This is a genomic window from Paenibacillus sp. FSL L8-0470 (assembly GCF_038008625.1).
In the GTDB taxonomy this organism is placed as follows: domain Bacteria; phylum Bacillota; class Bacilli; order Paenibacillales; family Paenibacillaceae; genus Paenibacillus_AQ.
The window spans coordinates 6,266,940-6,497,625 of the sequence record NZ_JBBOZM010000001.1 but is presented as its reverse complement, the minus strand read 5'-3'; the positions used below and the strand labels follow the sequence as shown (position 1 = coordinate 6,497,625).

194 protein-coding genes, 16 tRNA genes, 2 rRNA genes, 7 pseudogenes and 1 riboswitch (2 of these 220 only partly in view) are annotated in these 230,686 nt (G+C 49.7%); of the genes and pseudogenes, 167 read left to right on the top strand and 52 right to left on the bottom strand.

What is annotated here, in order from left to right:
- The 6 genes from NST99_RS29575 to NST99_RS29550 form a co-directional block, all read left to right on the top strand.
- Positions 1 to 451, top strand: partial view of a phosphotransferase enzyme family protein gene (locus NST99_RS29575; RefSeq protein WP_341096478.1) — the 3' end only. The gene continues 545 nt to the left of window position 1, outside the view; 451 of the gene's 996 nt are visible here — the last part of the coding sequence; its start codon lies off the left edge, out of view; the stop codon is at positions 449 to 451.
- A gap of 153 nt (positions 452 to 604) precedes the next feature.
- Positions 605 to 2,866, top strand: coding sequence for a PAS domain S-box protein (locus tag NST99_RS29570; RefSeq protein ID WP_341096477.1), 2,262 nt, complete (start codon positions 605 to 607; stop codon positions 2,864 to 2,866).
- A gap of 492 nt (positions 2,867 to 3,358) precedes the next feature.
- Positions 3,359 to 4,435: a bifunctional 3-deoxy-7-phosphoheptulonate synthase/chorismate mutase gene (locus NST99_RS29565; RefSeq protein WP_076114024.1), complete on the top strand. Its 1,077-nt coding sequence runs from the start codon at positions 3,359 to 3,361 to the stop codon at positions 4,433 to 4,435.
- A gap of 194 nt (positions 4,436 to 4,629) precedes the next feature.
- Positions 4,630 to 6,084: a SulP family inorganic anion transporter gene (locus tag NST99_RS29560; RefSeq protein WP_341096475.1), complete on the top strand. Its 1,455-nt coding sequence runs from the start codon at positions 4,630 to 4,632 to the stop codon at positions 6,082 to 6,084.
- Between the two features lie 196 nt (positions 6,085 to 6,280).
- Positions 6,281 to 7,126, top strand: coding sequence for a hypothetical protein (locus NST99_RS29555; protein ID WP_341096473.1), 846 nt, complete (start codon positions 6,281 to 6,283; stop codon positions 7,124 to 7,126).
- 113 nt (positions 7,127 to 7,239) lie between these two features.
- Positions 7,240 to 8,070, top strand: coding sequence for a prohibitin family protein (locus NST99_RS29550; protein ID WP_341096471.1), 831 nt, complete (start codon positions 7,240 to 7,242; stop codon positions 8,068 to 8,070).
- A gap of 94 nt (positions 8,071 to 8,164) precedes the next feature.
- Here the strand turns inward: NST99_RS29550 and NST99_RS29545 are convergent, their stop codons facing one another.
- Positions 8,165 to 9,169 (bottom strand): ketoacyl-ACP synthase III, encoded by a 1,005-nt coding sequence (locus tag NST99_RS29545; RefSeq protein WP_038596683.1) that lies wholly within the window; start codon positions 9,167 to 9,169, stop codon positions 8,165 to 8,167.
- A gap of 9 nt (positions 9,170 to 9,178) precedes the next feature.
- Complete coding sequence (locus tag NST99_RS29540; protein ID WP_038596681.1) at positions 9,179 to 9,520, bottom strand: hypothetical protein; 342 nt, start codon at positions 9,518 to 9,520, stop codon at positions 9,179 to 9,181.
- Positions 9,521 to 9,804: 284 nt separating this feature from the next.
- Here NST99_RS29540 and deoC point away from each other — a divergent pair, with 284 nt between their 5' ends.
- The gene (gene deoC / locus NST99_RS29535) at positions 9,805 to 10,482 is read left to right on the top strand and encodes a deoxyribose-phosphate aldolase (RefSeq protein WP_340896456.1); all 678 of its coding nucleotides are present in this window, start codon (positions 9,805 to 9,807) and stop codon (positions 10,480 to 10,482) included.
- Positions 10,483 to 10,659: 177 nt separating this feature from the next.
- On the opposite strand, the pseudogene NST99_RS29530 reads toward deoC, so the two are convergent.
- Positions 10,660 to 10,806 (bottom strand): annotated as a pseudogene (locus NST99_RS29530) (glycoside hydrolase family 125 protein); the annotation flags it as partial.
- Here NST99_RS29530 and NST99_RS29525 point away from each other — a divergent pair.
- The 12 genes and pseudogenes from NST99_RS29525 to NST99_RS29470 all read left to right on the top strand — a co-directional run.
- Positions 10,805 to 11,453 (top strand): annotated as a pseudogene (locus tag NST99_RS29525) (glycoside hydrolase family 130 protein); the annotation flags it as partial. The pseudogenes NST99_RS29530 and NST99_RS29525 overlap by 2 nt on opposite strands.
- Before the next feature lie 38 nt (positions 11,454 to 11,491).
- Positions 11,492 to 11,848 (top strand): annotated as a pseudogene (locus NST99_RS29520) (KDGP aldolase); the annotation flags it as partial.
- Positions 11,841 to 12,853: pseudogene (locus NST99_RS29515) on the top strand (sugar kinase). The pseudogenes NST99_RS29520 and NST99_RS29515, both read left to right, overlap by 8 nt.
- The gene (locus NST99_RS29510; RefSeq protein ID WP_341096467.1) at positions 12,840 to 13,586 is read left to right on the top strand and encodes a GntR family transcriptional regulator; all 747 of its coding nucleotides are present in this window, start codon (positions 12,840 to 12,842) and stop codon (positions 13,584 to 13,586) included. Before NST99_RS29515 ends, NST99_RS29510 begins: the two are co-directional and overlap by 14 nt.
- A 172-nt stretch (positions 13,587 to 13,758) precedes the next feature.
- Positions 13,759 to 13,950: a GNAT family N-acetyltransferase gene (locus NST99_RS29505; RefSeq protein WP_341096465.1), complete on the top strand. Its 192-nt coding sequence runs from the start codon at positions 13,759 to 13,761 to the stop codon at positions 13,948 to 13,950.
- 15 nt (positions 13,951 to 13,965) lie between these two features.
- Positions 13,966 to 14,274: pseudogene (locus NST99_RS29500) on the top strand (GNAT family N-acetyltransferase); the annotation flags it as partial.
- 240 nt (positions 14,275 to 14,514) lie between these two features.
- Positions 14,515 to 15,807, top strand: a complete 1,293-nt coding sequence (locus NST99_RS29495; RefSeq protein ID WP_341096463.1) for a homocysteine synthase — start codon at positions 14,515 to 14,517, stop codon at positions 15,805 to 15,807.
- Positions 15,808 to 16,233: 426 nt separating this feature from the next.
- On the top strand, positions 16,234 to 17,292 hold the full coding sequence (locus NST99_RS29490; RefSeq protein ID WP_341096461.1) for a hypothetical protein: 1,059 nt from the start codon (positions 16,234 to 16,236) through the stop codon (positions 17,290 to 17,292).
- Between the two features lie 1,799 nt (positions 17,293 to 19,091).
- The gene (locus NST99_RS29485) at positions 19,092 to 21,038 is read left to right on the top strand and encodes a heavy metal translocating P-type ATPase (protein WP_341096460.1); all 1,947 of its coding nucleotides are present in this window, start codon (positions 19,092 to 19,094) and stop codon (positions 21,036 to 21,038) included.
- A gap of 198 nt (positions 21,039 to 21,236) precedes the next feature.
- Positions 21,237 to 22,178: a thioredoxin-disulfide reductase gene (gene trxB, locus NST99_RS29480; RefSeq protein ID WP_341096458.1), complete on the top strand. Its 942-nt coding sequence runs from the start codon at positions 21,237 to 21,239 to the stop codon at positions 22,176 to 22,178.
- A gap of 90 nt (positions 22,179 to 22,268) precedes the next feature.
- Positions 22,269 to 22,502 carry a glutaredoxin family protein gene (locus tag NST99_RS29475; protein WP_038596638.1) on the top strand — a complete coding sequence of 78 codons (234 nt, stop codon included), beginning with the start codon at positions 22,269 to 22,271 and terminating at the stop codon, positions 22,500 to 22,502.
- Between the two features lie 417 nt (positions 22,503 to 22,919).
- Positions 22,920 to 23,303 (top strand): GNAT family N-acetyltransferase, encoded by a 384-nt coding sequence (locus NST99_RS29470; RefSeq protein ID WP_341096456.1) that lies wholly within the window; start codon positions 22,920 to 22,922, stop codon positions 23,301 to 23,303.
- A 98-nt stretch (positions 23,304 to 23,401) separates the two neighbouring features.
- On the opposite strand, the gene NST99_RS29465 is transcribed toward NST99_RS29470, so the two are convergent.
- Together NST99_RS29465 and NST99_RS29460 are read right to left on the bottom strand one after the other, a co-directional pair.
- Positions 23,402 to 23,602 (bottom strand): hypothetical protein, encoded by a 201-nt coding sequence (locus NST99_RS29465; protein WP_341096454.1) that lies wholly within the window; start codon positions 23,600 to 23,602, stop codon positions 23,402 to 23,404.
- Between the two features lie 134 nt (positions 23,603 to 23,736).
- On the bottom strand, positions 23,737 to 24,897 hold the full coding sequence (locus NST99_RS29460) for an ROK family transcriptional regulator (RefSeq protein WP_038596631.1): 1,161 nt from the start codon (positions 24,895 to 24,897) through the stop codon (positions 23,737 to 23,739).
- Between the two features lie 416 nt (positions 24,898 to 25,313).
- On the opposite strand from NST99_RS29460, the gene xylA reads away from it, so the two are divergent.
- From xylA to NST99_RS29415, 9 genes are all read left to right on the top strand, one after another.
- On the top strand, positions 25,314 to 26,630 hold the full coding sequence (gene xylA / locus NST99_RS29455; RefSeq protein ID WP_341096452.1) for a xylose isomerase: 1,317 nt from the start codon (positions 25,314 to 25,316) through the stop codon (positions 26,628 to 26,630).
- A gap of 205 nt (positions 26,631 to 26,835) precedes the next feature.
- Complete coding sequence (gene xylB / locus NST99_RS29450) at positions 26,836 to 28,332, top strand: xylulokinase (protein WP_341096450.1); 1,497 nt, start codon at positions 26,836 to 26,838, stop codon at positions 28,330 to 28,332.
- A gap of 101 nt (positions 28,333 to 28,433) precedes the next feature.
- On the top strand, positions 28,434 to 29,975 hold the full coding sequence (locus tag NST99_RS29445; protein WP_341096448.1) for a response regulator transcription factor: 1,542 nt from the start codon (positions 28,434 to 28,436) through the stop codon (positions 29,973 to 29,975).
- A gap of 150 nt (positions 29,976 to 30,125) precedes the next feature.
- Positions 30,126 to 31,913 (top strand): sensor histidine kinase, encoded by a 1,788-nt coding sequence (locus NST99_RS29440; RefSeq protein WP_341097789.1) that lies wholly within the window; start codon positions 30,126 to 30,128, stop codon positions 31,911 to 31,913.
- Positions 31,914 to 32,016: 103 nt separating this feature from the next.
- On the top strand, positions 32,017 to 33,003 hold the full coding sequence (locus tag NST99_RS29435) for an ABC transporter permease (RefSeq protein WP_341096446.1): 987 nt from the start codon (positions 32,017 to 32,019) through the stop codon (positions 33,001 to 33,003).
- 14 nt (positions 33,004 to 33,017) lie between these two features.
- Entirely contained in the window at positions 33,018 to 33,917 is a 900-nt protein-coding gene (locus NST99_RS29430; RefSeq protein ID WP_197073626.1) for a carbohydrate ABC transporter permease, read from the top strand.
- Between the two features lie 205 nt (positions 33,918 to 34,122).
- The gene (locus tag NST99_RS29425) at positions 34,123 to 35,868 is read left to right on the top strand and encodes an ABC transporter substrate-binding protein (protein ID WP_341096443.1); all 1,746 of its coding nucleotides are present in this window, start codon (positions 34,123 to 34,125) and stop codon (positions 35,866 to 35,868) included.
- A 100-nt stretch (positions 35,869 to 35,968) separates the two neighbouring features.
- Positions 35,969 to 38,353, top strand: coding sequence for a glycoside hydrolase family 95 protein (locus NST99_RS29420; protein ID WP_341096442.1), 2,385 nt, complete (start codon positions 35,969 to 35,971; stop codon positions 38,351 to 38,353).
- 289 nt (positions 38,354 to 38,642) lie between these two features.
- On the top strand, positions 38,643 to 39,785 hold the full coding sequence (locus tag NST99_RS29415; RefSeq protein ID WP_341096441.1) for a transglutaminase domain-containing protein: 1,143 nt from the start codon (positions 38,643 to 38,645) through the stop codon (positions 39,783 to 39,785).
- Positions 39,786 to 39,885: 100 nt separating this feature from the next.
- On the opposite strand, the gene NST99_RS29410 is transcribed toward NST99_RS29415, so the two are convergent.
- Positions 39,886 to 41,376, bottom strand: coding sequence for an amino acid permease (locus NST99_RS29410; protein ID WP_445745000.1), 1,491 nt, complete (start codon positions 41,374 to 41,376; stop codon positions 39,886 to 39,888).
- Between the two features lie 158 nt (positions 41,377 to 41,534).
- A riboswitch (Lysine riboswitch) is annotated at positions 41,535 to 41,745 on the bottom strand.
- 97 nt (positions 41,746 to 41,842) lie between these two features.
- Positions 41,843 to 42,976, bottom strand: coding sequence for a virulence factor (locus NST99_RS29405; RefSeq protein WP_341096440.1), 1,134 nt, complete (start codon positions 42,974 to 42,976; stop codon positions 41,843 to 41,845).
- 304 nt (positions 42,977 to 43,280) lie between these two features.
- Between NST99_RS29405 and NST99_RS29400 the strand changes: the two genes are divergently transcribed.
- Positions 43,281 to 44,276, top strand: coding sequence for an MBL fold metallo-hydrolase (locus NST99_RS29400; protein WP_341096439.1), 996 nt, complete (start codon positions 43,281 to 43,283; stop codon positions 44,274 to 44,276).
- Between the two features lie 198 nt (positions 44,277 to 44,474).
- On the top strand, positions 44,475 to 46,100 hold the full coding sequence (locus tag NST99_RS29395; RefSeq protein WP_341096437.1) for an ABC-F family ATP-binding cassette domain-containing protein: 1,626 nt from the start codon (positions 44,475 to 44,477) through the stop codon (positions 46,098 to 46,100).
- 124 nt (positions 46,101 to 46,224) lie between these two features.
- Here NST99_RS29395 and NST99_RS29390 read toward each other — a convergent pair whose 3' ends face one another.
- Positions 46,225 to 46,410 (bottom strand): hypothetical protein, encoded by a 186-nt coding sequence (locus NST99_RS29390; RefSeq protein WP_038596607.1) that lies wholly within the window; start codon positions 46,408 to 46,410, stop codon positions 46,225 to 46,227.
- Between the two features lie 136 nt (positions 46,411 to 46,546).
- Here NST99_RS29390 and NST99_RS29385 point away from each other — a divergent pair, with 136 nt between their 5' ends.
- Both NST99_RS29385 and NST99_RS29380 read left to right on the top strand, forming a co-directional pair.
- The gene (locus tag NST99_RS29385; RefSeq protein ID WP_341096435.1) at positions 46,547 to 47,416 is read left to right on the top strand and encodes a cation diffusion facilitator family transporter; all 870 of its coding nucleotides are present in this window, start codon (positions 46,547 to 46,549) and stop codon (positions 47,414 to 47,416) included.
- A 212-nt stretch (positions 47,417 to 47,628) separates the two neighbouring features.
- Positions 47,629 to 48,717, top strand: coding sequence for a C40 family peptidase (locus tag NST99_RS29380; protein WP_341096433.1), 1,089 nt, complete (start codon positions 47,629 to 47,631; stop codon positions 48,715 to 48,717).
- A gap of 273 nt (positions 48,718 to 48,990) precedes the next feature.
- On the opposite strand, the gene NST99_RS29375 is transcribed toward NST99_RS29380, so the two are convergent.
- On the bottom strand, positions 48,991 to 49,356 hold the full coding sequence (locus NST99_RS29375; protein WP_341096431.1) for a hypothetical protein: 366 nt from the start codon (positions 49,354 to 49,356) through the stop codon (positions 48,991 to 48,993).
- Positions 49,357 to 49,696: 340 nt separating this feature from the next.
- Positions 49,697 to 49,864: a DUF1328 domain-containing protein gene (locus tag NST99_RS29370; RefSeq protein ID WP_038596600.1), complete on the bottom strand. Its 168-nt coding sequence runs from the start codon at positions 49,862 to 49,864 to the stop codon at positions 49,697 to 49,699.
- A 183-nt stretch (positions 49,865 to 50,047) separates the two neighbouring features.
- Here NST99_RS29370 and NST99_RS29365 point away from each other — a divergent pair, with 183 nt between their 5' ends.
- The 10 genes from NST99_RS29365 to NST99_RS29320 all read left to right on the top strand — a co-directional run bounded on the left by NST99_RS29365 (position 50,048) and on the right by NST99_RS29320 (position 60,928).
- The gene (locus tag NST99_RS29365; RefSeq protein WP_341096429.1) at positions 50,048 to 50,554 is read left to right on the top strand and encodes a DUF948 domain-containing protein; all 507 of its coding nucleotides are present in this window, start codon (positions 50,048 to 50,050) and stop codon (positions 50,552 to 50,554) included.
- Between the two features lie 36 nt (positions 50,555 to 50,590).
- Complete coding sequence (locus NST99_RS29360) at positions 50,591 to 51,124, top strand: hypothetical protein (RefSeq protein ID WP_341096427.1); 534 nt, start codon at positions 50,591 to 50,593, stop codon at positions 51,122 to 51,124.
- A 91-nt stretch (positions 51,125 to 51,215) separates the two neighbouring features.
- Positions 51,216 to 51,563 carry a general stress protein gene (locus NST99_RS29355; protein ID WP_341096425.1) on the top strand — a complete coding sequence of 116 codons (348 nt, stop codon included), beginning with the start codon at positions 51,216 to 51,218 and terminating at the stop codon, positions 51,561 to 51,563.
- 220 nt (positions 51,564 to 51,783) lie between these two features.
- A complete protein-coding gene (locus tag NST99_RS29350) occupies positions 51,784 to 52,950 on the top strand; it encodes a fused response regulator/phosphatase (protein WP_341096423.1) in 1,167 nt (388 codons plus the stop codon).
- Positions 52,947 to 56,615, top strand: coding sequence for a response regulator (locus NST99_RS29345; protein WP_341096421.1), 3,669 nt, complete (start codon positions 52,947 to 52,949; stop codon positions 56,613 to 56,615). Before NST99_RS29350 ends, NST99_RS29345 begins: the two co-directional genes overlap by 4 nt.
- 81 nt (positions 56,616 to 56,696) lie before the next feature.
- A complete protein-coding gene (locus NST99_RS29340; RefSeq protein ID WP_038596589.1) occupies positions 56,697 to 57,566 on the top strand; it encodes a CheR family methyltransferase in 870 nt (289 codons plus the stop codon).
- A 17-nt stretch (positions 57,567 to 57,583) separates the two neighbouring features.
- Complete coding sequence (locus NST99_RS29335; protein ID WP_341096418.1) at positions 57,584 to 59,254, top strand: response regulator; 1,671 nt, start codon at positions 57,584 to 57,586, stop codon at positions 59,252 to 59,254.
- Between the two features lie 97 nt (positions 59,255 to 59,351).
- Entirely contained in the window at positions 59,352 to 59,690 is a 339-nt protein-coding gene (locus NST99_RS29330) for an STAS domain-containing protein (protein WP_038596585.1), read from the top strand.
- An 18-nt stretch (positions 59,691 to 59,708) separates the two neighbouring features.
- Positions 59,709 to 60,161, top strand: coding sequence for an anti-sigma B factor RsbW (rsbW, locus tag NST99_RS29325; RefSeq protein ID WP_341096416.1), 453 nt, complete (start codon positions 59,709 to 59,711; stop codon positions 60,159 to 60,161).
- Positions 60,158 to 60,928 (top strand): sigma-70 family RNA polymerase sigma factor, encoded by a 771-nt coding sequence (locus tag NST99_RS29320; RefSeq protein ID WP_076113333.1) that lies wholly within the window; start codon positions 60,158 to 60,160, stop codon positions 60,926 to 60,928. Before rsbW ends, NST99_RS29320 begins: the two co-directional genes overlap by 4 nt.
- A 270-nt stretch (positions 60,929 to 61,198) precedes the next feature.
- Here NST99_RS29320 and NST99_RS29315 read toward each other — a convergent pair whose 3' ends face one another.
- Together NST99_RS29315 and NST99_RS29310 are read right to left on the bottom strand one after the other, a co-directional pair.
- The gene (locus NST99_RS29315; protein WP_341096415.1) at positions 61,199 to 61,531 is read right to left on the bottom strand and encodes a DUF5665 domain-containing protein; all 333 of its coding nucleotides are present in this window, start codon (positions 61,529 to 61,531) and stop codon (positions 61,199 to 61,201) included.
- 150 nt (positions 61,532 to 61,681) lie between these two features.
- The gene (locus NST99_RS29310) at positions 61,682 to 62,206 is read right to left on the bottom strand and encodes a YtxH domain-containing protein (protein ID WP_341096412.1); all 525 of its coding nucleotides are present in this window, start codon (positions 62,204 to 62,206) and stop codon (positions 61,682 to 61,684) included.
- A gap of 432 nt (positions 62,207 to 62,638) precedes the next feature.
- Here NST99_RS29310 and NST99_RS29305 point away from each other — a divergent pair, with 432 nt between their 5' ends.
- On the top strand, positions 62,639 to 63,358 hold the full coding sequence (locus NST99_RS29305) for a pirin family protein (RefSeq protein ID WP_341096410.1): 720 nt from the start codon (positions 62,639 to 62,641) through the stop codon (positions 63,356 to 63,358).
- A gap of 179 nt (positions 63,359 to 63,537) precedes the next feature.
- Here NST99_RS29305 and NST99_RS29300 read toward each other — a convergent pair whose 3' ends face one another.
- The gene (locus tag NST99_RS29300; protein ID WP_341096408.1) at positions 63,538 to 63,762 is read right to left on the bottom strand and encodes a DUF1128 domain-containing protein; all 225 of its coding nucleotides are present in this window, start codon (positions 63,760 to 63,762) and stop codon (positions 63,538 to 63,540) included.
- A gap of 356 nt (positions 63,763 to 64,118) precedes the next feature.
- Here NST99_RS29300 and yyaC point away from each other — a divergent pair, with 356 nt between their 5' ends.
- Together yyaC and NST99_RS29290 are read left to right on the top strand one after the other, a co-directional pair.
- Positions 64,119 to 64,643 (top strand): spore protease YyaC, encoded by a 525-nt coding sequence (gene yyaC / locus NST99_RS29295; protein ID WP_445744999.1) that lies wholly within the window; start codon positions 64,119 to 64,121, stop codon positions 64,641 to 64,643.
- Positions 64,644 to 64,768: 125 nt separating this feature from the next.
- Complete coding sequence (locus NST99_RS29290; RefSeq protein ID WP_341096407.1) at positions 64,769 to 65,554, top strand: alpha/beta fold hydrolase; 786 nt, start codon at positions 64,769 to 64,771, stop codon at positions 65,552 to 65,554.
- 122 nt (positions 65,555 to 65,676) lie between these two features.
- Here the strand turns inward: NST99_RS29290 and NST99_RS29285 are convergent, their stop codons facing one another.
- Both NST99_RS29285 and NST99_RS29280 read right to left on the bottom strand, forming a co-directional pair.
- Positions 65,677 to 66,993 (bottom strand): MFS transporter, encoded by a 1,317-nt coding sequence (locus tag NST99_RS29285; protein WP_341096406.1) that lies wholly within the window; start codon positions 66,991 to 66,993, stop codon positions 65,677 to 65,679.
- Positions 66,994 to 67,584, bottom strand: coding sequence for a winged helix-turn-helix domain-containing protein (locus tag NST99_RS29280; protein WP_341096405.1), 591 nt, complete (start codon positions 67,582 to 67,584; stop codon positions 66,994 to 66,996).
- A 272-nt stretch (positions 67,585 to 67,856) separates the two neighbouring features.
- Here NST99_RS29280 and NST99_RS29275 point away from each other — a divergent pair, with 272 nt between their 5' ends.
- The 4 genes from NST99_RS29275 to NST99_RS29260 all read left to right on the top strand — a co-directional run bounded on the left by NST99_RS29275 (position 67,857) and on the right by NST99_RS29260 (position 73,938).
- Positions 67,857 to 68,534 (top strand): DUF6483 family protein, encoded by a 678-nt coding sequence (locus NST99_RS29275; RefSeq protein ID WP_341096403.1) that lies wholly within the window; start codon positions 67,857 to 67,859, stop codon positions 68,532 to 68,534.
- Positions 68,531 to 69,358, top strand: coding sequence for a PhzF family phenazine biosynthesis protein (locus NST99_RS29270; RefSeq protein WP_341096402.1), 828 nt, complete (start codon positions 68,531 to 68,533; stop codon positions 69,356 to 69,358). The genes NST99_RS29275 and NST99_RS29270 overlap by 4 nt, the downstream gene beginning before the upstream one ends.
- Positions 69,359 to 69,433: 75 nt before the next feature.
- Positions 69,434 to 70,627, top strand: a complete 1,194-nt coding sequence (locus tag NST99_RS29265; protein WP_341096398.1) for a class I SAM-dependent methyltransferase — start codon at positions 69,434 to 69,436, stop codon at positions 70,625 to 70,627.
- A gap of 512 nt (positions 70,628 to 71,139) precedes the next feature.
- The gene (locus NST99_RS29260; protein WP_341096397.1) at positions 71,140 to 73,938 is read left to right on the top strand and encodes an O-antigen ligase family protein; all 2,799 of its coding nucleotides are present in this window, start codon (positions 71,140 to 71,142) and stop codon (positions 73,936 to 73,938) included.
- Between the two features lie 87 nt (positions 73,939 to 74,025).
- Here NST99_RS29260 and NST99_RS29255 read toward each other — a convergent pair whose 3' ends face one another.
- Both NST99_RS29255 and NST99_RS29250 read right to left on the bottom strand, forming a co-directional pair.
- Positions 74,026 to 74,679: an SdpI family protein gene (locus NST99_RS29255; RefSeq protein ID WP_341096395.1), complete on the bottom strand. Its 654-nt coding sequence runs from the start codon at positions 74,677 to 74,679 to the stop codon at positions 74,026 to 74,028.
- Between the two features lie 2 nt (positions 74,680 to 74,681).
- Positions 74,682 to 75,017 carry an autorepressor SdpR family transcription factor gene (locus NST99_RS29250; RefSeq protein ID WP_341096393.1) on the bottom strand — a complete coding sequence of 112 codons (336 nt, stop codon included), beginning with the start codon at positions 75,015 to 75,017 and terminating at the stop codon, positions 74,682 to 74,684.
- A 231-nt stretch (positions 75,018 to 75,248) separates the two neighbouring features.
- On the opposite strand from NST99_RS29250, the gene NST99_RS29245 reads away from it, so the two are divergent.
- The 18 genes from NST99_RS29245 to NST99_RS29160 all read left to right on the top strand — a co-directional run bounded on the left by NST99_RS29245 (position 75,249) and on the right by NST99_RS29160 (position 89,755).
- Positions 75,249 to 75,863, top strand: a complete 615-nt coding sequence (locus NST99_RS29245; protein ID WP_076113346.1) for a DedA family protein — start codon at positions 75,249 to 75,251, stop codon at positions 75,861 to 75,863.
- The gene (locus NST99_RS29240) at positions 75,860 to 76,426 is read left to right on the top strand and encodes a thioredoxin family protein (RefSeq protein WP_341096391.1); all 567 of its coding nucleotides are present in this window, start codon (positions 75,860 to 75,862) and stop codon (positions 76,424 to 76,426) included. Before NST99_RS29245 ends, NST99_RS29240 begins: the two co-directional genes overlap by 4 nt.
- Positions 76,427 to 77,062 carry an MBL fold metallo-hydrolase gene (locus tag NST99_RS29235; protein ID WP_341097787.1) on the top strand — a complete coding sequence of 212 codons (636 nt, stop codon included), beginning with the start codon at positions 76,427 to 76,429 and terminating at the stop codon, positions 77,060 to 77,062. It abuts the gene before it with no gap.
- Between the two features lie 183 nt (positions 77,063 to 77,245).
- Positions 77,246 to 77,467 (top strand): hypothetical protein, encoded by a 222-nt coding sequence (locus NST99_RS29230; protein WP_341096389.1) that lies wholly within the window; start codon positions 77,246 to 77,248, stop codon positions 77,465 to 77,467.
- Positions 77,468 to 77,524: 57 nt separating this feature from the next.
- The gene (gene sigY, locus NST99_RS29225) at positions 77,525 to 78,058 is read left to right on the top strand and encodes an RNA polymerase sigma factor SigY (RefSeq protein WP_341096387.1); all 534 of its coding nucleotides are present in this window, start codon (positions 77,525 to 77,527) and stop codon (positions 78,056 to 78,058) included.
- Positions 78,048 to 78,371, top strand: coding sequence for a DUF5345 family protein (locus tag NST99_RS29220; RefSeq protein WP_341096386.1), 324 nt, complete (start codon positions 78,048 to 78,050; stop codon positions 78,369 to 78,371). The genes sigY and NST99_RS29220 overlap by 11 nt, the downstream gene beginning before the upstream one ends.
- Positions 78,368 to 78,586 carry a hypothetical protein gene (locus NST99_RS29215; RefSeq protein ID WP_341096385.1) on the top strand — a complete coding sequence of 73 codons (219 nt, stop codon included), beginning with the start codon at positions 78,368 to 78,370 and terminating at the stop codon, positions 78,584 to 78,586. Before NST99_RS29220 ends, NST99_RS29215 begins: the two co-directional genes overlap by 4 nt.
- Before the next feature lie 61 nt (positions 78,587 to 78,647).
- Positions 78,648 to 78,839: a PLD nuclease N-terminal domain-containing protein gene (locus NST99_RS29210; protein ID WP_038596544.1), complete on the top strand. Its 192-nt coding sequence runs from the start codon at positions 78,648 to 78,650 to the stop codon at positions 78,837 to 78,839.
- On the top strand, positions 78,839 to 79,753 hold the full coding sequence (locus tag NST99_RS29205; RefSeq protein ID WP_341096378.1) for an ABC transporter ATP-binding protein: 915 nt from the start codon (positions 78,839 to 78,841) through the stop codon (positions 79,751 to 79,753). Before NST99_RS29210 ends, NST99_RS29205 begins: the two co-directional genes overlap by 1 nt.
- Positions 79,750 to 80,520: an ABC transporter permease subunit gene (locus NST99_RS29200; protein WP_341096377.1), complete on the top strand. Its 771-nt coding sequence runs from the start codon at positions 79,750 to 79,752 to the stop codon at positions 80,518 to 80,520. Before NST99_RS29205 ends, NST99_RS29200 begins: the two co-directional genes overlap by 4 nt.
- Positions 80,521 to 80,679: 159 nt before the next feature.
- Positions 80,680 to 81,063: a hypothetical protein gene (locus tag NST99_RS29195; RefSeq protein WP_038596538.1), complete on the top strand. Its 384-nt coding sequence runs from the start codon at positions 80,680 to 80,682 to the stop codon at positions 81,061 to 81,063.
- A 377-nt stretch (positions 81,064 to 81,440) separates the two neighbouring features.
- Positions 81,441 to 81,728, top strand: coding sequence for an Asp-tRNA(Asn)/Glu-tRNA(Gln) amidotransferase subunit GatC (gatC, locus tag NST99_RS29190; RefSeq protein ID WP_038596536.1), 288 nt, complete (start codon positions 81,441 to 81,443; stop codon positions 81,726 to 81,728).
- 24 nt (positions 81,729 to 81,752) lie between these two features.
- On the top strand, positions 81,753 to 83,210 hold the full coding sequence (gatA, locus tag NST99_RS29185; protein WP_341096376.1) for an Asp-tRNA(Asn)/Glu-tRNA(Gln) amidotransferase subunit GatA: 1,458 nt from the start codon (positions 81,753 to 81,755) through the stop codon (positions 83,208 to 83,210).
- A 40-nt stretch (positions 83,211 to 83,250) separates the two neighbouring features.
- On the top strand, positions 83,251 to 84,696 hold the full coding sequence (gene gatB / locus NST99_RS29180; RefSeq protein ID WP_038596532.1) for an Asp-tRNA(Asn)/Glu-tRNA(Gln) amidotransferase subunit GatB: 1,446 nt from the start codon (positions 83,251 to 83,253) through the stop codon (positions 84,694 to 84,696).
- Positions 84,697 to 84,790: 94 nt separating this feature from the next.
- Positions 84,791 to 85,261, top strand: a complete 471-nt coding sequence (locus NST99_RS29175; RefSeq protein WP_341096375.1) for a GNAT family N-acetyltransferase — start codon at positions 84,791 to 84,793, stop codon at positions 85,259 to 85,261.
- 36 nt (positions 85,262 to 85,297) lie between these two features.
- The gene (locus NST99_RS29170; protein ID WP_341096374.1) at positions 85,298 to 87,220 is read left to right on the top strand and encodes a DUF4097 family beta strand repeat-containing protein; all 1,923 of its coding nucleotides are present in this window, start codon (positions 85,298 to 85,300) and stop codon (positions 87,218 to 87,220) included.
- Positions 87,221 to 87,344: 124 nt separating this feature from the next.
- Entirely contained in the window at positions 87,345 to 87,776 is a 432-nt protein-coding gene (locus NST99_RS29165; RefSeq protein ID WP_038596527.1) for a Fur family transcriptional regulator, read from the top strand.
- A 257-nt stretch (positions 87,777 to 88,033) separates the two neighbouring features.
- Positions 88,034 to 89,755: a glycosyl hydrolase family 18 protein gene (locus tag NST99_RS29160; protein ID WP_341096373.1), complete on the top strand. Its 1,722-nt coding sequence runs from the start codon at positions 88,034 to 88,036 to the stop codon at positions 89,753 to 89,755.
- A 77-nt stretch (positions 89,756 to 89,832) separates the two neighbouring features.
- On the opposite strand, the gene NST99_RS29155 is transcribed toward NST99_RS29160, so the two are convergent.
- Entirely contained in the window at positions 89,833 to 90,198 is a 366-nt protein-coding gene (locus tag NST99_RS29155; RefSeq protein WP_038596523.1) for a DUF2614 family zinc ribbon-containing protein, read from the bottom strand.
- Between the two features lie 129 nt (positions 90,199 to 90,327).
- Between NST99_RS29155 and NST99_RS29150 the strand changes: the two genes are divergently transcribed.
- The 19 genes from NST99_RS29150 to NST99_RS29060 all read left to right on the top strand — a co-directional run bounded on the left by NST99_RS29150 (position 90,328) and on the right by NST99_RS29060 (position 97,983).
- Positions 90,328 to 91,203, top strand: coding sequence for a nucleotidyltransferase-like protein (locus tag NST99_RS29150; protein ID WP_341096372.1), 876 nt, complete (start codon positions 90,328 to 90,330; stop codon positions 91,201 to 91,203).
- Positions 91,204 to 91,651: 448 nt separating this feature from the next.
- Positions 91,652 to 93,207 (top strand): 16S ribosomal RNA (locus NST99_RS29145).
- Positions 93,208 to 93,451: 244 nt separating this feature from the next.
- Positions 93,452 to 96,378: ribosomal RNA gene (locus NST99_RS29140) — 23S ribosomal RNA — on the top strand.
- Together the 16S and 23S rRNA genes with 16 tRNA genes alongside form the textbook arrangement of a ribosomal RNA operon.
- A gap of 63 nt (positions 96,379 to 96,441) precedes the next feature.
- A tRNA-Asn gene (locus tag NST99_RS29135) sits at positions 96,442 to 96,517 on the top strand.
- Positions 96,518 to 96,520: 3 nt separating this feature from the next.
- A tRNA-Ser gene (locus NST99_RS29130) sits at positions 96,521 to 96,613 on the top strand.
- Positions 96,614 to 96,630: 17 nt separating this feature from the next.
- Positions 96,631 to 96,705, top strand: a tRNA-Glu gene (locus tag NST99_RS29125).
- 55 nt (positions 96,706 to 96,760) lie between these two features.
- Positions 96,761 to 96,836 (top strand) — tRNA-Val (locus NST99_RS29120).
- A gap of 33 nt (positions 96,837 to 96,869) precedes the next feature.
- Positions 96,870 to 96,946, top strand: a tRNA-Met gene (locus tag NST99_RS29115).
- A 4-nt stretch (positions 96,947 to 96,950) separates the two neighbouring features.
- A tRNA-Asp gene (locus tag NST99_RS29110) sits at positions 96,951 to 97,028 on the top strand.
- Positions 97,029 to 97,050: 22 nt separating this feature from the next.
- Positions 97,051 to 97,126 (top strand) — tRNA-Phe (locus tag NST99_RS29105).
- A gap of 18 nt (positions 97,127 to 97,144) precedes the next feature.
- Positions 97,145 to 97,220: transfer RNA gene (locus NST99_RS29100), tRNA-Thr, on the top strand.
- 5 nt (positions 97,221 to 97,225) lie between these two features.
- Positions 97,226 to 97,311, top strand: a tRNA-Tyr gene (locus tag NST99_RS29095).
- A 5-nt stretch (positions 97,312 to 97,316) separates the two neighbouring features.
- Positions 97,317 to 97,390: transfer RNA gene (locus tag NST99_RS29090), tRNA-Trp, on the top strand.
- A 24-nt stretch (positions 97,391 to 97,414) separates the two neighbouring features.
- Positions 97,415 to 97,490, top strand: a tRNA-His gene (locus NST99_RS29085).
- 46 nt (positions 97,491 to 97,536) lie between these two features.
- Positions 97,537 to 97,612: transfer RNA gene (locus NST99_RS29080), tRNA-His, on the top strand.
- 19 nt (positions 97,613 to 97,631) lie between these two features.
- Positions 97,632 to 97,706 (top strand) — tRNA-Gln (locus NST99_RS29075).
- Between the two features lie 4 nt (positions 97,707 to 97,710).
- A tRNA-Gly gene (locus NST99_RS29070) sits at positions 97,711 to 97,785 on the top strand.
- A 7-nt stretch (positions 97,786 to 97,792) separates the two neighbouring features.
- Positions 97,793 to 97,866: transfer RNA gene (locus NST99_RS29065), tRNA-Cys, on the top strand.
- Positions 97,867 to 97,901: 35 nt separating this feature from the next.
- A tRNA-Leu gene (locus NST99_RS29060) sits at positions 97,902 to 97,983 on the top strand.
- 817 nt (positions 97,984 to 98,800) lie between these two features.
- Here NST99_RS29060 and NST99_RS29055 read toward each other — a convergent pair.
- The 4 genes and pseudogenes from NST99_RS29055 to NST99_RS29040 form a co-directional block, all read right to left on the bottom strand.
- A complete protein-coding gene (locus NST99_RS29055; RefSeq protein WP_341096371.1) occupies positions 98,801 to 100,051 on the bottom strand; it encodes a CynX/NimT family MFS transporter in 1,251 nt (416 codons plus the stop codon).
- Positions 100,052 to 100,136: 85 nt separating this feature from the next.
- Positions 100,137 to 100,543, bottom strand: a pseudogene (locus NST99_RS29050) (multidrug ABC transporter ATP-binding protein); the annotation flags it as partial.
- Complete coding sequence (locus tag NST99_RS29045) at positions 100,527 to 101,201, bottom strand: FadR/GntR family transcriptional regulator (RefSeq protein ID WP_341096370.1); 675 nt, start codon at positions 101,199 to 101,201, stop codon at positions 100,527 to 100,529. The gene NST99_RS29045 and the pseudogene NST99_RS29050, both read right to left, overlap by 17 nt.
- Positions 101,202 to 101,254: 53 nt before the next feature.
- Positions 101,255 to 101,425, bottom strand: coding sequence for a hypothetical protein (locus NST99_RS29040; RefSeq protein WP_341096369.1), 171 nt, complete (start codon positions 101,423 to 101,425; stop codon positions 101,255 to 101,257).
- 587 nt (positions 101,426 to 102,012) lie between these two features.
- On the opposite strand from NST99_RS29040, the gene NST99_RS29035 reads away from it, so the two are divergent.
- The 5 genes from NST99_RS29035 to NST99_RS29015 all read left to right on the top strand — a co-directional run bounded on the left by NST99_RS29035 (position 102,013) and on the right by NST99_RS29015 (position 106,637).
- The gene (locus tag NST99_RS29035; protein WP_341096368.1) at positions 102,013 to 102,534 is read left to right on the top strand and encodes a MarR family transcriptional regulator; all 522 of its coding nucleotides are present in this window, start codon (positions 102,013 to 102,015) and stop codon (positions 102,532 to 102,534) included.
- Positions 102,515 to 103,294, top strand: a complete 780-nt coding sequence (gene sufC, locus NST99_RS29030; protein ID WP_341096367.1) for a Fe-S cluster assembly ATPase SufC — start codon at positions 102,515 to 102,517, stop codon at positions 103,292 to 103,294. Before NST99_RS29035 ends, sufC begins: the two co-directional genes overlap by 20 nt.
- A 23-nt stretch (positions 103,295 to 103,317) precedes the next feature.
- Entirely contained in the window at positions 103,318 to 104,625 is a 1,308-nt protein-coding gene (gene sufD / locus NST99_RS29025; protein ID WP_445744998.1) for a Fe-S cluster assembly protein SufD, read from the top strand.
- A gap of 53 nt (positions 104,626 to 104,678) precedes the next feature.
- Positions 104,679 to 106,076 (top strand): Fe-S cluster assembly protein SufB, encoded by a 1,398-nt coding sequence (gene sufB, locus NST99_RS29020; RefSeq protein ID WP_341096366.1) that lies wholly within the window; start codon positions 104,679 to 104,681, stop codon positions 106,074 to 106,076.
- A 321-nt stretch (positions 106,077 to 106,397) separates the two neighbouring features.
- Positions 106,398 to 106,637 carry a NifU family protein gene (locus tag NST99_RS29015; RefSeq protein ID WP_341096365.1) on the top strand — a complete coding sequence of 80 codons (240 nt, stop codon included), beginning with the start codon at positions 106,398 to 106,400 and terminating at the stop codon, positions 106,635 to 106,637.
- A gap of 711 nt (positions 106,638 to 107,348) precedes the next feature.
- Here the strand turns inward: NST99_RS29015 and NST99_RS29010 are convergent.
- On the bottom strand, positions 107,349 to 108,302 hold the full coding sequence (locus NST99_RS29010) for an NAD(P)-dependent oxidoreductase (protein WP_341096355.1): 954 nt from the start codon (positions 108,300 to 108,302) through the stop codon (positions 107,349 to 107,351).
- Between the two features lie 125 nt (positions 108,303 to 108,427).
- On the opposite strand from NST99_RS29010, the gene NST99_RS29005 reads away from it, so the two are divergent.
- Together NST99_RS29005 and NST99_RS29000 are read left to right on the top strand one after the other, a co-directional pair.
- Entirely contained in the window at positions 108,428 to 109,312 is an 885-nt protein-coding gene (locus tag NST99_RS29005) for a LysR family transcriptional regulator (RefSeq protein ID WP_341096354.1), read from the top strand.
- A 745-nt stretch (positions 109,313 to 110,057) separates the two neighbouring features.
- Entirely contained in the window at positions 110,058 to 110,327 is a 270-nt protein-coding gene (locus NST99_RS29000) for a hypothetical protein (protein ID WP_341096353.1), read from the top strand.
- Between the two features lie 66 nt (positions 110,328 to 110,393).
- Here NST99_RS29000 and NST99_RS28995 read toward each other — a convergent pair whose 3' ends face one another.
- Positions 110,394 to 111,707, bottom strand: a complete 1,314-nt coding sequence (locus NST99_RS28995) for a transcriptional regulator (RefSeq protein ID WP_341096352.1) — start codon at positions 111,705 to 111,707, stop codon at positions 110,394 to 110,396.
- A 224-nt stretch (positions 111,708 to 111,931) separates the two neighbouring features.
- Between NST99_RS28995 and NST99_RS28990 the strand changes: the two genes are divergently transcribed.
- From NST99_RS28990 to NST99_RS28970, 5 genes are read left to right on the top strand one after another with little or no spacing between them, the layout of a single operon-like run.
- Complete coding sequence (locus tag NST99_RS28990; RefSeq protein ID WP_341096351.1) at positions 111,932 to 113,158, top strand: M20 metallopeptidase family protein; 1,227 nt, start codon at positions 111,932 to 111,934, stop codon at positions 113,156 to 113,158.
- Positions 113,159 to 113,187: 29 nt separating this feature from the next.
- Positions 113,188 to 114,027, top strand: a complete 840-nt coding sequence (locus NST99_RS28985; RefSeq protein ID WP_341096350.1) for an enoyl-CoA hydratase/isomerase family protein — start codon at positions 113,188 to 113,190, stop codon at positions 114,025 to 114,027.
- Positions 114,028 to 114,031: 4 nt separating this feature from the next.
- Entirely contained in the window at positions 114,032 to 114,322 is a 291-nt protein-coding gene (locus NST99_RS28980) for a hypothetical protein (protein ID WP_341096349.1), read from the top strand.
- 15 nt (positions 114,323 to 114,337) lie between these two features.
- The gene (locus tag NST99_RS28975; RefSeq protein ID WP_341096348.1) at positions 114,338 to 114,853 is read left to right on the top strand and encodes an enoyl-CoA hydratase/isomerase family protein; all 516 of its coding nucleotides are present in this window, start codon (positions 114,338 to 114,340) and stop codon (positions 114,851 to 114,853) included.
- A 22-nt stretch (positions 114,854 to 114,875) separates the two neighbouring features.
- Positions 114,876 to 116,084, top strand: coding sequence for an L-serine ammonia-lyase, iron-sulfur-dependent, subunit alpha (locus tag NST99_RS28970; protein WP_341096347.1), 1,209 nt, complete (start codon positions 114,876 to 114,878; stop codon positions 116,082 to 116,084).
- Positions 116,085 to 116,713: 629 nt separating this feature from the next.
- Here the strand turns inward: NST99_RS28970 and NST99_RS28965 are convergent.
- Positions 116,714 to 117,247: an IS630 family transposase gene (locus NST99_RS28965; RefSeq protein ID WP_341097784.1), complete on the bottom strand. Its 534-nt coding sequence runs from the start codon at positions 117,245 to 117,247 to the stop codon at positions 116,714 to 116,716.
- Positions 117,248 to 117,380: 133 nt separating this feature from the next.
- Positions 117,381 to 117,704 (bottom strand): helix-turn-helix domain-containing protein, encoded by a 324-nt coding sequence (locus NST99_RS28960; protein WP_341096346.1) that lies wholly within the window; start codon positions 117,702 to 117,704, stop codon positions 117,381 to 117,383.
- 481 nt (positions 117,705 to 118,185) lie between these two features.
- Here NST99_RS28960 and NST99_RS28955 point away from each other — a divergent pair, with 481 nt between their 5' ends.
- Positions 118,186 to 118,425: a NifU family protein gene (locus NST99_RS28955; protein ID WP_341096343.1), complete on the top strand. Its 240-nt coding sequence runs from the start codon at positions 118,186 to 118,188 to the stop codon at positions 118,423 to 118,425.
- 835 nt (positions 118,426 to 119,260) lie between these two features.
- Here the strand turns inward: NST99_RS28955 and NST99_RS28950 are convergent.
- Positions 119,261 to 120,181, bottom strand: coding sequence for an aldo/keto reductase (locus tag NST99_RS28950; protein WP_341096341.1), 921 nt, complete (start codon positions 120,179 to 120,181; stop codon positions 119,261 to 119,263).
- A gap of 153 nt (positions 120,182 to 120,334) precedes the next feature.
- On the opposite strand from NST99_RS28950, the gene NST99_RS28945 reads away from it, so the two are divergent.
- Positions 120,335 to 120,715 (top strand): MerR family transcriptional regulator, encoded by a 381-nt coding sequence (locus NST99_RS28945; protein WP_341096339.1) that lies wholly within the window; start codon positions 120,335 to 120,337, stop codon positions 120,713 to 120,715.
- A 198-nt stretch (positions 120,716 to 120,913) separates the two neighbouring features.
- Here the strand turns inward: NST99_RS28945 and NST99_RS28940 are convergent.
- A pseudogene (locus NST99_RS28940) lies at positions 120,914 to 121,282 on the bottom strand (helix-turn-helix transcriptional regulator); the annotation flags it as partial.
- Between the two features lie 391 nt (positions 121,283 to 121,673).
- On the opposite strand from NST99_RS28940, the gene NST99_RS28935 reads away from it, so the two are divergent.
- The 3 genes from NST99_RS28935 to NST99_RS28925 all read left to right on the top strand — a co-directional run bounded on the left by NST99_RS28935 (position 121,674) and on the right by NST99_RS28925 (position 125,232).
- Positions 121,674 to 122,612 carry an ABC transporter permease gene (locus NST99_RS28935; protein ID WP_341097783.1) on the top strand — a complete coding sequence of 313 codons (939 nt, stop codon included), beginning with the start codon at positions 121,674 to 121,676 and terminating at the stop codon, positions 122,610 to 122,612.
- Between the two features lie 24 nt (positions 122,613 to 122,636).
- Positions 122,637 to 123,530, top strand: coding sequence for a carbohydrate ABC transporter permease (locus NST99_RS28930; RefSeq protein WP_038596468.1), 894 nt, complete (start codon positions 122,637 to 122,639; stop codon positions 123,528 to 123,530).
- Positions 123,531 to 123,633: 103 nt separating this feature from the next.
- Positions 123,634 to 125,232 (top strand): extracellular solute-binding protein, encoded by a 1,599-nt coding sequence (locus tag NST99_RS28925; RefSeq protein WP_341096337.1) that lies wholly within the window; start codon positions 123,634 to 123,636, stop codon positions 125,230 to 125,232.
- Between the two features lie 214 nt (positions 125,233 to 125,446).
- Here NST99_RS28925 and NST99_RS28920 read toward each other — a convergent pair whose 3' ends face one another.
- Both NST99_RS28920 and NST99_RS28915 read right to left on the bottom strand, forming a co-directional pair.
- On the bottom strand, positions 125,447 to 126,049 hold the full coding sequence (locus tag NST99_RS28920; RefSeq protein WP_341096335.1) for a class I SAM-dependent methyltransferase: 603 nt from the start codon (positions 126,047 to 126,049) through the stop codon (positions 125,447 to 125,449).
- A 195-nt stretch (positions 126,050 to 126,244) separates the two neighbouring features.
- Positions 126,245 to 128,476, bottom strand: a complete 2,232-nt coding sequence (locus NST99_RS28915; RefSeq protein ID WP_341096334.1) for a helix-turn-helix domain-containing protein — start codon at positions 128,474 to 128,476, stop codon at positions 126,245 to 126,247.
- A 358-nt stretch (positions 128,477 to 128,834) separates the two neighbouring features.
- Between NST99_RS28915 and NST99_RS28910 the strand changes: the two genes are divergently transcribed.
- The 6 genes from NST99_RS28910 to NST99_RS28885 all read left to right on the top strand — a co-directional run bounded on the left by NST99_RS28910 (position 128,835) and on the right by NST99_RS28885 (position 138,330).
- The gene (locus NST99_RS28910; protein WP_341096333.1) at positions 128,835 to 131,144 is read left to right on the top strand and encodes an FAD-dependent oxidoreductase; all 2,310 of its coding nucleotides are present in this window, start codon (positions 128,835 to 128,837) and stop codon (positions 131,142 to 131,144) included.
- Between the two features lie 116 nt (positions 131,145 to 131,260).
- A complete protein-coding gene (locus tag NST99_RS28905) occupies positions 131,261 to 133,063 on the top strand; it encodes a sensor histidine kinase (RefSeq protein ID WP_341096332.1) in 1,803 nt (600 codons plus the stop codon).
- Entirely contained in the window at positions 133,041 to 134,561 is a 1,521-nt protein-coding gene (locus NST99_RS28900; protein ID WP_341096330.1) for a response regulator, read from the top strand. Before NST99_RS28905 ends, NST99_RS28900 begins: the two co-directional genes overlap by 23 nt.
- Before the next feature lie 394 nt (positions 134,562 to 134,955).
- Positions 134,956 to 135,864, top strand: coding sequence for an ABC transporter permease (locus NST99_RS28895; RefSeq protein WP_231578518.1), 909 nt, complete (start codon positions 134,956 to 134,958; stop codon positions 135,862 to 135,864).
- Positions 135,858 to 136,718 (top strand): carbohydrate ABC transporter permease, encoded by an 861-nt coding sequence (locus tag NST99_RS28890; RefSeq protein WP_038596454.1) that lies wholly within the window; start codon positions 135,858 to 135,860, stop codon positions 136,716 to 136,718. Before NST99_RS28895 ends, NST99_RS28890 begins: the two co-directional genes overlap by 7 nt.
- Before the next feature lie 79 nt (positions 136,719 to 136,797).
- Positions 136,798 to 138,330 carry an extracellular solute-binding protein gene (locus NST99_RS28885; protein ID WP_341096329.1) on the top strand — a complete coding sequence of 511 codons (1,533 nt, stop codon included), beginning with the start codon at positions 136,798 to 136,800 and terminating at the stop codon, positions 138,328 to 138,330.
- 83 nt (positions 138,331 to 138,413) lie between these two features.
- Here the strand turns inward: NST99_RS28885 and NST99_RS28880 are convergent, their stop codons facing one another.
- Positions 138,414 to 139,163 carry an AraC family transcriptional regulator gene (locus NST99_RS28880; RefSeq protein WP_038596451.1) on the bottom strand — a complete coding sequence of 250 codons (750 nt, stop codon included), beginning with the start codon at positions 139,161 to 139,163 and terminating at the stop codon, positions 138,414 to 138,416.
- Between the two features lie 325 nt (positions 139,164 to 139,488).
- Here NST99_RS28880 and NST99_RS28875 point away from each other — a divergent pair, with 325 nt between their 5' ends.
- The 23 genes from NST99_RS28875 to NST99_RS28765 all read left to right on the top strand — a co-directional run bounded on the left by NST99_RS28875 (position 139,489) and on the right by NST99_RS28765 (position 166,714).
- Entirely contained in the window at positions 139,489 to 140,625 is a 1,137-nt protein-coding gene (locus NST99_RS28875; RefSeq protein ID WP_341096326.1) for a BMP family ABC transporter substrate-binding protein, read from the top strand.
- A 108-nt stretch (positions 140,626 to 140,733) separates the two neighbouring features.
- Positions 140,734 to 142,296: an ABC transporter ATP-binding protein gene (locus tag NST99_RS28870; RefSeq protein ID WP_341096324.1), complete on the top strand. Its 1,563-nt coding sequence runs from the start codon at positions 140,734 to 140,736 to the stop codon at positions 142,294 to 142,296.
- A complete protein-coding gene (locus NST99_RS28865; protein WP_341096322.1) occupies positions 142,289 to 143,338 on the top strand; it encodes an ABC transporter permease in 1,050 nt (349 codons plus the stop codon). Before NST99_RS28870 ends, NST99_RS28865 begins: the two co-directional genes overlap by 8 nt.
- Positions 143,335 to 144,273, top strand: coding sequence for an ABC transporter permease (locus NST99_RS28860; protein WP_341096320.1), 939 nt, complete (start codon positions 143,335 to 143,337; stop codon positions 144,271 to 144,273). Before NST99_RS28865 ends, NST99_RS28860 begins: the two co-directional genes overlap by 4 nt.
- Positions 144,274 to 144,310: 37 nt before the next feature.
- Positions 144,311 to 145,267 (top strand): nucleoside hydrolase, encoded by a 957-nt coding sequence (locus tag NST99_RS28855; RefSeq protein WP_341096318.1) that lies wholly within the window; start codon positions 144,311 to 144,313, stop codon positions 145,265 to 145,267.
- 3 nt (positions 145,268 to 145,270) lie between these two features.
- Positions 145,271 to 146,677, top strand: a complete 1,407-nt coding sequence (locus NST99_RS28850; RefSeq protein WP_341096316.1) for an ADP-ribosylglycohydrolase family protein — start codon at positions 145,271 to 145,273, stop codon at positions 146,675 to 146,677.
- Between the two features lie 253 nt (positions 146,678 to 146,930).
- Complete coding sequence (locus tag NST99_RS28845; RefSeq protein ID WP_341096315.1) at positions 146,931 to 148,472, top strand: response regulator; 1,542 nt, start codon at positions 146,931 to 146,933, stop codon at positions 148,470 to 148,472.
- A 20-nt stretch (positions 148,473 to 148,492) separates the two neighbouring features.
- Complete coding sequence (locus NST99_RS28840; protein ID WP_341096313.1) at positions 148,493 to 150,319, top strand: cache domain-containing sensor histidine kinase; 1,827 nt, start codon at positions 148,493 to 148,495, stop codon at positions 150,317 to 150,319.
- Complete coding sequence (locus NST99_RS28835) at positions 150,316 to 151,854, top strand: response regulator transcription factor (RefSeq protein WP_341096311.1); 1,539 nt, start codon at positions 150,316 to 150,318, stop codon at positions 151,852 to 151,854. The genes NST99_RS28840 and NST99_RS28835 overlap by 4 nt, the downstream gene beginning before the upstream one ends.
- Positions 151,855 to 151,968: 114 nt before the next feature.
- Complete coding sequence (locus NST99_RS28830) at positions 151,969 to 153,669, top strand: sugar ABC transporter substrate-binding protein (RefSeq protein WP_341096309.1); 1,701 nt, start codon at positions 151,969 to 151,971, stop codon at positions 153,667 to 153,669.
- A 74-nt stretch (positions 153,670 to 153,743) separates the two neighbouring features.
- Entirely contained in the window at positions 153,744 to 154,715 is a 972-nt protein-coding gene (locus NST99_RS28825) for an ABC transporter permease (RefSeq protein WP_341096307.1), read from the top strand.
- Positions 154,716 to 154,717: 2 nt separating this feature from the next.
- Positions 154,718 to 155,677, top strand: coding sequence for a carbohydrate ABC transporter permease (locus NST99_RS28820; protein WP_445744997.1), 960 nt, complete (start codon positions 154,718 to 154,720; stop codon positions 155,675 to 155,677).
- A gap of 42 nt (positions 155,678 to 155,719) precedes the next feature.
- Entirely contained in the window at positions 155,720 to 157,258 is a 1,539-nt protein-coding gene (locus NST99_RS28815) for a glycoside hydrolase family 43 protein (protein ID WP_341096302.1), read from the top strand.
- A 114-nt stretch (positions 157,259 to 157,372) separates the two neighbouring features.
- Complete coding sequence (locus NST99_RS28810) at positions 157,373 to 158,386, top strand: endo-1,4-beta-xylanase (RefSeq protein WP_341096300.1); 1,014 nt, start codon at positions 157,373 to 157,375, stop codon at positions 158,384 to 158,386.
- Positions 158,387 to 158,589: 203 nt separating this feature from the next.
- Complete coding sequence (locus tag NST99_RS28805; protein ID WP_341096299.1) at positions 158,590 to 159,750, top strand: sensor histidine kinase; 1,161 nt, start codon at positions 158,590 to 158,592, stop codon at positions 159,748 to 159,750.
- Between the two features lie 27 nt (positions 159,751 to 159,777).
- Positions 159,778 to 160,431: a response regulator transcription factor gene (locus NST99_RS28800; RefSeq protein WP_341097782.1), complete on the top strand. Its 654-nt coding sequence runs from the start codon at positions 159,778 to 159,780 to the stop codon at positions 160,429 to 160,431.
- A gap of 204 nt (positions 160,432 to 160,635) precedes the next feature.
- Positions 160,636 to 161,571 carry an ABC transporter ATP-binding protein gene (locus NST99_RS28795; protein ID WP_341096297.1) on the top strand — a complete coding sequence of 312 codons (936 nt, stop codon included), beginning with the start codon at positions 160,636 to 160,638 and terminating at the stop codon, positions 161,569 to 161,571.
- Between the two features lie 11 nt (positions 161,572 to 161,582).
- Positions 161,583 to 162,851: an ABC transporter permease gene (locus tag NST99_RS28790; protein ID WP_341096293.1), complete on the top strand. Its 1,269-nt coding sequence runs from the start codon at positions 161,583 to 161,585 to the stop codon at positions 162,849 to 162,851.
- Complete coding sequence (locus NST99_RS28785; RefSeq protein ID WP_341096292.1) at positions 162,805 to 163,965, top strand: ABC transporter permease; 1,161 nt, start codon at positions 162,805 to 162,807, stop codon at positions 163,963 to 163,965. The genes NST99_RS28790 and NST99_RS28785 overlap by 47 nt, the downstream gene beginning before the upstream one ends.
- A gap of 25 nt (positions 163,966 to 163,990) precedes the next feature.
- The gene (locus NST99_RS28780; protein ID WP_445745060.1) at positions 163,991 to 164,179 is read left to right on the top strand and encodes a hypothetical protein; all 189 of its coding nucleotides are present in this window, start codon (positions 163,991 to 163,993) and stop codon (positions 164,177 to 164,179) included.
- Between the two features lie 232 nt (positions 164,180 to 164,411).
- Positions 164,412 to 165,173, top strand: a complete 762-nt coding sequence (locus NST99_RS28775) for a methionine ABC transporter ATP-binding protein (RefSeq protein WP_341097780.1) — start codon at positions 164,412 to 164,414, stop codon at positions 165,171 to 165,173.
- Positions 165,166 to 165,828: a methionine ABC transporter permease gene (locus NST99_RS28770; protein ID WP_341096290.1), complete on the top strand. Its 663-nt coding sequence runs from the start codon at positions 165,166 to 165,168 to the stop codon at positions 165,826 to 165,828. Before NST99_RS28775 ends, NST99_RS28770 begins: the two co-directional genes overlap by 8 nt.
- Positions 165,829 to 165,889: 61 nt before the next feature.
- Complete coding sequence (locus tag NST99_RS28765; protein ID WP_341096287.1) at positions 165,890 to 166,714, top strand: MetQ/NlpA family ABC transporter substrate-binding protein; 825 nt, start codon at positions 165,890 to 165,892, stop codon at positions 166,712 to 166,714.
- A 172-nt stretch (positions 166,715 to 166,886) separates the two neighbouring features.
- Here the strand turns inward: NST99_RS28765 and NST99_RS28760 are convergent, their stop codons facing one another.
- The 6 genes from NST99_RS28760 to NST99_RS28735 all read right to left on the bottom strand — a co-directional run bounded on the left by NST99_RS28760 (position 166,887) and on the right by NST99_RS28735 (position 172,227).
- Entirely contained in the window at positions 166,887 to 167,771 is an 885-nt protein-coding gene (locus NST99_RS28760) for a metallophosphoesterase family protein (RefSeq protein ID WP_341096285.1), read from the bottom strand.
- Between the two features lie 66 nt (positions 167,772 to 167,837).
- Entirely contained in the window at positions 167,838 to 168,179 is a 342-nt protein-coding gene (locus NST99_RS28755; RefSeq protein WP_341096284.1) for a DMT family transporter, read from the bottom strand.
- Complete coding sequence (locus tag NST99_RS28750; protein WP_341096282.1) at positions 168,176 to 168,961, bottom strand: HAD family hydrolase; 786 nt, start codon at positions 168,959 to 168,961, stop codon at positions 168,176 to 168,178. Before NST99_RS28750 ends, NST99_RS28755 begins: the two co-directional genes overlap by 4 nt.
- A gap of 105 nt (positions 168,962 to 169,066) precedes the next feature.
- Positions 169,067 to 170,413 (bottom strand): ABC transporter substrate-binding protein, encoded by a 1,347-nt coding sequence (locus NST99_RS28745; protein WP_341096280.1) that lies wholly within the window; start codon positions 170,411 to 170,413, stop codon positions 169,067 to 169,069.
- A 33-nt stretch (positions 170,414 to 170,446) separates the two neighbouring features.
- The gene (locus tag NST99_RS28740) at positions 170,447 to 171,289 is read right to left on the bottom strand and encodes a carbohydrate ABC transporter permease (protein WP_341096278.1); all 843 of its coding nucleotides are present in this window, start codon (positions 171,287 to 171,289) and stop codon (positions 170,447 to 170,449) included.
- A gap of 32 nt (positions 171,290 to 171,321) precedes the next feature.
- A complete protein-coding gene (locus tag NST99_RS28735) occupies positions 171,322 to 172,227 on the bottom strand; it encodes a carbohydrate ABC transporter permease (RefSeq protein ID WP_341096276.1) in 906 nt (301 codons plus the stop codon).
- A gap of 198 nt (positions 172,228 to 172,425) precedes the next feature.
- Here NST99_RS28735 and NST99_RS28730 point away from each other — a divergent pair, with 198 nt between their 5' ends.
- The 4 genes from NST99_RS28730 (at position 172,426) to NST99_RS28715 (ending at position 175,524) form a co-directional block, all read left to right on the top strand.
- Positions 172,426 to 172,992 (top strand): GbsR/MarR family transcriptional regulator, encoded by a 567-nt coding sequence (locus NST99_RS28730; protein ID WP_341096274.1) that lies wholly within the window; start codon positions 172,426 to 172,428, stop codon positions 172,990 to 172,992.
- A gap of 602 nt (positions 172,993 to 173,594) precedes the next feature.
- Positions 173,595 to 173,813 carry an Lrp/AsnC family transcriptional regulator gene (locus tag NST99_RS28725; RefSeq protein WP_341096273.1) on the top strand — a complete coding sequence of 73 codons (219 nt, stop codon included), beginning with the start codon at positions 173,595 to 173,597 and terminating at the stop codon, positions 173,811 to 173,813.
- Between the two features lie 16 nt (positions 173,814 to 173,829).
- Positions 173,830 to 174,801, top strand: coding sequence for an EamA family transporter (locus tag NST99_RS28720; RefSeq protein WP_341096271.1), 972 nt, complete (start codon positions 173,830 to 173,832; stop codon positions 174,799 to 174,801).
- 27 nt (positions 174,802 to 174,828) lie between these two features.
- Complete coding sequence (locus tag NST99_RS28715; RefSeq protein ID WP_341096269.1) at positions 174,829 to 175,524, top strand: helix-turn-helix domain-containing protein; 696 nt, start codon at positions 174,829 to 174,831, stop codon at positions 175,522 to 175,524.
- 102 nt (positions 175,525 to 175,626) lie between these two features.
- On the opposite strand, the gene NST99_RS28710 is transcribed toward NST99_RS28715, so the two are convergent.
- The 5 genes from NST99_RS28710 to NST99_RS28690 form a co-directional block, all read right to left on the bottom strand.
- Entirely contained in the window at positions 175,627 to 177,819 is a 2,193-nt protein-coding gene (locus tag NST99_RS28710) for an alpha-galactosidase (RefSeq protein WP_341096268.1), read from the bottom strand.
- Between the two features lie 184 nt (positions 177,820 to 178,003).
- Complete coding sequence (locus NST99_RS28705; RefSeq protein WP_341096265.1) at positions 178,004 to 180,535, bottom strand: FtsX-like permease family protein; 2,532 nt, start codon at positions 180,533 to 180,535, stop codon at positions 178,004 to 178,006.
- Complete coding sequence (locus tag NST99_RS28700) at positions 180,532 to 181,236, bottom strand: ABC transporter ATP-binding protein (RefSeq protein WP_341096263.1); 705 nt, start codon at positions 181,234 to 181,236, stop codon at positions 180,532 to 180,534. Before NST99_RS28700 ends, NST99_RS28705 begins: the two co-directional genes overlap by 4 nt.
- A gap of 89 nt (positions 181,237 to 181,325) precedes the next feature.
- Complete coding sequence (locus NST99_RS28695; RefSeq protein ID WP_341096261.1) at positions 181,326 to 182,360, bottom strand: sensor histidine kinase; 1,035 nt, start codon at positions 182,358 to 182,360, stop codon at positions 181,326 to 181,328.
- Positions 182,357 to 183,043 carry a response regulator transcription factor gene (locus tag NST99_RS28690; protein WP_341096258.1) on the bottom strand — a complete coding sequence of 229 codons (687 nt, stop codon included), beginning with the start codon at positions 183,041 to 183,043 and terminating at the stop codon, positions 182,357 to 182,359. The genes NST99_RS28695 and NST99_RS28690 overlap by 4 nt, the downstream gene beginning before the upstream one ends.
- 255 nt (positions 183,044 to 183,298) lie before the next feature.
- Between NST99_RS28690 and NST99_RS28685 the strand changes: the two genes are divergently transcribed.
- The 10 genes from NST99_RS28685 to NST99_RS28640 all read left to right on the top strand — a co-directional run bounded on the left by NST99_RS28685 (position 183,299) and on the right by NST99_RS28640 (position 192,927).
- Positions 183,299 to 183,601: a LiaF transmembrane domain-containing protein gene (locus NST99_RS28685; protein WP_341096257.1), complete on the top strand. Its 303-nt coding sequence runs from the start codon at positions 183,299 to 183,301 to the stop codon at positions 183,599 to 183,601.
- 47 nt (positions 183,602 to 183,648) lie between these two features.
- Entirely contained in the window at positions 183,649 to 184,326 is a 678-nt protein-coding gene (locus tag NST99_RS28680) for a PspA/IM30 family protein (RefSeq protein WP_341096255.1), read from the top strand.
- A gap of 4 nt (positions 184,327 to 184,330) precedes the next feature.
- Positions 184,331 to 184,816, top strand: coding sequence for a PspC domain-containing protein (locus tag NST99_RS28675; RefSeq protein WP_341096253.1), 486 nt, complete (start codon positions 184,331 to 184,333; stop codon positions 184,814 to 184,816).
- Positions 184,817 to 184,819: 3 nt separating this feature from the next.
- Entirely contained in the window at positions 184,820 to 185,524 is a 705-nt protein-coding gene (locus NST99_RS28670) for a PspA/IM30 family protein (RefSeq protein WP_341096252.1), read from the top strand.
- A 244-nt stretch (positions 185,525 to 185,768) separates the two neighbouring features.
- Entirely contained in the window at positions 185,769 to 186,416 is a 648-nt protein-coding gene (liaF, locus tag NST99_RS28665) for a cell wall-active antibiotics response protein LiaF (protein WP_341096250.1), read from the top strand.
- Positions 186,417 to 186,475: 59 nt separating this feature from the next.
- The gene (locus tag NST99_RS28660; protein WP_379145701.1) at positions 186,476 to 187,489 is read left to right on the top strand and encodes a sensor histidine kinase; all 1,014 of its coding nucleotides are present in this window, start codon (positions 186,476 to 186,478) and stop codon (positions 187,487 to 187,489) included.
- Positions 187,490 to 187,506: 17 nt separating this feature from the next.
- Complete coding sequence (locus tag NST99_RS28655; protein WP_341096248.1) at positions 187,507 to 188,166, top strand: response regulator transcription factor; 660 nt, start codon at positions 187,507 to 187,509, stop codon at positions 188,164 to 188,166.
- Between the two features lie 83 nt (positions 188,167 to 188,249).
- On the top strand, positions 188,250 to 189,065 hold the full coding sequence (locus NST99_RS28650) for a YwmB family TATA-box binding protein (protein WP_341096247.1): 816 nt from the start codon (positions 188,250 to 188,252) through the stop codon (positions 189,063 to 189,065).
- A gap of 237 nt (positions 189,066 to 189,302) precedes the next feature.
- Positions 189,303 to 190,853: a glucose-6-phosphate dehydrogenase gene (zwf, locus tag NST99_RS28645; protein ID WP_341096244.1), complete on the top strand. Its 1,551-nt coding sequence runs from the start codon at positions 189,303 to 189,305 to the stop codon at positions 190,851 to 190,853.
- A 487-nt stretch (positions 190,854 to 191,340) separates the two neighbouring features.
- Complete coding sequence (locus NST99_RS28640; protein WP_341096242.1) at positions 191,341 to 192,927, top strand: peptide chain release factor 3; 1,587 nt, start codon at positions 191,341 to 191,343, stop codon at positions 192,925 to 192,927.
- A gap of 148 nt (positions 192,928 to 193,075) precedes the next feature.
- On the opposite strand, the gene sspI is transcribed toward NST99_RS28640, so the two are convergent.
- Positions 193,076 to 193,312, bottom strand: a complete 237-nt coding sequence (gene sspI / locus NST99_RS28635) for a small acid-soluble spore protein SspI (protein ID WP_038596368.1) — start codon at positions 193,310 to 193,312, stop codon at positions 193,076 to 193,078.
- A 309-nt stretch (positions 193,313 to 193,621) separates the two neighbouring features.
- Between sspI and NST99_RS28630 the strand changes: the two genes are divergently transcribed.
- Together NST99_RS28630 and NST99_RS28625 are read left to right on the top strand one after the other, a co-directional pair.
- Entirely contained in the window at positions 193,622 to 194,281 is a 660-nt protein-coding gene (locus NST99_RS28630; protein WP_038596366.1) for a potassium channel family protein, read from the top strand.
- A gap of 385 nt (positions 194,282 to 194,666) precedes the next feature.
- Entirely contained in the window at positions 194,667 to 195,464 is a 798-nt protein-coding gene (locus tag NST99_RS28625) for a TrmH family RNA methyltransferase (RefSeq protein ID WP_341096241.1), read from the top strand.
- A gap of 254 nt (positions 195,465 to 195,718) precedes the next feature.
- Here NST99_RS28625 and NST99_RS28620 read toward each other — a convergent pair whose 3' ends face one another.
- Positions 195,719 to 196,213 carry a PTS sugar transporter subunit IIA gene (locus NST99_RS28620; RefSeq protein ID WP_341096239.1) on the bottom strand — a complete coding sequence of 165 codons (495 nt, stop codon included), beginning with the start codon at positions 196,211 to 196,213 and terminating at the stop codon, positions 195,719 to 195,721.
- Positions 196,214 to 196,276: 63 nt separating this feature from the next.
- Between NST99_RS28620 and NST99_RS28615 the strand changes: the two genes are divergently transcribed.
- The gene (locus tag NST99_RS28615; protein WP_076112612.1) at positions 196,277 to 196,984 is read left to right on the top strand and encodes a GntR family transcriptional regulator; all 708 of its coding nucleotides are present in this window, start codon (positions 196,277 to 196,279) and stop codon (positions 196,982 to 196,984) included.
- Positions 196,985 to 197,057: 73 nt separating this feature from the next.
- On the opposite strand, the gene NST99_RS28610 is transcribed toward NST99_RS28615, so the two are convergent.
- Positions 197,058 to 198,257, bottom strand: a complete 1,200-nt coding sequence (locus NST99_RS28610; RefSeq protein ID WP_341096238.1) for an enolase C-terminal domain-like protein — start codon at positions 198,255 to 198,257, stop codon at positions 197,058 to 197,060.
- Positions 198,258 to 198,510: 253 nt separating this feature from the next.
- Between NST99_RS28610 and NST99_RS28605 the strand changes: the two genes are divergently transcribed.
- Positions 198,511 to 199,905, top strand: a complete 1,395-nt coding sequence (locus tag NST99_RS28605; protein WP_341096237.1) for a PTS transporter subunit EIIC — start codon at positions 198,511 to 198,513, stop codon at positions 199,903 to 199,905.
- 355 nt (positions 199,906 to 200,260) lie between these two features.
- On the opposite strand, the gene NST99_RS28600 is transcribed toward NST99_RS28605, so the two are convergent.
- Positions 200,261 to 201,409, bottom strand: a complete 1,149-nt coding sequence (locus NST99_RS28600; RefSeq protein WP_341096236.1) for a copper amine oxidase N-terminal domain-containing protein — start codon at positions 201,407 to 201,409, stop codon at positions 200,261 to 200,263.
- Between the two features lie 385 nt (positions 201,410 to 201,794).
- On the opposite strand from NST99_RS28600, the gene NST99_RS28595 reads away from it, so the two are divergent.
- The 11 genes from NST99_RS28595 (at position 201,795) to NST99_RS28545 (ending at position 215,634) form a co-directional block, all read left to right on the top strand.
- Positions 201,795 to 203,645 (top strand): cache domain-containing sensor histidine kinase, encoded by a 1,851-nt coding sequence (locus NST99_RS28595; protein WP_341096235.1) that lies wholly within the window; start codon positions 201,795 to 201,797, stop codon positions 203,643 to 203,645.
- Positions 203,642 to 204,493 carry a response regulator transcription factor gene (locus NST99_RS28590; RefSeq protein ID WP_341096232.1) on the top strand — a complete coding sequence of 284 codons (852 nt, stop codon included), beginning with the start codon at positions 203,642 to 203,644 and terminating at the stop codon, positions 204,491 to 204,493. The genes NST99_RS28595 and NST99_RS28590 overlap by 4 nt, the downstream gene beginning before the upstream one ends.
- Positions 204,494 to 204,729: 236 nt before the next feature.
- A complete protein-coding gene (locus NST99_RS28585) occupies positions 204,730 to 206,025 on the top strand; it encodes an ABC transporter substrate-binding protein (RefSeq protein ID WP_341096231.1) in 1,296 nt (431 codons plus the stop codon).
- An 88-nt stretch (positions 206,026 to 206,113) separates the two neighbouring features.
- The gene (locus NST99_RS28580; RefSeq protein ID WP_341096229.1) at positions 206,114 to 206,998 is read left to right on the top strand and encodes a carbohydrate ABC transporter permease; all 885 of its coding nucleotides are present in this window, start codon (positions 206,114 to 206,116) and stop codon (positions 206,996 to 206,998) included.
- A 12-nt stretch (positions 206,999 to 207,010) separates the two neighbouring features.
- Positions 207,011 to 207,838 carry a carbohydrate ABC transporter permease gene (locus tag NST99_RS28575; RefSeq protein WP_341096227.1) on the top strand — a complete coding sequence of 276 codons (828 nt, stop codon included), beginning with the start codon at positions 207,011 to 207,013 and terminating at the stop codon, positions 207,836 to 207,838.
- Between the two features lie 23 nt (positions 207,839 to 207,861).
- Entirely contained in the window at positions 207,862 to 209,508 is a 1,647-nt protein-coding gene (locus NST99_RS28570) for a bifunctional metallophosphatase/5'-nucleotidase (protein WP_341096225.1), read from the top strand.
- 285 nt (positions 209,509 to 209,793) lie between these two features.
- Positions 209,794 to 210,816 (top strand): ABC transporter substrate-binding protein, encoded by a 1,023-nt coding sequence (locus NST99_RS28565; protein ID WP_341096223.1) that lies wholly within the window; start codon positions 209,794 to 209,796, stop codon positions 210,814 to 210,816.
- 8 nt (positions 210,817 to 210,824) lie between these two features.
- Complete coding sequence (locus NST99_RS28560) at positions 210,825 to 212,882, top strand: iron ABC transporter permease (protein ID WP_341096222.1); 2,058 nt, start codon at positions 210,825 to 210,827, stop codon at positions 212,880 to 212,882.
- Between the two features lie 331 nt (positions 212,883 to 213,213).
- On the top strand, positions 213,214 to 213,903 hold the full coding sequence (locus NST99_RS28555) for a TetR/AcrR family transcriptional regulator (RefSeq protein WP_341096221.1): 690 nt from the start codon (positions 213,214 to 213,216) through the stop codon (positions 213,901 to 213,903).
- Between the two features lie 61 nt (positions 213,904 to 213,964).
- The gene (locus NST99_RS28550) at positions 213,965 to 214,888 is read left to right on the top strand and encodes an ABC transporter ATP-binding protein (protein ID WP_341096219.1); all 924 of its coding nucleotides are present in this window, start codon (positions 213,965 to 213,967) and stop codon (positions 214,886 to 214,888) included.
- Positions 214,885 to 215,634, top strand: coding sequence for an ABC transporter permease (locus NST99_RS28545; RefSeq protein ID WP_341096217.1), 750 nt, complete (start codon positions 214,885 to 214,887; stop codon positions 215,632 to 215,634). Before NST99_RS28550 ends, NST99_RS28545 begins: the two co-directional genes overlap by 4 nt.
- 17 nt (positions 215,635 to 215,651) lie before the next feature.
- Here the strand turns inward: NST99_RS28545 and NST99_RS28540 are convergent, their stop codons facing one another.
- The 6 genes from NST99_RS28540 to NST99_RS28515 form a co-directional block, all read right to left on the bottom strand.
- On the bottom strand, positions 215,652 to 217,049 hold the full coding sequence (locus NST99_RS28540) for an ATP-binding protein (RefSeq protein WP_341096215.1): 1,398 nt from the start codon (positions 217,047 to 217,049) through the stop codon (positions 215,652 to 215,654).
- 2 nt (positions 217,050 to 217,051) lie between these two features.
- Entirely contained in the window at positions 217,052 to 217,738 is a 687-nt protein-coding gene (locus NST99_RS28535; RefSeq protein WP_341096214.1) for a response regulator transcription factor, read from the bottom strand.
- A gap of 20 nt (positions 217,739 to 217,758) precedes the next feature.
- The gene (locus NST99_RS28530) at positions 217,759 to 219,228 is read right to left on the bottom strand and encodes a VCBS repeat-containing protein (RefSeq protein ID WP_341096212.1); all 1,470 of its coding nucleotides are present in this window, start codon (positions 219,226 to 219,228) and stop codon (positions 217,759 to 217,761) included.
- A gap of 128 nt (positions 219,229 to 219,356) precedes the next feature.
- Positions 219,357 to 220,280, bottom strand: coding sequence for an ATP-grasp domain-containing protein (locus NST99_RS28525; protein WP_341096210.1), 924 nt, complete (start codon positions 220,278 to 220,280; stop codon positions 219,357 to 219,359).
- 43 nt (positions 220,281 to 220,323) lie between these two features.
- On the bottom strand, positions 220,324 to 221,277 hold the full coding sequence (locus NST99_RS28520) for an alpha/beta hydrolase (protein ID WP_341096209.1): 954 nt from the start codon (positions 221,275 to 221,277) through the stop codon (positions 220,324 to 220,326).
- A gap of 804 nt (positions 221,278 to 222,081) precedes the next feature.
- On the bottom strand, positions 222,082 to 223,122 hold the full coding sequence (locus NST99_RS28515) for a LacI family DNA-binding transcriptional regulator (protein ID WP_341096207.1): 1,041 nt from the start codon (positions 223,120 to 223,122) through the stop codon (positions 222,082 to 222,084).
- Between the two features lie 523 nt (positions 223,123 to 223,645).
- Between NST99_RS28515 and NST99_RS28510 the strand changes: the two genes are divergently transcribed.
- From NST99_RS28510 to NST99_RS28485, 6 genes are all read left to right on the top strand, one after another.
- A complete protein-coding gene (locus NST99_RS28510) occupies positions 223,646 to 224,503 on the top strand; it encodes an ABC transporter permease (protein ID WP_341097779.1) in 858 nt (285 codons plus the stop codon).
- Positions 224,504 to 224,519: 16 nt separating this feature from the next.
- Positions 224,520 to 225,401 carry a carbohydrate ABC transporter permease gene (locus tag NST99_RS28505; protein WP_341096205.1) on the top strand — a complete coding sequence of 294 codons (882 nt, stop codon included), beginning with the start codon at positions 224,520 to 224,522 and terminating at the stop codon, positions 225,399 to 225,401.
- 59 nt (positions 225,402 to 225,460) lie between these two features.
- Positions 225,461 to 227,071 (top strand): ABC transporter substrate-binding protein, encoded by a 1,611-nt coding sequence (locus NST99_RS28500; protein ID WP_341096204.1) that lies wholly within the window; start codon positions 225,461 to 225,463, stop codon positions 227,069 to 227,071.
- Between the two features lie 248 nt (positions 227,072 to 227,319).
- On the top strand, positions 227,320 to 228,804 hold the full coding sequence (locus NST99_RS28495) for a glycoside hydrolase family 32 protein (RefSeq protein WP_341096203.1): 1,485 nt from the start codon (positions 227,320 to 227,322) through the stop codon (positions 228,802 to 228,804).
- A gap of 18 nt (positions 228,805 to 228,822) precedes the next feature.
- Complete coding sequence (locus tag NST99_RS28490; protein ID WP_341096201.1) at positions 228,823 to 229,713, top strand: ROK family protein; 891 nt, start codon at positions 228,823 to 228,825, stop codon at positions 229,711 to 229,713.
- 97 nt (positions 229,714 to 229,810) lie between these two features.
- Positions 229,811 to 230,686: the beginning of a GH32 C-terminal domain-containing protein gene (locus NST99_RS28485; protein ID WP_341096199.1), read on the top strand. The gene runs 2,928 nt beyond the window's last position; the window shows 876 of its 3,804 coding nt (coding positions 1-876); its start codon is at positions 229,811 to 229,813; its stop codon lies off the right edge, out of view.

Genomic DNA, 230,686 nt, shown 5'->3' with positions numbered 1-230,686 from the left:
CCTGTACAGTCAAGAGCACTATGAGATCATTAAGGAGGTTCTGGAATATGTAAAGGGCCAACTGAGGGATTTGGATACTCAACAAGAGTGGGGGCTCATACATGCCGATGTTCAACTTGGGAATGTTATTATTACGAATGAGGGTCCCTGTTATATAGACTTTGGATTATTCGGTTATGGCTATTACCTATTTGACCTGGGCAGCGCATCTTCCATCCTTCCAAGCGAATTAAGGCAAACCCTATTGCTGGGTTATGCTTCAAGGTCCACTTTCACTTTTGATCAGGTACGGTATATTGAAGGATTGATTTTTATGGATATATTTATCAGCTATCTGTTTTTTATTCATGACCCTGACCGGAATGGCTGGATTAAAGAGGACGCAGCAAAAGTATGCGACACCCTGTGCAGGGATTTTCTTGCCGGAAAAGAAGTTTACTATTCATTCTAAGACCTGCAGAAAGTGAATATTTAATGCCTTGAATATTATAGCTGAAAAAGCGGGAATAACATTTGACTTTCGCCCGATTATACAAGATATTTATATTGAAGTTTTAAAATAAGTGAATTTCACTCAATACTCCACAAACGGGCGGTGGATCAGATGTTAAGACAGCATGCGGAGGTATATTCCCGCTTTGGACAGGCGTACAAAACGGGAAAGGTTGGAGTAGCTTTTCTTTCTATGGATGAGAAATGGACCCGTATAAATCCCGCGGTAGTTTTGATGCTGGGGTATTCGGAGGAACAGCTCCTGGAGCATGAATTCGGTGAGTTTTTGCATAATGATTCTTTGGCGGTATATAAAAAGATGATGGGGGCTCTGCAAGCAGGAGAGGCCCCCTTTTTTGAATGTGAAATTAAGCTGACCCGTGCCGCCGGCACACCGGTCCAGCTGCTTCTGCATGCTGTGCTTGTCAGCGATCCTTGTACGGGGGAGAAACTGCATTATTTAATTCATTTGGCTGAGATTCCGGAGGGGAATCCCGCCGAAATCATCCCTCCTCCGAGTGATGAACTCTACCGGCTGATCGCCGCGAACATAAGGGATATTGTGTATTATTCCACTCTGGACAACATATGCCTGTATTGTTCACCTTCGATTCGGGAGGTGCTTGGGTATGAGCCGGAGAAGCTGATTGGACGCGATATCCGCGGGCTGATTCACCATGAGGATCTTTCCGCTTTGGAGCTCTCTGAGCCTATGGAGTTTCAGAGCATTCAGCTGCGAATCCGCCATGCCGGCGGGCGATACCTCTGGATTGAATTCACCCTGCGTTTAATTGAGGACGGGGATAGCATGAGCGTGCTTGCGGTAGGCCGTGATGTAACAGAGCGCAAAGCCGTAGAGACGATGCTGCAGGAATCCATCGAGCGGTATACCTCCCTGAAAAAATATAATCATGATGCGATTATTTCCCTGGATCTGCAGGGCAATATCATAAACGGAAATGAACAAGCCTGCCAGTTGACAGGCTACACCATCCCTGAAATGGTCGGAATGAGTGTCAGTCTGATTATCGGCGCCCATCATCTGCATGATGTAATCGATTATTGCAATGGGAACAACAGCATGGAGCGGAACATCAATCTGATCTGGCATAAAGACGGCCATACCGTCGAAGTGCTGACAACAATCGCCCCCATCATCATCAACGAGGAGCGGGTCGGATTCTATATTATCGTGAAGGATATTACCGAGCAGAAGAAGCTGCTCATTGCCAAGGAGATTGCTGAGAATACGAACAAGGCCAAAAGCGAGTTTCTGGCAATGATGAGCCATGAGATCCGCACACCGATGAATGGGGTTCTGGGGATGACCGATCTGCTGTTGGATATGAGTGAACCGGACTCAGTACAGCGAGAGTATCTTGATATTATCCGGCAGAGCGGTAATACGCTGTTGAATATCATCAACGATATTCTGGATTTCTCCAAGAATGAAGCGGGCAAAACAGCCCTGCACGAAGAGCCGTTTGTACTGAGGAACTGCATGGACTCCGCGCTCGAACTGCTGCTCCTTAAGGCGGAGGCGAAGGGGTTATACATTGAGGTTATGATGGGCGCAGAAGTGCCGGAGCATTTGATAGGCGACGCAGACCGGCTGAAGCAGATTCTGCTCAATTTAGTCGGCAATGCAGTGAAGTTCACCTATACCGGAGGTGTCACAATACAGGTCCGGACTGCGGCGAAAGCCGCAGATGGCATTACGCTGCAATTCACTGTTGCTGATACCGGGATTGGTATCCCGGAAGACTCCCGGGAACGGCTATTTGAGCCGTTTTATCAGCTTGAGCAATTTATGGGCCGGCGTCATGAAGGAACAGGCCTGGGCCTGGCCATTACCAAACAGCTTGTTGAACTGATGGGCGGTAGCATCGCACTGGATACGGGCACGAAGATTGGTGCGGCCTTTGTATTCACTGTGGTGCTTCGCGAGGAGGACAAAGGTTCAGACGGGGTACCGGGTACCGAGTTGCCGAGCCTGGGTCCGGTTGGCCGGGAGCTGCGTATATTAGTGGCCGAAGACAATGAAATTAACCGAATCGTGCTGCGCAAAATATTGGAGAAGCGGGGCTACGCTGTCGATGTTGCGGTAGACGGGCTGCAGGTAGTGGAGATGGCCGGCAGCAAGGACTATGACATTATTTTCATGGATGTGCAGATGCCCGGGATGAATGGGCTGGAAGCTACCAGGGTTATTAAACAGACGCTTCCTCAGGAGAAGCTTCCGGTAATTATTGCGGTTACGGCAAATGCGCTGAAGGGCGACCGTGAGCTTTGTCTCGAGGCCGGGATGGATGAATATATCAGTAAGCCGCTCAGAAGCGAAGCTATTTCGAATATCATCGGAAAATTTTTCTGAGGCGAAAAAACAGGCTTGGGCGCTTAATCTTATCAAAGGTTATTTTAGTTGCTTAAAGCTGCGAAGCGGTACATTGATGTCTTGCATCAGAGGATCTTATTGATTAAGATAGCATCAACTGGCGCAGAAGAAGCACCGGCATATAACACAAATGACAATGACGAAGAGAGTAAGCGCTAGAAGCGGATCTTAACAGGGAAGGTGTGCCGGAGACTGAGAGCACCCTCATGAGACGATTAGCGCCGAAGTTCACTTCCGAGTCGGCCCCTGAAGTATTTGCTGCAGCAACTATGGGTAGGGAGGCCCGCGCCCCGCGTTATCGGGTGTAAGACAGGGTTAATCCCGGGCAGGAAATGAGCTTTCATTTTTTGTGCCGGCGGTTGTTTTTGATTAATCCTAAATAAGGGTGGTACCACGGCTCCTCGTCCCTTGCGACGGGGGGCCTTTTTGCGTTCATAGGTTGAATTAATCGAGAAGAGGGAGTGGAAGGTAATGAGCAACGTGGAATTGGATGGGCTGAGAGCCCGCCTGGATGAAATTAATGAGCAGCTGCTGGAGCTGATCTCCGAGCGTGCCCAGGTAGTTCAGGAAATTGGTGTAGTTAAAGAAAAGCAAGGCGTGCCGAAGTTCGATCCGGAACGGGAAAAACAGATGCTGGAGAAGCTGGTAGCGGGCAACAAAGGACCTTTCACAAGCGGAACGATCCGCAGCCTCTTCAAGCAAATCTTCTCCGCTTCTCTGGATTTGCAGTCTGCCGAGCATAAGAAAAGCATGCTTGTCAGCCGTAAGAGCCACAAAGAGGACACCGTTATTGTCCTGCCGGGCGATGTGACCGTCGGCGGCCTGTCGTCGCTGATGGTAGCAGGCCCTTGCTCCGTAGAAAGCGAACTGCAGACCCGTACGGTGGCCGCGGCGCTGCAAAAGGCCGGAATCCGCGTAATGCGCGGTGGAGCGTTCAAGCCCCGGACTTCGCCGTATGATTTCCAGGGCCTTGGCATGGATGGGCTGCGGATTCTCCGTGAGGCGGCTGATGAATACGGCCTGCTGACGATCAGTGAAATCGTCGATCCGGCACATCTGGAGCCGGCGCTGGATTATGTGGATATTATACAGATCGGCGCACGCAATATGCAGAACTTTGAACTTCTCAAGGCAGCTGGAGAACTGAACAAACCGGTTCTGCTGAAACGCGGGCTTGCTGCAACGATGGAAGAATTCCTCCATGCGGCTGAGTACATCATGTCACGCGGAAATACCCAGGTCATGCTGATCGAACGCGGTATCCGCACTTACGAGAAATGGACGCGTAATACACTGGACATCTCGGCCGTGCCAATTCTGAAGCAGGAGAGCCATTTACCGGTGCTGGTGGATGTGACTCACTCCACCGGACGTAAGGATATCCTGATCCCTTGCGCCAAAGCGGCACTCGCCGCCGGAGCCGACGGCATCATGGTGGAGGTTCATCCCGATCCGGCGACTGCATTGTCGGATGCTGCGCAGCAGCTTAATATCGAGGAATTCAATACCTTCTTCAATGAGGTTAAGGCTTCAGGACTGTACCGGTAATTTAAAACTATTGAATGGACTTGATTTTCGCAGCATATGCGAGAAAAAGACCGAAATAAACGCTTACAAGTACAGGCTGCACTTTTGTGGAGGTTATGGCGGGTCAGGTACAATAGGAAACATTGGCGTTGCACCGGACCGGACTGTTTGGAACAGTCCAATCAACCATAACAGAAACAGGAGGAAACAGAAGCTTGAAGCAGCTAAAATTAAATAACGGGTGGTTTTCCAATACACGGAGCGATGTTCTTTCCGGAATGACGGTGGCAATTGCACTCATTCCCGAAGCGATTGCATTCTCGATTCTTGCCGGAGTAAGCCCGATGGTCGGTCTGTATGCCTCCTTTTGCATCGCAATTGTAACATCGTTTGCCGGAGGCAGACCGGGCATGATCTCGGCAGCCACCGGCGCAATGGCACTGCTGGTCGGCAGTCTGGTAATCCAGCACGGAATTGAGTATCTGTTCGCAGCTACCGTATTAGCCGGAGTTTTCCAAATCGTGATGGGGATGCTCAAGCTGGGGAGATTTATTACCTTTCTTCCGCAGCCCGTCATGACCGGCTTTGTCAATGCGCTGGCTATTCTGATCTTTATGGCACAGCTTACGCATTTCAAAGGCCAAAGCTGGGTGATGTACGCCCTTGTAGCCTTGACTCTGCTCATCATCTATACGGTTCCGCTGTTCACCAAGGCGGTGCCTTCGGCGCTTGTGGCAATTATTATCGTTTCAGTGCTCAGCATCGTGCTTGATCTGGATGTGAAGACCGTGGGGGATATGGGAGAGATAACATCGGCTTTGCCGCTGTTCCATCTGCCGCAGCTGCCATTTACAATGGATACGCTGCTCATTATATTGCCATATTCACTGTCACTCGCTGTGGTGGGGCTGCTGGAATCGCTGATGACGGCAACTTTAATTGACGATATAACCGGAACCGGAAGCGACAAGAACCGTGAAGCGAAGGGTCAGGGATTGGCGAACATCGTTACGGGCTTTTTCGGAGGCATGGCAGGCTGTGCGATGATCGGCCAATCGATGGTCAACATGAAATCGGGGGGACGCACCCGGCTCTCAACCTTTGTGTCGGGGATATTCCTCTTGTTCCTCATCCTCGTTCTCGGTGATATCGTTAAGCAAATTCCAATGGGAGCGCTGGTAGGCGTCATGATCATGGTGTGCATCAGCACCTTTGAATGGGGTTCGCTGAAGACGCTGGCCCGCGTACCGCTAAGTGATGCACTGGTAATGATTGTAACGGTTGTTACGGTCGTGCTAACGGATAATCTGTCCATCGGGGTGTTGTTCGGTGTTCTGCTCAGTGCCCTGACATTTGCCTGGAAAATAGCCTCGATTTCCCTGAGCGTCCAGACATCCGCCGATATGGTTACGTATGTGGTTTCCGGCCAGTTGTTTTTCGGTACGACAAGCCACTTTATTCATGAGTTTAACTATGAGGGCGATCCGGAGAACATCAGGATCGACTTCACACATTCGCATGTATGGGACCAGTCAGCGGCTGGCGCCATTGCCAAGACGATCAGCAAGTATGCGGCGTATGGCAAATCGGTTACGATTACCGGATTAAACGAGGAAAGCACACAGCTGGTAAAACGGGTTGGCTTGTCCTTATCCGGTGGACATTCGTAATTCATATGATTAATAATTCATCTTTTGAGCAGCTTTCTCTATGGAGAAGGCTGCTATTTTTGTCTGCTCATTTCTGTAAAATGCAACAAGATATTAACCATCCGGCGTCGATAAAGTCATCTCCTGATTCGGATGAACCCGTATACTATTTCTAATAGAAGAATGGCAATATTCCCAACAGAAGAGGAGTGGAGAAATGAATCTCATCCTGAAAAAAATAACCGCAGTGCTGCTTGTGCCGCTGCTGACATTGCCATCCGGCTGCATGCCGTCCGGCAAAGAAACTGCGGACCTCCACGCTACAGCCGCTCCCCGGTCAACGGCAACGGCTGCTGACGTCTCCGGCGGTGTAGATGGTATGGCAACCCCACCGCCTGAGAGAAGCTTCCATCCGGAAAACAGAGCGGGGCTGATTCCACTGGATTGGCAGCGAGTGGAAGAGGCTCCTGTAGTTAAGACCTCCAAAGGGCTCCCGTCAGGCAGCAAAGTGATTTTACAGACAAGGCTGGATGACTTCGGCGGGATACAGGTAACTGTCTATACACAGGCAAAAGATGATGACTATGTATATGCTGATTTAGACACAAGTAAGGGGCATTTCAGCCTTGGCTTCGTAGGAACATACAATTACCGTAAGGTGGAGGATATACAGGTAGAGGTGACTAATCTTTTTAAAGACCGGGTGCTCAAAATCACTGGCGGACTGGGGGCAAACAACTCGCTCAGCAATTACTACGGTATAGATAATAAGGGGACACCGGCGGAAATGCTGCGAATAGACACAGGCCATACCCGGGAATTGGATGTTGACGCCGATGGATACCGGGAAGCAGTGGCAGCACATGGAACACCGATGACTGCATATGTATACCGCTATCACAGCGGGTATGCTGAATTTATATACCTTAATGATGCCTTGCAGGCCAATTCCGTTGTGCTTAGAGACGATTTGGTCTACGAAGCCTCCGATGTCGGTGGGGAGAAACCAAGGGAATACCGCATTTCTCCTGAAGGAATGATTCTGTTAGCCTCTTCTCCCTAATAATATATAGAATACTTCCCCGCAAAAAAATTCCTTGCGACCGCTGGTGCTGCACCACCGTATAGAAGGTTAACAATACCAAGCAGAGCATAATTAGGGAGGTTTCAACAATCATGGAGATTAATCCGAAATTGAAGCAGACTAGGCCAGGCAAACTCATAGGCATCGCGGCGGCGGTATTGGTTCTGGGGCTAATCGCCGCCAACTCATTTGCTACCGTAGAGTACGGGCATGTAGGTTTGTACAAAACCTTCGGCAAACTGAACAACAATATGCTGACGCCGGGCATTCATTTGAAAATCCCCTTCTTCCAGAGTGTAATTCAGGTCAACACGCAGGTAACCAAAGCGGAGACGGACACTACGGCATCGTCTAAAGACCTTCAGCCCGTATCTACCCATGTAGCTGTTAACTATTCCGTCAGTAAAGATTCTGCCTATAATCTGATGAATAATATTGGAGGCAATTTTGATGCCGTGATCATCAACCCGGCGATTCAGGAGATTGTGAAGGAGGTAACGGCTAAATACCCCGCAGAAGATTTGATTACTCGGCGTGATGCCGTGGCGGGAGAAATCAGTGGCCTGCTCACTGCACGGCTGGCCAAATATGATCTAGTCGTTAATGACATCAACATTGTCAATTTCAAATTCTCCGATGCCTTCAACCAATCGATTGAAGCCAAGCAGGTTGCCCAGCAGCAGGCGCTGAAGGCGGAGAATGATCTCCGGCGGGTCGAGATAGAAGCCAAACAGAAGATTGCCCAGGCACAGGCGGAGGCCGAATCCTTAAGACTGAAGAAGCAGGAGGTTACACCTGAGCTGGTGCAGCTGAAGCAAATTGAAGTCCAGGAGAAAGCGCTGGAGAAATGGAACGGTGTACTGCCGTCGGTAACGGGCGGGGCCACGCCATTTGTGGACATTGATTCGCTGACGCAAAAGTAACCATTGGCTACGGCATAAAGAAGAGCCTTGCTCCTGAATGAGAGCAAGGCTTTTTGCATGATTTTAAGAAGATAGCTTGTCCGGTTTCCCGTTATCAGTATTGGAAGAGCATCGTCGGAATTTGCCAGCCGGCGCCTACGGACCAGAAGAAGACATAGTCGCCGCGTTTGATCCGTCCATCCTCGACTCCACGCTGAAAGGCGATAAATGGACTGCTTGTGGCGGTATAGCCAAATTCGTCGCCAACATAGATGAATTTCTCTTCACTAAGGCCGAGCCCCTCTTGAATCAGCTCAATATTTTTGAGTGAGAATTGGGACAGGCAGAAGGCGGAGATATCATCGGTAGTCAGGCCGTTGCGGCTCAGCAGCTCTTTAATATCAGCTATGGCCGCATCCACGCATACTGTACCGTCAAACGGCGTCCAGCGGATTCGAATCTGCTCTGCTGTTATATCTTCGCGATAGATATTGGACAATCCGCATGCTGGAAACATGATGTTCTCGCAGCCTTCGGAATCTGTGTAGTACAAGGAATCTGTAAATCCCCCAGCTTCACTGCTCCGCTCCAGAATAACGGCGGCCGCCGCATCTCCAAAGTTAGGATAGGTAATTTCATCATCCGTATTGCAGTTGACCGAGCTGTAGTCACTCCCTGTGATCAGTGCATAACGGATGCTTGGGTTCGACTGCATGTAACGGCTCGCCTGTTCAACAGCCGCTACCATACCGGCGCAATTGGCATTGGAATCCAGAGTGATGGTGCGATGCTTGCATTGCAGTTTGTTGTGCAGCAGCAGGGCATTGGTAGGATAAGTATACTCCGGTGTCTGTGAAGCGAACACAATCATATCGAGATCTTCACTTTGCAGACCGGCATCCTCAAGCACCTTCTGTGCCGCCTTTAATCCCATCGTCAGCGAATTTTCATTTTCGTCCTTGATAATGTATCTATTCTTTCGGCCCATCACTTCGAGGAACCGCTTGATGTCCTTCCCCATCTGCGCGAAATGATCAAGGTAATAATCATTGCCAACAATGTGCTGTGGATGGTAGTACGCGGCATTGCGGATTCTAATGTTTTCTCCGGTATGTTTCATCAGGTTCACCTACACTTCGATAATTTCATAGTTTGCCAGTTTTGTGGAGCGAGCCACCCGGCTAAGCTGCATTTTCAGCACCGGACTTTTAGCGATTGTGAAGACTACTTTTTTGAACCCGGATTGTTGGTACAGAATATAGCATTGCTCCAGCATAGGCAGCACATCCGGAGAAGAAACATTCAGCGTAGTGCAGTCCAGGACAATCTCATATTCAGTCGGGTCAAACTTGCTTACGGTTTGATTGTATTCCTGAATAAACCGTCCTGCGTCCTCCTCTGACATGGTTCCTTCGACTTGTACATCCAGTTTGTGCTCTTTGGTGTTTGTTGCGAATTTAAAACTACCCATCTGTCCAAACATCTCCTTCTACAAAATAGTTGTGAAATCAATCCAGGAAAATATGGAAACCAATAATTCCATATAATTATTATCGTTGTTTTGAAAAGGTTTATTTAGCATAATTAAACTTTTTATTTTTTTGTATTTATAAAATAGGGTTTAATTCCATTCCGTGAAGAGGTACATAAAGCATATTGAAAGGTGTGGATCGTTCTCCCTCGCCTTTCCAAAGCGTTCTTCTATTGGTATGATTACAGGGTATGAGAATATCTACTGCTATGGAGGAATTAACAATGAGTGAGATTACATTATCCGGGATCATTGATCATACGCTGCTGAAGGCGGATGCACGGAAAGAAGATATCATCAAGTTGGCGGAAGAGGCCAAAGCCTATAAGTTCGCCTCAGTCTGCGTAAATCCAGCATGGGTATCTGTTGCCCATGAAGTCTTGAAAGATACACCGGAGGTAAAAGTATGCACGGTTATCGGCTTCCCGTTAGGCTCTTCAACACCGGAAACAAAGGCCTTTGAAACAACCGATGCAATAGCAAAAGGTGCAGGTGAAGTCGATATGGTGATCAACATCGGCGCTTTGAAGGATGGCAATGATGAATTGGTGAAGCGTGATATCTCTGCTGTTGTTGATGCAGCCCGCGGCAAAGCATTAACCAAAGTCATTATCGAGGCTTGCCTGCTGAGCGATGAGGAGAAAGTTCGTGCCTGCAAGCTTGCTGTTGAAGCGGGAGCGGATTATGTGAAGACTTCAACCGGATTTTCCACCGGAGGAGCCACCAAGGAAGATATCGCACTGATGCGTGCGGCAGTCGGTCCGGACATCGGCGTCAAAGCATCCGGCGGTGTGCGCAGCGCAGAGGATGCCCTTGTTATGGTTGGAGCCGGAGCGACAAGAATCGGCACCAGTGGCGGCGTGGCTATTGCCAAAGGCGAACAGAGCCAAAGCAGCTATTAAAGTTCATGCAGTCCAGCTACTCCAGCTACAAAAAACCGGCTGCGCCATCCTTGTATAAAGGACGGCGCAGCCGGTTTTTTTCTATAGGCAGGGCTTGATTCTATAATTCACATCATTAACTAGAGTAGTGTTTTCCGCTGCAATGTCCATTGAAGAGTACAACTGGTGCAGCTCAGATTAGACCAGTCCTTTGTCCATCGCTTTGCTGATCAGGGTGGCGAACAGGCTGTTAGACCAGGCGAACCACTCGCGTGAGAAATCGGCGGGATTGTCAGGGTGGAAGCCCTCGTGCATATATCCGGTATCCGCATCGGTCCGTATAAGCTCCATTCCGGAATACCCGGATGGCTGGGGGGAAGAGGAGGGACATTGGCTGACCCGGTCATCCATTCTGAAATTGGATAATCTGCTGGACTGGGAGTTTGTTGCGGACACGACACCACTGGATATCAATGACCGGGATAATATTCTGTTCCCTGAGAAAATAGGCGGCAAATTCGTGCTGCTGCGCCGTCCCGAGGAATACGTGGGTGAAGCCTACGGAACCGAGAAGGCGGCCATGTGGATTACCTACTCCGAGGATCTTATCCATTGGGAAGAACCCAAGCTGCTTGCCACAGCCGGGAATCTATCCTGGGAATCGCGGAAGACCGGAGGCTCTACACCTCCGGTACGTACGGACAAGGGCTGGCTGGTGCTCTATCACGGCGTCGATGAGGACATTGTCTACCGTGTAGGAGCCATGCTGCTGGATTTGGAGCAGCCGGAGAAGATCATTGCCCGGACACAAAATTTCATTATGGAGCCGGAGATGTATTATGAGAAATTCGGTTTTCAGATCCCCAATGTCATCTTCCCGACTGGAAATGTAGTCAAAGACGGGCTGCTACGGGGTAACGGACACGGCGATTGCGCTCGCAACTGTTCCGCTGGATGAGCTGGTAGAGCATATCCTGAAGGAAGCACAGTAGCAAAATAACCGCACAAAGTGGGGCCTTAGCTTCAAATCATCAGCTCGGGGAACGAGCCGCAAGCCATTGTGCCGGTTCATGCGGCCATTGCACTGGTTCGTGACATGGGCGGCAATGCGCTCAAATATTATCCGATGCAGGGGTTGAAGCTGGAAGAGGAGTACCGTGCGGTTGCCAAGGCCTGCGGGGAAGCCGGCTTTGCTCTGGAGCCTACGGGTGGAATCGACATGGGCAACTTTGGCCCCATCCTGGAGATTGCGCTGCAGGCAGGCGTTCCGCAGGTCATACCACATATCTATTCCTCAATTATTGATCCGCAGACCGGGAATACGAACGTAGAGGATGTCCGCAGACTGCTCGAAACTATGAAATCGTTGGTGGATCAGTATGCCTAGGATTGCTGCTTTTGGCGAAGTGATGATGCGGCTGCAGGTTCCTGGCTATGAAACGCTGGTCCAGAGCAGCAGGCTGGAGTACTCTTTTTCAGGAAGCGGGGTTAATGTAACGGCAGCGCTGGCCAGATATGGCCATAACGGTGCTATCATAACCACCTTGCCGGAAACTCCGGTGGGTGAAGCGGCGATCGCTTATCTGCGCAAGCTTGGGGTGGATACGTCACTGATCAGCCGGGGCGGCAAGCAGCTGGGGATGTACTTTCTGGAAAATGGCTTTGGAGCCCGCCCCGGCAGAGTCACTTACACAGACCGGCCGGGCAGCAGCTTCAATACCGCCGAGGCGGGCAATTATGATATGGCAGCTCTTGCCTCCCGTGTAGACGTCCTTCATTTGTGCGGCATTACGCTGGCTATGAATGAAGGAGTGCGCAAGCAGATGAAGCAGCTTGCTGCGGAGGTGAAAAGCGCCGGAGGCAAGGTTGTCTTTGACTGCAATTACCGCCCCGGGCTATGGGTATGGATGGCTGTGCCAAGGCCCGCCCGCATTATGAAGATCTGCTGGAGCTGGCGGATACGGTGATGATGAATGAGAAGGACGCGCAGTTTATTCTTGGCATCGGAACTGGAGAATATGATAGAATAACACAGTTGAAGCAAGCAATTCCTGAGGTGGCGAAGCGCTTCGGAATCGGAACGGCAGCGGGAACCCACCGTGAGATTAATGCTGACAATACGCATTCCTTAACGGGACATATCTATCATCAAGGTACATTCGAGTTTTCCCGTAAGCTGACCTTCCCTGTATTTGACCGGATTGGCGCCGGTGATGCTTTTGCCAGCGCCATCATCCATGGGGAATTGCAGCAGTACCCGTGGCAGCAAACAGTTAATATGGCAGCAGCGGCGGCAATGCTGGCCCACACCACCCAAGGCGACACCGCGCTTTTTACCGAGGGTGAGGTGCTCCGGGCGTTGTCAGACCATACCTTAGATGTTGAAAGGTAGTGAACGGCGCGTGTCACTGAAACGCAAGCAAGGTCCTTTATATCAGCAAATTCAAAAAATCCTCAGAGACCGGATTCTGCACGGTGTATATCCTCTGGGGAGCATCATTCCCTCCGAGCCGCAGCTGGAAAAGGAATTTGGTGTCAGTAAAATGACGGTCCGCGGCGCGGTCCAGGAGCTGTCCCAGGAAGGTTATGTACAAAAGAAAAGCGGCGTCGGGACCATTGTGATGCGCAATACCTCCTATCAGAAACTCTCCAAGGGCAAAAAATTTACAGAGCTGCTCGTAGAAGAGGGACATAAGCTGGAAAAAAGACTGCTGGTGTCTGAACTCATTACGAATGATGCCGGTACGGAGGAATACCATCGCCACGGTCCCTATTGCCAGCGGATCGAACGTCTCTACATTCTGAACGGACAGCCTTATATTCATCTGATACACTTCCTGACAACAGAAGCGCTGCCCGGCGGAGGTGCCAAAGAAATGGGTGCGGATATCCAGTCGCTGTATGACTCTTTGGAGGAGAACGACATTGTGCTGGAGAACTTCAAGGACCGTTTTTTTGTGGAGCCGGCACCTCCTGAGGTCTGTCTGCTGCTGAAGCTTCCACCGGGGACGCATGTGCTCAAGCGCCTGCGCAACTCCTACGATGGGGAAGGCAGGCTGATCGAACACAGCGTCGGCTGCTATAACACAGAGCTTCATCATTATCTGGTCAGTTATGACACTTGATTAGTTCCTCCCGGACTTTCGTTGCTTGCAGCGGGAGTCCTTTTTTCGATGCTGGAAATACTTCATAACAAAAACCTGATGGTCCGTAAGTGCTGAGTAATATGATAGAATGATAGGCAAAGTGCCAGCGGATTTGGTGCAACAAGTAAGTGCGAAGGAAGGAGAGAGAGCATTGACGAAGATGAATTACCCGGTCATTGAAACAGACAGGTTGAATTTAAGATTGTTGACGCTTGAAGATCGTGAGGCGGTATTCCGCCATTTCTCGGAGGAAGAAGTAACGCGTTACATGGATATTCCGCCTTGCAGAGACATTAGCGAAGCGGATGAAATTATACAGTTTCACATCGACGATTCGGGCTGACGCTGGGGAGTATTCGATAAGCAGCAGGATCAATTGGCAGGGACCTGCGGCTATCATTGCTGGACAACCGGACCTGAGGGTAAAGCAGAAATCGGCTTTGATCTGTCCAGAGACTTCTGGGGCAGGGGACTGATGACCGAAGCACTCCTTCCGGTGATCACCTTTGGTTATGAAGAGATGGGGCTTGAGGTCATTGAAGCTACAGTTGATCCGGGGAACGATAGATCCCTTCGCCTGCTGACAGCGTTGGGGTTTTGTAGAGATGAGGAGCTAGTAAACAATCTGGTATACTTCTATATGCGGCGAAATCAATTTGCCGGCTAGACACTCTTGCCGTTTACGATTAAAGTCCGATACATAGCGATGAAGCCTGATATATAGTGAAAAATGAAAGCGTTATCCACGGGAGGAAGTACGATCAAATCAATAGTTCCTCTAAACAAAATAAAACACAGTGGAATAATGAGATATTTTTCTTTTCAAATGACAGGGTTTGTGAGAGAATAGTTTCAATTCTAAATTAAATTGTTAACGGTTGCCAATTATGAATGGGAGGAAATACCAATGTCAGAAGACCGCAAGCTGTCGTTTGAAACTTTAGCCGTTCATGCAGGACAAGAGATCGATCCAACTACTTTATCGCGTGCCGTACCGTTGTATCAGACCACTTCCTACGGGTTCCGTGATGCGGAACATGCAGCCAATTTGTTCGCGCTCAAGGAATTCGGCAATATCTATACCCGTTTGATGAACCCGACCACCGATGTGTTCGAGCAGCGGATTGCTGCGCTTGAGGGCGGGGCAGGGGCGCTTGCCACAGCTTCAGGGGCAGCGGCAATTTCCTTCTCTATTCTGAATATCGCCGGTGCAGGGGATGAAATTGTGTCCTCCGCAAGTCTCTATGGCGGAACATACAACCTGTTCTCTACCACACTGCCCAAGCTGGGCATCAAGGTTCATTTTGTGGATTCGGATAATCCTGAGAACTTCCGCAGTGCGATTACAGATAAGACGAAGGCACTCTACGCCGAAACGATCGGCAATCCGCAGGGAAATGTACTGGATATTGAAGCCGTGGCGGCCATTGCCCATGAGCATGGCATTCCGCTGATTGTGGATAATACCTTCCCGAGCCCGTATTTGCTTCGCCCGATTGAGTATGGAGCCGACATCGTAGTGCACTCAGCTACCAAATTCATCGGCGGGCACGGTACCTCCATCGGCGGAATCATTGTGGACGGCGGCAAATTCGACTGGAAAGCCAGCGGCAAATTCCCGGGGCTGACCGAACCGGACCCTAGTTATCATGGCGTAGTTTACACGGAAGCTGTAGGACCGATTGCCTATATTATTAAAGCCCGCGTGCAGTTGCTGCGTGATTTGGGTGCTGCGATTTCACCGTTTAACTCCTGGCTGCTGCTGCAAGGGCTAGAGACTTTACATTTGCGTCTTGAGCGTCACAGCCAGAATGCGCTGAAGGTTGCACAGTATCTGGAAGCCCATGAGAATGTGGAATGGGTCAGCTATGCCGGATTGCCGAGCCATCCTTCCTATACACTTGCCCAGAAGTATTTGCCAAAGGGGCAAGGCGCAATCCTTACCTTCGGAATTAAAGGCGGAGCCGCAGCGGGTGTCAAGCTGATAGAGAATGTGAAGCTGTTCTCCCATTTGGCCAATGTCGGTGATTCCAAGTCACTGATTATTCATCCGGCGAGCACTACACATCAGCAGCTTTCTGCCGAAGAGCAGACAACAGCAGGTGTAACCCCTGAATTGCTGCGTTTGTCGATTGGTACGGAATCCATTGACGATATTCTGTATGATCTGGAGCAGGCGATTGCCGCCAGCCAGCAATAAAGACAGCACAGCAACTGCAATTAAATAGTTACGGCCTGCAGCGCTTCGCTGCAGGCTATCAAGGCCTTTGCCATTATGCGGAGCCGTTTCCTTCATAATTATGAATCAGATTAATTCTAGGTGATTGTTCACCTGCATGATCCTGTTCATACTGTGACAGGACGGCGCATGGGGCAGATGGCCTTTTTGCATAGCTGAAGGAATGCAGAATATCGTTTCCCCTCAAAGCATATGCCTTACACAAGGGAGCGCCGGGTGATTTCATGCTTCTGCAAACTCCGTTAAGAACTTACTCATTTGACAACGCTTGCATATTTCATGGCCCATTCCCGTATTTATAAAAAGAAGCAGCGTAACATGCCGGTGTTAACACGTCCCTAAAACGGATGCCGGCAGCAATCCAATGCCAAAAAGGTGGGTGCGGTGATGAAGGGTGAACAACAGCAGGATCATGTTCGGAGTAATGAGGAGCGCCCGTTCAAGTATAACGCCGGTGATCGGGCTATAGGAGTGGAGATGAGCCAGGCTGCATCTGTGGCTTCCGCTGCTGCGGAATTTATCGACGAAGGGGAGCGGCAAAAGGGAATGGGCCCATTAAACCGTGCTTATTTCAAGCGTCCGGGAGAACGTCCGGCCTTTCTGGTGCTGCGTGACGGCTGTGAGGATCGCCCGCTCTTCCGGGAGGATGCCGGAACGGCTCCAGTGGGCCCTTGTCTGATCCGGAGCGAAGAGTGGCTCAATACTCCCGAGCTAGCCGAGCTGTATGACAGCTGGTTGACGAGTGAAGATGAAGTCCAGACGGAACGGACCTTGCAGCGGATCTATTACCGGCTGCGGGCCGCATCCTTGGCGCTGCTGGAATCAGCAGACGGGGCCTGGACCGCAGTCACCCTGCTATATACGCCGGAGCTTGCCGCGTTGCCTGCAAGGCTGGCCGTGCTTCAGGATGCGCAGCTCGAAGCGCTGTTCTCCGCCGTGGCGGAGAGCCAGCGGCTGGGCAGCGACTGCCGCGTGGATCTGCTGGCGCCATACCCCGCCAGCGCGCCCGAATTCGCGGTGATGCGCGAATTCATCGAGGGCGTGGCCGAACAGACACTCGGCCACGCTTATGCGGCGGCTTGCCGCACCGGGGCGCTGATCGCGCCCGGTGCGCATCACGCCGCCGGGGAAATCGCGCGTATCGCCGATTTCCTTGTGCTGGACGGCGCGGCCTGCGGGGACGCGCCGGAAGCCAGCTCCGCCGAGGGCTTTGCCCGTGCGGCGGGAGAGATGCTGGCCGCCGTGCGGCGCGTGAAGCCGGCGGCGGTGGTGCTCGCCGCGGGGGCACCGGCGGCGGCCGCGCTTGCCGATCTGTATGCGATCGGCATGAGCGGGATCTTTTGCAGCGCTGGCCAGCGGACCGAAGCGCTGCTCAGGGCAGCCTGCCTGACCTGGATGGCCCGGCAGGACCATCACGAAGATCCAGCCGCCGGCGGTTGGCTGTAGGATTTCCTGGCGCCCTCCTGCTCTGGCAATAGCCGGCGAACGGGCGCCTGTCCAGTGAATATCCGCCATTTCATGCGGCGGCTCGCATATCCGTTATCATTGGTGTGCCTGTTCAAATGATTTCTGGTATTCCGGGCATCTGTACAACGATTAGCCCGCATCCGGGCATAAGACTAACTTCCCCGGCAGCTATTTAGCTTGATACTGGCTGGGGGTCGAAGTCGCTGCAATTTAACTGAATGATGAGGTCTCGGGGGATAGTTGCACTTTGTACATTTATTTCATTACTTTTTAAGCTTTATTGAGCTATAGTTGCATTCAATACAGCTATAAAAGCAAAATCAGCCTGCAGAGGAGCAATCGGCTATTTTTAGCTGCATGAACTACAACTATTTCACTGAAACGTTTGTTTTTGCGGTGAATAGTTGCAGTAAATACACCTAGCCGGGCAGATAGCAGACAAAGCACTCGATCCATTCGGTTCAGCCAAGTGTTCCTTTTCTTGATTCTTAAAGCAATTAAAAACGTGGTAACCGATGCATCCCCTTGTTCCGCATTGCTGCGGTAAACAAGGGGATGTTTGCGTTCGAAGGGAGGGGGGCAGCACCGGCAGGACAAACCGTGTACGTTGTTGCTCCCATCCCCGCGATGTTGAGGTTACCTCAATCCCACGATTAGATAACCCGTGACCGCATTAGCCCACGTACACTGTTGCTCCCAATGCTTGCGATGTTAAGGTTACCTCAATCCCACGAATTGATATCCCCGTGACCGATTAGCCCACGTACACCTTTGCTCCCAATGCCCGCGATGTTGAGGTTACTTCAATCCCACGAATTGATATCCCCGTGACCGATTAGCCCACGTACACCTTTGCTCCCAATCCCCGCGATGTTGAGGTTACCTCAATCCCACGAATTGATATCCCCGTGACCGCATTAGCCCACGTACACTGTTGCTCCCAATGCTTGCGATGTTAAGGTTACCTCAATCCCACGAATTGATATCCCCGTGACCGATTAGCCCACGTATACTGTTGCTCCCAATGCTTGCGATGTTAAGGTTACCTCAATCCCACGAATTGATATCCCCGTGACCGATTAGCCCACGTACACCTTTGCTCCCAATCCCCACGATGTTGAGGTTACTTCAATCCCACGATTTGATTTCCCCGTGACCCCATCAGCCCACGTACCCTGTTGCTCCCAATGCTTGCGATGTTAAGGTTACCGTCAAGCCTTGATATCCACGATCCTCCAGTTACCCATGTACACTGTGCGCATGATCCCCGCGTTGCTGATCCTACCTTTGTTCTCTTGATTCTTACGTTACCCAATGTCCAAGTTAAGCCGTTGCTTACAATACCCAGTTTCCCCAAGCACGCACCCACACTCGTCATTCATTCATTCATTCATTCATTCATTCATTCACACACACACACACACACTCACTCACTCACTCACTCACTCACTCACACTCACTCTCTCTCCCATATTGCAATCGTCATCCCCGTACCCCCCTCAAAAAAAAGGCTAGTCTCCGGGTTTACATTCGAACGGAAAGTGGTATAGTATTACTATAAGTTGCACCGAGGAAATATATTTGCGCTATTGCAACAATGATTATCATTCTCATTTACCATGCTGTCCCGGCTGAGCCGGGGCAGCATGTGTCATTTTAAGGGCTTTAATAATGGCTCTCATTCTCAGTTGGCTGCTCTTCATCTTGTCAGGGACAGAATGCCAATGCTCCTAAACCAATCAGGAAGGTGATTTTACATGCATGCAACATCCAAACAAATGCCAAAACCAATAGCGCGCCAAGGCAACGCGCAGCAGCCCCGTACACCGGAGCCGCGACGTTTCGATCCGAAGGCTATGCTGGGCAATTCTGAAATGCAGGCTGCCCTGGGCAGCGGATTACTTATGCTGATTGCTTGGGCAACCAGCGGCTGGTCGGAAATCCTCTCAGTGCTGCTCTATGTGATCTCTTACACGGTAGGCGGCTGGATTAAAGCGAAGGAAGGCGTGGAGACACTGGTCAAGGAACGCGACCTCGATGTCAACCTGCTGATGATTGCTGCCGCTTTGGGCGCCGCTTCAATCGGCTACTGGAACGAAGGTGCGATGCTGATCTTCATCTTTGCACTGAGCGGCGCTCTGGAGAGTTATACCATGGAGCGCAGCAAAAAGGACATCTCCTCCCTGATGGCCCTAAAGCCAGCCACGGCAGTGCGCATTGAGCAGGGGGCAATGAACGAGGTTGCAATTGATCTTTTGGCCATCGGAGATTTGCTGCTGGTGCGGCCCGGTGAACTGATTCCCGCTGACGGTAAAGTGTGCCGGGGCGAATCGGCCGTCAATCAGGCTTCGATCACAGGCGAATCATTGCCGGTAGAGAAAACAGCCGGAAGTGAAGTATTCGCCGGGACGGTGAACGGGGAAGGCCCGCTTTATATCGAAGTTACCAAGGCTGCAGAGAACACCCTTTTTGCCAAGATTATTAAGATGGTGGAAGAGGCGGAGAGCGAAGTGCCGGATTCACAGCGGTTTATTAAACGGCTGGAGTCGATTTATGCCCGGGTGGTTGTGGCTGCAACGGTTGCATTGATTGCATTGCCGCCATATCTGCTGGACTGGAGCTGGAGCGATACTTTTTATAAAGCGATGGTCTTTCTGGTGGTGGCTTCACCGTGTGCGCTGGTCTCATCCATCATGCCTGCCATGCTGTCGGCCATTTCCAAAAGTGCGCGCAAAGGCATCCTGTTCAAAGGTGGCGTGCACCTGGAGAATATGGCGCGGACGTCCGTGGTTGCTTTTGACAAGACCGGAACGTTGACTGAGGGAATCCCGCAGGTAACGGATTTTATCGCCGGAGAGGGGTATGACCGGAGGGAGCTGCTGGCGGTCAGCGCATCCATTGAGAAATTGTCACGCCATCCGCTGGCGGAGGCGGTTGTCCGCATGGCTGAGGAGGAGCAGGTGGAGCTGTACAATATCCAGGAGAGCAAATCTGTAACCGGCTGGGGGATTGAAGGCACGGTTCAAGGCCAACAATGGAGAATCGGCAAATCGAATCTTTTGGATGAGCCGGCAGTTCAGAGAGATGACGAACCAGTACAACACTGGAAAACCTTGCGGCAGCAGTTCGAGATGGATGGAAAGACCGTGTCGCTGATTCTGGCCGGTGACAAAATCGCCGGGATGATTGCGCTGCAGGATACGGTGCGTCCTCAGGCGGAAGTTGCTGTACGCAAGCTGCAGAAGCTGGGAATTAAGGTGGCTATGCTGACCGGGGACCGGGCAGAGGCGGCGCAGGCGATGGCAGCAAGAACGGGAGTGGACATGGTATTTGCCGATCTTTTGCCGGAAGATAAAGTAAGTCATATTAAAGCGCTTCGTGAGCAATATGGCCATGTGATTATGGTTGGTGATGGGGTCAATGATGCTCCGGCTCTGGCAACGGCCACCGTTGGCATGGGGATGGGCATGAAGGGCAGCGGTGCGGCACTTGAGATTGCCGATGTGGTCCTGATGAACGATAATATTGAAGAGATTTCTTCGACCATTGCGCTGGCCCGCCGGTCGCAGCGTATTGTGAAGCAGAATATGATCTTTGCTGTTACCGTGATCGTCAGCCTGATGCTGGGCAACTTTTTGCAGGGGATCGCACTCCCCTTCGGTGTTGTTGGTCATGAAGGCAGCACAATTCTCGTGATCCTGAACGGATTAAGACTTTTACGCTAATTAAAGCTGAAATTGACAAACCTACAGGGTATTCCGGAAATTTAATTGCTTAAAATTGAATTGTTCACAAAATGGGTACGATTACAGCGTGTCTGGCATATTGACAACTCCTCCTTGGGTGATCATAATAAGTACTACATTATAATAATTTTAATTAAGGATTGACGCTTAACCGTCCATCTCAAGGAGGATATAGTCATGTACAAATCCATTATCGTTGGTACCGGACCGGCCGGACTGACTGCTGCTATCTATTTGGCCCGCGCCAACCTGAATCCGCTGGTGATTGAAGGCCCGCAACCGGGTGGTCAGCTTACCACTACAACGGAAATTGAGAATTTCCCCGGATTCCCTGAAGGTATTATGGGTCCTGAACTCATGGACAATATGCGTAAGCAGGCTGAGCGTTTCGGTGCAAAGTTTATTACAGGCTGGGTGAACAGTGTAGAGCTGGGAGATCGTCCGTTCAAGCTGAACGTTGAAGGTATGGGCACATTGACTACAGATACACTGATCCTATCGACAGGTGCTACGGCAAAATATCTCGGCATTCCCGGTGAGCAGGACAATATCGGACGCGGTGTCAGCACTTGTGCGACTTGTGACGGATTCTTCTTCCGCGGCAAAGAGATCGTCGTTGTCGGCGGCGGTGATTCCGCCCTTGAGGAAGCTGGCTTCCTGACCCGTTTTGCTTCGAAAGTTACCCTTGTGCACCGCCGTGAAGAACTGCGTGCTTCCAAAATTATGCAGGAACGTGTCCGCGATAATGCCAAGGTGACCTGGGGGCTGAACCGTACTCCACTGGAAGTGACTTCCGGGGACAAAGGCGTGAACGGTCTGAAGGTGCTTAATAATGAAACCGGCGAAGAGGAATTCATTGAAGCCAGCGGTGTATTTGTAGCTGTCGGCCATCATCCGAATACTTCCTTCCTGGGTGGTCAAATTACAACGGATGCGAGCGGGTATATCGTGACCAATCCGGGCACCTCCGAAACCAATATTCCCGGCGTATTTGCTTGCGGCGACGTTCAGGATACCCGTTACAGACAAGCCATTACGGCAGCGGGCAGTGGTTGCATGGCAGCAATGGATGCTGAGAAATACATTGAAAGCCTGGAGCACAGTGCGGTTATTTTGTAACCCTCTATTTGGAATAAAAGGCACTCCGGTGCTACAATAGATACTACCCTGATCTATACTGTTCATATAAAATTAAGGAGGAAATCAACTATGGAAAATGTAATTGTATACACTTCTACCAATTGCCCGCATTGCCGTCAGGTGAAGAGCTTCCTGAGCGAGAAAGGTGTATCCTACGAGGAACGCAACATCGAGCAGAATGATGATTACGCGCAGCAGGTTTGGGATATGGGTATGAGAGCTGTACCTGTAACCGTCATCGGCGATTTCAAAATCGTAGGCATGAACAAAACGCAATTCGACAAGGCTTTGGCAACTGTATAATACAGCCTTTGCTCTTGAATAAGAGGATACCGGCCGCTTCCGAGATGGGGGCGGTCTTTGCGTTGCCGGGCTTAATTCCGTCCGAATCGTTCAATGTACATATGGATCTCCCAATAACGAAAGGATGCTGCGCGGACCCTGTTAATGAACTTAAAGGACTATATAGATTGAACTTAAAAACTTGAGATAAGGAAAAGGAGGAACGGAGGGGGATTTTGGAACTGGAGGAGCGGTAGCGTCCGCCTTTGTCTTCGGATTTCTACCGCTAAGAGCGGTTAAAATTAAGAAATCTGAAGACAACAGCGGCCGGAAGTCCAAATATTCACCGTAGTTGCGACTGATCCTGTACTCTAAAACCTTTAAGTTCAATCTATATACAAGGATTATGGGGTAGTAAAACGTTTGCTGGCCGTGTGCATGTGGGCTGCCGATGAGGAGCTTGATGAGAAAATCGAGCAGGTGCTTGCGGGATATATTACAAATGATTGTACAGAATTGCTGGGCTGCTTAGAGAATGGACGGTTGGCAGGGATCATCGGAATCATGCGGCATTCCAGGAAAGCGGCGGAGATCAGGCATCTTGCAGTTCAGGAGCAATGGCGCGGGAAAGGGATCGGCAGAAAGATGATAGAGGAACTCGGCAGAACTGCTGAATATGACACGATAACCGCGGAGACAGACCATGATGCCGTTGGGTTCTACAGGAATAGCGGATTTGCAGTTAAGAGTCTGGGGGAAAAATATCCCGGAGTCGAGCGCTTCATCTGCAGTCTTTCTCTAAATGACGCAGAACGTAGCTAAGGCAGTCCGGGGAGCAAGTTTCCGTACAAAAAATAGTCTGCTTTTGTGATGCCGGCTAGTTTTTGTACGGGCAGGAGCAAAGGAGTGGAAGCTCTCGCTTAAGCTTGGGTAAAGGACATGATTACTTGAAAAATAGCGTATACAACAACACCGCTGATAATAAGCATGAATCCCGATTTCTTCCTCGATTGGAACAGACGCAGTACACCGAGACTGACTAAAGGAGCAATGATGAGCAGCAGCAGCAGCACAGTGATGAACATCTGCACTGAAAGATCAGACGTATCAACATAGGTCATAGACTCACTCTCGCTTTCAGAAAAAGGGGTGATGGTGACATATGTCACACAGTTATGACCTAATTATAAAGGATTGCCCTGCTTATTGCTGCACTTTGGGCTGCTTTAAATGCGGCAAATTTACGTCAATTTGTCTACAGGGTTACCCTGATATTGCCGAGAAAATGCATCACGGCCGAAAAGCCCGCGCCGATCATGGTCCCGCGGCTGCCCAGCTTGGAAAAAGTGATCTCCAGCTGCTGCTTATGGTAGGGCAGCGTACGCTTAGCCACTACGCTGCGCAGCGGTTCGCCGAGCCAAGGCTCGGCCTCGGAGAGGGCTCCTCCGATAACTATCAGCTCCGGATTGAAGCTGTTGATCAGATTCGTGACGCCAATGCCCAGATATTCGCCCATGGTTGAGAAGTGGCGCAGCGTATCCTCCTGCCCGTCCAGCGCATGGCGGACCAGTTCTGTAGTAGTGCGGGCAGGTAATGACAAGTTTGAGTTGTCATAGGTCTTCTCGGAGGCATATAGCTCCCAGCAGCCCCGGCTTCCGCAGCTGCAGGGTTTGCCTTCCGCTTCAATGGTCATATGCCCGGTTTCTCCGGCATATCCGCGGGCGCCCTTGTACAGTTCTCCCCCGATGATAATTCCCGATCCGATCCCTGAACCTGCACTGATATACAGCAGGTGGCGCACGCCCCGGGCCGCTCCGAAATTAAGCTCTCCCTGTGCACCCGCATTGGCTTCATTGTCTATCGTGACGGGAACAGCGAAGGTACTCTCCAGAATGGAACGTAAATCCACCATCTCCCAGCCAAGGTTGGGGGCGAACAGCACCACGCCGTTCTCATCGACCATCCCCGGGACACCTACTCCGATTCCTACGATACCGTAAGGCGACGCGGGGGATTTGGTAATCAGTTCCGCAATGATAGCCTTCATCTGATTCACAACATAAGGGAAATCATGGGCATCCAACCGGCAATCCCGCTCGTGAAGTACGCCGCCGTCCAGATCGCAGAGCACCGCCGTGAGCTGCTTTACGCGCAGCTCAATGCCGATGACGCTTCCCGCCATCTTGTTAAAATGCAGCATGAGCGGTTTGCGTCCGCCGCTGGATTCCCCGGGGCCGGCTTCAGTCACAAGCTCCTGTCCGCAAAGCTCGGCGACAAGGTTGGACACGGTTGCTTTATTAAGGCCGGTCATCTCGGAGACTTTGGCCCGGGAGACCGGAGAATGCGTGCGGATCATATGTAAAATAATCGACTTATTGATTTTTTTGACCAGCGCCTGGTCACCGGTAACTTTCACGAAGTACACTTCCTTTTTTGACAACGTTCTCATTAGAGTAGTATGCCACTTAGTCTAGAGTGATGTGCGGAAAAATGCAACAGGAAGCGACGGAAGAAAGCGCGGGAAAGAGGACTGCTCTTTCAATATATCAGAGGGAATTCAGACTTTTTCACAGGCTGTTCTGAGGCTTAGCAGCATTGTGTTCAAACGAATGGCAACGCATAGGCGGTGCTGTCAAAGGGTACTTTATGGTCATGTTAAACGATAGAACGGGCAGGGTACGGGTATTTGGCCCTGCTTGCGGATGACAAGAAATAGACAAATAAAAAGTTGTTCAAAACTTTGTTTAACCAATATACAAAGTTCTGAAGATGTGTTAAGATGATGCTGTAAACGCTTGCGGGCGAAGCAAAATATCGAGGAGGATTTTACAAATGGCTTATTTTGAAACAGTGAGCAAGATCTCTTACGAGGGAAGCCGTTCCACCAACCCTTTCGCATTCAAATTCTACAATCCTAAAGAAATCGTAGCCGGCAAAACCATGGAAGAGCACCTGAAGTTTGCAATGGCATATTGGCATACATTAACTGCTGGCGGTTCCGATCCGTTCGGCGCAGAAACTGCAATCCGCAGCTGGAATCACCTGAGTGGCCTGGACAAGGCTAAAGCCCGCGCTGAAGCGGCTTTTGAATTCATGGAGAAGATGGACCTGCCTTACTACTGCTTCCATGATGTGGACATCGCTCCTGAAGGCGCATCCTTGCGTGAGTTCTACAGCAACATTGATACCATCGTAGATATCCTTGAACAAGGCATGAAGACTTCAGGCAAGAAATTGCTGTGGAACACAGCCAATATGTTCACTAACCCGCGTTATATGCACGGTGCAGGCTCCACTCCTAATGCTGATGTCTTTGCACATGCAGCTGCACAAGTGAAGAAGGGGCTGGAAGTTGGTAAACGTCTGGGCGCACAAAACTATGTATTCTGGGGTGGCCGTGAAGGCTACGAAGAATTGCTTAACACAGATATGGGCCTTGAGCAGGATAACATTGCACGTCTGTTCAGCCTGGCTGTAGATTACGCAAGGGAAATCGGCTTCGACGGTCAATTCCTGATCGAGCCTAAACCAAAAGAGCCTACCAAACATCAATATGACTTCGATGCAGCAACAACAATTGCGTTCCTGCAGAAGTACAACCTCGACAAGCACTTCAAGCTGAACCTTGAAGCTAACCATGCAACACTTGCCGGTCATACTTTTGAGCATGAACTGCGTGTAGCACGCATTAACGGCATGCTTGGATCGCTTGACGCAAACCAAGGCGATACATTGCTGGGCTGGGATACCGATGAATTCCCGGTTAACATTTATGATGCAACTCTTACGCTTTATGAAGTACTCAAGAATGACGGACTAGGCAAAGGCGGAATCAACTTTGACTCCAAAGTACGCCGTCCTTCCTTCGAAGCTGAGGATCTGTTCCTGGCGCACATCGCCGGTATGGACACTTATGCCAAAGGCCTTAAAGTTGCCGCTAAATTGCTTGAAGACCGCGTGTTTGAAGACTTCATCGCGAAACGTTACAGCAGCTTTAATGAAGGCGTAGGGGCAGACATCGTTTCCGGCAAAGCAACATTGGCTTCGCTTGCCGAATACGCGCTGAACAACGAAAATCCGCGCCGCAATGAGTCCGGACGTCAAGAACTGCTCAGAGCTACTTTGAACCAATACATCCTGGCTGAGTAGGATTAGGGCTTGAGCATACGGCTCAGACTTTAGTTCAGCCGATATTAACGCAACGGGGGTTGCTGAAGAGAGCATTCTTCGGCAGCCCCTTTTCTTGTAAATGGTGTTTCTTCATATAACTTTTAGCGGATGCTTACGAAGTGAGTTATATTGCGAAGTGGAGTCAAATGTAGTAATGCTTCATATAACTTTTAGGAGGATCAATATGAAATATGTAATCGGTGTAGACCTGGGGACCAGTGCGGTAAAGACTGTATTGGTTGATCCGCAGGGAAAGGTGGCCTTCGAGCATTCCGAAGCCTACCCGCTTAGCAGACCCCAGCCGAACTGGAGTGAACAGAATCCCGAGGACTGGGTGAAAGGAACGCTGGTCAGCCTCCGCCGTCTGATCGAGGTGTCTGGTGTAGATCCTTCGCAAGTGGACGGCATCAGCTTTTCGGGGCAAATGCATGGTCTGGTGCTGGTGGACAGCGAAGGCAATGTGCTGCGTCCGGCAATTCTCTGGAATGACACCCGCACTACGGCACAGTGCCGTGCAATCGAGAAGAAACTGGGAACAAAGCTGATCAACATTGCCAGAAACCGTGCCTTGGAAGGGTTCACACTGCCCAAAATCCTGTGGGTTCAGGAGAATGAGCCAGAGGTGCTGGCGCAGGCGCACCAGTTCCTTCTGCCGAAGGATTACGTGCGTTTCCGTCTAACCGGTGATTATGCGATGGATTATTCCGACGCGGCGGGTACATTGCTGCTGGACGTAGGTGCAAAGCAGTGGAGTGCGGAAATTGCCGAAGCTTTCTCACTGCCGGTCTCGCTGTGCCCTAGACTGGTAGAGTCCTTCGATCTGACAGGAACGCTGCTGCCTGAGATTGCTGAAGCTTCCGGCCTTCTGACATCCACAAAGGTATTTGCCGGCGGTGCGGACAACGCCTGCGGCGCGCTCGGCGCCGGTATTCTGGGTGAAGGCCGGACGATGTGCAGCATCGGCACCTCCGGTGTGGTCCTCTCCTATGAGAGCAACAAGGATCTTAATCTTGAAGGTAAGGTCCATTTCTTTAATCACGGGGAGAAGGATGCCTATTATATTATGGGCGTTACTCTTGCTGCAGGCCATAGTCTTACCTGGTTCAAAGAAACCTTTGCAGCGGAGAAGAGCTTTGACGAATTGCTGCAAGGTGTAAACGATGTGCCGGCCGGAAGCGGCGGGCTGTTGTTCACACCGTACATTGTTGGTGAACGTACGCCGCATCCGGACGCAAATATCCGCGGCAGCTTCATCGGCATGGATTCCGGCCATACCTTGTCCCACTTCACCCGTTCGGTCTTGGAAGGAATTACGTTCTCCCTGCGCGAGTCGATTGAGATTGTGCGTGAATCGGGTAAGGAAATTACAGAGATTGTGGCGATCGGCGGCGGTGCTAAGAATGAGGCTTGGCTGCAAATGCAGGCTGATATTTTCAATGCGTCGATTATCAAGCTGGAGAGTGAGCAGGGCCCGGCTATGGGTGCTGCAATGCTGGCTGCCTACGGAAGCGGCTGGTTCCCTTCCCTTGGTGCATGTGCAGAAGCATTCATCCGTCCTGCAGAAGTATTTAAGCCGAATGCCGGGCAAGTAGCAGTTTATGATGGATTATTCAGTATTTACCAGGACGTATACGGCCAGACCCGCGAATTGAATGATAAGCTGGCTGCATACCGGAAATAACTGGGCTTGCAAGAATGGGGCTGACGATCTGCCCGCGATACCCGCAAGGGCAGCGCTTGTGCTCTCCTTGCGGAACTACGCTTCTTAGGGGCTGAAGACTAATGATAAAAGTGCTGATTGTAGATGACGAGCCCAAGCTGAGGGAAGGGATGCGTACACTGATCTCTTGGGAAGAGCTGGGTTACACCGTAGTGGCGACGGCGGCAAACGGATTCGAGGCGCTTGATAAGTTCCATAGCTTTGCTCCCAAGCTGATTGTCGCAGATATTCGCATGCCGGGAATGGACGGCCTGGAGCTGATTAATGAGCTGCGCAAAGAAAACGCTAACTGCCATGTACTGATTCTTAGCGGTCATGCGGACTTTGAATATGCCAAACGGGCAATCTCCTATCATATCGACGGATATTTGCTGAAGCCGGTCGACGAAGAGGAATTGATCTCCTATCTTCATGACCTGCGTGTCACGATAAGCCAGGAGGAGCAATTGAGCCAGCTTCAGACGGATTTCCCGGTACGCAGCAATGAAGCGCTGCTGCGCGAACTGCTTCAGCAGCGCGAGAATGGTTTTGACACGGCAGAAGCAGCAGCCGGGCTTGGGCTAACGGGGTGGAGCTGTGAAATTGTACTGCTGGAGCTGAAGCGGGCGCAGAAAGGAGAAGACGGAAGTGAAGATCGTGTCCGCAGCTTGCTGGAGCAGCATTGGCCGGCAGAGGAAGCATTGTTCTTCACCTTGCCTCCATATATGGGGATCCTGTTAAAGGAACCGCTCAAGGACGGGGTTGCCCGCACAGCATTGTGGAATGACCTCAATAGAGTTATTTCCAAAGAGGGATTGGATTTTTATGCCGCTTCCGGAGGCGGAGTTGCCGATCCTCAGCTGGCAAGCCAGTCTTTTTCTGCAGCCCGCGAGCTGCTGGAGGCAGCTTTTTTCGGACGGAGGGAAATTCTCCTGAGCGGACAGCCAGATGAATGGCTGGTTCGGATCGAAGAGACTGAAGACATTGAGGAATTGGAACGCGATGAAGAGATGGAACTGCTGCTTGCGATTGAAACCGGGAGTAATGAAGCCATTCAGGCGCTGGTCGGGCAGATCATCCGCAAACTTGTTGCTATAAAACGCAATGAGACGTATATCAAAGATAATCTGATCCGGATCATGAGCAGTACGATTGCCCGCCTGGAGGCAGCTACCCCAGACATCCGTTCCTTTATTGCGGGCAATCCTTCTCCCACTGGGGAAGTATACAGCAGTTATTATCTGAGCGATATTGAGAATATGGCCGGGAACTACCTGGAGCAAATTTCGAAGCAGATGAACAGCGGCGGAAAGGGCGATGAGATTAAACGGATCACAGATTTGATCCAGCGCCGTTACAATGAGAACTTAAAGCTGGGGATGCTTGCGCAAATTTTCAATTATAACAGCGCCTATCTGGGCAAAATGTTCAAGAACCAGATGGGCGAACATTTTAATACCTATCTGGACAAGGTGAGAATTGAGAAAGCGAAGCAGTTTCTGACACAGGGCATGAAGGTGTATGAAGTGGCTGAAAGAGTCGGGTATATGAATTCCGATTATTTCAACGCCAAGTTCCGCAAATACGTCGGGGTATCCCCAACCGCCTACCGTAAGGAAAATTAATCCTGGGCGACGCACTTGCCGAACGATCAACGTGGGCATTATGATAGACAGGCTGTTCCCTATCTGCGGCAGATGAGGGAGCGGCCTGTTTGCCATGATTCGGGTGAACAGATTAGGAGAGGAGGGAACGTTGTGAAAAATCTGGTGCGGATGATCAATAATATGAAGCTGAAATATAAGTTCATTCTGTTCTACATTGTAGTTGTTATGATTCCTGTACTGATTATAGGCATTGCCCTAACCGGGTATTTTCGCGGGGCTGCCTTGGACAGAGCCATTGACCAGGCAACCAATAATTTGGAGAAAATCAAAAGTCAAATGGCAAGCAAGCTGCGGGTTCCCATGGATATTTCGAATCTGCTCTATTTCGACAGCGATTTCAAGACCCTTGTCACTACGAAGTATCCCAGCATCCTGGAGCTGACGAAGGCTTATATAAATTTTACAGATTTCAAGGATTATATATTGCAGTACCGCGAACTCTCCAACATCCGTTTCTTCATTGATAACCAGACGCTGGTTGATAATATGTCTATCGCTCCCCTGACGCCGGAGATTGAATCCAGATCATGGTATCAGAAGGTTGTGGGGACCAAAGGAATACACTGGCTGTACATCCCCGACAAAGAGGAATACAAAACCAGTGAGAAAGGGACCATTAATAAGTTAAGCCTTATCCGCCAGGTCCCTTATTCAGAGTATAAGAAACCCGGTGTATTAATGGTGCAGGTAAATCCCGATGAGCTGAACGGAATGCTGTACCAGGAGCCCTTTGAAACGATTATCACAGATGAGCAGGGGTACATTACTGCCGCCAAGAACCGGGAGCTCGTAGGGACTACGCTGGATGCCTTTGATATCGGTATAGACTTGAGTACGAAAACTAAAGGCGTGTTTAGAACCATGGTGAAGGGCGAAGATTCCTATGTTATTGTCGATGAGATGACTCCTTCATTTAGCATCAGCCAGTTGAAGGTCATTACCGTATTTGAGCGAAGCAGCATTCTTAGCAGTGCGAATAAAGTGAGCGTTCTGGGGCTGCTGATCATCGTCGGGGTGCTGCTTGTTGCGCTGGTGCTTGTCTATACCATCTCTTTATTGACGACCAACCGCCTGCTCCGGCTCAGCCGCCAACTGAATCAGGTAGCCTTAGGCAATCTGAACGTAGTCTCCCATGTAGACGGGACGGACGAAATCGGACAGCTGTCGCGGCAGTTTAACTATATGGTGGGAAGCATAAACCAGCTGATCGCCCAAGTGATAGAGAGCAATGAGAAGAATAATAAACTGGAAATCGCTCAGAGAGAAATTAAGTTGAAAATGATGGCCAGCCAGATTCACCCGCATTTCCTGTTTAATGCCCTGGAATCCATACGGATGAATGCGCATCTTAAAGGAGAGAAAGAGATCGCCAATATCGTCAGACTTCTCGGAAAGCTTATGCGCAAAAATCTGGAGGTAGGCAGAGAACGGGCGCCGATGAAGGAAGAGATTGAAATGATCCGCTCCTATCTGGAGATTCAGAAATTCCGGTATGAGGACAGGCTGATGTTTGAAATAGATTTCGATGCCAAAGCCTCCGATATCCTGATTCCGCCGCTGATCATCCAGCCGCTGGTGGAGAATTCTGTTGTACACGGACTGGAGAATAAAGAAGGAACGGTTAACGTGCGGGCAAGTGTCGTTTTGTCTGACGATGAGATACAAGTGGTTGTGGCAGACGACGGTGCCGGGATGACAGAAAAGCGGCTATCCGAAATCTTGGCGGTAATTGACCAAGCCGAGGAAGAGCAGCGAAGCCGGATCGGTCTGCGAAATGTGCACCAGAGACTCGTCTTGTATTATGGGGAGAAGCATGGACTGAATATCGAAAGCGAAGAAGGGAAGGGCACAAAAATTTCCTTTTCCATCCCGCATGATAGCGATTTCAGACAGTAGGCTGTTGAATGTCTAATTTACACAGGATTTTACGTGAAATCTGTCGGGTATTCGCTTACATTTGGGTGCGGTATGATATGAATATAAAAACAAAGGGGGAATAATGGACGTGAAAGCGCTCACTGAAAACGGTGTTACAGCAAATGAAAGCGTAACCCCCCACCCACCTGCGAAGCGGAAAAACGGATTTTGGAGTAGCGTACTGCAGCAAAAGTACTTGTATCTGATGTCTCTTCCTTTCGTGATCTGGGTATTCATTTTCAGCTATGTGCCCTTATGGGGATGGTTGATGGCATTTCAGAAATATAAACCAGCCAAGTCGTTTGGGGATCAGAAGTGGGTTGGATTGGATAACTTCAAAGAGCTTTTCCACGATGAACGCTTCTACCTTGTGCTAAGAAACACGCTTGCAATGAGCGGTCTGGGATTGATATTTGGCTTCGTTGTTCCGATCTTGTTCGCTGTACTATTGAATGAGCTGCGGGGCAATGTCTTCAAAAGAACGGTTCAGACCGTATCTTACCTGCCTCACTTTGTATCTTGGGTTGTTGTAGGCGGGATTGTCTACAAGACACTCGCAATCGACGGAGGGATCGTAAACGATTTGCTGATCTGGCTTAATGTCATTGATGAGCCGATCCAGTTCATGGCTAAAGGTAAATATTTCTGGGGGATTTTAACTGCAGCTGATATATGGAAAGAAACTGGCTGGAATGCGATCATCTATTTGGCAGCGATTACAGGGATCGATAAAGAGCTGTATGAAGCGGCAAAGGTGGACGGGGCCGGAAGAATCAAGCAAATGTTCAACATTACATTGCCGGGTATCCGCACGACAATCACGGTTCTCCTGATTATGTCCATCGGCCACTTGGTCGGTATCGGCTTCGAGAAACAGTTCCAGCTGCAGAACAACCTTGTTACCGATTATTCGGAAGTGCTGGATTTGTATGCGCTTAAATATGGTATTCAAATAGGACGTTTCTCCTATGGTACCGCAATCAGTATGTTCACCTCAGTAGTCAGTGTAATCTTGCTGCTTGTCGCTAACGGTGTAATGAAGAAAATTACTAAAGAAAGCATCATGTAAGGAGGGGATCTTAAGTGAGCAGCAAAGCTTTTCAAATGTCAAAGTCTGAACGTGTATTCGACATCTTCTTGTATATCTTACTAGGGTTGGTCATGATTGTGACTCTATATCCCTTCCTGAATGTGCTGGCGATTTCCTTCAATGAATCTACAGACACCGTTCGAGGCGGCATATATATTTTCCCGAGAGCCTGGACGCTTGAGAACTACGAACGGATCTTCAGTTATACAGGTCTGATTCAGGGTTTCAAAATCTCGATATTGCGGACCGTTTCCGGTACAATTCTCGGACTTGCAAGCTCCGCCATGCTGGCGTTTACGCTCAGCCGTCCGGATTTCCGGGCAAGAAAATTTGTTTCGGTATTCCTGGCACTGACCATGTACTTCTCCGGCGGTATGGTGCCTATGTACATTCTGATGAAAGATTTAAATCTGATCGGAACGTTCTGGATCTACATTTTGCCGGGTGCGGTTTCCGCGTTCAACGTATTCGTCATCCGTTCCTTTATGGATGGTCTGCCATACGCCCTGCAAGAGTCCGCTAAGCTGGACGGAGCCAATGACTTCCTGATTTTCTACAAAATCATCTTGCCGCTCTGTAAGCCGGTGCTTGCAACAATCGCACTTTTCCTGTCGGTAGGACAATGGAATGAGTGGTTCACAACCTATCTGTATAATGGTAACAAGCCACATCTAACGACACTCCAGTATGAGCTGATGAAGGTTCTGTCGAGTACGAACCAGGGCAGCGGCATGGCAAATGCCAACGATTTGGCCCAGCAAATGGCGCAAATTTCACCAGAGTCCATCAAGATGGCTATCACCATTGTAGTAACGGTACCTATTCTTGTAGTGTATCCTTTCCTGCAGAAGTATTTCGTAAATGGTATGACACTGGGAGCTGTAAAAGCCTAATCCCTGCTAGACAGGGCTAGGATAAGAGGGACGTATTTCTGGCAGGGGAATTGCCAAGCAGAATACGTCCTGGCTTATCCGTTAAATGAAAGCGCTGGATTGGATTTATTATTATATCGTATTTGCAAGCGCTAACAATAGTATATACAGGTTTAACCTGATATGCATAGATGAACTAATACAAATTATCAAGGGGGATACACAAATGAAAAGCAAGAGCATTAAGACTGCTTTTACGCTCATGCTCATGAGCTCTATGCTGATCGCAGGCTGTGGCGGCGGCAACAACAACAACAAAAATGTTATCGACACTCCTGCCGACAATGGGGCGAAAAACACCGGCAACAATGCTGCTGACGATACTGCTATGGATACAAGCCCTTTTACTATCTCTTTCTTTGGTGGGGATGCCAGTCCAAACTGGAACAAAATGCAGGATGAAGTGGGTAAAGTAATTACTGAGAAAACTGGTGTAACGATTGATGCAGAGTTTGATGTAGGCAGCGGCGGCGGCGATCAAAAAATCCCAATGATGGCTGCCAGCGAAGATGTTCCTGATTTGATCTTCGCCAAAGGAAATCTTAGTATCCTGGTGGATGCTGGTCTGGTTATTGATCTGACCGAACTAATTGATAAATATGCTCCGAACCTGAAAAAAGTATATGGAGATAACATGAACCGTCTGAAATACAGCCTGGATGACCAGAGTATCTATCAAATTCCTACGAACATGGGGGTCGGCCAGCAATCCTTCGACGCAACAGGCGGATTCGAAATTCAACACCGCGTACTGAAGGAACTGGGTTATCCTAAAGTGAGGACCCTAGCCGACTATGAAAAAGTGCTGAAGGATTATGTGGCGCTGCATCCGGAAACCGATGGACAGCCTACGATTCCGCTTACGCTGAATGCCGATGACTGGAAGATCATGATCACGGTTACGAACCCTGCCTTCACTACAACAGGGGCACCGGATGATGGTGAATATTATGTCGATCCGGAAACTTACGAAGCAAAACTTCACTACAAACGCCCTGAAGAAAAAGAATATTTCCGTTGGTTAAACGGCATGTACGCTCAAGGTCTGCTTGATAAAGATTCCTTCGTACAAAAAGACGACCAATATAAAGCCAAAGTGGCCAGCGGCCGTGTGCTTGGTCTGATTTCCCAGGAATGGGAATATTCCGATGGTGAAAATGCTCTGAAAGCAGCCGGTAAAGATGAGTACACTTATGCTCACTTCCCTGTAACCCTGTCTGAAGAGTATAAAGATCATTCTTTCATGTCAACAGGTATCGACGGCTATGGTCTTGCGATTACAACTGCAGCTAAAGATCCTGTCCGGATCATCAAATGGCTGGACTGGATGTCTTCCGATGAAGGTCAGGTTTTGAGAAGCTGGGGTATTGAAGGCAAACACTACACTGTAAATGCAGATGGCAAACGTGAAGTTCCAGCTGAAATTTCAGACAGAAAAGCCAATGATGCCGCTAACTTTGCTAAAGAAACAGGTATCGGACAATATCTGATCTTCGGTGCACGTTATGGCGATGGTGTGAAGGATTCTACTGACAACTATTACACTGCAACCTTCCCGGATGAAATCGTAGCTGCTTACTCTAAAGCTGAGAAGGAATCACTCGCAGGATACAAAGCTACAACATGGAAAGATCTGTTCCCTAAAGAAGATGAATTCCCTGTCAAAGAAACAGGCGCTCTGTACAACATGCCAGTTCCAACTGATGGTCAATATCAAGTAATCTTCAAAAAGACTCAGGATATTGTCCGCAAACGTATTCCTGAAGCCATCCTGTCCAAACCTGCTGATTTCGACAAAGTGTATGACGCATTCATTGCTGAGCTGGACAAAGCCGGCGCTCAGGATATGGAAAAAGAGTTTACAGAACTCGTGAAAAAGAGAGTATCTCTGTGGACTGGAAAAGATTTGTAAGCAGCAATTCTCCTTGTTAAACAAAACTAATGCAACAGCAAGGACCCGACATTTGTCAGGGTCTTTTGCTGTATTTTGAACTCATGTGGAGGGCAAGTATATGAAGGAAGAGATCAAGGAGCATCCTTGGAAATTAATATACAACCAGCCTGCGGCTATCTGGGAAGAAGCGCTGCCGCTTGGCAACGGGCACATGGGGGCCATGGTATTCGGCGGCACAGCCAGGGAACGAATTCAGTTAAATGAAGATACGTTATGGTCCGGATTTCCCCGGGATACCAACAATTATGAAGCGCTCCGGTATTTGAAAAAAGCGCGGGGTCTGGTAACGGAAGGCCGTTATGCGGAAGCTGAAGCAACTATTAACGCCCGCATGCTAGGCGTAAATACGCAGGCCTATCTGCCGCTGGGAGATCTTTACCTGGAGCATGGCGGTGCGGAGAATTTCAGCCATTATCAGCGTGAGCTGGACCTGGACAGCGGGATTGCCAAGGTGGCCTATCATACGGAGACGGGGGAATTTACCCGCGAAGCCTGGATCAGTGCACCCGACGGTGTATGTGTCATTCAGGCCAATAGCAGTGTTAAGGGGGGCCTTCGGCTTGCACTCTCTTTGGACAGCCTGCTGAAGCACTCCGTGGAACCAAAGGGAGAAAACGGGCTTGTCCTCAAGGGTAGCTGTCCTACACATATTGCGGATAATTATCATAAGGATCATCCGGGTGCCATTCTGTATGAGGATGGGCTGGGTCTAACGTTTGAGCTTCACCTGCAGGTAATTCTCACAGGAGGAAGCGTAGAGTACACAGACGGCAAACTTGTTATATCGGGGGCGGATAGTGTGCAGCTGCTGCTTGCCGCTGGCACTGATTATGAAGCGCTGAGAAGCCGAGCATCGCATCTCAAGAAGCGCAGCACCACAACGTATGGAAACATTCTCAGCCCGGCAGAGAGCTGCGAAGCAAGACTGGCGGCAGCGGCTTCCAAGTCCTATGAAGAGCTGCTGGATCGTCATACAGAGGATCACAAACGAATCTTCCGCCGGGTCGACATGGATCTCGGCGGGCGGGAGAGAGACGGATTACCGACTGATGAGAGACTCATGAAGTATAAAGCGGGACAGGAAGATCCTGCACTTGAAGCGCTGCTGTTTCAATATGGCCGCTATCTGCTGATGGGAAGCTCCCGTACCGGCACGCAGGCTGCCAATTTACAGGGGATTTGGAACCATCATCTGACACCGCCATGGAACAGCAATTATACAACCAATATCAATACCCAAATGAATTATTGGCTGGCCGAGGTTGGCAATCTAAGCGAACTCCATGAACCTCTGATCGATATGATCCGGGAGGTCAGTGAAACGGGAGCCCGGACGGCAGCAGTTCATTACGGAGCCCGCGGCTGGGTAGCCCACCATAATGTTGATCTGTGGCGCAGTTCTTCTCCTTCAGGCGGAGATGCCAGCTGGGCATTCTGGCCGATGGGCGGCGTGTGGCTGTGCCGCCATTTGTGGGAGCATTACAGCTTTAATCCTGACACTGCTTATCTGGAGGAGACTGCTTACCCGCTCATGAAAGGGGCAGCATTGTTCTGCCTTGACTGGCTGGTGGAAGGTCCGGACGGTCTTCTGGTTACGAACCCGTCCACTTCGCCGGAAAACCGGTTTATGACGAAAGATGGCCAGCTGTGCAGTGTCTCGATGGGCTCCGCGATGGATATCAGCTTAATCCGCGAACTGTTTGAGCATTGCCTCCATGCTGTGCGGATTCTGGGCCTGGATTCCGAGTTTCAGCAGCAGCTGGAAGAGGCGCTCTCCCGGCTGTCTCCGCTCAAGATCAGCAATGACGGACGCCTGCAGGAGTGGAACGAGGATTTCGCCGAACCGGAACCGGGACACCGTCATGTATCGCATTTGTATGGACTATATCCGGGAGAGTTCATCAATGGGCGGGAGACTCCAGAGCTGTTGGAGGCAAGCCGCTTATCACTGCAGAAACGGATCGCCTCGGGAGGCGGACATACCGGCTGGAGCTGCGCTTGGCTAATTAACCTTTATGCACGGTTGAAGGATGGGGAGGCCGCTTACGGCTTTGTCCGTACGCTTCTGTCCCGCTCGGCTTACCCTAACCTGTTTGATGCCCATCCGCCTTTTCAAATTGACGGGAATTTCGGCGCGGCTGCCGGCATCGCAGAAATGCTGCTGCAGAGTCATTTGGGTGAAATCAACTTGCTTCCCGCACTGCCGGACGCTTGGAAGAACGGAAGCGTCAAAGGGCTTAGGGCCCGGGGCGGCTATGAGCTGGAGATCGAATGGCGGAACCATAAGCTGGTTTCTGCAGTCATTGCTGCCAGCCGGGATGGGATTTGCCGCTTGAATTATCAGCAGCAGGAACTTCAGGTACAGCGCTCTGACGGCACCCTATTGCCGGCAGGGAATGCCCTGGATATGAATGCGGGAGAAGTGTACCTGGTAACGGTTTGACGATCCATGATCCAATGATGCATAATAATAGATTGAATCGAAGAGACAACTGCCCCCTGGCAGAGATTATCTGCGGGGGCAGTTTTTTGCGTGCATCTAGGAGCTTTCACTCAAAAAAGCCTTATCCTCCGGGTGTGCCGGGCCGATAATAGTGAATATGAAGCTTTTGGGTGGAATAAATTAAGCTAACGTGGGGTTTAAGGTTGTGCGGAGTAAATGTTCAGCATCTACTATAAAAGTACAAACCAATAAGTGGGCTATTACTTACAGCAGGGGGCACAGAAGCGAAATGGGAAAGAAGAAACAACTGCCGTTGATGAAGGCTGTTCTTGGAGGAATGCTGGTTTTTGCTGCGTTGCCGCCTGGTCTCTATTGGAGCTGGGGGCAGGCTTATGCTGCCGCTGATTCAGCATCGCTGCGCTCGGTAACTGAAATGACGCAGAAGCTGACCGCTGCAATGAATAACCGCAGAGAGACGATAACCTTTGCTTATCAGGGGAAGACGTCCAAGCTGAAGGCCCAGGTACAAAGCGCGATAGATCAGGCGATGGGCAGCGACCCTTATTTATACTACACCATTGACAGTTACGCATTTTCCTACCGGGGGAGCAGCAGCTCGGCTAATGTGACGGTACAGGTGGAATACCGCGAGACACTGCAGCAGACAGCTTTTGTAAATAAACAGGTAAAAGAGATCTTGAAGCAGATCATACTGCCGGGAATGAATAATCACCAGAAGATAAAGGCTATTCATGATTGGGTTGTGCTGCATCTGAAGTATGATAACTCCTACAGCAAATACACCGCCTATGAAGGACTTCAGAGCGGCAGTGCTGTATGCCAAGGGTATTCGCTCCTGACGTATAAACTATTGCTGGGCGCGGGGATACCCAATAAAATCGTTGAAGGAACGGCGAAGGCGGAAGGGAAAGCTGCCCAGTCGCATGCCTGGAATCTGGTGCAGCTGGAAGGGCGCTGGTACCACCTGGATACCACCTGGGATGATCCGACGCCAAATAAGGAAGATGCTCTCAGCACGGCTTACTATATGAGAACCGATGCCCAGATGCGCCTTGACCACAAGTGGACCAAGTCATACCCTGCTTCATCTGTCGGCTATGCTCAAACGTTGTCTGAACTGATCAGCCGCGGCGGTCCAAGCGTGGCTGTATATCAGGAGCTTGAGCGGAAGCTTGACTACAGTCTGTATCAGGAGGATTTGATTGTCAGCTCCGGCTCAGAGCTAATGCTGCTTGCCAAACAGGCCGTTGCCTCCGGCCAGGCATCCTTGTTGTTCCGCTATGACGGCAGCGAGAAATCGCTGAAGACTGATCTTCAGGAGCTGTATGCGCTTGGAATGGACCATCTTTCTTACAACAGCTCACCCTTCGATAACACGGGCGATCTGAAGGTATATGTGACTTGGGAATAATAATTACAGAAAAGGGATGCTTCGCTAAAATGGCGAAAGCATCCCTTTGTTACGTGAATAGGCGGTAACAGGTAGAATCCGCATAAATCGAGGAAGGATTCTACTCTGCGTGTGTGCTGAGATCGCATTTGTCGAGAGGGATGAGGCTGCTCTTTCTAAACCAGCCATAGCCCAGCCAAATCAAGAGGAATAGCGGCAGGCTGATATAAGAGACCAGAATACCGTACCAGTCGATCGAATCGCCTGTGAAGGCGCCCATATTCTGTCCGAATACGGCAATCAGACATAACGCGAAAGCAAACAGCGGGCCAAACGGGAACCATCTGGCCCGGTAAGGCAGCTCATCGAGTGAATGTCCCTGCTTCACAAAGGCGCGGCGGAAGCGGTAATGGCAGACGGCAATCCCCAGCCAGTTGATAAATCCGCACATCCCTGAGGCGTTAAGCAGCCAGTTGTACACAGCGCCGTCGCCGAAGAATGAGGCAAGGAAAGCCAGCATACCGACAGCGGTGGTTACGAGAAGCGCACCTACAGGCACGCCGCGGCGGTTCAGCTTGCCGAGGGCGCGCGGAGCCATGCCGTCCTTGGCCATCGCGTACAGGACGCGGGTGGAGGCGTACATCCCGGAATTTCCGGCAGACAACACGGAGCTTAAGATGACAGCGTTCATGACGGAAGCGGCAATGGCCAGACCTGCTTTATTGAAGACGATGGTAAAGGGGCTGACACCGATATCATCAATGCCGCCACGCAGCAGATCGGGATTCGTGTAAGGAATCAGCAGGCCGATCACGAGAATGGCGAAGATGTAGAAAATCAGAATGCGCCAGAATACCTGACGGATGGCGAGCGGAACATTGCGGCGCGGATTCTCGCTCTCACCCGCGGCAACACCGACCAGCTCTGTGCCCTGGAAGGAGAATCCAGCGGCCATAAACACACCGACAAAGGCGAAGAAGCCGCCGTGGAACGAGCTGCCTCCAAGCTGGAAGTTGCTGAAGCCTACAGCTTCACCGCCCATGATGCCGAAGATCATGAGTACACCGACTCCCAGGAAGACAATAACCGTGATGATTTTGATAATCGCGAACCAATATTCCGATTCACCGTAGCCCCGCGAAGACAGGAAGTTCAGGCCGAACATCAGCAGCAGGAACAGGAGGCTCCAGAGCATCGAGGAACTCTCGGGGAACCAGTATTTAATGATGACGGTTGCTGCAGACAGCTCGGCGGCAATCGTAACCGCCCAGTTATACCAAAAGTTCCAGCCAATGGCGAAGCCGAAGGCGGGGCTGACGAACCGGGTGCCGTAGGTGCTGAAAGAACCGGAATCCGGCAGATAGGTGGCCAGCTCTCCAAGGCTGGTCATCAGGAAATAAACCATAATACCAACCGCTGTATAGGCCAGAAGTGCTCCGCCCGGGCCGGATGAGGCGATGGCACCGCCGCTGGCCAGGAACAGACCTGTACCGATCGAGCCGCCTAAGGCGATCATTGTTAAATGTCTTGCCTTGAATGTTTTGCGCAGTGCCGTGGGGGCAGGGGAGCTGCCGTGACCCGCAGTCTGCTGCTTATCTCGCTTAGCTTGCATGAATAGGACACTCCTTCAGAAGATCATGTTTCTGTTCATGAATAGGGAGTGCTGAGTCGCCGCCTTCCCTTTATAAGGGAAAGGGCATCCTGAAAGCGCAAAAAAAACCGCAGACGGATTCTGCGGTTTCCTGTATTACAGCTCCGCATCATACTCCCTGTTAAGATAGCGCAACACAGTTGCAGCCCGCGGTTTCTGACCGGCGGTGCACTGTGACAGTTCCGTGCCTTTCGGCGACGGCCCCAGTCTTGCAGCTGACAAGAGCGGCTGCAGAGACTTCGGCGGATATTCCTTTCGGCGGCGTTTCACAGACGGCTCTTTAACGTCTCCACGCGCGTACTCTTAATATTCGCGACCTCTACCTCATCTTAGGTATGATGAGGCTATCTTTATACTATGAACACAACAGGAATTAGTATAATGCAACTTGGCATAGCAAGCAATGACAAATATAGGGATGTTGGCGTCAGTTGCGGCGGCGCTCCGACATCTGCTGCCAGACGGTTCCGGCAGCTTCTTCACCGGAGGAGATGCGTTCCAGCGCCATTCTGGCCTGGAGGCCCACCTCGAACTCCGGATCGTCTGCTGCCGCCTTCAGTGCCTCTTCGGCTTCAGCTGTGCCGACCTCATAGAGGAAACGTGCAGCCCGCCAGCGCACAAGCTTGCTGGCGTCTGTCAGCGACGCCGTCATCACCGGCGTCGCTGCCGGATCGCCGATGTCGGAGAGCGTATCGCCGGCTGTGCGCCGCACCGCCGGGGCGCTGTCTCTCATCGCCTCGTAGAGCAGCTCCATCGCCTCGGGCGTGCGAAGGTCGCCCAGGTACACGACCGCAAGCCTGCGGAGCTGCAGCTTGGGGTCATGCAGCGCCGTGCGCAGCTCCGGCAGGAGTTCTGCCGTAGGCAGAAGGTCCTCCAGCGCGGCGTAGCGCACGCGCCAATCCTCATGCTTCAGGTCTCGCAGCAGCTCGGCCTGATCCTTCTTCTGCCGCTGCTCGATGAACTCGCCGGCGGTCCCGTGCGCGATGGCCTGCTGCACGAGCGAGTCGAGGCGTTCCTGCGGATACGCCGCTTCCAGCTCCTGCTCCACCTCCCGCGCAATATCGGCCGGCTCGCCGTAACGCACGCCGTAATCGGTGAGCTTGCGCTCTTTGATCATCACGGCGCTGGCCACATCCGTCACCGCCTGCGTGAAACGGGCGGCAAGGGCGATGCGCTCCTCACCCGCGCCCGTCTTGACGCGGATCTGAATCGGGATGCCGCGGAACATCTGCACGAATACCTGTGATTCTCCGAAGTGGGCACCTGCATTCTCATCGGCGAGGTCGAAATCCGCGCTTAGGCCGTCAGCGCCGAATCGGCTCTGCACCTCGCGGAGGATCGCTGCCCAATCGGCGCTGCCCTTGCGTTCAAGCGCGGCGAAATCGGCAGCATGATAAATGCTCGTGACGCCTGGAATGCTCAGCATATCCCGTGCCCAGGAGGGCGCGGTGCGCTGGCTTTCCGGTGTATAGGTCCGGCGTATTCCGGGCTCCAGGCTTTCATCCAGATGAAGCTTCATCGTATTTGGACTTGGAGTCGGTTCAATAAATGTGATCTTCATACGTTAGGCTTCCCCCTTGAACGGCATTCGTGCCGTGTTCTTTACCCGCATTTTACATCATTTCATGCCTCAAATCCAAAAGGGTTACCGGGGCAGCCGCTTAAGTCCAGTCGGAAGTGGGTAAAATTTGTACTAAATGTAGGGTGCGTCTGGCCGGGACGCAGAGCTTCATCGTTCCTTTCGGGTTGACTGGAGCCTTGCTTTGCCCTTGGAATTTTGCAAATGGCTATGCGGAACCATATAGTTAAGCTATTGAGCTTGCCCTGTAGTTCTTCCGGCAAGCCTTTTAAGGAGAGGTGCTGGAATGGCTAAAATCCGATACAATAACGTCGATAATGTCAGTACAGACAAAACACTCAAGGAATTCCGCCAGTGGCGCGAGGAACGCCGCCGCAAGAAGAAGGATTATACCTATAAAGTGCCAAACCATCCGCCGCAGGTATCTTATCTGGCCGGGAACCGGCTGGAGACCACAATCACCTGGATCGGGCACTCGACTTTTTTTCTGCAATATGAAGGGATGAACATTATTACCGACCCGATATGGGCGCGGCGGCTCGGCTTTGAGAAACGGATCGGTCAGCCGGGCATCCCGCTGGGTGAGGTTCCGCCGGTTGATCTGATTCTGATCTCCCACTCTCACTACGACCACCTCCATATTGCCTCCATCCGCAAGTTATACCGGACAGGTACAACGCTCGTTGTACCTGTGGGCCTGAAGCGGAAGATGCTGCGCAAAGGGTTCGCCAACTGCCTGGAGATGCAGTGGTGGGAGGAGCTCACGCTGGGGGCGGTTAAGCTTACATTTGTGCCAACCCAGCACTGGACCCGGCGGACGCCGTTCGATACGAATTCGTCTCATTGGGGCGGCTATGTGCTGGAGCCTGCCGACCCCGGCAAACACCCGAAAGGGGAGGGGGACAGAGCAAAGCCGAAGCTTCCGCCGAATCTATATTTTGCCGGAGACAGCGGCTTCTTTCCGGGCTTTAAGGAGATCGGCAGCCGGTTTAAGCTCCATGTCGCCCTGATGCCGATCGGGGCTTACGAGCCGGAGTGGTTTATGAATTCGCAGCATGTGAATCCCGAAGAGGCGGTTCAGGCCTTTATAGATGTAGGAGCAGAATTGATGATCCCGATGCATTTCGGCACCTTCCGGCTGGCTGACGATACGGCGCGGGAAGCGCTGGACCGGATGGAGCTGGCCCGTGAGGCTCATGGAATCCGTGCAGAACGTATCCGCACACTGGGTTACGGTGAAACATTGGTGGTGCATCCCGAAGAGCGTGATTCCCGCCAATAGCCCGGCCGGGCAAGCGGCGAACGCGGATTTTCCGCAATTCGGCCTATTTGATGTTGGATGCTACGGATCTCTGTATTTTGCCAAGAAACGGCCAGTTTGCTTGAAAAAGACGGCAAAGCAGTTCCTTCTTGGGCCTCTTTTGCTTGATTTTATGCTATAATGAGCCGAAACCCTAAGTGAAAAGGATGGTAATGCTTAATGATTAGCACAAGCGGCGTAACACTCCGCTACGGAAAACGCGCACTATTTGAGGATGTAAACATAAAATTCACACCCGGCAACTGCTACGGCTTGATCGGAGCGAACGGGGCCGGCAAATCGACGTTCCTGAAAATTTTGTCCGGTGAAATTGAAGCAAATGTCGGGGACGTGCATATCACCCCCGGTGAACGGCTGGCGATACTGAAGCAGAACCATTTCGAGTACGATGAATTTTTGGTGCTGGAAACGGTAATTATGGGGCATACCCGTCTTTATGAGATCATGAAGGAGAAGGATGCGCTGTACGCCAAAAGTGATTTCACAGAGGCTGACGGACTGCGCGCCGGCGAGCTGGAAGGCGAATTCGCTGAACTGAACGGCTGGGATGCAGAGCCTGATGCTGCCGCCATGCTGATCGGACTTGGTATTATGCGTGAAATGCATGACAAGAAAATGGCCGAACTCAGCGGTAACGAAAAGGTACGGGTGCTGCTTGCGCAAGCCCTGTTCGGACGTCCGAACAACCTGCTGCTCGATGAGCCTACCAACCATTTGGATCTTGAATCCATCGGCTGGCTGGAGAACTTCCTGATGGACTACGAAGGCACCGTTATCGTCGTATCCCATGACCGTCACTTCCTGAACAAGGTATGTACACATATTGCGGACATCGACTTTGGCAAAATTCAAATGTATGTCGGCAACTACGACTTCTGGTATGAGTCCAGCCAATTGGCCCAGGCCCTGCAGCGCGACTCGAACAAGAAGAAGGAAGACAAGATGAAGGAGCTGCAGGCATTTATCCAGCGTTTCTCGGCCAATGCCTCCAAGTCCAAACAAGCGACTTCGCGTAAGAAGCAGCTGGAGAAAATTACTTTGGACGACATCCGTCCCTCCAACCGGAAATATCCGTTCCTCAACTTCAAGCCGGAACGTGAAGCAGGCAAGCAGCTGCTTACCATCAGCGGGCTGAGCAAATCCGTTGAAGGCGAGAAGCTGCTCGATGAAATCAGCTTTGTGGTGAACAAAGGGGATAAGATCGCTTTTGTAGGTCCATATTCACAGCCTAAATCATTGCTGTTTGATGTCATCATGGGTGAGAAGGAAGCGGATGCAGGTGAATATGCATGGGGAGTAACAACAACCCAGGCCTATTTCCCGAAAGACAACTCCAGCTATTTCGACGGGGTAAACATGAACCTGGTAGAATGGCTGCGCCAATATTCCAAGGATCAGGATGAAACCTTCCTCCGCGGATTCCTCGGCCGGATGCTGTTTGCCGGTGAAGAAGCGCTGAAGAAAGCAAGCGTTCTGTCCGGAGGCGAGAAGGTCCGCTGTATGCTGGCTAAAATGATGCTGAACGGTGCGAATGTGCTAGTGTTTGATGAGCCTACCAACCACTTGGATCTGGAGTCTATCACGGCGCTGAATAACGGGCTGATTGATTTCGACGGAACCATTTTGTTCACTTCGCATGACCATCAGTTCATCCAGACGATTGCCAACCGTATCATCGAGATTACCCCTACCGGAGTTATCGACCGCTCGATGAGCTATGATGAATATTTGGAGAACCCGGAAATTAAGGAAATGCGCCAGCGCATGTATCCTGTGGAAGCTTAAGAGATAACTGAAAGAATGAACAGTAATTCGTTCATAGCAAAACGGCTGCGTTACCCCTATGAGGGATAACGCAGCCGTTTATGTTCAAATACAGTGTGAAATGCGACTTGCACATGCCATAATCCTAAGAACCACCTGTACGGCGGCGCTGATTGTTTGGCTTCTTGTTATTTTGACTCTTTAAAGGCTTCGCTGAACCGGCTTGAAAGGAAGAACCCGGTTTAGCGGATGACTGCTGTTTCTTCTGTTCCAGCTTCTGGCGGATGGCATCAGCCAAGTTGATCTTTGGTTTATCATTACTTTCGCTCATTATGTTAACCCCCTTATAAAGCAAGTCCTTTACTTTATTCTAATTGTTTTTAAATGCAGTCACAAGGGCAAGAATAAATCAAAGCATGATTTACCGGAGGGGTAGTAAAGAAACCGGGTATAGGGGGGGACAGGAATTGGCCGATATTTATGAAGATATACGCAAAGGTGAACGGGGGGCCTTGATCAGCATTATTGCTTATCTTATTCTCTCCTCCTTAAAGCTGGTCAGCGGATACTTGTTCGCTTCCAGCGCGCTGCTTGCAGACGGATTCAATAATCTGACGGACATTGTCGCTTCACTAGCTGTACTAATCGGACTGCGCATCTCGCGGAAGCCGCCTGACTCGGATCATACGTACGGGCATTTCCGCGCCGAGACCGTAGCTGCATTGCTGGCATCCTTTATTATGGCTATGGTCGGAATTCAGGTTATTGTAGAAGCGGTCCGGTCTTTATTCGAAGGAGCCAAGGAGGTGCCGCAGCTTTGGTCAGCAGGTGTGGCGGTATTGTGTGCGGTTGCCATGATGGGAGTATATATCTATAACAAGCGGCTGGCGAAGCAGATTAACAATAGCGCACTCATGGCTGCGGCTAAGGACAATTTTTCCGATGCAATGGTAAGTATCGGTGCTGCTGTAGGGATCGTTGGCGCACAGTTCGGACTGCCGTGGATCGATTCCGCTGCTGCGGTTGCTGTCGGTCTGCTGATTTCCAAGACAGCTTGGGATATTTTTCGTGATTCGACATACCGGTTGACTGACGGCTTTGATGAAGATAAGCTGCTGGATTTGCGCAGCACGATTGCCCGGACGCCGGGTGTGGAAGGGATCAAGGACCTCAAGGCCCGTGTTCATGGAAATCATGTGCTGGTGGATGTTGTCGTGGAAGTGGATGCCGGAATCACCGTATTGGAAGGTCATGAGATCAGCGATTCCATTGAAGATAGAATGAGCAAATTGCATAATATAATGAATGTGCAGGTCCATGTAGAACCTAAAGGTTAAAAATTCTTAATTTCTTCTAGTTATCTGTAATTTCCACCAAATCCAAGGAGAATTCAAGACTATAGACCTGGTACTTACCATAAAGTGGCAAGCTTTTTTGTGAAATTTGGAGCATGTTCCAATTCCCGGCTAAGCCTATAATGAGGGCAGAAAGCAACAAACGTAGCGCGCGCCGTTGTTGATTTTCTCATTTTGCTAAGCGGGGGAACGCTATGATCACATCACATAAGCAGATTGCAGCAACGTTACTGGTCTCAGCATCACTTGCAGTATCATTGGGAGTTTTCAGCCCGCAAAAAGTGCAAGCAGCTTCGGTTTCTTCAGATTTCGCAGTGACAGCAACGTCTGGATTAACCGGTACTATACAATCTTCAGTTCGTCTGCGCACGAACGCTTCCACAAGCGGTAGTGTGCTTCGTTATTTAAACGAAGGTGAACAGGTAACAATTTTGGAACAACCGAATAGCTACTGGTACAAAGTCAGAACTTCGGATGGAACGGTTGGTTATACCAGCGCGGGAGAGCAGTATATTCGAGTGGTTTCGGGATCTGGAAATATAACTTCCGGACAGACAGGGGTTATACAAGCTTCGGTCCGTCTTCGGGAACTGCCTTCTACAAGCGGGAAAATACTGGGGTATTTAAATAGAGGCGATCAAGTAGCTATTCTGGAAGAAACGAACAGTTACTGGTACAAAGTAAAAACTGCAGACGGAACGGTAGGCTATACAAGTGCTGCAGACCAATATATCTCGGTAGGTGGCGGAACGTCTACTCCAGCTCCAACGCCAATACCGACACCAACACCAACACCAACACCGAATCCAACACCAGCGCCAGATCCAACGGCTCCGTCACAATCAGCAGTGATTGAACGGGTCATTGCTGCGGGCATGGGTTATCTTGGAACTCCCTATGAGTTCGGATCAAGCAGAAGCGACACGAGCACTTTCGATTGCTCCGACTTTATCCGGCAGATCTTCATAGATGCAGCTAATTTGAAACTGCCTGCTGATTCACGTCAACAGGGAGCCTGGGTACAGCAGAACAGCAACACTGTCACAGATATTTCCGCCCTGAAACGCGGGGATCTGATGTTCTTCATGGATTACAAAGGTAGTTCAGTTTCTGCTTATGCAGGCATCGACAAATCTGCGGCAAGAATTTCACATGTAGCCATGTATCTGGGTGACGGACAAATGCTGCAAACGTATTCCGTATCTTCAGGCGGGGTACGGGTAGATAAATTAAGCGCTTCTTGGGTGAACCGTTTCCTTTACGGAGGTTCGGTCATCCGCTAAATATAAATGCATACAGGAAGCGACAGCATCGCAAGTTTGTGACGGGTGAACTAGGGCGGATGTTTTGTAGGGCTATCCCATCAGTAGAATTTTCTGCTGAGGGATAGCCTTTCCTGTGTTTAGGGCATGCAAGAAAAAAAGCCCGTCAGGACTTTTGGATGTCCGCAGGCTGTTTCACTATACACCCTCATAAGGGTGTATCTATACTAAAAAGGCAAGTCCCCGCATGGCTATGTATGAGTTTGGGAGCGGGGCGCTGACCGTAAAACTGATTTATGGAGTGATTACATAAGCGGAGGCGGGAACCTTCATCCAGCGCATGCCCAACCAGGTGTATATCTCTCTCCATTCATTGCCGTTCGAATCAACCAGGATATTTCCTGTAGTGTCAAGGGTTTGAGCGCCGAGAAAACCCGTAGCAACGGGGCTGTTCATGGAAGCGTAGAAAGGTGTTGCTTTTGTCAAAATAATCTGAGGAGTTGCTGGTCTAAGGTCTGATTGTGTGATTACTGTCTCAAACCGGGGGCTGTAAGTCGTTTCCGTTACAGTTGTTGTGTTGGTTACTTCTGCAGCTGAAGCCGTTGCGGCTATGGAAGCCATAAGACCCATTGCTACTGTTAAGCTGGCTAATTTTTTCATTGTGATTCCTCCCAGAGTTGGTTTTGCGTATATTTACCATGTTTGCGATGTGTTAATAAGCTTGTAAACAAAAAGTGGATACAATGAACCAACCCCTTCGTTTTTTATGAAAACTATCGTGAACAGAGGAATGAAGGCGACTTACGGGTGACAATCCGTATGGAAAGGCCTATACTTTCTGCATGGTGAATATGATGTATGGAGGGAAAAGGGGGGAGGGAGCTCTGGCATAATCAGACAGCGGCAATCGCTGCTATACATAAATCAGACCCGAACTCCTTTTCGGAGTCCGGGTCCTTAGCACCTGTAATGTGATGTCGTTTTTAATGTTCTTTTACAGTTACAATGATCTTCCTCTGCGTCCTGTAAAGAGCGAAACTATGAACAGCACGAGGAAGATAAAGAACAATACTTTAGCGATTCCTACTGCCGCCCCTACGATATTAAAGAAACCGAATACACCGGCAATCAATGCAATTACCAGCAGAATTACTGACCATTTCAACATGTGATGTCATCCTTTCTGTGTGGTGATGTAGTCAATTTAAACGGGCCGCTCCCCTTTGAAACAAAATAGGAGAGGTAGTCTTTAAGTCGCTTGACAAGCTGTTTCGGCCTAAGTAAGTAAGGGTAACTATGCAGTATCAAGGCAGAGCAAGCCGACATTTATGATTTGGAAGGGGTTTTCGTAATGATCATTGAACTTAGCGTTGCACTTGTTGCGATTGCATTCACCGTACTCGTTTTCTTTTTAATTAAAACCTTAAAATCAGCGAAAGAATCCCTCGACAAGGTCAGCCAGACTCTGCAGGAAGTCCAAAAGACGGTGGATGAGCTTACTTATGAAGTAAAAACAACCGTCAGACATGCCAATGATATTACGGCCGACGTCCAAGGCAAGATCCAAAAGATCGATCCTATTATGGATTCAGTGAAAAATCTTGGCGATGTAATGAACGAATTGACGCTTACCGTGAAGCAGGTATCAGTGACTGTGATTGAGAAGTACCGGAAATCACGCGAGCTTAAGGAGAAAGCCAAAGCCGTCTCCATTGAAGATGCTCCGCTGACACCTGCCGAAGAACGGACAGTGAAATCCTATGATGCCGCATATGCCAAAAAAGGTTCGGGGAAAATAGGAATGGCGCTTAAAGGCGTTGACGCTGCAGCTACTATATGGCAAAAATTCCGGCATTAACTAAGTAGGCGGCAGTGAGAAAGGCGGGATGATTCCATGAACATTGTCATTCTTTTGCTAAGTCTTCTCTCTCCATATTTAACACCGTCTCCGCAGAAGGACCATGTCCCTGCCGCCCTTTTTACCATGCAGCCGCCAGTGGTGTTGGCCATTGAACGCAGTATGGGTGTAAGCCCTTATATCAGCAGCTTTAATTCTTTGGCAGGGGCATCCCTATATATGTCGGAGGAAGAACTGCTGCTGGCTAAAGGTTCGCCGCTTAGCATTGCTCCTGATCCCTGGCAGGAATGCCTGGAGTATCAGTACGCCGATATGTCGGCAGGAGTTTGTGGAGGGGTCGTGCTGTATGTTCACGTAACGCCGGCACAGGCCGGGCAATACGGATTGCAGTTGAATGAAGAAAAACTGGATCCGGCGCGAAACAATTTTCAAGAGCTGCTGGGAACTCCGGATTTTGTAGCTGAAGACGGCGATGTCTATTTAAGAGGAAGCGCTGCGCTGAAGATTTACCGCAATCCGCAGACAGGAGAATGGGAAGGTATCGATTTATTTGATGGAAATTCCTCCTGATCTGTTTCACGGTCCGTAAATAAGGTTAATGAAGGAACAGTTGTCTCATTTGGCATTATCCTCATTAATCTAACCATAGGAGCGTGATTTCATGGATTCAATCGGTACACAGGCGTATGCCAAGCTACTGGAAAATGGTGTTCAGGCGATCGAAGAAGTGAATCGGCTGCGCAGCAGCGGCTATTCCAGAGATGACATTTATGTCATTAGCCACGATCAGGTCCGTGAGGGCCGTATCGTTGATGCTGCAGATACTAATGAGGTCAGTCTCAGTGAAGAAGGGTTATTTGGCGCGATTGCCAATCTTTTCCGTTCGCGGGGGGATGCGCTCCGTTTCAAAATTACTTCACTGGGTTTTAGCAGTGCAGAAGCAGGCTTCTACGAGAAAGAGCTTGATTTAGGCAAGGTTCTCGTCATCGCCAAAAGAAACCCGCAATAAACGCCGGTTTGTTTATGAGAACCTATAGCCCAATAGCGTAACCTCCAGCTCCACTATAATTAGTGGGGCTGGAGGTTACTTTGTTGAATGCTGATACAATATATTACTCTACTAGTAGATTGTTGGCAATTGGAAAGACGGCGTTCAAATATCGTATGATAGAATTATAGATGTAAGGGATTTGTACGGCTCTAATACTAATCGTGCGAGGTGAAGATGCTTGAGAATTTTAATCGTAGATGACAATCCGACTAACGTAATCATTATCCGTGAAATCCTGAAAAAAGAAGACTATCGAAATTTCATAACAGCATCATCCGCCAAAGAAATGCTGAAACTGCTTGGCATTGGAGGCGAAAAGAAAGGACCGCTGCAGTCGGATATCGATTTAATTCTGCTGGATATGATGATGCCAGAGATGGATGGAATCGAGGCTTGCCGTGTGGTTCAACAATATGAGCATCTAAAGGATATTCCGATTATTATGGTTACCGCTGTGGGGGATTCCAAGAAATTGGCCGAGGCACTGGATGCCGGAGCTGTGGATTATGTTACGAAACCGATTAACAAGGTTGAACTTATGGCGCGTATCCGGCTGGCGCTCCGTCTCAAGCGGGAGAAGGATTGGCATAAAGAGCGGGATCAGCGGATGCAAGATGAATTGAAGCTTGCAGCACTTGTGCAGAATGCTGTACTCAGTTTGCCAATTACGGATGAGGTTTTGGAGGCGCATGCCATCTATCAGCCTTCCGCTGAACTGGCTGGGGACCTGTATGCCTGGTATCCGCTGGGAGACAGCAGGTATGCCGTGATCCTGCTGGATATGATGGGACACGGGATCTCTTCGTCGCTTTTCTGTATGTTCCTGGCCTCTGTGCTTAAGGATACTGTGACTACGTATGTGGAGCCGGAGAAGGTAATTCAAGAGCTGAACCGGCGGTTTAACCAGCTCTATATCGAGAAACAGCTGGTTCAGTATTACTTTACCGCGATTTACCTTGTGATTGATACGCGAATGAAGCGAATTGACTATGTAAATGCCGGACATCCGCCGGCGCTGCTCTTTGAAGGCAACGCCAAGAAACCAGTGCTGCTGGAGAGCAACTGCCATCCGGTCGGGTTGTTCGACCGAATTGATATTCAACCGCAGAGTTTGAGTTTCGAAGAGGAAGGGCATCTGGTAATGTACACTGACGGTCTACTGGAAATGGCCCCAGGTGAACAGGAAGAGCAACTGGACTTTATGATCGGGAATCTGAACGGGGACCACGAATGGCGTGAAGAGGTTATGCAGGAGGCTTTTTTCACAGATGAAGCGGATCAGGAACGAGATGACGACAAATGCCTGGTGTGGATCACGCTGAAGAAAGGAACGGATAAGGAATGAAGATAAAGGCCAAGCTGCTGATCGGCTTCAGCGCGATGCTGGCAATTATGTTGGCACTTACGCTGATTGGATACGATCGGCTTAATTATATGAGCAACCAGCTAGACGGCTTTCAGGACAGGTACAGCAAGGGACGTGCTATTTCCGGACTTCGGGGCGAAGTCAATGATATGGCGCGAATCCTGACCACATCGATGCTGAATGCCGATACGCTGTCTGTGGGAGCCCAGAAAACTGAGATAGACGGCAAAGTCATTAGGGCGGAAGGATATTTGAAGACCATAGAAGCTTCGATGAGTGCTGCGGAGGAAATGGAGTTTTTGAGCCGGATTAAGAAAGCTAATTCCGCTTACCTGAACTATCAGAATAAAGCGTTGGAGATGCTTACAGCCGGTTATTTTCAGAATGCCAACACCTACCGCAATACAGAGGGACAGGCCATTCAGAACGAGGTGCTGGACAGTCTGAATGCCCTCGCTGATTACAATGCCTATCAGATGACCGAAGAAAATGCCATCGCGCAGAAAGCTTATGAAAGATCCATTCAAATGGTAACGCTGATTATGATTGTGGGGCTGCTGCTTGGACTTGGTGTCGTCCTTTGGGTGATTCCAAGCATTACGCGCGGTCTTAATGTCGTTTCCATGATGATTACTAGCTTCGGAAACGGCAAGATGCGGGCGATCCGCAGGCTCAAGGTAGTCTCTAAGGATGAAATCGGTGATGTAGCCCGAGTATTCCAGGAGATGGCAGAGGACATCGAACAAAAGCAGCAGCTGGAAAAAGCTTATGCGCAGGCTCAGAGCGATCAGGCCTGGCTGAATGCGAATATCGCACAGGTAACAGAATTGCTGCGCGGCGTCAGTTCACTTGATCAGGTGTCGCAGACCTTTATCAACGAGTTCACTCCTGTGCTGGGAGCCCAATACGGAGCGGTTTATTTGAAGGATAGCAACAATCCTAATCTGCTCACTGCAAGCGGCTATTATGCCGGTGAAGGGGGCGACAAGCCGAAAGAAGGGTTTGAAATCGGCCAAGGGCTTATCGGACAAAGCGCGCTGGATAAGAAGCCGATCAAACTCACAGAGGCTCCGGACGATTATATTTCCATTTCCTCAGGTTTTGGCGATTCCCATCCTCAACATATATCTATTTATCCGTTGTTGTTTGAGGATGAACTGCTTGGCGTTGTTGAATTTGCCTCCTTTACGCCATTCACAGCGCTGCAGAATGAATTGCTGCATCAACTGACGAATAATCTCGGTGTCATCCTGAACAATATCAGCCGCAGACTCGTGGTGGAGGAGCTGCTGCGCGAATCACAGGCACTCACGGAAGAACTGCAGTGCCAGTCGGAGGAGCTCCAGACCCAGCAGGAAGAACTTCGCCGCTCCAACGAGAATTTGGAGGAGCAGACCGATGCGCTTAAACGTTCGGAGGAGCTGCTGCAGCGGCAGCAGGGGGAACTGGAGCACTACAATAGTGAACTGGTATCCAAAACCCGCGCGCTGGAGGATCAGGTCCAGGAGGTTGAAGAGAAAAAGGATGAGATTGAGCACGCCCGTGTCCAGTTGGAGAAGCAGGCGATGCAGCTTGCTGTAACGAGCAAATACAAATCGGAGTTCCTGGCCAACATGTCCCATGAGCTGCGGACTCCGCTGAACAGTCTGCTCATCCTTTCGCAGCTGCTTACCGAGAATAAAGAAGGCAACCTGTCGGAAAAGCAGGTTGAATTCGCGCACACGATTTATATGTCCGGTGCGGATCTCCTGAAGATGATTGATGAAATCCTTGATCTTTCCAAGGTCGATGCAGGTAAGATGGAGCTGAATTATGAAGAAGTTCCGCTGACGGAGCTCAAAACCTTTGTGAAACAGAATTTTGCTCCTCAAGCCCTTAAGAAAGGGCTGTCTCTGCGTCTTTCCTTTAATGAGCCGCTGCCGGACAGTTTATTTATAGACAGTCATCGCCTGAAGCAAATTCTGCGAAATCTGCTGTCCAATGCCTTTAAATTTACCAGCGAGGGTTATGTAGGATTTGAGGTAAGCCGTGCAGTGCCTGCTCAATTGCCGTCCTTCCTTCCGCCGGAGTATGACTATGTTTCCATAGCCGTGAAAGACAGCGGTATCGGGATTCCTGCAGACAAGACAGATATCGTATTTGAGGCGTTCCAGCAAGTGGATGGTACGACCAGCCGCAAATATGGCGGCACCGGTCTTGGCTTGTCGATCAGCCGTGAATTAGCACGGTTGATGGGCGGTGCCATCGGGCTGGAGTCGCGTGAGGGACAAGGTAGCACGTTTACGCTGTATCTGCCGGTCCAAGGGAATTACAGACTGCTTCCTGGGGCGGTTGAGGCGGCAGCGGCCCAAGAGGCGGCGACACTGGCAGAATACGTGGAGGAACTACAACCTGCTAAATCCGGAGATATCATACCTGCCCCGCTTCATCCAGTGATAGTGGAGGATGACCGTGAGAATTTGACGGCAAATGATAAGGTTCTGCTCATTGTTGAGGATGATGAAAGTTTTGCTAAAATATTGCTCGATATGGCCCGCGGACGCGGCTTTAAGGGATTGGTGGCGCTGCAGGGGGATATCGGGCTGCAAATGGCCAAATCCCACCTGCCGGATGCGATTATTCTGGACATCCAGCTGCCGGTTATGGATGGCTGGGCGATACTCAGAGAGCTTAAAAGCGCATCACAGACGCGGCATATTCCTGTTCATGTCATCTCTGTGAATGATGAGATGAAGCAGGGCCTAATGATGGGTGCGATGGCTTACTTGAGAAAACCTTCGACCCGGCAGGCGCTGGAGCGGGCATTCTCACAAATTGAGAGCTACACAGCCAGTACCCTGAAGCATCTGCTGATTGTCGAGGATGACGAAATTCAGCGCCGTTCCATTATGGAGCTTATCGGCCATGATGATGTCGCCATTACGGCGGTTTCAACCGGACAAGAAGCTCTCGGTGAACTGCGTAAGCAGAAATACGACTGCATGGTTCTCGACCTGATGCTTGACGATATGAACGGCTTCGAACTGCTTGATCAGATCCGCGATGATGAGGAACTGAATGATCTGCCGATCATTATCTACACAGGCAAGGATCTGGACAGCAAGGAAGAGACGCAGCTGCGGAAATATGCTGAGTCGATCATTATCAAGGATGTGCGCTCGCCGGAGAGACTGCTGGATGAGACTACCCTGTTCCTCCACCGGGTAGAAGCCAATCTTCCGGAGGATAAGCGTAAAATTCTGCAAAAGCTGCACAATAAAGAAGAGCTGTTTGAGGGGAAAAAGATTTTACTCGTGGATGATGATATCCGCAACGTATTTGCCCTCTCCAGCGTACTGGAAGAATACCACATGGAAGTGAAGTTCGCAGAGAATGGCCGTGAAGCACTCGATATGCTGGTCGAACAGGAAGATTTTGATCTCGTGCTCATGGATATGATGATGCCGGAAATGGACGGATATGAGGCGATGCGCCGGATCCGCCAGATGCCGCAGTATCATAAATTGCCAATAATCGCGCTTACGGCCAAGGCAATGAAGGAAGACCGGGCCAAGTGTATTGAAGCAGGAGCCTCGGATTATATGAAGAAACCGATCGGTACCGATCAGTTACTTTCCTTAATGCGCGTTTGGTTGTATTCGTAAGCGTAAATTTGGGGTAATAGCATTACAGCACCAACAAACAACAGACCGGAAATACGGCAAATGCAAGGGAGCCTTGATAACATGACAGCTATGGAACGGGGATATGATGAGGAGCTCACCCAATCGGGAAGCAAGCAGGAGCTAGAGCAGATTGAAATTGAGCTGCTTCTGAGCGGCGTGCATCGCTTGTATGGATATGATTTCAGAAATTACGCCATGCCTTCTTTGAAACGGCGTATCTGGCATCACGTCCATGCCGAGAATGTGCCGAGCATATCTGCGCTGCAGGAGAAGGTGCTGCATGACCGCGCCTGCTTTGAACGGTTCGTCTACAGCCTTTCCATCCCCGTGACGGAAATGTTTCGGGATCCAGGCCTCTTTTTAACTTTCCGCCAAAAGGTGATCCCGTTGCTGAGAACTTATCCTTATATCAGGATCTGGCATGCAGGCTGCTCCACTGGCGAAGAGGTATACTCCATGGCGATTCTGCTGCACGAAGAAGGGCTCTACGACAAGGCGCGCATCTATGCCACTGATATGAACGAACGCTCGCTGCAGCAGGCTAAGGAAGGTGTATATGAGATCGGTAAGATGAAGCAGTATACCAAGAATTATATGGAGGCGGGCGGGACCCGCGCATTCTCTGAATATTATACAGCGAAATACAATTCAGTCATTCTACAGCCGTACTTGCGTAAAAATATTATCTTTGCAGAGCATAATCTGGCAACAGACACCTCATTCAACGAATTTAATGTCATTTTTTGCCGGAATGTCATGATCTATTTCAATGATGAACTTCGCGACCATGTGCACGGCTTGTTCTATGAGAGCCTCAGCCGGTTCGGAGTACTGGTGCTCGGTTCCAAAGAATCTATTCACTTCACCAGATATAGCGACAGCTACGAGCCACTGGATAGAGTAGAAAAAATCTATCGTAAGAACAAATAGCGGGATAGGAGGGGCCTATGGGGGTTCAAGAACCAATTCATATATTGCTGGTTGACGACCGTCCTGAAAATCTGCTGGCGCTTGAAGCTGTGCTTGAGAGTCAACACTATAAGCTTGTCAAAGCCAATTCCGGCGAAGAAGCGCTGAGATGTCTGTTAAGATATGAGTTTGCGGTGATTGTGCTGGACGTACAAATGCCGGGTATGGATGGTATTGAAACCGCCAAATTAATCAAAGCCAGAGAAAAGACGAAGGATATTCCGATTATTTTTATCTCTGCCAACAGCAAAGAGGCAGAGCATCTGTTCGCGGGATATTCTGCCGGGGCTATTGATTATATGGTCAAACCCTTCATTCCGCAAATCTTGAAGTCCAAGATTGAGGGCTTCGTTAACATGCACTTAACTAACAAGAAACATCAGATGCAGTCTATGCTCCTGCAGCAAAAGACGCAGGAGCTGGAGAAAATCAACGGAGAGCTGGTTAAAGCTAAGGAAGCGGCGGAGATTGCCGCTAATGCCAAAACCGAGTTCCTGGCTATGATGAGCCATGAGATTCGCACGCCGATGAACGGTGTGGTGGGAATGATTGACCTGCTGATGGAAACTGAGCTGGCTCCGGAGCAGAAGGAGTATACAGAGATTATCCGCAAAAGTGCCGATAACCTGATTACGGTCATTAATGATATCCTTGATTTCACGAAGATGGAATCCGGCAAGATGGAAATGGAGGAGCAGTTATTTGAGCTACAGACCACTGTTCAGGAGGTATTTAGCTTATTTTCTGCCGAAGCAGGTAAGAAAAACCTGGAATTAGCCTATTTCATTGATCAGAATCTTCCAAAGCTGATCTACGGAGATATGGCCCGTTTGCGTCAAGTCTTAATCAATTTAGTCGCCAATGCGGTGAAGTTTACCAATCAAGGCGGAGTTTACCTTGTTGCATCCAGCGTGCCAACAGCAGATAATAAACTGGTAGTTGAGTTTACCGTGAAGGATACGGGCATCGGGATTTCTCCGGAAAAATGTGACCGTCTGTTCAAACCTTTTTCCCAGCTTGATTCTTCTATGACACGCAAGTACGGTGGAACCGGTCTCGGGCTGGCAATCTGTAAATCCCTTGTCGGGATGATGGGCGGCGACATACGCGTAGAATCGATGGAGGAGAAAGGGGCGACCTTTGTATTCACCATTCAGGCAGCGTTGCCTGAGGACGAGCTGGCAAGGGGATTTCAAGAGGTGGAGCCATATGAAGACGTGGATAACCAGAGATGGCGGAGAAAAGTCCTGGTTGTAGATGATCACCCGATCAATCAGCGGCTTATGGTCAGCATGCTGGATAAGCTGGGTTATGACGCCGACATCGCCGAGGACGGCAGCCAGGCGGTGGAGCTGGCAATGAAATATGCTTATGATTTTATTTTTATGGATCTGCAGATGCCGGTTATGGACGGTCTGACGGCGACCTCCAAAATCCGGATCAGCCATGGGCCATCCTCCGAGAAGGCGGTCATCATCGCGATGACGGCCAATGTCATGGAGGGTATCCAGAACCGTTGCATGGCTTCAGGCATGGACGGTTATATCAGCAAGCCGCTGAAGCTTAGCAGTATTAAACAAATTATTGCCCGTTATTCAAGACAGGATAGTCACGTCAATGGACGAAATAAGACCCTTTTCAAAACATGAACCAGTATTTGTCAATGATGCAGAATTAGTTTTTTTGTTTCAAACCTAGGTCTTTAGGGTTATTGGTAAAGAAAACATTTAATCAGGAGAGTTGTCTATGAATACACATAAAAGCGAAAAGTTCCATGCAAAAACCGAAACTGAAGGCAGCGTTTGTACCGTTTCCCTGATTGGAGAACTAGATTTGTCTGTTGCTCCCGATTTCCGTTTGGTCATGGAGCCGCTTGTGGGAGATACGGGGCTTGACCTTGTTATTAATCTGAAAGACTTGAGATATATTGACAGCACCGGTATTGGAATCCTGCTCTCGATCCTCAAAGCAAGACACGGGATGGACGTTAAGTTTACCGTTGAAGAAGTTCCGCCGCAAATCCAGAAGCTGTTTGATATGACCGGTATTTCTAAGTTTTTTGCCCCCCAAGAGAATTCCCACTAGGAAAGGACCGAACTAAGGATGAGTGATGACGTGCAAAAAGTAGTTCTTCAGTTACCTGCGAGTGCAGAATATGTCGATATCGTTAGACTGAATTTATATGGCATTGCCTCAAAAATGGGTTTTACCTATGAAGATATTGAGGATATGAAGGTAGCGGTTTCGGAAGCCTGTAATAACTCTGTATTATATGCGTACGGCCAAGAGGATGGTTTGGTCGATGTAATCTTTGAAGTAGGAACAAGTGCCTTGTCCATCACCGTCAAAGATGAAGGGGAGAGCTTTGACGGATTGGATTCGCCCGACGGACGCATTACGCTGCATGATAAAGAGCTGAATGATGTTCAGGTTGGCGGACTGGGATTTTATTTAATGCAAGCGCTCATGGATGACGTAAGCGTCGTGAGTGAAGCAGGGAGAGGGACAGTCGTTACCCTGACTAAGCGGCTTAATTTCAGCGAGGAGAAAGTATGAGTGATAAAGTGACTCCCCCAGAGTCCATGAACGAAGCAGTAAGTTTGATCTGGGAATATCAGCAGACCAAGGATAATGAAATTGCCACCGTGCTGATCAAGAAATATGAGCCGATGGTGAAGATGGCTGCCGGGAAAATTGCCCGCAACCGTCCGGATCTTTACGAAGATCTGTATCAGGTTGGGCAGATGGCGCTTATCCGGTTGCTGCAGCAGTACGATATCAGCTTGGGCATCCCGTTTGAGCCGTATGCGATGAAGAGCATGATCGGGCATATGAAAAATTTCCTGCGGGATAAATCCTGGTACATACAGGTCCCAAGACGGATTAAAGAGAAAGGCGCCCTTGTGCAGCAGGCCATTGATGAACTTACCATCAGGCTGGAACGTTCTCCTGCTGTGGAAGAGATTGCCCATTATCTTGATCTTACTGTGGAAGAAACTGTGGAAGTACTGGCCGGCAGGGAATGTTATCATTACGTATCACTGGATTCACCCCTCTCACAAGAGGAGACGGGCGCTACGCTCGGCGAGCTGATCAGCTCCGAAGCCAACGATTACGAGACTGTGGAGAAACGTATGGATCTCCAGCAGGCGCTGGGCCAGCTTAAGGAGCAAGAGCAGCAGGTGCTGCTGCTGGCGTTCCAGGACGGCCAGTCGCAGCGTGCCATCGCGCAGAAGCTCGGCGTATCACAAATGAGCGTCTCACGGATCCAGAAGCGGGCCACAGAGAAGCTCAAACAGATCATGGCGAACTCTTCCTATTGATTTTTATCGCTAGTCCCCAAGATTAGGACATACCTTATCCCCGCCGGGGAAGGGTATGTCTTTTTTAAATGATAAGAATTTATAGGCTTCACGCCATAAATTATCCTTCTATTTCTCGCTGAAACGAATACCGTCCTTTTGAGGACGGCGAGGCTGTTTCTGCTTGTTTGTTGTATTCAGCCTGAAGCGGACATACACATCCACCCCGCTAAGCAGTCTGTTCAGCAGACTGCTTAGCGGGGTGGATAACGATGCTATCAGTTATTGGCATCAGCTGTTGGCATCAATATACTTTTTGATTTCTCCAAGATATTCACCGATAACGGGTACATCAAGAAACAGGCTAAGAATGTAACCCAGTAAGCCGAGTATCACGAATGTACCGAATGAAAGCCCGAGACCCCGGGATATCCCGGCCATAAGATTCGTAATAATCCGCTTTTTGGGATCCGTATAATTCTCAAGGATATCCTTGAATTCGGATTTTTCCAGTGAATCGGCAATTTTGTCGAGCCTTGCGTTCAGCCGTTTGACTTCATGCCGCAATTCAAAGGGATGCTCTTCGACTTCGTAGGTTTTGGTCTTGCTGCCTGCATCTCCCATAAGGCGTCCCTCTTTCTTTAGCCGTATAAGGGCTTTGATAAAAATGCAGCTTCTTTCGAAGAAGAAGCTGCGCTGCATTCCTCATAACAACAGCCAGCTGCGGTGAGCTGGCTGTTCTCAAATTTAGATCAAGCCGTGAATCACCGTAGTTTAATAAGAGGACTTGTAAGACGCTTTTACTTCCTCTTTGGCATCTTTGGCTTCATCAGCTACCTCTTTAGAGGATGCTTTGGCCTCATCGGCTACATTCTTAGCTTCCTCTGCTACCTCTTTAGATGCATCTTTTACGTCAGAAGCAACATTTTCGGAGACTTCACTGATGGAATGGCCCAGTTTTTTACCTGTTTCCGCCAAGGTGGCAGCAATTTGCTGTTTGCTGTCGCTTACGGTAGTGAAGATGTCGGAGGCTTTGGCCGATACAGTGCTTGCTAGATCGGTCGCTTTTTCTCCAACAGTAGTCGCAATTGTTTTGGTCTTGTCCGTTACGACACCTGCAACCTCTTTGGTTTTGTCTGTAGCCAGCGTAAGCTTATCAGACAAGTCACTGCGCATTTCACGGCCGGGCTTAGGGGCGAACAACAGAGCAGCGGCAGCACCGAGCAAACCACCAATAAAGATTCCTTTGAAAAAAGTGCTTCCGCTTTCTACCGGATGTTCCGTTTCTGCTTTATTCATGATTAATCACTCCTCATTAGATTATGGTATTCCGAAATTAGGCGGCTGCCGTCATTCGAATTCAGGATAGCCTGAAGTATCTTACTTCGTATATAAACGTTGGCGTATAGGCTGAAACAGCAGACAAGCATGGAGAAGAATGGGAGAGACTAGAGCAGGATACGTAAACAAAGGAGAATTTTCCTATAAAAAACAACGAAATATGAAGCTTTACAAATATCCGCATGCGGAAATACGAAAGTTCACACGTGATAGTAAATTGTGAGGTCTTTCCTATAGTCCTGATTCTTTCGGTGTAATCATAAATGATTGACCGGGAAAGGAACAGGGTAAGAAATACTTAATTAAAGCGCCTATAACAATTTAAATCGAGGAGCGGTTTCGACCCGTTAAGCACGGAGAAGGTTCCAACATCTTTGGAGGTGCATGGTTATGATAAAAGTAGTTACGTCAGCAGAAAGACATACTTCGAATAGAGAATGGATTCACAGTGAGTTCAGTTTTTCCTTTGCCGATTATGATGATCCCAGCAATGCGCACTTTGGTGCGATGCTTGCACACAATGACAATGAGCTGAAACCGGGACAAGGGATGCATGAGCATCCGCATCATGATCTGGAGATTATCACTTATGTTGTTTCCGGAGTACTGAAGCATCAGGATAACCTCGGCAATCACGCGGATATTCAGTCAGGCACGGTTCAGGTCATGAGTGCGGGGACCGGGGTTAATCATTCGGAGACCAATCCTTCGGAGAGCGACAATGTGCGTTTTCTACAAATCTGGTTGCTTCCTAGCACACCGGGGCTTGCACCGAAATGGGATGCAAAGTTTTTCCCGCGTGAATTTAAGAGCAACACGCTGTTGCCGGTCGTTTCGGGGAGTGGTGAGGAAGGTACATTGAAGGTGAACGAGGATGCAACTTTCTATCTATCGGTGCTGGACACGAACAGGGAGCTTCATTATGCGCAAAAAGAAGACAGGCGGACGCACATCTTCCTTATCTCCGGGGATGTAGAAATCTCTTGCTCAGATGGCACTTTTCAGCTGAAACCAGGCGATGCCGCACGTATCCGCAAGGGTTGTGACTTGACGATCAAAAGCATTGGCAGTGAGGGCGAAGCGGAACTCATACTGATTGATATGCCGTAAGCGTTAAATCGTGCCCGTTGCATTGTACTTGTAAGCATAATAATCCTAAAGGAGCTCCTTGCCTGACGGCCATCCGCACGGATGGAATCGTAGGCAAGGAGCTCCTGTGCATGACAGGTCTATTTCTCGCTGAAACGGATACCGCCCTTTTGAGGACGGGAAGCCGTTTCCACTTGTTTCTATTTCTTACGCAGGCGTCCAAGCTCGGAGACAAGCGCTTCCACCTGCGAGATGCTGAGCCGGTCACTGCTCATGGCAACTTCATAAATATCAAGAATATCATCATAGTTGTTCACTGAGAAAGCAGAAGCCTGCATGGCTGCGGCGCTGGCCATCTTCAGCTTGCTCTTGATGCCCTCAATCATATATTCCACATTTTCCTGGCTGGGCTGCGATAAATCCATGGGGTTAAACAGTCCTCTCTGTGTTTGGATTCAAATATTCTATCATGATTGGGGAAGGAAACACCATTTTTTTGTTGGCTTCATCTAAATCATGTTAAATTAAAAGAAATAAACGAAGGTTTCTATATAAGATGAACTAAAGAACTACCTAGAGGCAAAAGCAGCGGAGGGGAAGTTTGGAACTGTAGGAGCGATAGCGACCGCCTTTGTCTACAGATTTCAACCGCAAATAGCGGTATAAATCAAGAAATCTGTGGACAACAGCGGCCGGAAGTCCAAACATTCACCGCAGTTGCGTTCTATGCCGGCCCGGTAAATCTAAAGTTCAACTTATATAGACAGGAGGGAGTCAGGAATTGGCGATCAGGGAGCAGGACAGCAGAAAACGGGTTAAAAAAGACGCGGCCGGGCTGATTACCTTCTTCCAAAGCATTGCGGATTATCACTCGGCAGAGCAGGTCACATTCTTGTGTATCGGTACCGACCGTTCCACAGGGGATGCCCTTGGACCGCTGACCGGAAGCAGGCTGGTGGAGCATGGCTTCCCGAATGTTGTAGGCACGCTTCCATCGCCTTGCGATGCGGATACTCTCGTCAACAGGATATCAGGGATTCCCGCGGGGCAGATAATTATTGCCATTGATGCTTGTCTTGGACCGCCGGCGGCTCTGGGCTGTTATTTTGCAGCCAGTGAGCCGCTGCGGCCAGCGCAGTCGGTCGGTGTGATTCTGCCGGCAGTCGGGCATTATAGTCTTGCGGCAATTGTCGATATTAACGGACCCCGCCCTTACCGGACCCTGCAGACGACGCCGCTGCACAGGGTAATGGTTATGGCCGGAGAGATTGCCGCAGCTGCGGCAGAAGGCTTTGGGTTGAAATAGAGGAGACAAGTTTCAAGATGGGCAGTTCTGCTTAAATAATTAAGACAAGCAAATGGCATTCCATTTAATTGCAGACTCATCGGTATACCTTGTGTAGCTACTACATAGAAAGAAGGAATCAGCCCATGGAAAATGTTCGATGCGATGGAACCAATATTTGTTACAGTGATCAAGGCGAAGGAGACGTTATCGTACTTCTGCACGGCTTTTGCGGAAGCTCCGGATATTGGGAGCAGGTCATCCCTTATCTTAGCGGAAGCTACCGGGTGATCGCACCGGATTTGCGCGGCCACGGAGTTTCGGATGCTCCGCTCGGAGCTTACAGCATCGATCAGATGGCCGATGATGTTCTTTCCCTGTTGAATGCGCTGGAAATCCCTGAATGTTACTTGCTGGGTCATTCGCTTGGCGGCTACATAACGCTGTCCTTCGCCCAGCGGCATGCCTCTAGTTTGAAGGGCTTCGGACTGATTCACTCCACGGGTTATCCTGACAGTGAAGAAGCCAGGGAGAAGCGCCTGAAAAGTGTCAGTACGATCCAGAATGATGGAATTACTACGTTTGTGGACGGACTGGTGCCTGGACTCTTCGCTCCTGCTGCAGCACCGCAGCTGTTGCAGCGGGCGAAGGAGATCGGCTATAGAACACCTCCGCAAGGCGCGGCCGGTGCCGCATTGGCCATGCGCGAGCGACCTGACCGCCGTGATGTCATTTCGGCTACGGCACTGCCGGTGTTGCTCGTTGCCGGCGCGGAAGATGGTCTGATTCCTGCCGAGCGGACCTTCACGTCCGATAAGCCCAATGTAACCAAGGCGACGATTTCGGGAGCAGGCCACATGAGTATGTATGAAGCGCCGGAACGTTTATCGGAAATTATTAAAGACTTTGTGCTTGCGCAAGTTAAGAAATAACCGATACTTGAGATCTCATAAATAACGGGTGAAGAAAACACTTCACTTGTATAAAAAAGGCAGCATCCGTCTATTGACGCGGTGCTGCCTTTTTATAAAACTCTCTTTCACGCTGGAAATGTTTAATTGAACTTGCGGATTGCAGGAACACATAGAACAATAGCGATACAGGCCATGCCAAGTCCGGAGAAAATGGCAATCGTAGCTACACCGCCTATAAGATCGGCGAGCCAGCCTACAAGGATGTAGCCGACGGGCAGCAAGGCGAAGGAGCCGAATAGATCAAGACTGGCTACACGTCCGAAGGCTTCTTGCGGAACGAGTTCCTGCAGGCTGATCTCCCAGATGAGGATGAAGACCATGAGGCCGAATCCCTCCAGGGCGAACAAGGCAATAGCTGCCGCAGGGCTAGTAACAAACGGCAGGATAAGCAACGCGAGGCCGCCTAGAAATGCTCCTCCGTAGGCGATAATGCCGCGGTGGTTCCATCTCTGCTTCATGCCGATGATCAGTCCGCCCAGAATGGCTCCGACACCGGAGAATGTACCGGCAAGCCCGTATACATATGGCTCCCAGCCATGATGAACTTTGAAAAGCCACGGCACAAGGATGCTGGTGACGCCGGCGTAACAAATATTGATGAAGCAGAAGGCGAGGATGGTAATCCATAACCAGGGATTGCTGCGCAATACAGCAATCCCTTCTTTGAAATCCTCTTTCCAGTCGTTATGAGGAGAGGCTGCCGCAGCTGCGGCGGTTTCAAGTGCCTGAGGTGACGAGGCTGCGGACACTGCAGCCTTTGTTCTAGGCATCAGCGCTTTGCGCAAATAGACGAGACAGACCAGGGAGAACAGGTAAGTAAAGGCGTCGAGCCCAAAACCAACCCCAGCCGAGAGATAGGTGATAAGCAGTCCTCCGAGTGAAGGGCCGATTAAACGAACCATCTGTATAGTCATTTGCGACAGTGAGTTGGCGGCAACCCTGATTTCCGGAGTGAACACCGAGGCCTGGACTGCAGCGTAGGCGGGACGGAACAGACCGTCAAACAGACCGTAAGCCCCTACAAATATACAGAGCAGCGGAACGGTCAATAGACCGGTCAAAGCCAGCAGGGCTGTTATGATCATGACGCCAAAACGGGCGATATCGGCAATCATCATAATCCTGACCCGGTCGTAGCGGTCTACAATATGCCCGGAAATCGGCAGCATAATCACATTGGGCAGCATATAAACCGCCATTACGAAGCCCATGGTTGTTGTTGATCCAGTCAAGGAGTAGACCATAACCGGGAGAATGATCATGGTCACCGAGCTGCCCAGGACGGAAACCAAATTTCCCAGCCATAAAAAGGGGAAAGTCCGTGATTTGGCAAAGGGTTCGGCGAATCGGCGCAGCGGATTGTTTTTGGTATGTTCGGGTGCAGCAGTAGGGATCATCTAGGGACCATCCTCCGGTTCTATAAGGGAATCTGTATGCAGGCGGCCGATAATGACATCGATACCGTATTCCTCTCCATGGGTGACTTTCGATTCCCAGCTGGAAATGAACTTCATCATCTCCTGCTGGAAAGCCTTCAGCTCAGCGGGTGATAAGGATAGTCTTGTAACGAAATGCTCCACTGTATCCTCTTTGCGGAATTGGAAGCCGCTGAAGTTCCCGGAGCGGAAGAAGGTAGCTTTGGAGCGGTAAAATTTCTGGATAATACCTCCGGCTGTTTCCGTACGGACAAGCTCCAGTAGACCGCCATCGAACAGCTTGATGATATGGTAGTGGATATTGCCGGGTGTCTTGTGCAGCTTCTCGGCAACCTGCTTGGAGGTTAGCGGTTTATCTGCCAGCGCATGCATAATCTTGATTCGCAGCGCACTTTCCAGCAGCTTGTTCTGCTCTGGTGTAACCTGCAGAGGTTGGATAGAGTCTGCTTCCTGCTGCTGTTCCTGATCTTTGTTCCGGTCTTGACGAACCGGCAGTTGTTCCAGGCAGTTCTCCGTTTCCGGCTGACTATGCCAGGTATTGTCTTCATTCATGTCTATTCCTCCTGCCCGTGCTATCTCAATTTCGCTGCATTCAATGTTCTTCATTCTGTACTTTAGATTGATCTGGAATTCAGATCGTTAAGGCCAGTGAGGTTATTATAGGGTAGCCTTTGTTTTTTTGTCAAGGAATTCCAAGGCGTGGGTACGGTGAGGTGGCACGGAGCGGTGGAATGGTTTAAGATTGTTTTAAAACAACTGTAATCATCATTGGTTTAGTTTGCTGAGGAATCGTGGCAGGATAGTATTGGAGAGGGGTGTGCAGGATGTTCCGAAGAGATTATATCGTCCGGATGATCGAGGATATGTCGGCAATGGTTGCCAAGGTGCTTACATTGAAGCAGGAGAAGAAGACCACAGAGGCATTATGGGAAGTGGATGAGCTGCTGAACCGGCATTTTCGCCTGAACTCCCGCCTTTTAAACTCATTGTCCGTAGAGGATATTATAGATATGTTTCGCCTGGGCGGCGTAATCGAGTCCGACAAGCTTCAAGGCGTGGCGCGGCTATTAAAAGAAGAAGGCGGCATCTACAGTGCCGGCGGCAATAAGGATGCGGCATTGTTCAGGTTTATACGGTCGCTGCATCTGTTTTTGTACGCTGATCAATACGGTGCTGACCGGGAGCTGCTGCAGATGACGAAGGAAATAGATGAACTTTTACAGGAAACCGAAGGTTATCTTCTTCCGGTGAAGACAGAACGGCTGCTCCTGCCCTATATGGAATCAATCGAACGCTACGGCAAGGCTGAGGACAGTCTGTACAGATTGTGGGAACAGGGAATAGATGTTGCAGCTGAGGGAAGGGAGCTGTACAGCCGGCTGCTGCTGCTGCCTCCTGAAGCTTTGGAGCTTGGTGATCTTCCGCTGGCAGAGGTTAGGCAAGGGCAGGAGGAGTGGAATAAACTTACCGCTGAAGCGGCAAAGGAGATGAAACCTTCTTGAATACCCCTCTATTTATTGTAGACGCTTTTGCGGACAAGGCGTTCACTGGAAACCCTGCAGCCGTCTGCCTGCTGGAAAATCCCGCAGATGAGGCCTTTATGGCCAAAACGGCTGCGGAAATGAATCTGTCCGAAACGGCGTTTCTGTGGCCGGAGCAGGATGGCTACCGTCTGCGCTGGTTTACGCCTGCGGTGGAGGTGAATCTGTGCGGTCATGCCACTTTGGCCAGTGCGCATGTCCTGTGGGAAACCGGGCGGCTGGGTTCTCACGAAGAAGCGAGATTCCACACACGCAGCGGGTTGCTGCGGGCAACAAAATCAGAAGAGATGATTTCACTCTATTTTCCTCCATATGAAATTACAGCTTCACCTCCGATAGCCGGGCTCGCGGCAGCGCTGGGGCTTGAGGAGGCACATGTGCTGGAAACCGTGCGGTATGCCGACAATGTGCTGGTGCGTCTGGATCATGAGACAAGGGTGCGGGGGCTCTGCCCGGATTTTGTCCAGGTGGCCAAGCTCCAGCCAAGGGCTGTCGCGGTTACGGCAGAATGCGCTGCGGATCGCATTGATTTTGTATCGCGTTTTTTTGCCCCGGGCATTGGTGTCAATGAAGATCCCGTTACCGGCTCGCTGCATACTGCCCTGGCTCCCTATTGGGCCGGCCGGTTAAACCGCACACAATTGACTGCATATCAGGCTTCAGTTCGTGGGGGGATGCTGCAGCTTGAAGTGAGTCAGGATCTCGTTACTTTATCGGGCCGGGCCGTGACCGTGGTTAGCGGACAGTTTCATGTACCTCCCGGAGCAGTTGGCGAGCTACTATGATATCGTATAGCAGGACATGCTATAATGTAGTGATATTCAGGAGAGCCTGCTCTCCATTTTGATTGCGAAAGTGAGATGTACCCTGTGGAATCTTTGAAAACTCTGATTGATCAAGTGGTAAATGACCGTACCCTGATTACGGCAACCTTAAGCCAACTGCGCAGCAAAGGCGAAGTTGCTTACAGCAAGGTGCAGATTAAACCAGTTGAGCTAAAAGGCAAGCTGCATTATCAGTTTGCCTATACCATCGGCCCCAAAGTGGAACACCGTAATATTCCGGCAGACACTGCTGCGGAAGAAATGATGTCACTCTTGAGAGCTACCTTCCGGCAAGCGCTGATCTGCACTGTAGAAGCTGATTACCAGGTGCTGATCAGTAAAAAATACAAGGTTTCTATTCTTACCAAATCGGCCAGCAAGCAGGAGGCGCCAGACTTGGCCCACAACCGCCGCAAACGTTATGTGCTGGACGAGGGAGAACCAGTCCCGTTCCTGGTGGAGCTTGGAATTATGAACAGCGAAGGCAAGGTGCTGGCCAAAAAATACGACAAGTTCCGCCAGATCAACCGTTTCCTGGAGATGGTTGAGGATGTGCTGGGGGATCTACCAACCGGCCGGCCGCTGACGATTGTTGATTTTGGCTGCGGCAAATCCTATTTGACGTTTGCGCTGTATCATTATTTGGCTGTCCGCGAGCGGCGGGAGCTGAATATTGTCGGACTTGACCTGAAAGCAGATGTCATTGAACATTGTGGAGCGCTGGCGTCGAGGCTGGGTTACGATAAACTGCGTTTCCTGGTCGGTGATATAGCCGATTACAACGAGCTGGACCAGGTGGACATGGTTGTGACACTGCATGCCTGCGATACGGCAACGGATGCTGCATTGGAAAAAGCGGTGCGCTGGGGTGCATCGGTTATTCTCTCGGTGCCTTGCTGCCAGCATGAGCTATTTGGGCAGGTGGAGAACGAGGTACTCAGCCCGCTGCTCTCGCACGGAATTCTGAAGGAACGTTTCTCTGCACTCGCCACTGACGCCATCCGGGCGAAGCTGCTTGATTTGATGGGTTACCGCAGCCAACTGCTGGAATTCATCGACATGGAGCATACGCCGAAGAACATCCTGATCCGGGCCGTCAAAAGCACAAGCGGCGACAATGCCGTCAAATGGCGCGAATACAGCGCTTTCCGTGATTTCCTTGGTGCTAAGCCGTACCTTGAACGCGTCTGCGCCGACCTGCTGCCTGCGGAAACTCTTACGAAGGGATAAACCGGGCATTATGAGCTGTATTCAACTAAAGCCTGCCAATAGGCAAAGCGGAAGAATCTGAGCTCTGACCGAATGGCATATGTCCGAAATCAATACACTGCGGTGATGCCAAATGGTATCACCGTATTGCTATCATTGCAGAATCTGCAATAGAATGAGCTGAAATTGCCCCGAAATGGGTGAGATTCTGCTCTTTTGACTGCAGAAACTGCAATAGAATCTGATTCCGTTCACGCAATTACAAATACTAATGACGAAATACAATTACCAAGGAATTTGGTGAATTTTTGCTGAACATACATCGCATATGTTCTGAACGTCATTAACGGCATTAATATCATCATGGGATTAACGCCATTAACGTCATAACGGCATTAACAATACAAACGCGATAAATAAGCAGGACGGTGAGTCTCCGTGTGGAGTCAGCCGTCCTGTTTTGTGTTTTCCTTTTGGTTCAGGACAAATCTGGAAAGACTAAAGAGAACTTGAATTCTACGGAGGAAGTTGAAATGCATAGTGGCTTGGCTGAGCGGCGTTTGCAGGTGGCAATGGTATTTGTTGGTACAGGTTTGGTGCTTGCTGCTGTTACGGCAGGTGTATTGCTGCGCGGGTTATTCTTTGCGGGGGAAATGTATCTGTTGCTGACGGCATGGTATCTCCTGTGTGCTGTATTCCCCGGGTTATGGCTGGTTGCAGCGGGTCTGCACGGGCCTTCAGCCAGCCTGCTTAGCATTGACGGGAACCGCAGAGCCAATAGAAGGGCTGCGGCGCTGCTGTTGATCTGTCCGCTTGCCATCCTTGCGCTCTACGGTATTCACTGGCACCGCGGACCTTTATCAGCCCAGGGGAATCTGAATGAGCTGCTGCGCTGGGGCCTGTACGCCAGCTTTGCTTATTGCGCTTATTATTGTGCAGGCCATCGTTGGGGAGCCCGTTTTCTTAGCGCAGTGTGGAGCTTGCTGGGCATGCTTATTAGTATAAGTGCCTTGTTAGCCGTCTGTGGAGGGCTGAAGCTTCCCTTTGCGATAGCTTACAGCACATCACCGGAGGTCAGTGCTACAGGTGCCCGGCTAGGGGGATTACTTGAGTATCCTAATGCTTTCGGTGCAGTAATGGCTGTTTTTTTGCTGGAGCGTCTGTTTGCACTCGCTGTCTGCCGTGATGCAGGGGAATCGGACAAGAGGTGCGGGAAAGTGCAAGGGCGGGATGACGGCAGTGCCGTAAGGGGAGCGCCAGCCCTGCCTAAGGAAGCCTATTCGGGCTTGGGAAATACGGAAGGGGGGCGGGAGAAGCGGCGTGAAGCAGAGGTTGGGAGAATCAGTTTCAGTGGCGGCAGGGCCTACGGAGATGAGGAGCGGGAGGAGAGAGGTGAAGCAGAGGGGGGGAGAACCAGATCCAGTCGTGGTAGAGCCTACGGAGAAGTGGAGCAGGAGAAGTGGCGTGAAGCAGAGGAGCAGACACTGGCGCGTACAGTAGCTTTTGCAGAGCAAGAACACGGTGAGCCCGCTGCAATAATAAGCAACGAACTCAACGAATCAATCGGGCACGTATCCAAGGCAATCTCCAGCAGAACCACGATCAAGCTGCTGCTGCGGATGCTGCCGCTGTTTCCGTACGCCGCCGCGCTGCTGCTCAGCGAGTCGCGCGGCGCTTGGCTTGCTGCGGCTTGCGCCAGCGCCGCCGTCCTGCTCTGGAAGCGGCGGCTCCTCGCGGCGCTGCTTGCCGCTGGCGCCGCGCCTCTGGCTGCCGCGGCGCTGCTCTACCGCCAGCTGGCCCGTGCCGGGCTGGCGGTAGAGCCTTTACCCGGCCTGCTGCTGCTGACCGGACTCTGGGCCGGCGCGCTGCTGGCCGGCCTGTGGCTGTACCGCCGCAGCTCCAGCGCGGCGGGTGGGGTCCGCGCCGCCATGCTGGTGCTGGCGGCGGCAGGCTGGACGGCGGCGGGCAGCGCCGTCCTTGTCCAGGTAAGCGAGCGGATCACCGGACCGTCTATGACGGTCGCCGCTCGCGGACTTTATTACCGCGATGCCTGGAAGCTCGCGGCGGAAGCGCCCTGGCTGGGGCGCGGGGGCGAGACTTGGCGGTACTCGTACCTCGCCGCCCAGTCCCGCCCCTATGTAGGCAGCCAGGTGCATAGCGGTTATCTCGACTTCCTGCTGAATCTGGGAATTGTCGGCCTGGCAGCAGTCCTGCTTCTGCTGCTGGCGGCAGGATGGGTGGTAGGAGCAGCCGCTCCAAGGCTGCTCCCGTCACTGCTGGTCATCGCCTTGCATGGGGCGGTTGATTTCGACTGGAGTTACGGGCTTACTTGGCTGCTGCTGTTTCTGCTGCCGGCGCTCGCGTTTGCCGAGGTCCGGGAGGAGGCGGATAACTCGTCCGGCACTACTGCAGTCAAGGCCGCTCCAGGAATAGCTGTTATCCCTTCGGCAGACCGCATTCCGTCAAATGCCGCAGTCAATGAGTGTTTAACGTTACCCGAATCTGGAACAAAGGCATCTTTCTGTGCGGTCACCACCAGACCGGATACATCCATTCAGGCACGAGACCTTCTTCCTGCTGCCGCCCATGCCAACAGTCCCGGTACTAAGCGTTTTCCCCGCTTGTTGAGCAGAGCTCAGCGGCTCGGCCACTTCGTTTTGAAGCGAAGGGTAAGGGCTGCTACTGCTGCGGTCTGCACCGGGTGCCTTTGCTTGGCGCTCAGCCTGCTATCCTTTCAGCTAATGAAGGGGGCGGAACTACATAGGGTGGCTGCCCGTGAACCAGACCCTGCAGGGAAAATTGCGCTGCTCCGGCAATCGCTGGAATGGAACCCCCGTGAGCCCCGGGCAGTGGTTAGTCTATCAAGGCTGCTCCCGGACCGGGAGGCAAAGGATCTGCTGACCGGGAGCTTGGCCTACGCGCCAGAAGATGCTACGGTGCAATGGGAGATAGCGGAGAGGTCGATGAACGGGAGTAATCCGGGAGAGTCACTGCACTGGATACGAAGAAGTTTGAAGGCGGATGTCTATAATACCGCTAAAAGGGTAAAAGCGATTGATGGAATGCTGGACATGAGTCAGCGCAGGCTGAAGGCGGGGGATAGAGCGGGAGGGACAGCCAGTGCGTCTGCGGGACTTAATCTGCTGCATCAGTTCCGCCTGCAGGCGGACAGCGAGTGCCGCAAAGGACAACAGCACAATGACCGGCGGTTTGGATTCACAGCCGAAGCCGAAGCATTGGAGCTTCGGCTCAGAAAGGTTTTGGCTGCAGCACACAGCCCGGATGCAGAAGAACGCCGCGTCAGCGTCCAGACGCCAACAGCGGCGTATTGATCAGCAGATATATCAGAAAAGTCCGTCTCTCGCTCCAAATTACTGCAAGCAGCTACACTATATGGAATGCAGCCGGCAGGCCTACTCTCATGCCTTCATCCGCTGAGAGGTGAACCAGGAGTAGATGTACGGGATGATGGTCGCGATCAGCAAGGCCGCGATAATCATACTGATGGACATGGTTTTTGGCATAAATGCGCCAAGTGCAATCAGCAGCCCGCCCAGCATCCACATGAACCCTGAGAAACGGTGGGTTTTCCGCCATACCTCCGGACTTGCCAGCGTCCATGGGGTGCGGATGCCGGTGAAATAGTTATCTTTAACTTGCGGCATGTAATTTCCAATAACAATGAACAGCAGGCCAACTGCTACCATAGTTAATTTGCTGACCGGAATATTTTGGTCAAGACTACTGGCTACGGTTAGGACAAGTATAGTATCGGCGAGCACCGCGATAGCCAGGCGGGTCATTTTAAAAGCACCTTCGAATTTCCGGTAATTCTCTTTCTTAGGATCGATATTCCGTATGAACTGCATTCCAATGGGAAATGCCAGGCCCATGAATGCCAGCAGTGCAATCGCTGACCCTTTGCTCCCGTACCGGTTAACCTCTCCAGTAATGCTGAACTGGACAGGGAGCTGATCAGGCAGTTTGCCATAATTAATAAGCGCATAACCAAGAGAAAGAAGCCACAAAATGACTATTAGTGTGTCCTGCCACTTCCATTTGAAATTTTTCATCTTTACTCAACCTCCAAGTTAGAATGGTGGTGTTGCCTTTTGCCGTCTTCTGCAGGTAAATGATCTGGTGCACTTCCTTTTCCCGTGCCGGTCAATTCCAGGAACCATCCAAGCACCTCTTCAAGCACAGTGGTATCCAGTGAATAAAGAATGAACTGTCCCTTCCGTTCATCCTGCACCAGACCGGCATGCTTCAGGGCGCTGAGATGATGCGAAATGCTTGGTTTTGACATCTGAAAATAATCGGCGATTTCTCCGGCAGTACGGTCTTTTTCCCGCAACAGCCGGATGATTTGCCGCCGGGTAGGATCGGCCAGCGCTTTGAAGGATTCATTCATTTTCGATCCGACCTTTCGATATTTAAATAATTATCTAAATGTATAATTGCACTGACTTCATAAATTGTCAATCTGTTGAATGCCATAGATTCCATCTTCGTAAGTAGAAGTCGTAAGGCCGCATATGCTAGAATAGGCTAGAAGAAGCTGGATACATAGAGCGGAAGCGTTGTTCGTCTGAGCCTGAAGGGCGCTAAGCCTAATTCCGCAAATACGGGAGGAGGAGCTGCATTGCATTTTTTTTCTGATCTGGTCTCGCAGTTGTTTGAGTGGATTCAGAGTCTTGGGTATTTCGGGATTATGATCGGACTCATGATTGAAGTAATACCGAGTGAGATTGTGCTTGCTTTTGGCGGATACTTGGTTTCGCAAGGGCAGATTAACTTTTTTGGCGCAGTTCTTTTTGGAACGGTGGGTGGGGTCATTGCCCAGATCTTTGTGTATTGGATCGGTCGTTATGGCGGCAGACCTGTACTGGAGAAATACGGAAAGTATATTTTTATCAAGAAGAAGCATATTGATCATTCCGAAGAATGGTTCAACAAGTACGGTACCGGTGTTATTTTTACGGCCCGCTTCATTCCGATTGTCCGCCATGCCATTTCCGTGCCGGCAGGGATATCACGTATGCCGTTAGGCAAATTCACTCTGTTAACCACACTCGCGGTTATTCCGTGGAGCGCACTATTTGTTTACCTGGGCTACACTCTGGGTGACAAATGGGAGACGATTGACGAGGTTGCGGCCAAGTACACCCATGAGCTGATTCTCGTTGCAATAGCCATTATCGTTATATATTTTCTGTTCAAGTGGTACAAATCCAAGAAGAAAGGTAGTGCAGTATGAAGCAGAATGTAGCCCATAAGTTTGGTCAAGGTGTTACTCCGCGCCAGTTCGTGGAAGGGATGACGAAGAATCAGCAGGCATTTGAGTCCTGGTATGAGAAGTTTGCCTGGGATAACGAAAGCGACCGGGAATACTTTGAGAGCCTGAACCATCGCGATGATCTGCGGGTGCTGATCCTGGCTGCCGATTGGTGCGGTGACGTAGTGCGTAATGTGCCGGTTGTATTCCGCATTCTTGAGACAGCGGGGATTAAGACTGAAGTGCTGATTCTGGAAGAGCATCAGGATGTCATGGATGATTTCCTGACGATGGGCGGCAGATCGGTGCCGATTGTCATCTTTGCCGATACTGGAGGTTATGTGCTCGGTCATTGGGGTCCACGTCCGGAGCATGTGCAGTCTCTGATGGCTGCATTCAAACAGGAGAATCCTGACCGCGAAGCTGCGGATTACGAGAGCAAGATTGCCGAAGTACGCAAGGCGATGGGACAAGCCTACGGGGAAGGAACGGAATCGCACGCAGTTATCGCGGGAGAACTGCGCAGCCTGATCTCCGGCTTTTAAATTATGCTTAATATACGTTCCTATAATCTAGGGCCGCTCCAGACCAATGCGTATTTGTTGACAGGGGCAGACCCCGGGCGTGGCATCATCATCGACCCCGGTATGAACCCCGCCGGTCTTGTGCGGGCTATAGAAGGCATGGAGATTGAAGCGATTTTGCTGACACATGCCCATTTCGATCATATCGGCGGCGTAGATGAAATACGCAAAGCCAAGAAATGTCCTGTCTATGTTCATCCTCTGGAGAGTGAATGGCTGAGCAGTCCCAAGCTGAATGGCTCACTGATGTGGCCGGAAGCCTCGCCTCCGGTAAGCACAGATCCTGCAGAGTATGATCTGGCAGAAGGACAGATTCTGCAGCTGCTGGGCCTCACCTTCCGGGTGATGCATACCCCCGGGCATTCTCCGGGAAGTGTCAGCTTCCTGTGTGGAAATGATCTGTTTTCCGGGGATGTGCTGTTTAAGCTGGGGGTCGGACGTACCGATCTGCCCGGCGGCAGAGAGCGGGATTTAATTGACTCCATCCGCGGGAAGCTGTACCGGCTGGATGAAGAAGTGAAGGTATATCCGGGACATGGTCCGCGGACAACCATCGGCTTTGAACGTCTCCGCAATCCTTACGTTCCCATGCAGTGACCTTATTCCCCTGGATGCGACATGAACCGGGAAAATAGAGATGGACATTAAGGTACAAAGTTGCTACAATAATGTTAATTAAATGTAACATTTACCTCGCGAAGCACGCAGACTGTGGAATAATCCCGGTTTGCGTTCTTTTTTTTGTCTACATAATAGGTCGAATGCATGGGAGGAAGCGGCTTGAAGAACGATATACATTACCAGATGGATGATGGAAAGCCAGATACAGCTAGTGAAATCTTCGCAGTCGGTATAGGGAAAGAAACGGAGTATACTGCTCTTGGCAGAGCTCCAGACCGTTTGGAGCGGACGTTATTCTGGCATTTCCCTGGAGGGAAAGGTGCAGTGCAGCCTTGGCGGCGGAGACTTTGGGAGCTGCAAAATAATATGGATCACGAATGAACGAATTGATATAGCTATTCGTATTACGGTGTGAATGAAGGAAGCATGGAGGGATCAATGAGCGACGTGACGCTGGAGAGAATCAAGCTGGCACAGCAGGGCGATGCTTCGGCGCTTGCGTTACTGCTGCGGGAGCATTACAGCTTTTTGTACAAATACCTAATCAAGGTCACCATGGACCCATTGCTCGCCGAGGAGCTTGCCCAGGATACTATGGTCAGATGCATGGAGAAGATTAGAAGCTACGATGGTTCCTCTTCTTTTTCCTCATGGCTGATCACGATCGCTACCCGTCTTTATATCGACCGGAAGCGGAGATGGAAACGTGAAGCGGAGTGGCGGCGCCAGGAGCAGGGCGTGTTGACCATCCGCTGGCGGTTTGAGAGCCGGAATATAGAATGGAGCGATCTGCTTGATGCGCTCTCCCGGATTCCCTCACCTCAGCGGATAGCCGTACTGCTGAAGCATTATTACGGTTACAGCTATGAAGAAATCGGTGTGATTCTGCAAGTCCCATCGGGCACAGTCAAATCACGTGTGTCTGCCGGCCTTAACCACCTGCGAAAGGAGCTGAATGAGGATGAAACCTGATGATGAGGAACTGCTGGTCCAGTTGAACGCAGAATTGAATATTTTGGATGCGCAATTTGATGACATTTCACCGCCATCTATGGTGGTTATGAAAGAACTCATTGCCGCCGAGACCCTCCGCAGGCGCCGTAAGAGCCGCAATGAGCTGCTGCTGTTCTTGTGCTTGGCTCTGATTGTGCTCAGTATCATTCTGACTGCATTGGGATCAGCCCCTGTATTTTATTGGGTACTACAGGCGATGTTCCCCCTCGCGGCACTTGGCAGTCTGGGGATTTCGCGGATCAGACTGCGGCGGGAGGATACGGAAGAGTGAGTGAACTGAAGGATGTGCCTTTATGGTTGTGGATTTGCTTAGCTGCCGTGCTGATGCTGCAGGGGACATGGATATTCCGGGATGCGCAGAAGAGAGGCAAAGGTGGCATGGCATGGTTCTGGGGAGTCTGGGGTCTTACCGGAATACCCACGCCGGCAGTTTGTTATCTGTTGTTTGTGATTCTGCCAGATAGACGAAGAAGAAAGCGGGATTAATCAATACAGGATGTCAGGAAAGATTCTTCTGTATGCGAAGAATAGAACGGGGGATGCTGGGATGGACAAAGTGAATTGGGGTTTGGTTTGGCCGCTGCTTGCACTTCAGATCCTGCTGGCCATTGTCGGATTGATATCTTTGGCCAGAGCGGAGAAAGTGCGGGGGCCGAAATGGATGTGGATTATTATAATAGTATTTGGCAATCTGCTCGGCAGTATTGCTTATTTTACGGCAGGAAGGAATGAGAACTGATGCCGCTGCTTAAGGTTGCCGATCTGCATAAACGGTATGGCAGACATATCTCCGTAGATGGTATAAGCTTTGAGATCGAATCCGGGCGCTGTGTCGCCTTGCTGGGACCAAACGGAGCAGGCAAGACCACAACGCTGCGCATGCTTGCGGGTCTGCTGCCGCCTACGTCGGGGGAGATATCCTTTGCCGGCAATCGTCCGGGAACGGATTACCGCAAAGCGCTGGGATATTTGCCGCAATCCCCGGCTTTTTACAACTGGATGAGCGGACAGGAATATGTTGTCTTTGCTGCGAAGCTGAGCGGCATGCGCTCCAGAGAAGCAGCCGAGAGGTCGGCCGCCGCACTGGAGCGGGTAGGTCTCAGCGAGTCGGCGCGCCGCCGGATTTCCGGGTATTCAGGCGGAATGAAGCAGCGGCTCGGCCTGGCGCAGGCACTGGTGCACCGCCCCCGGCTGCTGCTGCTTGACGAGCCGGTCTCAGCGCTTGATCCGATTGGACGGCGGGAAGTGATGGAACTGCTGCGGGAGATCCGTGAAGAGACGACGGTCATCTTTTCTACACATGTGCTGCATGATGCCGAAGAGATATGCGATGACATCATATTAATGAACCGCGGTGTGATAGCTGAGCAGGGGACATTATCCTATCTCCGTTCACAGTACAGTCTTCCTATTATCAGATTATATACAGAGAAAGAGGATAAGGCATTCCGGTGGCTGGAGGATCTTGTGAATAAACCTTTTATTGTTCAGTCGCAGATTATTGCAGGTAAAGCCATCTTTAATGTGAGCGATGTAGAACTGGCACGGCGGGAGATTCTGCAGGAAGCTGGCAAATTGGACATTCCGCTGCTACAATTCGAAGCAGGCTCTTCCACGCTGGAAGACTTGTTCATGAAAGTGGTGGGCTCATGAGAAGTTTCTGGACTTTATACTCGAAAGAAATGCTCGAGACGCTGCGAAGCTACAAACTGGTCTGGATACCGATTGTATTTATCATCTTGGGCATTATGCAGCCGCTTGTGACCTATTACATGCGCGATATTCTGGAAGCTTCCGCAAATGTGCCGGCAGGGATGCTGGAGAGCTTTGAAATGCCGGAGGCAGCTGCGGTAATGGCGCAAGCGCTTGGCCAATATGGGACGATTGGCATACTGGTTCTGGCGCTTGGGAGCATGAATGCACTGGCGGGAGAACGGAGCAGCGGAACGGCTGAGCTGCTGATGGCCAAGCCGGTTACTCCGATAGTCATTATCATCGCCAAATGGGCTGCACAGCTGACCCTGCTTGTGATTGCACTTGGATTGGGCGCGGCAGGGGCCGGGTATTACACGGAAGAGCTGATGGGTCCGCTTGCCTGGGGTGAGGTTGCAGCTGCAACCGGAATCTATGGGCTATGGCTGCTCTGCGGCGTCTCACTCACACTGCTGTTCAGCTCCTTTCTTCGTGGGCCTGCCGCCGTGTTTCTTGCACTGGCGCTCGTTGCGGGGGTATCGCTTGCCTATGGTCTGCTGCCAACCCGGCTTGCCTGGACGCTGGCTGCATTGCCGGGATTGTCCGCTGGAGTTCTTGTAGACAGCGGCACGGTTGGAGTAGGCCCTTTTCTCTCAGCAGCCGTGCTGATTGTGCTGTGTATTGCCGGGTCTGCTCTGTTAACGTCCAGGAATAAACTCCCAGTTTGACGGAAAAATAAGAAAAATGTTGCTTTTTCTCGACATTTCTGAAAATTTCAAAGGAAATTTCATTGAACTCTCCTCCTGCAGCTGGACAGCTCTATCTTTTTTTAGTAGACTGTTGAAACAAGTAGAACCATGATAGATTTTGGCTCAGGAGGTAGGACGATGCTGCGTTTAGGAGAGAAAATTGTCATTGTTGCAGACGCTTTTGAGCAGAGTCTTCCTATTGGAGACTACGGCTACCTGATTGCTTACGACCGCAATCCTGACAATGCGTTTGATTATGTGATTCGTGTCCCTCAGGCTAACAGGAATTTTTATGTTACGGCAGAGGATATTGAGGCGGAAGAACAATTGCTGGTGGTAGAGGCTGAGAGAGCAACGCATGAAGCATTGATCGACTATGCTTTGTCGACATACAATGAGAAGCTGTTTCATCATTTGATGAACGGCGAAGACATGGAAGCAGAAGAGGCGGAAACGACGTCTACGGAAAGTATGTCCCAGGCGGAATTCATCAAACAGGTGAATCTTCGCGCTTGGATTTAGGTAAGGCCGGCGCAAGCCGGCTTTTTTGAAATAGAAGAATTTATATGTTCCACGCCATAAATGATCCTTCTATTTTTCGCAGAAGCGGCTGCCAGTCCTAAGAGGACTGCAAGTCTGTTTCTTCTTAAAATGTAGGAATCTATAGGGTGCACGCAATGCTTTATCCTTATATTTCTGCTGAAACGGCTGCCGTCCCTATTAGGACGCCATAGCCGTTTTTTCTTGTTTCATGTACCCACAACCTGTAGCGCCACCAGCTGTTGTTCGAATTGCAGCTTTATGAACATGACAAGCTCATTGAATTGTCCAGGCTTCTACAATATAATTAAAAACGTTATCCGGGCGCTTTAGCCCTTTAAACAGGAGGGATATTTCTTATGAGCATTACCGTCAAAGATGTGCAGCATGTGGCCAAGCTGGCCCGCCTGCAGTTAAGCCCGGAAGAAGAGGCTACTTTTACTGAACAAATGAATGCTATTTTACAATATGCGGAGAAATTGAACGAACTCGACACGGAGCATGTGAAGCCGACAACGCATGTGCTGCAGGTCAGCAATGTGATGCGGGATGATGTCGTGAAGGAGAGCCTTTCCCAAGAAGAAGCTCTGCTTAACGCACCTGAACATGAAGACGGACATTTCAAAGTGCCGGCAGTTCTGGAATAACGACAATAGAGAGGAGGAAGAAAGTTGAGCCTGTTTCAATATCGACTACCCGAAGTACATAACATGCTGCACAGCAAAGAGATTTCGGTCAGCGAACTGACGGAAGAATCACTGGCTGCCATTACCGGGCGTGACGGGAAGGTGCATGCATTTTTAACTTTAAATGAGGAGGGCGCGCGGCTGTCCGCACGTGCTCTGGATGACAAGCTGGCTTCCGGTGCAGCGCGCGGTTTGCTGTTTGGTCTTCCTGCAGGAATTAAAGATAACATTGTGACCAAAGGACTGCGCACGACCTGTGCCAGCCAGTTTCTGGACAATTTCCAGCCGATATATGATGCAACAGTTGTTTCCAAACTGCGTCAGGCTGATGCTGTAACCATCGGCAAGCTGAACATGGACGAGTTCGCCATGGGCGGCTCCAATGAGAATTCTAGCTACGGGGCTGTGCGTAATCCTTGGGATCTGGAACGTGTTCCCGGGGGCTCCAGCGGCGGCTCGGCAGCTGCAGTAGCTGCCGGCGAAGTCTTTTTTGCCCTTGGCTCCGATACCGGCGGGTCCATCCGCCAGCCCGCTTCGTATTGCGGTGTGGTAGGACTTAAACCGACTTATGGTCTGGTTTCGCGTTACGGCCTGGTGGCATTTGCTTCGTCGCTCGATCAGATTGGTCCGCTTACCCGCACAGTGGAGGATTCCGCTTATGTGCTGCAGGCGATTGCCGGATATGACGCCCAGGATTCCACCTCGGCCAAAGTGAATATCCCTGATTACTTAAGCGCGCTTACCGGTGATATTTCCGGGCTTCGCATCGCTGTGCCGAAGGAGTATATCGGAGAAGGTGTAGATGCCTCCGTCCGTGAGAGTGTGCTGTCTGCACTTAAGGTGCTGGAAGATCTGGGTGCGGTCTGGGAAGAGGTTTCTCTTCCGCATACTGAATATGCTGTGGCGGCGTATTATTTGCTCTCCTCTTCGGAGGCGTCTTCCAACCTGGCCCGGTTTGACGGGGTGCGTTACGGTGCGCGTATAGATAACGGCGGCGGACTGCTTGATTTGTACCATAATTCCCGCAGCCACGGATTTGGGCCGGAAGTTAAACGCCGGATTATGCTCGGCACTTATGCGCTCAGCTCCGGTTATTATGATGCTTATTACTTGAAGGCGCAGAAAGTGCGCACCTTGATCAAGCAGGATTTCGACGAAGTATTTAAAAAATATGATGTCGTCATCGGACCGACTGCGCCAACTACAGCTTTCAAGCTGGGCTCACAGACGGAAGATCCGCTCACGATGTATTTGAATGATATTTTGACCATTCCGGTTAGTCTCGCCGGTATTCCGGCCGTCAGCATCCCTTGCGGTTTTGCCGAAGGCCTGCCTGTAGGTCTGCAAATTATCGGCAAGGAATTTGATGAGAGCACGGTACTGCGTGTTGCACACGCTTTTGAACAACATACAGATCATCATAAAGTACAGCCACAACTATAATTGCAGTCTTCGAAGCTTAGGCTCACAAAACTTTTAAGGGATGAGATCATTTATGTCTAAATACGAAACGGTCATCGGGCTGGAAGTTCATGTGGAGCTTCATACCAAGTCCAAAATCTTCTGCGGCTGCTCCACAGAATTTGGTGCTCCGCCCAATACGCACACCTGTCCCGTCTGTCTTGGTCATCCCGGCGTGCTGCCGGTGTTGAACCGCCAGGCGGTGGAATACGCGATGAAAGCAGCCATGGCGCTGAACTGCACCATCGGCGATGTCAGCAAGTTCGACCGCAAGAACTATTTTTACCCCGATTCGCCCAAAGCGTATCAGATCTCGCAATATGACCAGCCGATCGGCCTGAACGGCTGGATTGATATCGAAGTGAACGGTGAAACCAAACGGATCGGAATCACCCGCCTGCACCTGGAGGAAGACGCGGGCAAGCTGACTCATGTAGACGGCGGATTTGCTTCCCTCGTCGATTTCAACCGGGTAGGCACACCGCTGATCGAAATTGTCTCCGAACCGGATCTGCGCTCTCCTGAAGAGGCGCGCGCTTATCTGGAGAAGATACGGGCCATTATGCAATATTGCGACGTATCCGATGTGAAGATGGAAGAAGGCTCCATGCGCTGCGATGCGAACATAAGCCTGCGGCCGGCAGGTCAGGAAGAGTTCGGCATCCGGGCGGAGCTTAAGAACATGAACTCCTTCCGGGGTGTGCTGCGCGGTCTGGAGTACGAGCAATTCCGCCAAGGGGAAATCCTTGATGATGGCGGTATCGTCGTGCAGGAGACCCGCCGCTGGGATGAAGCGCAGGGCAAGACGTTATCCATGCGCGGCAAGGAAGAAGCTCACGATTACCGCTACTTTCCAGATCCGGATCTCATTGTCCTGCATATTGATGATGCTTGGAAAGAGTCCATCCGCGCTACGATTCCGGAGCTGCCGGATGCCCTCCAGCTGCGGTACAGTGAGGAGTATGGCCTTACCGCTTATGATGCGGGTGTGCTGACCTCTTCCAAGCCGCTGGCCGATTTCTTTGAAGGCTGCCTTGCTTATACAAAGGATGCCAAAGCTGTGGCCAACTGGATGATGGGCGATTTGCTGGGTTATCTGAACGGCAGCAATCTGGAATTGTCCCAGGTGAAGATTACACCGCAGGGTCTGGGCGAAATGATCGGCCTGATTTCAGGTGGTACGATCAGCAGCAAGATTGCCAAGACTGTCTTCAAGGAAATGCTGGAAAGCGGAAAGCTGCCGGGTGCAATCGTTGAAGAGAAGGGACTTGTTCAGATCAGCGACGAGGGCGCAATCAAAAAAATCGTTGAGGATGTAGTGGCTGCCAATCCGCAATCGGTGGAGGATTACAAGGCTGGCAAGCAAAAGGCAATCGGATTCCTGGTAGGTCAGGTTATGAAAGAAAGCAAAGGCAAAGCTAACCCGGGTCTGGTAAATACATTGCTGGCTGAAGTTTTGAACAGCTAGATTCCGCTTTTGGGTAATAGTAGACTATAGGATTATTAGCTCAGGGCTTGTCGGCAACGGCAGGCCCTGAGCGGCATATAAGGGGACTGTGCGGATGAACACAATTATCAAGCTTGATCTGCAGGATGAGATCATTCTTAGTGAGCTATGGAGCCTTCAGCATAAAGCTTACCGGCTGGAAGCGGAGATGATCGGATTCCATGAAATTCCGCCATTGCTGGAGACCAGAGATATGCTGAGCCAGTCTCAGGAGGATTTCTACGGCCGTTTCGACAGCAGCGGCGATCTGATGGGGGCTGTTGCCGTGCTGGAAGAGTCACCGGGCAAGCTGACTGTGACCCGAATGATGGTGAGTCCTGAGTATTTCCGCCAAGGGGTGGCAGGAAGCCTGCTGGAATTTATCTTTGCCCATTATCCGGGAATGGAGCAGTTTATTGTATCTACAGGGAAGCTCAATATTCCTGCAGTTACACTGTATACCAAACATGGGTTTATTCCAGCCGGAGTAGAGGAAGTAGCACCGGGTGTGGAACTGATTGAATTTTACCGGAGTGGTATGCTTTGAAAGTAATACAATTCTTTATGGAAGGAGGAGCCCGAAATGAGTTCTGAAAAGAAAGATGATTCCGCCAAGCTCCCGACAGAGGAAGGGATATATGATACAACTGCACAGGAGCAAGATGACGGGATAGAGCAGAAGAAGCCCTCAATCCCGCCTCGTCCAAAACGCCGTCCCCATCGTAAACGCAAATTTATTGCCGGACTGCTATCCGCATTAATTCCGGGGACGGGACATCTATATTTCGGGCTTCTCCGCAAAGGGATTTCTTTCATCTTTCTTATCCTGCTTGATATTGCGGCGCTGCTTTATTTTTCGTCCATCGGTATGCAGATCAACGTTCCGCTGCTGATATTGCTGGCCCTGATGATTCCGGTGCTGTATTTCTACAATGTATTTGATGCCCTGCAGTCTGCTGACCGGATTTTGCGCTTTCCCGGGGAACAGGACACTGAAACGCCAGCCCCTTCAAAATATGCCAAACGCCGTACCTTGGTGAGTGAGCCGGGAATCTCGTTTGGCCTGATGCTGCTCTTTGGCGGAGTGATGCTGTTCCTGTTCCGGCAGAAGCCGGCCTGGCTGCAAATGTTCATTCAGGATTATGCGGGAACGGTAATTGCCGCGGTGCTGATCGTCGGTGGTTTTTTACTGGGAGTCCGTGAGGTTGCGAAGGGATTATCCAGGAGCAGAGGCAATGAGCGGCGCATCCGCCGTGTCGGCCGATATACGGCCGCAGTCCTGCTTGCCAGTGTCGGCGTTCTTTTGCTGATGGATGCAAGAGATGGAACACATAATATGCTGCTGCTGCTAAAATGGTGGCCTGTTATACCGGTGCTGTGGGGTGCGGAATACCTGCTCATTTACTTTTTCTCGGGCCGCAGAGGTCAGACTGATTATGGTTCAAAAGCCCGGATGGATTTGCGCGGTCTGTTCTCATCTCTTATTTTGGCCGCCAGTGTATTTATCGTGGCAGAGCAGGAGCATTATTTGCATTTATGGAACCGGGTCAGCCTTAACCTTACCGCTGCCGCAGTGGATTACGGCGAAGCCAAGGGTAGCCATTTTCAAAAGCCCCCATTAATCGTACCGGTTGAGCTGGGCACCTCTAAACTAACTGTTGATGCCATCAACGGCGACATCATGATTCACCGAGCCCCGGTAGAGGATATTGAAATCACGGCTACAGTATGGGTGGATCAGCTTGATGGTGCAGTGGCAGAGGCGATATCGGAACAGTCCTTTGTGGAGGTCATTGAGGGTTCTAACATCAAAGTAACCCCAAAAACCAAGACTTATGGAGACTCCGGCAAACGCCAGCCGCGTATGGATCTTGACATTTCGCTTCCGGAGGACCGCCGCTTTAATCTGGAGGTGCGGACGATGAATGGCGGAATTACGCTGCAGAACGTGGAAGCCATTGAGGATATCTCTCTGGAGACCGGCAACGGCGCGATTGTTCTATACCGCATATACGGAAATGTAAAAGGAAAGACACTAAACGGGGAAGCCCGTGCCAGAACAGTTCAAGGGGACGTTGAGATGTCAACGAGCGGCGGGAATATGGCAGCTTGGGATGTTACAGGGGCATTGAAGCTGTCGACCGCTGTAGGCAATATAACGGCATCCGGCAACGGTGGTGAAGTGGATTTGTCCAGCAAGAATGGCAATCTGGCAATTGACGGTGCAATGGCTAAACTGCATGCTGAATCCCTAAATGGCAAAATTAATGCCCGATCAGAGTCCGTCGGAGGAGACTGGGATATTTACAGCGCAGTTGGCGACATTGATCTTTACGTGCCTTTATTTGGCGATTATAAGGTGGATGGATCCAGCGGTTATGGAGATATCGACACCGACCTGCCAGAGCTGACTATCGACAAAAAGACAATTTCCGGCAAAATCGGCAATGGCGAGTTCAAACTGCGAGTAGAAGGAAACAGCAACCTAAATGTGAGGAAATATTGAAATAAGTAATTTTTATTATATAATAATGAATATAATGTATCGACTCCGTTGACAACATCGAAAGTCCGGTCTTACAATTACTTTATAGCTTTATTATGTTTTTATTTTAAAGGCGGTGGAATTGATGGGTAGTGGCGTACAGCATGCATTGGAACAACTGAAGACTACCGGTGTCCGTATTACGCCTCAGCGTCATGCGATTCTTACGTATCTGATGGAAGCGTTGAATCATCCTACGGCAGACGATATTTACCGTGCGCTTGAGCCGCAGTTTCCGAGCATGAGTGTGGCAACTGTATATAACAATCTAAAGATGTTCATGGAAGCCGGTATGGTTCGCGAGTTGACTTATGGTGACAATTCAAGCCGTTTTGATGCAAATGTATCCGATCATTATCATGTCATCTGCCAGGTGTGCGGGAAGATCGAAGATTTCAGCTACGCCTCGCTGCATGAAGTGGAGCAGGCTGCCGAACAGGCTACAGAGTTTAAGATCCATGGTTTGCGGATGGAATTGTACGGTGTGTGTAAATGCTGCAGCGACAAGAAGCATTGAGATAACAGATTAGAATAACATTATGGGTATAATCGACTGCGATGTTTCGGACTGCAGGAGATTTGCCGGTTTTTCCAAAACGTGCGGAATCCGTAAGCGGAGGCTGCACGTTTTTTTGATAATTCTGCTATGACTTACTTAATCTATGAATAACTTCCAGTAGATTTTCGCAACCAAAGAGACTCACATAGCGTATACTTAAGATTGGATTGGTTATACGCGCACGCAAAATTAACTAAATATGTGGAGGATACATTTTGGACAGAAGACAGAGACAAAGACGCACCAAGAAGCGTGGAGGTCTTTTTCGCCGTTTATTAGGGCTTGTCATAATAGCCGCCGCTGCTTACTGGATTGTATTTTATGTACTGCCGAATCGGCAGCATATTGATCCTGACTGGAAAGAGATGGAACACCCTATTTTTGTCAAAGGAGAGTTTACAGGTTTTAACGCTAACGGTACAGGAGAGAGTCTGCTGCTGCCTCTGCCGCTTTTGCAGAAGTATGTTGATTCTTCCATTCGTTATGAAGAGGAGAGCAAATCAGCCATTCTTTCGACTGAGAGCGAGCTTCTATATATGCAAGAGAATTCAACCTCCGCCAGCCTGAACAACCAGCCGATTCAGCTTCGGCTTGCTCCTGAAGAAAAGGATGGAGTGACCTATCTTCCGGCCGACACCCTCGAAGATCTATATGGTTTTGAGGTAGAAGAGGATAGTGATACCGGAGCTGTACTGCTGATGACTGCCGGGGAGACAGTTCCGCTGGGCAAAGTGAAGGGGGAGGAAGACGACAGAACGAAGGCACTGCGCAGCGAGGCGTCAATTCATGCCCCCATTATCGCGGATATGCCTCGGGGAGCCGTGGTGAGGATCTGGAAGGCTGACAACCCGGACTGGCTGTATGTACAGCTGAGCAGTGGGTATACGGGATATGCCAAAGCCGGTGACATTCTGTCAGACGGGCAAAAAACTGTAGAAGAAAAAACTTCCACACCGTCGAGAGCGGAACGTAACTGGAAGGGCAAGCCGGTAAATCTGTTCTGGGAAGCAGTATACGAGCGTAAACCGGATCCGGCTAAGTTCGGTGATTTGCCTGGAGTCAATGTGGTTAGCCCTACGTGGTTTGAGATTGTAGACGTGCAGGGCAATGTGCGCAGTAAAGCGGACAAGGCTTACGTGCAGTGGGCGCACAAGCAGGACATGGAAGTCTGGGCTCTGCTCAGCAACAGCTTTGATGCCGATCTGACGACTGAGGCTTTAGCGAGCTATGAGAAGCGGATGAATACGATCGTACAAATGCTGGAGTTTGCTGATTTATATGATTTGGATGGTATCAATATCGACTTTGAGAATGTATACACCAAAGACGGTGAGAATGTTACGCAGTTTATGCGGGAGCTGAAGCCAATGGCCCAAGCCAAAAATCTCATTGTCTCCATTGATGTGACGCCTAAATCGAAGAGTGAAATGTGGTCTTTGTTTCTGGACCGGCGCGCACTCGGTACAGTTGTTGATTTCATGATGGTCATGGCGTACGATGAGCACTGGGCATCCAGTCCAAAGTCGGGCTCTGTTTCCTCGCTGCCTTGGGTGGAGAGCTCCATCAGCCGCATTATCGAGGAAGACGAGGTGCCTGCCGAGAAATTGATTCTCGGTGTCCCGCTGTATACCCGCATCTGGTCGGAAACAACAGAAAAGGGTAAAACCAAGGTGAGCTCCAAGGCTGTGAGCATGAATGCGGTTCAGGAGATTCTTACTGAGAAGAAGCTGACACCGAAGCTTGATAAGGATGCGGGCCAGAATTACGTTGAGTACAAGGAAGACGGGATTCTCCGTAAAATATGGATAGAGGATAAGCTCTCACTACAAGGGAGAGTTAAACTAGCCAAATCGTTTGGACTTGGCGGAGTGGCCTCCTGGACACGCAGCCTGGGCAATCAGGAAGCCTGGGAGACCCTGCAAACAATTCATCAATAATATAATCTGTCAGTAAGATAACAAGGGGCTCCCAGTCTGGGAGCCCCTTGTTTGTATGATTCATTCATTGGCTGTCGTTATTGCTTGAGCTGCTGAGTTTCGAGCTGCTCTGCAGTTATCGTAGCCTGCGCCGGGTCCCTTGTCAGAAGGGTATGGCAGAACATGCAGCGGTCTGTTTTCCCGAGCATCTTGGTCAGTTTGTGGCATTCCGGACATTCCAGCTGGACTGCGCTGGTGGACAGCATGCCTGCCCAGAAATAAATGGCGAGACTTGCCATCATGGAGATCAGGCCGATGACCAGACCGATAGCCGCGAATACTTTGCCTGCTGATCCCCAGAATACGATGCCTGCCGTTCCCAGAATCATGAGTCCCATTCCAAGCATGGTAAGCAGTAGTCCCCAGGTGCGAAAAGCATTGATTTTAGCCGATTTTAGCTTCATGAGTATTTACTCCTAACTAAAATATAGTTCGGTCGTCCAGGAGGAACTGATATGAATATGTAGAATATTATTATTTAAGAGGATTATAACTGACTGGACGCAAAATCGCCAAATTTGATGGAGGGAAGTATGGAACTATCCAATTTGACCCTGTTGAGTGGAGAAACGTTTGATGAGAATGTTCTGGGAGCTGTCACTTTGAGGCAGAAGGGTAATGCTCCGTTTCAGAGTGCGCTTCTTCATGACTTCGATATGGTAGTGCTGATGCTGCATGAAGATGAAGAGAAAGAACGGACTATAACCCATAGCATTGCCGGTGACCGTCGCACGCAGTCTGTGCATGTAGGCTTATCTGCCCTGGAGCGGGCTGTAATGGCGGGTGATAACAATGAACTTCTTACCAGCTTAATAGCTGGAGATGTGATTTGGGACCCTAAGGGAATATTAGGGGATATGCGCAGGGAGATCATGCAATTCCAGGGCCCGCTAAGAGAGCGGGTGCTGTTTATGGAATTTGCACGCTTTCAGCATATGTATGTTAAATCCAAACGGTATCTGGAAGCAAACTGTACCATGGATGCCTACAACTGTGTTTTGATTGCTTTGTATCATTGGGCGCGGATTGAAGTTAGTGAAGCGGGATTTTTCCCCGACCCTGCAGTATGGGAACAAGTCAAGAGTCTAAACACCCCTGTTCACAAGCTGTATGAAGAGCTTACGGTGAGTACCGAAACTCTAGATCAACGAGTCGAACTGATTCTGCTTGCCTGTGAATTTGCCCTAATGTCGAAGATGTCTGATTGTTGCAGATTGCTTTTGAATATCCTGGGCAGCCGAAAGGAATCATGGAGTATCAAAGAATTACTGCAGCATTCGGGCCTCAGCCAATTGGAAGCTGAACTGCCGCTTGTATTGCGCAAGCTTGTTTCCCGTTCACTAATAAGAGAGATTACTTCCTGGGCGGATGATGCCGGTGACGGTCATGCGGTACGTTACACCCGGTAAAGATAAAGAGCAGGATAGAGTGGCTATCCATAACGGGATGTTCCACCTGACAAAAGAGCATATGCTGTAGGATAGGGAGAGGCCGGGCGCTCTCTTTTTTTATTTGTACAGTTTCTGAATGAGATGATAAACGCAGGGAATATTTATAGTTGACTCTTTTGTTAATGGTGTGTTAAATTATAACTCGGCCCTCAGACACAATGACAAGCTGCAAAGCAAGCGTAAATCAACCGAAAAAAGAAATTAAAAAAAAGGTTGACTAAAACGAGGTTGCCGTGATATATTATAAAGGTCGCTGCTGACAAGCGACGACGACGAAAAACAAGAACTTGATCTTTGAAAACTGAACAACGAGTGAGTATGGAAATCACGTAAGTGAGATCCGAAAAAAGAGAATGTAAATTCTCGTCAGATGTTTCAAATTGAGCAATCGCTCTTTCTAAATACCAATTTGGAGAGTTTGATCCTGGCTCAGGACGAACGCTGGCGGCGTGCCTAATACATGCAAGTCGAGCGGAGTTATGAAGGAGCTTGCTCTGGAATAACTTAGCGGCGGACGGGTGAGTAACACGTAGGCAACCTACCTCTTTGACTGGGATAACTACCGGAAACGGTAGCTAATACCGGATAATTCCTTTGTTCACATGGACGGAGGATGAAAGGCGGAGCAATCTGCTACAAGGAGATGGGCCTGCGGCGCATTAGCTAGTTGGTGGGGTAACGGCTCACCAAGGCGACGATGCGTAGCCGACCTGAGAGGGTGAACGGCCACACTGGGACTGAGACACGGCCCAGACTCCTACGGGAGGCAGCAGTAGGGAATCTTCCGCAATGGGCGAAAGCCTGACGGAGCAACGCCGCGTGAGTGATGAAGGTTTTCGGATCGTAAAGCTCTGTTGCCAGGGAAGAACGTCCGGTAGAGTAACTGCTACCGGAGTGACGGTACCTGAGAAGAAAGCCCCGGCTAACTACGTGCCAGCAGCCGCGGTAATACGTAGGGGGCAAGCGTTGTCCGGAATTATTGGGCGTAAAGCGCGCGCAGGCGGCTATTTAAGTCTGGTGTTTAAACCTTGGGCTCAACCTGAGGTCGCACTGGAAACTGGGTGGCTTGAGTACAGAAGAGGAAAGTGGAATTCCACGTGTAGCGGTGAAATGCGTAGATATGTGGAGGAACACCAGTGGCGAAGGCGACTTTCTGGGCTGTAACTGACGCTGAGGCGCGAAAGCGTGGGGAGCAAACAGGATTAGATACCCTGGTAGTCCACGCCGTAAACGATGAGTGCTAGGTGTTAGGGGTTTCGATACCCTTGGTGCCGAAGTTAACACAGTAAGCACTCCGCCTGGGGAGTACGGTCGCAAGACTGAAACTCAAAGGAATTGACGGGGACCCGCACAAGCAGTGGAGTATGTGGTTTAATTCGAAGCAACGCGAAGAACCTTACCAGGTCTTGACATCCCTCTGAATCCACTAGAGATAGTGGCGGCCTTCGGGACAGAGGAGACAGGTGGTGCATGGTTGTCGTCAGCTCGTGTCGTGAGATGTTGGGTTAAGTCCCGCAACGAGCGCAACCCTTGACTTTAGTTGCCAGCAGGTAAGGCTGGGCACTCTAGAGTGACTGCCGGTGACAAACCGGAGGAAGGTGGGGATGACGTCAAATCATCATGCCCCTTATGACCTGGGCTACACACGTACTACAATGGCCGGTACAACGGGAAGCGAAGCCGCGAGGTGGAGCCAATCCCAGCAAAGCCGGTCTCAGTTCGGATTGCAGGCTGCAACTCGCCTGCATGAAGTCGGAATTGCTAGTAATCGCGGATCAGCATGCCGCGGTGAATACGTTCCCGGGTCTTGTACACACCGCCCGTCACACCACGAGAGTTTACAACACCCGAAGTCGGTGGGGTAACCCGCAAGGGAGCCAGCCGCCGAAGGTGGGGTAGATGATTGGGGTGAAGTCGTAACAAGGTAGCCGTATCGGAAGGTGCGGCTGGATCACCTCCTTTCTATGGAGAATCGTTTCCTGCAACGGAAACATTCAAATCGGAAGCTTAGCTTCCAAAACTCAGGTTTAGGCCTGTTACTCACTCGTTGGTCAGTTTTGAGAGTTTAAGCTCTCAAGTAGTACCTTGATCCTTGAAAACTGGATACCGAAACGAATTTGCGTTTTAGAACATCTTTTAGCTGAAACTTGTGTAAACAAGTTTTAATTATAGCGATGCTAGCGATTTTCCTAACGGAAAACGCATTGGTTAAGCTAATAAGAGCACACGGAGGATGCCTAGGCGCCAGGAGCCGACGAAGGACGTGGCGAACAACGAAACTGCCTCGGGGAGCTGTAAGCAAGCTTTGATCCGGGGGTGTCCGAATGGGGAAACCCAGCTGTGGTAATTCGCAGTTACTTCTCTCTGAATACATAGGAGAGATAGAGGCAGACCAGGGGAACTGAAACATCTAAGTACCCTGAGGAAGAGAAAACAATAGTGATTCCGTCAGTAGCGGCGAGCGAACGCGGAACAGCCTAAACCAAGGGGCTTGCCCCTTGGGGTTGTGGGACGTCTCACATGGAGTTACAAAGGAATATGGTAGGTGAAGAGGTCTGGAAAGGCCCGCGATAGAGGTAAAAGCCCTGTAGCCTAAACTGTGTTCTCTCCGAGACGGATCCCGAGTAGTGCGGGGCACGTGAAACCCCGTATGAATCCAGCAGGACCATCTGCTAAGGCTAAATACTACCTGGCGACCGATAGTGAAACAGTACCGTGAGGGAAAGGTGAAAAGCACCCCGGAAGGGGAGTGAAATAGAACCTGAAACCGTGTGCTTACAAAAAGTCAGAGCCCGATCTAGGGGTGATGGCGTGCCTTTTGTAGAATGAACCGGCGAGTTACGTTTAACATGCAAGGTTAAGGTGAGAAGCCGGAGCCGCAGCGAAAGCGAGTCTGAATAGGGCGATTTAGTATGTGGACGTAGACCCGAAACCGTGTGATCTACCCCTGTCCAGGGTGAAGGTGCGGTAACACGCACTGGAGGCCCGAACCCACGTATGTTGAAAAATGCGGGGATGAGGTGGGGGTAGCGGAGAAATTCCAATCGAACTCGGAGATAGCTGGTTCTCCCCGAAATAGCTTTAGGGCTAGCCTCGGTGAATGGAGTGGTGGAGGTAGAGCACTGATTGGGTGCGGGGCCCGCAAGGGTTACCAAGCTCAGTCAAACTCCGAATGCCATTAACTTCTTGCCGGGAGTCAGACAGTGAGTGCTAAGATCCATTGTCAAAAGGGAAACAGCCCAGACCATCAGCTAAGGTCCCCAAGTGTGTGTTAAGTGGGAAAGGATGTGGAGTTGCACAGACAACCAGGATGTTGGCTTAGAAGCAGCCACCATTGAAAGAGTGCGTAATAGCTCACTGGTCGAGTGACTCTGCGCCGAAAATGTAACGGGGCTAAACACACCACCGAAGCTATGGCTAGATGCTTTGCATCTGGGGTAGGGGAGCGTTGTATGTGGGTTGAAGGTGTACCGTAAGGAGCGCTGGACAGCATACAAGTGAGAATGCCGGTATGAGTAACGAAAAGATCAGTGAGAATCTGATCCGCCGAAAGCCCAAGGTTTCCTGAGGAAGGCTCGTCCGCTCAGGGTAAGTCGGGACCTAAGGCGAGGCCGAAAGGCGTAGTCGAAGGACAACAGTTTGAAATTACTGTACCACCGTAATCCGCTATGAGCGATGGGGTGACGCAGGAGGGTAGTGACGCGGACTGATGGATGTCCGTCTAAGCAGTGAGGCTGGTGTGTAGGCAAATCCGCACACCGTTAAGGCTGGGCTGTGATGGGGAGCGAAAATTATAGTAGCGAAGGTCATGATCTCACACTGCCAAGAAAAGCCTCTAGCCAGGAGAAGGTGCCCGTACCGCAAACCGACACAGGTAGGCGAGAAGAGAATTCTAAGGCGCGCGGAAGAACTCTCGTTAAGGAACTCGGCAAAATGACCCCGTAACTTCGGGAGAAGGGGTGCCTCGGTAGGGTGAATAGCCCGAGGGGGCCGCAGTGAAAAGGCCCAAGCGACTGTTTAGCAAAAACACAGGTCTGTGCGAAGCCGCAAGGCGAAGTATACGGGCTGACGCCTGCCCGGTGCTGGAAGGTTAAGGGGAGCGGTTAGGAGCAATCCGAAGCTGTGAACCGAAGCCCCAGTAAACGGCGGCCGTAACTATAACGGTCCTAAGGTAGCGAAATTCCTTGTCAGGTAAATTCTGACCCGCACGAATGGCGTAACGACTTGGGCGCTGTCTCAACGAGAGATCCGGTGAAATTTTAATACCTGTGAAGATGCAGGTTACCCGCGACAAGACGGAAAGACCCCATGGAGCTTTACTGCAGCTTGATATTGAATTTGGGTACGATCTGTACAGGATAGGTGGGAGCCGTAGAGGCAGGAGCGCAAGCTTCTGCGGAGGCGCCGTTGGGATACCACCCTGATCGTATCTAGGTTCTAACCTGGTACCCTAAACGGGTACGGGGACCGTGTCAGGCGGGCAGTTTGACTGGGGCGGTCGCCTCCTAAAGAGTAACGGAGGCGTTCAAAGGTTCCCTCAGAATGGTTGGAAATCATTCGAAGAGTGCAAAGGCATAAGGGAGCTTGACTGCGAGACCTACAAGTCGAGCAGGGACGAAAGTCGGACTTAGTGATCCGGTGGTACCGCATGGAAGGGCCATCGCTCAACGGATAAAAGCTACCCTGGGGATAACAGGCTTATCTCCCCCAAGAGTCCACATCGACGGGGAGGTTTGGCACCTCGATGTCGGCTCATCGCATCCTGGGGCTGAAGTAGGTCCCAAGGGTTGGGCTGTTCGCCCATTAAAGCGGTACGCGAGCTGGGTTCAGAACGTCGTGAGACAGTTCGGTCCCTATCTGTCGTGGGCGCAGGAAATTTGAGAGGAGCTGTCCTTAGTACGAGAGGACCGGGATGGACGTACCGCTGGTGCATCAGTTGTTCCGCCAGGAGCATGGCTGAGTAGCTACGTACGGACGGGATAAGCGCTGAAAGCATCTAAGCGTGAAGCCCCCCTCAAGATGAGATTTCCCAATCAGTAAGACCCCTTGAAGACGACGAGGTAGATAGGTTGGAGGTGGAAGTGCAGCAATGCATGGAGCTGACCAATACTAATCGGTCGAGGGCTTATCCAACAAATTAAGACGCAGATTCGTTTCGGATTCAGTTTTCAGGTGATCAAGCCTGATATGTAATATTCCCTGATAGCTCAGTTGGTAGAGCACTCGACTGTTAATCGAGTTGTCACAGGTTCGAGTCCTGTTCGGGGAGCCATATGGAGAGGTGTCCGAGTTTGGCCGAAGGAGCACGATTGGAAATCGTGTAGGCGCCACAAGCGTCTCGAGGGTTCGAATCCCTCTCTCTCCGCCATAAATTTTTACAGGTATGGCCCGTTGGTCAAGGGGTTAAGACACCTCCCTTTCACGGAGGTAACATGGGTTCGAATCCCATACGGGTCACCATTTTTTCACTTGATTTCATATAGTGAAATTGCTACAATAACAATTGTTCGTTTATGGAGGCTTAGCTCAGCTGGGAGAGCATCTGCCTTACAAGCAGAGGGTCGGGGGTTCGATCCCCTCAGCCTCCACCATTGTAACTTTTAAATGAATACTTTTCTTACTGACGCGGGGTGGAGCAGCCCGGTAGCTCGTCGGGCTCATAACCCGAAGGCCGCAGGTTCAAATCCTGCCCCCGCAACCAATTTGGAACCGTGGTGTAGTTGGCCTAACATGCCTGCCTGTCACGCAGGAGATCGCGGGTTCGAATCCCGTCGGTTCCGCCATCAATACCTTAACAACTTATATGGCTCGGTAGCTCAGTCGGTAGAGCAAAGGACTGAAAATCCTTGTGTCGGGGGTTCGATTCCCTCCCGCGCCACCATTTTCTTTAACTGAATATGCCGGTGTAGCTCAATTGGTAGAGCAACTGACTTGTAATCAGTAGGTTGGGGGTTCAAGTCCTCTCGCCGGCACCATCTGTGGAGGCTTAGCGAAGTGGCCAAACGCATCAGACTGTAAATCTGCTCACGTACGTGTTCGGTGGTTCGAATCCATCAGCCTCCACCATCCTTAGGGGCATAGTTTAAAGGTAGAACAACGGTCTCCAAAACCGTTGGTGTGGGTTCAATTCCTGCTGCCCCTGCCAATGAAAATTTTAAAGCTTAATATGGCGACCGTGGCGAAGGGGTTAACGCACCGGATTGTGGTTCCGGCATTCGTGGGTTCGAGACCCATCGGTCGCCCCATTTCTTTAAAACAAGATTGGCAAATTGTTAGTAACAGCTTCATATGGCGACTGTGGCGAAGGGGTTAACGCACCGGATTGTGGTTCCGGCATTCGTGGGTTCGAGACCCATCAGTCGCCCCATTTTTATCTAAAATGTTATTGGGGATTAGCCAAGCGGTAAGGCAACGGACTTTGACTCCGTCATGCATAGGTTCAAATCCTATATCCCCAGCCATTTTGCGGACGTGGCTCAGCGGTAGAGCATCGCCTTGCCAAGGCGAGGGTCGCGGGTTCGATTCCCGTCGTCCGCTCCATTTTTGTGGCGCCATAGCCAAGTGGTAAGGCAAAGCTCTGCAAAAGCTTTATCCCCAGTTCGAGTCTGGGTGGCGCCTCCATTATTTTTTGAACTGATTGTTATCATTATCTATACGCCGGCGTGGCGGAATGGCAGACGCGCTCGACTCAAAATCGAGTGGGAAACCGTGGAGGTTCGAGTCCTCTCGCCGGTACCAACTACAACCTTTAGAAGTCCATTGATATTATATCAATGGACTTTTTTGTGTAATTATTAAGTACAAACTTGGACATAAGGAGATGTGTGGTGTCGGAGAGTAATGGAATACAATGTCCTGACATATAACATAGTTTCCTTTTCAAATGGATATGTATATGCGCGCGGTGGGCCGTGTGCATATTAACAAGGCATCACTATGCTTTCATAAGGTGAAGGATAAGTGTTAGTTCAAGCTGCTGATGGTAAGTCAGCATCATAGCATTAACTTTATGACGAAGCTCCCCCTCATCCGAGCGGGCTGCCCCCAATACCGTGACGTTGGCCGGGCAGAAGTATCATAATCCCTTTCTCTAGTCATGGCGATTCATCCCACCACAGGATGATTTTAGCCGGAGAAGTGGTTGCTCAAGCCCCGTTTTGGGACTGTCACAGCGCTTCCGCTTCGTCGCTTCTGGATTTCACAGAGGAGAGAGGAACGTACTTGAAACAAGCATTATGAAGTTTTCAAGGATCAAATTGTAATCAAGGAAGTAAATATATGATGATTGCTTCCTGTTATATAAATGGGGATTAGGAGTGAAAAGGGAAACTGTTTCCTGGGAATTTTCTCGAAATAGAGTGTGTAAAAAAGAACTGGCCCCGTGTAGTAAGATACACAGAGCCAGTCCCTTTTTTATTCGTAGTGACTAAGATCAAAGCGATGAACTACCATGATCTAGGCAATCGTCATCTGCTGTTTGCACGCCGGTTCCATTTGTTTTTGCGTACTTAATAATAACTGGCTCATAATGAGCAATTAAAGCTGATAACCTCCATCAGAACAGGCACTTCGCAGAACCAACAAATTGATCCCTAGCCGCACCCAGACCAAAGATACCGAGTAGAGCAGAAGCGCCAACCAATATCAGGAGTGGAACGCTCCAACTATGAGTGGCATCATGCAAGTATCCAATCAGCGCTGGGCCAATTGCTGCTAGTAGATATCCGATGGATTGGGCCATGCCCGATAATTCAGCCGCCTGATGGGCACTTTGGGTACGCAAGCCGAAAAACATCATGGACAAGCCAAAGGCAAAGCCCGCCCCAATACCAAGAATAATAACCCAAAACAGAACCAGATGGATACTGCTATAGAGAAGTCCAAGTGTTCCGATCAAAAGCAGAATCGTTGTAATAACCACTAACAACCGTTGGTTAGGCATGCGTCCAGCTATAACAGGAACGACAAATGCAAAGGGGAGTGAAGCCATAATCAGAATCGAGAGAAACCAGCCGGATTGACTTGAACTGATGCCTTGATCTTTTAGTATTTCAGGCAGCCATGCCACCAGCACATAAAAAATGGCCGATTGTATTCCCATAAAAAGAGTTACCTGCCAAGCCAACGGAGAGCGCCATATATTGATCTGATGGTTGTTCCCTGCGCTGCTGGCAACAGCGGCTGGTTTCGCTGGAGCCTTGAGTTGCGGTACCCAAAAGAGAATGGAGATGACGCTAAGTATCCCCCATACTCCCAAGGCACCTTGCCAGTTCAAGCCTGCCCCCACAGCTAAGGGAACACTAATGCCGGAAGCAATTGCCCCGCATAGATTCATGGAAACAGAATAAACCCCTGTCATAGTACCCATTTGCTGCGGAAATTCCCGTTTAATCAGGCTCGGTAGTAACACATTACATATGGTGATAGCAAACCCCAGAACTGCGGTTCCAACATATAAGGTCACCGCTCCGGATAACGAGCGAACAACAATACCGATGACCAAAAAAATAAGGGAAATCAGGATAATACGTTCTACACCATATTTACGTCCTAATTTTGGTACAAAAGGTGATAATAATGCAAATGCAATCAGTGGAACTGTGGTAATCAGGCCTGCTAAGGTATTTGAAATATGCACGTTCTCCCGAATAATACTGACTAATGGCCCCACCGATGTGAGGGGAGCACGCAAATTCGCTGCGATAAAAATAATTCCTACGATCATGAACCATAATGTAGCTTGCTTGCGAATGCCGGTACTGGATATTTTATCCTGTTTTTTTAACAATTGTTCTGGCGAACTCATAAGGGTTCCTCCTGCGTTTTAAGTTAATTAATCGTCAATTTCATCCATGTGGAGGAAGTAACCTTAAGAGGGAATGTATTGTACATCACCAAACTGTGGGCGAAAAACGACTGTAATGTCCAACAGCGGCAAGCAATGCTTCGTGCTTTCCTTGTTCTTCAATGCTATATGCGGTACGACCACAATTTGATCTGCTCTCTTTATGGTTGCCAGACGGTGAGCAATCATCAAAGTTGTTCTTCTCGCTGAAAGCTCAGCAAGAGAATGCTGAATTGAAGTTCGGTATCCAGTGCAGTGGGGGTCTGGTCCAGGATCAGGATGGGCGAATTCTTGAGGAACATCCGTAAATAGCCAGTCACTGTTTTTGTCCCCCGGACAATCTACCCCACGTTCTCCGATCACTGTATCCATCCCTTCAGGTTGTGCATGGATAAAGGTCTCTAGTTAAGCCCGGTGTGTGGCTTCCCAGATTTCGTCATACGCTATATTCTGTACGGGCCTTTTCAATGTATAAACGAACAGCCTCCTCGGCTTGATGGCAATCCTGATTGGCAATGGCTTGATAAAGCAGGTCATGAGAGTCGTGATAAAAAGCTGCATTTTTGAAGTCCTTCGTTTCCAAAACCATGTTTTGCAGCGCCTCGGAAATATGATTGTACAAATTCGCCATCAATTGGTTATGTGAAGCAGCAATCACCATTTTGTGAAACTCGACATCCCAGTGAGCATAAGCTTTGAGATCCTGCTGGCTGGCTGCTTGTCTGCACTGGTCCAAGCATGTCCGAATCGCCTCCAAATCTTCTTCGCCTCTCCTGAGGGTAGCCAGGACAGCAGCCTCTCTTTCCAATGCATATCGGACCTCCAGGCTCTCTAGCTTATCGGTATGCTGAATCACTTTTTTAATCACTGACCCCAAAACACTTGAGGAGCAGACATAGGTCCCATCCCCTTGTCTGGTCTTCAGCAGACCCGCATACGTTAAAGCCCGAATGGCTTCCCTCAAGGTATTACGGCTGACTTGAAGCTGTTCCATTAGCTCGGGCTCTGGAGGAATACGCATCCCTACTTGCCATTCGCTGTTTTCGATCTTCTCCTGGATCTGGTAGGCCACCTGTTCCACCAAGGTTAAACGTTGAGTTTGAGTTAACAACAGCATTACTCCTTTACGAAACGTAGGATGTTTGGTATTTCGGTGTTATTATATCAGATTGACTTTAACTTGGAAAGATGAAATTGATAATGATTATCATCAAGTTTTTTCATAGAATCCAATTGAAAGGTAGGAATAACTGGCTCATAACGAGTGATCAACGTGGCTTCTGCTTCCTTGTCACCATTTTGCGCTAAATGGAGCAGAGTAGAAGTACTATTCATGTTTATCCTCCTTTTATCATCCAATTGCAAAATATCAGCGCTGTATGATAAAGCGGGAGGAGGGAAGACTGCGACAAGCAAAACGAGCCTTTACTTCTGTTGTGGTGACGAACTAAAAAGTTGATATCGATCTCGAAATTGACAACATCCGAAGGAACAACATAAGAGTGAATCACACCTCAGTTTCTCAAAAAAAAAAAATATTTGATGAATTACTGAACTGAACAGTGAAAAGTTCCTTCAGCTGCTTTCACAGTCAGGCGGATGTCCCGTTGCGCTTTCTCGTCTTCCACCAACTCCAAGGGATGGACCTCTCCCTTTTTCAAATACCGGTTGAGCTTCGGCATGGGTTTGCTACAAAGTGGTTCTGTGGCAGGTGTACCGGGACGTTCCGAAGCATGAGGCCGATGACAATGACACGAACCAATGAAAAGCGACTCCACAATTGCGTCACACTGAACACAATTGATATTGATAATCAATATCAATTGTGTTAATATGATTTTGTTCTCTTGTGAACAAAAAATAATCTATTGCTGACACTGAACTTGGTCTGCAGCTACTACAAGAAAGGGGAGATTACGAAATTGGAGTTTCAAAATCATTTTAAAGGTCATCTTTACGAGCAATATATTAGAATGCTGCATCTGAATGAGCTGTATACTGAGCAAGAATTTAACTCGTTTCGGCAACAGGCCAGAAAGTACCAGATTGACATGCTCTCCAACAATATTACTAGTGTACACGTTATTGATTGCATTGGTGATTATGAACCGATAAATCATACCGGGATTGTGGAGAAGATGGGGTTGTCCAAAGCTGGCATTACTAAAATTAGTGCAAAGCTGCTGGAAATGGGCTTCATTATGAGAAGTCAACTGAACAACAATCGTAAGGAGATTTACTTTAGTTTAACGGATAAGGGAAGACACGTTTATCATTTGCATAAAGAGCTGCACAAAGAAAAAGAAGAAAGGTTTTACCAATTCATTGAATCCTATTCAGAGGCTGAGCTGCAGATTATTGGAAAATTTATGAGTGATTTGGTGGCACGTGCCGAAGATTACTCCGAAGGGAAGTTTACAATAAATGACGACATTAAAGATTGAGGAATTAAGATCCAAGATTGAAGGGAAAGAAATTTTAAAAGGGCTCACACTGGAGATTCATGGCGGAGAGATTCATGCGATTATGGGGCCTAACGGGACGGGGAAAAGTACGTTGGCTTCAGCTTTAATGGGCCATCCAAAATATGAGGTTACTGGCGGCAAGGTGACATTAGACAATGAAGACCTTCTGGAGATGGAGGTGGATGAGCGTGCCCAGGCAGGCTTGTTCCTCGCTATGCAATACCCAAGTGAAATTGCCGGGGTGACCAACTCGGACTTTCTCAGAAGTGCCATCAATGCACGGCGTGAAGAAGGCGATGAGATATCCTTGATTCGTTTTATCCGTGAAATGGAGAGCAAAATGAAGGGGCTGGAGATGAACCCGGAATTTGCGCATCGTTATTTGAATGAGGGATTCTCCGGCGGTGAAAAAAAGCGGAATGAGATTTTGCAAATGATGCTGCTTGAACCCAAGTTTGTGATCCTGGATGAAGTGGATTCCGGGCTTGATATTGATGCACTGCGTATTGTGGCCAATGGCGTAAATGAGATGCGCAGCCCGGGTAGAGGCTTTTTAATCATCACCCATTATCAGCGCCTGCTGAACTATATTACCCCGGATTTTGTGCATGTCATGATGCAAGGCCGGATAGTTAAATCTGGCGGCCCGGAGCTTGCCCACCGTTTAGAGGCTGAAGGATACGATTGGGTAAAAGAAGAGCTTGGGATTACGGATGAGACGGTAGGCGAGGAAGTTTGAAAGCTGAAGAGGAGGAAAAGCAAGTGGGTATACAAGCAAAAATTTCAATGAATGCGAACGCTTTATGCGCTTGGTCAAGTGCTAAGGATGAACCTCGTTGGTTGCTTGAACGCCGGATTCGGGCACTCGAGCTGGCAGAGACGCTGGAGCTGCCTAAAGTGGAGAAAATCAAACTTGAAAAATGGGATATCTACGAAAGTGGTGGTTACAAAGCTGAGAATGCGTGGTCAGGTTTGGAAGATGCGCCGGAGGTTGTTCGAGGTTTGTTTGCCTCTCCGGTGGAAGGCGGACTCATCGTTCAGATCAATTCGGATGTAGTGTACACAGAATTGTCGGCTGATTTAGCCGCACAGGGAGTGATTTTAACTGATTTGCATACTGCTGCGAGAGAACATGAGGAATTGGTTCAATGTTACCTCGACCGGGCTGTGAAGCCGGAAGAGCACAGATTGTCTGCTGTGCACAGTGCCTTATGGAGTGGTGGCGTTTTTCTATATGTCCCGGACGGTATAGAGGTTGAAGTTCCCATTCAAGCGATCTTTTATAGCGATACGAGCGGGGCGCTTTTTGCTCCTCACATCTTGATTGTGACTGGTAACAACAGCAAGATCAGCTATGTGGATCATTGTATATCGAGCAGAGATGATATCAAGGTTTTGCATAATGGTGTGGTAGAGGTGTTTGCAGGGGCAGGCTCCAAGGTGCAGGTCGCTTCTGTTCATCAGCTTGCTGCAGCAACAACGGACTTCACCCAGCGGCGTGCGATTGTGCTTGCGGATGGCGGTGTAGAATGGATTGTCGGCGAGATGAATAATGGCTATACCGCCAGTGATACCAAGACATTACTCCAGGGCAACGGGTCCATCTCTGACGCTAAGGTGATTGCGATAGGCTCTGGGGACCAGAAATTGAGTTATACTACGCAAGCTCAGCATTTTGGCAGAAGCTCGGTGAGCCAAATGATCACACGCGCAGTAATGCGTGAAGAAGCTACGGCCATTATCAACGGGATTACAAAAATTGAAAAAGGTGCAACCCATTGTGATGGTCAGCAAACAGAACGTGTACTGATGTTAAGTCCAAATGCGCGCGGTGATGCCAATCCGATCCTGCTGATAGATGAGGATGATGTAACCGCCGGTCATGCTGCATCCGTGGGGCAAGTAAATGCGGAACAAATCTATTATCTGATGTCTCGTGGGATCTCACGGAGCGAAGCCGAATATCTTGTTATTTTCGGATTCCTCGCTCCTGTCATTTCGGAGATCCCGCTGGAGGGAGTGCGTAGCCGCCTGCAGGATGTAGTGGAGAAAAAGCTTGGCAGATTATAGGGAATCTGAGCCAATCAAAGTGAGTCTTATGAAGGTTAAAAGGAGCGATAACAATGGCTAAAAAAGCGCCGGATATGGGTGAATATAAATATGGGTTTCGCGATGAGCACCAGTCTATTTTTCAATCTGGAAAAGGTCTGACTGAAGAGATTGTCCGTGAAATTTCCCGAATCAAGGAAGAGCCGGAGTGGATGCTCGATTTTCGGCTGAAAGCTTTGAAGCAATTCTACAAAATGCCGATGCCTGGGTGGGGAGCGGATTTGTCCGGATTAAATCTTGATAACATTCAATACTATGTTCGCCCTTCCGAAAAACAAGGAAAGACCTGGGAGGAGGTTCCCACCGAGATTAAAGCAACCTTTGACAAGCTAGGGATTCCTGAAGCGGAGCAAAAGTTTCTGGCAGGCGTATCCGCTCAATACGAGTCGGAAGTAGTCTATCACAGTATGCGGAAGGAACTGGAGGAGCAGGGCGTTGTTTTCCTTGATACGGATACTGCTTTAAAGCAATATCCTGAAGTGTTCAGGCAACATTTTGGAACGATCATCCCTCCCGCCGACAATAAATTTGCAGCGCTTAACAGTGCGGTTTGGTCAGGCGGCAGCTTTGTATACATTCCGAGGGGCGTTCAATGTGAGGTTCCTATACAAGGGTATTTCCGTATTAATTCTGAAAATATGGGCCAATTCGAGCGGACATTAATTATTGCCGAAGAGGGTAGTTTTATCCATTATGTTGAAGGATGTACAGCGCCTATTTATAGTACCAGTTCTCTGCATAGCGGAGTTATTGAAATTATTTGCAGGAAAGATTCCCGTGTCCGTTACACGACAATCCAGAATTGGGCTCCTAATATCTACAACTTGGTAACCCAAAGGGCTGTAGCAGAGGAAAATGCCACAATGGAATGGGTGGACGGCAACATCGGCTCCAAGGTAACCATGAAGTATCCGGCTGTAATATTGAAAGGAAGGGGAGCCAAGGGGTCCATCCTGTCTATTGCCGTAGCCGGTAAAGATCAGCATCAAGATGCCGGTGCGAAGGTAATTCACCTTGCTCCCGAGACAACATCTACGATTATATCCAAATCGATCAGCAAGCAGGGCGGCAAAGTAAACTACCGGGGATTGTCAAGCTTCAGCCGCGATTCCGCAGGATCCAAGTCCAATATTAAGTGTGATACGTTGATTTTGGACAACCTGTCATCATCAGATACGATTCCTTACAATGAAATTAAAAACGATCAGATTACTTTGGAGCACGAGGCAACAGTATCCAAAGTGTCCGAGGAACAATTGTTTTACTTAATGAGCCGCGGGCTTACAGAACAAGATGCCACACAAATGATTGTAATGGGCTTTATTGAGCCGTTTACCAAAGAATTGCCGATGGAATATGCCGTTGAAATGAATCGGCTGATTCAATTTGAAATGGAAGGCAGCATCGGTTGATTCAATAATTTAATAGATCAAACCTTTATCACTCTTTAAAGAAGTACGAGGTGTTGGTAATGAAGAAGAATAATTCGGACAATTCAGAACTAGCTCAAATTACCCGAGAGATACGGAAACTTCAGTTCTACTTCAATATGCTGTCAGGATTGAGCGCAAGTTGTGGTGTGATGATACCTTTAGACTCTATTTATACGCTTATAAGGGAACTTTCGGATCAAGAGGCCAGTCTTAGGCAAAAAGCAAAGGATCAGTCAGACTATCTAGGGTGAAAAAAGGCTTGAATTGACTGTTGGTAAAACAATGAGAGGAGCTGGAATAATGGAGGGGAATGGAATTTTATTCGATGAAGTATCGGAAGTGCTTCTCAAACTACGTCCTTTCTTACTGCGTGACGGTGGAGATGCTGAATTAGTCGAGGTTGAGAACGGTATAGCCAAATTAAGATTTTTGGGAGCTTGCAACGGTTGCCCAAGTGCTACGATTACGTTAAAGGCTGCTATTGAGCGCGCAATTCTTGAAGAGATTGAAGAGATTAAAGAAGTTGTACAAGTATTCTGAATTTATTTAGGTAAAAGACACTAAATGTATCCTCAAATGTATGCATACTGTGTGTCTGAGGCATCTTGAGAGAGCTGTCAGCACTCATTCGCTCGTTCTCACCATAGAGAAAGGAGCACACTTGAAGTGAATAATATGAAGGTATAAAAGATCAAGAAGCAGTCAAAGTTATGGCTTCTTATAAATGGGAATATGGAATGAGAAAGGCAACTATATATAGAATAAAATGATAATGTTTAGCTAAAATTAAATATTTTTAAAAATGCAAAGCCCTATGAAGTGTACCCCATATGGCTTTGCAAATAATTAGTTGTAAAGATAAAAAACAACTGCCAGTATAAAAGTAATTGTCAACTGTTGTTTGCAATCTTCATGAATGATTTCATTTCATTTTGCTTATTTATTGATAACTGGCTCATAATGGGTAATCAACTTGGCTTCAGCTTCTTTGTCACCTTTTGTGCTAAATGGAGCAGAGTTAAAATGCTATTCATGTTCATCCTCTTTTTATCGTCTAGAAGTGAATGATAGGTGAATTATGACATAAACGGAGGGCTACGACATAGGTTTACCCTTTTTATTATCTATGGGAAACCAGGTGCGGGAATGTGTGTCTATTAGCCTGACGGCAGCATTATCCGTCCCTGCCCGAATTATCGGAAAGCACGCAGTTGCAAGGGTCTGCGTCCGATAGCTCATTTTTTTATTGCATCAAAATTGTAACAACTCATTGAGCTTACTTTCAGGCTCTTCACCATTTTCTACACGTTTTATATTATTGACAAAAAAGTCATATCTTTTCTTATGAAATTTCCGGCCATCAGGCATTCCTGCTGTATGGGGCGTAAGGATCACATTCCCCAGATTCCGGAGCTCACTGTCCAAAGGAAGCGGCTCAGTTTCAAACACATCTAAGCATGAGCCGGCAATATCCCCGTTTTTTAGAGCATTAATCAAGTCTCGTTCGTTGACAATCCCGCCGCGGGCCGTATTGATAAACAAAGCGGTTTTCTTCATTTTTTGAAACATCGTTTTGTTGATCAACTGCTTGGTTTGCGAATTCAAAGGCAAGTGTACACTGACGATGTCCGATGTGCTTACAAGAGTATCAAAATCCGTCATTTTCACAAAACCGTCCGATTGTGCAACGTAATTTCTCTTATAAGCCAGCACCCTCATATCAAACACTCGGCAAAACTCAGCTACTTTTTTCCCAATAGCGCCCAAACCGATAATCCCAATGGTTTTCCCTTCTAATTCATATCCGGTATAGTCCAAATGATGTTCATCCATCCTGTTTTTCATGAACGCATCCAGAAACGGTATGTTTTTATAATAAGACAAGATCAGCGCCATAACGTGCTCAGCTACTGCGTGTGCATTCACGCCTGCAGCATTGGCCACCCAAATGTTACGTTGTGTGCAGGCAGGGATATCCACATTATCAAATCCTGCACCTGTCTGTACTAACTTTAAATCTTTTGCAGTAGAAAGCAGGCTGTGATCTACTTTAATATGTTCAGGGATTATGACCTGACAATCTTCGATATGATGCAGCATATCTTTTCCGGGAGGGGCAATAACTACGTTCCAATCTTGCGGAAAATATCTTGCGATGTTTGATTTTGAGGTTTCGTTAAAATAACCAACTATAAGAATTTTCATGTTAAACCACCCTTCGTTGCTGTTTGTCTTGATTAATGATAATTTTAAATATGAAGAATAATAGTGTAAAACTCAAATATTTTGAGAACTATATTAAGTATTTCTATATATCGAGGGGATATTCTATGTATTTTCCTGGGATTGAAGCATTTTTAGCAATTGTACGGACCCAGAATATAAGCAAGGCGGCCGAATGGCTGCACTTGTCACAAGCGACGGTAAGCTACCGGTTAAAGACATTGGAGGAGCAAATGGGCGGCCTTTTGGTTGAACGGAGAAAAGGGGCATCCAAAATCAGTCTGACCCCAAAAGGGGAAAACTTTTTTAGCATTGCGGAACGATGGGAGGCTCTTTGGAGGGAAACACAAATCTTACAGGCTAGCGGTTCGCAGTTAAGTTTGGCCATAAGCGCTGCCGAAAGTATAAGTCATTTTGTTTTGCCACCTGTGTATAAAATGCTAAATCAGCATACTCCGTCAATTCGTCTGCAAATTCGAACGCAGCATACTCAGGAAGCTTTTGACAGTATTGAACGACGCGAGATGGATGTGGCATTTGTGGTGCGGGAAATCGTGTCGCCTAGTGTCACGGTTAAACCGTTTTTTAAGGAAGAAATGGTACTACTGCGTCTGGCTGTGCCGGGGCGTCAGGCTGGAGGTGCGGTTGAAATGAAAGAATTGGAGGCACAGCACGAAGTCTTTATCAATTGGAACAGTGAGTTTCAATTCAGACATGATCAGTGGTGGGATCCTCTTTGCCCATCCCGTGTTCATCTGGATACAGCGGGACTCATCACTACTTTTTTGAATAACACCAAACAATGGACGATCGTGCCTGCTTCGATTGGCAATTATATGATGCAGATGGGAGATTTTGTTCTCCAGAAACTATCTGTTTCTGTGCCTCCAAGAATGTGTTATAAAGTAACGCATAAGTTTCCAAACCAGGCTTTACACGAGCCCCTTCGTATTCTTGATAACTACCTACAAGATTTACTTGGAATAACATGATCCGGGATATATTTGCAATTGATTATTGGCTTGCAAACTGGTGTATGAAGAAAATAGAGCATTAGACTGAAGCTTGCGAAGCGCTTTAGATAAGTTGGGCTGCAGTAATTGGCAGACTGACATGTGCTGGTACAGGCATGCTGATGATGGCTTTGGAGGATTCTCCTAATAGGCATACTTGACTGAACAAAGCGAATGCAATAGTGAAGGCCCAACTGGTGTTGATCCAGATGGATCATGGCCTGAATCTATACGATATCATCATGCAGCTTTAGAGCGGTTTGTCGGTTATACGAAGGTGCTTGAGAATATGACGGGTGAGAATTGGTTTGAGAGTACTACGCTGTTACATATGTTTAATATAGCGTAGGTATGCAGACTCCGGGGTATGAATACTTCGGCGACGGGATATCCACACCTCCTTTTGGCGAAAGGCCTGTGAAGCCGGTTTCAATGCGGTATAGTTGCTGGTGGCGGTAAGTTCATAAACGGGAAGCGTTAGGGTTTTCGTTGATGGACAAGAAGTTTTAAATAGTTCTGGAGAAGTTCAACGCCTCTATCCCGAGCTGTTCCCGGCAATGTTTAAAATTCCTATTCAAGTAGGTGGTGAACTCACGATAACTATTGAGGAACGAAAAAGTATGGGATGTCGGGTATAGGAAGATGCAATATTCTTGGAATTGAGTCCATTGATTAAATTCGACTTACGAGGACTTCATCATTCCCAAGGCCGATTCGGACTAGGATGTGCGACGGGGCTGAAAAAGGCGGGCATCAGTTCTCGGCCGGGGACGGTTACGCCATTATTGCCATGGTGGAAAAAGGCCTGGGCAGCATCATCCTCCCGGAGCTGGTCACCCGGTTCCAGCATGAGCATGTAGCCATGCTTGAGCTGGAAGAGAGCAGCTTCCGTTCCCTTGGCTTCGCGGGTCAACTCGATGAAATATGCTTCACCAGCAACGCGGCGGTTTCTGCACATGTGCAGAGCTGGTCGTCCGGCAAGGGAGTGATTTGACCCAGTAAATATGCACACAAAAGGCATGTTTTTGAAACTGAAAACATGCCTTTTTGCCAATGGTCATCATTTGCTTAATTTTTGTCCTTCGTTGTCAAGAAACAACAGCTCGTAGTATTTTTTTGGCCGCCCTTTACTGTTGTCCCGTTTTTCAAATACCGTTTGTACGTACTTACTTTCTTCAATTTTGTTAAGGATACGGTTTGCACCTCTGACGGTCATGGACAGGCACTCGGCAACATCCTCAGAGGATAATTTATTGGTTCTCATGATTTCTGCATAGGACATGATTTTTTGCAAATTGATGTTGTTGATTCCGATCCTTTTGGCTAACGCAATGATTTCCGGGTCACCCTGTTCGGAGAACTGGATGACATTCATGCTCCGCATGGGGCCGACAACCTTCTGATTCTCGTCTATAAAAAAGCTGCAACTGCCCGTAAAGGCCTCCGCCTGTCTGTGAGCTTTGGTAGCGTTGACGTTCGCTTGAAAATATTCATGCCCCGAGCCCCACCCAATCTTCACCTTGTCGCTTATGCGCTCTTCCAGATATTCCAGCAGGGTGCAGTTATGCGCGTTAGAGGTGATCCTCATGAAATTTCCGTAGGTAGTGTACAGTCTGACAAAGCCTTCTGAAATTTGGGCCGTGTCTGCCAGATTCATGCTATGCAGAAACCTGCCGACAAGGACTTTTAGCTCATGAAGCTGCTCTTCAGAGGGTGGCTGCTCAGTTATGGCCGATAAGCATGCAACAACTGCCCTCTGGTTCTTAAGCTTGAGGATGGTAATTTCGTTGATGATCTCGCTTATGGTCTCTTTGACGTTCTCCAAGGTGGGGCGGATTAAGATATATCTGACTCCGTGCTTTTGCAGTTCCGGCACAAAATGGCCGAACGCCGTGATGGATAGATCTATTTTCTCATCTTCCCACAGCGTGATATGGTTCTCCAGCATGGTCTCCACCCGTTTGAGCAAATCTCCGCTGTCAATGGGTTTGCCCTCATGAGTCAGGTATTGCTGGAATTCGCTGAAAGACTCGATGATATACGCATAATCCACATAGATCCGAGAGATATCCAGCCCATGTTCTGTAACCAGCAGCCGGAAAAGCTCCCTGTACAACAGGTTCTCATCATCCTGCAAAATGTGAACAGGCACCTTGTCATCCAGGCTTTCCTTATCGATGGACTCGTAAAGCATCCTGCCGCTGATCACAAATCCATCCACCGAATCCAGGTTTTTGAGATAGATGTCTGTTGTTTCCCGGAAATTGCTGATTGTAAGAAACCGGAACTGACATAGTGGCCGCATTTCTTCTTCAATGGCGCGGAAATAGTCCATATGGGTCTCAGGCGTGATAATACCCAGCTTGATTTTCATGATAGATTCCTTTCATAAACAGTTCAATCAAAAGAGTTATATCACAATAAATGTGATATTACAATGTTCCGCCAGCCTCTGAAATAATGTTCTTAAAATGTCTTAATATCTCTTGACAGGGAATAAAAATGCCAGTACGATAAATCCGTTCTTAAAAAGTCTTAAAATACAAAGGGGGGAATGTTAACTCTGTTCTAACGTTCATTTAATTTGTGCTTTGGGAGATGTTCATTGTGTTTGAAGAAGCTGAAGACTTTTTGATTATGGCGCATCAGCTGCAGGACAAATTGGTCAAGTATCGGCATCATCTTCATGCGGTTCCGGAACTTGATCTAAGTTTGCCCAGGACAACCTCATATGTAAAAGAGGCCTTGGAGTCGATGGGCCTTAAGCCCGCTCCCGTAGGAAAATCAGGCTTAATGGTTACCATTGGCGGACAGCATGAAGGGAAGGTGGTTCTGATCCGTGCGGATATGGACGGGCTGCCGATTCAAGAAGAAACGGAGCTGTCTTACGCATCGTTGAATGGAAACATGCATGCTTGCGGTCATGACATGCATACTTCCATGCTGCTGGGAGCTGCGGAGATTCTGAAGGCTAACGAACAGCAGCTTCGCGGGACGGTTAAGCTTATGTTTCAGCCGGGTGAAGAGACGCTGCACGGGGCAAAAATGATGCTGGAGAGCGGGATTCTCGATAATCCCAAGGTGGATGCAGCCATGATGCTTCACGTATTGACTGGAATGCCGCTTCCTACCGGACAATTTGTAGTGCCTGAGGAAGGTGGAGCGATATCTGCTTCTTCGGATTGGTTCGAAATTATCATCCGCGGAAGGGGCTCACATGGCGCAATGCCCGAGGCCGCAGTGGACCCCTTAAATGTGGCTGCTCATCTTCATCTGGCGTTGCAGGGTATCCTTAGCCGGGAAGTTTCGCCAATTGATAATGCAGTGCTTACCATTGGCGTGATGGAAGGCGGAAGTACAAACAACGTGATTCCCGATATGGCCAGAATGAAAGGAAGTGTACGTACCTTTAGCGCCGCATTGCGGGATAAAATGGAGACTCGTATCTGTGAAATTTCCGCAGGAATAGGAGAAACTTTTCAGGCCAAGGTGGAAGTGATCTATACGAGGGGATGTCCTGAGGTGAAAACGGACAGCGGGCTGAACCGGCAAATGAGAACGACGATTGCCAACACTTTTGGCGCGAGTTCCTTCATCGGTATAACCCAACTGGTACCCGGTGGTAAATTAATGGGATCAGAAGACTTCGCATTTGTCTCACAGGCGGTGCCAAGTACGACAGTGTTCCTTAACGCAGGCAATATCGAGGAAGGCTATAGTTACCCTGTACACCATCCAAAGACGATGTTCTCGGATGAGGTGCTTCATAGAGGGGCTGCGGCTTACGCTGCTTTTGCCAGAGATTGGCTTGAAAGTAATAGATAAGTTCTAAACCAAACTTAGGAGGAATTAAGATGACAGAGAGACGTATGATTGGACCCACTAAATTTGAAGAGTACTCGGAGAAATACAAGGAATTCCTGTTAATGACCCGCCGTGACGGAATCATTGAAGTGCGTCTGCACACCGACGGAGGTTCGTACAAGCACAATTGGGAAGCTCATACCGCCTGGTCTCATGCCTGGTCAGATATTGGCCGTGACCCTGAGAACGAAGTCATGATTATTTCGGGAACTGGGGATAAATGGTTGATTGGCGACCCTGAGGTCTGGAATACGAAATTCATGGATTGGCCGAAGCAAAAGAAGCTCGAACAGTATCATGAATCACTGAGACTGCTTGAAAATCTGATCTTCTGCATTGACATCCCGACCATCGGGGCGGTCAACGGGCCGGGAACGCACTGTGAACTCGCAACGCTCTGTGATATTACCATTTGTACAGAAGACGCTGACTTTTTCGATCCGCATTATCTGGGAGGCACGCCTCCGGGAGATGGAATGCTGCTCACACTGCAGAGCATGATCGGTTTCAAAAAAGCAGCCTATTACGCCTACACCGGCAAGAATATCAATGGTCAGACCGCCTTGGATCTGGGTATTGTCAGTGAAGTGCTGCCCCGCGAAAAGCTTCTTCCACGCGCTTGGGAGCTCGCGGAGATGATCATGCAGGCACCGCGTTCAACGAGACATCTGTCTCACTCCATTATCTCCCGGCCATGGAAGCAAGCTCTGGTCGCCGATCAGGGATTCCAGCTTGCCCACCAAATGTACGACATGGCCATTGATGAAGAAGGAGCGCTGGAGCGGCTGAAGAAAATGCAAGGACGCCTGATGGGCAACGATGTTCAATAGAAAGATGACGGGACCTACTCGGCTCGAAGAATACTCGGAGAAGTACAAGGACTTATTCCTCATGACCCGCCGCGGCGGTATCCTCGAAGTGCGTATGCACACTGACGGGGGACCTATACAATTCGACTGGCCGGTCCAAGCGGCATATGGTCATGTATGGTCCGATATTGGCCGTGATCCTGAGAATGAGGTCATGATCCTTACAGGGACAGGAGAGCTGTGGCAGACAGGCAATCCTGAAGTCTGGACAACCAAATTCATGGATTGGCCGAATCGCCGGAAGCTGGAAATGTAACATGAGTCACTCAGAATGATTGAAAATATGATCTATTGCATGGACATCCCCACGATTGGGGCGATCAATGGCACAGGCGCACACTGGCAGTTGGGGACGCTCTGCGATATTACCATTTGTGCGGAAGACACAGCATTCTTCGATGCCCATTATCTGGGCGGTGTTCCGCCTGGAGATGGAATCGTCCTGGCACTTCAAAAGATACTGGGAATCAAGAAAGCGGCATTTTATGCATACACGGGCATGAACATTAATGCTCAAACGGCATTAGAGCTCGGTCTGGTCAGTGAGGTGCTGCCTTATGAACAGCTTCTTCCACGGGCATGGGAGCTGGCAGAGATGATCATGCAGGCACCCCGCTCTACAAGACATCTTGCTCATTCGATTGTATCGCATCCGTGGAAAGAAGCCCTTGCCAATGATCAAGGCTTCCAGCTTACTCACCAATTGTATGACATGGCCATTGATGAAGAGGGAATTCATGAGCGGCTGATGAAGATCAAGGAACGTTTTCAGAGGAGTGGGCAATAGCCGGAAAGGATGTATGGGTGCTATGAGATCGTTGACTGAACTCTATAAGATTGGCAGTGGACCGTCCAGCTCCCATACCATGGGGCCGGAGAAAGCGGCCAGAATCTTCAAGTCAGAAAATGAAGATGCAGACCAATTTAAGGCGTTGATTTATGGTTCCCTTGCCAAAACAGGTAAAGGCCATATGACGGACAAAGCTATTATTAGAGCACTGTCACCCGTTAGGGCGGAGGTTCAATTTGTTCCGCAGGCAGATTTTGTTCTGCCCCATCCCAATACCATGGACTTGTTCGCTTACAAAGGCGGGCGGCAAACCGCATCCATGCGTGCTGTCAGTATCGGCGGCGGGGATATCGTGATTGAGGGGCGGGAGGAGACGCATGGGCCTGATGTTTACCCGGAGAACAGCTTTGCAGAGATCAGTACCTTTTGTAAAGCGAATCATATCCGGCTAAGCGATTACGTCGAGCAGCGTGAAGGCAAACAGATCTGGGAATTCCTCCAAGGAATCTGGGAAGCGATGAAGTATTCGATCGACGAAGGGCTGTCCGTCACAGGTATTCTGGAAGGCGGTCTTAATGTCGAACGCAAGGCGAAATATCTCTATCATCAGGGGCATGTGGATGAGAGCCCGGAGACACGGGAGAACCGGATCGTCAGCGCATACGCTTTCGCCGTCAACGAACAGAATGCCGCCGCCGGCACAGTCGTAACGGCTCCGACCTGCGGAGCCAGCGGTGTTGTCCCTGCCTCGCTTCGTTATATGCAGGGGAAGATGCAGGTCCCGGACGAACAGATTCTCAGGGCTCTGGCCGTCGGAGGGCTCATGGGCAATCTGGTCAAGCAGAACGCCTCCATCAGCGGCGCTCAGTGCGGCTGCCAGGCGGAGGTTGGCACGGCTTGCTCGATGGCATCAGCTGCACTGGCTGAACTGTCTGGTATGGAGATCGATCAGATTGAGTATGCGGCGGAGGTTTCCATGGAGCACCACTTGGGATTAACCTGTGATCCGATTAACGGACTGGTTCAGATTCCTTGCATCGAGCGGAATGCTGTCGGTGCGATGCGGGCGATCAATGCGCTGAGTCTGGCCAAATTCTTGTCTGGTACCCGTAAGATATCCTTTGATTTGGTTGTACAGACCATGTATGAGACAGGCCTGGATATGAACAGTAGTTACCGCGAAACTTCAGAGGGCGGGCTCGCTAAGCTCTATAAAATGGACAGCTAAATGATGCGATGATGGGGTATTAATTCCATACTTATGTAATGAGATTGAAGAACATCCCTAACTGGTGGTTGGCAGAAGGGATGTTCTTTTGTGCGATTGACACCGCATCGTGCTAACGGGTGAAAATCCCAAGTATACCGCGGATGGCTAACGTATCGGCTGCGTGTGTGAACATGGCCTTAACTATGTTCAGACAACCGACCCTGGTCTTTATAAATTTCAGAATATCTCGTTCAGTTAACCCATAGATGATGTGAAACCTAAAAAAACGGATTGTCTCATGACCACCCGTTTTTTTAGGTTAGGTATAGATATATAAGTTTATTGCATAGTCAGATTTTTGGTAATGACGATGCCGATAACTTTCCCATTCTTTATACTGAATTGAATCCAGTACTGATTATCTGTTGAGTGTTGAAGCTATGCATCTTTTGAGCGTATAAACTACTCATCACTTGAAGAAGGAACAGCGTCAGGGTAAGCCTCATTTATTTCCGCAGTAGTGCTTCCAATGTGAATCCCCCGAGGCGTACTTCCTTCAAAGCCACCGATAACATTGATTTGCCAAATTGAGGTTCCAAAATCAATGGTGCCCCCATGATCCTTAAAAATCTAGTACTGCGTATCGCCTAAATTTCAGGGTATAATCTGTTGAGCCTGATCCGAGCATCTTTTGTTGTGAATTGCCAATTAACGGTCGAACGTGCAGTGTTCCGGTCGGATTGCCAAGCCGCTACGCGTGAGATCATTTCTTCTTTGGTGGCCACATAATCGGAAAGCGCCTGTCGGCTCAACACGCCTATCTCAATTTCAGCCATGTTCAGCCAGCTTCCATGCTTCGGCGTATGATGGATTTCCAGTTTGTCCGCTAATCGTTTTGCCTCGGCTGGCTCAAACGCTTCGTATAACGAGCCGATGCTATGCGTGTTGAGGTTGTCCATAACCAAGACGATCTGCTCGGCTTCCGGATAGTGGGTGTCTACAAGTTCCTTGATGCAAGCTGCAAAATCAACACGCGCCCGATGATCACTAACACGTACATGACGCTTTGCTTCCTGCGGCGCGAACATCATAAACAGGTTGACAACACCGTTGCGTTTGTATTCGTAATCGATACGCTTCGGCTCGCCTGGCTTGGCCGGAAAGGAAGGCCTCGTTTCAATTGTGAGCTGGCGGTTCGTTCATCCAAACAAATCAAGGGCCGCTTGGGGTCATAGGGACGTTGGTAAACATCCAGTACATCCTCCATGCGTGCCACGAACTCGCCGGAAGCTTCCGGGATACACCACTGTTTCTTCAGCCACGGTTTAAGTTTGTTTTTTTCATCATACGTTGTATCGTCATGGGCGAAATTTCATCTACAATTTCCAGTTTAACCATGCGATCGGGGAGCAGTCGAACCGACCATCTGCTGTACCCTTCGGATGGCTCACTACAGGCAATGGCGACCAGTTTCGCCTCGGTCTCACCATCAAACTTGATCTTGCGATTGGCTTGTTTTTCAAGCTCCAATGCCGTTTCGAAGCCTTTTTCGACCAGCCGTTTTCGCAAATTTCGGACGGTGCTTTCACTTGTATGATAGGCTTCTGCAATTCGGGTATCTGGCCACGCTGGTCCCAACTCGTCTTCATCGGCTTTCAGTACATATGAGCGTGCTTGATTTTATATCCGACAACTTTACCTTTTTTAATCAGTTGTTCTAATTGCTCACGCTCTTCTTGGCTCAATTCAACGACCCATCTTTTTTCCATTTCCAGTTCCTCAAATCCTTTTTATTGGATTTATCGGCTGGCGAGTCTTTCACTATTAATTCCTGAAGAGAAGTACGAGGTGTTGGTAATGAAGAAAAATAATTCGGACAATTCAGAACTAGCTCAAATTACCCGAGAGATACGGAAACTTCAGTTCTACTTCAATATGCTGTCAGGATTGAGCGCAAGTTGTGGTGTGATGATACCTTTAGACTCTATTTATACGCTTATAAGGGAACTTTCGGATCAAGAGGCCAGTCTTAGGCAAAAAGCAAAGGATCAGTCAGACTATCTAGGGTGAAAAAAGGCTTGAATTGACTGTTGGTAAAACAATGAGAGGAGCTGGAATAATGGAGGGGAATGGAATTTTATTCGATGAAGTATCGGAAGTGCTTCTCAAACTACGTCCTTTCTTACTGCGTGACGGTGGAGATGCTGAATTAGTCGAGGTTGAGAACGGTATAGCCAAATTAAGATTTTTGGGAGCTTGCAACGGTTGCCCAAGTGCTACGATTACGTTAAAGGCTGCTATTGAGCGCGCAATTCTTGAGGAAATCGATGATATTAAAGAAGTTGTACAAGTATTCTAAATTCATTTTAACAGAAACATAGAAGGTGTCGTCGGAAAGGAACTCTTCATGGGTTCCTTTTTCAATAATCATACCGTTCTTCATCATAAGGATGACATCCGCAGAATTTTATAGCCGATGAGCAATAGTACTCATTATTTTGATTGCCCTCATAATACTATCACCTGATCTGCGTATATACACTCCAGCTATTTACAAAGTGGCCGATGGAGAATATAAGGGCAGGGACAACAAAGAGATAAGAGTGCAGCCAATATGCCAGAAGGACAAAATACAACATTGGGAAGAGGGCCATGGGTATTGGGATAGGACCTAAGGGTTTAAACAATAATGAAAACTCCCGGCCGCCCCCAAAAAAGCGAATCCAGCATAGGTAGTAAATTATGAGGCAGATCCCCATTAGAAGTGTTATATAGTCTATAGGTTGCTCTGCAATCTTTCGCCCATAGAGGATAGGCAGAACAAAACAAGTGATTTGGCCAATCCGTTCGAATACCGTAAAGAGAATAGAGGTAGAGGTTAATTTGGGAATGGATCGTGGTGCAAAGCGTAATAATAGAAGGTTTGGCAACAAAATCAGAAGCGATATCAGAAACCCCTTATAGTGTAACCCCATCTGCAAGCTCCGTTCTACTTATCCTTTAGAAATAAAATATCCCAGTGTATGAAAAAGGTCAATCAGATTATGTACACTCTTGATCCGCATGATAATTTCAGAAAGGATGTTAGTTGTTAATACCAAAAAGTACTCCGGTAACCTTAAGCGGCTTCTGAAGTACTCTTTGTTTGATTTACAGATGTTCTTAAGCTATGGCTGGTCCAGAAATGGGACAAGTTAAGGAAGCTTGTTGCCCGCTGCACGATAAATCTCGTACCATTCCTGACGGGTCAGCGTGATATCCGACGCTTTGGCAATATCAAGCAGACGCTGGGTATTAGTCGTGCCCACGATGGGCTGCATGTTGGCCGGATGTCTGAGCAGCCAGGCAATCGCGATGGCGGTGTCGGCAACCTCTTTTTCAGCGGCCAGGCGGCCAATGACTTCATTTAATTCAGGGAACTTCTCGTTGCCCAGGAATACGCCCTCAAAGAAGCCGTATTGGAACGGTGACCAAGGCTGGATGGTCATATCATGCAGGCGGCTGTACTCCAGAATGCCTCCATCATGTACAACCGAACCGGTGTTGGTCATGTTGACGTTGAAGCCGGCATCAATCATGCCTGAGACCATAATGCTAAGCTGCAGCTGATTGAAGAGCAGCGGCTGTTTGACATTTTTTTTGAGCAGCTCGATTTGCAGCGGGTTCAGGTTGCTGACACCGAAGTGCTTAACCATGCCCTTTTGCTCCAGGAGATCAAAGGCTTCAGCCACTTCCTCCGGCTCCATCAGCGTGTCGGGGCGGTGCAGCAGGAGCACGTCTACATAATCGGTTTTCAGACGCTTCAGGCTGTTCTCCACCGACTGGACAATATGCTCCTTGGAGAAGTCGAAAAAGCCTTGGCGGATTCCGCATTTCGTCTGGATCATCAGCTGATCACGCATGCCCGGGCTGGCGGCAAGTACGCCGCCGAATACTTCTTCAGCTTTACCGGCTGCATAAATATCCGCATGATCAAAAAAGTCTATTCCGGCCTCCAGCGCACTGTGAATATGCATGTCAGCGTCTTGCGGAGACAGATCGGCAAGACGCATGCAGCCTAAAGAAATCTGGGCGACCTCAAGCTGGCTGTTGCCTGCTTTAATTTTTTTTACCATTGTTTGCTCACTCCTCAAATGTAAGGTTCCTAGTAAAGTGTAGACCTTAGAGTTAACTGTAAGTCAATAGATTTTTAAAGCGCTTTTAATAGAACGCGAATGGTGTTACTTTAGAGATGGAACCAAAGCCAAAGGCGGAAGGGAGCTGTTATCATGGGATACAGCATCAAAACCATATCACAAAAAAGCGGTCTGAGCCAATATACGTTACGTTATTACGAAAGAGAGGGCGTACTGCCCGTGGTTGCCAGGGATGAGAACGGAAACCGTTGTTTTCACGATGAGGATCTGGAGCTGATTTCGTTAATTTGCTGCCTGAAGGATACCGGGATGCCGATAGCAGATATCAAACAGTTTATCTTGTTATCCAAGGAAGGAATCAGCACACTATCCGAGCAGCGGAAATTGCTGCAGGCTCATAAGCTGCATATTGATGAGAAGATTAAGTTTTTCCAGACCTTTGCGCAAAAGATAGATCATAAAATTGCTTATTTTTCCTCGCTTGAGGAGGAGGCTAAGGCGGATTGCAAGTAATCTTACAGAGGTAGTCAGCGTCAGCGATGGCTGCGTATTAAGGGATGAGGAGATATACCCATTCGGGTGGGGGATCGGCATCTAAAGTTCAACCTATAGAGAGATCCATAGCCACTATCCGTTAGCTACGGATAGTGGCTTGTTTGCTTGCTGCGGCTATCCACACGGATACCCGCCCATCCGCAGCAGTGCATTTCATCAGGAGAAGCGCTGGCGGTATTGCCGGGGAGAGATCCCTTCCAGCTTCATGAAGCTAGAGCTGAAATAGGGAGCCTGGTTGAAGCCGACTTCTTCAGCAATCCGTGCGATGGGGAAGCTGGTCTGCATCAGCAGCAGCTTGCTCTGTTCAATGCGGTAGCGGAGCAGGTATTCCATTGGAGAGCAGCCGTACTCCCTGTTCATACAGCGGGCAATATAGACCGGATGAAAATTCAGGCTGTCTCCCAGCATGCCCGTCGTGATCTCCTCGCGGTAATGGGCACGCAGATAAGAGGCGGCTTGCTCGGCGCAAGCGGTGGTCAACGAGACGGTCTGCTCCCGGTGCATGGAGGCGGAGAGCTGCTGCAAGCTGCTTAAGACACGGCTCCCCCCGGTTCTATCTTCAATCCGAAGAAGAGCCGGGGGTTATTTGTGTGCTCACGAAGCTGCCGGAAAGGTCCAAATTCTCACGATTCTGCACAAAAGTCCGAAATGTACACTGCACGGTTAGCAACATAATGCAGGAATACCCTCAAGCTGCACTGTTCGCCGGAAGGGGGGGCTCCTATACTTGGGTCATACATTGGACGGAGCCGCTGAGCGCAGCAGGAGTGTCCAAGCGGAGGCGGGAAATCGGGCGCCGCTGCAACTTATATATAGGTATAGGAGAGTGAAGGCTTTGAGACAGCGCAAACGCAAGAATCGAATGCCGCTAGCCATTGAACTTCCCTTAAAGGGAACGGGTCAGCTGTCATCACAGATGGGGGCCGGCATGAAAAAGAAGAAAAAAGGATTTCTGCATGAGCTAATCCATAACCGTGTTCTTTTTCTGATGCTGCTTCCGACACTGCTGTTTTTTCTGGTGAATTCGTATTTTCCGATGGTCGGAGTTTATTATGCGTTCACTCAATTTGATTTCAATTCCGGACTGTTCGATGCACCGTTCGTGGGCCTCAAAAACTTTGAGTTTCTCTGGAAATCCGGGACATTGGTGAAGCTTACGCTCAATACGATCGGTTACAATCTGGCGTTTATCCTGCTGGGCAACATGCTGGCGATTGTCTGTGCCATTCTGCTCAGCGAGCTGCGCGTCAAATGGTTCAAGAAGCTTACCCAGTCGATCATGTTCCTGCCGTACTTTGTCTCCTTCGTGATCCTGAGCGTTATCGTCTACAATGTATTCAATTATGATAACGGTTTCTTGAATACCCTGCTTGCCCAGTTCGGAGCCGGTCCAGTGGATGTCTACAATAAACCGGTCGTCTGGATCTTCCTCATCATCTTGTTCTATCTCTGGAAAAACCTTGGCTATAGCATGGTAATCTATCTCGCGGCCATTACGGGGATCAGCGATGAGTACTATGAAGCGGCCAAAATTGACGGAGCGCATATTTTCCAGCGGATCTGGTATATCACGGTGCCCATGCTGAAATCGACCTTTGTTGTGCTGCTGCTGTTCTCGCTGGGCAGCATTATGAAAGGGCAGTTTGACCTCTTTTATCAGCTGATCGGTAACAATGGCGTGCTCTACAATACCACGGACATTCTGGATACGTATGTATTCCGGTCACTCAAGGTTACCTTTGATATCGGAATGGCGACTTCTGCGGGGCTGTACCAATCCCTGTTCGGCTTTATCCTGATCATGACGGTGAACTACATTATCCGCAGAATCAATGATGACTACGCGTTGTTCTAAAAGGTGCAATAGGAGGAAAAGAGCATGCATATCAAAGATGACCATTATACAAGGATGCTGCAGGGGCTGGCTTACACCGTAATCATATTAGGTTCACTGGCCTGCCTTATTCCATTCCTGCTGATTATTTCGGCTTCCTTGACTGCCAATGATTCTATCATTAAGGATGGGTATCATTTTATACCGGCGCAATTCTCGCTGGAAGGCTACAAGACGGTGTTCACGTTCCCGGATGAGGTGCTGCGGGCTTATGGTGTTACGCTGTTTACGACGGTGACGGGTACGGTGCTGGGGCTGTTTTTTATGACGATGGCCGGGTATGTGCTGGCACGTAAAGACTTCAAATACCGCAATACGTTTTCCTTCTACATCTATTTCACAACCTTGTTCGGCGGGGGGCTGGTGCCTTGGTACATCATGATGACCAAATATCTGCATCTGACCGATTCGTATGGTGCGCTGATTTTTCCGGGGCTGATGACCCCGTTCCTGATTATTCTGATGAAGAACTTTATCCGCTCGGCCGTTCCTGAGGAACTGTTCGAATCCGCCAAAATTGATGGGGCCGGTGATTTCAAAATCTACTGGCGGATCGTGCTCCAGCTGTCGATGCCCGGCATTGCCACGGTAGGCCTGTTTCTTGCCCTGGCTTATTGGAATGACTGGTTCTCGTCTTCGCTGTTCATCAATGATCCGCATAAATATCAGCTGCAGTTCCATCTGTACAATGTAATCAACTCAGCGGCATTCATTGCTAATATGGGCGCTGGTACGGGTGTCAGCCTGGGAGCCGACCTGCCCACCGAGTCGACCAAGATGGCGATGGCGATTGTCGTTACCGGACCTATTCTGTTTCTGTATCCGTTCATCCAGCGTTATTTTGTAAAAGGCTTGACGATCGGGGCTGTAAAAGGTTAGAACCGTATGGTGGAGCATGCCATTACGGTGTGCCTGCTATCCGGCTAACATAGCGTCATATTCTGATAGATGTGCTGACAAACAAACTTTAGGAGGGTTCATCATGAAAAAGAAAGCAGGCAGAAGATCACTGGTAACGCTTACGACAGCTGCGCTGGCTCTTTCGCTGCTCGCGGGATGCGGCGGCAATAACAGCAGCAACAATAGTGCAAGCAGCGAAACAGACGGTAATGCAGGCACAGCCGTGAAAACAGACAGCAGCACGGCAGCCCCGGCAGATACCGGAATCGACACTTCGAAGAAGGTGGAGCTGCAGTTCTATATGCTTGGGGATGCCCCTAAGGATCTGCCGGTGATTCAAGAGGAAATTAACAAGATGGCTCAGGAAGAACTGAATGCTACCGTTAAATTCAACTATACGAGCTGGACGGATTGGGACCAGAAATATAAGCTGCTGCTGTCTTCCGGCCAGGCGATTGATCTGATTTTTACAGCGGACTGGACGCAGTACCAATCCTATGCGAAACGCGGCGCGTTCCTGGCCATTGATGAATTGCTGCCAAAGGCGGCCCCGGAGCTGCAGAAATTTGTACCTGAGTCCATGTGGGAAGATGTGAAGGTGGATGGTAAAATCTATACGGTTCCTGCAACTTATAAAGAGTATGTGACCAACGGTTTCGTATGGCGGGAGGATCTGCGCAAGAAATACAATCTTCCACAGCCTACCGATATGGCCAGCTATGAGGCCTATATGGACGGTATTGCCAAAAACGAGCCGGATATGATGCCTATGTCCCTCAACAGCGATATCGGCAATAATCTGCACTACATTTATACTGAGCTGAACAAAATGGTTGGAGCGCTGCCTTATGGTATGGGTGTGAAGTATGAATCTCCTGCTACCGTATACACCTACTGGGGTTCCGATGAGCAAAAAGAAGAGCTGAAAACGATGAAACGCTGGGCAGAAAAAGGCTTCATTCCTAAAAACGTGCTGAACATCAAAGACACGATGCAGGACCCGGTCACCTCCGGCAAAGCGGCCAGCATGTTCGGGGATAACCCGACACGCTATAATGACATGAAGATGAAGATCAGTACGACGCATCCCGATTGGGAGCTGGGCTATTATCCGTTCGGGAAAACCACAGGTTATGCTACACCGGTACATCCGATACACAATGGTTTTGCCATTCCCAAGAACAGCAAAAATCCGGAAAGAGCACTCGCTTTCTATCAGAAGCTGGTCCTGGACAAACGGTATAACCAGTTGACGGAATACGGTATTGAAGGCAAGAATTACACCGTGGAAGACGGCTACTACAAACTGGTCGGCACGAGCCAATCTAATGGCTTCTCCCGTGAGGGGATGAATGGCTGGGCGTGGAGAAATCCGGAATTCATGCTGTTCGACAAAGGTTTTGATGGTGTGAAGGCTATCTTCGAAGAACTGGACAAAATTCAGAAGCCTGACCTGTTCCTGGGCTTTGCGGAAGACTATTCCTCGTACCAGGCGGAAAAAGCGGCGCTGGAGCAAGTGGAGAAGCAATACCTCTTCCCGCTTGAGGCAGGCCTTGTGGATGATATTGATAAAGGGCTGGAAACCTTTATGCAGAAGGCTAAGCAAGCCGGGCTGGAGAAGATTCAGGCCGAATGGACGAAACAGTGGAACGCTTATGTGGCGGAGAAAGGGATTAAGTAGTGCAGAGATGCCCCGAAAGCCTATGGCTGGCGGGGCTTTTTGCTGCGCTTTGCTCAGGGGGAAGGCTGAATGTACTTGGAGAGGGAAGGGCATTTTGGTGCTGGGCAGCTGCGTGGAATGTTTGGACTTTCGGCCGCTGGCGCTCCTACAGTTCCAAACTTCCCCTCCGCTGCTTTCACCTTGAGGAGAGTAGAAGAGGCGGCCACTACCGGGACTATCTCGGGCTCGCCCAAATCAGATGAACCATGTTAAGCCAGTAGCTTTCCACCTTATTGATTTTGAGACCCGACTCTTCGATCAGTCCTAAAATGTTTCTTGTATAGTGACAGCCATAAGCACGATATAATAGCGGATTAAGTGTTTTTTGGACAACAGACACCGCAGGGTTAGAGCTGATCCCATGCTCCATGAGAAGAATTTGCCCATTCGGTCTGCACCACCGGTTGATCTTATTCAACACCAGTAATGGATTATCATAACTGCAGAAGGATAACGTAGAAACAATGGTGTCGAATGAATGATCGGAGAAGCTCATTTCTTCAATATCCGAACAAATAAAAGTACCCTCAATATGGTGATGTTGTGCCGCCCGTTTGGCTTTCTCTAGCATCGCCTCACTAAAGTCAGTTGCGGTAACCTTTATGTCTGGAGGATAAAACGGGAAATTCGCACCTGCCCCCACGGCAAGCTCAAGCACCTCGCCCTTCGCATGACTTAAAAGCTGTTGGCGCCAACGTTTTTGTTGCGGATCTTCTCTTTTGTTATCATATTGGTTTGCCTGCTTATCAAAAATACGTATTAGCTTCTGCTTCTCCACCGATCTCCCACCTTGCAATTGAACTTGGAACTTTCCCTGTTAAAGTCTATTTCGCCAAAAGGCTCACGTTACCTTTTTTTGTAACTGATCTGCCCTTACTTCAATAAAGAGGCTTGCAGAACGCTTTCTTTTTGCGCAAAAAGAAACAGGGGCATCCCAGCAGCCATTTCATGGCTTTTGAGGCAGCCCCTGTTTTCACGCGTTTTTGGAACGCCGGTAATCGGTGGGGGTGGTGCCGAAGCTGCGCTTGAACATCCGGTGCAGGTAGGAGCTGCTGGTAAAGCCGCAGCGCTCGGCGATGATAGTTACCGGAAGATCGGTACTCTCCAGCAGGCTGCATACTTCACGCATGCGCACCTCCAGAATGGTGTCCACGATGCTGGACATGGTCTGCTGCTTGTATAGCCGGCTGATATAGATCGGGGACATATCAAGTTCGTACGCGATCTGGTTCAGGCTAAGGTTCGGCTCCATATAATTCTCGTTTATTTTCTGATTAATCATGAGGATCAGATCATGCTGCTTGGAGCTTTTTTTCTCAGCGAGCTGCTCCCGCATTTCACTGAACAGCACGAAGAAGGCTTCTTCCAGTTCAGCAACGGTTTCTACGGAATCCAGAGCGGGCAGCCCTGATGTCCCGTCACATTGTAAACGGTTACGTTTTTGGACGGTACTGATGATTTCTTTGATCGTCACACTGAGCCTGGACAATGCTAATTGCACGGTATGGAACGGATAAGATTCCGCTTCACGGAGGATGGCGCTGAAATGCTCCTGGGCGTCCTCCACTTTGCCGCTCATCAGAGCGTCGATAAGTTTCTTTTCCTTCTCGGTAGGATAGTGGTAGGTATTGGCCTGCAGACTGCTAACGGCCTGGGCGCTGATGATGCAGCCATGCCCGTAGAACAGACGATGATTTGAAGCTTCCCGGACCTGCTTATACAGCTGATGCAGCTGCAGGGCATTCCGGTCAATATGGCTGTAGGTAAGGGTGAGGCTCACTTTCAGATAATCCGAGCAGGCCTGCTGAATCTGCCGCAGCAGCGTCTCGATCAGTCCTGTATCGGTGTATTCTACCGGATCAATGATATTCAGCAGCACCAGTATGCCGTCATCATTCATATCTACGGTCTCGACACGGTAAGTCTGGCCGCAGATTTCCGAAGCGATGTTCATAATGGCAAATTTGTAGGCCAGCAAATAAGAGGATCTGGCTTCCCTGAATTCATTATAGTTGTCAATCCGCAGCAGGATGAGGCGGTAATCGTCATTGAACGTAAAGTGAATGCCAAGCTGCCTCAGCTTCTCCACCTGCTGCATGGATTGCAGCGGCTTTAACCCCAGCACCAGATCGCGCACCGTATTTTGTCTAATCATAAACATGCTGTCACGTTTTTCGCTTTCGAGAATATTCATCTCGCTGACGATCCGGTGAATGGGCAGGTACAGCCTTTTGGACATGATCCAGGACAGCCCGATGCCTCCCACCAGAATAATGACGGCAATGAGCAGGGTAGCGTTCCGGATGTTGTCGGTCTGCTCGGTGATGATGTCATACGGTGTGATCCGCACATACTGCCAGCTTAAAGCATCCGGGGCGGTATAAGAAATCAGTGAATTCACTCCTGCAAATTTGCCGATAAAATAACCTGCGGAGTCGCCCTTGACCTTCTGGTCGATCCAGCGGGTTTCCTCCGGGGAAAGCTCCTGCTGCTCCAGGCTGTTGCTGGACAGGAAGGCGCCATGGTCTGCCAGGATAAAGGTTGAGCTTTTGGAATCTATAGAACTGGTAATCTCTTTGTTGATCCAGGGCGCGGAGATGTTCACAATCACTGCTGAATTAATCGCCCGGTCCCAACCGATGGCATCAAAGCATAGAAAGGTATAGGCCCGGACCTGATCGTCCTCCTCGGCACCATTGGAATAGACCCGCGGAATCGGCATAAACGGCTTGTATTCCTCATAGTGGTTCAGGATGTCCAGAATGTTCTTATCCACCAGTTCCTGTTCGGTAAAAACACCGTTTTGTCCGCTGGAGGAGGCAATATAGAGTTTTTCGCTTTTCGGATTATAGACATAAATGGATTCAATGTATGGCATCGAACTTAAGTAATTACCAAGCTCGGACATTGCGGCCGTGACGTCGTAAATATCCGGCTTGTCGTAAAGTACAATTTTGGAGACGGTGCTGTTACGGTAGATTTGAAAGGAAAGCGATTGTGCAGCATCGTTCATGTTTACAACCTCTCTGCTTGTTTTGGTGAGGTCGCTAAGGTCGGAGCGGAAGGCCTGCGTCTTTTCGACGCCAATATAGTAGTTGTAATAAATGATCGTGGAGACGAGGAAGGTTAAGGACACACATAACGTCATACTGACTAATATTTTGCTGTACAGTGCTCTTTTGTTGCCAATCTTATTCAGTCTCATTGACATCCCCCTGACTTCATTGTCTGTACTGGCGATATAAGCCCTCTCTATATTGTTCACAGTATAATTATAAACTTCACCCTATGAACAGAACAGTAGAGCAAGATTACAATAGTGAACAGGATGAATTGCCAGGGAGTGAACAAATCCAATATCTGTGTACAAAAGCTACTATATACGCATGATCTATTGAAAGTGAACTCCACCAGTTATGTGCATGGGATCAGACAGATTTGTTGATATTTCTTTCATTCCGCTGGCAGTACAATACGTTGTATATACCGTTAATCAACAATTTAGGGATTAAACTGCCTGAAGGCAAGGCAGTGCCTGACTACGGATGGAGGAAATAAAGATCATGAGTGCACACAAGCAGGAGAGTTATGATGTGGTTGTCTGCGGGGGCGGGCTGGCGGGAGTCTGTGCCGCCATCGCCGCAGCCAGGCAGGGGGCCAGCACCTGCCTGATTCAAGACCGGCCGGTGCTGGGCGGCAACAGCTCCTCGGAAATCCGGGTGACTCCACATGGTGCGGCGCAATTTCACGCGTATGCCCGGGAAACAGGTATTATCTCTGAACTGCTGATCGAAGAGCGTGCCGCCAATCATGAACCTATACGGGAAAACGGCTGGACGAACAGTGTATGGGATATGGCCCTCTATGATATGGCTATCCGCACTCCGAATCTGACGGTGCATCTGAATTCGACGGTTACGGCGGTGGAGAAGCATGAAACGCGGCGGCTCTCGGCGGTTAAGGTGCGGGTAGCGAATGCAGATACGATGATGACCATACAGGGCAAGGTATTCATCGACTGCACAGGCGACGCCGTGGTTGCTGACCAGGCAGGCTGCGAATGGCGCTGGGGCTCGGAGAGCCGGGAGGAGTTCGGGGAGCCGCATGCACCGCTTGCCGCCAGTACGGATACGATGGGCAGCTCGATCCATTTTAAGGCCAAAGATATGGGCCGGGAGGTTCCTTTTCGGGCACCGGATTGGGCAGTCCGGTATGACGACCCGGCTTATTTCTATGAACAGGGAAGACATTTCTATGATTTGGATGCAGGTTATTGGTGGATTGAAATCGGGGTGCCCTGGAATACGGTGTACGACAATGAACAGATCCGGCATGAATTAACCCGCCATGTGCTGGGCATCTGGGATTGGATCAAGAATAAGGACCCGCTGCTGAGAGAGAAGGCGGCCAATTATGCGCTGGACTGGGTGGGGCAGGTGCCGGGGAAAAGAGAAAGCCGCAGGGTAATGGGGCGTTATCTATTGACCGAGCATAACCCGGCAGGCCGTACGGTATTCGCGGATGAGATCGCCTACGGCGGCTGGTTCATCGACCTGCACAGTGCCGGAGGTTTGCTTGCGGCGACGGCTGAGCCCTCCAGTGCAGAAGGCTACACGGAGACAAGCGATTATGCGGTTCAGAGCTACTGCGGACCGTATGGCCTGCCGCTGCGGATGCTGATCGCGAAGGATATGGATAATCTGCTGATGGCGGGACGCAACATCAGCGCTACGCACGCGGCGCTTGGCACAGTGCGTGTGATGGGGACGACCGCGCTGCTGGGGCAGGCCGCCGGAACGGCGGCGGCTGTCGCCCTGAAGCGCGGAACCGAGGTGTGCGGACTGGAGGCGGAAGGCGTCCGCGAGGTGCAGCAGTCGCTGCTGCGCCAAGGCTGTTTTCTGCCGAACTGCCGTGGCGCAGACCCCGGGGACCTTGCCCGGGCGGCGGATATCCGGGCCAGCAGCGAGGCCCGGGTCTTCGGGGCAGGACCGGAGAGCAGGGACGGCTCCGGCGGTTTCAGCGCGGCCAGGCCCGCACCGCCGCAGGGCGGAGAGCCGTTGTCCAGCCTGCGCGGGCAGTGGATTGCCATCGGCAGACCGGAGATCAGCAAGCTGTCCGTCTGCCTCAGCAATGACTCCGGCATAGAGCAGACGGTTAAAGCAGCGCTGCTGCCGGTGGATTCGATCTGGGACTACAACTGCGGTGTCGGTAAACCGCTGGCGAGCGGAACGCTCAAGGTTCCGCCCGGGCAAATGCAGTGGGTAGCCTGGGAGGTGGGGCTGGGTCCGCAGGATGGGCTGTCCGCCGGGCAATACATCCGGCTGGAGCTGGCAGAGAATCCGCAGGTGGAATGGCATATGGCCGGGATGGTCATTCCGGGCCATACCTCGGCTTATGAGATGGGGCCGTCCAGAATGCGCCGCTACCGGGATGGGGGGACGTTAAGCTTCCGCATTGATCCACCGCAGCCGTGTTACAGTCCAGCCAACGTCACCACAGGGATAACCCGTCCCTATGACTATACGAATGTGTGGCGTTCCGATCCGTCAGAGCCGCTGCCGCAATGGCTGGAGCTGCAGTGGGAGGATGCGCAGTGGATCGAAACAGTAGAGCTTACGTTTCCCGGCCATCTATTCCGCGAGTATCATTTGTATGAGCCGTTCTATCGTGATCCGCAGTGTCCCAAAGACTACTGCATTGAGATTTGGATTGCAGGGAACTGGCAGCCGGCGGTCACCGTTTATGACAACTATCAATGCCGCCGCCAGCATGTTCTGCCGGAAATGGTCAAGACAGATCGATTGCGCATAACAGTTCAGTCCACGAACGGTGATCCCAGCGCTGCGATTGCCGAGATCCGCTGCTACGCCTGATCATACATGCTCCAGTGCCGAACGCCGGCAGAAGCATATTGAATTTGGGCAAGCTGTGCTAAAATTTGGGGTATCAAGCAGTAAATATCCAACGGATAGCCGGAAGGAGAGAGGGTATGGGCAGAAGATTAAGCTGGTTGTGGCCTGCAAGCTTAAAAAACCGCTTGTTTATCTCTATTCTGCTGTTCGTGCTCATTCCCTCTGCATTCCTGCAGACCCGCAGCATTACGAAGCTGGAGACGATGATGAAGGACAATATCTCCCAGCAAAATACAGCTCAGCTTGCCTTCCTCAAGAACAACATCGAAAGCCTGAAATTCGGCGTGCTCGGTGCGATGCTGCAGCTTGAGCGTGATCCTAATCTGAAGGACCGCCTGGGCCGGAACGGACAGGAGAGCGGGGAAGACCGCAAGCTGCAGATTGAGAACACACTGTTGCTGGTGAAGCAAAGGCTGATGAATGCGGTGGTTCCCGTTCATATTACGCTGCTAGACAAGCAGGGACAGGTATACAACACGCTGGAGGAGGGCTTAACGGTCCTGCCGGTCCGCGGGAGCGAGATCTTGCAGCAGCCTGGATTCTCTGCACTGGTAAGCTCTTCCGAGTCTTACCTATGGAACGTCCACGAACCGGATTATCTGTTGTCGAGCGCACTGCCGGGTACACAATTGTTCTCCCTGTTTGCCAAGCTGCAGGATACGGGCGGCGGAACCTTCGCTTACCTGCGTATTAGTCTCGACATGAAAACCTGGCTGAACTCCATCACCAACGGATTCCAGGTGAAGCAGACATACTACCTGCTGGATGGGAAAGGGCAGCCTATTCTGATGGAGCGCAATGACCGCATCGCCCAGCAGCTGCATGGGATGCTGGCGGCGTTCAAGCAGGATTCCGCCCGTTATTTTACCGATCCGAACGGCCTGTTCATCTATAACGGCATTTATCTGCCCAATATGGATTGGTATCTCATCAACCGCTTTCCACTAGAAGCGCTCTCCGGCAATATTGAGGCGATGAAGCGGCAGGTGATGGTGTCGCTTTTGGTCACAGGAGCCATCTTTGTCCTGATCATGTATGCTATCGTGTCTTCCACAGTCCGTCCGCTGCACAATTTGCAGAAAAAAATGAGCGAACTTGTCGACAAAAATTTAAATGTCAGCATTCCCGAACGTAAATATAGAGGTGAGCTGCTGAGTCTGGCCCGCGCCTTCAATCTGATGACTGGCGATATCCGGAAGCTTATAGAGCGGCTGCGCATGGAGGAACGGCAAAAGGAGGCGATCCGCTTCCAGATGCTGATGTCACAAATGAATCCGCACTTTTTGCTGAACACGCTGAATACAATCAAGTGGAATGCCCGGGGCCACGGTGATACCGGTACCTCGGAGATCTGCCAGAATCTTGGAAAGCTGCTGGAGTCAGGACTAAACAGTGATGCCGATCTGGTCTTCTTAAAAGAAGAAATAGAGTTGATCCGGGCCTATGTCTATATCCAGTCCTTCCGCTATGACCACCGGTTCACTGCCGATTACCGGATCGGCGAGGGGCTGGATTATGCGCTGATTCCCAAATTCAGCCTTCAGCCGCTGGTGGAGAATGCAATTTATCACGGTCTGGTGCACATGAAGGATGGTGGAAGGATCACCATTCTGATCATCGGCACGGGTGACAGGCTGCGGGTGGAGATCGGGGACAACGGACAGGGGCTGGAGCAGGGGGCGGCTGCCTCGGGCAAGAGACGGCGCAAGGGCATCGGACTCAGCAACCTGAGAGAACGGATTCTGCTGCTGTACAAAGGCCGGGGGGAGCTGTATCTCCTGCCGTTGCCGCAGGGAACAGTTGCTGTACTGGATATTCCGCTGCTGAATTCATCGCCTTATGAAGAGGGGGATCACCATGTGGAAAATACTTCTGGTTGAGGATGAGCCGTTCGTCCGCCGCTCGATCCGCCAGGCGATACGATGGGAGGAGCATGGGTTCACCATTGCCGGTGAAGCATCGCACGGGCAGGAGGCGCTGGAGATGATGGCAGAGCATCAACCAGACATTGTGGTATCAGATATATTTATGCCCTACATGGATGGCCTGGAGCTGCTGCAGGCCGCACGCGCCAAGGGTTTCGAAGGCTCATTCATCATGCTAACCTGCGCAGGAGAATTTGAATACGCCAGGCTGGCGCTGGAGCACGGCGCTTCCGGCTATATCCTCAAGCTGTCCATGAGTGATGAGGAACTGCTGCAGGCGCTTAATAAGGCCAAGGCCGGGCTGGTGAAGCAGGCAGAGCAGCAGGACCGCTTGCAATGGCAGTCCTTCCACGAATATGCCGATTGCCTGTGGCGGGAAATGTACGGCAAAGAGCTGTACCCTTACGAGGCGGGCAAACTGGAGGGATTCCGCCGGCTGCTGGAGGCTTCGCCTGGACTGCTGCTGGTTTCTGTATTGAACGGTTCCCGTCCGCTGCAGGTTGAGGAGCTTCAGCATCTGCTGCCTCCAGGGGCTGGTGAAGCTGTGCGCAGCTGCCGGTTTAATCATATGGGGCAGACGACGTTTTTTGTCTGGCCCGGAGAAGCGGCTCGCGGTGCAACGGCGCAGCTCCGTGGACCCATTCGTGAGACGGCGTATGAGGGGCTCCCCGTCATCTGCCGATCCATAACATCTGCCTCCGGGTTGACGGCCGGCTGGCTGCTGAATTTATCCATGCTGGACCGCCACTATTATGGCTGTGTCCAGCCTGCTCGTTTCCCGGAAGCCGTGCCCGGGCTTACCCCTGAATCGTTATCCGTTCCGTGGGAACAGGAGCACGAGGTGATCAGCTGCTTTGAGCGCCTGGAGGTGAAGGAATGCTCCGGCAAGCTTGAGCAGCTCTGGGCCTTCATGCAGACAGCCAACATGCCGATGGCGTCTGTGAAAGAGACGGCGGAACGTCTGGACAAACTGTTTGCACGGATTAGCGGAAAGAACGCGGAACCGCCTGGACCGCTGCTTGATGCTGAGCGCCACTCCGGCCTGCTGGAGCAGATGGACCGGCGGATGCGTGCATACGCCAAGGGTCTCAGCAGGGTGCGTCTGCCGGAGACAGACCATCCCGAGATCAATGCAATGATCCGCTATCTGCTGCAGCACTATGACCAGGACATCTCGCTGCAGGCAATGGCCCATTACGTCAAGATGGATGAGAATTATTTGAGCGGGCTGTTCAAGAAAAAAACCGGGCAGACCTTTATTAACTATTTGCAGCATATCCGGGTGAATGAAGCAAAGTTCTATCTGGAGCAGACCGGGCTCACGGTGGCTGAAATCGGAGAGCGTGTCGGTTTCGCCAACCCCAGCTACTTTTTCAAAATCTTTAAACGCTGGACCGGACTGACGCCCAATGAACACAGGCTGCAGCGAAAGGGTCAGGAAGCCAATTCATAGATCCCGGCGGAGTGTCCCGAAATCCGGGTAGACCTTTCTCAGCTCCCGCTGCTTCACTCATGCCAACTCGAAAAAACGAACCCGTCCTCCGCTTTATTACGGAATACGGGATCGTTTTTTTGTTCAAAGATAATTTATATGTTTCACGCTATAAATTATCCTTCTATTTCTCGCTGAAGCGGATACCGTCCTTTTGAGGACGGCAAAGCCGTTTCCACTTGTGTCCCGCTTGCAGGCCCAATCTTAAAATCGTGCACTGAATCGCTGAGATATGAAGATTACGCCAGTCCGCAGCCATCCGCTATGCTATAAGCAGGCCAAAGAAATAGACGGAGAGGTTGAGTATATGGAACAATCTGTTGTCACTACAAGAAGAAAAGCGGGCAAGTGGTCCATGCGCCGCACATGGGCAGGAATTTGGGGAATGAAGACATTCTACCTGATGCTGCTTCCTTGCCTCATCTGGTATTTCATTTTTAAGTATCTGCCCATGTATGGTGTCGTCATTTCGTTCAAGGATTATAATTTTACAGACGGTATTCTGAACAGCCCTTGGGCTGACCCCTGGTATAAATATTTTAAAATGTTTTTTGATTCCCCATACTTCTCACAGCTGATGACCAATACGCTGCTGATCAGCCTCTACAAGCTGGTGTTTGGCATGCTGCCGTCGATTATCCTGGCGATTCTGATCCATGAATGCCGGATAACCTGGCTGAAACGCTGGGTTCAGACGCTAAGCTATATGCCTCATTTCCTGTCGTGGATTATCATCTACGGGATCTCGGTAGCTTTCTTTTCGGAAACGACCGGGCTGGTTAACCGCTGGATCACGGAAGGCGGAGGGTCGAGCATCCCTTTTCTGAACTCGACGGAATGGTTCCGCAGCATGCTCGTCTCAACAGAAATCTGGAAGGACCTCGGCTGGGGCGCGATCATCTACTTGGCGGCGATCAGCAGTATCGACCCGACGCTGTTTGAAGCGGCAAAGGTGGACGGAGCCAGCCGGCTGCGGATGATCTGGCATATTACACTGCCGGGGATCCGGGGGGTAATCATGCTGCTCCTGATTCTCAAGATTGGCAGCATCATGGATGCCGGCTTCGAGCAGATTTATGTCTTTTATCATCCGCGTGTATATGAGGTTGGCGATATTATCGACACCTGGGTGTACCGTACCGGACTGGAGCAGATGAATTTCAGCCTGGCAACAACAGTCGGACTGTTCAAATCCGTCATCGGCTTCGTGCTGGTGGTCGGTGCCAATAAACTGGCCAAAAGATGGGGGGGCGGAATATGGTAAGCGGAAAATCGGATAGAATCTTCAACACGCTGGTCTATATCCTGCTTGCGGCAGTGGCGGCACTTTCAATTTTTCCGCTGCTCTACGTGATTTCGATGTCACTGACCCCGTACAGCGAGGTTATTAAGAACGGGGGGTTCGTGGTCATTCCCCGAAACATATCCTTTGAGGCGTATCACCGGATTTTGACGGATCCCGCGCTTGGCCGATCCATGCTAATTACGGTGCTGGTGACTACGGCAGGCACCACCATTAATATGATTCTGACTACGCTGGCCGCTTATCCGCTCAGCCGGAGGAATTTGCCGGGACGTACGTTCTTTCTGCTCTTCATCGTCATTACGATGTTGTTTAACGGCGGTCTGATTCCTACCTATCTGGTTGTCCGTTCGCTGGGTATGCTGGATACGATTTGGTCACTCATTGTTCCGGGAGCGATTGCTACCTTTAATGTTTTGATTATGAAAAGCTTTTTCGAGAGCCTGCCGGAGGAACTGTTCGAATCGGCCCGGATGGACGGGGCCAAGGAGTTCCGGATCTTGTGGCAAATTGTGATCCCGCTCTCCATTCCGTCAATGATGACGGTCGGACTGTTCTATATGGTCGGCCATTGGAACTCCTTTTTCTCAGCCGTTCTGTACATTACCGATACCCATCTGCATCCGCTGCAGGTAGTGATCCGCAACATGCTGCTGCTCACCCAATCCAATGAGCTGCAGGCAGAAGTGACAGTGCCTACAGCGGCCATGCAAATGGCGGCCGTTATTGCCGGCAGTCTGCCGATTATCGTGGTGTACCCGTTCATACAGAAGCATTTCACCAAAGGCATGCTGCTGGGAGCCATTAAGGGATAAGGCGGAGCCCCGCAAGGGGTTCCAATTCATTCATAAGCTAGTGCAAGGATAAACTTCTTACAGAAGGCAGGGGTTCAAAATGAAGCAGAGAAACAAACGATTCACGGCTTGGGTCACGGTGGCAGCGGCAACAGCGATGATTGGCGGATGCGGCGGCGCGGATAAAGCACCCGCAGCAACGGAGGGCGGGAATGCAGCTGCGCCCTCAGGTCCGGTGGAGCTTGAAGCGGCAGAGATCAGCTGGGGCACGAGCCTGCCGGCAGACGATTTTATTAAGAAAGCACTGGATGAACAATTGGGAACAAAACTGAAGCTGACACTGGTAGGCGACCAGAGCGATTATGAAAATCAGATGAATGTGCGCGCTGCCTCCAACAACCTGCCTGATTTACTGATGGCTACGAGCAAGGCGCACCTGCAGAAGCTGGCCCAATCCGGTTCGCTGCTTGATCTGACATCCTATATGGAGAAGCTGCCGGAATACACCGCCTTTGTCGGTGAGGAAGTGCTGAAGAAGGGCATAGTGGACGGCAAGCAATATGCGCTGCCCAAAGCGGGACAGTCCATTTCCTACACTTACTGGATTCGGAAGGATTGGCTGGATAATCTGAAATTGCAGCCGCCGACTACAGTCGATGAACTGTTCGAAGTTGCTAAAGCGTTTACAACCGAGGACCCCGACAAGAATGGCAAAAATGACACCTTTGGACTGTCCGGCACGAACTTTCAGACCTTTGAGCCGATTTTCGGCGCTTACGGGATTACGAATATTTTCGACACCTCGCAATTATTTGTCCGTGATGGCAAGGTTGTAAGCACGTTCTACCAGCCGGAAATGAAAGACGTGTTGGCGAAGCTCAAGCAGTTTCTTGATGCCGGGGTCGTAGACCCGGAGATTGTCAGCAACAAGGGCACAATGGCGATCGACAAAGCTTTTCAGGGCAAAGTGGGCATTATTAACACAGAATGGGCGCAAATTATGAAGGATGACAAGGTTGAGGTGTGGAAAGGCGCAAATCCAAAAGCGGAATGGCTGCAGCTGGCGCCGCCCAAGGGGCCGACGGGGATTCAAAATGCCAACTCCCTCAACATCGGTGCTTCCAGCGGGTTGTGGGTCATCCCGAAGAAGCTGGAAAATGAGCCGGATAAGCTGAACAAGGTGCTGGAATTGTTGAACTACGTATCCACGCCTGAAGGCAACCGTCTGGTCCAATACGGAGTGCAGGATACCCACTACACGCTGGATGGAGACAAGGTCGCCATTACGGACAAAGGACGCTCGGATGCTTCTTTCACCTGGTTGTACCAGTTCACGGGCCGCCCAGAAACCGAATATCTCAAGACGAAATTCAGCAATTTGGCCACCTTTATTGATTTCGAGGCCGGACTGCCGCGGATTCAGACGCTGGATGGTTTTGTGTCCAGTCCGCAGGGCTATAATCCCGCAGATGCCAACCGGTTCATTGAGGAGGAAATGATCAAATTCATCTATGGCAAGGCCAAAATAGAGGACTATGACAAATTCCTCAGCACACTGGAAGGAACATTCAGCTACAAAAATTACCTCGACACGGCGGTTGCCCAACTAAAGGAGCTGGGTTACGGGGAGTGACCGTTACACCCTGTAAGGGTGCTTGCGTTCCATCAGACCAAAAGACAGGAAGCTAAATCGCTTCCTGTCTTTTGGTCTTTATTTCATTTACTCTTCATCCGGAAGGTCCGGGGGGAGAGGCCGACCTCTCTTTTGAACATATTGCAGAATTGGGCATCGTTTACAAACCCTGCCGCAGCTGAAACCTCAGCGATTTGCATTTGGGTATGAAGCAGCAGTGATTTCGCATAATTGATCCGCTTTGACAGAAGATAACGGTGCGGAGAATGCCCGAATCTTTCCTTGAATAAATGCCGGAACCTGTCATAGCTGTAGCCGGACATTTCTGCGAGCGATTGAACCGAAAGCTTATGGCGGTAATGCTCGTCCATATAGTTCAGAACATACTGCATCTGATCCTCTGAAGGAGATGGCGTATGTCCCGTGCCAAGCAGCCGCAGCAGATGAACGATGATCTCACTCATCTGCAGATTCATAAGCTCGGTGTAACCATCCCGTTTGCGGGAGAACTCCTCTTTCATCCGCAGCATGATCTGCAGCACGGTCTGATCCTTGTCGTCGTCATAGACTCCGGCTAAAGCGCGGAGATTTGGATGGCCGCAGATAAACCCTACGAACAGAACATCCGCCTCCGGCGTGTGTTTCTCATCATGCTTAAAGTTGGGCGGGATCAGCGCGAATGAATAGGGCCGGAAATGATAGTTGCGGGTCCCCACATTCGAGGAACCAAGCCCCTGGATGTAATAAATCAGTTCGAAGCATTCATGCTGATGCGGAGGGATATAAGTATTAGCTTCATGATCTGCACTTACAATATATAGGACTCGATCCATTGTGATCCTCCGTTATTCTGTCATTTAGCCGAATCGTGCAAAAACCTGACCGAATCCATATAAATATTTGCTGCCTTATTTGTTATGATCGTATCAATTAAACCGAAGATTCGCAACCAGACTGGCCATCTCGTTCGGGAATTACCCGGTTTTTCAAGATTTGTATCCATGTAATGTTTGCTTTTGAAAGTAATTCACTAATTTTCATAGTTTTTATGAATTTGCCGAAACTCAACGGGGTCATCGCTATAACACAAAACGTGCAATTGGGACATTCAGCCATTTCTTTAAGGTAAACCAACTACAAACAGGGGTGTGAACAAAAATGAAAAAGAACGTTCTTGCTTTATTGTTGCTCATGGTAATGGTACTTGTCACGGCTTGCGGAAATAATACGTCCGGCAAAGGAAATACAGCAAATCCCGCAAATGATGCAGAAGGCGGAGAAGCGGCTGCAGGGGACAAGCTCAAGGTCGTGCTGCTGATTCCGGGAACGCTTGGAGATAAATCATTTTTTGACGCGGCCAATAAGGGTCTGCAGAAGGTGAAGGATGAGCTTGGTGCGGAAACCAAGGTTGTAGAAATGGGAACCGACAAGACGAAATGGGAGCCTACGTTTAACGATATCGCCGCCGAGGATTGGGATGTTGTCATTTCAGGCGGATCGGAAATTACAGAGATGTTCAATGCAACGGCTGAAGCCAATCCGGATAAAAAATTCATCAACTATGACACGGACATCGAAGAAGCACCTGCCAATATGTACAACATGTCCTATTCCACCAATGAAGTATCCTTCTTGGCTGGTGCAGCAGCAGCATTGGCTACGCAATCCGATATGCCGAATGCGAATAAGGAGAACATCATCGGGTTTGTAGGCGGAATGGATATTCCCGGAATCAATGCTTTCCTGGTAGGTTACATTCAGGGCGCGCAATATGTTGATCCTGAAGTGAAGGTGGCTGTATCCTATGCGGGCGATTTCGTGAACCCGGCAAAAGGGAAAGAGCTGTCGCTCATTCAATACAACTCCGGCGTGGACATCATCTTCAACGTAGCGGGCGGAACAGGGCTTGGAATCTTCGATGCTGCCAAAGAAAAGACCAAATATGCCATCGGCGTCGATTCCGACCAAGCGATGCTGCTGAAAGATACAGACAACGACAAAGCCAACCTGATCGTTACATCCGCGATAAAAAAGATCGACAGTGCCATCCTTGGAGCAGTGAAGAAGCTGCAGGACGGAACGCTTGAAATGGGCAAACGTGATGTGCTCGGCTTTGTGGAAGACGGCGTGGGCATTGCAGAGAACGAGATCTATAAAAGCGTCTACCCGGCTGACCTGCAGGCCAAAGTTGAAGAAGTGAAGCAGAAGCTCATCAACAAAGAGATTACTGTAGACAATGCAATGGGCATGGAAACCTCGGAAGTTGAAGCTATCCGTAATGCCGTTAAACCTTAATCGGATTTAAGATTTAACATGTTAACTCATGCAGTTGGAATTCTTCCGCAAGAAGATTTCCAGCTGCCTATTTTTGCAGACACCTAAGTTGAAAGGCGTTGATGACCCATGCAGAACGCTCTGCTGGAAATGCGGGGAATTACCAAAGTATATCCAAATGGCGTCGTTGCAAACAAAGACGTTCACTTTTCTCTGCGTGAAGGAGAGATCCATGCGATTGCTGGAGAGAATGGGGCCGGCAAATCGACCCTGATGAAGATCATGTTCGGGATGGAAGAGCCGAGTGAAGGCGAGATCTACATCAGGGGTGAAAAGGTGAAGCTGCAATCCCCCCAAGACGCGATTGACCGGGGCATTGGCATGGTTCATCAGCATTTCATGCTGGTGCCTTCCTTTACCGTAGCCGAGAATATGGTGCTTGGCATGGAGCCGCACAAAGGCGTGAGCTTTAACTACAACGAGGCCGTGCGGTTGACCGAAGAGACGGCGCGTAAATATAATCTCGCGGTGAATGCCAAAGCCAAGGTCGAGGATCTTACCGTCGGCATGAAGCAGAAGGTGGAGATTCTGAAGGCACTGGTGCGCGGTGCCAAAATCCTGATCCTGGACGAGCCGACAGCGGTGCTGACTCCGCAGGAAACGGAAGAGCTGTTCCATGAGCTGCAGCAGCTTAGGGAGCAGGGTCATACGATTGTGTTTATTTCGCACAAGCTGAAGGAGGTCAAAGCGATCTGCGACCGGATTTCGATCATGCGCGGCGGCAGAAGCGAAGGCGTCTTTCAGACGAAGGATGTAACGGAGCAGGAAATTTCGCGGCTGATGGTGGGCCGGGATGTGGTCCTGAAATATGACAAGGACAACGTGGCTCTTGGGAACTCCGTGCTTTCGGTAGAGAGCCTGGGTGTCCATGACAGTCAGGGCAAGGCGCTACTGTCAGACATTAATTTCTCTGTCCGCGCAGGGCAGATTGTCGGAATCGCCGGAGTGGAAGGCAATGGGCAGTCGCAGCTGATTGAGGCTCTGACAGGCGGACTTCGCGGAGTGTCTTGTACCGGATCAGTCAAGGTAAAAGGGACGGAGGTCCGGGAATCAGATATTCGTGACATCCGCAGCCTGGGCGTTTCTTATATCCCGGAGGACCGGATGCGGCAGGGCTCAGCCGGGGAGGCGAGCATTTCCGATAACCTGATCTCTACCCGTTACCGCTCCAAGGATATGAATAAAGGGCCTCTTCTGCATGGCTCCAGAATTGCCAGCCTGGCCGCGTCACTGGTAGAGGAGTTCAAAGTGCGCTGTTCAGGACCGCAGCAGCCGATTGCCATGCTGTCGGGAGGAAATATGCAGAAGGTTGTAGTGGCGCGGGAATGTTCGACCGGACCGGAGCTGCTGATTGCCGAGCAGCCGACCCGGGGCGTGGATATCGGCGCGGCCCAGTTCATTCACCAGAAGCTGCTGGAGCTGCGTTCCGGCAGCTGTGCCATTGTGCTGGTGTCGGCGGACTTGAATGAAATTCTGGAGCTGAGCGATCAGTTGCTCGTGATGTATGAAGGTCAGATTGTTGCCTGCTTCGATGAGCCTTCTAAGGTCAGCGAAGAGGAGCTCGGACTATATATGCTGGGGATCAACCGGCAGGATAAGCAGCACACCGGGAGGGCCGAAAACCATGTTTAAAGTCAAATATTTTGAGGCAATCCGAACTACAGCGGTCATATTGATTGCCCTGGTCATCGCCTTTATGATCATCTCGCTGGTCAGTGACCAGCCGCTCAAGACGATTGGCATTTTCTTATGGGAGCCTATTTCCACGAAAGGGCATATCGGCAACGTGATCGAGATGGCCATTCCGCTGATGTTCACGGGTCTGGCCGTCTCCCTGCTGTTCCGGGCCAATATGTTCAACCTTGGTGCTGAAGGAATCTTTTATTTCTCCGGGGTAGTGACCTCGGTGCTGGCGGTCCATTTGACCCTGAACAGCTGGATTCATCCGCTTGTGGCGATTGCAGCCGGTTCGATTGTAGGTGCTTTGCTGTCGGCGATTCCCGGAATTCTCAAGGCCAAGTGGAATGCCAACGAACTCGTTACCTCTTTAATGTTCAACAATATCCTGTTCGGGATTGGCCTGTATCTGCTCAACTATCATCTTCGTGATGCCAAGGCATTCGCCAACGTTTCTTTTAAATTCGAGAAGACGGCGCAGCTGGATAAAATCTTTCAGGGAACCCGGATTCATACCGGCCTTATTATCGTGCTGGTGCTTATTGTGCTCGCCCATCTGTTCCTTTACAAAACCAAGTGGGGCTATGAGCTGCGGATGACCGGTGTGAACCGGGAGTTTGCCCGCTACTCGGGAATGAAGACCGCCAAGGTCATCATCCTCGTCCACCTGATTGCAGGATTTATCGCCGGCATGGGCGGATCGGTGGAGGTGCTGGGGATGTACAACCGGTTCCAGTGGACCTCACTGCCGGGTTACGGTATGGACGGTGCACTTGTTGCGATGCTGGCCAAAAATAACCCGCTGTCCGTGATTGCCTCGGCGCTTTTCCTTGCGTATATCCGTATTGGAGCGGATCTGATGGCACGCCTGTCCGATGTGCCTTCCGAGATGATCTCGATCATCCAGGCTGTCATTATTCTGCTGATTTCCGCTGAACAGTTCCTGAAATTCTGGAAAAACCGGATGCTGCTGAAGGAGGCGAAAAATAACGCATGAACAGCCTGCTGGATGTTATTTTTACCACGGACTTTGCGTTCTCTCTGCTGCGTGTAACGACGCCAATTCTGTTCGCCGCGCTGGGTGCGCTGATCTCAAACCGGGCGGGGATTATCAATATCGGGATGGAAGGGATCATGCTGGTGTCCGCCTTGGCCGGTGTTATTGTAAGTGCCTATAGCCACAGTGCCTGGATAGGGCTGCTCGGTGCGGTGCTGTCGGGGACGGTCATCGCCGGAATTCTGGCTTTTTTCACCCTGAGATTCAAGACGCATATCATTCTCGGCGGTGTGGCGATCAACATGTTCGCATCCGGAGGGACGGTATTTATCCTGTATCTGCTCAGCGGGGACAAGGGTTCTTCCACCTCCCTGGCGAGCAAGGTGCTGCCGAGTGTGCAGATTCCGCTGCTGAAGGATATTCCGGTGCTTGGCCCGATCCTCTCGGGTCACCATATTCTGACCTACTTCTCTATACTGTCTGTGCTGATCGTCTATTACCTGCTGAACCGTACACCGCTTGGCCTGCGCATCCGTTCCGTAGGGGAGAATCCGCATGCGGCCCAGTCGGTTGGTGTCAGTGTGATCAAGATTCAATATGCGGCTCTGCTGCTTAGCGGATTTTTTGCCAGCCTGGGCGGCGCTTATATGTCGATGGGTTATCTGTCGCTCTTTACCCGCGATATGATTGCAGGCCGGGGCTGGATTGCTATTGCGGCAGAATCAATGGGCCGGAGCACAACGGTCGGAACGGCGCTTACCTCACTCCTGTTCGGGGCGGCTGATGCACTATCCAATGCGCTCCAGGTGCTGAAGATCCCGGCAGAGCTGATTGCGACGCTTCCTTATGTGGCAACGGTCATCGGCCTGGTGATTTACGCGGTCTCCGAGACCCGGAAGAAGAACCGCAAAATAAAAACTACGACCACGAAATAATTCAGAATTCAGATACACACACAAGGGAGCGAACGTTATGCCAACACCTATAATTATTGACTGCGATCCCGGGCATGATGACGCGATTGCCATTCTGCTCGCGCTGGCTCATCCGGAGAAGCTGGAGATCCGGGGAATTACGACGGTTGGCGGCAACCAGATTCTGGACAAAATTACCGACAACGCGTTGAAGGTGCTCAGCTTTGTAAATGCCGACATTCCTGTGGCCAAAGGAGCAGTGGGACCGCTGCTTGGCAAGCTGGTTACGGGCGCAGAAGCGCATGGGGAATCCGGGATGGATGGCCCGGCGCTTCCGGCCAGCACATTCAAGCCTGTAGATCAGGGGGCGGTAGAATTTATGCTGGATATTATCCGCTCTTCGGAGGAGAAGATTACACTTGTGCCGATGGCACCTTTAACGAATATAGCCCTGCTGATCACTGCTTACCCAGAGGTGAAGGAAAGAATTGAGAAAATTTCACTGATGGGCGGCGGCTTGTCATACGGAAATGTAACAGTGACCGCAGAGTTCAACATTTATGTTGATCCGGAGGCAGCCCGGATCGTCTATGAATCCGGTATTCCGATTGTGATGAGCGGTCTGGATGTGACGGATCAGGCGGCTATATTTGAGGATGAAATTCTCGAACTGAAACGCCGGGGACCGGTCTCCGTCATGGTAGGGGAGCTGCTTGATTTCTATTCGATATATGGCAAAAAAATGGGCTATGTCGGCAACGCGCTGCATGATCCGTGTGCCGTGGCCTGGCTGCTGCATCCGGAGCTGTTCGAATCACAACATTTGTATGTCACGGTGGAGACGGAAGGTAAGCTGACCCGTGGGATGACCGTGGCCGACAGAAGGAAGAAACCGGACCGCGCCGCGAACACGGAGGTGCTGCTGGGGATCGACCGGGAAGCATTCATGAAGCTGCTGTTTGATTCGCTGGACAGACTTGACCGTGAGCTTCTGCTTGCGTCCGGGGGGAACTAGCGGATGGCTGGATGGGAACAGCTTCAGGAGACGGTCCGGCTGGAACTGCTGCAGCGGATGGAAGAAGGCTGCCAGGCCGGCAGTCTGACCGAGAAGCTTGCCGCCGCCGGAAGCGATGAAATGAAGCTTATGGAGGTATACCGCGAGCTGATGGAGCTCAAGGTAGCTGAGGATTTCCCGTACCGGGAGCCGTCGGGTCTTGCGGAAATCCGCAGCCTGCGCCCGGATGGACCGCGGAAGCTTGACGCCCGGTGGAGTCCTGCGGAGTGGAGGGACAAGTTCTACGGGGCTTGGCTGGGCAGAAGTGTCGGCTGTGCACTGGGCAAGCCGCTGGAATATTGGGATTACCTGTATGGCAAAGACGGCCGGCCGGGCTGGCAGAATATTGAGCTGTGGTTCCAGGGTGCAGACGCGTGGCCGATTACCGGCTATACCCCGGAGCATTCACGGGCGGAGAAGGAATACGGTCTGGGCTTAAGCGGCTGGTCCTTTACCAGCACCCGGGAGACTATCCGGTACATGGAGAGTGACGACGATATCCGCTATACGGTCCTCGGTCTGATGCTGCTGGAGCAGAAAGGCTTGGACTGGGATTCATGGGATGTCGGCAAGCTATGGCATGGAAACCTGACGTATAGCCAGGTCTGCACAGCAGAGACCCAGGCCTATATGAATTTTGCCCGGGAAACTTCCCATATGCATGGAGAAAAGCCGGCGGATTGGCCCCAGCGGCAGGAACGTGTGCGCATGTTTCTCAATCCGTACCGCGAATGGATCGGCGCCGCAATACGCGCGGACGGTTTGGCCTACGGGGCGGCCGGGTATCCGGAGCTCGCGGCGGAGCTGGGCTGGCGGGACGCTTCGTTCTCGCATGTGAAGAACGGAATCTACGGCGAGATGCTGAATGCCGCGATGATATCCGCCGCCTTCGCCGAGCAGGATAACGAGCGCATCCTGGAGATCGGGCTCAGCGAGATCCCAAGCACAAGCCGTCTGGCCAGCGATGTGAAACGCGGAATCGATATTGGCCGGAAGGCCAAAAGCGAACGTGAGCTGGTGAGCAAAGTCTGGGATCAATTCAGTCATTATGATCCGGTGCACACCAATAATAATGCTGCGCTGGTCGCCGCCTCACTTGTCTATGGCGGCAATGATTTCGAGAAGGCCGTAGTCACCTCTGTGTACGGCGGGATGGATACGGATTGCAACGGCGCCACAGTAGGCTCGATTATGGGAGCGAAGCTTGGCGCGAAGGAGCTGCCGGCGAGCTGGACAACGCCGCTGAATGACACACTATACGCCGATCTGCCCGGCTTCCATCCGATAGCCATTTCGGAATGCGCCGAGCGGAGTTATCAGGTATTTCTGAAGATCCGCAAGGAGCTTGAGACACAAGAACAGCAAGTTTGAGTGAAACATAGGGATGTTCCACAGCCTTGAAAAGAAGGCCGGGAACATCCCTTTTTGTTCCGAAGGATTTGCGGCTCCTGCGGGGGAGCATCTTGGGAAATTCCCAAAATTTACTGAAATGGGAAGTTCTATTGGATACAGTATATATGCCCAGAGCCTATTCCATAACTCGGTCTATCTGTGTTAGCATGATCTATAGTAATTTTGCTATCGTATCTGTCTATAAAAAAAAGGATATGAAGGAGCGAGACTCATGCTGAAAGTCATGCTTGTTGACGATGAACCGTGGGTTCTTGAAGGTCTGAGAACGATGGTGAATTGGAAGAAGTTCGGTTTTGAGATATGCGGGGAAGCCTTGAACGGCCCGGATGCGCTCAGGCTTATCCAGGAGCAGAAACCGGATTTAGTATTAACGGATATCAATATGCCTGTATTCAATGGTCTCGAATTGATTGCCAAGCTGAATGTAAGTATGGCCATGCCGCCAAAGTTTGTCATTCTAAGCGGTTATGATGATTTCCAGTATGCCCGGACCGCGCTCCGTCAACGGGTGGATCAATACCTGCTGAAGCCGATTGACGACGAAGAAATCGAGTCCTTGCTGGGCAAGATGCAAACGATCATCCAAAATGAAATCGCTTCCAATGTGGATCGTCAGAAAAAGCGGGCATTTATCGTAAATAATCTGATCACTCGCCTGATTCAGGGTGAGCATAGTGAAGAGCTGCGGATGATGGCGGTCAATCTGCTGAACCTGCAGCCGGATACGGAGCTGGTATGCATTCTTATCGCCCCGCCTTATACCGCCGTCGATATCGACCAGCGCCTAAACGATTATTTCCCCTGGGAATCCACTTGTTTCTTTCAGGATGCGGCGGGCAGGTCGGGCATGATGATTCAGTCGGCTTCGATCAGCTGCGATAGTCTGGCGGAGAATGCCAGACGGCTCCAGAAAGCACTTGCGGAACAGCTGCTTGAGCCGGCAGCCATTATGATCAGTGACAGAATGACCGGGATAGAGTCCATGCGGGAAATTTATTCGCAGACGCTTGAAGTATGGAAGCTGAAGTACCACCGGGAGAAGGGCGGAGTCTTTTTTTATAGTGACCTCAAGAGAATGAGTGCAGGGACGGAGCTTCAGAATGACAGTCTGGAGAGGCTGCTGGAGAAGGTAAAGGCTAACGATACGGCTGGAATTGAACCCGGCATCAGGGAACTGTTCGCTTCTTTTGCAGAACAGCTGCTGACTGTTGAAGCGGTGCAGGCTCAGGTGGCTCACCTGGAGATGACGTTATGCCGGCTGCTGGCGGAGATGAACGGGGACCCGGCTATCCTTATGAACGAGCTTCAGAAGGAATATGGAGAACTCGGCAGTCTCGGCGATTATTTTATGCTGGGCAAATATGCGGATGGACTATGCAGGCAGACAGCTGTCTATCTGGCAGAGCTGCACAGCGCCAATGAAGGGAATACGATTTTTAACGTTATCCAGTATGTCGATCTTGAATTCCGCAACAAGCTGCAGCTTCAGGAGCTGGCGAGGCATTTCCACATGAATTCCGCTTATTTGGGACAGCTGTTCCGTAAAGAGACCGGCCGCAGCTTCAGCGAGTATTTGAATGAGAAACGGATTGAAGCCGCGAAAGGACTTCTTAAGCGGACGCAGCTGAAAATATCTGATATTGCCCTTCAAGTGGGGTTCTCCAATACGGATTATTTTATCGACAAATTCAAGCTGATCGTGGGTGTTGTGCCCTCGGTCTATAAAAATGCCAAAAAGAATAAGCAGCTCTAAGAAAGCCGGGTGCATGAGGCGTGGAAACCAAAAAAGTAAAAAGATTCGGAAATATCGTCAACGACATTCCGCTGAATTATAAGTTCATCCTCATTTACATCGTGGGTGTGCTGTTGCCGATTATGGTGATCAATCTGGTCTTTCTGGACCGGATCTCGGATTTGATCAAATCAAGGGAGCAGCAGAACCTGGAGATTTCTTTGGAGCGGGCGCGAAAGGACGTTCATGATTTTATCGAAGGTGGTGTAGCTGTCAGCTACACGCTGTCTGCGGATAAGAGTCTGTATGAAATGCTGGACCGGACGTATAAGGACTCGATTGACTTTTACAGTACCTATGATGAGCAGCTGCGGGACCGGCTCAACAGCTATATGCCGGTGAATAATCAGATCGAGCGGATCAGTGTGTTCACCAATAATACATCGATTGTGTCCGGCGGCAACTATCAGATCATGAACCAGAAGGTCTGGAAGAGCGAATGGTACAAGCAGGCGAAAGCATCGGGCAACCGGGTTATTGTCACCGCTTACAGGACTAGCGAGAATGAGCTCAGTACCTCCTCCATTCCCACACTTAGCGTAGTTGAGCAGATGGACAATTACAGCTCACTGAATAAATTTGATAAGCTGCTGCGGATTGATCTGGATCTAAGTGAAATTTACGACATCATTGTCAGGGAAAAGGACTATCTTAGCCTATACCTGGTCAATGAGCAGAATCAGATCGTCATGTCAGCGGACGGCGGTTACCAGCGGGTGACAAATGAGCCGTATCCGCTGTTCAAACAGCTGGATGACGGCCAGCAGGAGGACCTTCATGTTGTGGCTGTGGGTACAGCCAATTACCTCAAGGGCTGGAGAATCATTGGAATTACCCAGGGAGAGCGGCTTACCCAGGCCATTCTGGATATGCAGCTGTATGCGGCAGTTCTGGCCACTACAGTCACCTTACTGACCTCCTGCTTTATCTACGTGATGTTAAGATCCTATAATTACCGCGTAAAACGGCTGTCCAGACATATGCAGAAGGTATCGAACGAAAAGTTTGAGCTGATCCGCATCGACGAGGGCCGGGATGAGATCGGCGGCCTGATCCATAATTTCAACCGGATGACCTCCAGGATCAATTCGTTGATTAATGATGTGTATAAGCTGGAGATTCAGAGCAAGAATCTGGAGATGGAGCGGGTCAGGGCGGAGCTCAATTTCCTGCAAAGCCAGATGAACCCGCATTTTCTGTTCAACACCTTAAATGCAATTCTTGTGGTCTGCACCAAAAACAACTACTCCGATGTGACAGATATTGTGAAGAGCCTGTCGAAGCTGCTGCGCAGGCTGCTCAGCTGGAAGGAGGATGTGGTGTCGGTGCAGGAGGAGATGTTGTTTATTGAAATGTATCTGAAGATTGAAAAGTTCAGGTTCAGGGATAAATTTGACTATCAGTTTGACATTGATGAGCAGGCGCTGCGGTACAAGATTCCCAAGCTGAGCATGCAGCCGCTTGTGGAGAATTCCTGCAAGCACGGCCTGCAGACCATAGAGGGGCTTGGCATTATTAAAGTGAAAGCTGCAGTTCAGGATAACCGCCTGCAGATCACGGTTTCGGATAACGGCAAAGGGATGGAAGCCGCGAAGCTGAAAGAGCTGCTGTCCGCGATCTCCACGGAGGACTCCTCTGGAGCGAACATCGGACTCCGCAACGTGTACCGCAGACTGGAGCTGAATTATGCGGATCAGGTCCGCTTTGAGATTGTCAGTGCGCCGGACCAGGGGACTATAGTTTCCTTCGGTATCCCGCTTAAGCTGCTTGAACAAATTAGTCCGCCGGGAAATGAGGGGAACTTATGAAGTATAAAGTGCTGTTGATTGATGATGAGCCGAGTGCCCTGGAGGGTATGCTGCTGTGGATTGATTGGCAGGAGCTGGGGTTCGAGGTGTGCGGAACCAGCAGCAATGGCAGGGAAGGGCTGCAGCAGATGAAAGAGCTAGAGCCGGATCTGGTCATTACGGATGTGAATATGCCGCTGCTGAACGGGCTGGAGATGATTGCCGCCTGGCAGCGGGAGGGCCAAAGAGAGATTAAATTTGCCATATTGAGCGGCTACAGCGAGTTCGAATATGCCCAGACAGCTATCCGGTATGGCATTAACCATTATCTGCTCAAACCGGTATTTCCGGAAGAGGCGGCGGAGGAATTGCGGGAAATACATCAGGAGCTGAAGCAGGAGACCCGCAGCCGGATGATGAATCTGATCGCGGCGTCGGAGGAGAGCAGTACTCTTATTAAGGAACTGCTGAATGAAAATCCGGTGGACAAGACCTATACTGCGCTGTATGCCAGGCTGTCGGAGGGTATCAGCTACTGGAACCTGTGCCTGATTCAAAGTACGCCGGAAATGTACGCGGAGGTAAGAGAAAAGGCGGCATCCCTACTGACCGGGAAAGCTGCCATGTATTTGATTGATCTGGAGGCGGGAAGCTTCGGCATTGTGTACGGGAGTTCCCCGCATGCCGTGGAGGGCGACGGCATTCATGAGCTGACGCTTGCCTTGCGTGAGGCGTACCCCGGCCAGCCCTTATTTATTGCAGGTGGATACTGTGAAGAATCCTTATGCTATATAGCGAACTGCTACCGGACGGCCAAAGAAGCGCTTATGCATTACTTCTACCAGCCGGAGAATCCCGGATTGTTGGCCTATCGGGAGATCCGTGAACAGACATTCAGCTATCACTATGATCCTATCCGGCTAATCGATGCCTTGCTCAGCCCGGTCAATACCTTGGATATTGCCGGTTACCGCCAGGCAGTTGAAGCGGCAGCCCGCGGCTTTCGGGAGAAGCGGGTCGCCCCGGAGGTAGTGAAGAAGTTTGCAATTCATATTATGTACCGCATACAGGAGCTGACCCCTGAAGCGGGCGGAGAACACGGGGAGAATGCGGCCAAGGCCTATAAGCTTCCTGAAATTCAGCATTCCATGATGAGTTTGAGCGGGCTAATGGACCACCTGCGGGTCTTCGGCGAGAGCAGTATTGAACTGCTTCTGCAGGAGCAGGACAAGTGCTCGCACGGGATTGTGCGGGAGATCAATCAGTATATGCAGCAGCATTACCGTGAAAGCCTGAGCATTCAGAAGCTGGCAGAAGTCTTTTTCCTGCACCCGGTTTATCTGGGACAGCTGCTAATGAAGAAGAACGGAATTAACTTCAATGAGCAGCTTCATAACCTGCGGATTGCGGAGGCTTCGCTGCTGCTGCGTGAGCATAAATTAAAGCTTTCAGAAATTGCCGAGCAGGTGGGCTATGCCAATTATGGACAGTTTCTGAAGCAATTTGAGAAGAAAATGCATATGGGTCCGAATGAATACCGGAATGCAAAGTTCTAAACTTTTTGGGGATACACCTTTAATTCAGTCGTATTTTACAGGTATTATCACCTCTATAATTTATGAATGTAAGTGCTTACAAGATGCAGCGTCAAAAAATTATGGAGGTGCTTTATGGGGGGCAAGTCTAAAACAACGTTTAAGTTTTCCCTGATTATGCTGTTATCCCTGAGCTTTACCCTCGCCGGATGCGGCGGGAACAACAACACCAAGAACAACGCTAAAGCGGAAGAGACCGGTGGAGCACAAACTACGGCGGCTGCAACTACGGGCGACAAAGCCGAGCCGTTCAACATCAGCATCTTCCTCGGCGAAGCCGGACAGCAGCCGACACCGGACAATAAGATTTACAAGAAAATCAAAGAAGAAACGGGTGCCAGCTTTAATTTTGAATTTTTGGCGGGCGACATCAACCAGAAGCTGGGTGTTATGATTGCCGGCCAGGATTACCCGGATATGATGACGGGCAATACGAAGCTGACGGCTGCAGGCGCCTACATTCCGCTTGAAGATTTGATTGAACAATACGCACCGAATTTGAAAGCGCATTACGCTGATTACTGGAACATGATGAAAGACCCGAATGACGGACATATTTATATCCTGCCAAATTACGGGGTGTACAACGGTAAGGTCAATAGTGCCTATTACTCGGGGCCTGCCTTCTGGATTCAAAAGGCAATTCTCAAGGAGTTCGGTTATCCAAAGGTCAAGACGCTTGATGAATATTTCGATCTGATTGAAAAATATAAGGAGAAATATCCAAAGATTGACGGAAGCCCGACCATCGGGTTCGAAATTCTTAACTCTGACTGGAGAAACTGGGGGCTGTTCAATGCGCCGCAGCATCTGATCGGCCATCCGAACGATGGCGGTGTAGTTGTAAATGACGGTGTGGCCGAAATTTTTGCAGACAAAGATTATGCCAAGCAATACTACCAGAAACTGAACGAAGTCAACCAGAAGGGCCTGATCGACAAAGAGACCTTTGTTCAGAACTACGACCAGTATATGGCGAAGCTATCCAGCGGTACGGTTCTGGGGATGTTTGACCAGCACTGGAACTTTGGCTCCGCCGAAGAATCGCTGACCACGCAGAATAAAATCGAGCGTACTTACGTAGGTCTTCCGCTTGTATACGACACGGCTACTAAAGACTACTATCGCGATAGAGCGGCTTTGAACCTGAACAACGGCTTCGGGATCAGCATCAACGCTAAAGATCCGGTGAAGATTATCAAACTGCTGGATACACTGATCAGTGAAGACTGGCAGAAGACGTTTGCCTGGGGGATTGAAGGCGAGGATTACATCGTGAACGAGAAAGGCCGCTTCATGAGAACGCAGGAGCAGCGCGATAAAGCTACAGATGCGACATGGCAGCTTGCCAACAAGGCCAAATCGCTGTACAGCTGGATGCCTAAAATCGAGGGCAGCTTCAACGACGGCAATGCCACCGGCGTATCCGAGCAGCCTGAAGAATATCAAGCCGGCTTAAAACCTTTTGACAAGGAGTTCCTGGATGCTTATGGCTTTAACAGCTATGTCGATTTCTTCAGCGAACCCCCTGCTAACCCTGTCTATTACCCGGCCTGGTCCATCGATTTGGTGGAAGGCTCAGATGCCAAAATTGCCAGCACCAAGCTAAATGAATTGTCGACAAAGTTCCTGCCTAAAGCCATCCTTGCCAGCCCGGCTGAATTTGATTCCGTCTGGGGCGATTATGTCGGAGAGGTTAAGAAGGCCAATGTAAAGGCTTATGAAGACAAGATCAATGAGCAGATAAAATGGAGAATTGATAACTGGAGTAAATAACGAAGCAAAGGTGGGGGGCCGGCTCCGGCCTTCCACCTGCTAAATTAAAATAATGGAGTGGGGAGACAACAACTATGGATGAGACCCTAGAAATAGATACCGTCGTCCGGCATCCCAACAAAAAGAAGAAGAAGCGGCCCGTCACCTGGTCGTTGATCAAAAGCCAGAATCAGCTCATATGGATGTCTGTACCTCTAATGCTCTATATTATTCTTTTTGCCTATGTCCCCGTTTGGGGCTGGACAATGGCTTTCCAGAATTACAAGCCGGCCAAGTCCTTCAGCGAACAGGAATGGGTAGGATTGAAGCAATTCAAGTTTCTGTTTACCGATGATAACTTCCTCCGGGTGCTGCGCAATACATTGGCGATGGGGATTATCAATCTTGTGCTTGGTTTTGTTACGGCCATCGTACTCGCGCTGCTGCTGAATGAAATCAAGAAGGTGTTCTGGAAAAGAACCGTGCAGACAATTTCCTATCTGCCGCACTTTTTGTCCTGGATTATTGTTACCGGGATTGTGGCCACCTCGCTGTCCATCAATGACGGGATTGTCAACATCGTTCTGATGAAGCTGCATCTGATTAAAGAACCGATTCTATGGCTCAGTGAAGGCAAGTATTTCTGGGGAATAGTAGGTGCCTCGCATGTATGGAAGGAAGTCGGCTGGAATACGATTATTTATCTCGCGGCCATTGCTTCCATTGATCCAGCACTTTATGAAGCCGCCGAAATTGACGGCGCGAACCGCTACAAGAAAATGATGTTTGTAACTTTGCCTGGTATTAAAGCAACGATCGTAATTCTGATGATTATGTCCATAGGGCATGTCCTGGAAGCGGGCTTTGAGGTTCAGTACCTGCTCGGCAACGGGCTTGTTGTGGACTGGGCGGAAACGATAGATATATTCGTGCTTAAATACGGGCTTGCCCAAGGGAATTATTCACTCGCGACTGCTGGCGGGATTTTCAAAACCGTCGTCAGCGTAACATTGCTGCTTATGGCTAACGGAATTTCTAAGCGGCTTGGGGAAGAGAGGCTGTTATAACCATGGATAACCGACAAATTAGCCCTCAGCAAAAAGCAGGCTTCACGATGAAAAAGAGCTTAGGCACCGGCAGGCTTGAACCGGTTCTATTCACTTCGTTCAATACGGTCTTTATGATCTCCCTGGTGCTTGTGACATTATATCCGTTCCTCAATACCATTGCTGTTTCGTTTAACGCGGGCAATGATACGATCCGCGGGGGCATTTACTTATGGCCGAGAGTCTGGACTGTTCAGAACTACAAGGCGATCTTTGCCTCGGGGACGATTTATGACGCATTTCTGATATCAGTGGCGCGCACAGTAATTTCAACGATTCTAAACATTTTCCTGACGACCATGCTTGCCTACACATTAAGCCGGAAGGAATATGTATTCCGTAAACCGATCACTGTGATCTTTGTACTCACCATGTATTTCAGTGCCGGTTTGATTCCAGGGTATTTCCTGATCAAGGATCTGCACCTGCTGAACAGCTTTTGGGTATATATTCTCCCGTCTATGATCAGCGCATTTAATATGATCGTCATCCGTACGTACATCGGCACGATTCCGGAAAGTCTGCTGGAGTCGGCGAGAATCGATGGTGCAGGGGATTTCAGAATTTTCATGAAGGTTGTTTTCCCTTTGTGCAAACCGGTACTTGCTACCATTGCCCTGTTTGTGGCTGTCGGCGCGTGGAACTCCTGGTTTGATGCCTTTATCTATACCTCCTCCAGACAGAATCTTAGTACCCTGCAATATGAGCTGATGAAGCTGCTGTCTTCAACGATGAATTCCAACAGCAATCCGAACGTTTCCGCCGGGGTAGGGATGGATCAGGAATCGGCCAGAGCATTGGTGACCCCGCTGTCGATCCGGGCAGCTATTACCGTAGTGGCTTCGGTACCTATCTTGCTCGTCTATCCGTTCATGCAGAAATATTTCGTGGTTGGTCTAAATGTGGGCAGTGTGAAGGAATAACGCAGCCGTAATTAACGATACAGAAAGGTTGTCTGCAGGAATATGAACCCTTCTTCAACACAATACACGAATCCGGTTCTTCCGGGTTTCTATCCCGATCCGAGCATAACCCGGGCTGGAGAAGATTATTATCTGGTGTGCAGCTCCTTTGAATATTTTCCGGGAGTGCCGATTTTTCACAGCCGGGATCTGATTCACTGGCAACAGATCGGCCATGTGCTGGACCGGATCAGCCAGCTGGATATCCGCGGCTGCGGCAGCTCCGACGGCATTTATGCACCGACGATCCGCTATCATGAAGGAACCTTCTACATGATTACAACGGATGTGCGGGGAAGAGGCAACTTTTACGTTTCAGCAACCGATCCTGCGGGGCCCTGGTCAGATCCGGTCAGTATCCCGTTCGGGGGGATCGACCCTTCCCTGATGTTTGACGAGGATGGCAAAGTTTATGTGACCACTCAGCAGGGAGCTAATTATGATTCCCATGTCATCCAATATGAGATTAATATTACTACCGGAGAGGCGTTGACCGAACCGGTTGTGATCTGGACCGGCGACGGCGGGCCTTGGACGGAAGGTCCGCATTTATACAAGATAAACGGATTGTATTATATTATGGCTGCCTCAGGCGGGACGGCCAAGGAACACCGTGAGATTATCGGGCGCAGCAGTTCCCCGTACGGGCCGTTCGAGCGGCTGCCGCAGCCCATTCTGACACACAGAGGGATTGATCACCCGATTCAGTATTTGGGCCATGCCGATCTGATTGAGGGGCCGGACGGGAACTGGTGGGCTGTCTTTCTGGGTGTGAGGCTTGGAGAACACGGCTATGGAGTGCTCGGACGGGAGACGTATCTTGCACCGGTGCACTGGAATGAAGACGGCTGGCCGATGATTGATAATAATGAAGGAACAGTTGAGCTGGAGATGAACGTGGCGCGTCCGTCAAAAGGTTCGCCGCAGCCTGCCGAGTATAATGGCCGGCATGAATTTGCAGACAGCATACTGCCGTATGCACTGACCTTTCTGCGCAATCCGGCAGAGGGCAGCTGGTCTTTGCAGGCACGTCCGGGCTGGCTGGCGCTTCGCGGACAGCCGTGTAGTCTGAACGAGATCGGCCAGGTGGCATTCGCCGGCAGAAGGCAGCAGCATGTGGCTGCGGAATGGAGCACCCTGCTGGAGCTGGATAGCGGGGTGGACGGTGAAGAAGCCGGTCTATGCGCCCGTATGAATGAGCAGGCGCATTATGAAATTGGCCTGGCACAAAAAGACGGCCAAAGAGTGATATCCGCCTATTTGACGGTGAAAGGACATACACAGCTTGCGGCGGAGGTTCCTGCCCCAACCGGCAAAGCCTACCTGAAAATTGCAGCCGATACTGCCGGATATTATCTTCTCTATTCCTTGGACGGTGAGAAATGGATCAAGCTGGCTTCGGGAGCTGCCTATGCCTTGTCGCCGCAAGCGGTAGAAGGCAACGGCTTTACTGGTGTCGTAATCGGCCTGTACGCTACAGGCCATGGCAAAACAGCGGAAGCGACGGCTTACTTCGACTGGTTTGATTACCGCTCATTATAGGCTCACAAAACTTGAGTCTATGCTAACAAAACTTAGGCGTATGCTTCCGAAGTAAGTTTTGTACGATGTGAATCCAGTGAAGTAACGCTCACAAAACTTTTAGGAGGGCAACTCATGAGGGGCATTAACAGCTTTACCGAGCCTGCGCTGAAGACGGTGTTCGCGGACGATTTCAAGATTGGAGCGGCGGTGAATCCGCGGACGATAGTGTCGCAGGAACATTTGCTTGCCTATCATTTCAATAGCATTACCGCTGAGAATGAAATGAAATTTGAGAGCTTGCATCCGGCAGAGGATGTGTATGATTTCAGTGAGGCGGACAAGCTGGTTGCCTTTGCCCGGAAGCATCAGCTGGCGATGCGCGGCCATACCCTGGTCTGGCATAATCAGACGACCGACTGGCTGTTCCAGGACAAGGCAGGGAGTCCGGTAAACAAGGAGACGCTGCTGGCCCGGATGAAGTCACATATGGATATGGTTGTCGGACGTTACAGAAATGATATTTACGCCTGGGACGTAGTCAACGAAGTGATTGCCGATGAAGGGAAAGCGCTGCTCCGCCCGTCCAAGTGGCTCGATATTGCCGGGCCGGAGTTTATTTCCAAGGCGTTTCAGTTTGCCCATGAAGCGGACCCTAAGGCTCTGCTGTTCTATAACGACTACAATGAATCGCATCCGCATAAACGTGATAAAATCTATGCTCTGCTGAAGTCGCTGCTGGAGCAGGATGTGCCGGTGCATGGTGTCGGTCTGCAGGCGCACTGGAATTTATATGATCCGGCGCTGGATGATGTCCGCGCAGCGATCGAGAAATACGCTTCGCTGGGGCTACAGCTACAACTAACGGAGCTGGATATGTCACTCTTCCGCTTTGACGACAAACGGACGGACCTGAAATCGCCTCCCGCAGAGCTGCTTGAACTGCAGGCAGAGCGTTATGAGGTGATGTTCCGGCTGCTGAAGGAATACGGTGAGGTAATTACCTCGGTGACCTTCTGGGGAGCGGCGGACGATTATACCTGGCTGGATGATTTCCCGGTCCGCGGGCGGAAGAATTGGCCGTTTCTGTTTGACGAGCAGCATGCTCCGAAGCCTGCTTATAACCGGCTTGCTGTTCGGAACAGCTGAGAACGGAGCGCGTGAGAAGGCAGACGAAACCATGATTACGGCTGGGAGTTTCGGTGCAGAATTCAACTAAGGCATTTCCCCCGTTTGGACGTTTTAGGGCTGCTGCACTGCTGTATTCAATTTTGCAATACTCTTCAAGTGCGGTAAGTCCCGTCAGCCCGAAACTGTGTATGCTATACTGTGGCTAAAGAGGTGGGTCGGCCATGGAAAGCTTTACGGGCAAAGGTGTCCGAGTGTTTGCGGAGAAAATAATCAGAGTGTTCGCCGTATTATCCGTATTCGCTGTGCTGCTTAAAGATTATGCCGCTGATCCCGGATCAGCGGTATTTTTGGCGTGTTTTGCTTTGCTGCTGCTAATCAATGATTATGCCAGAAGCAGATACTTATCCGTAGCGGGGACGCTGTGGTCTTTTTCTTTTGTGTTGAGCAATTTATGCGCTGGTTTTTTGCTGTGGAAAGTGTATTGTACCGGAACACAGCTTTATATCATTATTTTGCTTGTGGAGCTCATCGTGGGTACGCGGAAGGTGCCTGTGCCTCTTTTGCTGTTGCATATGGGGATTTTCAGCGCTTCTCTGGCAGCCGGTCATACCGCAATGAAATACATAATAACTTCCTATGCAATCATGTTCACCATTGTCTACCTATTCAGGAATGCTATGATTGATAAGACCAGAACACAAGTGTTGAATCAGGAACTGGAGAAGGCTAATTTGGCGCTGAAACAGTATTCAGTAACGGTCAGAGAGCTGACGCTGAGCAAAGAAAGGACAAGGATTGCCCAGGAGCTGCATGATTCATTGGGGCATTATCTGACTGCATTAAATATGCATCTAGAATTCGCCCACAAAGCTGTAGACCTGGAAACGGACAAAATCAGGAGTGTTGTTGGCCAATCCTACCAGCTGTCAAGAGAATGTATGGTGCAGCTCAGACAGGCTGTGCTGCTGCTGAATGAGGAGCAGCACGTACAGGAGCTTTCACTCCGGCGTCAGCTCCTTAACCTCTTCGCCCATTTCCAAGCGGCCGGGCAAACCCGGTTTGAACTCAATATGGATGAGGATATAGAAGCTGTGAACTTCGAGATTAAAGAATGCATTTATAAAACGGTTCAGGAATCAATCACTAATGGAATCAAACATGGGAAAGCCACACTGTTCTCCCTGGCTATCCATAAAAGTCCCCGGCAGATTTCATTGCTTATTGCCAACAACGGAACGGGATGCAGGGAGGTTATCAAGTCGAACGGAATTCAGGGGATCGAACAGCGGATTCACGCTTTGGGCGGTACCGTTCAATTCGATTCTAATCAGGATTCAGGTTTTAAAGTGCAGGCGAATATTCCTAAAATGGTTGATTTCTAGCATAGGCAAGGAGGAGCAGCAGTTATGGTGAGTATTATAATTGCAGACGATCAACTGATTGTGAGGGAAGGCTTGAAAATGGTTTTGAGCCTTCAAGCGGATGCAAAGGTAATCGGAGAGGCAGCGAATGGACAGGAACTGCTCCGGCTGCTGGCCGATTACTCTCCTGACGTGATTTTGATGGATATCAAAATGCCGCTGATGAATGGGATTGAGGCGACCAAAGCTGTGAAAGAGGGGTATCCGGGGATTAAAGTAATCATCCTTACTACTTTTAATGACAGGGAGTTTATCCTTGCCGGGCTTAAGCATGGAGCGGATGGATACATCCTTAAGGATTCGGCTTCAGAGGATATCATGGCGGCCATTCGATCGGCCTGCGAGGGTAACATTATGCTGAATCCGCAGATTACCCGGGAATTGGTGGACGCCCTTAACTCGGCAGGGACGATTCATAGTTTGCCAACGGAGAATGGAACTCCCGCTGTCTCCCCCTGGCTCACGCCAAGAGAGCTTGAGGTGGCCAAGGGGATTATGGAGGGGAAAAGCAACAAAACCATCAGCAACGAGCTGTTTATTACAGAAGGCACGGTAAAAAACTATGTTTCCAGAATGCTTAACAAACTTGAATTAAACAACAGAACCGAATTGACCCTGTATTTGCAGAAGCTTAATATATAACTCCGCAGGATAACCCGTTCTTCAGGAGAGAGGGGCTGTTTTGTCTCCTCCTGACCTTCCTTCCTCTAACCTATATGACTAAAGTAATACTGAAATTGCTTACTAAAGCAACCCCTTGATTGGGGACTTAAGTGAATATCCCTGTTCGAAGCGTGGCGATAAAATGATAACAGAGTAAGAGTTATCGTAAAGGGGACCACGCTGATGCTTGAACTGAACCATGTGACGAAGAAATATAAGGATTTTACGGCTGTAAAGGATATTTCGTTAAATGTGCAAAGCGGTGAAAGGTTCGGCTTGCTCGGACCGAATGGTGCAGGCAAATCAACAATGGTGTCGATGATAAGCACTGTGCTAAGGCCAACCGCAGGGACGATTACTGTCGATCACAAACTGCTCAGCGGAAAGCCCGGAGAGATCAAGAAAATAATGGGGATTGTACCGCAGGATTTGGCGTTGTACCAGGCGTTAAGCACCAAGGACAACCTGGAGTTCTTTGGCAGTCTATATGGACTTTACGGCAGCAGATTGAAGAGCAGAACCGAGGAAGTTCTGGACATCATTGGACTCAAAGAACGAAGAAACCAGGCCGTGTCCGAGCTGTCGGGAGGAATGAAGCGCCGGGTCAATATCGGTGCCGCGTTGATGAATGATCCTAAATTGCTCGTACTAGATGAACCTACGGTAGGGATTGACCCCCAGTCCAGGCATCATATTCTGGAAACGGTAAAGAAATTAAACCAGGACAGAGGCATGACGGTTATTTATACCAGCCACTACATGGAAGAAGTGGAGTATCTGTGCAAGCGGCTTGCAATAATCGACCATGGCTCCCTTATTGCGCTGGGGAGCAAAGAGGAGCTCAAGCTGAACTTGAAGGCCTGCGATACGCTGACGGTGGATTATAGTGAAGGAAATGAAGCAGCATTGGGCCAGCTCGAGCAAATCTCCGGTGTCACCAAGGCAACTGTGGAAGGCAAACATATTAGTATGCTTGTCTCTACCGGGGAGAGAAGTGTGATTGATATTGTTGATGATATTAGGAACCTGGGCTTCCGGCTAACCGGATTCAAGTACGAAGAGATGAATCTTGAAAGCCTTTTTCTCCAAATTACAGGCAAAGCCTTAAGAGAGGAGTAGAAGGTGATGCCATGCGAAAACTGATCACATTATTTTTACTGGATTTCCGGTTGCTGACCAAAAATAAATGGTTCTATCTGAAGCTGATTTTGTTTCCTTCTCTACTGATTCTCATTCTGGGCACGGCATTCGGCGGATCAGACTCCAGTGTGAAGGCGTTTGACGTTGCTTTTTATAATGCGGATAAAAGCGTTGCTGCTCAAGGGAGCCCGCTGGCCTTAGGGAAATCCTTAAAGAATGTTTTTATGCGGGAAGATCTGCGGAAAGTCATACATTTGCAGGAAGCGGCCAGCTATGACGAGGGCAAACAAAGAGTCGAAGACGGTCATGCCTCTGTTTTTATATATGTGCCGGATAACTTTACGAATGCTGCAATAAAGCAGGAGGCGGCGAACCTTGTTGTGATCGGAGAATCTGCCAAAACGCTCCAAACGGCAATCGTGAGGACTATACTGGAGCAGTTCTGTGAGCAGCTCAACCTGTTAAATGAAGAGAAGTCTGCGGTTCTCCAGTTCTCAAACGGCGGTAACGGTCTTCCGCAAGCCCAAATCGCGGAGCTTCAAAGCCATATATTCAATTTCAGCGGCCGTTCCCCGGATATCCCGACGGTTTCAACGCAAAAGGATGCGGTGCCGGTAGATGCGATACAGTATTACTCCATTGCCATGGTAGTTATGTTTTCGATCATGACGGCCTTTGTGCTGGTGCACAGCATCGTAGATGAGCGGCAAAACCATACTTTATTCAGAATACGTTCAACGCCTGCTTGGGATGTGCAGTATGTTTTAGGCAAATTGAGCGGAATTATACTGGCGATTGTATTGCAAATGTCTTGCGTAATTCTCATCAGCTGGCTGGTGTTCGCAATGAGCTGGGGCCAGCCCCTTGAGCTTTTGATGATAACGGTTGTGTATGCTTTTGCCATAGGAAGTCTTGTGCTGCTCTGGGGATTTATTGCCAAAGATCATACGACTGTATCCAGCTTGGCTTCACCTGTGCTGTATATTTTCAGCTTTTTGGGCGGAAGTTTTGTCAGTAGAAGCGAATTGCCGGAAAGTCTGCGGATCATTCAGGGGCTGCTCCCCAACGGAAAAGCAATTAATGCGTACCTCAGTATCAGCCAAAATAACGGACTTGCCGGATCGTATAAAGATTTGCTGGAGCTGATAGGGCTGGGAGTCATCTGTATTATCGTATGCATTAGTCAATACAGTGGGAGAAGGTGGAGTTTTCGTGCAATTTATCATCATGCTGAAACATCAGCTGAAACAGATATTTAGCAATCGAATAGCCGTTTTGGCGATGATGGGCCTTCCACTAATTCTAACGTATCTGTTCTCGTTCTCTACAGGCAGCATGCCGGATACTATATATGCTGCAGATGATGATCACAGCATGTACTCCAAGCAATTATTAGAGCTGATTAGTCAGCGCAGCGGCTTGCGGGTGATTAATACCGATGTGAAAAGCATTAAGGATAAGGTGGACGCGCAGGATATTCCTTTTGGATTTGTGATCGGGCAGGATTTCAGCAGCATGTTGCTGTCAGGACAGGAGCTTCCCCTCAGCTTTGTGCAAAATGAGGAGAACGGCGAGGGGGCGCTGCTTAAAGAGGTCATCGCCGGTGAAGCTGGCACAATTCGTAAAGTAGTCAATGACTCGGAGTATATGTCCGGTCATTTACAGCTGAATGCTGATTCAATGTCCAGATATTTATTTACAGCATTAAAAGGTGCTTCGAAACCGAGCATTATTGTGCAGACTCTGAACAGCAGTGAAGAGGGAGAGAACAAAACTACTGCCGAAAGGTTTACAGGCTTTATGGCGATGTTCATTTGGTTTGTAGTCGTTCAGGGCTTAAGATCGCTGGTCGACGAAAAGGAAAACAAAACCGTAAACCGGCTATTGAGCACACCCGTCAGCTATATGAAATATCTGCTCTCAAAAATGGCCGCAGCGTTTTTATTTGGCATTATTTATATTTCAGTCATACTGCTCTCAGGAAAATATCTGCTGAGAGTAAACATGATAAATCATAATCTGCCTGTTCTCGTTATGCTGCTTGCCATGTATTTATTCGCCTTAATTGGATTAACCATGCTAATCCTTCCATTTATGAAGAGCCAGAAGCAGTTTACCTCCGCAGCTTCCATTATTGTCGCGGTTACCGGGATGCTGGGGGGCTCCTTCTTCTCCATGCAATTCGCTCCAAAGGTTATGAGGACTATCGGTAAATTCACACCTGAGGCATGGGTTATCCAAGTAACATCCGTTATGAACATCCGGGACGGTTCGATAGGTTCAGCAGTTATCGCCCTTGCCGGGATTGGATTCTTGGGACTGGCCGGAGCTTATGTATTTATGCGCAAAGAGCTTAGAGGATTAGAGGGATGATAATAATCATAACGGTGAGTGGGAAGTGATAATATTGGGCATTACAGAGCTTGCAGGAATCATCGAGCTGCTCGCAGGTCTCATCATCAATGTATGGATTGGAGCGTTTGGGAGAATCATCTTTAAAAAGGATGACAAAACCTCCAGAGTTGTACTGAGAATCTTGGGTGTGTTCTTGCTGATTAACGGGATCTCAAGAGCCTTTCATGTCTGAAGTTTGCGTCCTCCTGACCGGGAGGATTTTTTGTTTGTTAATTTCTACTTCTGCGGGCATGTTTTTCTTCCATGCCGCTGATATATCATTTTGAGAAAAATGATGACACAGACGACAAAATACCTTATTATTTAAAGAGATTTTTAATAAAACAGATTTTAAATAATTATAGTACACTGTTTGAGTCGATGAGAGGCAATAGTATAGGCGTTCTGGAGAGGGGGGCTTACATATTCTATCGCTGAGTGGGGTGAGTAAAAGCTTTAAGTTGAAGGAAGGCAGCTATCATGCTGTCCGGCAGGTATCGCTTGAGGTGAAGACAGGAGCTGTCCATGGCATTATCGGAGCAAGCGGGGCAGGCAAATCGACACTGCTGCGGCTGATCAATCTGCTGGAGCGGCCAGATGAGGGGATTGTTACAGTTGACGGCAAGAAGCTTACCGGAATGGCGGAAAAGGCTTTGCGTGAGGAGAGGCAGAAGATCGGTATGATCTTCCAGCAGTTTAATCTGCTCGGCAATGCTACAGTCAGCCGGAATGTCGCCATTCCGCTGGAGCTGGCCGGTATGCCGCGGAGCGGACGGATGAAGCGGGTGGAGGAATGCCTGCAATTCGTCGGACTTGCGGACAAGGCGGAGCAGTATCCCGCCCAGCTCAGCGGCGGGCAGCGGCAGCGGGTAGCCATCGCCCGGGCACTGGCGAACAGCCCGAAGCTGCTGCTCTGCGATGAGCCGACCTCGGCGCTTGATCCGGGAACAACGGCGGATATTCTTGCTGTGCTGAAAGAGATTAACAGCACACTCGGCGTCACGATTGTCATCGTCACCCATGAGCTGGATGTTGTCCGCAGCATCTGCAGTGATGTCTCTGTTATGGAAGAGGGCAGAATCGTGGATTCCTTCTCCCGCGGGGAGATTGGTTTTACAGCGCCCGCCGGCTATACCGGTTCCTACCGTGAGCAAATTACCGGCAAAGCGGGGGAAGCCTATGTTTGAGGCTATGCTGAAATACCAGGATCAAATGTGGCAATCTATTGGGGAAACCTTTGTAATGGTAGGCATTTCGGTAGGTTCAGCCGTACTGCTGGGGCTTCCGCTGGGAACGCTGCTTTATTTTTGCCGCAAAGGCCAGCTGTATGAGAATCAGCTGCTGTCTCTTATCCTCAACAGCATCGTCAACGTTGTCCGTTCGTTTCCGTTCCTGCTGCTTGTTGTGGCTCTGATTCCCGTCACCCGCTTCCTCGTGGGGTCGGCGATTGGTACGGTAGCGGCTACTGTGCCGTTGTCTATTGTTGCTATTGCCTATTACTCGCGGCTGGTAGAACAATCGCTGCTGGAGGTTCCGAAGGGGACGATTGAAGCGGCCTTGTCTATGGGAGCTTCAAAGGTTTCACTGATTTTCAAGTTTCTTTATGTGGAGGCCCGTTCCGGTCTGGTGCTCGGACTGACTGCTTCTACAATAAGTTTTATTTCGTTCTCGACGGTAATGGGCGTTGTTGGCGGGGGTGGAGTCGGAGATTTCGCCATCCGTTACGGGTACCAGCGCTTCGAGACAGAAGTGATGATCTATGCGATTGTCGTGATGATTGTGCTCGTGCAGGTGATTCAATTTACGGGCAGCACTGCGGCGAGGCTGCTGGATAAACGCTGAGGAATTTGCAAGCATCTATGGCCTTGAAATAAAAATATAAAGTTGGGGGTTAGTTGTACTCATGAAAAAAACAATGTTATTCGCGCTTATACTGCTTGTATTGATCGTTGCCGGTTGTGGAAATAACAAGGAGAATGCAGAGGCACCCGCTGCAGGCAGCAAAGAGCCTGTAAAGATTAAAGTGGCTTCGCTGATTCCGCCGATGACGGATATTCTTGATATTGTGAAACCGCTGCTGCTGGAAGACGGTGTGGATATGGAGGTTGTGGTGCTGTCCGACAATGTGCAGCCGAATGAAGCGCTGGCGAATAAAGAAGTGGATGCGAACTTCTTCCAGCATGTTCCCTACATGGAACAGTTTAATGCCAGCAAAGGCTCCAAGCTGGTTGCTGTACAGCCAGTGTATGATGCCATTTACGGCGGGTATTCCAAACGTTACAAGGCGATCAGCGAACTGCCGGAAGGGGCAACACTGGTAATGGCCAACGACCCGTCGAACATTGGACGTTCCCTGCAAATGTTCGCGGACGCTGGACTCATCAAGCTTAAGGAAGGCGTAGGCATTAAGGCTACACAAGCCGACATCACCGAAAATGCCAAGAACTATAAGTTCGAGGAAGTGGACCTGCTGATGCTGGCCCGGATGCTGGATGATGGCGATCTGGTAGCGATGACTCCGGCTTATGCCAGTCCGCTGGGCCTGACGCCGAAGAAGGATGCGCTGATTACAGAACGCGAAGATTCCGAATTCACCATCACCCTGGTAGCACGCGAAGACAACCAGGCTTCGGATGCCATCCAAAAGCTGGCGAAGCGCATCAGCGGACCTGAAGTGAAGAAATTCCTTGAAGATAACTATGCGGAGATCGCATTGCCTGCGTTTTGAGGCAAGGTAGCCGCAGTAAGCTCTGCTTTGTTTTAATCCGGCGCAGCGACTATTGATATCAATGGTATGATGCCGACATGCAAAAGCAGCCTTCACCACTAACGGGAGAAGGCTGCTTTTTGTTATAGCTGTTTTGTTAATGTAACCGGATGTTCCGGACATCGACAAGGTATTAGCTGCGTACATTTAAGGACGTAACCACCTCGTACTGCGCCGACTCAATCCAGCTTCCTGTAGTGAAATCCCGTCCCTTTACAAGGACTTTGTCGGTATAGACCTCCACATAATACCCTTGGCTGCCGGTCTTGTGTTCATCCGCATTCGTCCAGAGGTAAGCAACCGAAGCACTATTGAACATGGTTGCCGTCTCGCCGTTGCCGGGGTACATCGTGTTGTCGACTTCAAGCTCCCAATGCGTATGGCCTGTAAAAAGAAGTGTTTGGGGATATTTGGAGAGGATGGAGCGCAGCTCCTTATCTTGAGTGACGCCAAACCACTCTTGTGACTCCAAAGATCCGGCTACAGTGTCCTTCAGCGGCTGATGCAGGAAGAGAAAAACAGGCTGCTCAGGCTTCGAGTGTCCGTCCACCAGCTTTTCCCCAAGCTTACGGTCCAGCCATCGAAGCTGCTCCTCCGACAGTTTACAGAACGTTGGCAGACCTTCCTCTGTTCCCAGGAAAATAAAATGATATCCGCCGATCCAATGGTCATGATAGGGGCCGGGCATTTCCATGCAGGAAGTGTACATTGCCAGGCGGGATTCCCAGTGGCCAAGGCCCACATCATGGTTCCCCAAGGTGTAACGAATCTCCGGGAGTGCTGCCTGATGCAGCTGCAGAATACGGTGGACTTCCTCATATTCTTCCTGGAAGCCATGATCCGTAATGTCGCCAATATGCATAATCCCGCTGCTGCCCTGGGCATGGTGAGCCAGATCATGCAGCGCCCGCTCGAAATTCAGATTATACTCATGGGATGGATCGGCAGTGACATGGGTGTCGGTGATAATTTGGAAGGTAAACAGCGGCTGTGGTCCGCCTGGTTCATTTGTACTCATTTGCGAGAGAGCCTCCTTGGATTGCATGGTATTAAACTGAATGCAGAGTATAGGAATATAACTTTGTTAATGCCCCTTGGCACTAATGTTCAAGCCCACAATTCCGGCCACAATCACAGTCACCCATAATAGGGAGGACAGTGTCAGCCGCTCCCCGAAATACACTGCCCCCACGACGGAGATCAGGATGATTCCTGTACCTGACCATACTGCATAAGCTACCCCGACCTTGATCGAGGTGAGCGCCACATTCAGCGAGGTGAAGCTGATCCCATAGAACAGGAACATCAGCACGGAGGGCCAGAGCCGGGTGAAACCGTGGGATATTTTCATGGAGATGGTTCCCGAGAGCTCGAACAGAATCGCCAGCGCGAGAAAAACCCAGGCCCACACCCCTTCGGCCCTCACCTAGTATTCCTTCCAATACTTAGTTCTGCATAGGACTGCACCAGAGAATCTGCATCCGGCAAAAGACCGCGCATTGATATATCCGCTGCGCCGGCAATCCCGACGGCTACAGCTGCCCCGGCGGCCTTAGCCATCCGCATATCGCCGTTCGTGTCGCCAATCACGGCGGCCCCGCCAGGTTGTACCCCAAGCCGCTCACAGGCGAGCAGCGCCATATCGGGAAACGGCTTGCCCCGCTCGACCTGATCCGTACCGATCACGGCAGAGAAATAATGTTGGATACCGAGCCAGCGGAGGTGATTTTCGGCTGCCGCTGTTTCATCGGCAGTCACTACAGCCAGAGCAATGCCCTTGGCTGTGCAGTCGTCAAGGAACCGGAGCAGGCCGGGAAGCGGGAGCACCGGGCGGCTGCGCTCCAGCATCACATCCGCTTCCTGACGGCAGAGCTCTACCAGTTCCTTGGACTCGGCCCAGGATAAGCCTAGCAGGTAACCCTGCCAGGACAGAATGGCGTAAAGGTCGCTCATCGTCCCCATGGCCAAGGGACCATTCCGGTCATAGTCTGTAATTCTACCCTCAGCATCGTGAACGGTTCCCAGCAGGGAGGCCAGATACTGAACCGGGAATTCTAGGCCGCGTTGTTCCAGCTGCCGGGTGAACTGTCCCAGGAAACACTCACCCCAGCTTCCCCAGAGGGAAACGAACTGCAGCAGTGTGCCGTCCTTGTCGAACAGAATCGCGGATATGGAATGTTCCCCTTGCGGAGTGATGAGCTCAGGCATGCTGCCGCCCCCTTAGATTTAATAATTCACGTCCTATTTCTCGCTGAAACGGATACCGTCCATTTAAGGACGGCGAAGCCGTTTTCACTTGATACGATATACCGCTTATTTTACTTTATCAAGTGCGGTCTGGGCAGTTTGCTGCGCTTCCTTCAGGGCCTCAGCCGCCGGGATATTTTCAATCTGCACCTTGTCCGCAGCAATGGTCAGCGCATCATTGATTTTGCCTCCGGTAGGGTCCTGGAAGGGGGCGGAGGCGTGGGACGCCTGCATTAACGGGATTTTGATCTGCGGATTGGTCTCGCTGAAGGAGACGAATGCCGGATCTTCAAGCGCAGACTGGCGGACGGAAATATATCCGGTGTTGATTGACCAGAAGGCGGTATTCTCGGAGTTCGTGAAGTAGGTCAGCCATTTCATCGCTGCCAGCTTCTCGTCATCCCCGGCTTTGGCAGGAATACCGGCCATGATCGCTTGTGCCACAGGCTTGCCTTCGCCAACTCCGGCCCAGCCCGGCTGCTCCATTGCGGAGACGATGCTGAAATCCAGATCACCCTGATCTCCGCTGGAGCCAATATAGCCCGCCGCTTGGCCTTTCATCACATCGTCAATGGTCTTGTACCAGTACTCCCAGCCTTGTCCGCCGGAGTGGATGCGCATGGTCTTGTCCTCGTGAATCCATTTGCGGAACAGATCCCAGGTTTCAATCCACTCCGGAGAGTCGATCGTTACTTTGGTGCCATCCTCGCTAAGAACGCTGCCGCCCTTGCTGAGCACGGCATCGATCATGTTGCCGGAGCCCCACATCGGCTCCCATCCGAAGAAGGTTGTTTTGCCGCCGTCTTTAACGGCCATTTTCCCAGCGGCTGCCGCCAGGTCTTCCCAGGTCTTCAGCTGGCTGGCATCGATGCCGCTTTTCTCAAAAGCATCCTTGCGGTAATACATAATCTGTGTCGTTCCGTACATCGGAAGGAAATACTGCTTGCCGTCAACCTGGCCCTGGTTCAGAAAGGTCTGGACAAAATCCTCTTTATTAAAATCCGCCTGCTGGGCGATCAGCTCATCCATCGGAGAGAAATATCCCTTGCGCGCCCAGTCCATATTGGAGGAGAGCACGGCTGCAGGAACCTGTCCGGTAGCAATGGCAGCCTGAAGCTTCTGCTCGGTTTCGCTGTAGTCTGCCTGCACGATGCCTTTGACGATGACCTCCTGCTGCGAGGCGTTGAACTTTTGGATGAGCGATTCCATATTCTCGCCAAGCTTGCCGCCAAGGCCATACCAGAATTCAATGGTTACCGGTTCGCTTTGGGCTGGAGGGGCGTCTGCCGCTGGAGCTGCGGAGGCACCGCCTCCCGCCGTAACGTTGTCCGAAGCGGAATTTCCGCCGCAAGCCGTGAGCACTGTGAATCCGGCAATCATAGATACCGCCGACAACCTTTTTAATACGTTCATCATCATTCTCCTCTTTGTTCAAAAATGTAAGATTCAGCCTTTACTGGAGCCTGCCGTCATATTGACACTTTGCATAATTGTTTTCTGCGCCAGCAGGAAGACAAGCAGCAGCGGGGCGATGGTGAAGGCGCTGGCGGCCATGATCAGCGGCCATTGTAATCCGTATGCACCCCCTTCCACGAAAAAGCTGCGCAGGCCAGCCGAGACTAACTGCAGGTCAGGGTTTTTGGTAATCAGCATCGGCCAGAAATAATTATTGTACTGATCAATGAAGGTAATCAGCGCCAGCACGGCAAAGGATGACCTCGTAACCGGCACCAGCACCGTCCACAGAATCCGCATATGAGAGGCGCCGTCCACTTCACCGGCCTCCACCAGCTCATGCGATACCTGCAGGAACGCTTGCCGGATCAGAAAGATCGCGAAGATGCTTACAGAGTTGGAGAGAATCAGACCGCCGTAGGAATTCAGCAGGTGCAGCTCGGACAGCACAAGATAGCCGGGCAGGTAGACCGCTGTAGCCGGAACCATATAACCGAACAGGATCACTCCGGCAAAAAGCCCCTTCAGGCGGAATTTCATATGCGTCAGCGCATAGGCCATCATGCCGGAATTGATGATCTGCAGAATGACGATGGAAGTGGCGACGAAAATGCTGTTGCCCATGTATCTTGCAAACGGGGCCTCATTCCAGGCAGCGGCGAAATTTCCCCAGAGCGGCACTTCAGGCCAGAGTGTAGGCGGGGAACGCCAGATTTCATCATTGGTTTTCAGTGCGCTGGTGACCATCCAGTAGAACGGGAAAGCCATCAGCAGGGCAATCGTAGCAAAAAAAAGATGACGGGCCGGTCCGCCCAGCCGTGTGAATATACGCAAGCGGTGAGACCTCCTCTTGGAAAATGTACGGATTATTGATAATGGGTCGTCCGTTTGCTGATGCCGAATGAGAATACGGACAGCAGCATGCAGATGATGACAAGGACAACAGCTACACTGGAAGCCTCTCCAATCTGGAAGGATTCGAAGGCGGACTGATAATACAGATACAGCAGCGTGCGGGTGGAGCCGGAGGGGCCGCCTTGGGTCAGCACGTTAATCTGATCGTAGGCCTGAAGGGCCTGGATAAGCTGCACCACGAACAGAAACAAGGTGGTTGGCGAGATCAGCGGCAGAGTGATGCGAAAGAACTTCTGCGCAGCGCTTGCGCCATCAAGCTCCGCGGCTTCCAGCAGGTCTGAAGGCACATTCCGCAGCGCCACCAGATAAAAGATCATCGCCCAGCCCACGGATTTCCAGATGGTCACCAGGAGAACTCCCACAAGCGCCCATTTGGGGTCCTGCAGCCAGCCGATTTTCCCGAGTCCGAGGAAATCAAGCACCGTATTGGCAAGGCCGACCTCAGGCTCATAGATCCACGACCAGACAATGGATACAGCGACGGTTGGCGTGACCCATGGCGAGAACAGCAGCACCTGATAAAGTGCGGAGCCTTTCAGCTTGCGGTTCATCAGCAGCGCGAGTCCGAGTCCCAGGAGAATGATCGGCAGCACACTGCCCGCACAGAAGAGCGCGGTCACTCTCAGCGCTTTGTAAAAGGCCGGGTTGCTGAAAAGATCGGCATAATTTTGCAGTCCGACAAAAGTTTTCTCCGGGCTCATAAAGTCCCATTCTGTGAAGCTGAGATACAGCACATACAACAGCGGCGCCAGCCAGAACAGAACGAACGGTACCATCGCCGGCAGCGTGAACAGCACGGGCTTCAAGCCGTTAATAACCTTTGAGCGTGTCATTTTCGTTCCGATACCCCATTCCATCAGCTTGATTTTGCGGTATAATGCAGAGGAAAACTCCTCTGTTCAAAAAAAATTGTACACTCATGAGACGAGCCTGTGGTTAAGCGGAAGTAAACATCGTTCGGAAATTGTGTAAAATTTGCAGAAAACCTGTAACGAAGCTTCAGTATTGTGTAATGTAGAGGGAACGATTCTAAAAAAAGAGTGAAGGTGCAGCGAATGAAGCAGGCCGCATTTGGCGAGGGCAACCAGCATTTATCACCACGGGAGCAACTGCTGCGACCGATGATTGATGCGATAGCGCAGACGATGGATTTATATGGAGCGAATTTTTCTTACGGACAGCTATACGGGATTATGTTCTTTGAGGACAAGCCGATGACGCTGGAGGAAATGAAGCAGGTCATGAATATGAGCAAAAGCAATATGAGCTACGGCGTCCGCTCCCTGATCGCTTCCCGGATGGTGACCAAGCTGGACGAGAAACGTGAGCGGAAGGAGCTGTATGTAGCCGAGACTGATTTTTTTCAGGCATTCAAAAACTTCTTCACCCTGAAGCTTCAGCGGGAAATTGATGTCATGCAGGAGGCGATGGGTACGGTGATGCCAGAGCTCCAGGAGCTGATCCAGGCGAAGGACACTCCTGAAGAGGAACGGCAGGCCTGCCAACGGGATCTGGACAAGCTCCAGCATGCGGGAGAATATTATGCCTGGCTGCAGCGGTTTGTGTCGGGGCTGGAGGAAGGGGAATTCTTTGGCGGGGCCGGACTGCCCGGCAAGGAATGAATTCCTGAACTCTGAGTACAGCTTCACCTCTTTAGTTAGTTTGTGTACAGCTCAGAGGTGCCATCTTCCAACCGTAACTGCATTCTATGCAACTAAAAGGGAAGAAATCGGCATTAAAACGGAGCTAATTGCACTTGGTACACCTATCTAAAGCTCATCCTGCTAAAAGGAGTATATCGGCCCTTTTTAACTGTATAGAATACATCTAAAGCTAATAATAAACGGTTGCACGGCGTTTTTATTGTAGCAAATACATTTATCGGGCCAGCAGCGCTTAAGCCACCCTCATACGGTTTCCGTCTTGAGGGTTTTTTGCCTGTACAAAAACAGCCTGCAATTCGCCTATTTTCAAGGGGAACAATGGCGTTTTTGAATTCCGCTTTGGTCGATTTATTCTTGGGTTGCTGCAAGGAAAACAGTTACTGTCGTAATTTTGCTCTCCTATTTCACAGGGCTGCATAAGGTGAGCCGAATCATTTATACTGGCGGTATGAGTTGATTGACTGTGGACCAGATATAATTCGAGCGTATCTATGGCTCCGTTGTGCGGAGTGAGCCGACCTATGACGGCGAGTAGTATACAGCGGTGCTGACTGCACATATTGCTGCATATCTCGCGGCCCTCGGTATATCAAAGAGTAGGTAAGCTGGAGAAGAATGGAGTCATCAAAGGCTACAAGGGGATTGTGGACTGGGGCAAGCTGGATCAGAAAATCAAAGTCATGATCTCAGTGAAGGTGGTCAGCCAGAGTTTCAAGGAAACGGCAGGTCAGATCATCGGCCTTCAAATCCTCGTCATAAGGCTGTACAAATTTTTATAAGAGAGGAACGTGCAGTATGCGGCAAAAGAATGGAGCTAACGCGATGTATGCGGTTGGCATCGCGTTGTTGTCCGTTTATTTATTTTGGGGAGGAACTTATGTCGGCATGAAGGTCGCGATAGAGACCATGCCGCCCTTTCTGATGGCCGGAATCCGCTTTTTTGTGGCCGGAGCTGTACTCTATGTCATTTCCAGATTAAGCGGTGCTAAGCGCCCGGCAGGACGCGAGTGGAGGTCTTCCGCTATCGTTGGTGCGCTGCTGCTGCTTGGAGGCAATGGGATGGTGGCCTGGTCGGAGCAGCGGGTATCCTCGTCAATTGCTTCTCTAATCGTTGCCGCTGTTCCCGTCTGGATGATGCTCTTCGGGTGGTTTGGCCGCGGCGGCAAACGTCCAAATCCCGGCGTTATCGCCGGGATTGTGCTTGGACTGCTGGGTATCGCCGTGCTGGTCTTCCAGCCGGGGCAGGGAGACAATGGCACTGCAACCGACCTGATCGGCATTATTACCCTGCTGGCAGCTTCCCTTAGTTGGGCGGCAGGTTCCATGTACTCACGCAGCGCCCGGATACCGGATTCTCCGCTGATGTCAACGGCTGCGCAAATGCTGACAGGTGGCGCGCTGCTGCTGGTTTTCTCCTTCTTTACCGGCGACTGGTCCAAGATGGACGTTCCAGCCATTTCCCTCCGTTCGTACGCAGCTCTGGGTTATCTAATCGTCTTCGGCTCGATTATAGGCTACACGGCCTACATCTGGCTGCTCAAAAACGCCGATGCTACCCTGGTTTCGACCTATGCGTTCGTGAACCCGATAGTCGCCGTATTCTTGGGCTGGCTGCTGGCGGGCGAACAGATAACCGTGAACACCCTGACCGCTGCCGTTATCATTATCGCTGCTGTAATTTTGGTGACCGTTTTCCGCGGCAGGCCGCAGAAGGCAAGAACTCAAGCAGTGCTTGATATGCAAAATCAGCAGCAATCGATACACTGAGGACATCACAGCCGAAGGGGTGGTAACATGTTCGATATGCTAAAGGTAGGCAGGAATATCGTTAAATTAAGAGGGGCCGCAGGGCTCACGCAAATGGGACTCGCGGATAAGCTGGGAATCAGCTATCAGGCGGTCAGCAATTGGGAGAGAGGCGCAAGCATGCCTGATATCTCCAAGCTCCCGGAACTGGGAGAGATCTTTAATGTCTCTATTGAGGAGATTCTGGAAGAGGGTAGGGGGACAGCGATCCTAACAAGTGTGCTGGAAAATGCAACTGAGGATTACCTGCATCAGCATGAGGTATCTGCAATAGAAATATTGGAAGTTGCGCCTCTGCTTAAGACGGAACAAATCGAAGAGGTGTTTGAGCATGTAAAGGCCAATGTGCCGATGGGCGACCTGGTGGCGCTGGCTCCTTTTCTGAGTGATGAAGTGCTGGATGAATGCGCCAGGAAGGTGATAGAGATCGGGCCAATCAGCAATCTGGTGGCACTGGCTCCTTTTCTGAGTGAGGAAGTACTGGATGAATGCGCCAGGAAGGTGATAGAGATCGGGCCAATCGGCGACCTGGTGGCGCTGGCCCCCTTCCTCAGTGAAGAAGTTCTGGGTGAATGCGCCCGTAAGGCATTTACTGAAAAAGACGCAGGGACACTGCTGCAACTTGCTCCATTTCTAAACCAAGAGGTATTGGATGAATGCGCATCCCGTTTGTATGCCAAATAAGCCAGGTCCGCAGGCTGCAAGGAATGAAATTAGGTTAGTTGATCTCGATTGCAAACAAACAGGCCTCGCATCCTACGCGGGCCTGTTTGTTTGGCGATAAACTTATGCTGTTACTGCAACGAAATGCAGCAGCTTGCTGCGGAAATCGCCATGCAGCTCGGGAAGCAGCAGGCCGGCATACATCAGCCGGTCTCCGCCGTATATAACGCCGGTTTCCTTAAGGATGTAATCCTTGTCCGGATCAAGTCCCTGAAGACGGAGACGGGGGCGGGCGGTGTTCGGTCCGGCCAGCACACGGAAGTAGCCGGCCAATGCCTCGGACTGGTCCTCGGCGACGAACATCCAAGCCGTTTCATTGCCTTCAAACGGCGAAAGCAGGCGGTACATATCCCCTTGCTGAACAAGCGAACGGATTTCTTTGTAGAAGGCAACCTGGGCAGCGGCTTCCGCCTGCTCCTGTTCGGTGAACCGGGTCAGGTCCAGCTCATACCCGAAGTTGCCGGACATCGCCACATCGCCGCGCATGGAGAGCGGGGTGCTGCGGTGAACCTGATGGTTCGGCACAGCCGAGATATGTGCGCCCATGGCGCTGGCCGGATAGACAATACTTGTGCCGTACTGGATCTTGAGGCGCTCTACGGCATCGGTATTGTCACTGGTCCAGGTCTGCGGCATGTAGTGCAGGATGCCCGGATCGAACCGGCCGCCGCCGCCGGAGCAGCTCTCGAACAGCACATGCGGGAAGCTGGATGTGATTTCTTCCATTACCCGGTACAGCCCCAGCATATAGCGGTGGGCAGTTTCCCCCTGGCGCCCGGGCGGCAGCGACGCGGAGCCGATCTCCGTCATATGGCGGTTCATATCCCATTTGACATAAGTGATCGGAGCTGATGACAATACGCTGCTAACGGCATCTATAATGTAGTCGCAGACCTCCGGCCGGGACAGGTCGAGGATCAATTGATTGCGGCTTTGACTGCGTCTGCGGTCAGGCACATGCAGGCACCAATCCGGATGGGCGCGGTACAGCTCACTGTCGGGGGAGACCATCTCCGGCTCGAACCAGAGGCCGAACTGCATGCCAAGCCGGTTCACCCGTTCCGCCAGATCGGACAGGCCCTGCGGCAGCTTTCGTTTATCCACGAACCAGTCTCCCAGGGAAGTGGTATCATCGTCCCGGCGGCCGAACCAGCCGTCGTCGAGCACGAACAGCTCAATGCCAAGCGCTTGTCCGGCACGGGCGATATCTTCGATCTTGTCCGCATCAAAGCCGAAATAGGTGGCTTCCCAGTTGTTGATCAGCACCGGACGCGGTTCATCGCGGTACAGCCCTCTTGCCAGACGGGTACGGTACAAGCGGTGGTAAATACGGGACATGCCGCCGATCCCCGCATCGGAATAAGCGAGTACAGCTTCCGGTGTCTGGAAGCTTTCGCCCGGCTCAAGCAGCCAGCGGAAGCCGAAGGGATTGATGCCCATCGTGACCCGGGTGGACCCGTATTGGTCCACTTCGGCCCCGGCGCTGAAGCTGCCGCTGTAGACAAGGCTGAAGCCATAGGCTTCTCCGCTGTCTTCCCCGGCATTCGGGGAGAGCAGGGCCAGGAAGGGGTTCTGCTGATGGCTGCTCGCGCCGCGTTTGCTGTCGATGCCCTGATGTCCGCTGCGCAGCGGGGCACGGACCAAATGGCGTTCCCGGGCCCAGGAGCCGGAAAGATGGATCAGCTCGAATTCATCATGCGGGAAATCGAGCGCCAGGGACAAGGCCCGGTTCAGCTTAAGCGGGGCGGTTCCGGTATTGATCAGCCGGGCCGAGCGGATGATGGTATCGAAACCCTTCATGACCGTATAAGACAGCTCGGTCCGAAGGCCGGCAAGTGAATCCTCCAGCACCAGCTGCAGCGTTTCGGCTTCCTCTTCGGTTTCGGCGTATACAGCAGGCAGGCCTTCAAGCGCCGGTTTTCCCTTGAGGATGCTGTGGGACACGTAAGCCAGCTCCGTGACCGTTGTGCCGTTGGCCAGCTCAGCTACGTAAGCGGGCTCCCTGAAATCGCCCGAACCATAGCCCGGATACTCATGGGGGAGTGTATCCAGGGAGAGCGAAGGCTCTGCCGGATCAACGGTGCTGCTGAAGCCCATAGCTCCGGGATCGAATAAATCGGAAATGGCAGAGCTGCGGATTTTTTTGCCCCAATGCAGATGTACGGGATATGTACCGCGGGCCAGGCCGAATACATAACTGGTATTTTCAGTTTGCAGATGGAAGATTTGCAGCTTCGTATCATAATGAATGGACAAGGAAATAACCTCCTAAGGTGGACGCTGAAGTAATGAGACAGCCTCATTATAAGTCTGTTTCGTATTCAAACGTATGGAGGAATGCAGAATGAATATGGAGGAATGTAGTCTCTTTTGCAATTGGATAAAGGGACTGACCTAAAAAAGCAGACCCGGCTGCCCGGATCTGCTTTATGATTAGAGGTTATTCCGCTTGCCGCAATCTTTCAACAACCGTAGCCTTGGTCAGCAGGCTGTAGGAGCTTAGCGTTACAGTGTACGCAATAGCGGCCAGGACCGGAATGACCAGAACAAAGGGCAGCCAGCTGAAATGGTAGACTGTAAAGGCTATATTATCCGCTATGTTTTTAGAAATGATGTAAGTCAGAAATAGACCTAAGGTGGAGGTGATCGCCACGGTCAACAGGATATTGTACATTCCCTCATAGACCAGAACCTTTTTCAGCTGCCGCTTGGTCATGCCGATGCTCTCCAGTAAGGCGAATTCATTTCTGCGGGTGATAACCCCGGTAATAACGGTATTGATATAATTGAGGACGCCTATGAGCGCAATGACAAAGCTGAGACCGTAGCCGACCGTCTGAAAAATGCGGATATACGAGCCAAGCTCCTCCTTGTAATCTTCTCTAGATTTGAAGCCCAGCTCATCACTTGAAGCTACAATTGCCTTAACCTCCTGTTCAACACTGCTCAATTTGGCCGGATCGGCGTGAATGGTTGTTGACAATCCCATAGGCGGATTGCTTTCCGCCGGTAGCTCCTTTGTTAATTCTGAGGCGGGAAGGAAGGTATTGTACCCATAGATTGGATATGATTGAGTAGTTGCTGCATAAAGGGCATCGAGTTTTAAAACGGCCATGACTTCATAACTCTTTCCCAGACCCTGATATTTGATAGAGTCACCGGGATGATAATAAGTTTCATAACTATCTTCCCCATGCATCATAGCCTCTGTCACCAGCACATAGTTACCGGAAGCGAACTTCTGTTTATCGAAGGTTCCTTCAATAACATCCTTCTGCACCAGGTCATACCAGCCACCATCAATGCCGTACAGTTCAAGCATAATGAAGTTATTCTTAAGAGTCTGTACAAGGAAAGGTTCGGGTTGAGGCTTCTCTGCCAGAGGTTTTAGTGCAGCGCGTATCGTGTTATCCAAAGTGTATTTTTCGGATTTATAATATACGCTGTCCACCTGTTCCACTCCGTCAATCTTATCCAGAGTACTTTTGAACGCTGCCGAAAGTTTGTAAGGATCTCCGGCCTGTTCGCCTTCGGTATACACAATAGCGTTATTGCGGATTACAAAGTCACCGGCGATATAAGTCTCCAGGTACTTATTGACATCCAGCGATGAGATCACGGTAAAGATAACACTGAACAAGACCATGCTTAAGGAAAGCGAGGTCAGCATAAGAAACAGCTTCTTTTTATTGCGGAACAGATTGGAGAAGGCCATATTGTAAAGTTTTGCCCCGCGTGTTGAGCGTTTCTTCATCCGCCGTTTCACGCTCACGCCTGCGAATCTGACTGCTTCCACCGGGGAGATCCGTGCGGCCATCCGGCCCGGCTTGCTGGCAGCGATCCAAAGCGTCAGGTAGGAGAACACGGCAGCCCCAATAAAAATCCACGGGCTGGCTGAATTGGAAGCTTCCATAGTTTCAGGAGAGATGTTACTAAGCATTGGGGTCAACCACCGGCCAATACCATAACCGGAAGCCAGGCCAAAGGGCAGTCCGACAAGGTACAGAAGCTGCGCCTGACTAATAATAATTCTCCTCAGTTGTCGCGGCGTGGTCCCGATTGCCTTCAGCAGGCCGTAAAATTTGACATCCCGCACTACCGATATGTAGAAGATATTATAAATCAGCAAATATCCGCTAAGCATGATAATGAGTATGACTCCCATATAGGGAACAAATTTGATGATGTTATCCGAAAGGGAGGAAGTTGTGTACCCCCAGTTTATCCCGATCGGGGCATCTAAACCTGTGTCCTTGAGTACCTTATTGAGCTTTTTTTCGATATCGACGGCATTGCTGAACATCACACTTAGCTCGTAAGTATTCACATAAGAACCGTCGGCTATGGACTTCTCCCGATCGATAGAGGACAGATTCTTGTTTACAAAAGCCTCCGATACCAAAGCCAGCCCAGACATGGCTAGATTTCTGTCCGCATAATAATACCCCGAAACTATAAATTCCTGTTGAATCACGCGTTCCCCGATATCTATATCCAGAGCAACTCGCTGGCCCAGTGCATGCTTGATGCCAAGCTTGTCCATCACCCAGGTGTTCAGCACAACCTCATTTTCTGCGGCAGGCAGCCCGCCTTCAATGAATTTTATAAAACCATGCTTTGCGCTGTTCTCATCCATCTGTAAGACCTCTACCCGACTATCCTTGAACACATCATTTGTTAACTCTCCAGCTTTAAGCGTAACACCGTATTCCCGAATAGAGGGATGTTTCTTCAGTGCTTCGACCTGTGCCGGGGCCAGATATTTGAAGCCTCCGTGGAAGTCAGAGCCAACCGTTTTCATCTGGGCTAATTCCATCGATTTGTTGATGCTTAAGACCATGGTAAAGATGGAGGTAATGAGCAGTGTAGTCAGGATAACCGCGCAGATTACGGCCAGATTGCGCATTGGATTGGCTTTCAGGCTTTTTAGAGCGAGGCGGTTTACAATTTTACGGTTGTTGGTTGTGATCATAACGTCTTAACCCCGGTGGATATCGTCTCGTTGCCGGAAACAATACGTCCGTCTTCAATTCTAATAATGCGGTCGGCAGTCTGGGCGATGGACTCGTTATGAGTAATCATGACAATGGTCTGATTGAATTTCTCGCTCAGCTGCTTCAGCAGAATAAGAACCTCCTGGCTCGTTTTGCTGTCCAGATTGCCTGTAGGCTCGTCAGCCAGAATAATGGAAGGTTTAGTTGCCAGTGCTCTGGCAATCGCAACACGCTGCTGTTGCCCGCCGGAAAGGTTTGACGGCAGATTGTGGATTTTCCCCTGAAGTCCCAGAGCCTGGATCACTTCATCCAGATATTTCTGATCAATTCTGCCGCCGTCCAGTTCTATAGGAAGCAATATATTTTCGAGCACATTCAGAATCGGTACCAGATTATAGCTCTGAAAGATGAAACCAACCGATCTGCGTCTAAAAATCGTCAATTTCTCATCACTCATCGCAAAGATATCGTTCCCATCCACAATCACCTTGCCTTCAGTGGCCCGGTCCAGGCCGCCGAGCATATGAAGCAGGGTGCTTTTTCCGCTGCCGCTGGTGCCGACAATGGCCAGAAACTCGCCTTTCTCAACAGACAGAGAGACATCGTCCAGCGCTTTAACCGTCGTCTGCGGATCTTTGCCATAATATTTCTTGAGGTGTTCAATTTTTAATATAGGCATGGTGATTCATCCTCCATAATCTTTGATGCTCTTAAGATATCAGACAATTCTAACTGGACAGTGTCTGAAATCTGATGATAATGACACATTTAGATTTGGGGGAGAAACATAGACAGCTTTGTTCCTCTGCCTGGCTCGGATACCGCTGTAATAAAACCTCCCTGCATGCTGATAATCTTCCGCGTCAAGTACAGCCCGATTCCAATGCCTTCATATTCCCTGGCACTGTGTCCCCGGTAGAACCGTTTGAAGATGTGCTTAAGCTCATCCTGGGGAATCCCCATGCCAGTGTCCGAAACATCTATCCGGGTAAACATTTCATTGCTTTCAGTCACGATCGAAATTTTACCGCCTGCCTTTGTGTACTTCACCGAATTTTCCAATAGATTAAATAAGGCCTCACTGGTCCATTGCGGATCATGACGGGCTTTTGCAAGGTGATTGCAATCGATATGAATATCGATCTGTTTACTTTCCGCACGGGTATAGATATGGGATACGGCCCGGGTTATCGTCTGAATAACGGGATTGGCCGTGCTGTTCAGGGTGATCATCCCCGTTTCCAGCCGGGACATCTTGACCAGGGAGGTAATCAGCCATTCGAGCTTTTCTGATTGCAGCCCAATATGGCCCACCAGCTGCCGGGATTCTTCATCCAGCTCCGGGACTTCGGCAAGCAGCTGGCTAAAGAGCATGATATTAGATAGGGGCGTCTTGGTTTGATGCGAAATATCCGAGATCAGCTCTTTAATTCTGTTCTTTTCCGTTTCCAGGTTCTGTTCATTCGCTTTGGAAATCTCAATGTAACGCAACAATTTATGCTCCAGGGAAGAGAGGAGGGTTTCGTCAAAATCGGTCATTTTCTCCCGTCCGTAAATCGCCCGGTCCACCATTTCATCCACTGAATTTCTGAAGGCTGTAATTTGCCGCCGCGACGACCAGTTCCAGGCAGCTCCCATGAGGAGCATTAAAGACACGAAGAGGGCAGTGAGTCCCGGGAGAGCCGGATGATCCCCTATTAGAAAAAAGATTACTCCCGAATAACCAAATACCAGAACTACGAAGATTACCGAAAATATAAGGCTGATGTGTTTGGAGTAATCGATCTGTCTGCTGCTTGTCATGGGTTTGGCCTTTCCGCCCACAAATATCCGAGGCCGTAGACTGTTTTTATGTACTGTGGAGCCGCAGGCTCGTCTTCGATCTTGGCCCGCAGCCGTTTGACGGCTACCGTCAGCGCGTTCTCATCCACAAACTCAGCCTCCTGCGACCAGATCTTGTCGATTAACTGTTCTCTATTTAAAATAATGCCGGAGTTCGTGACAAATATTTTCAGCAGCTTCAGCTCGGTTTTGCTAAGGATCAGTTGCTCTTGGTTCTTATAAAACTCCAGCTTTCCGAAATCGAAGCTTAAGGGTCCAATCGTTACTTTGTCCTCGCTGTGCGGGGAAGATCTTTTGAGGACGGCCATGACTCTTGCCCTTAAGACCATCAGACTGAACGGTTTCGTAATATAATCATCGCCTCCCAGCTCAAACCCCGTAACGATATCAGGCTCCATGTCGTTCGCGGTTAAAAAGATAATCGGCACCTGCGAGGTTCTCCGGATCTTCTCACAGTAATCCAGCCCGCTTCCGTCGGGAAGATTGATATCCAGAATAATAAGATCAATCTTAAGGGAAGAGAGAATCAGCTCCGCTGAGGCTATGTCGTAAGCCTGCTGTATAGATAGATCATTCTGGGAAAGGGTCAGGGCGATGCCTTTATTGAGACTCCGGTCATCTTCAACGATTAACAATGTCTTCAAGGTGTGTGCTCCTTTGTTCCTCTGCATGCTGCAGAAGCTATATTAAGGGATACCTGCAACAATTATACACACTAGCGATGTTTAAAGTCTCTCCCGGCAGAGAGTTCGGCTTGTTTCCGCCTCCGGCAGCCTGCAGTCCTACACCTGCCCCGACTAAGGTCCAGTTCATAAAACCGTCCACGGTCTGTTTTGAAAGTCTGCGGTTTACCCTAGAATAAGGTTATAAGGTTGAGGTCAACGAAAGGCGGTGAGAAAATGCAAAATAGAAAAGGTAATGGACTTGCGGTTGTGCTGATCGTGCTCGGAGCAATAATGCTGATGGGTATTGCGCTTCCTCTGATTCACGGAGTCTTCAGACTTCTCTTCCCGGTATTGCTGGTTGTTCTCGGGTACTACGGAATTAAAAGCGGACGCAAAATTATCGGCTGGATCGTAATGTTCATCGGTGTTATGTCGCTGATTGCCAAGCTTTCCTGGATCATCGGACCCCTGCTCGGTATCGCGCTTGTGGTTTGGGGAATCTCAGTACTGAAGGGCAAACAAAACAGAACATACTAAGTTTTTAGAAGTTTACTTACTAAGAAGCAGGGAGGGAGCAGGAAATCATGAGTGTTTTTCGCCGCATGAGGGATATCACCGTAGCTAATCTAAATGAACGTCTGGAACAAAGCCAGGACCCCGTGAAGCTGATTGACCAATTTCTCCATTCAACCCGTGAAGAAATCGGTGAAGCTGAAAGACTGTACCAGCAATATGCTTCCCACACGAAGCAATTGCAGCAGCAAGTCAACCAGGCAACGGCTATGAAGAATAAGCGTGAAGAACAGGCGCTGCTGGCACTTAAGGCAGGAGAGGATCATCTCGCCAAGCTGGCTTTGCAGGAAAAGATCATTCACGAGGAAAAGCTGGAGCAGTACAGCGGGCTGCTGGAACAGAGCCAAGTATCGCTGTATGAGCTGGAAAGCCAGCTTAATGAGCTGAAAGTCGAATATCAGACCGTATATAACAAACGCCAGTATTATGCAGCACGGATGGAGTCGCTGAGACTTCAGCAGCGGATGAACCAAAGAGCCGGAACCTACGGCAACGGCGGTGATGTTCCCAAGATGTTCGGACGGCTCGAGGACCGGATGAACGACTGGGAGCTGGAAGCAAAAAGTCTGCGCGATTTGCGCCGGATGGGGCAGGAATACGCAGTGCAGGCTGGAGAAACTGTAGCAACTGTACTGGAAAGAGAAATGGCCCGTCTGAAGGAGAAGCTTAACAATGACGGAAAGGAGTAGTACTATGAGCCGATTGTACCGTTCAACCCGTGACAAGGTAATGACAGGGCTTGCAGGAGGAGTGTCCGAGACTCTCGGTATTGACTCCACCCTGTTCCGGATATTGCTCTTGGTCAGCATCCCCTTTACCGGGGGCGCAACGATTCTGGTGTACTTTGTTGCAGCGCTTGTCATTCCCAAGGAGCCAACGCAGTATAATCCTTTTGGCCCTGGACCCGGAGCTCCGAACGGCCCTTATGGCGGCCCTTACTCCGGAGGACCTGGATATGGACGCGGCCCGCAAGGCCCGCAGGGTCCTCATGGACAGGGAGGATATGGTCCGAATAACGGTCAGCCGGGCTATAACCCCGGTTATGACAAAGCAAATGCTTACTCGGCCCCGGACTCCGGTCTGGATGCCATGATGAAGGATATTGAGAAGAAGGCCCTGCAGAAAGAAGTCGAAGAGCTTAAACAAAAACTTGCTAAATACGAGAAGGGAGAAGTGTAAAACATGGGAGTATTTCAACGGATTAAAGATATGACAAAGGCGTCGGTAAACGATTTGCTGGATAAGGTAGAGGACCCAATTGTAATGCTGAACCAATATCTGCGCGATATGGAGGCAGAAATTCACGAAGCTGAGGTTACCGTAGCGAAGCAAATGGCCAATGAGCGCCGGATGAAGCAGCGTGTCGATGAAGCAGCCAAAATGTCCGGACAACGTGCCGCACAGGCTGAGCTTGCCCTGAAGAATGGCCAGGAAGAAGTAACCCGCAAGCTGCTGGAGGAAAAAATCTATTTCGACCAAAAGCAGGTTGAATACAGCGATCTTCATGCTCAAGCTGAAGTGCAAGCCAAGGAACTGGTACAGCAGCTGCATGACATGAAGGATGAGTTCTACAAACTGCGCAACAAACGCAATGAGCTGGTATCCCGTGCACAAATGGCGAAAGCCAAGAAGCAAATGTCGCAAATCAGCAGTGTTCATGCCATCGAAAGCGGCAGTGCATCGCTCGGATTCCACCGTATGGAAGAAAAGATCATGCAGCTTGAAGCGGAAGCAGATGTTATGCGTGCCCCTTACAGCCCTTCGGCCGGTGTATACAGCAAGCCTGTAGATGCCGAGAAGCAGCTTAAAGTGGATGAGCAGCTCGCTGCACTTAAGAGCAAGCTGAACACAACTTCTGCATCCCCGTCACTTGACAAAAAAGAATAATAAGCCAGTTCCTAAACAATAGGCGTATATGATATGCTGAACAAGGTAAAGCCATACGGTATGGATTCTCCATACCGGTATGGCTTTTGTAGCGGGATGCGGCTATAGGTGGAAGTTTCTCCAATTCATGATGCATACAATCATTGATTGGAGAAACTTCAACATTAATCAGTTTTGCTGCGCAAAACTTAAGTTTATGCTTACGAAGTCAGTTTTGCTGCGCAAAACTTTTAGGAGGTGCGAAATGGATAAACGAAACCGTTTGATTGCCATCGGACTGATTGGAATAGGCTGCTTGATGATATTTGGCAGATGGCTCGGCTTTTTCTCCATTGTCGCGCTCCTGCTCCTGCTGCTGGGGATTTACCGGACGACATCGGGCAGGGTGAAGCAGGGTTATACTTTGCTTGGAGTCGGTGCCGTACTGCTGCTGCTGGATCATTTGCTGCTTGTATTGGGGATTTGTCTGATCTCACTGGGGATGTTTTTTGTAAAGTCCAAAAGAATGCAGAAACGCGGCGGGTTCATGCAGAAGCAAAGCTTCTCTTCCCGGTTTGACTGGGACCTCTCTCCATGGGTGATGCGCAGTCTGAGTGCATGGCATGTGATGGGTGAAGCCGATGTGGATCTTTCGCTGGCTATGGCGGAGGATAAAGAGACCATCATGCTGTTTCAGGGCATTTTTGGCGATATGGATGTTCATTTGTCGGAAGACTACGGTGTGGAGATTGAAGCCTTTGTGCTGTTCGGCTCGATCGAATTCGGCAGCCATCGGGATACCGGAATGCTGAACCGGCTCAATTGGAAATCGGCCAATTATGACATCAGCGAGAATAAGGTGAAGATTAATGTATCTTATTTAATGGGCGACCTGGATATAAGCATGTCCTAAAAGGGATGAGCGTTAGCTAAGAAGGGAGGGCTCCCGGCGTGGAGGAAAAGAATAGGAGCATGGTAACACGCAGCATGGGCGAGGGGGCTCTGTTCTCCTTTGTCATGCTGCTGGTTATCCTGTACATTATGTATACATACGGATATTTGCAGCCCTTTGAAAACTGGAAGATCGGGGTAAGAACGGCGGTGACGCTAATTCTGCTGCCGATGGTTTTCGGAATTGGCTTCGGTTTCTACCAGAGCTTCCGCATCAAGCGCAAGCTGGAGCGGCTGCGGGCAACACTGGTAGCCTGGGAGAAAGGAAATCTTACCCCGGCTATGCCGGAACTGGGTACGGATGAACTGGGCAGGCTTGGCTTGCAGCTTGGCCGGATCAGCGGCAAGTGGGAGAACCAGGTGAACACACTGCAGCGGCTGTCCACCAATAACGCCAAGCTTGCCGAACAGGCGCGCGTATCGGCGATTATGGAGGAAAGGCAGCGGCTGGCACGTGAGCTGCATGATGCTGTATCGCAGCAGCTGTTCGCGATCTCCATGACGGCGACGGCTGTAGGCAGAACGCTGGAGAAGGACTTTGACAAGGCACAGCGGCAGATTGCGCTTATCGAGGAGATGTCCGCCGTAGCCCAGTCGGAGATGCGGGCACTGCTGCTGCACCTGCGTCCGGTGTACCTGGAGGGCAAAGGTCTGGAGCAGGGGCTGCAGGAGTTGATTAAGGAACTGGAGATCAAGGTTCCTATGGAGATTGTGTTTGAGATGGACCCGGATGTACATCTGCTTAAAGGGATCGAGAATCATTTGTTCCGCATTGTGCAGGAGGCCATTTCCAATACACTGCGCCATGCCAAAGCGGATAAGATGGAGATCCGGCTGCACCGCCGGGGAGATACCGTGCGCCTCACACTGCGGGATGACGGGATTGGCTTCGAAATGGATGAGAGTAAGCAGACTTCCTACGGACTCTCCAATATGCAGGAGCGGATCAATGAAACCGGAGGCTCCATTCAATTTATCACCGCACCCGGCAAAGGGATGCGCATTGAAATTACTGTACCACTAGTTAATGAATAAGGGGGCAAGGGCAAACCATGGAGATAGAGGAAGCGGAAGCAATCAAAGTACTGCTCGTGGACGATCATGAAATGGTCCGGATCGGACTTGCTGCGGTGCTTGGTACCGAGGACGGAATCGAAGTCGTGGGCGAAGCAGGGAGCGGCGAAGAAGGCATCCGGCTGGCCCAGGAATATAATCCGGATGTGGTACTGATGGATCTTGTGATGGACGGCATGGACGGCATTGAAACAACGAGACAACTCCTGAAACTTTATCCGGATTGTAAGGTAATCGTGCTTACCAGCTATTTGGATGACGAAAAAATGTACCCGGTCATTGAAGCCGGAGCCTTCAGCTATTTGCTGAAAACCTCGCGGGCCAGTGAAGTGGCGGATGCCATCCGTGCGGCGGCAAGAGGCCAATCGGTGCTGGAGTCGCAGGTAGCTTCCAAAATGATGAACCGTTTCCGTAACAATGCCAAAGGAGAATCACCTGCCTATAAGGAGCTTACCGAGCGCGAAATGGAAGTGCTGAAGCTGCTGGCCCAGGGCAAATCCAATCAGGATATTGCTGACCAGCTGATTATCGGGATCAAAACTGTGAAATTTCACGTAACGAACATTCTCGCCAAACTGGGTGTGGAAGACCGGACCCAGGCAGCTATATATGCTTACAAGAACGGTCTGGCTGAATAACAACCTCAGGAAGTATATATCCTCTTGAACCTGGACATCCTTTCTAGTAGATTACTAGATTGGTTCGAGAGGGAGATGTGGAGATGAAGCTGCGGAACAGAGGAAGAGGGAAGGCCACATTAGCGCTGCTATTCATGTGTATTGCGGCACTATTACTGGCGGGGTTCCGCAGTGGGGCAGGCGGAGAGGCTGTGACGGCATCGGCTGCAGCTGATGTTATCATTTCCGAAGGGGCTGGACTGGAACAAGGTCTGGAACTGCTGGTTACAGCCGGACGGAAATCCACTGAACCGGGATCTTCGCTGCGGCTTGTGCTGAAATGGCAGGGGGAATACAGCGGTAACGCTGCAGAATCTGCGAAAGCCGCTGCCGGCCTGGCTGAACGTCTCGGACTTGGAACGCCGGAGCACAGTGAAGAAGATGGACACACAACCTTCCGTGCTGCCGCATCCTTTAACCCATCAGGGAAAACCTCCCTGTTCTGGAGCGGGATTGACCAGAGCCGCAGCTATGTGATCGTAACCCTTGAAACGGCTGATCTGCTCAAGGCAACGGCATTTCAGGCAGCGGCGCAAGAAGCGGGTGTGCAGATGCAGGCTGCCGGCATCGAGCCGGAGTGGAATGTTTCCCTTCAGGGCGTGGCTTCCACACAAGGAACCCCGCGCGAAGCGCTTGTTCATACAGAACAGGCCATCGCTGCCGCGATCTCCGGTTTGCAGGCGGTGGAAGATTATGAAGACGAAACCACGTACAGCCGCTCTTACAGTGTCCCGGGTTTGGCGCGTTATGTGAGCAGCGGGAAGCATGCTGTCGCTATGCAGACAGCTGTTCATAAGAACGGCAACAACAACAGCAACCGGGTAACGATTGGGTTGCCGCTGATCACGATTGAATATTAGGGCAGATTCGATGAAATCCGAAGGTAATAGACATTAATTGTTATATAAGCTGGACTATGTAAACGAATAAGAAAGATTAATGGAAAATTACGAAATCCCGAGAAAAACTGTCAGGAATGTGATAGCATCCTTTCTGCGAATATGATAAAATGACATCACGCCGTCATGCGTTTTTTATAATTTGACGGACGTTGAGAATGATTGTCAACTATATTACATACAGAGAGATGAGGAGCCATGGCTGAAAATCAAACCCTTGATGCACTGCATACACCCGGCGCTGTATTTTTTATCTTTGGGGCAACCGGAGATCTAGCCCGGCGTAAGCTTTTTCCGGCGATTTACAGTTTATACCGTGAAGGTAAGCTGACACATGATTTTGCGGTAATTGGCGTGGCTCGGCGTCCCCGCACCCAGGAGGAATTCCGGGAAGATGTGAAAGAGTCCATTCGCGAATTCTGCCGCTACCAGGCGGGAGATGCTGCTGAATGGAATGAGTTCGTGCAGCATTTTGAATACAAGTCTTTGGACATCAATAATATCGACGGCTTCCGCGAGCTCAACGCGCAAACGGAGGCAATCGAAGAGAAATTCCGCATTCCTGGCAACCGTCTGTTCTATCTCGCCCTTGCTCCTGAGCTGTTCGGCAGCGTATCGTTCAACCTCAAAGCCGGTGGCATGCTGCAAAGTTCAGGCTGGAACCGTCTGGTGATCGAGAAACCGTTCGGTTACAATCTTGAGTCTGCTGAGCAGCTGAACGAACAGATCCGCCAGGTGTTTAAGGAAGAAGAGATTTACCGGATCGACCACTACCTGGGCAAGGAAATGGTGCAGAACATCGAAGTCATCCGTTTTGCGAATGCCTTCTTTGAACCGCTCTGGAACAACAAGCATATCGCCAACATTCAGATTACCCTCGGTGAAACCGTTGGGGTGGAAGAGCGCGGCGGATATTACGATCATGCGGGAGCGCTGCGCGACATGGGCCAGAACCATATTTTGCAGCTGCTGACGATGATCGCTATGGAACCGCCAAGCCGTTTGCTGGCTGAAGATATCCGTGATGAGAAGGTCAAGGTACTTCGTTCGTTGCGTCCGTATGCTTCCTCCGATGAAGTGCGCGAGAACGTGGTGCGCGGTCAGTACACCCAAGGCTTGTATAAAGGCAAGACCCTTCCGGCTTACCGCCAGGAAGACAAAGTGGACCCTGAATCCAATACCGAGACGTATTTCGCGGCGCGTGTATTTGTGGACAACTTCCGCTGGGCAGGTGTTCCTTTCTACATCCGTACCGGTAAACGTCTCCCGGTGAAGACGACGGAGGTGGTTGTAGAGTTCAAGGGTATGCCTACCAATGTTTATTTGGGTCAAAAGCATAACCTCGAGCCCAACCTGCTCGTTATCCGCGTGAATCCGATGGAAGGCATCTATGTGAAGATTAATGCCAAGAAACCGGGCTCGGAATCAGAAATTCAGCCGCTGGCTATGGATTTCTGCCAAAGCTGTATGGTGGGGATCAACTCGCCGGAAGCTTATGAGCGTCTGCTGCATGATGCGGCGCGTGGAGATTCGACCTATTTCACCCGTTGGGATGAGGTTTCATCGGCATGGTCGTTCGTGGACCGTATTGCCAAAGCGTGGAAGGAAGAAACGGCTGATCTGGCTTCGTACCCTGCAGGTTCGTGGGGGCCGGTGGAAGCCGATCAATTGCTGGCTCAGGAAGGTTTCCATTGGTGGCCAGTGAACGGACAGGAAGAAGACAATGTGGTCTGGCGGGTTAACAGCTAAGACCTGAATAAGCTGCAAGATTTTAAGCTCCCCCTGCAGAGGCTGCAGGGAGAGCTTTTTTGCGATACCCCCGTTAGCGTGGGGACGGGTTTGTCCAAATATAAGAATTTATATGTTTCACACGATAACTTATCCTTCTATTTCTCGCTGAAACGATACTGTCCTTAAAAAGGACGGCAAAGCCGTTTCCACTTGGTGAAATTCACGCAAAATAGCCTCATATGGGCCGAGGGCTGTACAGAATAGGCTGCAATCGCTGTTTTTCTTACAAGATATTTGGTATAAGCCGCTTTTTTGTAGATAAAGTTTGCCGGATTTTGATATACTTTAAAGGATGCTTTCACTAGAAGCGGAACTGGAGACTATTATGGGATAACAATGAATTCACCAATGAAGGGATTTGTACTCATGAGCAGAGCGCCGATTTGATGAACAACCCGTGTGATATAAGCAGAAGCATGAATTTATATATGAAGGGATATGTGCAATGAATAAGGCACCGGATCAGAAGCTGCAACAGGAAGTGGACAAACGCAGAACCTTTGCGATCATTTCCCACCCGGATGCGGGTAAAACAACACTTACGGAGAAGCTGCTGCTGTTCGGCGGAGCCATCCGGTTAGCGGGAACGGTTAAAGCCCGTAAGGCAAGCAAACATGCAACAAGTGACTGGATGGAAATAGAGAAACAGCGCGGGATTTCCGTTACTTCCTCTGTGATGCAGTTCGACTATTTAGACCATCGGGTGAACATTCTGGATACCCCGGGTCACCAGGATTTCAGTGAGGACACCTACCGTACGTTAACGGCTGCGGATAGCGCGGTGATGCTGATCGACGTGGCGAAGGGCGTAGAAACACAGACCATCAAGCTGTTCCAGGTTTGCGCCAAACGCGGTATTCCGATCTTTACGTTCATCAACAAGCTGGACCGCGAAGGCCAAAGTCCGTTTGATCTGATGGAAGAGCTTGAGAATGTGCTGGGCATCCGTTCTGTTCCGATGAACTGGCCGATCGGCAGCGGACGCGAACTGTGCGGAGTGTACGACCGGATGAAGAATCAGGTGGAGCTGTTCCAGGGTGATGACCATTCTGTAATTAAAGTGCAAAAGGTGGAAAGCTACCGTGACCCGATCATCCGTGAGATGGCCGGTGAGTACCTGCATGATCAGCTGTGCCAGGAGCTGGAGCTGCTGGACGTTGCGGGCGATGCTTTTGACTATGAGAAGGTACTTCGCGGAGAGCTTACTCCGGTATTCTTCGGCAGTGCGATCAACAATTTTGGGGTGCAGACCTTCCTGGACAACTTCCTGGATCTTGCACCGAAGCCGGAGCCACGCCGCAGCACAGTTGGCTCCATTGAGCCGACCAATGAGAAATTTACCGGCTATGTATTCAAAATCCAGGCAAACATGAACCCGGCCCACCGCGACCGGATTGCTTTCCTGCGGATCGTGTCCGGCAAGTTCGAGCGCGGCATGAGCGTAAAGCATGTCCGTGCAGGCAAAGACATCAAGCTGTCCCAGCCGCAGCAGTTCCTGGCCCAAGACCGCGATATCGTCGAAGAGGCGTATCCGGGCGATATTATCGGGCTGTTTGACCCGGGTATTTTCCGGATCGGGGATACGCTCAGTCAAGCCGGGGATATGGAGTTCGATGAGCTGCCGACGTTCTCACCGGAGATTTTCTCCAAAGTAAGCATCAAAAACGCACTGAAATCGAAGCAGTTCCAGAAGGGTATTGATCAGCTGACGGAAGAGGGCATGATTCAGGTGTTCCGCACGGTCAACTTTGACGATATTCTGCTGGGAGTAGTCGGACAGCTGCAGTTTGAGGTGTTTGAGTACCGGATGAAGGGGGAATACGGCGTGGATGTTCAGCTGCAGCGGATGTCATATCAGTTCGCACGCTGGATCGTGGATGAGAATAAACCGGACCCGGGCAAATTCCGCATCAACTCTACGCTGGTTACCGATAAGAAGGGCAACTACGTGGTGCTGTTCGAGAACGAATATGCGATGCGTACAGCGATGGAGAAGAACCCGACCGCGAAGTTCCTGGAAACAGCTCCTTGAGTGTAGGCTGTTGACGAATTCAGGCTGCAGGTGCAGTTGCAGATGATATAGCTGTACCTGCGGCAGTTTCAAATAGGTAGAAAAAACCTCCGCCCCCAAGTGTGCAGATGCACCTTGGGTGACGGAGGTTTTTGGCTCATGAGGTTTTCTAGGATGTGATGGATCCGGGAGTAACCTCCTCCAGATGTCTGTGGAGCAGACTAATCACATGATCCTGCTTGGCCTCTCCGAGGTCCTTCCAGACCATTTCAAACACGACGCCAAGCCCGGGAAGCGCAGCTTCCGGCCCGTCCACGGAGCCTTCAATCATGTGCCGCAGGTCTTCTTCGGACTGGCCGTGCACTTTATGGAGAATCGCCTGGCGCAAATCAATGGTAACCGGCATAATGTACCCCCTTACAAGTTTTGTGAGCAAAGCTTCCTGCATTCCTTCGTACAAAACTGCTTCGAAAGCACATGCTTAGTTTTGTGAGCAAAGCTTCCTGCATTCCTTCGTACAAAACTGCTTCGGAAGCATGTGCTTAGTTTTGTGAGCAAGGCTTCCTGCCAATGGTTCGCATAACTGGCTTTGGAAGCCTGCTCATGCTGAAACGCCCTGTACTAATGTGCCCTGCGGCGATGCTGAAAATTCAAGTTTGTGTGTGCTTATGCTATACTGTGTGAGATATAAAATGTGAGCGGGAGGTACACGGACATGGCTAAAAAACAATATGCCATCATCGGAATGGGACGTTTCGGCTCAAGTGTAGCCAAGGCGCTCAGCGGGATGGGATTTGATGTGCTGGCCATCGATTCGGATGAGCAGCGCACACAGGAAATTTCGGGAATTGTTACCCATGCCGTATCCGCGGATTCCACCGATGAGGAAGCGCTGCGCGCACTGGGCATTCGAAATTTCGATGTTGTCGTTGTGGCAATCGGAGAAGATATTCAGGCGAGTATTCTTACAACGCTGATCCTGAAGGACCTTGGGGTGCCGGCGATTCTGGTCAAGGCCAAAAGTGAGCTGCACGGCAAGGTGCTAAGCAAGATCGGTGCAGACAAAGTCATTTATCCCGAACGGGACATGGGCATGCGGGTTGCGCATCATCTGGCCTCGCCGAACATCCTTGACTATATTGAGCTGTCGCCGGATTACAGTATTCTTGATATGAAGGTTCCCAGACCGATGCTGGGCAAAAACCTGCAGGAGCTGAATATCCGCGCCAAATATGGCTGCAATGTGATGGCGATCCGCCGGGGCGAAGAAATGAATATTACTCCAAGAGCCGAGGACCGGCTGGCCGATGGCGATGTTCTTGTCATCGTTGGCCACAAGGACAACCTGACCAAGCTGGAGATGGCATATCAATAACGCACGAGCATACGAAGTGTAACGTGGCTCTCGTGGTGCTGTAGGAAGTGTTAAATGCGCTGCCGATAGTGGCCGGATTTGCTTAGTTGCACTCAGTACAGCTATTTGCTTCGTTAACCGCTTGTTCAGAAGGATAGATGTATTTCGTGCAATTATAATTTAGCAAACCCCCGGTTCATAGCCATAATGATGATTATAAATGTACAGACTACAACTAAATTGGAATTAGCGGTAAAAAGCGTTATTTTAGTTGCAGGAAATACACTTAAAATGAAGCTGTGTGCAGCGTATTAGAGAAATACATGGGAAGATCGTAGTGACTGCAAGGAAAAAGGCAGCAAAGATGCGATAACTAAGCTGCAGGTGAACAGAAAGGTAGGACCTCATGGAAATTATGTCTCCGCAAAATACGCGGGTGAAGGAATGGGCCGGACTGCAGGAGAAGAAACACCGCGATAAGTCCGGCAAATATATTGTGGAAGGTATTCATCTCGTACAAGAGGCTCTGCTGGCCGAAGCCGATGTGGAAATATTGGCGTATGACCTCGATAAGGGCATGCCGTCTGAGCTGAAGGAACTGCTGCAGGCGGTACAGGGTATGGAGGTCATCGGCGTATCAGCACCGGTGATTGCAAAGTGCAGCAGCACCAATACGCCGCAGCCGGTATTTGCGGTGGTGCGCAAGGAACAGCAGGGCGTGGAGACGATCCTTGCGAAGCCGGATAGTCTGGTCGTTGTGCTGGACGGAGTTCAGGACCCCGGCAACGTGGGGACGATCATCCGCAGCGCGGATGCGGCAGGCGCAGACGGCGTGATCCTCGGCCAAGGCTGCGCCGATCTGTACAACCCGAAGACCATCCGTTCCACGATGGGCTCGATGTTCCATCTCCCGGTGGTGGAGGGCGATTTAAGTGTTGTTCTGCCGCAGGCACGGGAACGCGGCGCACTCTTAGTCAGCACCTCGCTGACCGGTGAGGACTCCTGCTACACCCACGATTTTCGCGGCAGCCAGTGGCTGCTGATCGGCAGTGAAGGTAAGGGCATCTCGCCGGAAACAGCCGTACTTGTCGATAAGAGCATTATCATCCCGATGGCTGGCCGTGCCGAATCGCTCAATGCGGCGATGGCAGCGACCATTCTGCTGTTTGAGGGGATGCGGCAGCGGGGGTATCCACGCAAATAAACCCATCTCACTGTGAGTTATAACATAAAGTAAGACTGTTTTTAAGCATGCATGAGACCTTTTCTATAGCTTCAAAATGAGATCAAGAAATAGCAGCAATCCCTTGTGTGACAAGAGATTGCTGCTATTGGTATGTGGGCAGGGCTTATACCACACTGAATTTTTATATCAGGTGGTAAGTCATACCGGACTAATTTGTACTTCTGAAATCAAATTATTAGCGGAAACCTATTTAGTTTTCAAGCCTGAACAACTTAACAAAATATACGTAACACCGTCTCGTTCGCAGGTTGTTTACTCTCGCTTACAACCTCGACCCGCGATATGGTGTCTTGTCCTCCTGGAACAACGATGGGCGTAACAGTAGAACAGCCGTTTTCCCGGAGAGTTTCCATATCAAATTCCAGTAGAAGCTGCCCTTTTTTCACCCGGTCGCCGTTGCTTACATGAGCTGTAAAACCCTTTCCTTTAAGAGAAACGGTATCCATGCCAACATGAATGAGCAATTGAACGCCGGAATTGTGCTCGATGAGAATAGCATGCTTACTCTTTTCCATGATATGGGCGATAATGCCGTCAAAAGGAGCAATGACCTTGCCGGAATCTGGCAGGATGGCGAATCCCTCGCCCATCGCTTTACTTGAGAACGCTTCGTCCTGAACTTCATCCAGAGCTAAGAATTGACCGGAGAGAGGCGATGAGATTTCTATGGAAGGCGATTCCATCTTTTTTTTCTTAAATCCAAACATAGGTTTTCCTCCTGTAACTGTGTGTTAGAATAGCAATGGAACAACGAATAGGGGGCCTGCCTTGTGAACAAAAGAGACTTTGTTATCCATGATCTGCTCAGTAAAATCTATCAAAAACATTATTCAGACTGGAAGCTTCCTACAGAAAGAGAACTGGCGGCGCAATATAAGGTTTCCAGATTTACAATACAAGAATCTATTAAGAAGCTGAAATATATGGGTATGGTTAAGGTTGTCCAGGGCTCGGGTATTTTTATTAACAAAAATATTCAAGCCAGTCCGCTGATCTACAACTCACTTACGGAGAATCCATATTCCAATATTCAGTCTAAGGTCATCGAGCTGCAGAAGCTTCCCTCCACCCCTAGTGACCAGCAAATCTTTAATATAACTGCCGAGGATGAAGTGTGGATGTACCAGCGCTTGAGAATCGTTAACTATCAGACAATGCAGATTGAGCAGTCGAGATTGCCTGCGACGTTATTCCCTGTATTAACACAGAAGGATGCCGAGAATTCCATTCAGTCATTTGTGAAAAAGCATAAGTTCACTATCTCACATTACCTGAATACTTATGAGGCAATCTCGCTTGATAAAGAACAAGCGATGTTCTTGCAGCAAAAAAAGAAAAGTCCAGCAATGAAAATTTCAAGCCGTGGAATACTGAATAACGGTACCATTTTTGAAATCAGTGAAATTGTGGCTGTCGACTATAAGTGCACGTATTTGACGGCCTTCAACAACGAGCATCACAAAAGAAGAAACCTCTGATACGCAGCTAATCATTGACCTGAAACTCTCCGTGCTGACCGCCTGTGCCGGAGAGTCTTTTGCTGCGCCTTAGTTAAGGTGTCATTAGCGTACCGTCGGGTAATCTGGCCTGTGTCCATTCATGCATACGGTATTCCACCGGGAAGGCACCTGCCTGTTCCTCATTGAACTCCACGCCGATGCCCGGCAGATCAAGCGGATAAATATAGCCATCAATGGCGTCAATAATGGGCGAAAATACGCTGCGGGTGTTTGCCTTAATCGGAATATTCTCCTGAATTGCTGCATTATGCAGATGAATGTTGAGATGTGTATTGACGGCAATTCCAATTGGCGTAATGTCGGACGGTGTATGCCAGGCGATACGAACCCCGAAAGCCTCGCATAATGCTCCAAGCTTCAGCGCAGGTGTAATTCCCCCGATTTGGGACACATGGCAGCGGATGAAATCAATCTGTCTACCCGCAATCAGGTTTCTCCATTCCAGCGGATTGTTGAACAGTTCGCCTGTGGCAATCGCCGTTGACGTTTGTGAGCGGATCTGCCCTAACCATTCATTCTGATCCGGCGGCAAAATATCCTCGATAAAGTAGGGTTTATACGGTTCGACCGCTTTGGCAAACTGTACGGCCTGATTGGGGAATAACCGCTCGTGAACATCATGAAGAATATGGAACCGGTTGTTATACTTTTCCCGCAAAAGAGCAAACATTCTGACCGTAGTCTCCATATACTCGTCCTGATCATAATAGGAGCCCGCTGTGGAAGTGGCCGGAGAGTGCAGCTGTGAAGGGTTCCCTCCGTAGAAGCCAAGCTGGCAACGGATGTGCTTGTATCCTTGATCAAGGAGTCCATCGATCTCGCTGTACAGATCTTCAATATTGTCAGCAACTGCATGAGTATATGCCGGAATGGCATCCCGTGATTTGCCGCCAAACAGCTGATACAATGGCATACCGGCGAGCTTGCCTTTAATATCCCATAGAGCCATATCAACACCGGAAACCGCATTATTCAGAATAGGTCCGTTGCGCCAGTATGAATTGACCATCATCATATGCCATAAGTCTTCAATATGGTTGGCGTCACGGCCAAGTAAAATCGGTCTGAGGTATTCCTCTATGACGAGCTGGACGGCTTTGGGCCGTTGCTGAAAAGTGGCGCAGCCATATCCAATGACTCCATTATCCGTAGTTACCCTGACAACCACCAGATTATGACGGTCAGGTTTTAGTATAAAGCTTTCCACATTAGTGATGATGGAAGGGTTCATGTTTCTCCTCTTTTCTACAATTTCTAAGAGTATTGAACCATAGTTTGAAAGGAAGAATCAATTTGGTTTGGTAAACCGGTTGAATAACGAAAGATATCAGTCCAATTATGATGGAAATTGAATAAAAACCCTTTGTTATAAAGGTTTTTTTGATAAAGTCGAACCATTTTGGACTGCTTTTATTAGAAGTTTCTTTATGATACTATTCAGTGTGTAAACGGAACCAATATCCATTAGGACAGGAGAATTCTTGATGAGCAAAGAGAAAGCGATTAAGGACATGATTGCAGGTATAGGCGGTGAGGAGAATATTGAAAACGCTTGGCATTGTATGACACGACTTAGATTTGAGCTGAAAGATAAAAATAAAGTAGATATTGCGAAAATCAAAGAGTTGGACCCAGTACTTGGTGCACAGTTCAATCAAGACCAGTTTCAAATCATACTAGGTCCTAAAGTCGGAGAATATTACACCGTTCTGGCTAATGAGCTCAAGCTGAAGGATGCGCAGAGTCCTGAAGAGGAGAAGGGAAGCAAGCAAAAAGTAGGTTTCGTTACGCTCTTCATGAACATAGTATCTGGCGTATTCGGGCCCATTGTACCGGCAATTGCTGGTGCGGGATTAATCAAGGGACTTATTGCCGGTTTGACTGCACTTCATTACATCTCGGATAAAAGTGAAACCTTTCAAATAATAAACATGATGGCCAGCGGTGTGTTCACTTTCCTGCCATTCTTCCTGGCAGCCTCAGCGGCCAAGATTTTTAAGACCAATCAGTATTTGGCCATTGCCATAGCGGCAACTATTATGTTCCCAACGATGGTGGATGCAGCAAAAGCCGGTGAAATATCCTCCTTCCATTTCCTTAATTTGCTCCCGATTCCTGTTTTCAACTATAGCGGAACCGTCATCCCGATTATTTTTGCCGTTTGGGCGATGAGTTATATTTATGGCTGGGTTAACAAGATTGTTCCGGAAGTACTCAGAACGGTAGTTACACCAACGTTGACTCTATTTATCTCTGGATTTATGGCTTTAGCTGTTATTGGTCCAATCGGTGTCTATTTAGGAAACGGGCTGGCTTGGCTGGTTCAAGGCTTGTTTGACATCTCCCCTGTTCTGGCTGGTGTGGTTGTTGGTGCGATTCGTCCAATAGCTGTCTTTACGGGCATGCACCATGCCATGACCCCAATTGCGCTGCAGAACTTTGCAACACAAGGCTACGATATGTTAATGCCAATGATGTGTATGGCTAACTTCTCGATTGTAGGCGCAACCTTTGCCGTGTATTTTAAAGTGAAGACCCCGAAAGAAAAAACAATTATCGTCTCCGCTGCCGTCTCCGGCTTGCTGGGAATAACAGAGCCCGCTTTGTTCGGGGTGTTAGCAAAGTACAAAAAAGCCTTCTTGGCTGCCACGATTGCCAGTACGGTTGCTTCCGCTTACATTAGTTTCTTCGGTGTCCGTTTGTACGGATATGTACTGTCCAGTATTTTCAGTATTCCGGCATACATCGGCCCCTACTTTGTCTATGCAATTTCGGGAATGTTCATTGCGGTTGTGGTAGGTTTTATTGTCTGCAATCTACTTTTGAGTAAAAGTGATGTTGAAAATGCCAATAAAGCCTCCCTGCAGTCTGCACAGTAATGCAGCAAATATGTTAGGGTACCGAACTTAAATTTTGCTGTATAACGTTTTCGAAAGATATTGAAAAGCCCGCACTCGGCCTAACTGGCTGACTGTGGGCTTTTGTTTTAGATAAGATCCTGTCCGACAGGAACAAGGCAAAGCAAGAAGGGGGGAGAATTTATACCTTGACCGGTTCGTAAGCGGTACTGCTTTTAGCCAATGCGACTAGCATTCGCGCTACTTTACCGATTAATTTCATAATGGATTTCATCTTCTTCAGTTTCTTTTCCTCTACATTGTAACGATGTGCTGCTCGTAATTCCGGATGCTAGTTAAAGTTCTAAACAATAAGTACTTCAACTAGCCAATTACTTTATGGCGTTACAAGCTCATGGTGATGCCCATTCAGCTCGATTCTATAAATTCCAATCGTTTTTTTTCTTTCATCAGAGCTTAGACCGCCAAAGCGTTGATAGCCAAATGTAGTAATACCGTTATCAGTAATTGGCCAGTCATAGACCTTAGCTAATGTGTCAAAACCATAATAAAATCCAGGCATACCTAAATAATCAGTAGACCATTGTCCATTGTTAAATGTTGCAGATTTTAAATTGCTTGTTTCTTGAGGATTGGGAATACCACGCCCATATCTAATCAAATAATAGACATCGTTTAAATATGTTTTTACCGCCTCTATCGGTGCTTTTTCAATCGCTACCCTTGTAATCTCTTCTCCTTCCACACGGTATAAAATAAACTCCTGCGTTGTGTCCCAGGCATAATTCAAATAAAAATTGCCCATATCTGTATTAAACCATATATTCCCCAGTCGAACTAAGTTTTTATCCTCAATCAAATCCTGATAAACAAAAGGCTCGAATTGATTAAAAGTATTGCTAAATAATAATTGACCGTTTTCTTTAATGACTGCCATAAAACGATCACTATAGACAATGGACTTTCCTTGGTACAGTAATTTTAAAACACGGATGAGATTAAGGTTTTCGATTGCTGTGGCGTTAACATCCCTAATTATAATCAAGCTATAGGGTTGAATCTGTGCATTTTTTAAATACAAGACTCTTTTATTAAATGCCTCACCCATATATCTTAAAGGAATATACGTTGTATTGTTATAAATGCTTGCAGCCACGTCCATTACGCTTGATTTACCGTTTATAGAAATATTTTTATTTCCTATTTTCAAGAAAACGGTATTCGTAGCGTACTTCATGGTAATGGACTGTTCTTTTGTATTAAAATCTACCTTTGCACCAAATCCTTCAGAAATAAAACGAAGGGGTACCAGTGTACGTCCATCTTTCACAATCGGCTTAACGGCTGATACTTTCTGCCCATTAATAAATGCCATGGAGCTTTCAGGAGAAAGAATCATACTGTTTTTCAAGTCGGATTCTGTTACATCTTCATAATAGTCATGAAGATTTTCCGCGTGTGCCGCAGAACCAAAAGCCAGGAATAATGTAAAAGTAAATAATGTGATGATAATTTTCACTTTCATTACTACACCTCTCAATAATGAATGTTTTATAGATACATATATGTCAGATTTACAAATATTTGTTTTATCCATATTGTACACTTTTCCGTCAGGGGCTGCTACCTCACTGCAGTCTTATCCCTCTAGCAACCTTCGAGCATCATGATCCCCTTCAATTGATTCAAGTAATAGGAGAACATTGTCCTCGATTTGGAAAATCCAGTAATAATTTGATCAGAGATAGTGATTTATTAATAGCTTTGTAATGACAAAATTTCTCTTTTTGGATTCTAAAGCCTTGAGTTCAATCTATATAATCAACAGACTTGCTTTAAAATGTTATAGTTATATAAAAAAATATGATTATCAATTTCGCTGAAATATTTAACATACAACGGAGGGGAATATGAAGAGGTTTAGATCATACCATACCCTCGTGAAGGAATTTTGGGCCATCGTTTCTTTTCCGGTCAGACGAAACATGCCGCTGCGGCAAAAGATTCTAATCAGCAACATTCTTATCGTATCGCTGGCCCTGGTAATCTTTATAATAAGCATTCATAGAATTGTCTTTAATCAGACCCTGGAAAGGACTTCAGCAAGCTCGCAGCAAGAAGTGAAACTGATAAAACAATCTATGGAGACCTTGTTTCAATCTGTTCAGAACTTCTCGAAATTCGTCTTGATAAATCAGGATACACAGAAGGTGCTCAGTAGAGATACTATAGCAAGCGATGACGTTTCTGCTCTGAAGTCCATACATAATACGCTGGCTGCGATGCTGGAGACTGAGCCGAATATTGATTCCGTTATTATCGAATCCTTAAGCGGCGAACTCTATTATACCTCCAATTTGACCGGTGTGACTTTGCAGAGTCTCAGCATTTATCCCAAAGAAGCGATTGATGCTGCAAAAGGTGGAGCGGTCTGGGGAGATACACTGCAGCCATCATTTCTGTCCGGTATGAAGAAGAAGAATATGATTAGTGTGTGCAGAGTTATTATGAGCATGGAGAAGGGGACTCCGCTTGGTTATATTTATGTGAATATTGACGAGCGGACACTCGCCCGGATGTACCATAATGAACATTCTAATCAGAATCCTACTCTGGTCATTAACCAGGACGGAATTATTGTATCCGCGAATGAAGCTTCACTGGTCAGCCAAGCGATTGAAGATGACTCTCTTGCCAAATGGACGAAGTCAGCTTCTGAAGGGAGCAAGACCGATCAAGTCGATGGAATGCGTTATTTAGTGTCCTTACAAAGCCTTGATCCCTATGGTTTGAAGGTTGTCCACCTGGTTACCACTTCAGAGTTGACCTATGGGTATTGGAAAATCGCATTATTAATGGTCGGCTTCGGACTGATCAGCATGCTCTCGGCAGCGTTTTTGTCCTTTGTGTTCTCGCGGCTTCTAACTCGGCCCCTCAGCCAGCTCAGTGAGGTGATTGTTGAAGTAGGTGCCGGGAACTTTGATGTACGTGCATCCGCCGAAACGCAAGACGAAATTGGCAGGCTGGGTGCGACATTTAATGAAATGGTGGAGCATATTCAGGGATTGATGCTAAGAATTGAAGATGAAGAGAAGACGAAGCGGCTGCTGGAGCTAAGGCTGCTGTATTCGCAGATCAAACCACATTTTTTGTATAATACGCTGGACACGATACGTGCGATGGCTGTGATGACGAATGCTAAAGAAATAAGCAGCATCCTGAAGGCGCTCGGCGAATTCTACCGGATTTCACTTAGCAATGGGCAGGAGCTAATTGCTGCTGCACAGGAAAAAAAACATCTGGAAAGCTATTTATACATTCAGCAAATCCGCTTTAAAAAGCTGGATTACCGGATTTCGTTTGAACCGGGAATAGAGGCCTGCCAAGTGCCCACAATGCTGCTGCAGCCTCTTGTCGAGAATGCGATCCACCATGGAATCAGAGGGATGCCTGACGGAGGACTGTGTGAAATCATAGGCTATACGGAAAGGACGGACGAGCAGAGCAATCTCTGCTTTATTGTACGTGACAACGGCAAAGGCATGAGTGAAGAGGAAATGCGGCTTATCTGGTCGGACAATGGCGAAGAAGAGGTATACAGCTTCGGACTCAAAAATATTCAGGACCGGATTCAACTGAGGTTCGGTGAATCCTATGGCATTGTCCTGGTATCTGAACCAGGCCATGGATTGGAAGTACAGGTACGCTTGCCGCTGATCTTGAAAACGAGCGGACAGGAGGAGGGGACAGCTAGACTATGAATACAGCGCCGGTAGCCCGCGTCCTGATTGTGGATGACGAATATTATTTCAGGCAGCTTTTGATCCATTTGATTGATTGGACTTCTGCCGGTTTCGAGGTGGTTGCAGAGGCTGAAGAGGGTTCGGCAGCCTTGAAGATTATGGAGGAACAGGCGATTGATCTCATCATTACAGATATTGAAATGCCGAATATGAATGGGCTCGACTTTGTAAAGGCCGTCCGCGCCTTAGACTCAGCTGCAAAGCTGATTTTCATCACAAGCTACGACAACTTTACTTATGCACAGCAGGCCATTTCGCTCGGAGCGGATCATTATTTGTTGAAGCCCATTGATGAGGAAGCGGTTGAACAAGCACTTATAACTATCCGTACGCAATTGACTGAGAAATGGGAAGCAGAGCGTTATATTAATCGTTTGAAAAAAGAAGCGGGTTATGTACAAGAGCCGGAAGCAGGGCAGTCCACTGATGAGGGAAGGCGTCAGGGCAGCGGTAAACGGCTGGTCCGCAAAGCGGTTGATCATGTGACTGCACATTATGCCGATGACAGCTTGTCGCTTCAGAGTACAGCGAGTGTCCTCTTCGTGAATCCGAGTTATTTAAGTCACATGTTCAAGAAGGAGACAAGTGAGTCTTTTGTGGAATATGTGACCCATGTCCGCCTTGGCAAAGCTATGGAGCTGTTGCGCCAAGGGGCTGCTGCGGAGGAATCCTTGGCTCCAAAGGTAGCGACGATAGCCCATCAGGTCGGCTATAGAGATCCGTTCTACTTTAGTAAATGCTTCAAGAAGAAGTACGGAATTACCCCAAATAAGGTATACGAGGGATCCAATGTTGAGAGAGATTGAGCAGTTGCTAGTTGAAGTCCGGTTTTCCAGCCGGGCTTTTTTGTTTGTGTAGAGTAAAAGTGATGTTCAGGGGATGTTAACACGGGTGTGGTTTGTAAACTCAGTGTTAAGTAATATGACATACCTAAAAATTTTACTGTCAAAACCAATATATATCCATTCGAACCTGGCTTCACACTTGTTAAGATTGTACCTGTAGCTCGTATCCGTAAATTTTGAAAGGTGGTCCAAATCAGATGTTTGGTAAAAAGTTTGGGGTTATTGCAGCATCCGTCGCGCTTGTTAGTGTAGTGCTTACTTCTTGTGGAGGTGCAGAAGTAAACAATGGAGGGACTCAGAACAAGGAAGCGGCAGCAGCGGATAGTAAGAAATCTATCACGTTATGGATATTCGATGCAGATCCGATGTACCAAGCAACTGCCGAAGCTACCGCAGCGGAGATTGGCGCTGAACTGAATTATGAATACATACAAGATGAGACATACAAAACTAAACTAAGTGTTGCGCTTGCCGCAAATGAACTCCCGGATGTTTTCCAACAGCATGCCGGAAAGTCATACCGCACCCCTGTTCTGCAGTCGAAGACAGTTGCTCCATTGAACGATACGCTGGATTCCACGGGTCTAGGCTCGCAATTTCTGGACAATCAGTTGGTAACAGAGGAAGATGGCAACATCTATTCCGTGCCTTCCAACATCAGTACAACACTGGTTCTTTACTATAACAAAAAGCTGATGGGCGAGCTTGGCGCTTCTGCTCCAACAACGTGGGATGAACTTCAGGCATTGATTAAAACCGCAAACGATGAAGGCGTGATCCCAATCGCACTCGGCGGAAAAGAAAGATGGCAGGCAGATCTGCTCTACAACATGCTTGTAGCGCGTGAGGACGTTAATGCCTTCGATGAGGCAATTAAAGGACAAGCTAAGTTCACAGACGCACCATTTGTTGATGCAGCGAATCAGGTGGTAACATTGGTGAACTCAAATGCCTTCCAAAAGGGTTTCCTCGGCTCCGCCTACCTGGATGCACAAGAACTGTTCAAGAATGATAAAGCCTTGATGTGGATCGACGGCAGCTTTAACTTCACTTCTCTGTCGACTGCAATGGGCGACAATCTGGGATATATCGCATTTCCGAAAACAGGTGCAGAAGAGATCCACAGTGCAACAATCGGTTTCCAGAATGCTGAGGCGCCTTACTCATTGTTTGTCAACAACAGCTCCAAAAATGTGGATGCAGCCAAAGAATTTGCCATTCGCATGTCTTTGAAGCTCAATGACGAATTTGTTAGAAAAGGTCTGCCCGGATATGCCAAAAGCGATGTTAAGTCTGAATCACAGAATGAGCAGCTTTCAGCTTACGCTACAGATATCGGTAAAACCACTAAAACGCAGGCGATGTGGTTCGGTCTGCTTTCAGCAGATGCAGGTCAGGAATATCGTGATCTGACACAGCAGCTATATGGTGGCGTGTTGACAGCTGAGCAGTTCACAACTGAACTGGAAACCTTGCTTCGCAAGGCAGAGTAAGCTATAGCGTTTCACAAAAATATTCTGGGGAAAGCGATGCAGTCAGTTGGACGCATCGCTTTTCTGCAACTTGACAGGTGGGTAAGTGATGGAAAAAGCGCTCTCTAATAAAAAAATATTAGCTTTGTTTTTATTGCCCGGATTAACCGTTTTTCTGATTTTTTATTTTGTGCCTATTTTGATTACAGCCTATTACAGTCTCCAAGATTGGGATGGCATCAATCCCATGACCTTCATTGGACTAGACAACTACACTAAGATGTTTACGGTTGATAAAAGTTTTTGGCAGGCGGTATGGAACAGCTTCGCCTTTTTGCTTGTAGGTGTGTTTATCCAGTTGCCGATTTCGTTTGCCTTGGCGATGCTGGTCTCCCGAAAAATGAAGGGGCGTAAATGGTTCCGCAATATTTACTTTTTCCCTGTAGTGATGTCAACAACAATGGTGAGCCTGCTATGGGTCAAAATTTATGATCCGAACATCGGCATGCTGAACACGTTAATGGATGCCATGGGACTGGGCAGCTGGACACAAGCGTGGCTTGGGGATACTAAGACGGCACTACTGTCCGTACTAATCGTAACCACTTGGCATTACGTTGGTTACAATATGCTAATCCTGTTCGCCGGAATGCAAGGTATCCCGGAACAGTATTATGAAGCAGCGAAGCTGGACGGAGCGACAGGCTGGAAAGCGGTTCGTTATATTACTTTTCCTTTATTATCCGATGTGTTACGGATCTGTATCGTCCTGAACGTTATATATGCACTGAAAACATTCGAAAGTGTGTATGTGATGACTAACGGAGGACCGCTTGATTCAACGACTGTGATTGCGCTGAAAATGTTCCAGGAAGCGTTCCTGAAGCAGAATTTCGGTTACGGCAGCGCGCTTGCTGTATTTATGGTGCTGGAATGTCTCATTATTGCCTGGGTGATTAATAAGCTGTTGACTCAGGAGAAAATTGAATATTAAGGAGGACAGGTCATGCTCAATAAAACGAGAAATACAGCTATTTACATACTGATGATCATCATCGCCGTCCTCCAGTTGTTCCCGCTCTACTGGCTTGTGGTAAGTGCGTTTAAGGATAACTCGGAGATTATTGGCGGAGCGGTCTGGGCGTTGCCCACCAAATGGCGTTTAGACAATTTCACAGAGGCTTGGGTAAGCGCTAAAGTCAGCCAATACTTTTTCAACAGTGTGACTGTCACGCTGGTTACACTCTTTTTTGTGCTTCTGTTTGCTTCTATGATGGCGTATGCTTTGACACGCATGAAATTCAAATATAACGGTGTGATTTTGTTCGTTCTATTGATGGGCGTCATGGTTCCAATTCACGCTACGCTAATCCCGCTCTTTATGATACTCAAGAATCTTGGCATTCTCAGTTCGAGATTATCTATTATTTTGCCGTATATAGCTGTGAATTTGCCTATTGCCGTATACATGCTGTCGGCTTTTCTGCGGACCATGCCGAAGGAACTGGAGGAAGCTGCGTTTATGGACGGCTGTGGAGTCGTTAAATCCTTCTTCAAAGTTGTGCTGCCCCTGCTGAAGCCACCACTCGCTTCGGTAGCGATCTTCGTGTTTTTAGCCGTATGGAATGAGCTCCTCATGGCTGCGACCTTTATTCAAAAGCAAGAGCTGCGGACTTTGCCGCTGGGCCTGATGAATTTCAGCGGTCAATACAGCATTAGCTGGGGACCGCTCGCAGCAGCCATGGTCATATCGACCCTTCCCATTCTGCTGGCTTACGTGCTGTTCAGTGATCAGATGGAGAAGAGTTTTACCGCAGGTGCAATTCTGAAGTAAAGAGACGAGAGAAGGATGGAATTATGATCGAACGGGCGGACACCAGTAATATATTGAATATCGTAATTATTGCCACCTCGGATCTTCACGGAAATCTGTGGGGCTATCGTTACGAAGAGGGTGTGGATACAACGAATGACGGGATGGCCAGAGTTGCCTCCTATGTCCGGGAGATCAGACAGAGTGGAGCCGAGGTCATTCTGATTGACAATGGTGATGTGTTCCAGGGGAATATGCTGACTGATGATGTCTTCAATAAGCGGCTGGATAGTGTACATCCGGTCTCTGTGGCGCTGAATGCAATGGGATATGCGGCCATGACCTTGGGCAATCATGAATTTAACTTTGGTCTTGCCCTGATTGAGAAATTCAGGCGGGAGCTTGAATTTCCAGTGCTTGCTGCGAATGCCTGTTATCAAAGTGGGGAACTGTTTGCAGAACCTTATACGCTTGTTGAGATACAAGGTATTAAGATTGCTGTTATCGGTCTGACTAACCCTAATGTCCCGCGCTGGGACGGCGGGAAGGTGGAGGCTCTGCGCTTTGGCCCCATGGCTGAAACGGCACAGAGAATTGCAGCCTCACTGAGGGCTGAAGGTAAGGCTGACATCATTATGATTAGCGCCCATGCGGGAATGGTGGCGGAATTCGACGAAGAAGGCGGTTCGGATGCCGCTGAACACATTGCCGAGCTGGTTCCTGAGGCTGATGTGCTTCTGGTCGGTCATATGCACATTACGGTTATAGAACGTATCGGTGATACCGTCATTGGAGGGCCACGCGACCGGGGGCGGGAAGTGGTACGCTTCGACCTTGCGGTCGAGCTTGGCGGTGAAGGCCCCCGGGTTGTGAACCGGGAAGTCACGATTGTTGATATGGCCGGCTGGGAGCCGGACCCGGAGTTGCGGAGTCTGGTCTCAGAAGCGCATGAAGAGACGCTTCGCTTCATCGAGCAGGGAGGTGGAGTCTCCTCAACAGATATGGACGGTGGCATTCTGGGCTATGCGACAGCCGACTTCCAGCCACAGGATGAAATCAGTGGCCTGCCAGCGGGAAGATTGCGGGATACAGCAGTCATTACATTGATTCAGAAGGCGATGCTTGAGGCCAGTGGAGCGGATGTTGCCGCCACGAGCCTTTTTTCGGACAAGGCCGATTTGAAGCAGGGCCCATTGACTTACGCTGATGTGTACCGCATTTATCCATTCGATAATTTGCTGTACGTTGTCAATGTAACCGGCAAAGAGCTTAAGGCTTACATGGAAGCCTCGGCAACGCATTTCAAACAGTGGCAACAAGGTGACTCTGCGATTAGTATTAACCCCGAGGTGCCGAGTTATCTCTATGATATGTTCGCTGGTATCGATTATCAGATCGACCTGTCGCAACCCTCCGGTAGCCGGATCATAAATGTGATCTACAAAGGCAAACCGCTTGCCGATACCGAACAGCTGCAGCTTGCTGTCAACAATTATCGCTACAGCAGCTTATTGAAGGCGTCCAAATTGGTTAGCGCGACAAAACATTGGGAATCGGCATGCAGCATCCGTGATATGCTTGTAAGCTACATCAGGGATCGTAAGACGTTATCGCCGGAAGTTGATGACAACTGGTCCATTGTTGGGATCGGCAGGCAGATTGTTTCAGAAATTAGTGATAAGAATAAATAATCAAGAAAAAACACCTTAAAAAGACAACAGAGCAGCGTTTCTCCCGTTATTGGAGAGTCGCTGCTCTGTGTTTTTGATCAGCGGCTGCTTGCTTGAGTGAATTTGGCGCAAGAGAAAGCCACCCGACCTCAAGCGTCACTTTCTCATATATTCAAATTTTAACTTTGACATTCTGGGAAATCGCATATAAGATAGCTAATATGAATAGAAATGATAATCATTATCAATATAACGATAACGATTATCATAGAGAACTTATATCTGAATATCAGGGGGATTTACAAAATGCACAAAAGGTTGTTGAGTTTAGTTCTGGTTATTGCTGTCATACTGGTTGTGGCAGGTTGTGGATCCAACAATACGAAAAGCCCGGCAGCTAACGAAAGCGCAACTGGCAATGCAACTGCAACGAATGCTGGCAGTGAAGCGGCGAGTGGCCCGATTGTACTGAAAGATGCTAAAGGTGAGGTTAAGCTGGACAAGCCTGCGCAGAAGGTCGTAGTGCTGGAGTGGACATTTACCGAAGATATTATTGCCCTCGGCATGCAGCCGGTAGGGAATGCCGATAACGAAAATTATAAGATTTGGGTAACTGGCGAAGCGCCCCTGGATGCAGGCGTGACTGATGTCGGTACACGCGGTGAGCCGAATCTGGAGACGATTGCGGCGCTGAAGCCGGATTTGATTATCGCGAATACAGACAGCCATGAAGCCATCTATGAGCAATTGAAGGGCATTGCGCCAACGCTGATCTTCGGCCTGTATCCGCCTGAAGGCCAAGGTGATCAATACACGATGATGGAAGATACTTTCAAAACGATTGCAGCCGCTGTCGGCAAGACCGCGGAAGGTGATAAGGTCCTGGCAGATTTGGATGCGCATTATGCGGATGCTAAGACGAAGCTAGCCGCTGCAGGCAAGGAAGGCTTGAACTATGTACTGACGCAAGCCTACAGCTATCAGAATGCAGCGACGATGCGTCTCTTTACGGATAACTCTCTGGCGGTGCAGACGCTGGACCGGATCGGCTTGAAGAACGACTGGAAACCCGAAGCTTTTGAGGCTTACGGATTCAGCACATCGACAGTTGAAGCATTGCCTGCGGTTCAGGATACCAATCTGATCTATATCGTCCAGAAGGATGATGATATTTTCTCGAACGAACTGAAGGATAATTCCGTCTGGAAAGGCCTTACCTTCGTGAAGGAGAAACGCACCTTTGGATTAGGCAGCGCAACTTGGGTGTTCGGCGGTCCGGTCTCCTCCAAGGTTATCGTGGATGAAGTTGTAAATAGTTTAACGAAATGAGTACTTTGATGAACGAGAATAGTAGCAAGGAATCCTCAATCGGAATAACCTGGCGGCTAATTGGAATATTTGGGGGCGGTCTTGCCGTCCTCTTCGTTCTATTCCTCCTGAGCCTCGGCTTCGGAGAGGCCAAAATTCCGGCAGCCACCCTATTGGATGGATTGCTGAACCGCCAGGACGTGATGGAGCATAATCTGCTCTGGGATATCCGGATGCCGCGAACGGTTATCGGGATTCTGGCCGGGGCTGCTTTAGCTGCGGCGGGTGCATTACTGCAAACCATAACGAAGAACCCGCTCGCATCCTCGGATACGCTGGGGATTAATGCCGGGGCTTACTTTATGGTTGTCCTGGGTATGGTTGCTTTCCCGGCTATGCAGCAGCAGTTCCCGTTTTTGCTGGCAGCGGGAGGGGGACTTCTGGCGGCAATGGCCGCCTATTTCCTGGGTGGAGGCAAGGCAGCCACGCCTGTCCGGCTGGCATTATCGGGTATGATCGTATCCATGGTATTAGGTGCGTTCACATCTGCCTTACATATCTTCAAACAGACGGAAACACAAAATTTGTTCTTATGGGGCGCAGGTTCCCTGATTCAACTGGACTGGGATGGTGTCCGGTACGCTTGGCCTTTCGTCCTTGCGCTGATTGGGGCAGCAGTCTTCGCCGGCCGGCAATTCGATGCGCTTGAGCTTGATGAGTCAACCGCCCGCTCGCTGGGACAGCGTGTGGGGTTAACCCGGGCAGTGGGCCTGGGCATATCCGTGCTCATGGCTGCGATCGTGGTCAGCGTGGTCGGACCGATAGGTTTCGTCGGTCTGGTCGCTCCACATCTGGTCCGGCTTAGCGGTATCCGCAAGCATCGCCTGCTTATTCCCGCGAGCGCCTTATGGGGAGCACTGCTCATTACCGCAGCGGATACGCTTGCGCGTGTGGTGCGGAGCAATGTAGGTGAGATACCAGTCGGTGCGGTTATGGCGATTATTGGAGCGCCATGGCTCATTTGGCTGGTGCTTACCAAGATGAAGAATATATCCGGTTCAGGCTCCGGACAGTCATCCATGAGTGTTGGGGGAGCCGCGCTGCGTATGCGTTTTGTTCCTACGGCGATATTCATGACCGCACTGCTCCTCGTTGTCATCCTTGTGAGCTTATCGCTTGGGGGAACGAGAATTCCGCTGGCTGATTTGCTGGGCAGTCTTATCCCCGGGGGAGATCAATCGTTTTCTGTGCTGCTGAATCTGCGGCTTCCGCGTACTCTGGTTGCAGCTTGCGGCGGTATCGCGCTAGCCATCAGCGGTGTCTTAATTCAAAGCGCTGTCCGCAATCCGCTGGCTGACGCTTCGATTATTGGCGTGACCTCAGGCGCCGGGCTTGGTGCGATGATCGTACTGTTCGCATGGCCTGCATTGACGGTAGTTGTCTTACCTTTAGCCGCAATTGCGGGTGGGGTTGTCGCAGCAGCCTTTGTATTCTTTCTGGCCTGGCGCAAAGCCTTGAATCCATCCGTGCTCATCCTGCTCGGAATCGCTGTATCGGCGGTCGGCTCTGCGGGCATACAGGTTATGATCGTTAAGGCAAGCCTGTGGAGCAGCAGTTCCTTTATTTGGCTGACGGGTTCGACCTATGGCCGGGGCTGGAATCAGCTTTACAGCCTGTTTATCTTTCTGATTGTCCTTGTGCCGATTGCATATTATCTGGGCCGGAAATTTGATTTGCTGGCGTTTGGCGACGAGAGTTCAACAGGTTTTGGCTTGCCGGTTCGGGGAACGCGGTTGTGGGCTATGATTATCGGCGTTTTGCTTGCAGCGGGAGCCGTTGCCAGCGTTGGGACAATCGGATTTCTCGGGCTTATGGCACCGCATGCAGTACGGATGATGATCGGGCATCACACGAGACGCTCCATTATTTTGTCGGGACTGCTGGGGGGATTAATGCTGGTCATTGCCGATACGATCGGAAGAACCATAATGGCCCCGATAGAAATACCATCAGGCCTGATTATTATGCTCATTGGAGCTCCATATTTCCTGTTTCTGATGTACCGTTCACTTGTCAGCAAGAAGTAAAAGGGATGAAGAGAACTGGAATGACTTAAAACCGGTACCTTTTTAGGTATCGGTTTTTTTGTTTGTACGCTCAGTTGATTGTATAAATCACCCAGTCTTGCTGGTCGTTCTAACCGAGAGCGTACATCATTTTGACGCTCATCACGGTCTGATTCAACGTCGCAAGAAAGGCACCCAAATTCATAATGAATAAGAGGGGCCCCTTTTATCTGGCCAGACAAATACCGTTGCTCCGCTCACAATAACAGATCAATAGAATATAGGTGCTCTTGACTTCGGTAGTACATTCAAATATAATCTAACCAGTTAGTTATAAAAAGAGGTGGAAACCATGACGCCAGCAGAGAGCGGGAGCAAGAGCGACGGCAAGCGAAGTTCACGGACTTATGATGCAGCCCGAACTAAGGGGATGATTCTTGACGCAGCGGAGGAGACGTTTGCAGAGCTTGGTTATTCAGCAGCACGAATCGACGGGATTGCGAAGGCCTCGGGGTATAACAAAAGCCTGATCTATCAGTATTTCGGCGATAAGCTGGGACTTTATACCGAAGTAGTCAAACGTGCCGACCAGATTAGTGAACAGGTAACCGGGGCGGCAATCGCCGAACTGTTGAAGAACCCAGGTCTCATGAGTGACCCTGTTGTATTCAAGAGTTTTCTGGAGAAGATTACCCGGCATATGTATGAGTTTCTCCTGGAGTACCCGCGATATTTGAAAATTCTGTTCTGGGAGGCCGCAGAGGATTGGAAGACCTGGAATCAAATCACCTACCGTCCGGATGATATGACTCAGCTGCATGAGCTGGCCATAGCCGCGAAGCAGAATGGAATCCTCCGGCAGGATTTCGATCCGGCGATGTTTCCGATTCTGATTCTAAATGTGACGACAGCGACGCTTCAGTCCTTTTCACGCTATAAGGAAGTGATGAGCAAGCTGGACTCCCCGGAGATGAAGGAGCACACCATGGATCAGATTGCGAAGTTTGTCATGTATGGTGTCATGGAGCCATCTTTACTGTAGAAGATGGCTTTTATTTTCATCAAATATAACTAACTAGTTAGTTTATAGAGGAGGCGATAATGTGAATGCTATTATTCAGACTGAAGGCTTAACGAAACATTACGGAAGCCATCATGCTGTTGACGGAATATCACTGCATGTTGAGCAAGGGGAAATCTACGGATTTCTGGGATTGAATGGGGCGGGCAAAACGACGACGATACGAATGCTGCTGGGGATGATCCGGCCGGATTCCGGAGCTTCCTATTTGTTCGGACAACGTGTGGATGCCGGCAGTCACAAGCTGTGGGCGAACGTCGGATACATGGTGGAGACCCCTTATTCTTATCCTGAGCTAACGGTCCGGGAGAATCTGGAGATCATCCGCCGTCTGCGGGGCATACCGGAACATGATGCGATAGATTCTGTAATGGACAAGCTGCAGCTAACCGCCTACCGGGACCGCAAGGCCGGTAAATTGTCACTCGGCAACGGACAGCGGCTGGGCCTCGCCAAAGCAATGCTGCATAATCCAAAAGTGCTGATTCTGGATGAGCCGACGAACGGATTGGACCCCGCTGGAATTGTTGAGGTTCGGCAGCTGCTTAACGAGCTTGCCCTGACTCACGGGGTGACAATATTTATCTCCAGCCATATCCTGGGCGAGGTCGCCAGACTGGCGACACGGATCGGTATTGTTCATCATGGCAAGCTGCTTCAGGAAACGGAGGTCAGGGAGCTGCAGCATATTCTCCGGAAACATCTGCTTGTGCAGACCCGTAATCCTGAAGCTGCCCGGATAAAGCTGGTTCAGCACGGCTATAAGGTGGAATTGTCCGAGGAAGGGCTGCGGCTCTCCGACGATCATGCGATAGCTAGTCCGGAGCAGATCGCGAAGCTGCTGGTCCATGCAAATATGCCGCCCATTCAGTTGAGTGTAGAAGAAGAAGATCTTGAAGCTTATTTTCTTAGAAAAATTGAAACCGGAGGGGGAGCAACAGAATGAATCAATGGTTATCAGCCATAGGGGGAGAAATCTTGAAGCTTCGCCGGTCCAGGCTGCTATGGATATCACTTGGTGCCAGCATCCTGCTTCCGGTTATGCTGGGGCTCGTTTTTTCCGGATCGCTGGGTTCCCAGAACAACATAGAGAGTATATTGGATGTGCAGGGGTTTATGGATGAGCTTGGTTATGTGGTTTCGATTGGAGGATTAATCGGCTTCGGTTTTATATACAGTTGGATATTCGGCCGGGAATACTCCGACCGTACGGTTAAGGATTTACTGGCATTGCCGCTTTCCCGTTACAGTGTGGCAGCCGCTAAATTAATGGTTGCCACAGTTTGGTGTGAGGTCCTGGCACTCCTCATGTTCGCGGTTGGAGGCCTTACCGCCTGGTTTGTACAGTTGGATGGCTGGAGCCTTGAGATCATCGCGCAAAGCTTCAGGGAATATGTATTGCTCTGTTTCATGGTTATCTGCCTATGCATCCCGGTAGCCTGGATGGCCAGCGTTGGACGCGGGTATATGTCTGCGTTTGGGTTCATTATGCTTACCATCGTGATTTCCCAGCTTGGCGGAGGCCTTGGAATTACAGAATATATTCCATGGGCCATCCCCGGGCTCCTCAGCGGCGCTTCGGGGGAGGGGAATGTCCATTTGCAGACTCTGAGTCTCAGCCTTCCGTATCTGACCGGTGGTATTGGCTTGATCGGCACACTCTCCTGGTGGCGTTATGCTGACCAGGCGTAATAGATAAAAGGGGCGCCTCACTCCACCGGGTAGCGCGGCAGCTCTACGATGACTGAGGTTCCCTTGGTGAATTCGCTCTCGATGCGCAGGAGGCCGCCATGCAGTTCGATAATTTCCTTGCAGATGGCAAGGCCCAGTCCGCTTCCAGACTGGCGTGATCTGCCTTTGAAGAATTTGGTCCCGAGCTTTGTGAGGTCGTCAGCTTCGATGCCTTCCCCGTTGTCCGTGACTGTGATGATAATTAGGGTTTCATTTAAGTCCGCCGTGAGGCGGACCTCCCCCTGGGCAGGAGTGAATTTGAAAGCATTGTCCAGCAGATTTACAAAAACCTGCTTCAACCGGTTGAAATCGCCGTCCACGGGCAGCGGCTGATCGGGAATATCGGCATAGAGCCGGATTTGTTTGGTCTGGCCCCGGTACCTGAACTGCAGCAGCAGATCCTCAAGAAGACCCCTTAGGTCATAAGGCTGGAGCGAGACCTTTATCTCCCCAGCCTGGAATTTGGAAAAATCCAGCAAATCCTCGACCAGACCGATCAGACGATCTGTTTCCCCGGTCATTACCTCAAGACCCTGCAGGGTCTCTTTTTTATCAGACAAATCACCCACAAGCAGCGTTTCGCCCCAGCCTTTGATCGAGGTAAGGGGAGTGCGCAGCTCATGCGTGACGGAGGAGATGAAATCATATTTAATTTTTTCGCTTTTGATCATTTCCTCTGACATGTAATTCAGTGTGACCGCCAAGGTGCCGACCTCATCGTCATACCGCTTTTCCGCCCTTACGTCAAAGTTTCCGGTGGCCATCTCTTTGGCGACAGAGGTTAATTGCTGAATAGGTCCCACAATCCGTTTAGCGATAATCAGGCTGAGTACGAAGCCAAAAAGAATGACGAGCAGCCCGACCCAGGCGGCATTCAGGACAATGTTGATAATAACGTCGTAGAGGGGCTCTGCTGAAACAGAGTAGCGCAGTACACCAATGTTCTCCCCGGATTCCCTCAAAGGAATGGAAACGGCCATTATCCGTTCACCGTTGAGAGGGGTAATACTCTGATAGGTCCCCTTGCCGCTGATCAAAGCATCTTTGACATCAGGGGTCTCAATATGCTCCGAGCTTGCGAAGCCGAATGAATTGATAATGACATCACCTGCCGGACTGAGCACTTCAACCTTGCTGCTCTCTTCAGTCGAAAGATTCTCCAGAATGTACCTGGCCCGTTCATTGATCGAGTAGCCCTCCAGATACTTGTTGAAAAAGGTGGCGGAGGTGACGGCCCGGGAAGACAGGGTCTCCATCGCGCTACCCAGGTAGTAGTAATGGACTGCTACAATAAATACCCCCTCCAGCAGCAGGACGATCAGGAGCAGAACAATGGTGATATAGACGATAAGCCTAGACCTGATTCCCTTCAGCAATGTTAGACCCTCCATAGATAGCCGAATCCCCAGACCGTTTCGAGGTATTGTGGTCCGGAAGAGCCCTGCCCGATTTTTTGGCGGATTCGGCTGATATTCACATCTACAATCTTAAGCTCTCCCATAAAATATTGCCCCCATACGGAGGTTAGAATATCATCACGGTTCATGGCCTTGTTAGGCTGCTCCATAAGCAGTTTGACGATGGAGAATTCTGTGGGCGTCAGGGGAATCTCGAGCTTGTCTTTCAGTAACTTGCGTTCATCCAGCATCAGTGTAAATGGAGGAAGCTCGATATGGTTCTCTTGTGCGGACACTTCTCCCGGATACATCCGCCGGTAGAGCGACCGGACCCGGGCAACCAGCTCAACCGGACTGAAGGGCTTAACCACATAGTCGTCTGCACCGGATTCCAGCCCCATCACCTTATCGACTTCCTGGCTTTTGGCAGTCAGCATAATAATACCAAGCCGGGGGAACATGCCCCGAAGGCCTTCACACACCTCGAAGCCGCTGACACCGGGAAGCATCAGGTCCAGAATAGCAATATCAAAATCCTTCTGATCCCGGGCGGCAGCCAGAGCCTCTTCGCCTGTGGAGGCTTCGACAACTTCGAAGCCCGCACGCTTAAGGTTAATAAGCAGGAAATCGCGTATGGGCTTCTCATCTTCCAGTACCAGCACTTTCATGGGTGCCCTCCTTGTCATACCTATTGCTGGGGCTTCTGCGGCGTACCGGCCAGCTGCTGCACTTCGTCAAGCGTCAGCTTTAGCTGTTCATACTCCTGAAGGGAGGAGCCGGTCAGCTTGCCGGCTGCATCTGCAGATGGAAGAACAGCAACAAGCACGGTTGGCGCAGTACTATCCTCCGTATTTTGCAGCTCATACAGCAGTTTATAGGTTGCGTTCTTCGCCAGCAGTGCCGCTTCGGCAGTCTGCCAATCCTTTTTGGAGATCTGGCGCAGCTCCAGAAGCGGGGCCTGCTCAGCAGACGCTGCATTGGTGTAGTTAAACTGGATATGCTCCCAAGCCGTAGGGGATTCCTCCGGGGCCACCAGCTTGTATTTACCGGTCCAGGATTGCGGAATGTGGAAATTGTAGCCCCATCTGTCGAAATGCTCCTCCACAAACTTCAGTCCCGATTGCCCATCCCACTGATAATATTTGGTGATAAAGGGAGTGGCCAGCGGGGAAAAGCTCTCTGTACCCGCAGGAGGAACAAGGAAACCGATCTCGACAATGCCATCACCGTTAATATCTGAGCTATACAGCGGGTAATCCTTGATCGCCATATTGTTCTCACCCAGCAAACCGGTTGCTTCCGAAGCAAGTGGCCTCAGCACAATATCCCTGCTGTCTGCCAATTCGTCACGCTGATAATCCTCTGTTGCAAGTATATCAATAAATTTGCCATTTTCCCAAGTCAGCAAAGAAGTGTAGGAGGAATGTGCACCAACCGCCGCATCAATGATCAGGGCGTTTTTGGATGGCGCTGCTTTTGTAAACAAGGCTTGGAACACATACCCGTCGATGGTCTGGTCAGACAAGGTCTGCAGCTTGCCGTCATGAAGCCGGATTACCTGCAGGTGGGATTGCGGCTGGGTGTCCGTGGTGAACGTTCCCTGGATCAGGGCGATATCAGTCTGACCTTCATTGGTCAGATTGCCGACAACCAGCTGGTCATAAGGCTGCTTGAGCTTTTCGGTCAGCTCACCACCACTCAGACTGTAGACGGACAGTTCCTTGCTCAAGCCTTCGCCGCCGCTGAACCCGAGCAGCATATCCGCTGCTCCGTCTGCGGTAACATCTATAAACTGTACGTAATCCAGCTCACTGCCGACTCCCGTAATCGTAGTCAGCTTTTTCCAGTCGGCGCCGGGTTTGGACAATACGAGGGTATTGATTTCATAATCCGTTTTGTCCGTCTTATAGAAGGCCAGAATTTCATCCTGACCATCCTTGTCGAGATCCTGCAATTGAATGGCACTGCCGGATTCGGAATTGATGGGCACCGTCAGGTGGGCATTCGCCGGAAGAAAAGACTTCACAATACTTGTAATGGTGCCATCGGCACTGCCCTGCGAAGGGGCCCGGAGTAGATCACTGGGAGTCTTGGGTGCACCGCAGCCTGCAGCAATAATGGATAATAAGAGAAGGGCGCTTAGGCCTGATTTGTTCATAAGATATAATCTCCTTTAGTTCATCTGTGGCTAGTATATCCCAACCTTTCGGCAAAGTAGTTTCAAAATGGTAAAGGCTAAAGGAGTCTGTTTGGATAGTGCCTTGTATATAAGGGTCCAGCAAAAAGCTAGAGCAGCGGCGGATCGGTCATTATTATTCCTTGAAGTAACCCCTCATAAAACGCTCTGACATCCATCTGCTCGGGCAGCCCCGAAACTCCGCCGTCTCCCAGCTCTACAATAATCCAGCTTCCCTCTGCAGTTTTGGCGATGTCCATGGTGAAGAAGCGGCTTGTAATCGTGCGGGCAATTTCCATAAAAGGGGTCAGATCCGGCTGATCCTCATCGTAGGTAACATCATCCCAGTAATTCAGAAAAGCTATGATTTGATGATCCAGAAAAAATATCCGGTATTCCTTGGAAAGCGGCATGCCGCTCTTATCGTGTGATTGCAGGTACTCCAGAGGAACGAATTCACGGATAACAATTCCTTCGCTCAGTCCAGCCCCCTGTCTTTCGATGAAGTTCCACACCACCCGCTGTACATTGCCGTGGTCTGAAGCATCCGGGATATAGCAGGCATCAACCCATTCGTGCTTTCTTGACTTCACATAGTCCTTGACGATTAAAGGAGATTCGCCGAATACGGTGATTTGTTCGAACAGCTCCTCCCAGTCGGCGGGCTTGCTTGGACTTGTACGCCAAATGGTGCGCGGTGTCAACGATGCGATCATCGAATAGGAGTAGGGCAAGTAGTGACAGTGAGCATAGGCGGTAGGGTCATTGATGAGTTCAATATTCTTTGATTGGAGTGCATGGTAGAGCTGCTCATAATGCTGCGGCTTCATCATCCAGCCCCGGTAAATTGCAGATTCCATAGAGAGTGCGGGTGTAATCTGCCGGATGGATCGGGTAGCCTGGCCTTCCATTAAGGCCTCCAATGAAACAAGCTCCGTCTTGGAGCCGGCAGCTTGAGCTGCGTGCCACTCCGTTTCATAATCCATGTCAACTCTCTTGGCATCCAGCGGATCCTGGCAGAAAATAATCCTCATAATAATCTTCCTCATCCCTCAAGTTAGTTGGTGTTTATGCTACTTATAATTCATTTTCTACTGTTTTCAAAAAAGAAAGCACAGCAGCATTCATCTGTTCCAGCCCCCGTTGTTCAATCGGAAAATGACCAGCACCCTCTAAAATTGCATATTCTTTTCTACATTTTAAATTGTCAAAAAACGGCTTACTGAAGCTATATGGAGTCATAGGGTCTAATTGAGGATGAACGAGTAATACCGGACAAACATCAAAATCCTCAGGTTTTATTACCGGTTTCATATTTAAGAACGTTCTTAATAAGCGTAAAGGGATTTTTGTGCCTGCCGCATGAGCATCGTTCATAATGAGCTTGGTCATTTCGACATTGTTCGTAATCAATTTCATCCGAGATACGTTATTGACAGAGATTTGCAAGGAATCTAATAAAAAGGGGAATTTGTCCATAAAAAATTTACCTAACCGACTAATGAGTTTGTTAGGAGCTAACTGATCACGAACTTTCGAATCACTCGTATCAACAAATGTTGTTGCAATTAACCCTTTGACTCGCTTGCTTTGTGCCGCGGTGTGATAAGCTAACATGCCCCCAATACTGGTGCCTAGTAAGATAATAGGCTTGCCGTCCCGTTTCAACTCCCGATCAATCAATTCAATAAGTATGTCAATCCAAAGCTGATAATCCAATGATTTTACCGAATTTGTATAACTTAAACCGTAAGGCGGCAGATCCGGAGACACTACTTCATAACCGTATTTTTGCAGTATTCGTGCATAAGGAGCCAACAATCTGCCATTGCCACCAGCACCATGAATGAAAATGATTTTTAATTTTGCATGCAGAACAGGCATACGATCCAGATGAATATGAATATTGTTCCAAGTCATACATTCTTCTGTTGGTAAATGGTTTTCATTTATCTGCATTTCTTCAGGAAAAAACTTTTGATATTGTTTCCAATAGATTACTGATTGATTATATGTTGAAAACTCATTCATGAATTTGCAGTTCCTTTCTCCCAAGCTTACATAGGACTCGCCGAAAACATTCTACAGGCAATATGGTCACATCTCATCTTTACATTTTAAACCATCAATAGTGCAGACTCCACTCTTAAGATTTTACACTTAAGATTCTATTCGTAGTTCTGATCTCCGCTTTAACACTATTTGTGATACGGTTCACCGCGTTTGATCTTGCTGCTCTTACTTTTATTTTCACCGGAGAATTGGCGGGACCAGTGCCCGCAGCTCACGAGCAGCTATAAGCATTCAGTGTGTGACATAAGATAATTACAGATTTTATTTGCAAACTTATAATTATTTGGCATCAGATAAATAAGGGGATGAAAAGCAGAAAATGAAGAGGGGCGCCGTGTTTTACATTGTAGCAGGAATGATTGCAATTACTCTGCTGTCTAATTTTATTGCGTATCGTTCATTACCGGACCAGATGGGAATACAGGTGAAATCATTCCAGTTCAAGGCTGATGATTTCACAAATTATATTCCTAAGCGGGTATTCCTTTTCTTGATACCGGGTATTCAAATTGTTGCATCTATTTTTAGGGGAGAAAGGAAATCTAAGACCTCTCTGTTAGTGTTAAACACGATTTTAGTAATTGTGAACAGCTTCACCATTTATATAAATCTTTAGCTATATCCACTCCGGCAGTTTTGCAAGCCAGTAGGAGATATATGAAGAAACAAAAGCATCCCTTACGTGAAAGGGATGCTTTTGTTGAATGTAAGCGTTTATAGGTTCCACAATATAAAAGGTCCTATTATTTCTTCCTGCGAGTATCAGCTAATATTCGGGGTGGAATCTCTAATGATCGGTTTCGTGTAGATATGAGAGACCTGATAGGGCTGCTCTGGATGGGTGATGCGTGACAGCAGTATTTCGGCTGCTTTGACGCCCATTTCATTACTGTAGATATGAACGGTGGTAAGATGAGGCTCAATAATTTTTGATTCCGGGCCGTTATCAAAACCGCAGACGACAATATCACCGGGAATGGAATGATTCAGATTCTTCAGTGATTTCATAAAGTTTACGGCGATGTAATCGTTCGCACATACAAAAGCGGACGGGAGCCCGGCAATGTCATTCAATCTTTCATCCGCCCAGCCGGGGCTGGAGAAAAAGAGATTATCCTCATCGAGAACGCACTGGCCGAGATCGAGCGGGATTCCAGCCTCGGTCAGAGCACGATTAAAACCTACCCATCTTTCATTAAAGCTCCGGCAATGATTATAATCTCCGATAAAGCCCAAGGTTTTGTAACCGCCCTCAATCAACTTTTTGGTAAGCTGATAGGTACTGTGTTCGTTCTCCATTAACAACACGTCCGCCCGGAATTCAGGGTAGCAGACATGTGCGGAACAGTCTATGAAAATGGTCGGGATCTCAAGGCTTGTAATCAGGTTGCTGTATTCCAAGTTAAACAGCTCAATACATATGATTCCGTCCACATTGGATACATCGAAATTGTTAGGGAGGGACAGAGATTTCTGTTCAATCTCCCGGATGATGTGAATGGATAAATTATATCCTTCCGCGCTGATCCGCTTTTCCAGGCCGCTGATCAAAGTCGATCCAAAATGCGAAGTGTTCGGCAAATTCTCTGTTAATAAAGCAATGTTTCTCGAGCTCTTTGGCAGGACACTTTCGGTTTCCATTAAAGAAAACTGCTTGTATTTCAACTCAATTGCCTTTTTGATCACTTTATTTCTGGTTTCTTCAGGCAATCCCTCCGTTCCGTTCAAGGCTTTGGAGGCCGTGTTTCTGGAGATTCCCAGAGCATCAGCGATATCCTGTATCGTTACTTTTCCCCGTGCCATATATGTAATTTCACCTCTATATTATTGTTTTCTTTCACTCTGCAAATAGCGATCGGATACGCTTCGCTTTACTCCCTTAAATGTATAATAGTTTTCTCAAAATAGCAACGTTAATTTTACAAATGCACAATGTATTTTACATTATGTAATAATATTGTTTGGTGATTAATTCTGCTTCGTAACTTGAAGTGAATATATTAAGTTGAATAAATGCTATCTTTCTAAGAAAAACCTCCTGTTTATCAATTTTGACAATATTTTCAGGATTTTAGAGGCAAGATAATTGTCAAATGAACAAATATATTTTTACAAAATGTATTGACTCACGGAGAAGTCTTTGATAAATTGTAAATGAAGAAGGGCGCGAACGTCAAAATGTAAGCCTTTCACTGATGAAAAACATTGTATAAGAATGGAGGTCAAGGCATTGCATAACTCAATTGAAGTGGATCACAGAAAACTGGTGACGGGGCGGAAGATTTCCCTGTTTGAATATTTGAAGAAACATTACTTCCTTTATTTAATGCTTGCACCGGCACTGATCCTGACCCTTATTTTTAAATACGGTCCTATGTATGGTGCGATTATTGCCTTTAAGGATTTCAGCCCAATCAAGGGAATTATGGGAAGCGAGTGGGTAGGTTTTTACAACTTCGAGAAATTCCTGTCTTCCCCGAACTTCGAAGTGATTTTTATGAATACGCTTAAATTAAGTTTTTTCGGCCTAATCCTGAGCTTCCCTGTTCCTATCCTGCTGGCCTTGATGCTCAATCAGGTTCGCCGGGCCGGAGTCAAAAAGAACATACAGTTATTCTTGTATGCCCCTAACTTCATATCCGTCGTTGTCGTGGTCGGTATGTTGTTTATCTTCCTGTCCCCGACAGGACCTATCAACCAGCTTTTTAGCTGGGCTACCGGTGAACCGGTGATGTTCATGTCCCGTCCGGAATACTTCCGCTGGATCTATATTCTTTCGGATATATGGACGGGTGCGGGATGGGCCTCCATTATCTATGTTGCGGCTCTTGCCAATGTGGACCCTGAGTTACATAACGCAGCCAATTTGGATGGTGCTAATCTTCTTCAAAGAATACGTCATATTGATATTCCGACCATTCGTCCGATTATGGCCATTGTATTTATCCTTGCCGCGGGCGGCATCATGTCGATCGGGTTTGAAAAGGCTTATCTCATGCAAACGGCAACGAACATGCCAACCTCTGAGATTATTCCGACGTACGTTTACAAGATTGGTTTACAGTCCGGTGACTATGCATACTCAGCCGCAGTAGGACTATTCAACTCTATTATCAACATCGTCCTGCTCATTACGGTGAACTTCACGGTGAAGAAACTAAACGAGGGCGAAGGTCTTTTATAGAAAGGAGCAACAAGTCATGTTCATTAAACATTCCCGGCTGGACCGCTTTATTCTTGTGCTGAACGCCACCTTTTTGACCCTTGCTGTATTGATTGTGGTGCTTCCGCTCATTTATGTAGTGATTGCATCCTTCATGGATCCGTCAATCCTGCTTAGCCAAGGGCTGTCGTTCAAAATTTCGGATTGGTCATTGGATGGTTATAAGATGATTCTTACCAATCCGGCGATGATCCGAGGATTCGGGAACGCTGTTTTTTACGCCTCTTCCTTTGCCATTCTTACCGTTCTGGTCTCGATCTGTGCGGGGTATGCCTTATCGGATGACCGGATGAAGGGTAGAGGTTTCTTCATGACAGTGTTCCTCTTTACGATGTTCTTTGGAGGAGGACTGGTCCCGACTTATCTGCTGGTTAAGAATCTGGGGCTGCTGGATACGGTCTGGGCTGTAATCATTCCTGGGGCGGTCAATGTATGGAATATTATTTTGTCCAGAACATTCTTCAAAGGCGTGCCGAATGAATTGAAGGAGGCGTCCAATGTGGACGGAGCTTCAGAAATGAGGATTTTCTTCAGCATTGTATTGCCGCTCTCTAAGCCGATCATCTTCGTGCTTGCGCTGTATGCCTTTGTCGGCCAGTGGAATTCTTACTTTGATGCCATGATTTATCTGGATAATCCGAACCTTCACCCGCTGCAGCTCGTGCTTCGTTCCATCCTGATTCAGAATCAGGTAGATCCCGGCATGATCGCTGACCAGATGGCTATGGCGGAAATGAAACGATTGTCTGAAATCATCAAGTATGCCGCGATCGTTGTCTCCAGCTTGCCGCTCATTATTATGTATCCGTTCTTCCAGAAGTACTTTGAAAAAGGTGTCATGGTCGGTTCCATCAAATAGGACACGGCTGCACATAGATAAAGTTCTTTCAATCCTATTCACTTTGGAGGTCATATCCTATGAAAAGATCAAAAAGATCAAAGGTGTTGTCAAAAGCTGCTTCTGCGTCTGTACTTGCTTCATTTATGTTCCTTGCCGCATGCGGCGGCGGGGGAGGGAATGCTGCCGGTGAAAAACAGGATTCAAGCGGCAAAGTCACCTTGAACTTCATTACCCAAAGCTCCCCGCTGGCACCGGCCGATCCGAACGAAAAGCTGATTAATAAACGTCTCGAAGAAAAAACGAATGTGCATATTAACTGGAAAAGCTTCACCAAAGACGTGTTTGTGGAAAAAAGAAACCTGGCTGTTGCAAGCGGTGATCTCCCCGATGCTATTTTCAATGCCGACTACAGTGATTATGAGCTGCTGAAGCTTGCTAAAGACGGTGCTATCGTGCCACTGAATGATCTGATCGAGCAGAATATGCCCAATTTCAAAAAAGTGCTCGAAGAAGCCCCTCAATACAAAAGTATGATTACGGCACCCGACGGTAAGATTTATGCATTTCCTTGGATTGAAGAGCTTGGGAACGGAAAAGAAAGAATTCAGGCTGTAGACAGCATCCCTTGGATCAACGTGGAATGGCTTAAGAAGCTGGGTCTCGACATGCCGACAACCACGGAAGAATTGAAAAAGGTGTTGATTGCCTTCAAGACACAAGATCCGAACGGCAACGGTCAGGCAGATGAAATCCCCTTATCCTTTATCAACAAGCCGGGTGCGGAAGATATAGCATTCCTCTTCGGTTCGTTCGGATTGGGAGAGAATCCCGACCATGCGGTCGTAAGCAATGAAGGCAAAGTGATATTTACGGCTAAGGAAGAAGGCTATAAAAAGGCGGTGTCCTTTATCAATGACCTTTATAAAGAAAAACTCATTGATATTGAAGCCTATACCCAAGATTGGAGTACTTACCTGGCCAAAGGCAAAGATCAGAAGTACGGCCTCTACTTCTCTTGGGATAAAGCCAATATCTCCGGAGCAAACGCTGCTTATGAAGTGATGCCGCCGCTCGCAGGTCCGGATGGCGAAGTCAACGTAACCAGAACCAACGGTCTCGGCTTACACCGCGGTAAGATGGTTGTGACAAGCGCCAATAAAAACCTGGAAACGACAGCGAAATGGGTGGATCAGCTGTATGATCCGATCCAATCTGTGCAGAACAACTGGGGAACCTACGGGGACGAGACACAGCAGAACATCTTTGAATTTGATGAAGCAAAAGGAATGCTGAAGCATTTGCCGCTGGAAGGTGCTGCTCCTGTGGAGCTTCGTGAGAAAACAAGTATCGGCGGGCCGCTGGCGATCCTTGATTCCTACTATGGTAAATATACGACCATGCCGGATGATGCCAAAGGCCGCATGGACATCATCAAGAATATCATGGCTCCAAAGATGAAAGCAGAGAATGTAATGCCGAGCGTATTTCATTCGATTGATGAGCTTGACCGCCTGACGACGATTGAAACCGACTTGTTCGCCTATGTACTCAGAATGCGTACAGAATGGTACCAGAACGGAAAAGTCGATGCACAGTGGAATGATTATTTGAAGGAACTGGACCGTCTTGGCCTGCAGGAATGGCTTGAAATTAAACAGGCAGGCTACGACAGAGCGACGGGAAAGTAAATATATAAAAAAATATATATAAGCTGAACTAAAGTACACCTAGAGGCGAAAGCGGCGGAGGGGAAGTTTGGAACTGTAGGAGCGTAAGCGTTCGCCTTTAGGTTTGGATTTCTACCGCGATGAGCGGTTCAAATCAGGAAATCCAAACCTAACAGCGGCCGGAAGTCCAAACATTCCCCGCAGTCCGCGTACTACGCCAATTGGATAATCTAAAGTTCAGCTTATCCAGGAGCAAAGGAGAAATCATAATGTCAGCTATTACAAAACAAAGTTACCGGGGTGCCTATCATTTTTCACCCAAACAAAAGTGGATGAACGATCCAAACGGCTTGGTATATTTCGAGGGAGAATATCATTTGTTCTTTCAGCATCATCCCGGCGGAATGACCATGGGGGACATGCATTGGGGCCATGCGGTCAGTAAGGATCTGGTGACCTGGGAAGAGCTGCCGATCGCGCTGGTGCCGGATGAACTGGGCATGATTTTCTCGGGAAGCGCCGTTGTCGACTGGAATAACACGACAGGATTTTTTGAGGATCAGCCGGGGCTGGTAGCCATTTTTACCCATCACTTGGACATGCCGGAAGGACAACCTGCCGTTCAGCGTCAAAGTCTGGCCTATAGCAAGGACAAAGGCAGAACCTGGACCAAATATGAAGGGAATCCGGTGCTTGAACAGGATAAATTTATTGATTTCCGTGATCCTAAGGTGTTCTGGAACAAAGAGAAGAGCAGTTGGGTGATGATCGTAGCCTGTGGTCAAACGGTAGGTCTGTATCATTCTCCTGATCTGATCAACTGGACCTTTGCCAGCGAATTCGGCGAGGGCATCGGATCTCATGACGGTGTGTGGGAGTGCCCGGATTTGTTCCAGCTGGCTGTTGACGGAACCAAATCGGATACCAAATGGGTAATGCTTGTCAGTATTGGTGCAGATCCCGCTTTTGAGGAAGGCTCAAGAACGCAGTATTTCACGGGTGACTTTGACGGAGCTGTATTTACTCCTGACGAAGAGTCCCGGAGCATCCGCTGGCTCGATTACGGCAGAGATAATTATGCCGGTGTGAGCTGGTCCGATCTGCCCGAGGAAGACGGAAGACGCCTGTTTATCGGCTGGATGAGCAACTGGATGTATGCCCGCCAGACGCCGGCGGAAGGGTTCCGCGGAGCAATGACGATTCCCCGGGAGCTTTATCTGGAATTAAGGAACGGGCAAACAATACTCATTCAGAAGCCTGCAAAAGAACTGGAAGCCGCGCGTATCCCGGTCCTTTCCCTGAAAAATGTCTCTGTTCAAGAAATTAATGCAGCCTGTGCCAAGCTTCATCTTGAGGCTTACGTTATTGAGGCGGAGGTCGCTCATGGGACATCTGCCGGCTTTAAAGTAAAGGTAGGTGCAAAGCAGCAAACTGTGGTCGGGATTGATACGCAGACAGAAGAATTGTATGTAGACCGGACAGCTTCCGGGAAGCATGATTTCCACAAATTGTTCCCGGGACGCCACTCTGCGAAGCTTACGGCACCGGGCACAGCCTATGATCTGCATATTTATGTGGACCGTTCCTCCGTTGAAGTGTTTAGTGGTGGAGGCCAGGCAGTTATTACAGATCTCATTTTCCCTGAACCCGAATCTACCGGTCTTGCTGCGTTTGCCGACAATGAAGAGGACTTGTTCCTTTCGCTGGATATCTACAATCTGGCTTCATCTACCGCAAACGGCAGCAACCAGTAACCGGGAGGGTTAAGTGACATGCGTATAGGAGCAATTGAAGCAGGCGGGACGAAATTCGTATGCGGGGTCGGGGATGAAAACGGGAGATTTGAACATCGGATCAGCTTTCCGACCGAACATCCGGATCAGACCTTGCCCAGAGTCATAGAGTATTTTCAAGACAAAGGGGTAGAAGCGATGGGGATTGGATCATTTGGTCCAATTGACATTCGCCAAGACAGCCCGACCTACGGTTACGTTACGACAACACCTAAGCCGGGGTGGGGAAATTACGATCTGCTCGGGACTTTAAAGCAAGCCTTTCCGGTCCCGTTCGGCTTTGACACTGATGTGAATGCGGCGGTATATGGCGAGGTGAAATGGGGGGCTGCTCAGGGCCTGTCAAGCTGCTTGTACATTACTGTAGGCACGGGCGTTGGCATCGGTGTGTATTCGGAAGGCCAATTAGTTCATGGTCTTGTACATCCTGAGGGCGGGCATCTGTTGACGAGGCGCCATCCTGAAGATGATTTCGTTGGTAGTTGTCCTTACCATGGGGACTGCCTTGAAGGGATGGCGGCAGGTCCTGCTATTGAAGCTAGATGGGGGAAGAAAGGGCACGAGCTTCCGGTGGATCATAGGGCTTGGAAGATGGAAGCCTTCTACATCGCCCAGTCCATAACGGGTGCTATTCTACTGCTCTCTCCGCAAAAAATAATTTTGGGCGGCGGGGTTATGCAGCAGTCGCAGCTGTACCCGCTTATCCGGGAAGCAGTGCTCCTGAACCTGAACGGTTATGTCAGTTCAAGCGCCATTCTGGACCACATGGATGAGTATATTGTTTCTCCGGGCCTGGGCCAGCAGGCGGGATTAGGTGGCGCTCTCGCATTAGGACTCACAGCATGGAATAATCGGGTTTCTTCTATATAATACAGCAATAGATAAGGCCGGCCAGTTATGATGTGTAATTGGCCGGCCTTGCTCTTAGTAAAGGCGACATATCATTTACAGGAAGTGAGGGTAAAGGATGAACCGGAAATCAAAATTTGCACTATCCATTCTGTTGGCTGCGGGAGTCATGATGACTTCAACAGGGATTGTTGCCGTTAATGAGGATACAGGCTGGGCCGCACCGGCGGAGCAGAAGTCCGGCAGACTGATAAAGGAGGGGGTTTCTATTTCTGAAACCGTTACCAAAGCAGCTACAAATTTGACGGGATGGCGAACAGCCGGAAAAGGCAAGCTGGAGGATACGCCCGAAGGGCTTTTGCTGACATCTGATCCTGAAGAAAAAGTGCTGGCGATTTCCGAAACGTCAGCAGATGATTTTATATATGAAGCGGATGTAATGATCAAGGACCGGCAGCCGGATGCTGCGCTGCTTTTCCGTTCCAGTGAGGAAGGTCAGCGTTCATATATGCTGCAAATCGTACCGGATGCCGGACTAATCCGCTTAAAAGACGGAAGCAGTGAAAAAGGCAAATTGCATGAGGAACGTAAGGTTTCCCTGGTACAAGGTGAAATCTACCATCTTAAAGTGAAAGCGGAAGGGCCCCTACTGAAAGTGTATTGGGGGAATCAATACAAGCCCGTGATTGATATCCAGGACAATGCACATCTCTCCGGACGGCTTGGACTCCAGGTCTCGGGTGGAGCGGCCTTGTTCCAAAATATTAACGTAAGCGATCTGAAGGGGAATCTGGATACGGTGCTGGCAAGTCAGGGACAGTGGCAGCCGGATATCAGCGGTAAAAAAGGGATCTCTGTAAATCAGAGCAAGGCACAGCAGATCTATAGCAGGCAAGCTGCTGATCTGGTGTATGAAGGAGTGATCTCATTTCGTTCCGCTGCTGTTGCAGGCCTGGCCTTCCGTTCCTCTTCTGACGGAGCGAAGGGATATATA

Coding starts and splice junctions, on each gene's coding strand:
- NST99_RS29570 (WP_341096477.1), top strand. CDS start 605: ATGTTAAGACAGCATGCGGAGGTATATTCCCGCTTTGGACAGGCGTAC.
- NST99_RS29565 (WP_076114024.1), top strand. CDS start 3,359: ATGAGCAACGTGGAATTGGATGGGCTGAGAGCCCGCCTGGATGAAATT.
- NST99_RS29555 (WP_341096473.1), top strand. CDS start 6,281: ATGAATCTCATCCTGAAAAAAATAACCGCAGTGCTGCTTGTGCCGCTG.
- NST99_RS29550 (WP_341096471.1), top strand. CDS start 7,240: ATGGAGATTAATCCGAAATTGAAGCAGACTAGGCCAGGCAAACTCATA.
- NST99_RS29545 (WP_038596683.1), bottom strand. CDS start 9,169: ATGAAACATACCGGAGAAAACATTAGAATCCGCAATGCCGCGTACTAC.
- NST99_RS29540 (WP_038596681.1), bottom strand. CDS start 9,520: ATGGGTAGTTTTAAATTCGCAACAAACACCAAAGAGCACAAACTGGAT.
- deoC (WP_340896456.1), top strand. CDS start 9,805: ATGAGTGAGATTACATTATCCGGGATCATTGATCATACGCTGCTGAAG.
- NST99_RS29510 (WP_341096467.1), top strand. CDS start 12,840: ATGTTGAAAGGTAGTGAACGGCGCGTGTCACTGAAACGCAAGCAAGGT.
- NST99_RS29495 (WP_341096463.1), top strand. CDS start 14,515: ATGTCAGAAGACCGCAAGCTGTCGTTTGAAACTTTAGCCGTTCATGCA.
- NST99_RS29490 (WP_341096461.1), top strand. CDS start 16,234: ATGAAGGGTGAACAACAGCAGGATCATGTTCGGAGTAATGAGGAGCGC.
- NST99_RS29485 (WP_341096460.1), top strand. CDS start 19,092: ATGCCAAAACCAATAGCGCGCCAAGGCAACGCGCAGCAGCCCCGTACA.
- trxB (WP_341096458.1), top strand. CDS start 21,237: ATGTACAAATCCATTATCGTTGGTACCGGACCGGCCGGACTGACTGCT.
- NST99_RS29475 (WP_038596638.1), top strand. CDS start 22,269: ATGGAAAATGTAATTGTATACACTTCTACCAATTGCCCGCATTGCCGT.
- NST99_RS29470 (WP_341096456.1), top strand. CDS start 22,920: ATGTGGGCTGCCGATGAGGAGCTTGATGAGAAAATCGAGCAGGTGCTT.
- NST99_RS29465 (WP_341096454.1), bottom strand. CDS start 23,602: ATGACCTATGTTGATACGTCTGATCTTTCAGTGCAGATGTTCATCACT.
- xylA (WP_341096452.1), top strand. CDS start 25,314: ATGGCTTATTTTGAAACAGTGAGCAAGATCTCTTACGAGGGAAGCCGT.
- xylB (WP_341096450.1), top strand. CDS start 26,836: ATGAAATATGTAATCGGTGTAGACCTGGGGACCAGTGCGGTAAAGACT.
- NST99_RS29445 (WP_341096448.1), top strand. CDS start 28,434: ATGATAAAAGTGCTGATTGTAGATGACGAGCCCAAGCTGAGGGAAGGG.
- NST99_RS29440 (WP_341097789.1), top strand. CDS start 30,126: ATGATCAATAATATGAAGCTGAAATATAAGTTCATTCTGTTCTACATT.
- NST99_RS29435 (WP_341096446.1), top strand. CDS start 32,017: ATGGACGTGAAAGCGCTCACTGAAAACGGTGTTACAGCAAATGAAAGC.
- NST99_RS29425 (WP_341096443.1), top strand. CDS start 34,123: ATGAAAAGCAAGAGCATTAAGACTGCTTTTACGCTCATGCTCATGAGC.
- NST99_RS29420 (WP_341096442.1), top strand. CDS start 35,969: ATGAAGGAAGAGATCAAGGAGCATCCTTGGAAATTAATATACAACCAG.
- NST99_RS29415 (WP_341096441.1), top strand. CDS start 38,643: ATGGGAAAGAAGAAACAACTGCCGTTGATGAAGGCTGTTCTTGGAGGA.
- NST99_RS29410 (WP_445745000.1), bottom strand. CDS start 41,376: ATGCAAGCTAAGCGAGATAAGCAGCAGACTGCGGGTCACGGCAGCTCC.
- NST99_RS29405 (WP_341096440.1), bottom strand. CDS start 42,976: ATGAAGATCACATTTATTGAACCGACTCCAAGTCCAAATACGATGAAG.
- NST99_RS29400 (WP_341096439.1), top strand. CDS start 43,281: ATGGCTAAAATCCGATACAATAACGTCGATAATGTCAGTACAGACAAA.
- NST99_RS29395 (WP_341096437.1), top strand. CDS start 44,475: ATGATTAGCACAAGCGGCGTAACACTCCGCTACGGAAAACGCGCACTA.
- NST99_RS29390 (WP_038596607.1), bottom strand. CDS start 46,410: ATGAGCGAAAGTAATGATAAACCAAAGATCAACTTGGCTGATGCCATC.
- NST99_RS29380 (WP_341096433.1), top strand. CDS start 47,629: ATGATCACATCACATAAGCAGATTGCAGCAACGTTACTGGTCTCAGCA.
- NST99_RS29375 (WP_341096431.1), bottom strand. CDS start 49,356: ATGAAAAAATTAGCCAGCTTAACAGTAGCAATGGGTCTTATGGCTTCC.
- NST99_RS29370 (WP_038596600.1), bottom strand. CDS start 49,864: ATGTTGAAATGGTCAGTAATTCTGCTGGTAATTGCATTGATTGCCGGT.
- NST99_RS29365 (WP_341096429.1), top strand. CDS start 50,048: ATGATCATTGAACTTAGCGTTGCACTTGTTGCGATTGCATTCACCGTA.
- NST99_RS29360 (WP_341096427.1), top strand. CDS start 50,591: ATGAACATTGTCATTCTTTTGCTAAGTCTTCTCTCTCCATATTTAACA.
- NST99_RS29355 (WP_341096425.1), top strand. CDS start 51,216: ATGGATTCAATCGGTACACAGGCGTATGCCAAGCTACTGGAAAATGGT.
- NST99_RS29345 (WP_341096421.1), top strand. CDS start 52,947: ATGAAGATAAAGGCCAAGCTGCTGATCGGCTTCAGCGCGATGCTGGCA.
- NST99_RS29340 (WP_038596589.1), top strand. CDS start 56,697: ATGACAGCTATGGAACGGGGATATGATGAGGAGCTCACCCAATCGGGA.
- NST99_RS29335 (WP_341096418.1), top strand. CDS start 57,584: ATGGGGGTTCAAGAACCAATTCATATATTGCTGGTTGACGACCGTCCT.
- NST99_RS29330 (WP_038596585.1), top strand. CDS start 59,352: ATGAATACACATAAAAGCGAAAAGTTCCATGCAAAAACCGAAACTGAA.
- rsbW (WP_341096416.1), top strand. CDS start 59,709: ATGAGTGATGACGTGCAAAAAGTAGTTCTTCAGTTACCTGCGAGTGCA.
- NST99_RS29320 (WP_076113333.1), top strand. CDS start 60,158: ATGAGTGATAAAGTGACTCCCCCAGAGTCCATGAACGAAGCAGTAAGT.
- NST99_RS29315 (WP_341096415.1), bottom strand. CDS start 61,531: ATGGGAGATGCAGGCAGCAAGACCAAAACCTACGAAGTCGAAGAGCAT.
- NST99_RS29310 (WP_341096412.1), bottom strand. CDS start 62,206: ATGAATAAAGCAGAAACGGAACATCCGGTAGAAAGCGGAAGCACTTTT.
- NST99_RS29305 (WP_341096410.1), top strand. CDS start 62,639: ATGATAAAAGTAGTTACGTCAGCAGAAAGACATACTTCGAATAGAGAA.
- NST99_RS29300 (WP_341096408.1), bottom strand. CDS start 63,762: ATGGATTTATCGCAGCCCAGCCAGGAAAATGTGGAATATATGATTGAG.
- NST99_RS29290 (WP_341096407.1), top strand. CDS start 64,769: ATGGAAAATGTTCGATGCGATGGAACCAATATTTGTTACAGTGATCAA.
- NST99_RS29285 (WP_341096406.1), bottom strand. CDS start 66,993: ATGATCCCTACTGCTGCACCCGAACATACCAAAAACAATCCGCTGCGC.
- NST99_RS29280 (WP_341096405.1), bottom strand. CDS start 67,584: ATGAATGAAGACAATACCTGGCATAGTCAGCCGGAAACGGAGAACTGC.
- NST99_RS29275 (WP_341096403.1), top strand. CDS start 67,857: ATGTTCCGAAGAGATTATATCGTCCGGATGATCGAGGATATGTCGGCA.
- NST99_RS29265 (WP_341096398.1), top strand. CDS start 69,434: ATGTACCCTGTGGAATCTTTGAAAACTCTGATTGATCAAGTGGTAAAT.
- NST99_RS29260 (WP_341096397.1), top strand. CDS start 71,140: ATGCATAGTGGCTTGGCTGAGCGGCGTTTGCAGGTGGCAATGGTATTT.
- NST99_RS29255 (WP_341096395.1), bottom strand. CDS start 74,679: ATGAAAAATTTCAAATGGAAGTGGCAGGACACACTAATAGTCATTTTG.
- NST99_RS29250 (WP_341096393.1), bottom strand. CDS start 75,017: ATGAATGAATCCTTCAAAGCGCTGGCCGATCCTACCCGGCGGCAAATC.
- NST99_RS29240 (WP_341096391.1), top strand. CDS start 75,860: ATGAAGCAGAATGTAGCCCATAAGTTTGGTCAAGGTGTTACTCCGCGC.
- sigY (WP_341096387.1), top strand. CDS start 77,525: ATGAGCGACGTGACGCTGGAGAGAATCAAGCTGGCACAGCAGGGCGAT.
- NST99_RS29220 (WP_341096386.1), top strand. CDS start 78,048: ATGAAACCTGATGATGAGGAACTGCTGGTCCAGTTGAACGCAGAATTG.
- NST99_RS29210 (WP_038596544.1), top strand. CDS start 78,648: ATGGACAAAGTGAATTGGGGTTTGGTTTGGCCGCTGCTTGCACTTCAG.
- NST99_RS29205 (WP_341096378.1), top strand. CDS start 78,839: ATGCCGCTGCTTAAGGTTGCCGATCTGCATAAACGGTATGGCAGACAT.
- NST99_RS29200 (WP_341096377.1), top strand. CDS start 79,750: ATGAGAAGTTTCTGGACTTTATACTCGAAAGAAATGCTCGAGACGCTG.
- NST99_RS29195 (WP_038596538.1), top strand. CDS start 80,680: ATGCTGCGTTTAGGAGAGAAAATTGTCATTGTTGCAGACGCTTTTGAG.
- gatC (WP_038596536.1), top strand. CDS start 81,441: ATGAGCATTACCGTCAAAGATGTGCAGCATGTGGCCAAGCTGGCCCGC.
- gatB (WP_038596532.1), top strand. CDS start 83,251: ATGAGATCATTTATGTCTAAATACGAAACGGTCATCGGGCTGGAAGTT.
- NST99_RS29175 (WP_341096375.1), top strand. CDS start 84,791: ATGAACACAATTATCAAGCTTGATCTGCAGGATGAGATCATTCTTAGT.
- NST99_RS29170 (WP_341096374.1), top strand. CDS start 85,298: ATGAGTTCTGAAAAGAAAGATGATTCCGCCAAGCTCCCGACAGAGGAA.
- NST99_RS29165 (WP_038596527.1), top strand. CDS start 87,345: ATGGGTAGTGGCGTACAGCATGCATTGGAACAACTGAAGACTACCGGT.
- NST99_RS29155 (WP_038596523.1), bottom strand. CDS start 90,198: ATGAAGCTAAAATCGGCTAAAATCAATGCTTTTCGCACCTGGGGACTA.
- NST99_RS29150 (WP_341096372.1), top strand. CDS start 90,328: ATGGAACTATCCAATTTGACCCTGTTGAGTGGAGAAACGTTTGATGAG.
- NST99_RS29055 (WP_341096371.1), bottom strand. CDS start 100,051: ATGAGTTCGCCAGAACAATTGTTAAAAAAACAGGATAAAATATCCAGT.
- NST99_RS29040 (WP_341096369.1), bottom strand. CDS start 101,425: ATGAATAGTACTTCTACTCTGCTCCATTTAGCGCAAAATGGTGACAAG.
- sufC (WP_341096367.1), top strand. CDS start 102,515: ATGACGACATTAAAGATTGAGGAATTAAGATCCAAGATTGAAGGGAAA.
- sufB (WP_341096366.1), top strand. CDS start 104,679: ATGGCTAAAAAAGCGCCGGATATGGGTGAATATAAATATGGGTTTCGC.
- NST99_RS29015 (WP_341096365.1), top strand. CDS start 106,398: ATGGAGGGGAATGGAATTTTATTCGATGAAGTATCGGAAGTGCTTCTC.
- NST99_RS29010 (WP_341096355.1), bottom strand. CDS start 108,302: ATGAAAATTCTTATAGTTGGTTATTTTAACGAAACCTCAAAATCAAAC.
- NST99_RS29005 (WP_341096354.1), top strand. CDS start 108,428: ATGTATTTTCCTGGGATTGAAGCATTTTTAGCAATTGTACGGACCCAG.
- NST99_RS29000 (WP_341096353.1), top strand. CDS start 110,058: ATGTGCGACGGGGCTGAAAAAGGCGGGCATCAGTTCTCGGCCGGGGAC.
- NST99_RS28995 (WP_341096352.1), bottom strand. CDS start 111,707: ATGAAAATCAAGCTGGGTATTATCACGCCTGAGACCCATATGGACTAT.
- NST99_RS28990 (WP_341096351.1), top strand. CDS start 111,932: ATGTTCATTGTGTTTGAAGAAGCTGAAGACTTTTTGATTATGGCGCAT.
- NST99_RS28985 (WP_341096350.1), top strand. CDS start 113,188: ATGACAGAGAGACGTATGATTGGACCCACTAAATTTGAAGAGTACTCG.
- NST99_RS28980 (WP_341096349.1), top strand. CDS start 114,032: ATGACGGGACCTACTCGGCTCGAAGAATACTCGGAGAAGTACAAGGAC.
- NST99_RS28975 (WP_341096348.1), top strand. CDS start 114,338: ATGATTGAAAATATGATCTATTGCATGGACATCCCCACGATTGGGGCG.
- NST99_RS28970 (WP_341096347.1), top strand. CDS start 114,876: ATGAGATCGTTGACTGAACTCTATAAGATTGGCAGTGGACCGTCCAGC.
- NST99_RS28955 (WP_341096343.1), top strand. CDS start 118,186: ATGGAGGGGAATGGAATTTTATTCGATGAAGTATCGGAAGTGCTTCTC.
- NST99_RS28950 (WP_341096341.1), bottom strand. CDS start 120,181: ATGGTAAAAAAAATTAAAGCAGGCAACAGCCAGCTTGAGGTCGCCCAG.
- NST99_RS28945 (WP_341096339.1), top strand. CDS start 120,335: ATGGGATACAGCATCAAAACCATATCACAAAAAAGCGGTCTGAGCCAA.
- NST99_RS28935 (WP_341097783.1), top strand. CDS start 121,674: ATGGGGGCCGGCATGAAAAAGAAGAAAAAAGGATTTCTGCATGAGCTA.
- NST99_RS28930 (WP_038596468.1), top strand. CDS start 122,637: ATGCATATCAAAGATGACCATTATACAAGGATGCTGCAGGGGCTGGCT.
- NST99_RS28925 (WP_341096337.1), top strand. CDS start 123,634: ATGAAAAAGAAAGCAGGCAGAAGATCACTGGTAACGCTTACGACAGCT.
- NST99_RS28915 (WP_341096334.1), bottom strand. CDS start 128,476: ATGAGACTGAATAAGATTGGCAACAAAAGAGCACTGTACAGCAAAATA.
- NST99_RS28910 (WP_341096333.1), top strand. CDS start 128,835: ATGAGTGCACACAAGCAGGAGAGTTATGATGTGGTTGTCTGCGGGGGC.
- NST99_RS28905 (WP_341096332.1), top strand. CDS start 131,261: ATGGGCAGAAGATTAAGCTGGTTGTGGCCTGCAAGCTTAAAAAACCGC.
- NST99_RS28900 (WP_341096330.1), top strand. CDS start 133,041: ATGTGGAAAATACTTCTGGTTGAGGATGAGCCGTTCGTCCGCCGCTCG.
- NST99_RS28895 (WP_231578518.1), top strand. CDS start 134,956: ATGCGCCGCACATGGGCAGGAATTTGGGGAATGAAGACATTCTACCTG.
- NST99_RS28890 (WP_038596454.1), top strand. CDS start 135,858: ATGGTAAGCGGAAAATCGGATAGAATCTTCAACACGCTGGTCTATATC.
- NST99_RS28885 (WP_341096329.1), top strand. CDS start 136,798: ATGAAGCAGAGAAACAAACGATTCACGGCTTGGGTCACGGTGGCAGCG.
- NST99_RS28880 (WP_038596451.1), bottom strand. CDS start 139,163: ATGGATCGAGTCCTATATATTGTAAGTGCAGATCATGAAGCTAATACT.
- NST99_RS28875 (WP_341096326.1), top strand. CDS start 139,489: ATGAAAAAGAACGTTCTTGCTTTATTGTTGCTCATGGTAATGGTACTT.
- NST99_RS28870 (WP_341096324.1), top strand. CDS start 140,734: ATGCAGAACGCTCTGCTGGAAATGCGGGGAATTACCAAAGTATATCCA.
- NST99_RS28865 (WP_341096322.1), top strand. CDS start 142,289: ATGTTTAAAGTCAAATATTTTGAGGCAATCCGAACTACAGCGGTCATA.
- NST99_RS28860 (WP_341096320.1), top strand. CDS start 143,335: ATGAACAGCCTGCTGGATGTTATTTTTACCACGGACTTTGCGTTCTCT.
- NST99_RS28855 (WP_341096318.1), top strand. CDS start 144,311: ATGCCAACACCTATAATTATTGACTGCGATCCCGGGCATGATGACGCG.
- NST99_RS28850 (WP_341096316.1), top strand. CDS start 145,271: ATGGCTGGATGGGAACAGCTTCAGGAGACGGTCCGGCTGGAACTGCTG.
- NST99_RS28845 (WP_341096315.1), top strand. CDS start 146,931: ATGCTGAAAGTCATGCTTGTTGACGATGAACCGTGGGTTCTTGAAGGT.
- NST99_RS28835 (WP_341096311.1), top strand. CDS start 150,316: ATGAAGTATAAAGTGCTGTTGATTGATGATGAGCCGAGTGCCCTGGAG.
- NST99_RS28830 (WP_341096309.1), top strand. CDS start 151,969: ATGGGGGGCAAGTCTAAAACAACGTTTAAGTTTTCCCTGATTATGCTG.
- NST99_RS28825 (WP_341096307.1), top strand. CDS start 153,744: ATGGATGAGACCCTAGAAATAGATACCGTCGTCCGGCATCCCAACAAA.
- NST99_RS28820 (WP_445744997.1), top strand. CDS start 154,718: ATGGATAACCGACAAATTAGCCCTCAGCAAAAAGCAGGCTTCACGATG.
- NST99_RS28815 (WP_341096302.1), top strand. CDS start 155,720: ATGAACCCTTCTTCAACACAATACACGAATCCGGTTCTTCCGGGTTTC.
- NST99_RS28810 (WP_341096300.1), top strand. CDS start 157,373: ATGAGGGGCATTAACAGCTTTACCGAGCCTGCGCTGAAGACGGTGTTC.
- NST99_RS28805 (WP_341096299.1), top strand. CDS start 158,590: ATGGAAAGCTTTACGGGCAAAGGTGTCCGAGTGTTTGCGGAGAAAATA.
- NST99_RS28795 (WP_341096297.1), top strand. CDS start 160,636: ATGCTTGAACTGAACCATGTGACGAAGAAATATAAGGATTTTACGGCT.
- NST99_RS28790 (WP_341096293.1), top strand. CDS start 161,583: ATGCGAAAACTGATCACATTATTTTTACTGGATTTCCGGTTGCTGACC.
- NST99_RS28770 (WP_341096290.1), top strand. CDS start 165,166: ATGTTTGAGGCTATGCTGAAATACCAGGATCAAATGTGGCAATCTATT.
- NST99_RS28765 (WP_341096287.1), top strand. CDS start 165,890: ATGAAAAAAACAATGTTATTCGCGCTTATACTGCTTGTATTGATCGTT.
- NST99_RS28760 (WP_341096285.1), bottom strand. CDS start 167,771: ATGAGTACAAATGAACCAGGCGGACCACAGCCGCTGTTTACCTTCCAA.
- NST99_RS28750 (WP_341096282.1), bottom strand. CDS start 168,961: ATGCCTGAGCTCATCACTCCGCAAGGGGAACATTCCATATCCGCGATT.
- NST99_RS28745 (WP_341096280.1), bottom strand. CDS start 170,413: ATGAACGTATTAAAAAGGTTGTCGGCGGTATCTATGATTGCCGGATTC.
- NST99_RS28735 (WP_341096276.1), bottom strand. CDS start 172,227: ATGGAATGGGGTATCGGAACGAAAATGACACGCTCAAAGGTTATTAAC.
- NST99_RS28730 (WP_341096274.1), top strand. CDS start 172,426: ATGAAGCAGGCCGCATTTGGCGAGGGCAACCAGCATTTATCACCACGG.
- NST99_RS28720 (WP_341096271.1), top strand. CDS start 173,830: ATGCGGCAAAAGAATGGAGCTAACGCGATGTATGCGGTTGGCATCGCG.
- NST99_RS28715 (WP_341096269.1), top strand. CDS start 174,829: ATGTTCGATATGCTAAAGGTAGGCAGGAATATCGTTAAATTAAGAGGG.
- NST99_RS28705 (WP_341096265.1), bottom strand. CDS start 180,535: ATGATCACAACCAACAACCGTAAAATTGTAAACCGCCTCGCTCTAAAA.
- NST99_RS28700 (WP_341096263.1), bottom strand. CDS start 181,236: ATGCCTATATTAAAAATTGAACACCTCAAGAAATATTATGGCAAAGAT.
- NST99_RS28695 (WP_341096261.1), bottom strand. CDS start 182,360: ATGACAAGCAGCAGACAGATCGATTACTCCAAACACATCAGCCTTATA.
- NST99_RS28685 (WP_341096257.1), top strand. CDS start 183,299: ATGCAAAATAGAAAAGGTAATGGACTTGCGGTTGTGCTGATCGTGCTC.
- NST99_RS28680 (WP_341096255.1), top strand. CDS start 183,649: ATGAGTGTTTTTCGCCGCATGAGGGATATCACCGTAGCTAATCTAAAT.
- NST99_RS28675 (WP_341096253.1), top strand. CDS start 184,331: ATGAGCCGATTGTACCGTTCAACCCGTGACAAGGTAATGACAGGGCTT.
- NST99_RS28670 (WP_341096252.1), top strand. CDS start 184,820: ATGGGAGTATTTCAACGGATTAAAGATATGACAAAGGCGTCGGTAAAC.
- liaF (WP_341096250.1), top strand. CDS start 185,769: ATGGATAAACGAAACCGTTTGATTGCCATCGGACTGATTGGAATAGGC.
- NST99_RS28660 (WP_379145701.1), top strand. CDS start 186,476: ATGGTAACACGCAGCATGGGCGAGGGGGCTCTGTTCTCCTTTGTCATG.
- NST99_RS28655 (WP_341096248.1), top strand. CDS start 187,507: ATGGAGATAGAGGAAGCGGAAGCAATCAAAGTACTGCTCGTGGACGAT.
- NST99_RS28650 (WP_341096247.1), top strand. CDS start 188,250: ATGAAGCTGCGGAACAGAGGAAGAGGGAAGGCCACATTAGCGCTGCTA.
- zwf (WP_341096244.1), top strand. CDS start 189,303: ATGGCTGAAAATCAAACCCTTGATGCACTGCATACACCCGGCGCTGTA.
- NST99_RS28640 (WP_341096242.1), top strand. CDS start 191,341: ATGAATAAGGCACCGGATCAGAAGCTGCAACAGGAAGTGGACAAACGC.
- sspI (WP_038596368.1), bottom strand. CDS start 193,312: ATGCCGGTTACCATTGATTTGCGCCAGGCGATTCTCCATAAAGTGCAC.
- NST99_RS28630 (WP_038596366.1), top strand. CDS start 193,622: ATGGCTAAAAAACAATATGCCATCATCGGAATGGGACGTTTCGGCTCA.
- NST99_RS28625 (WP_341096241.1), top strand. CDS start 194,667: ATGGAAATTATGTCTCCGCAAAATACGCGGGTGAAGGAATGGGCCGGA.
- NST99_RS28620 (WP_341096239.1), bottom strand. CDS start 196,213: ATGTTTGGATTTAAGAAAAAAAAGATGGAATCGCCTTCCATAGAAATC.
- NST99_RS28610 (WP_341096238.1), bottom strand. CDS start 198,257: ATGAACCCTTCCATCATCACTAATGTGGAAAGCTTTATACTAAAACCT.
- NST99_RS28605 (WP_341096237.1), top strand. CDS start 198,511: ATGAGCAAAGAGAAAGCGATTAAGGACATGATTGCAGGTATAGGCGGT.
- NST99_RS28600 (WP_341096236.1), bottom strand. CDS start 201,409: ATGAAAGTGAAAATTATCATCACATTATTTACTTTTACATTATTCCTG.
- NST99_RS28595 (WP_341096235.1), top strand. CDS start 201,795: ATGAAGAGGTTTAGATCATACCATACCCTCGTGAAGGAATTTTGGGCC.
- NST99_RS28590 (WP_341096232.1), top strand. CDS start 203,642: ATGAATACAGCGCCGGTAGCCCGCGTCCTGATTGTGGATGACGAATAT.
- NST99_RS28585 (WP_341096231.1), top strand. CDS start 204,730: ATGTTTGGTAAAAAGTTTGGGGTTATTGCAGCATCCGTCGCGCTTGTT.
- NST99_RS28580 (WP_341096229.1), top strand. CDS start 206,114: ATGGAAAAAGCGCTCTCTAATAAAAAAATATTAGCTTTGTTTTTATTG.
- NST99_RS28575 (WP_341096227.1), top strand. CDS start 207,011: ATGCTCAATAAAACGAGAAATACAGCTATTTACATACTGATGATCATC.
- NST99_RS28570 (WP_341096225.1), top strand. CDS start 207,862: ATGATCGAACGGGCGGACACCAGTAATATATTGAATATCGTAATTATT.
- NST99_RS28565 (WP_341096223.1), top strand. CDS start 209,794: ATGCACAAAAGGTTGTTGAGTTTAGTTCTGGTTATTGCTGTCATACTG.
- NST99_RS28560 (WP_341096222.1), top strand. CDS start 210,825: ATGAACGAGAATAGTAGCAAGGAATCCTCAATCGGAATAACCTGGCGG.
- NST99_RS28555 (WP_341096221.1), top strand. CDS start 213,214: ATGACGCCAGCAGAGAGCGGGAGCAAGAGCGACGGCAAGCGAAGTTCA.
- NST99_RS28545 (WP_341096217.1), top strand. CDS start 214,885: ATGAATCAATGGTTATCAGCCATAGGGGGAGAAATCTTGAAGCTTCGC.
- NST99_RS28535 (WP_341096214.1), bottom strand. CDS start 217,738: ATGAAAGTGCTGGTACTGGAAGATGAGAAGCCCATACGCGATTTCCTG.
- NST99_RS28530 (WP_341096212.1), bottom strand. CDS start 219,228: ATGAACAAATCAGGCCTAAGCGCCCTTCTCTTATTATCCATTATTGCT.
- NST99_RS28525 (WP_341096210.1), bottom strand. CDS start 220,280: ATGAGGATTATTTTCTGCCAGGATCCGCTGGATGCCAAGAGAGTTGAC.
- NST99_RS28520 (WP_341096209.1), bottom strand. CDS start 221,277: ATGAATGAGTTTTCAACATATAATCAATCAGTAATCTATTGGAAACAA.
- NST99_RS28515 (WP_341096207.1), bottom strand. CDS start 223,122: ATGGCACGGGGAAAAGTAACGATACAGGATATCGCTGATGCTCTGGGA.
- NST99_RS28510 (WP_341097779.1), top strand. CDS start 223,646: ATGCTTGCACCGGCACTGATCCTGACCCTTATTTTTAAATACGGTCCT.
- NST99_RS28505 (WP_341096205.1), top strand. CDS start 224,520: ATGTTCATTAAACATTCCCGGCTGGACCGCTTTATTCTTGTGCTGAAC.
- NST99_RS28500 (WP_341096204.1), top strand. CDS start 225,461: ATGAAAAGATCAAAAAGATCAAAGGTGTTGTCAAAAGCTGCTTCTGCG.
- NST99_RS28495 (WP_341096203.1), top strand. CDS start 227,320: ATGTCAGCTATTACAAAACAAAGTTACCGGGGTGCCTATCATTTTTCA.
- NST99_RS28490 (WP_341096201.1), top strand. CDS start 228,823: ATGCGTATAGGAGCAATTGAAGCAGGCGGGACGAAATTCGTATGCGGG.